The 230,686-nt window shown below is 72.2% G+C and carries 186 protein-coding genes, 5 tRNA genes and 6 pseudogenes (2 of these 197 running past the window's edge); 76 read left to right on the top strand and 121 right to left on the bottom strand.

Annotated elements, in window-relative coordinates; translation table 11 throughout:
- On the top strand, positions 1 to 480 hold the 3' portion of the coding sequence (locus tag AB0D29_RS07110) for an SDR family NAD(P)-dependent oxidoreductase (RefSeq protein ID WP_362852563.1). The gene continues 279 nt to the left of window position 1, outside the view; 480 of the gene's 759 nt are visible here — the last part of the coding sequence; the start codon falls outside the window, past its left edge; it ends in the stop codon at positions 478 to 480.
- A gap of 73 nt (positions 481 to 553) precedes the next feature.
- Here AB0D29_RS07110 and leuA read toward each other — a convergent pair whose 3' ends face one another.
- Positions 554 to 2,317, bottom strand: a complete 1,764-nt coding sequence (gene leuA, locus AB0D29_RS07115) for a 2-isopropylmalate synthase (protein ID WP_362852564.1) — start codon at positions 2,315 to 2,317, stop codon at positions 554 to 556.
- A gap of 366 nt (positions 2,318 to 2,683) precedes the next feature.
- Between leuA and AB0D29_RS07120 the strand changes: the two genes are divergently transcribed.
- The 4 genes from AB0D29_RS07120 (at position 2,684) to AB0D29_RS07135 (ending at position 5,733) form a co-directional block, all read left to right on the top strand.
- Positions 2,684 to 3,757 carry a M4 family metallopeptidase gene (locus AB0D29_RS07120; protein WP_362852565.1) on the top strand — a complete coding sequence of 358 codons (1,074 nt, stop codon included), beginning with the start codon at positions 2,684 to 2,686 and terminating at the stop codon, positions 3,755 to 3,757.
- Between the two features lie 10 nt (positions 3,758 to 3,767).
- A complete protein-coding gene (locus tag AB0D29_RS07125; RefSeq protein WP_362852566.1) occupies positions 3,768 to 4,037 on the top strand; it encodes a protealysin inhibitor emfourin in 270 nt (89 codons plus the stop codon).
- A 27-nt stretch (positions 4,038 to 4,064) separates the two neighbouring features.
- Entirely contained in the window at positions 4,065 to 4,886 is an 822-nt protein-coding gene (locus tag AB0D29_RS07130) for a GNAT family N-acetyltransferase (protein WP_362852567.1), read from the top strand.
- Positions 4,887 to 5,055: 169 nt separating this feature from the next.
- On the top strand, positions 5,056 to 5,733 hold the full coding sequence (locus tag AB0D29_RS07135; RefSeq protein ID WP_362852568.1) for a class I SAM-dependent methyltransferase: 678 nt from the start codon (positions 5,056 to 5,058) through the stop codon (positions 5,731 to 5,733).
- Positions 5,734 to 5,860: 127 nt separating this feature from the next.
- Here AB0D29_RS07135 and era read toward each other — a convergent pair whose 3' ends face one another.
- The 3 genes from era to AB0D29_RS07150 form a co-directional block, all read right to left on the bottom strand.
- Positions 5,861 to 6,811, bottom strand: a complete 951-nt coding sequence (gene era / locus AB0D29_RS07140; protein ID WP_362852806.1) for a GTPase Era — start codon at positions 6,809 to 6,811, stop codon at positions 5,861 to 5,863.
- A 986-nt stretch (positions 6,812 to 7,797) separates the two neighbouring features.
- Positions 7,798 to 9,090, bottom strand: a complete 1,293-nt coding sequence (locus AB0D29_RS07145) for a beta-xylosidase (protein WP_362852807.1) — start codon at positions 9,088 to 9,090, stop codon at positions 7,798 to 7,800.
- A 175-nt stretch (positions 9,091 to 9,265) separates the two neighbouring features.
- Positions 9,266 to 10,294, bottom strand: coding sequence for a helix-turn-helix domain-containing protein (locus AB0D29_RS07150; RefSeq protein ID WP_362852569.1), 1,029 nt, complete (start codon positions 10,292 to 10,294; stop codon positions 9,266 to 9,268).
- A 71-nt stretch (positions 10,295 to 10,365) separates the two neighbouring features.
- On the opposite strand from AB0D29_RS07150, the gene AB0D29_RS07155 reads away from it, so the two are divergent.
- Positions 10,366 to 11,688, top strand: a complete 1,323-nt coding sequence (locus tag AB0D29_RS07155) for an MFS transporter (protein WP_362852570.1) — start codon at positions 10,366 to 10,368, stop codon at positions 11,686 to 11,688.
- Positions 11,689 to 11,874: 186 nt separating this feature from the next.
- Here AB0D29_RS07155 and AB0D29_RS07160 read toward each other — a convergent pair whose 3' ends face one another.
- The 12 genes from AB0D29_RS07160 to hrcA all read right to left on the bottom strand — a co-directional run bounded on the left by AB0D29_RS07160 (position 11,875) and on the right by hrcA (position 22,414).
- Positions 11,875 to 12,231: a cytidine deaminase gene (locus AB0D29_RS07160; RefSeq protein ID WP_046775520.1), complete on the bottom strand. Its 357-nt coding sequence runs from the start codon at positions 12,229 to 12,231 to the stop codon at positions 11,875 to 11,877.
- 73 nt (positions 12,232 to 12,304) lie between these two features.
- On the bottom strand, positions 12,305 to 12,658 hold the full coding sequence (locus AB0D29_RS07165) for an MmcQ/YjbR family DNA-binding protein (protein ID WP_362852571.1): 354 nt from the start codon (positions 12,656 to 12,658) through the stop codon (positions 12,305 to 12,307).
- On the bottom strand, positions 12,655 to 13,959 hold the full coding sequence (locus AB0D29_RS07170; protein ID WP_362852572.1) for a hemolysin family protein: 1,305 nt from the start codon (positions 13,957 to 13,959) through the stop codon (positions 12,655 to 12,657). The genes AB0D29_RS07165 and AB0D29_RS07170 overlap by 4 nt, the downstream gene beginning before the upstream one ends.
- The gene (gene ybeY / locus AB0D29_RS07175) at positions 13,956 to 14,453 is read right to left on the bottom strand and encodes an rRNA maturation RNase YbeY (RefSeq protein WP_030710955.1); all 498 of its coding nucleotides are present in this window, start codon (positions 14,451 to 14,453) and stop codon (positions 13,956 to 13,958) included. Before ybeY ends, AB0D29_RS07170 begins: the two co-directional genes overlap by 4 nt.
- A gap of 13 nt (positions 14,454 to 14,466) precedes the next feature.
- On the bottom strand, positions 14,467 to 15,510 hold the full coding sequence (locus AB0D29_RS07180; RefSeq protein ID WP_362852573.1) for a PhoH family protein: 1,044 nt from the start codon (positions 15,508 to 15,510) through the stop codon (positions 14,467 to 14,469).
- Positions 15,511 to 15,667: 157 nt separating this feature from the next.
- A complete protein-coding gene (locus AB0D29_RS07185) occupies positions 15,668 to 16,762 on the bottom strand; it encodes a PfkB family carbohydrate kinase (protein ID WP_351295528.1) in 1,095 nt (364 codons plus the stop codon).
- 94 nt (positions 16,763 to 16,856) lie between these two features.
- On the bottom strand, positions 16,857 to 17,762 hold the full coding sequence (locus tag AB0D29_RS07190; protein ID WP_362852574.1) for a ribonuclease Z: 906 nt from the start codon (positions 17,760 to 17,762) through the stop codon (positions 16,857 to 16,859).
- Between the two features lie 3 nt (positions 17,763 to 17,765).
- Complete coding sequence (locus AB0D29_RS07195) at positions 17,766 to 18,125, bottom strand: histidine triad nucleotide-binding protein (protein ID WP_362852575.1); 360 nt, start codon at positions 18,123 to 18,125, stop codon at positions 17,766 to 17,768.
- A gap of 147 nt (positions 18,126 to 18,272) precedes the next feature.
- Complete coding sequence (locus AB0D29_RS07200; RefSeq protein WP_362852576.1) at positions 18,273 to 19,016, bottom strand: 16S rRNA (uracil(1498)-N(3))-methyltransferase; 744 nt, start codon at positions 19,014 to 19,016, stop codon at positions 18,273 to 18,275.
- The gene (locus AB0D29_RS07205) at positions 19,013 to 20,104 is read right to left on the bottom strand and encodes a nitronate monooxygenase (protein ID WP_362852577.1); all 1,092 of its coding nucleotides are present in this window, start codon (positions 20,102 to 20,104) and stop codon (positions 19,013 to 19,015) included. Before AB0D29_RS07205 ends, AB0D29_RS07200 begins: the two co-directional genes overlap by 4 nt.
- 156 nt (positions 20,105 to 20,260) lie before the next feature.
- The gene (dnaJ, locus tag AB0D29_RS07210) at positions 20,261 to 21,397 is read right to left on the bottom strand and encodes a molecular chaperone DnaJ (RefSeq protein ID WP_030710948.1); all 1,137 of its coding nucleotides are present in this window, start codon (positions 21,395 to 21,397) and stop codon (positions 20,261 to 20,263) included.
- Positions 21,398 to 22,414, bottom strand: coding sequence for a heat-inducible transcriptional repressor HrcA (gene hrcA, locus AB0D29_RS07215; protein WP_362852578.1), 1,017 nt, complete (start codon positions 22,412 to 22,414; stop codon positions 21,398 to 21,400). It lies immediately after the preceding gene.
- Between the two features lie 146 nt (positions 22,415 to 22,560).
- Between hrcA and AB0D29_RS07220 the strand changes: the two genes are divergently transcribed.
- Both AB0D29_RS07220 and AB0D29_RS07225 read left to right on the top strand, forming a co-directional pair.
- The gene (locus tag AB0D29_RS07220) at positions 22,561 to 23,286 is read left to right on the top strand and encodes an MBL fold metallo-hydrolase (protein ID WP_362852579.1); all 726 of its coding nucleotides are present in this window, start codon (positions 22,561 to 22,563) and stop codon (positions 23,284 to 23,286) included.
- Positions 23,287 to 23,314: 28 nt separating this feature from the next.
- Positions 23,315 to 24,118, top strand: a complete 804-nt coding sequence (locus AB0D29_RS07225; RefSeq protein WP_362852580.1) for a DUF3097 domain-containing protein — start codon at positions 23,315 to 23,317, stop codon at positions 24,116 to 24,118.
- 91 nt (positions 24,119 to 24,209) lie between these two features.
- Here the strand turns inward: AB0D29_RS07225 and hemW are convergent, their stop codons facing one another.
- From hemW to lepA, 3 genes are all read right to left on the bottom strand, one after another.
- Positions 24,210 to 25,442 carry a radical SAM family heme chaperone HemW gene (hemW, locus tag AB0D29_RS07230; protein WP_362852581.1) on the bottom strand — a complete coding sequence of 411 codons (1,233 nt, stop codon included), beginning with the start codon at positions 25,440 to 25,442 and terminating at the stop codon, positions 24,210 to 24,212.
- A gap of 128 nt (positions 25,443 to 25,570) precedes the next feature.
- Positions 25,571 to 27,460 (bottom strand): AMP-binding protein, encoded by a 1,890-nt coding sequence (locus AB0D29_RS07235; RefSeq protein ID WP_362852582.1) that lies wholly within the window; start codon positions 27,458 to 27,460, stop codon positions 25,571 to 25,573.
- Positions 27,461 to 27,694: 234 nt separating this feature from the next.
- Positions 27,695 to 29,560 (bottom strand): translation elongation factor 4, encoded by a 1,866-nt coding sequence (lepA, locus tag AB0D29_RS07240; RefSeq protein ID WP_030384650.1) that lies wholly within the window; start codon positions 29,558 to 29,560, stop codon positions 27,695 to 27,697.
- Positions 29,561 to 29,758: 198 nt separating this feature from the next.
- Here lepA and rpsT point away from each other — a divergent pair, with 198 nt between their 5' ends.
- Positions 29,759 to 30,025, top strand: coding sequence for a 30S ribosomal protein S20 (rpsT, locus tag AB0D29_RS07245; protein ID WP_319720709.1), 267 nt, complete (start codon positions 29,759 to 29,761; stop codon positions 30,023 to 30,025).
- Between the two features lie 171 nt (positions 30,026 to 30,196).
- On the opposite strand, the gene AB0D29_RS07250 is transcribed toward rpsT, so the two are convergent.
- Complete coding sequence (locus AB0D29_RS07250; protein ID WP_362852583.1) at positions 30,197 to 30,766, bottom strand: TetR/AcrR family transcriptional regulator; 570 nt, start codon at positions 30,764 to 30,766, stop codon at positions 30,197 to 30,199.
- Between the two features lie 92 nt (positions 30,767 to 30,858).
- On the opposite strand from AB0D29_RS07250, the gene AB0D29_RS07255 reads away from it, so the two are divergent.
- Positions 30,859 to 32,220 carry an MFS transporter gene (locus AB0D29_RS07255; RefSeq protein ID WP_362852584.1) on the top strand — a complete coding sequence of 454 codons (1,362 nt, stop codon included), beginning with the start codon at positions 30,859 to 30,861 and terminating at the stop codon, positions 32,218 to 32,220.
- A gap of 24 nt (positions 32,221 to 32,244) precedes the next feature.
- Here the strand turns inward: AB0D29_RS07255 and AB0D29_RS07260 are convergent, their stop codons facing one another.
- Together AB0D29_RS07260 and holA are read right to left on the bottom strand one after the other, a co-directional pair.
- Positions 32,245 to 33,036 (bottom strand): N-acyl homoserine lactonase family protein, encoded by a 792-nt coding sequence (locus AB0D29_RS07260; protein WP_362852585.1) that lies wholly within the window; start codon positions 33,034 to 33,036, stop codon positions 32,245 to 32,247.
- A gap of 164 nt (positions 33,037 to 33,200) precedes the next feature.
- Positions 33,201 to 34,193, bottom strand: a complete 993-nt coding sequence (gene holA, locus AB0D29_RS07265; RefSeq protein WP_362808323.1) for a DNA polymerase III subunit delta — start codon at positions 34,191 to 34,193, stop codon at positions 33,201 to 33,203.
- A gap of 76 nt (positions 34,194 to 34,269) precedes the next feature.
- Here holA and AB0D29_RS07270 point away from each other — a divergent pair, with 76 nt between their 5' ends.
- The gene (locus tag AB0D29_RS07270) at positions 34,270 to 34,512 is read left to right on the top strand and encodes a hypothetical protein (RefSeq protein WP_362852586.1); all 243 of its coding nucleotides are present in this window, start codon (positions 34,270 to 34,272) and stop codon (positions 34,510 to 34,512) included.
- Positions 34,513 to 34,526: 14 nt separating this feature from the next.
- On the opposite strand, the gene AB0D29_RS07275 is transcribed toward AB0D29_RS07270, so the two are convergent.
- The 14 genes and pseudogenes from AB0D29_RS07275 to AB0D29_RS07340 form a co-directional block, all read right to left on the bottom strand.
- Positions 34,527 to 35,387 carry a YceI family protein gene (locus AB0D29_RS07275; protein ID WP_362852808.1) on the bottom strand — a complete coding sequence of 287 codons (861 nt, stop codon included), beginning with the start codon at positions 35,385 to 35,387 and terminating at the stop codon, positions 34,527 to 34,529.
- 157 nt (positions 35,388 to 35,544) lie between these two features.
- Positions 35,545 to 37,932 (bottom strand): annotated as a pseudogene (locus tag AB0D29_RS07280) (ComEC/Rec2 family competence protein); the annotation flags it as partial.
- A complete protein-coding gene (locus AB0D29_RS07285; protein ID WP_362852587.1) occupies positions 37,929 to 38,819 on the bottom strand; it encodes a ComEA family DNA-binding protein in 891 nt (296 codons plus the stop codon). The pseudogene AB0D29_RS07280 and the gene AB0D29_RS07285, both read right to left, overlap by 4 nt.
- A gap of 305 nt (positions 38,820 to 39,124) precedes the next feature.
- Complete coding sequence (locus AB0D29_RS07290; protein ID WP_362852588.1) at positions 39,125 to 39,970, bottom strand: DegV family protein; 846 nt, start codon at positions 39,968 to 39,970, stop codon at positions 39,125 to 39,127.
- 182 nt (positions 39,971 to 40,152) lie between these two features.
- The gene (locus AB0D29_RS07295; RefSeq protein ID WP_362852589.1) at positions 40,153 to 40,863 is read right to left on the bottom strand and encodes a hypothetical protein; all 711 of its coding nucleotides are present in this window, start codon (positions 40,861 to 40,863) and stop codon (positions 40,153 to 40,155) included.
- 141 nt (positions 40,864 to 41,004) lie between these two features.
- Positions 41,005 to 43,875: a leucine--tRNA ligase gene (leuS, locus tag AB0D29_RS07300; RefSeq protein WP_362852590.1), complete on the bottom strand. Its 2,871-nt coding sequence runs from the start codon at positions 43,873 to 43,875 to the stop codon at positions 41,005 to 41,007.
- Between the two features lie 245 nt (positions 43,876 to 44,120).
- A tRNA-Ala gene (locus AB0D29_RS07305) sits at positions 44,121 to 44,193 on the bottom strand.
- 131 nt (positions 44,194 to 44,324) lie between these two features.
- Positions 44,325 to 44,558 carry a hypothetical protein gene (locus tag AB0D29_RS07310; protein WP_008738908.1) on the bottom strand — a complete coding sequence of 78 codons (234 nt, stop codon included), beginning with the start codon at positions 44,556 to 44,558 and terminating at the stop codon, positions 44,325 to 44,327.
- Positions 44,559 to 44,701: 143 nt separating this feature from the next.
- Positions 44,702 to 44,774, bottom strand: a tRNA-Ala gene (locus tag AB0D29_RS07315).
- 133 nt (positions 44,775 to 44,907) lie between these two features.
- Positions 44,908 to 45,564 (bottom strand): histidine phosphatase family protein, encoded by a 657-nt coding sequence (locus tag AB0D29_RS07320; protein ID WP_362852809.1) that lies wholly within the window; start codon positions 45,562 to 45,564, stop codon positions 44,908 to 44,910.
- Positions 45,561 to 46,007 carry a ribosome silencing factor gene (gene rsfS / locus AB0D29_RS07325; RefSeq protein WP_030008628.1) on the bottom strand — a complete coding sequence of 149 codons (447 nt, stop codon included), beginning with the start codon at positions 46,005 to 46,007 and terminating at the stop codon, positions 45,561 to 45,563. Before rsfS ends, AB0D29_RS07320 begins: the two co-directional genes overlap by 4 nt.
- Positions 46,008 to 46,147: 140 nt before the next feature.
- On the bottom strand, positions 46,148 to 47,848 hold the full coding sequence (locus AB0D29_RS07330; protein WP_362852591.1) for a LytR C-terminal domain-containing protein: 1,701 nt from the start codon (positions 47,846 to 47,848) through the stop codon (positions 46,148 to 46,150).
- Between the two features lie 24 nt (positions 47,849 to 47,872).
- Positions 47,873 to 48,490, bottom strand: coding sequence for a nicotinate-nucleotide adenylyltransferase (gene nadD / locus AB0D29_RS07335; protein WP_362808343.1), 618 nt, complete (start codon positions 48,488 to 48,490; stop codon positions 47,873 to 47,875).
- Between the two features lie 36 nt (positions 48,491 to 48,526).
- Positions 48,527 to 48,694 carry a hypothetical protein gene (locus AB0D29_RS07340; RefSeq protein ID WP_327413986.1) on the bottom strand — a complete coding sequence of 56 codons (168 nt, stop codon included), beginning with the start codon at positions 48,692 to 48,694 and terminating at the stop codon, positions 48,527 to 48,529.
- 140 nt (positions 48,695 to 48,834) lie between these two features.
- On the opposite strand from AB0D29_RS07340, the gene AB0D29_RS07345 reads away from it, so the two are divergent.
- On the top strand, positions 48,835 to 49,917 hold the full coding sequence (locus AB0D29_RS07345; protein WP_362852592.1) for a M48 family metallopeptidase: 1,083 nt from the start codon (positions 48,835 to 48,837) through the stop codon (positions 49,915 to 49,917).
- Here the strand turns inward: AB0D29_RS07345 and AB0D29_RS07350 are convergent.
- The 7 genes from AB0D29_RS07350 to AB0D29_RS07380 form a co-directional block, all read right to left on the bottom strand.
- Entirely contained in the window at positions 49,901 to 51,046 is a 1,146-nt protein-coding gene (locus AB0D29_RS07350; RefSeq protein ID WP_362852593.1) for a hypothetical protein, read from the bottom strand. The two genes, AB0D29_RS07345 and AB0D29_RS07350, sit on opposite strands and share 17 nt — an antisense overlap.
- A gap of 68 nt (positions 51,047 to 51,114) precedes the next feature.
- Positions 51,115 to 51,666, bottom strand: coding sequence for a hypothetical protein (locus AB0D29_RS07355; protein ID WP_362852594.1), 552 nt, complete (start codon positions 51,664 to 51,666; stop codon positions 51,115 to 51,117).
- A gap of 77 nt (positions 51,667 to 51,743) precedes the next feature.
- Complete coding sequence (locus tag AB0D29_RS07360) at positions 51,744 to 53,036, bottom strand: glutamate-5-semialdehyde dehydrogenase (RefSeq protein ID WP_362852595.1); 1,293 nt, start codon at positions 53,034 to 53,036, stop codon at positions 51,744 to 51,746.
- A gap of 159 nt (positions 53,037 to 53,195) precedes the next feature.
- Complete coding sequence (locus tag AB0D29_RS07365; RefSeq protein ID WP_362852810.1) at positions 53,196 to 53,597, bottom strand: hypothetical protein; 402 nt, start codon at positions 53,595 to 53,597, stop codon at positions 53,196 to 53,198.
- Between the two features lie 100 nt (positions 53,598 to 53,697).
- Positions 53,698 to 54,825, bottom strand: coding sequence for a glutamate 5-kinase (gene proB, locus AB0D29_RS07370; RefSeq protein ID WP_362852596.1), 1,128 nt, complete (start codon positions 54,823 to 54,825; stop codon positions 53,698 to 53,700).
- A 76-nt stretch (positions 54,826 to 54,901) separates the two neighbouring features.
- Positions 54,902 to 55,330 (bottom strand): GtrA family protein, encoded by a 429-nt coding sequence (locus AB0D29_RS07375; protein ID WP_351592467.1) that lies wholly within the window; start codon positions 55,328 to 55,330, stop codon positions 54,902 to 54,904.
- Positions 55,327 to 56,322, bottom strand: coding sequence for a glycosyltransferase family 2 protein (locus tag AB0D29_RS07380; protein ID WP_362852597.1), 996 nt, complete (start codon positions 56,320 to 56,322; stop codon positions 55,327 to 55,329). The genes AB0D29_RS07375 and AB0D29_RS07380 overlap by 4 nt, the downstream gene beginning before the upstream one ends.
- 188 nt (positions 56,323 to 56,510) lie before the next feature.
- On the opposite strand from AB0D29_RS07380, the gene AB0D29_RS07385 reads away from it, so the two are divergent.
- Entirely contained in the window at positions 56,511 to 59,399 is a 2,889-nt protein-coding gene (locus AB0D29_RS07385) for a bifunctional glycosyltransferase family 2 protein/CDP-glycerol:glycerophosphate glycerophosphotransferase (RefSeq protein ID WP_362852598.1), read from the top strand.
- On the top strand, positions 59,396 to 60,568 hold the full coding sequence (locus AB0D29_RS07390) for a glycosyltransferase (RefSeq protein ID WP_362852599.1): 1,173 nt from the start codon (positions 59,396 to 59,398) through the stop codon (positions 60,566 to 60,568). The genes AB0D29_RS07385 and AB0D29_RS07390 overlap by 4 nt, the downstream gene beginning before the upstream one ends.
- Positions 60,569 to 60,683: 115 nt before the next feature.
- Here AB0D29_RS07390 and galE read toward each other — a convergent pair whose 3' ends face one another.
- The 18 genes from galE to AB0D29_RS07480 form a co-directional block, all read right to left on the bottom strand.
- Positions 60,684 to 61,697, bottom strand: a complete 1,014-nt coding sequence (galE, locus tag AB0D29_RS07395) for a UDP-glucose 4-epimerase GalE (protein ID WP_362852600.1) — start codon at positions 61,695 to 61,697, stop codon at positions 60,684 to 60,686.
- A gap of 78 nt (positions 61,698 to 61,775) precedes the next feature.
- Positions 61,776 to 63,392 (bottom strand): glycosyltransferase family 2 protein, encoded by a 1,617-nt coding sequence (locus tag AB0D29_RS07400; RefSeq protein WP_362852601.1) that lies wholly within the window; start codon positions 63,390 to 63,392, stop codon positions 61,776 to 61,778.
- A 70-nt stretch (positions 63,393 to 63,462) separates the two neighbouring features.
- Positions 63,463 to 64,908: a GTPase ObgE gene (obgE, locus tag AB0D29_RS07405; protein WP_362808380.1), complete on the bottom strand. Its 1,446-nt coding sequence runs from the start codon at positions 64,906 to 64,908 to the stop codon at positions 63,463 to 63,465.
- A 168-nt stretch (positions 64,909 to 65,076) separates the two neighbouring features.
- Entirely contained in the window at positions 65,077 to 65,331 is a 255-nt protein-coding gene (gene rpmA / locus AB0D29_RS07410) for a 50S ribosomal protein L27 (protein WP_030027134.1), read from the bottom strand.
- 13 nt (positions 65,332 to 65,344) lie between these two features.
- Positions 65,345 to 65,665, bottom strand: a complete 321-nt coding sequence (gene rplU / locus AB0D29_RS07415) for a 50S ribosomal protein L21 (RefSeq protein WP_008738952.1) — start codon at positions 65,663 to 65,665, stop codon at positions 65,345 to 65,347.
- Positions 65,666 to 65,951: 286 nt separating this feature from the next.
- Complete coding sequence (locus tag AB0D29_RS07420; RefSeq protein ID WP_362852602.1) at positions 65,952 to 69,806, bottom strand: Rne/Rng family ribonuclease; 3,855 nt, start codon at positions 69,804 to 69,806, stop codon at positions 65,952 to 65,954.
- 235 nt (positions 69,807 to 70,041) lie between these two features.
- On the bottom strand, positions 70,042 to 70,821 hold the full coding sequence (locus tag AB0D29_RS07425) for a TIGR03936 family radical SAM-associated protein (protein ID WP_362852603.1): 780 nt from the start codon (positions 70,819 to 70,821) through the stop codon (positions 70,042 to 70,044).
- Positions 70,822 to 70,948: 127 nt separating this feature from the next.
- A complete protein-coding gene (locus AB0D29_RS07430) occupies positions 70,949 to 72,034 on the bottom strand; it encodes a hypothetical protein (protein ID WP_362852604.1) in 1,086 nt (361 codons plus the stop codon).
- A gap of 63 nt (positions 72,035 to 72,097) precedes the next feature.
- Positions 72,098 to 74,023 (bottom strand): TIGR03960 family B12-binding radical SAM protein, encoded by a 1,926-nt coding sequence (locus AB0D29_RS07435; protein WP_362852605.1) that lies wholly within the window; start codon positions 74,021 to 74,023, stop codon positions 72,098 to 72,100.
- 232 nt (positions 74,024 to 74,255) lie between these two features.
- Positions 74,256 to 75,776, bottom strand: coding sequence for a CYTH and CHAD domain-containing protein (locus AB0D29_RS07440; protein ID WP_362852606.1), 1,521 nt, complete (start codon positions 75,774 to 75,776; stop codon positions 74,256 to 74,258).
- Between the two features lie 49 nt (positions 75,777 to 75,825).
- A complete protein-coding gene (gene rodA / locus AB0D29_RS07445) occupies positions 75,826 to 77,025 on the bottom strand; it encodes a rod shape-determining protein RodA (RefSeq protein WP_362852607.1) in 1,200 nt (399 codons plus the stop codon).
- A gap of 12 nt (positions 77,026 to 77,037) precedes the next feature.
- Complete coding sequence (gene mrdA / locus AB0D29_RS07450; RefSeq protein ID WP_362852608.1) at positions 77,038 to 79,218, bottom strand: penicillin-binding protein 2; 2,181 nt, start codon at positions 79,216 to 79,218, stop codon at positions 77,038 to 77,040.
- A 13-nt stretch (positions 79,219 to 79,231) separates the two neighbouring features.
- Positions 79,232 to 79,939, bottom strand: a complete 708-nt coding sequence (gene mreD / locus AB0D29_RS07455; RefSeq protein ID WP_351592434.1) for a rod shape-determining protein MreD — start codon at positions 79,937 to 79,939, stop codon at positions 79,232 to 79,234.
- Positions 79,940 to 79,952: 13 nt separating this feature from the next.
- On the bottom strand, positions 79,953 to 80,900 hold the full coding sequence (gene mreC, locus AB0D29_RS07460) for a rod shape-determining protein MreC (protein WP_362852609.1): 948 nt from the start codon (positions 80,898 to 80,900) through the stop codon (positions 79,953 to 79,955).
- A 135-nt stretch (positions 80,901 to 81,035) separates the two neighbouring features.
- Positions 81,036 to 82,055, bottom strand: a complete 1,020-nt coding sequence (locus AB0D29_RS07465; protein WP_008738981.1) for a rod shape-determining protein — start codon at positions 82,053 to 82,055, stop codon at positions 81,036 to 81,038.
- A 306-nt stretch (positions 82,056 to 82,361) separates the two neighbouring features.
- On the bottom strand, positions 82,362 to 82,772 hold the full coding sequence (gene ndk, locus AB0D29_RS07470; RefSeq protein WP_030008577.1) for a nucleoside-diphosphate kinase: 411 nt from the start codon (positions 82,770 to 82,772) through the stop codon (positions 82,362 to 82,364).
- Between the two features lie 98 nt (positions 82,773 to 82,870).
- Complete coding sequence (locus tag AB0D29_RS07475) at positions 82,871 to 83,248, bottom strand: DUF4233 domain-containing protein (RefSeq protein WP_362852610.1); 378 nt, start codon at positions 83,246 to 83,248, stop codon at positions 82,871 to 82,873.
- A 3-nt stretch (positions 83,249 to 83,251) separates the two neighbouring features.
- Complete coding sequence (locus AB0D29_RS07480) at positions 83,252 to 84,673, bottom strand: folylpolyglutamate synthase/dihydrofolate synthase family protein (RefSeq protein ID WP_362852811.1); 1,422 nt, start codon at positions 84,671 to 84,673, stop codon at positions 83,252 to 83,254.
- Positions 84,674 to 84,907: 234 nt separating this feature from the next.
- Between AB0D29_RS07480 and AB0D29_RS07485 the strand changes: the two genes are divergently transcribed.
- Complete coding sequence (locus AB0D29_RS07485) at positions 84,908 to 85,957, top strand: rod shape-determining protein (RefSeq protein WP_362852611.1); 1,050 nt, start codon at positions 84,908 to 84,910, stop codon at positions 85,955 to 85,957.
- Positions 85,958 to 85,979: 22 nt separating this feature from the next.
- Here AB0D29_RS07485 and AB0D29_RS07490 read toward each other — a convergent pair whose 3' ends face one another.
- Entirely contained in the window at positions 85,980 to 87,131 is a 1,152-nt protein-coding gene (locus tag AB0D29_RS07490) for a histidine kinase (RefSeq protein WP_362852612.1), read from the bottom strand.
- 203 nt (positions 87,132 to 87,334) lie between these two features.
- Here AB0D29_RS07490 and AB0D29_RS07495 point away from each other — a divergent pair, with 203 nt between their 5' ends.
- Positions 87,335 to 87,892: a vitamin K epoxide reductase family protein gene (locus tag AB0D29_RS07495; protein ID WP_362852613.1), complete on the top strand. Its 558-nt coding sequence runs from the start codon at positions 87,335 to 87,337 to the stop codon at positions 87,890 to 87,892.
- 87 nt (positions 87,893 to 87,979) lie between these two features.
- On the opposite strand, the gene AB0D29_RS07500 is transcribed toward AB0D29_RS07495, so the two are convergent.
- Together AB0D29_RS07500 and AB0D29_RS07505 are read right to left on the bottom strand one after the other, a co-directional pair.
- Complete coding sequence (locus AB0D29_RS07500; protein ID WP_362852614.1) at positions 87,980 to 90,601, bottom strand: valine--tRNA ligase; 2,622 nt, start codon at positions 90,599 to 90,601, stop codon at positions 87,980 to 87,982.
- A gap of 84 nt (positions 90,602 to 90,685) precedes the next feature.
- Complete coding sequence (locus AB0D29_RS07505) at positions 90,686 to 91,855, bottom strand: RNA-guided endonuclease TnpB family protein (protein WP_362852615.1); 1,170 nt, start codon at positions 91,853 to 91,855, stop codon at positions 90,686 to 90,688.
- A gap of 207 nt (positions 91,856 to 92,062) precedes the next feature.
- Between AB0D29_RS07505 and AB0D29_RS07510 the strand changes: the two genes are divergently transcribed.
- On the top strand, positions 92,063 to 93,007 hold the full coding sequence (locus tag AB0D29_RS07510; protein ID WP_362852616.1) for a hypothetical protein: 945 nt from the start codon (positions 92,063 to 92,065) through the stop codon (positions 93,005 to 93,007).
- A gap of 45 nt (positions 93,008 to 93,052) precedes the next feature.
- Here AB0D29_RS07510 and AB0D29_RS07515 read toward each other — a convergent pair whose 3' ends face one another.
- From AB0D29_RS07515 to AB0D29_RS07540, 6 genes are all read right to left on the bottom strand, one after another.
- Complete coding sequence (locus AB0D29_RS07515; RefSeq protein ID WP_362852617.1) at positions 93,053 to 93,328, bottom strand: hypothetical protein; 276 nt, start codon at positions 93,326 to 93,328, stop codon at positions 93,053 to 93,055.
- Between the two features lie 181 nt (positions 93,329 to 93,509).
- Positions 93,510 to 94,796 (bottom strand): ATP-dependent Clp protease ATP-binding subunit ClpX, encoded by a 1,287-nt coding sequence (gene clpX, locus AB0D29_RS07520; protein WP_301371147.1) that lies wholly within the window; start codon positions 94,794 to 94,796, stop codon positions 93,510 to 93,512.
- A 153-nt stretch (positions 94,797 to 94,949) separates the two neighbouring features.
- A complete protein-coding gene (locus AB0D29_RS07525) occupies positions 94,950 to 95,621 on the bottom strand; it encodes an ATP-dependent Clp protease proteolytic subunit (RefSeq protein ID WP_351302275.1) in 672 nt (223 codons plus the stop codon).
- A 54-nt stretch (positions 95,622 to 95,675) separates the two neighbouring features.
- A complete protein-coding gene (locus tag AB0D29_RS07530; RefSeq protein ID WP_030026957.1) occupies positions 95,676 to 96,293 on the bottom strand; it encodes an ATP-dependent Clp protease proteolytic subunit in 618 nt (205 codons plus the stop codon).
- Positions 96,294 to 96,569: 276 nt separating this feature from the next.
- Entirely contained in the window at positions 96,570 to 97,958 is a 1,389-nt protein-coding gene (gene tig, locus AB0D29_RS07535; RefSeq protein ID WP_362852618.1) for a trigger factor, read from the bottom strand.
- Positions 97,959 to 98,122: 164 nt separating this feature from the next.
- Positions 98,123 to 98,199: transfer RNA gene (locus AB0D29_RS07540), tRNA-Pro, on the bottom strand.
- A gap of 168 nt (positions 98,200 to 98,367) precedes the next feature.
- On the opposite strand from AB0D29_RS07540, the gene AB0D29_RS07545 reads away from it, so the two are divergent.
- Together AB0D29_RS07545 and AB0D29_RS07550 are read left to right on the top strand one after the other, a co-directional pair.
- Positions 98,368 to 98,438, top strand: a tRNA-Gly gene (locus AB0D29_RS07545).
- A 541-nt stretch (positions 98,439 to 98,979) separates the two neighbouring features.
- Entirely contained in the window at positions 98,980 to 99,180 is a 201-nt protein-coding gene (locus tag AB0D29_RS07550) for a dehydrogenase (RefSeq protein ID WP_362852619.1), read from the top strand.
- Positions 99,181 to 99,259: 79 nt separating this feature from the next.
- Here the strand turns inward: AB0D29_RS07550 and AB0D29_RS07555 are convergent, their stop codons facing one another.
- The 3 genes from AB0D29_RS07555 to AB0D29_RS07565 all read right to left on the bottom strand — a co-directional run bounded on the left by AB0D29_RS07555 (position 99,260) and on the right by AB0D29_RS07565 (position 101,483).
- A complete protein-coding gene (locus AB0D29_RS07555; RefSeq protein WP_030008564.1) occupies positions 99,260 to 99,454 on the bottom strand; it encodes a membrane protein in 195 nt (64 codons plus the stop codon).
- Positions 99,455 to 99,630: 176 nt separating this feature from the next.
- The gene (locus tag AB0D29_RS07560) at positions 99,631 to 100,086 is read right to left on the bottom strand and encodes an HD domain-containing protein (protein WP_362852620.1); all 456 of its coding nucleotides are present in this window, start codon (positions 100,084 to 100,086) and stop codon (positions 99,631 to 99,633) included.
- The gene (locus tag AB0D29_RS07565) at positions 100,083 to 101,483 is read right to left on the bottom strand and encodes a pyridoxal-dependent decarboxylase (RefSeq protein ID WP_362852621.1); all 1,401 of its coding nucleotides are present in this window, start codon (positions 101,481 to 101,483) and stop codon (positions 100,083 to 100,085) included. The genes AB0D29_RS07560 and AB0D29_RS07565 overlap by 4 nt, the downstream gene beginning before the upstream one ends.
- Before the next feature lie 1,015 nt (positions 101,484 to 102,498).
- Between AB0D29_RS07565 and AB0D29_RS07570 the strand changes: the two genes are divergently transcribed.
- Together AB0D29_RS07570 and AB0D29_RS07575 are read left to right on the top strand one after the other, a co-directional pair.
- Positions 102,499 to 103,143 carry a DUF4232 domain-containing protein gene (locus tag AB0D29_RS07570; protein ID WP_362852622.1) on the top strand — a complete coding sequence of 215 codons (645 nt, stop codon included), beginning with the start codon at positions 102,499 to 102,501 and terminating at the stop codon, positions 103,141 to 103,143.
- A complete protein-coding gene (locus tag AB0D29_RS07575; RefSeq protein WP_362852812.1) occupies positions 103,140 to 103,742 on the top strand; it encodes an AAA family ATPase in 603 nt (200 codons plus the stop codon). The genes AB0D29_RS07570 and AB0D29_RS07575 overlap by 4 nt, the downstream gene beginning before the upstream one ends.
- 681 nt (positions 103,743 to 104,423) lie before the next feature.
- On the opposite strand, the gene AB0D29_RS07580 is transcribed toward AB0D29_RS07575, so the two are convergent.
- Together AB0D29_RS07580 and AB0D29_RS07585 are read right to left on the bottom strand one after the other, a co-directional pair.
- Complete coding sequence (locus AB0D29_RS07580) at positions 104,424 to 105,224, bottom strand: ABC transporter ATP-binding protein (RefSeq protein ID WP_362852623.1); 801 nt, start codon at positions 105,222 to 105,224, stop codon at positions 104,424 to 104,426.
- Positions 105,225 to 105,338: 114 nt separating this feature from the next.
- On the bottom strand, positions 105,339 to 106,481 hold the full coding sequence (locus tag AB0D29_RS07585; RefSeq protein WP_362852624.1) for a PP2C family protein-serine/threonine phosphatase: 1,143 nt from the start codon (positions 106,479 to 106,481) through the stop codon (positions 105,339 to 105,341).
- 117 nt (positions 106,482 to 106,598) lie between these two features.
- On the opposite strand from AB0D29_RS07585, the gene AB0D29_RS07590 reads away from it, so the two are divergent.
- A complete protein-coding gene (locus tag AB0D29_RS07590) occupies positions 106,599 to 107,834 on the top strand; it encodes a GNAT family N-acetyltransferase (protein WP_362852625.1) in 1,236 nt (411 codons plus the stop codon).
- 25 nt (positions 107,835 to 107,859) lie between these two features.
- Here AB0D29_RS07590 and AB0D29_RS07595 read toward each other — a convergent pair whose 3' ends face one another.
- Together AB0D29_RS07595 and AB0D29_RS07600 are read right to left on the bottom strand one after the other, a co-directional pair.
- A complete protein-coding gene (locus tag AB0D29_RS07595) occupies positions 107,860 to 108,666 on the bottom strand; it encodes a DNA-formamidopyrimidine glycosylase family protein (RefSeq protein ID WP_362852626.1) in 807 nt (268 codons plus the stop codon).
- A 69-nt stretch (positions 108,667 to 108,735) separates the two neighbouring features.
- Positions 108,736 to 109,221, bottom strand: a complete 486-nt coding sequence (locus AB0D29_RS07600; protein ID WP_362815213.1) for a ribose-5-phosphate isomerase — start codon at positions 109,219 to 109,221, stop codon at positions 108,736 to 108,738.
- 219 nt (positions 109,222 to 109,440) lie between these two features.
- Between AB0D29_RS07600 and AB0D29_RS07605 the strand changes: the two genes are divergently transcribed.
- Positions 109,441 to 110,877 carry an amino acid permease gene (locus AB0D29_RS07605; RefSeq protein ID WP_362852627.1) on the top strand — a complete coding sequence of 479 codons (1,437 nt, stop codon included), beginning with the start codon at positions 109,441 to 109,443 and terminating at the stop codon, positions 110,875 to 110,877.
- A gap of 78 nt (positions 110,878 to 110,955) precedes the next feature.
- Here AB0D29_RS07605 and AB0D29_RS07610 read toward each other — a convergent pair whose 3' ends face one another.
- Complete coding sequence (locus tag AB0D29_RS07610) at positions 110,956 to 111,540, bottom strand: biotin transporter BioY (protein WP_362852628.1); 585 nt, start codon at positions 111,538 to 111,540, stop codon at positions 110,956 to 110,958.
- A 287-nt stretch (positions 111,541 to 111,827) separates the two neighbouring features.
- Between AB0D29_RS07610 and AB0D29_RS07615 the strand changes: the two genes are divergently transcribed.
- On the top strand, positions 111,828 to 113,222 hold the full coding sequence (locus AB0D29_RS07615) for an amino acid permease (protein WP_362852629.1): 1,395 nt from the start codon (positions 111,828 to 111,830) through the stop codon (positions 113,220 to 113,222).
- A 71-nt stretch (positions 113,223 to 113,293) separates the two neighbouring features.
- Here the strand turns inward: AB0D29_RS07615 and AB0D29_RS07620 are convergent, their stop codons facing one another.
- A complete protein-coding gene (locus tag AB0D29_RS07620) occupies positions 113,294 to 114,088 on the bottom strand; it encodes an SDR family oxidoreductase (protein WP_362852630.1) in 795 nt (264 codons plus the stop codon).
- 168 nt (positions 114,089 to 114,256) lie between these two features.
- Here AB0D29_RS07620 and AB0D29_RS07625 point away from each other — a divergent pair, with 168 nt between their 5' ends.
- Positions 114,257 to 115,666 carry an amino acid permease gene (locus AB0D29_RS07625; RefSeq protein ID WP_362852631.1) on the top strand — a complete coding sequence of 470 codons (1,410 nt, stop codon included), beginning with the start codon at positions 114,257 to 114,259 and terminating at the stop codon, positions 115,664 to 115,666.
- Positions 115,667 to 115,851: 185 nt separating this feature from the next.
- Positions 115,852 to 116,508 carry a superoxide dismutase gene (locus AB0D29_RS07630; protein WP_362852632.1) on the top strand — a complete coding sequence of 219 codons (657 nt, stop codon included), beginning with the start codon at positions 115,852 to 115,854 and terminating at the stop codon, positions 116,506 to 116,508.
- Between the two features lie 151 nt (positions 116,509 to 116,659).
- On the opposite strand, the gene AB0D29_RS07635 is transcribed toward AB0D29_RS07630, so the two are convergent.
- Positions 116,660 to 117,304 (bottom strand): DsbA family protein, encoded by a 645-nt coding sequence (locus AB0D29_RS07635; RefSeq protein ID WP_362852633.1) that lies wholly within the window; start codon positions 117,302 to 117,304, stop codon positions 116,660 to 116,662.
- 139 nt (positions 117,305 to 117,443) lie between these two features.
- On the opposite strand from AB0D29_RS07635, the gene pepN (AB0D29_RS07640) reads away from it, so the two are divergent.
- Both pepN (AB0D29_RS07640) and AB0D29_RS07645 read left to right on the top strand, forming a co-directional pair.
- Positions 117,444 to 120,002: an aminopeptidase N gene (pepN, locus tag AB0D29_RS07640; RefSeq protein WP_362852634.1), complete on the top strand. Its 2,559-nt coding sequence runs from the start codon at positions 117,444 to 117,446 to the stop codon at positions 120,000 to 120,002.
- A gap of 223 nt (positions 120,003 to 120,225) precedes the next feature.
- Positions 120,226 to 121,188, top strand: a complete 963-nt coding sequence (locus AB0D29_RS07645) for a hypothetical protein (RefSeq protein ID WP_362852635.1) — start codon at positions 120,226 to 120,228, stop codon at positions 121,186 to 121,188.
- On the opposite strand, the gene AB0D29_RS07650 is transcribed toward AB0D29_RS07645, so the two are convergent.
- Positions 121,164 to 122,045, bottom strand: a complete 882-nt coding sequence (locus tag AB0D29_RS07650; protein WP_362852636.1) for a pyridoxamine 5'-phosphate oxidase family protein — start codon at positions 122,043 to 122,045, stop codon at positions 121,164 to 121,166. The two genes, AB0D29_RS07645 and AB0D29_RS07650, sit on opposite strands and share 25 nt — an antisense overlap.
- A gap of 137 nt (positions 122,046 to 122,182) precedes the next feature.
- On the opposite strand from AB0D29_RS07650, the gene AB0D29_RS07655 reads away from it, so the two are divergent.
- Together AB0D29_RS07655 and AB0D29_RS07660 are read left to right on the top strand one after the other, a co-directional pair.
- A complete protein-coding gene (locus AB0D29_RS07655; RefSeq protein WP_362852637.1) occupies positions 122,183 to 122,743 on the top strand; it encodes a CGNR zinc finger domain-containing protein in 561 nt (186 codons plus the stop codon).
- A 262-nt stretch (positions 122,744 to 123,005) separates the two neighbouring features.
- Positions 123,006 to 126,329: a S8 family serine peptidase gene (locus AB0D29_RS07660; RefSeq protein ID WP_362852638.1), complete on the top strand. Its 3,324-nt coding sequence runs from the start codon at positions 123,006 to 123,008 to the stop codon at positions 126,327 to 126,329.
- Between the two features lie 83 nt (positions 126,330 to 126,412).
- On the opposite strand, the gene AB0D29_RS07665 is transcribed toward AB0D29_RS07660, so the two are convergent.
- Complete coding sequence (locus AB0D29_RS07665) at positions 126,413 to 127,894, bottom strand: M28 family metallopeptidase (protein WP_362852639.1); 1,482 nt, start codon at positions 127,892 to 127,894, stop codon at positions 126,413 to 126,415.
- Between the two features lie 260 nt (positions 127,895 to 128,154).
- On the opposite strand from AB0D29_RS07665, the gene AB0D29_RS07670 reads away from it, so the two are divergent.
- On the top strand, positions 128,155 to 129,186 hold the full coding sequence (locus AB0D29_RS07670; RefSeq protein ID WP_362852640.1) for an aspartate-semialdehyde dehydrogenase: 1,032 nt from the start codon (positions 128,155 to 128,157) through the stop codon (positions 129,184 to 129,186).
- A 58-nt stretch (positions 129,187 to 129,244) separates the two neighbouring features.
- On the opposite strand, the gene AB0D29_RS07675 is transcribed toward AB0D29_RS07670, so the two are convergent.
- The gene (locus AB0D29_RS07675) at positions 129,245 to 129,745 is read right to left on the bottom strand and encodes a DUF1203 domain-containing protein (protein WP_362852641.1); all 501 of its coding nucleotides are present in this window, start codon (positions 129,743 to 129,745) and stop codon (positions 129,245 to 129,247) included.
- A 139-nt stretch (positions 129,746 to 129,884) separates the two neighbouring features.
- On the opposite strand from AB0D29_RS07675, the gene pepN (AB0D29_RS07680) reads away from it, so the two are divergent.
- Positions 129,885 to 132,467: an aminopeptidase N gene (gene pepN / locus AB0D29_RS07680; RefSeq protein ID WP_362852642.1), complete on the top strand. Its 2,583-nt coding sequence runs from the start codon at positions 129,885 to 129,887 to the stop codon at positions 132,465 to 132,467.
- Positions 132,468 to 132,678: 211 nt separating this feature from the next.
- Here pepN (AB0D29_RS07680) and AB0D29_RS07685 read toward each other — a convergent pair whose 3' ends face one another.
- From AB0D29_RS07685 to AB0D29_RS07700, 4 genes are read right to left on the bottom strand one after another with little or no spacing between them, the layout of a single operon-like run.
- Positions 132,679 to 133,578, bottom strand: coding sequence for a LysR family transcriptional regulator (locus tag AB0D29_RS07685; RefSeq protein ID WP_362852643.1), 900 nt, complete (start codon positions 133,576 to 133,578; stop codon positions 132,679 to 132,681).
- Between the two features lie 10 nt (positions 133,579 to 133,588).
- Positions 133,589 to 134,512, bottom strand: a complete 924-nt coding sequence (locus AB0D29_RS07690; protein WP_362852644.1) for a DMT family transporter — start codon at positions 134,510 to 134,512, stop codon at positions 133,589 to 133,591.
- Positions 134,513 to 134,565: 53 nt separating this feature from the next.
- Complete coding sequence (locus AB0D29_RS07695; protein WP_362852645.1) at positions 134,566 to 135,498, bottom strand: EamA family transporter; 933 nt, start codon at positions 135,496 to 135,498, stop codon at positions 134,566 to 134,568.
- A gap of 53 nt (positions 135,499 to 135,551) precedes the next feature.
- Entirely contained in the window at positions 135,552 to 136,871 is a 1,320-nt protein-coding gene (locus AB0D29_RS07700) for an MFS transporter (protein ID WP_362852646.1), read from the bottom strand.
- A gap of 108 nt (positions 136,872 to 136,979) precedes the next feature.
- Between AB0D29_RS07700 and AB0D29_RS07705 the strand changes: the two genes are divergently transcribed.
- Positions 136,980 to 137,471 carry a MarR family transcriptional regulator gene (locus AB0D29_RS07705; RefSeq protein WP_362852647.1) on the top strand — a complete coding sequence of 164 codons (492 nt, stop codon included), beginning with the start codon at positions 136,980 to 136,982 and terminating at the stop codon, positions 137,469 to 137,471.
- 126 nt (positions 137,472 to 137,597) lie between these two features.
- Here AB0D29_RS07705 and AB0D29_RS07710 read toward each other — a convergent pair whose 3' ends face one another.
- On the bottom strand, positions 137,598 to 137,837 hold the full coding sequence (locus AB0D29_RS07710) for a hypothetical protein (protein ID WP_351597372.1): 240 nt from the start codon (positions 137,835 to 137,837) through the stop codon (positions 137,598 to 137,600).
- A gap of 20 nt (positions 137,838 to 137,857) precedes the next feature.
- The gene (locus AB0D29_RS07715; protein WP_362852648.1) at positions 137,858 to 139,885 is read right to left on the bottom strand and encodes a 4-alpha-glucanotransferase; all 2,028 of its coding nucleotides are present in this window, start codon (positions 139,883 to 139,885) and stop codon (positions 137,858 to 137,860) included.
- Between the two features lie 193 nt (positions 139,886 to 140,078).
- Between AB0D29_RS07715 and AB0D29_RS07720 the strand changes: the two genes are divergently transcribed.
- On the top strand, positions 140,079 to 143,102 hold the full coding sequence (locus tag AB0D29_RS07720; protein ID WP_362852649.1) for a beta-N-acetylglucosaminidase domain-containing protein: 3,024 nt from the start codon (positions 140,079 to 140,081) through the stop codon (positions 143,100 to 143,102).
- A gap of 91 nt (positions 143,103 to 143,193) precedes the next feature.
- Here AB0D29_RS07720 and AB0D29_RS07725 read toward each other — a convergent pair whose 3' ends face one another.
- Positions 143,194 to 143,730 carry an HNH endonuclease gene (locus tag AB0D29_RS07725; RefSeq protein WP_189737015.1) on the bottom strand — a complete coding sequence of 179 codons (537 nt, stop codon included), beginning with the start codon at positions 143,728 to 143,730 and terminating at the stop codon, positions 143,194 to 143,196.
- Between the two features lie 259 nt (positions 143,731 to 143,989).
- Between AB0D29_RS07725 and AB0D29_RS07730 the strand changes: the two genes are divergently transcribed.
- The 14 genes from AB0D29_RS07730 (at position 143,990) to AB0D29_RS07795 (ending at position 162,742) form a co-directional block, all read left to right on the top strand.
- Positions 143,990 to 145,072, top strand: a complete 1,083-nt coding sequence (locus tag AB0D29_RS07730; protein WP_362852650.1) for a mechanosensitive ion channel family protein — start codon at positions 143,990 to 143,992, stop codon at positions 145,070 to 145,072.
- A gap of 136 nt (positions 145,073 to 145,208) precedes the next feature.
- The gene (locus tag AB0D29_RS07735; protein WP_362852651.1) at positions 145,209 to 146,441 is read left to right on the top strand and encodes an ROK family transcriptional regulator; all 1,233 of its coding nucleotides are present in this window, start codon (positions 145,209 to 145,211) and stop codon (positions 146,439 to 146,441) included.
- A gap of 66 nt (positions 146,442 to 146,507) precedes the next feature.
- A complete protein-coding gene (locus AB0D29_RS07740; RefSeq protein ID WP_362852652.1) occupies positions 146,508 to 147,842 on the top strand; it encodes an ABC transporter substrate-binding protein in 1,335 nt (444 codons plus the stop codon).
- 6 nt (positions 147,843 to 147,848) lie between these two features.
- A complete protein-coding gene (locus tag AB0D29_RS07745; RefSeq protein ID WP_362852653.1) occupies positions 147,849 to 148,790 on the top strand; it encodes a sugar ABC transporter permease in 942 nt (313 codons plus the stop codon).
- Positions 148,787 to 149,626, top strand: a complete 840-nt coding sequence (locus AB0D29_RS07750; protein WP_362852654.1) for a carbohydrate ABC transporter permease — start codon at positions 148,787 to 148,789, stop codon at positions 149,624 to 149,626. Before AB0D29_RS07745 ends, AB0D29_RS07750 begins: the two co-directional genes overlap by 4 nt.
- A 5-nt stretch (positions 149,627 to 149,631) precedes the next feature.
- A complete protein-coding gene (locus tag AB0D29_RS07755; protein WP_362852655.1) occupies positions 149,632 to 150,897 on the top strand; it encodes a 6-phospho-beta-glucosidase in 1,266 nt (421 codons plus the stop codon).
- Positions 150,888 to 151,883 carry a BadF/BadG/BcrA/BcrD ATPase family protein gene (locus AB0D29_RS07760; RefSeq protein WP_362852656.1) on the top strand — a complete coding sequence of 332 codons (996 nt, stop codon included), beginning with the start codon at positions 150,888 to 150,890 and terminating at the stop codon, positions 151,881 to 151,883. The genes AB0D29_RS07755 and AB0D29_RS07760 overlap by 10 nt, the downstream gene beginning before the upstream one ends.
- 324 nt (positions 151,884 to 152,207) lie before the next feature.
- The gene (locus AB0D29_RS07765; RefSeq protein WP_362852813.1) at positions 152,208 to 153,500 is read left to right on the top strand and encodes a hypothetical protein; all 1,293 of its coding nucleotides are present in this window, start codon (positions 152,208 to 152,210) and stop codon (positions 153,498 to 153,500) included.
- Positions 153,501 to 153,580: 80 nt separating this feature from the next.
- Complete coding sequence (locus AB0D29_RS07770) at positions 153,581 to 154,585, top strand: glutamate ABC transporter substrate-binding protein (RefSeq protein ID WP_362852814.1); 1,005 nt, start codon at positions 153,581 to 153,583, stop codon at positions 154,583 to 154,585.
- Positions 154,586 to 154,713: 128 nt separating this feature from the next.
- Entirely contained in the window at positions 154,714 to 156,003 is a 1,290-nt protein-coding gene (locus AB0D29_RS07775) for a hypothetical protein (protein ID WP_362852815.1), read from the top strand.
- Positions 156,000 to 158,822 (top strand): tetratricopeptide repeat protein, encoded by a 2,823-nt coding sequence (locus AB0D29_RS07780; RefSeq protein ID WP_362852657.1) that lies wholly within the window; start codon positions 156,000 to 156,002, stop codon positions 158,820 to 158,822. The genes AB0D29_RS07775 and AB0D29_RS07780 overlap by 4 nt, the downstream gene beginning before the upstream one ends.
- A 3-nt stretch (positions 158,823 to 158,825) precedes the next feature.
- Positions 158,826 to 160,289 carry a protein phosphatase 2C domain-containing protein gene (locus tag AB0D29_RS07785; RefSeq protein ID WP_362852658.1) on the top strand — a complete coding sequence of 488 codons (1,464 nt, stop codon included), beginning with the start codon at positions 158,826 to 158,828 and terminating at the stop codon, positions 160,287 to 160,289.
- 33 nt (positions 160,290 to 160,322) lie between these two features.
- Positions 160,323 to 161,648 (top strand): VWA domain-containing protein, encoded by a 1,326-nt coding sequence (locus AB0D29_RS07790; protein ID WP_362852659.1) that lies wholly within the window; start codon positions 160,323 to 160,325, stop codon positions 161,646 to 161,648.
- A 44-nt stretch (positions 161,649 to 161,692) separates the two neighbouring features.
- Positions 161,693 to 162,742, top strand: a complete 1,050-nt coding sequence (locus tag AB0D29_RS07795) for an FHA domain-containing protein (protein ID WP_362852660.1) — start codon at positions 161,693 to 161,695, stop codon at positions 162,740 to 162,742.
- Here AB0D29_RS07795 and AB0D29_RS07800 read toward each other — a convergent pair whose 3' ends face one another.
- Complete coding sequence (locus tag AB0D29_RS07800) at positions 162,743 to 163,732, bottom strand: methyltransferase domain-containing protein (RefSeq protein ID WP_362852661.1); 990 nt, start codon at positions 163,730 to 163,732, stop codon at positions 162,743 to 162,745.
- A gap of 145 nt (positions 163,733 to 163,877) precedes the next feature.
- Between AB0D29_RS07800 and AB0D29_RS07805 the strand changes: the two genes are divergently transcribed.
- Positions 163,878 to 164,282, top strand: a complete 405-nt coding sequence (locus tag AB0D29_RS07805) for a globin (RefSeq protein ID WP_362852662.1) — start codon at positions 163,878 to 163,880, stop codon at positions 164,280 to 164,282.
- Positions 164,283 to 164,297: 15 nt separating this feature from the next.
- Here the strand turns inward: AB0D29_RS07805 and AB0D29_RS07810 are convergent, their stop codons facing one another.
- From AB0D29_RS07810 to AB0D29_RS07850, 9 genes are all read right to left on the bottom strand, one after another.
- The gene (locus tag AB0D29_RS07810; protein WP_362852663.1) at positions 164,298 to 165,014 is read right to left on the bottom strand and encodes a hypothetical protein; all 717 of its coding nucleotides are present in this window, start codon (positions 165,012 to 165,014) and stop codon (positions 164,298 to 164,300) included.
- Positions 165,011 to 165,499 (bottom strand): thioesterase family protein, encoded by a 489-nt coding sequence (locus AB0D29_RS07815; protein ID WP_362852664.1) that lies wholly within the window; start codon positions 165,497 to 165,499, stop codon positions 165,011 to 165,013. Before AB0D29_RS07815 ends, AB0D29_RS07810 begins: the two co-directional genes overlap by 4 nt.
- A gap of 10 nt (positions 165,500 to 165,509) precedes the next feature.
- Positions 165,510 to 167,174 carry an energy-dependent translational throttle protein EttA gene (gene ettA, locus AB0D29_RS07820; RefSeq protein WP_362852665.1) on the bottom strand — a complete coding sequence of 555 codons (1,665 nt, stop codon included), beginning with the start codon at positions 167,172 to 167,174 and terminating at the stop codon, positions 165,510 to 165,512.
- Between the two features lie 216 nt (positions 167,175 to 167,390).
- Positions 167,391 to 167,618, bottom strand: coding sequence for a hypothetical protein (locus tag AB0D29_RS07825; protein ID WP_362852666.1), 228 nt, complete (start codon positions 167,616 to 167,618; stop codon positions 167,391 to 167,393).
- 148 nt (positions 167,619 to 167,766) lie between these two features.
- A complete protein-coding gene (locus tag AB0D29_RS07830) occupies positions 167,767 to 169,254 on the bottom strand; it encodes a phosphatase PAP2 family protein (protein ID WP_362852667.1) in 1,488 nt (495 codons plus the stop codon).
- A gap of 103 nt (positions 169,255 to 169,357) precedes the next feature.
- Positions 169,358 to 170,638, bottom strand: a complete 1,281-nt coding sequence (locus AB0D29_RS07835; RefSeq protein WP_362852668.1) for a thioester domain-containing protein — start codon at positions 170,636 to 170,638, stop codon at positions 169,358 to 169,360.
- A 68-nt stretch (positions 170,639 to 170,706) separates the two neighbouring features.
- Complete coding sequence (locus AB0D29_RS07840) at positions 170,707 to 171,114, bottom strand: single-stranded DNA-binding protein (protein ID WP_362852669.1); 408 nt, start codon at positions 171,112 to 171,114, stop codon at positions 170,707 to 170,709.
- Positions 171,115 to 171,213: 99 nt separating this feature from the next.
- Positions 171,214 to 173,085 (bottom strand): GTPase, encoded by a 1,872-nt coding sequence (locus tag AB0D29_RS07845; protein ID WP_362852670.1) that lies wholly within the window; start codon positions 173,083 to 173,085, stop codon positions 171,214 to 171,216.
- A gap of 4 nt (positions 173,086 to 173,089) precedes the next feature.
- Positions 173,090 to 174,709, bottom strand: coding sequence for a dynamin family protein (locus AB0D29_RS07850; protein ID WP_362852671.1), 1,620 nt, complete (start codon positions 174,707 to 174,709; stop codon positions 173,090 to 173,092).
- 332 nt (positions 174,710 to 175,041) lie between these two features.
- On the opposite strand from AB0D29_RS07850, the gene AB0D29_RS07855 reads away from it, so the two are divergent.
- A tRNA-Arg gene (locus AB0D29_RS07855) sits at positions 175,042 to 175,114 on the top strand.
- A gap of 168 nt (positions 175,115 to 175,282) precedes the next feature.
- Here AB0D29_RS07855 and AB0D29_RS07860 read toward each other — a convergent pair.
- Complete coding sequence (locus AB0D29_RS07860) at positions 175,283 to 176,677, bottom strand: site-specific integrase (RefSeq protein ID WP_362852672.1); 1,395 nt, start codon at positions 176,675 to 176,677, stop codon at positions 175,283 to 175,285.
- 13 nt (positions 176,678 to 176,690) lie between these two features.
- Positions 176,691 to 176,872 (bottom strand): annotated as a pseudogene (locus tag AB0D29_RS07865) (helix-turn-helix domain-containing protein); the annotation flags it as partial.
- A gap of 266 nt (positions 176,873 to 177,138) precedes the next feature.
- Between AB0D29_RS07865 and AB0D29_RS07870 the strand changes: the two are divergent.
- From AB0D29_RS07870 to AB0D29_RS07895, 6 genes and pseudogenes are all read left to right on the top strand, one after another.
- A pseudogene (locus AB0D29_RS07870) lies at positions 177,139 to 177,447 on the top strand (UTRA domain-containing protein); the annotation flags it as partial.
- Positions 177,444 to 178,102, top strand: a pseudogene (locus AB0D29_RS07875) (YdcF family protein). The pseudogenes AB0D29_RS07870 and AB0D29_RS07875, both read left to right, overlap by 4 nt.
- Positions 178,103 to 178,587: 485 nt before the next feature.
- A complete protein-coding gene (locus tag AB0D29_RS07880; RefSeq protein WP_362852816.1) occupies positions 178,588 to 180,324 on the top strand; it encodes an AAA family ATPase in 1,737 nt (578 codons plus the stop codon).
- Between the two features lie 430 nt (positions 180,325 to 180,754).
- Complete coding sequence (locus AB0D29_RS07885; protein WP_362852673.1) at positions 180,755 to 181,216, top strand: hypothetical protein; 462 nt, start codon at positions 180,755 to 180,757, stop codon at positions 181,214 to 181,216.
- 255 nt (positions 181,217 to 181,471) lie between these two features.
- Positions 181,472 to 182,665 carry a serine hydrolase domain-containing protein gene (locus tag AB0D29_RS07890; protein WP_362852674.1) on the top strand — a complete coding sequence of 398 codons (1,194 nt, stop codon included), beginning with the start codon at positions 181,472 to 181,474 and terminating at the stop codon, positions 182,663 to 182,665.
- A 93-nt stretch (positions 182,666 to 182,758) separates the two neighbouring features.
- Entirely contained in the window at positions 182,759 to 184,072 is a 1,314-nt protein-coding gene (locus AB0D29_RS07895) for a phosphoribosyltransferase family protein (RefSeq protein WP_362852675.1), read from the top strand.
- A 21-nt stretch (positions 184,073 to 184,093) separates the two neighbouring features.
- Here the strand turns inward: AB0D29_RS07895 and AB0D29_RS07900 are convergent.
- The 4 genes and pseudogenes from AB0D29_RS07900 to AB0D29_RS07915 form a co-directional block, all read right to left on the bottom strand.
- Positions 184,094 to 184,465: pseudogene (locus tag AB0D29_RS07900) on the bottom strand (ATP-binding cassette domain-containing protein); the annotation flags it as partial.
- Positions 184,354 to 184,761, bottom strand: coding sequence for a hypothetical protein (locus AB0D29_RS07905; protein ID WP_362852676.1), 408 nt, complete (start codon positions 184,759 to 184,761; stop codon positions 184,354 to 184,356). The pseudogene AB0D29_RS07900 and the gene AB0D29_RS07905, both read right to left, overlap by 112 nt.
- Positions 184,758 to 185,267, bottom strand: coding sequence for a hypothetical protein (locus tag AB0D29_RS07910; RefSeq protein ID WP_362852677.1), 510 nt, complete (start codon positions 185,265 to 185,267; stop codon positions 184,758 to 184,760). Before AB0D29_RS07910 ends, AB0D29_RS07905 begins: the two co-directional genes overlap by 4 nt.
- Positions 185,268 to 185,534: 267 nt before the next feature.
- Entirely contained in the window at positions 185,535 to 185,999 is a 465-nt protein-coding gene (locus tag AB0D29_RS07915; protein WP_362852678.1) for a phospholipase, read from the bottom strand.
- Positions 186,000 to 186,191: 192 nt separating this feature from the next.
- Here AB0D29_RS07915 and AB0D29_RS07920 point away from each other — a divergent pair, with 192 nt between their 5' ends.
- Positions 186,192 to 186,674: a hypothetical protein gene (locus AB0D29_RS07920; protein WP_362852679.1), complete on the top strand. Its 483-nt coding sequence runs from the start codon at positions 186,192 to 186,194 to the stop codon at positions 186,672 to 186,674.
- A gap of 46 nt (positions 186,675 to 186,720) precedes the next feature.
- On the opposite strand, the gene AB0D29_RS07925 is transcribed toward AB0D29_RS07920, so the two are convergent.
- A complete protein-coding gene (locus tag AB0D29_RS07925; protein ID WP_362852680.1) occupies positions 186,721 to 187,491 on the bottom strand; it encodes an alpha/beta hydrolase in 771 nt (256 codons plus the stop codon).
- 192 nt (positions 187,492 to 187,683) lie between these two features.
- Between AB0D29_RS07925 and AB0D29_RS07930 the strand changes: the two genes are divergently transcribed.
- The 5 genes from AB0D29_RS07930 (at position 187,684) to AB0D29_RS07950 (ending at position 193,354) form a co-directional block, all read left to right on the top strand.
- Entirely contained in the window at positions 187,684 to 188,097 is a 414-nt protein-coding gene (locus AB0D29_RS07930; protein ID WP_362852681.1) for a GNAT family N-acetyltransferase, read from the top strand.
- 78 nt (positions 188,098 to 188,175) lie between these two features.
- Positions 188,176 to 189,420 carry a S8 family peptidase gene (locus AB0D29_RS07935; protein WP_362852682.1) on the top strand — a complete coding sequence of 415 codons (1,245 nt, stop codon included), beginning with the start codon at positions 188,176 to 188,178 and terminating at the stop codon, positions 189,418 to 189,420.
- A gap of 261 nt (positions 189,421 to 189,681) precedes the next feature.
- Entirely contained in the window at positions 189,682 to 190,974 is a 1,293-nt protein-coding gene (locus AB0D29_RS07940) for a hypothetical protein (RefSeq protein WP_362852683.1), read from the top strand.
- A gap of 85 nt (positions 190,975 to 191,059) precedes the next feature.
- Positions 191,060 to 192,124: a DUF916 domain-containing protein gene (locus tag AB0D29_RS07945; RefSeq protein WP_362852684.1), complete on the top strand. Its 1,065-nt coding sequence runs from the start codon at positions 191,060 to 191,062 to the stop codon at positions 192,122 to 192,124.
- 63 nt (positions 192,125 to 192,187) lie between these two features.
- Positions 192,188 to 193,354 (top strand): hypothetical protein, encoded by a 1,167-nt coding sequence (locus AB0D29_RS07950; protein WP_362852685.1) that lies wholly within the window; start codon positions 192,188 to 192,190, stop codon positions 193,352 to 193,354.
- A 130-nt stretch (positions 193,355 to 193,484) separates the two neighbouring features.
- On the opposite strand, the gene AB0D29_RS07955 is transcribed toward AB0D29_RS07950, so the two are convergent.
- The 4 genes from AB0D29_RS07955 to iolC are packed head-to-tail and all read right to left on the bottom strand — an operon-like array spanning position 193,485 to position 198,833.
- Positions 193,485 to 194,984: a CoA-acylating methylmalonate-semialdehyde dehydrogenase gene (locus tag AB0D29_RS07955; RefSeq protein WP_362852686.1), complete on the bottom strand. Its 1,500-nt coding sequence runs from the start codon at positions 194,982 to 194,984 to the stop codon at positions 193,485 to 193,487.
- A gap of 12 nt (positions 194,985 to 194,996) precedes the next feature.
- Positions 194,997 to 196,871 (bottom strand): 3D-(3,5/4)-trihydroxycyclohexane-1,2-dione acylhydrolase (decyclizing), encoded by a 1,875-nt coding sequence (gene iolD, locus AB0D29_RS07960; protein WP_362852687.1) that lies wholly within the window; start codon positions 196,869 to 196,871, stop codon positions 194,997 to 194,999.
- Positions 196,868 to 197,836, bottom strand: coding sequence for a 5-deoxy-glucuronate isomerase (gene iolB / locus AB0D29_RS07965; protein ID WP_362852817.1), 969 nt, complete (start codon positions 197,834 to 197,836; stop codon positions 196,868 to 196,870). Before iolB ends, iolD begins: the two co-directional genes overlap by 4 nt.
- A gap of 7 nt (positions 197,837 to 197,843) precedes the next feature.
- Complete coding sequence (iolC, locus tag AB0D29_RS07970) at positions 197,844 to 198,833, bottom strand: 5-dehydro-2-deoxygluconokinase (protein ID WP_362852688.1); 990 nt, start codon at positions 198,831 to 198,833, stop codon at positions 197,844 to 197,846.
- Positions 198,834 to 198,882: 49 nt separating this feature from the next.
- Here iolC and AB0D29_RS07975 point away from each other — a divergent pair, with 49 nt between their 5' ends.
- The 3 genes from AB0D29_RS07975 to AB0D29_RS07985 all read left to right on the top strand — a co-directional run bounded on the left by AB0D29_RS07975 (position 198,883) and on the right by AB0D29_RS07985 (position 201,263).
- On the top strand, positions 198,883 to 199,797 hold the full coding sequence (locus AB0D29_RS07975; RefSeq protein WP_362852689.1) for a sugar phosphate isomerase/epimerase: 915 nt from the start codon (positions 198,883 to 198,885) through the stop codon (positions 199,795 to 199,797).
- Positions 199,798 to 199,816: 19 nt separating this feature from the next.
- A complete protein-coding gene (locus tag AB0D29_RS07980; protein ID WP_362852690.1) occupies positions 199,817 to 200,830 on the top strand; it encodes a Gfo/Idh/MocA family oxidoreductase in 1,014 nt (337 codons plus the stop codon).
- Between the two features lie 232 nt (positions 200,831 to 201,062).
- Positions 201,063 to 201,263 carry a MerR family transcriptional regulator gene (locus AB0D29_RS07985; RefSeq protein WP_030710687.1) on the top strand — a complete coding sequence of 67 codons (201 nt, stop codon included), beginning with the start codon at positions 201,063 to 201,065 and terminating at the stop codon, positions 201,261 to 201,263.
- A gap of 68 nt (positions 201,264 to 201,331) precedes the next feature.
- Here the strand turns inward: AB0D29_RS07985 and AB0D29_RS07990 are convergent, their stop codons facing one another.
- Entirely contained in the window at positions 201,332 to 203,623 is a 2,292-nt protein-coding gene (locus AB0D29_RS07990) for an MMPL family transporter (RefSeq protein ID WP_362852691.1), read from the bottom strand.
- 130 nt (positions 203,624 to 203,753) lie between these two features.
- Here AB0D29_RS07990 and AB0D29_RS07995 point away from each other — a divergent pair, with 130 nt between their 5' ends.
- From AB0D29_RS07995 to AB0D29_RS08005, 3 genes are all read left to right on the top strand, one after another.
- On the top strand, positions 203,754 to 204,413 hold the full coding sequence (locus tag AB0D29_RS07995) for a TetR/AcrR family transcriptional regulator (RefSeq protein WP_362852692.1): 660 nt from the start codon (positions 203,754 to 203,756) through the stop codon (positions 204,411 to 204,413).
- 208 nt (positions 204,414 to 204,621) lie between these two features.
- Positions 204,622 to 204,855, top strand: coding sequence for a cation transporter (locus AB0D29_RS08000; RefSeq protein WP_362852693.1), 234 nt, complete (start codon positions 204,622 to 204,624; stop codon positions 204,853 to 204,855).
- Positions 204,856 to 204,982: 127 nt separating this feature from the next.
- Complete coding sequence (locus AB0D29_RS08005; protein ID WP_362852694.1) at positions 204,983 to 207,259, top strand: heavy metal translocating P-type ATPase; 2,277 nt, start codon at positions 204,983 to 204,985, stop codon at positions 207,257 to 207,259.
- Between the two features lie 422 nt (positions 207,260 to 207,681).
- Here AB0D29_RS08005 and AB0D29_RS08010 read toward each other — a convergent pair whose 3' ends face one another.
- Positions 207,682 to 208,971, bottom strand: coding sequence for a citrate synthase (locus AB0D29_RS08010; RefSeq protein ID WP_267718657.1), 1,290 nt, complete (start codon positions 208,969 to 208,971; stop codon positions 207,682 to 207,684).
- A 182-nt stretch (positions 208,972 to 209,153) separates the two neighbouring features.
- Positions 209,154 to 211,412, bottom strand: coding sequence for an ATP-dependent RecD-like DNA helicase (locus tag AB0D29_RS08015; protein ID WP_362852695.1), 2,259 nt, complete (start codon positions 211,410 to 211,412; stop codon positions 209,154 to 209,156).
- 265 nt (positions 211,413 to 211,677) lie between these two features.
- Here AB0D29_RS08015 and AB0D29_RS08020 point away from each other — a divergent pair, with 265 nt between their 5' ends.
- Together AB0D29_RS08020 and AB0D29_RS08025 are read left to right on the top strand one after the other, a co-directional pair.
- Positions 211,678 to 212,217, top strand: a complete 540-nt coding sequence (locus AB0D29_RS08020; protein ID WP_362852696.1) for a DUF937 domain-containing protein — start codon at positions 211,678 to 211,680, stop codon at positions 212,215 to 212,217.
- 52 nt (positions 212,218 to 212,269) lie between these two features.
- Positions 212,270 to 212,761 (top strand): annotated as a pseudogene (locus AB0D29_RS08025) (GNAT family N-acetyltransferase); the annotation flags it as partial.
- Here the strand turns inward: AB0D29_RS08025 and AB0D29_RS08030 are convergent.
- A complete protein-coding gene (locus tag AB0D29_RS08030; RefSeq protein WP_362852697.1) occupies positions 212,667 to 213,647 on the bottom strand; it encodes an EamA family transporter in 981 nt (326 codons plus the stop codon). The pseudogene AB0D29_RS08025 and the gene AB0D29_RS08030 overlap by 95 nt on opposite strands.
- Before the next feature lie 82 nt (positions 213,648 to 213,729).
- Here AB0D29_RS08030 and AB0D29_RS08035 point away from each other — a divergent pair, with 82 nt between their 5' ends.
- Together AB0D29_RS08035 and AB0D29_RS08040 are read left to right on the top strand one after the other, a co-directional pair.
- The gene (locus tag AB0D29_RS08035; RefSeq protein WP_362852698.1) at positions 213,730 to 214,626 is read left to right on the top strand and encodes a LysR family transcriptional regulator; all 897 of its coding nucleotides are present in this window, start codon (positions 213,730 to 213,732) and stop codon (positions 214,624 to 214,626) included.
- Between the two features lie 328 nt (positions 214,627 to 214,954).
- Complete coding sequence (locus AB0D29_RS08040; protein WP_362852699.1) at positions 214,955 to 216,769, top strand: glycoside hydrolase family 3 N-terminal domain-containing protein; 1,815 nt, start codon at positions 214,955 to 214,957, stop codon at positions 216,767 to 216,769.
- A gap of 85 nt (positions 216,770 to 216,854) precedes the next feature.
- On the opposite strand, the gene AB0D29_RS08045 is transcribed toward AB0D29_RS08040, so the two are convergent.
- Complete coding sequence (locus AB0D29_RS08045; RefSeq protein ID WP_362852700.1) at positions 216,855 to 218,288, bottom strand: S28 family serine protease; 1,434 nt, start codon at positions 218,286 to 218,288, stop codon at positions 216,855 to 216,857.
- 84 nt (positions 218,289 to 218,372) lie between these two features.
- Positions 218,373 to 218,627 carry a hypothetical protein gene (locus AB0D29_RS08050; protein ID WP_362852701.1) on the bottom strand — a complete coding sequence of 85 codons (255 nt, stop codon included), beginning with the start codon at positions 218,625 to 218,627 and terminating at the stop codon, positions 218,373 to 218,375.
- A 349-nt stretch (positions 218,628 to 218,976) separates the two neighbouring features.
- Between AB0D29_RS08050 and AB0D29_RS08055 the strand changes: the two genes are divergently transcribed.
- On the top strand, positions 218,977 to 219,531 hold the full coding sequence (locus AB0D29_RS08055; protein WP_362852702.1) for an EF-hand domain-containing protein: 555 nt from the start codon (positions 218,977 to 218,979) through the stop codon (positions 219,529 to 219,531).
- A gap of 15 nt (positions 219,532 to 219,546) precedes the next feature.
- On the opposite strand, the gene AB0D29_RS08060 is transcribed toward AB0D29_RS08055, so the two are convergent.
- The gene (locus AB0D29_RS08060) at positions 219,547 to 223,377 is read right to left on the bottom strand and encodes an ABC transporter ATP-binding protein (protein ID WP_362852703.1); all 3,831 of its coding nucleotides are present in this window, start codon (positions 223,375 to 223,377) and stop codon (positions 219,547 to 219,549) included.
- Positions 223,378 to 223,600: 223 nt separating this feature from the next.
- On the opposite strand from AB0D29_RS08060, the gene AB0D29_RS08065 reads away from it, so the two are divergent.
- Positions 223,601 to 224,563 carry a hypothetical protein gene (locus AB0D29_RS08065; RefSeq protein WP_362852704.1) on the top strand — a complete coding sequence of 321 codons (963 nt, stop codon included), beginning with the start codon at positions 223,601 to 223,603 and terminating at the stop codon, positions 224,561 to 224,563.
- Here AB0D29_RS08065 and AB0D29_RS08070 read toward each other — a convergent pair.
- The 3 genes from AB0D29_RS08070 to speB all read right to left on the bottom strand — a co-directional run bounded on the left by AB0D29_RS08070 (position 224,553) and on the right by speB (position 228,037).
- On the bottom strand, positions 224,553 to 225,197 hold the full coding sequence (locus AB0D29_RS08070; protein ID WP_362852705.1) for a hypothetical protein: 645 nt from the start codon (positions 225,195 to 225,197) through the stop codon (positions 224,553 to 224,555). The genes AB0D29_RS08065 and AB0D29_RS08070 overlap by 11 nt on opposite strands.
- A 145-nt stretch (positions 225,198 to 225,342) precedes the next feature.
- Positions 225,343 to 227,025: a thiamine pyrophosphate-binding protein gene (locus tag AB0D29_RS08075; RefSeq protein WP_362852706.1), complete on the bottom strand. Its 1,683-nt coding sequence runs from the start codon at positions 227,023 to 227,025 to the stop codon at positions 225,343 to 225,345.
- 46 nt (positions 227,026 to 227,071) lie between these two features.
- Positions 227,072 to 228,037 (bottom strand): agmatinase, encoded by a 966-nt coding sequence (gene speB / locus AB0D29_RS08080; RefSeq protein ID WP_362852707.1) that lies wholly within the window; start codon positions 228,035 to 228,037, stop codon positions 227,072 to 227,074.
- A gap of 116 nt (positions 228,038 to 228,153) precedes the next feature.
- On the opposite strand from speB, the gene AB0D29_RS08085 reads away from it, so the two are divergent.
- Together AB0D29_RS08085 and AB0D29_RS08090 are read left to right on the top strand one after the other, a co-directional pair.
- Entirely contained in the window at positions 228,154 to 229,617 is a 1,464-nt protein-coding gene (locus tag AB0D29_RS08085) for a PucR family transcriptional regulator (RefSeq protein ID WP_362852708.1), read from the top strand.
- 63 nt (positions 229,618 to 229,680) lie between these two features.
- Positions 229,681 to 230,686, top strand: partial view of an FUSC family protein gene (locus AB0D29_RS08090; RefSeq protein WP_362852709.1) — the 5' portion only. Its footprint extends 47 nt past the window's final position; the window shows 1,006 of its 1,053 coding nt (coding positions 1-1,006); it begins with the start codon at positions 229,681 to 229,683; its stop codon lies beyond the right edge, outside the window.

A 230,686-nucleotide genomic window follows, 5' to 3' on the forward strand; every position in this document is an offset into this window, starting at 1 on the left:
TCGGACGTACGGGAGACCAGCCCGGAGGACTGGGACCACGTCATGGCGGTCGACGGCCGGGGGATGTTCCTGACCTGCAAGTACGCCATCGAGGCGATGACGGCACAGCCGCGGCCCGGTGGGGCGCTGGTCTGCGTGTCCTCGATCTCGGGGGTGGCCGGCCAGGCGCGCCAGGCGGCGTACGGGCCGGCGAAGTTCGTCGCGTCGGGGCTGACCAAGCACCTCGCGGTGGAGTGGGCCGCGCGCGGGATCCGGGTCAACGCGGTGGCACCGGGCACCATCCGTACGGAGCGGGTGATCGCGCTGAAGGACGAGCCGGGCGGGCCGGAGTACCTGGAGGAGATCGCCGGGGCGCACCCGATGGGCCGGCTCGGCGAGCCGGAGGAGGTGGCCCGGGTCATCGCCTTCCTCGCCTCCGACGCGGCTTCGTTCGTGACGGGCGTGGTGCTCCCGGTGGACGGCGGCTACCTGGCCCGCTGAGGCCGGGAACGACGCGGCCCCGCCCCTCCGGGAGGAGGGACGGGGCACACGTACGGGCGATGCGCCCGGGGGATCAGCGGCCCGCGCGGTTGACGGCGGAGATGACCGCCTTCAGGGAGGCGCGGGTGGTGTTGGCGTCGATGCCGATGCCCCACAGGACGCGGCCGTCGATCACGCACTCGATGTACGAGGCGGCCACGGCGGAGGCGCCCTCGCTCATGGTGTGCTCGGTGTAGTCCAGCAGGCGGGCGTCGATGCCGATGCCGGCCAGTGCGTCGAAGAAGGCCGAGATCGGACCGTTGCCGGTGCCGCTCAGTACGGTCTCCACGCCGTCCACGACCGCCTCGACGGTCAGCGTGTCCGTGCCGTCCTTGTCGGTGGCCGTCGAACCGGAGCGCAGCTGGATGCGGCCCCACGGGTTCTCGGGGTTGGGCAGGTACTCGTCCTCGAAGACCGACCAGATCGCCTTGGGCGTGACCTCGCCGCCCTCGGCGTCGGTCTTGGCCTGGATGATCCGGGAGAACTCGATCTGCATGCGGCGCGGCAGGTCCAGCTTGTGGTCGTTCTTCAGGACGTACGCGATGCCGCCCTTGCCGGACTGCGAGTTGACCCGGATGACGGCCTCGTAGGAGCGGCCGACGTCCTTCGGGTCGATGGGCAGGTACGGCACGGCCCACTCGATGTCGTCGACGGTCTTGCCCTGGGCGGCCGCGTCGGCCTCCATGGCGTCGAAGCCCTTCTTGATGGCGTCCTGGTGGGAGCCGGAGAAGGCGGTGTAGACCAGGTCGCCCGCGTAGGGGTGGCGCGGGTGGACCTCCATCTGGTTGCAGTACTCGCTCGTGCGACGGATCTCGTCGATCTGCGAGAAGTCGATCTGCGGGTCGATGCCCTGGGAGAACAGGTTCATGCCCAGCGTGATCAGGTCGACGTTGCCGGTGCGCTCGCCCTGCCCGAACAGGCAGCCCTCGATGCGGTCGGCGCCGGCCATCAGGGCCAGCTCGGCGGCGGCGACGGCGGTGCCGCGGTCGTTGTGCGGGTGCACCGAGATGCAGATGTGCTCGCGGCGGGTCAGGTTGCGGGCCATCCACTCGAAGCGGTCCGCGTGGGTGGAGGGCGTGGAGCGCTCCACGGTCGCGGGCAGGTTCAGGATGATCTCGCGGCCCTCGGCCGGCTGCCAGACGTCGCAGACCGCCTCGCAGACCTCCAGGGCGAAGTCCAGCTCGGTGTCGGTGAAGATCTCCGGGCTGTACTGGTAGCCGAAGGTGGTCTCCGGGCCCAGCAGCTTGTCCGCGTACTCCATGACCAGGCGGGTGCCGTCGACGGCGATCTGCTTGATCTGCTCCTTCGAGCCGCGGAAGACCACGCGGCGGAAGGTGGGGGCGGTCGCGTTGTACAGGTGGACGGTGGCGCGCTTGGCGCCGACCAGGGACTCCACGGTCCGCTCGATCAGGTCCTCGCGGGCCTGGGTCAGTACGGAGATCGTCACGTCGTCCGGGATCGCGCCCTCTTCGATGATCGAGCGCACGAAGGCGAAGTCGGTCTCGCCGGAGGAGGGGAATCCGACCTCGATCTCCTTGTAGCCCATGCGCACCAGCAGGTCGAACATCTCGCGCTTGCGGGCGGGGGTCATCGGGTCGATCAGCGACTGGTTGCCGTCGCGCAGGTCGGTGGACAGCCAGCGGGGGGCCTTGGTGACGCGGGCGTCCGGCCAGGTGCGGTCCGGGATCTCCACCTGCTCGTAGAAGCCGTACTTGTGGATCGGCATCCCGGAGGACTGCTGGGTGTGGGTCGCGTTGGTGATGGGCGTGGGGCGACCGACAAAAGGCTGCTGGCTCATGGCGTTGGGCTCCTCGCGTGTCCGCGTGTAGTTCGCTGGGACGGCCGACGGCGGTCGTAAAAACCGCAACACCAAACTCCGCGGGGAGGGGGCCGGCCTACGACTACAGACCCTCGCCGCGGCAGCTAAGGAGAAGCAGCCCGAAACGCATGATGGACCGAGCCTAGCCGAGCCGCGCGGTGACGCGAGGACCTGTTTCAGTATGCAAGACCCCACCGTCCGATTTGCACCAAATGTGAGCTAAGCCTCTTTCAAAGCAGCCAGCTCAGGGCGATCCGTCAATCCGGCGCCACCGCTTTCAGACAAGCGAATGAATCATGGTCGCAGGTAGTGACACAGTCATGACCCACTGCCACATTGCCGGGCATGGATGCCTCCCACGCTCACCGCCACCCCGTCTTCTGCACCGTGGTGCCGCCCCACCTCCTCGACAAGGCCGCCCTGTCCGCAGACTCGCGGCGCGCCGATCTCGCCCAGCGCACCCTCGAACGCGACTCCTTCCTGCGTACCCGGCGCCGGGTCACCGCCGTCCGCGGGATCGCGGCGACGCTCGGCGCGCCGGCTTCCGACGAGCCGAACCGGACGCTCTACGACGCCCAGCACCGCACGCAGCTGCCCGGCAAGAAGGTCCGGGGGGAGGGCGACCCCCTGAGCAAGGACGCCACCGTGAACCGCGCCTACGCGGGGCTCGGGGCGACGTACGAACTGTTCCTGAAGGGCTTCGGGCGGCGCTCGATCGACGATGCCGGGCTCCCGCTGGACGCGACCGTCCACTACGACGAGGACTACAACAACGCCTTCTGGGACGGGCAGCAGATGGTCTTCGGGGACGGCGACGGGGACCTCTTCCTCGACTTCACCGTGTCGGTGGACGTCATCGGGCACGAGCTGACGCACGGGGTCACCCAGTACACGGCCAACCTGAGGTACCGCGGGCAGTCGGGCGCCCTGAACGAGTCGATGTCCGACGTCTTCGGCTCGCTGATCAAGCAGTACTCGCTGGAGCAGACGGCCGACCAGGCCGACTGGCTCATCGGGGCCGGCCTGCTGGGCCCCAACGTGACCGGGGTCGCGCTGCGCTCGATGAAGGCGCCGGGGACCGCGTACGACGACGACGAGCTCGGCAAGGACCCGCAGCCGGCCACGATGGACGACTACGTCAACACCCACAGCGACAACGGCGGGGTCCACATCAACTCCGGGATCCCCAACCACGCCTTCTACATCGTGGCGACCGAACTGGGCGGCAAGGCCTGGGAGCGGGCGGGGCAGATCTGGTACGACGCCCTGACCGGCGGGGAGCTCGCCTCGAACGCCGACTTCGAGGACTTCGCCCGGCTCTCGACGGCGGCGGCCGTGACCCGGTACGGCGACGGCGGCGCCGAGCACCAGGCCCTGCAGAAGGCCTGGTCCGCGGTGGGCGTCCCGCTCGCGGGGTAGAACCGCCCCCATGCGCATTCAGGTGGTTCGGACGGGCGGCTTCGCGGGCATCGAGCGCCGGGCCGAGGTGGACACCTCGGGCCGGCCGGACGAGGACGAGTGGCGGGCCCTGGCCCAGCTGGCGCTGCGGCCGGGTCCGCCGGGCGATCCGGCGGACCGGGTGCGCGACGGGTTCTCGTACCGGATCACGGTCGACGGCCGGACGGTCTCCTGCGCCGAGCCGGGGCTGTCGGAGGCGCAGCGGGCGCTGATCTCGCGGGTCCTGAAAGAAGGTGCCTGAGCAGTACCGCTTTGCTTGGATGTCCGGATGACCGACCACATGATCGATTCGACGCTGTCCGAGCTGGAGCGGTACTACGACACGGTGCCGCGGGTGGGCGGGGCACGGGCCGAGGACTTCGGCCCGCTGACCCTGTTCGTCCAGGAGGGCCCGGGCTGGCCGTACTACGCGCGGCCGGCCCTCGGCGGCTCCGGCGACGCGACCGCGGCGGACGTCCGGCGGGTGCTGTCCCGTCAACAGGAGCTCGGGGTTCCCCAGGCCTTCGAGTGGGTGGCCGAAAACAGCCCCTCGCTGCGGGCCGCGGTGGAGGAGGCGGGACTGGACGTGCACGCCCATCCGCTGATGGTGCTGGACCCCTCCGCCGAAGCCCTCCCCCCGCATCCGGAGGTCCGTCTGCTCGGCGCGGACGACCCGCTGCTGGCCGCCGCGGTGACGGTGCCGGCGCTGGCCTTCGCGGCCCCGGGCACGACGGTGGGCGAGGCCGGACCCGCGGAACTGGCGGCGGCCATGGCGGAAGCCTCGGCCGAGGAGGGCCGGGCCCGGGCGTCCGGAAAGCTGGCGGCGGGCACCTCGGCCATGGCGGCGGCCGTACGGGACGGCGTCGTGCTCTGCTCCGGCATGTACAACCCGGTCGGGGACGTCGCGGAAGTGGTGGGCGTCGGCACCCTGCCGTCGGCCCGCCGCCAGGGCCTGGCCCTCGGGGTCACGGCCGCACTGGTCGCGCAGGCCCGGGCGCGCGGGGCCCGTACGGTCTTCCTCTCGGCCGGCGACGAGGACGTGGCCCGGATCTACGGACGCGTCGGCTTCCGCCGGGTGGCGACGGCCCTGATCGCGGAGCCGAAGGCGTGATGCGCCTGCTCGGACGGCTGCGGCCCGGCTGATCGGGCGGGCCGGCCCGGCCTGCGCCGTCGTCCGGCACCGCCCGAGCCCGTTTGCCGGAACGGCAACAAGGTTTGCCTGCGCGGGCGGGTCGGGCGGAGCATCGGCCGCACCGGCACCCGTACTGGAAGAGGGACCCATGACCGAGCACGCGCACGCGGAAACGCACACGCACTCCCACCACTACCCCGTGACCGGGCCCCCGGCGGGCGAGGAGTTCTGGGACGGCCGCTACGGCGAGAGCGACCGGATCTGGAGCGGCGAGGCCAACGCCATGCTGGTGCGCGAGGTGTCCGGCCTCGCCCCGGGGCGGGCCCTCGACCTCGGCTGCGGGGAGGGCGGCGATGCCGTCTGGCTGGCCCGCCACGGGTGGACCGTCACCGGGACCGACATCTCCGGGGTCGCCCTCGGCCGGGCGGCCGAGCACGCGGCCGACGCCGGACTCGCGGACCGGATCTCCTTCGCGCGGCACGATCTGACGCAGTCCTTCCCGGAGGGGGAGTTCGACCTCGTCTCGGCGTGCTTCCTGCACAACTACGGGGACTTCCCCCGTGATGCCATCCTGCGCACGGCCGCCGCGGCCGTGGCCCCCGGCGGCACCCTGCTGGTGGTCGGCCACGCGGGCTGGGCCCCGTGGCAGGAGGAGCGGGAGGAGGCCCACTTCCCCACGCCCGAGGAGGTCCTCGCCCAGCTGGAGCCGGTCACGGCGGGCTGGGAGGTGCTGCGGGCCGAGGAGACCGAGCGGGTCCAGGCTCAGCCCGACGGTACGCCGGGGACCCGTACGGACAACGTGGTGCGGGTGCGCCGGCCCGCGTAGCCGGCCGAACGACAACGACAACGACAACGACGACAAGACGACGACGCACGGACGCGGTCCCCGAGCGGGGGCCGCGTCCGTGCGTCGTCGTGTCGTTCGGTCCGCGTCGTGTCGTTCGGTCCGGGCCTCAGAAACCGAGCTTGCGGAGCTGCTTGGGGTCCCGCTGCCAGTCCTTGGCGACCTTCACGTGGAGGTCGAGGAAGACCGGGGTCCCGAGCAGCGCCTCGATGTGCTTGCGCGACTTCATCCCGACCTCCTTCAGGCGGGAGCCCTTCGGGCCGATGATGATGCCCTTCTGGCTCGGCCGCTCGATGTAGACGTTGGCGTGGATGTCGAGCAGCGGGCGGTCGGCCGGCCGGTTCTCACGCGGGATCATCTCCTCGACGACCACGGCGATGGAGTGCGGGAGCTCGTCCCGTACGCCTTCCAGCGCGGCCTCGCGGATCAGTTCCGCGACCATCACCATCTCGGGCTCGTCGGTGAGGTCGCCCTCCGGGTACAGCGGCGGGCTCTCCGGCAGCAGCGGCGCGATCAGGTCGGCCAGCAGCTGGACCTGGGTGTCGCCCACCGCCGAGACGGGGACGATCTCGGTCCACTCGAAGCCCAGCTCCTCGGCGAGCTGGTGGACGGCGAGGAGCTGCTCGCCCACCTGCTTGGACTCGACCAGGTCGGTCTTGGTGATGATGGCGATCTTGGGGGTCTTCTTGATCCCCGCGAGCTCCTTGGCGATGAACTTGTCGCCGGGGCCGAGCTTCTGGTCGGCCGGCAGGCAGAAGCCGATGACGTCGACCTCGGCCCAGGTGGTCCGCACGACGTCGTTGAGGCGCTCGCCGAGGAGCGTGCGCGGCTTGTGCAGGCCGGGCGTGTCGACGAGGACGAGCTGCGCGTCGGGGCGGTGCACGATGCCGCGGACGGTGTGGCGGGTGGTCTGCGGCCGGTTGGAGGTGATCGCGACCTTGGTGCCCACGAGTGCGTTGGTGAGGGTCGACTTCCCCGCGTTGGGGCGGCCGACGAAGCAGGCGAAGCCCGCACGGTGCGGGCTGGTGGACTCGGGGGAACGATCGCTCATACGGGCCATTCTCCCCGATGCCGCTCCCAGCGCCGACCAGATCACCGCAGTGAGGGCGAGCACGGGCGTGAGCAGGGGGTGCGCGGCATGGGCGGCACGGCCCTGAGCTGTGGTTCCGTCGGCCCGGGCGCGCACCGTCAGCTCGGCCCATTCCGCGACGGGCGGCCCCTCCCAGCGGGTGCCGAGGCGCACTTCCTGACCCGGCAGCAGTTCGGCGGGCAGGCCCGTGAGCTCGCGCCGCAGCAGCGTGCGGCCGAGGGCGCCGGAGGCGGTGAGGGCTGCGCGCGGGCGGAGGGTGACGTTGCCGGTGTTGTGGAGCGTGTACGAGATATCCGCGCCCGCGCCCCGGCGGTGTACGGAGACCCCCTCGACGGCGAGGGCGGCGGCGGTCGGGCCGGTCACCCGCAGGTACACCCGGGCGGCGACGGCCTGCTGGACGCCGATCCCCCGGTCCGTGGTGGCGGCGGGCCGGTCCTCCAGGGCCACGATGGCACCGGGGTGGTCCCCGGGCTCCGCCCGGTCCGGGACGGCGAGGGTGAAGCCGACGCGGACCTCGCCCCGGGCCGGTACGGTCACCCGCTCCTGGTCGAGCTTGGCCCAGGCGGCGGTGGCCCGGCGCGGCTCGTCGGGGCCGCGCAGGGCGAAGCCGCCGTCACGGGCCGTGTTGTAGGCGTCGGCGGGGTAGAGCCGGAAGGTGCGGGGGCGGTCGGTGCGGTTGGTCACGGTGACGGCGTCGGTGACGGCCTGGCCGGGTGCGGCGGCGAGGTAGAGGTAGGGCCGCCGGCCGACGCCGTTCGCGGCCGGCAGCACGGACCACTGGCCGTTGTCCGACGCCTCGGCCGACGCGGCGGGCAGGAGGAGGACCCCGGCTGCGACGAGCAGGGCCCCCGCTGCCCGGAGCCGTCCCGGGACTCCGCCCCGGACCCCGCGCCTCAAACTCCCCCAGACTCCGTCCGGGGGTACCCCCAGGCGGGGCTGGATCTTCAGCCGGGGCGTCACGACAGCGTCAGGGTCAGGACCGCCGTGTACGCCCCCGGCGGGGTGTACGGCGGGACCCGCAGCGTCACCGTGGCGTCGATGGTGAAGGTGCCGCCGACCAGCGGGGCGTTCGCGGTGGAGGCCAGGAGCGCGCCCTCCGGACCGACCACGCCCGCGCTGCCCGCCGTACACGCGCTCGGGCTGCCGGCAGCCGCCACACAGGTCGGGGTCCAGGACAGGGACGCGCCCGGGATGCGTACCCCGCCCGGTCCCGTGAAGTCGGTGACCTTGCCGGTCAGGGACCAGCCGGCCGGGCCGCCGCGGGCGTCGGTGACGGTCACGGTGCCGATCCGGCCGGGGGCGGCGCCGCCGTCGCCGTACGGGACCGCGCCGAGGGTGATGTCCTCGCCGGCCTGGGTCATGCCGAGGGCGCCCGGTTCGACGGTGGCCGTGACCTTGCGGGTGCCCGCCGTCATGGGGGCGGTGTCGATGACGGTGTACGCGGCCGGGCCGGAGCCCCGGCTCGCCGACCAGGCCGGGCCCTCGTAGGCGAGCACCGCGGTGGTGGCCTTGTCCGTGACCGGAAGCTCCACAGCGGCCGTGCCCAGCTCGTCGGCGGTGGCGGTCACCCGGTCCGCGGTTTCGGCGGCGCCGGCCCGTCCGGCCACCGTCACGGCCGTGCCCGGGGGGAATCCGGCGGCGGTGACCTTGACCTTGGCGCCCGGCTTTCCGGAGGCAGCGGCGAGGAAGACGCTGCGCAGGTTGGCCGTGGGGAGCGCGGTCGCGGTCAGGCGGGCGGAGACGGGGGTGGCGGACGGCTCAGCGGCGGTACAGGTGGTGTCGAGGTCCAGCGGGTGGCTGGTGTGCAGGGTGTAGTCGCCGGGGGCGAGGGTGGTCTCGCCGGGCGCGGTGACGGTGAAGGTGCCGGTCATGGTGACGGCGGGGAGGGGTTCGCCGGCCCGGACGGGGTCGTTGCGCTTGGTCCCGACGACGGTGACCGCGCCGCTCTGGGCTCCCGCCAGCAGGATCCGGCCGGTGGGGGTCAGCACGTCGGCGGGGAGTTCGCCGCCGGCCGGGTTGGCGGCGGGGGTCCGGACCACCTGGTACGTCACGGTGACGGTGTCGCCGACCTGCGGAGCGGGGTTGTCGACGGTGATCCCGGCGGTGGTCGGTCCGTCGGCGGGCGGGAGTCCGGCCTCCTGGGGCGGCAGGCAGTGGGTCGGGAACTCCACCTGGCCGGGCGGTGTCTCTCCCTCGGCCGCGGCCGGTGCGCTCAGGGCGCCCCCGGCCGCGGCGGCGAGCACCGCCATGCCCACGGCGGCCGTCCATCTCCGCTTCCGCGCCCCTGTTCGCACTGCCCGCCCCCTGGGTTCCCTCGCGCCTGGGTCGTCTCTTTGGGATCTGGCCTGGCCCTGCGCAGGGGGCCATTCACGAGCGGGCGGCGGAAGAAGTCAATGCACGGATCCGGCGTCAACTGATGGCCCATCAGGAGATGGCAGGTTCCCGCTCCCCCGCCGCGCTCCCCGGCCCCTCTTCGCCCGCGCCCCCGCCCGACGCGCGGAACGTGCGCCGGTAGGCCGTCGGGCTCACCCCCAGCGCCGCCTGCACGTGCTTGCGCAGCGACTGGGCCGTCCCGAAGCCCGTCTCCCGCGCCACCTGATCCATGGGCAGGTCCGTCCGCTCCAGCAGTCGCCGGGCCCGTTCGACCCGCTGGCCGACGATCCACTCGCCGGGGCTGATCCCGGCCTCCTCCCGGAACCTGCGCGTGAACGTCCGTACCGACATGGCCTCCTGCCGGGCCAGGTCGACCAGCCGCACCGGCTCGTGCAGCCGGTCCAGCACCCAGGCGCGGGCCGCCGCGGTGCTGGCCAGCTGCGGCTGCGGCACCGGGCGTTCGATGAACTGGGCCTGCCCGCCGTCCCGGTGCGGCGGTACGACGGTCCGCCGGGCCACGTCGTTGGCGACGGCCGCACCGTGGTCGCGGCGCACGATGTGCAGGCACAGGTCGATGCCGGCGGCGACCCCGGCCGAGGTCAGCACGTCCCCGTCGTCGGTGTAGAGCACGCCGGCGTCCACCCGCACGGCCGGGAAGAGCCGCTGGAAGTGCTCGGCGTGGAACCAGTGGGTGGTGGCCGGGCGGCCGTCCAGGAAACCGGCGGCGGCCAGCACGTACCCGCCCGTGCAGATGGAGACGAGCCGCGTCCCGGGCCGGATGTGCGCGAGCGCCGCGGCGAGCTCCTCGCTCAGCCGGCCCTCCTCGTACACCGGCCCCAGCTCGTACGAGGCCGGCACCACCACGGTGTCGGCCGTGGCCAGCAGCTCGGGGCCGTGCTCGACCTGGACCGCGAAGTCGGCGTCGGTGCGCACCGGCCCGGGGGCCAGGGCGCAGGTCAGGATCTCGTACAGCGGCCGGCCGGCGGAGTCCTTGGCACGGCCGAAGATCCGGTGCGGGATGCCGAGCTCGAAGGGCAGCAACCCGGTGAGCGCGAGGACGACGACGCGGTGAAGGGCCATGGCCCGATCATATCGAAGGGTGACGTTCAGGCCACTGTCGTACGGGGTCCTCCCGGCCGGAAGCTGTCCGGGTGACGCAGACAGCCCCCATCCCCGCCCCCACGACCACACCTCCGGCCGTCCCGGGACGCGTCCACCGCGCCTGGTTCGTCGCGGCCGTCGCCTTCGTGACGATCATCGGCGCCGCCGCCTTCGCCTCGCTGCCCGGACTGCTCATCGAGCCTCTGCACGAGGAGTTCGACTGGTCGCGCGGCACGATCGGCTTCGCCGTCTCGGTGAACCTCGCGCTGTACGGGCTCACCGCCCCCTTCGCCGCGGCGCTGATGGACCGCTTCGGCATCCGCAAGGTGGTGGCCCTGGCCCTGCTGGTCATATCCGGCGGCACCGCGGCCACCGTGTGGATGACGGCGTCCTGGCAGCTGGTGCTGTTCTGGGGCGTGCTGGTGGGCCTGGGCAGCGGCTCCATGGCGCTGGCCTTCGCCGCCACGGTGACCAACCGCTGGTTCACCGCCCGGCGCGGCCTCGTCACCGGCATCCTGACCGCGGCCGGGGCCTCCGGCCAGCTGATCTTCCTGCCGCTGCTGTCGTGGCTGGTGGAGCACCAGGGCTGGCGTCCGGCGGCGGTGACGGTGTCGCTGGCGGCCCTGGCCGTCGTCCCCTTCGTGTGGCTGTTGCTGCGCGACCACCCGGCGGACGTGGGTCTCGCACCGTACGGCGGCACCTATGCGGAGAAGCCCGCACCGGTGACGGGCGCGGCGCGGCGGACGGTGACGGTGCTGTTCAAGGCCGCCCGGACCGGCCCCTTCTGGCTGCTGGCGGGGACCTTCGCGATCTGCGGAGCCTCGACCAACGGGCTGGTCAAGACCCACTTCGTACCGGCGGCCCACGACCACGGGATGCCGGTGACGGCGGCCGCGGGACTGCTCGCGGTGATCGGGGTGTTCGACGTCGTCGGCACCATCGCCTCCGGCTGGTTCACGGACCGCTTCGAGGCGCGCCGCCTGCTGGCGGTGTACTACGCGCTGCGCGGGATCTCGCTGCTGTTCCTGCCGATGCTGCTGGCGCCGTCCGTGCACCCGCCGATGGTCTTCTTCATCGTCTTCTACGGGCTGGACTGGGTCGCGACCGTCCCGCCGACCATCGCGCTCTGCCGTGAGCACTACGGGGAGGACAGCGCGATCGTCTTCGGCTGGGTGCTGGCCTCGCACCAGGTGGGCGCGGCGGCGGTGGCCTTCCTGGGCGGCCTGGCCCGGGACGCCTTCGGCTCGTACGACGTGGTCTGGTACGCCTCGGGCGCGCTGTGCGCGATGGCTGCGCTGATGGCGATGGTCATCCGCCGCCGCCAGCCTCCCGGCGGGGCAGCCGATCCCCTCGCTGGGGCCCGATACGCCTGACGGCGACCCACGCGGGGAGCCGCCGTCGCGGCCGGGCCGAACCCAGCCCCGCCGGCGTTTGAGGCTCGCCCGCGCCAAACCCAGCCTCGCCGGCGTTTGAGGCGCGGGGTCTGGGGCGGAGCCCCAGGAACCCGGCTGGGCGCGGGGCGGCAAGGATCGGTGGCCACCCCGCCGGGAGGCCAGAGGCTAGCGCCCAGCCGGGGTGGTGGACTTCAGGGTGCCGTCCGGGGCGGCCAGCAGCACCGGGGTGTCCGGGCCGCCCAGGTCGCGGACGGCCGCGCGGTCGGCCTCGGCGGGGGCGTCGGCCGCGCTGACGACGGCCGCGGCCTCCAGGGAGCGCGCGCCGCTCGCCACGGCCATCGCGACCGCGGTCTGCAGCGCGCTCAGCTTCAGGGAGTCGAGCTCCACCGTCCCGGCGACGTACGTGCGGCCCGTCTCGTCGCGCACCGCCGCCCCCTCCGGCACCCCGTTGCGGGCCCGGGCGCTGCGCGCCAGCGTGATGATCTTGCTGTCCTCGGGGTCGATCCCGGTGCTCTCCGTCATGGTCGAAAGCATAGGGAGCGCCCCGGCCGGGCCGCGCAACGACCCCGCCGCGGCGCCCCCGACAAGGCCCGGGTCACGGCCGGTCGAGCCTCAGCCGCTCCGCCCGCGGCAGCCCGGCGACGACCAGGTCGTACGAGTCCTCGACGAGCTCGCGCAGCATCGCGTCGGGGATCCCGCCGACGGTCACCGTGTTCCAGTGCCGCTTGTTCATGTGGTAGCCCGGCACGATCGCCTCGTGCTCCTCGCGCAGCCGCACCGCCAGCTCCGGCTCGCACTTGAGGTTGATCTTCAGCGGCTCGCCGTCCAGCGCGGAGAGCGCGAACACCTTGCCCAGCACCTTGAACACCGAGGTCTCCGGGGTGAAGGGGAACTCCTCCACCGCCGCGTTGAAGCCCAGACAGAATTCCCGCAGCTCCGCCGGGGTCATTCCCCCTCCTCCCCCGCGGTCTCCGCCGCGGCGACCGGTTCCACCAGCACCGTCACGATCTTGTTCCGCCGCCCCGCCGGGGACTCGGCCGTCATCCGCAGCGGACGCCCGTCGGGCAGTTCCACCACCGCCGAGGCGCCCGCGATCGGCACCCGGCCCAGCGCCTTCGCCAGCAGGCCGCCGACCGTCTCCACGTCCTCGTCGTCGAAGGCCTCGACCTTGAACAGCTCGCCGAGGTCGGTGATGTCGAGGCGCGCCGTGACCCGGTAGCGGTCCTCGCCCAGGTCCTCGACCGGCGGGAGCTCCCGGTCGTACTCGTCCGTGATCTCACCGACGATCTCCTCGAGGATGTCCTCGATGGTGACGATGCCGGCCGTGCCGCCGTACTCGTCGATGACGACGGCGACGTGGTTGCGCACCTGCTGCATCTCGCGCAGCAGGTCGCCCGCGTTCTTGGTGTCGGGCACGAAGACGGCCGCCCGCATCGCCGTGGAGACCAGGTCGGACTCCGCCTCGCGGCTGATGTGGGTCTTGCGGACCAGGTCCTTCAGGTAGACGATCCCGACGATGTCGTCCTCGTTCTCCCCGGTCACCGGGATGCGCGAGAAGCCGGACCGCAGAGCCAGCGTGGTCGCCTGACGGATCGTCTTGTACCGCTCGATGCAGACCAGGTCGGTGCGGGGCACCATCACCTCGCGCACCAGGGTGTCGCCGAGCTCGAAGACCTGGTGCACCATCCGGCGCTCGTCGTCCTCGATCAGCGATTCCCGCTCCGCGAGGTCCACCATCGCGCGCAGCTCCGCCTCGGAGGCGAACGGCCCCTTGCGGAAGCCCTTTCCGGGCGTGAGCGCGTTGCCGATGAGGATCAGCAGCTGCGGGATCGGCCCCATCACCCGGGCGAGGGGGACGAGGACGTACGCGGCCGCCGTCGAGGTGTTCAGCGGGTGCTGGCGGCCGATCGTGCGCGGGGAGACCCCGACGGCGACGAAGGAGACGAGCACCATCACGGCGATGGCCACGAGCAGCGCGGTCCAGTTCTCGCCGAACTCGTCGAGGCAGACGTAGGTGACGAGCACCCCGGCCGCCATCTCGCAGGTGACGCGGACCAGCAGCGCCACGTTGAGGTAGCGGGTGGGGTCGCCGGCGACCTGCGCGAGCTTCTCGCTGCCGCGCCGGCCCTCCCGTACGGCCTGCTCGGCGCGGAAGATCGAAATGCGGGCGATCCCGGACTCGGCGCACGCCGCGAACCAGGCCACCACCACCAGCAGTACCGCGCCGGTGATCAGCTGCGCGGCGTTCACGAGACGGTGGGCGCCGGGGACGGACCGGTCATGCCGCGCTCACCGCGCCAGCCGTCGACGATGGCCGCCTGGAGGCCGAACATCTCGGCCTTCTCGTCCGGTTCCTCGTGGTCGTAGCCGAGCAGGTGCAGCACTCCGTGGACGGTCAGGAGCTGGAGCTCCTCGTCCATGGAGTGCTGCGTCGGGGCGTCCTCGCCCTGCTTCTTCGCGACCTCGGGGCAGAGCACGATGTCGCCGAGGAGCCCCTGCGGGGGCTCCTCGTCGTCCTTCGCCGGCGGACGGAGCTCGTCCATCGGGAAGGACATGACGTCGGTCGGGCCGGGCAGGTCCATCCACTGGATGTGGAGCTGCTCCATAGCGTCCTCGTCGATGACGATGACGGAGAGCTCGGAGAGCGGGTGGATCCGCATCCGGGTGAGCGCGTAGCGGGCGATGTCGAGGATCGCCTGCTCGTCGACCTCGGTTCCGGACTCGTTGTTGACGTCGATCGACATGGTGCGCTGGGGTCTACTTCCGCTGGTGGCCGTTCGCGGCCTGCTGGCCGTCGTCGTACTTCTCGTACGCGTCGACGATACGGCCGACCAGCTTGTGGCGGACGACATCCTCGGACGTGAGCCGCGCGAAGTGGATGTCCGGCACCCCGTCCAGGATCTGCTGGACCTCGCGCAGACCGCTCTTGGCGCCACCCGGCAGGTCGATCTGCGTGATGTCACCGGTGACGACGATCTTCGAGTCGAAACCGAGCCGGGTCAGGAACATCTTCATCTGCTCGGCGGTGGTGTTCTGCGCCTCGTCGAGGACGACGAAGGCGTCGTTGAGCGTGCGTCCGCGCATGTACGCCAGGGGCGCGACCTCGATGGTCCCGGCGGCCATGAGCCGCGGGATCGAGTCGGGGTCGAGCATGTCGTGCAGCGCGTCGTAGAGCGGGCGCAGGTACGGGTCGATCTTGTCGAAGAGGGTGCCCGGCAGGAAGCCGAGCCGCTCCCCCGCCTCGACGGCGGGCCGGGTCAGGATGATCCGGCTGACCTGCTTGGACTGCAGGGCCTGGACCGCCTTGGCCATGGCGAGGTAGGTCTTGCCGGTACCGGCGGGGCCGATGCCGAAGACGATCGTGTTCTTGTCGATCGCGTCGACGTACCGCTTCTGGTTGAGGGTCTTGGGTCGGATGGTGCGGCCGCGGCTGGAGAGGATGTTCTGGGTGAGCACCTCGGCGGGCGTTTCCTCGGGCCCGTTCCCGTTGCCGTTGCCGCTCGCCTTGAGCATGGCGATCGAGCGTTCCACTGCGTCCTCCGTCATCGGCTGCCCGGTGCGGAGCACCAGCATCATCTCGTCGAACAGGCGCTGGATCAGGGCGACTTCCGCCGCTTCGCCGATCGCGCTGACCTGATTGCCCCGAACATGGATGTCGGCCTTCGGGAAGGCCTTCTCGATCACGCGCAACAGGGCGTCACCGGATCCGAGCACCGTGACCATCGGGTGCCTGGCCGGGACGGTGAAGTGGGCTCGCGCCTGCCCCGGCACTGGAATGTGGGCTGTGGGTGTCTGAGTCATGGGCCGGCACTGTGGCCTGCACATACCTCCCGCTGAGGGGCCGCGCCGATCGACGACCTCCGGACTACCAAGCCTACGTCGCCGCCGCTGCTTCCCCGAGAGGTTTTACGCCCTCTCCGCGCGGCCCCCGGGGTGCCACGGCCCCGCTGCCGTCCGGTCACGCGGAGTGCCGGAAGCCGATCGTGGGCACGGCTCTGCGCCGGGCGGCGGGGCCCGAGCCGGGCGGGATCAGGTCGTCCAGGAAGCCGTAGCGGCCGCGCAGCGCGTGCGGGGCGGTCCGCCACCAGTGGGCCACCTCCGGCCAGCCGGGGGCCGACAGGGAGCCGCCGAACTCCTGGACGGACAGGGCCGCCGTCAGCCCGGCGAAGGCGAGGCGGTCGGCGAGGGGCCAGCCCGCCAGGGTGCCGGTGACGAAGCCCGCCACGTACACGTCCCCCGCCCCCGTCGGGTCCAGCTCGTCCACCGTGATCCCCGGGACCTGCGCCGTCTCGCCGGTGCGCCCGTCCACCGCGTACGAGCCCTCCGCGCCCATCGTGACCACGGCGATCGGCACCTTCTCCGCGAGCGCCCGGGCGGCGGCGCGCGGGCAGTCGGTGCGGGTGTAGCGCATGGCCTCGCCCGCGTTCGGCAGGAAGGCCTCGCAGTGCTCCAGGTCGGCCAGGGCCCCCAGGTCCCACCGCCCGCTCTCGTCCCAGCCCACGTCCGCGAAGATCCGCGAGCCGTGCCGGGCGGCCTCGCCGATCCACTCCTCGCCCCGGCCGGCGCCGAGCGCGGCGACGGCCGCGCGGGCCCGCGGCGGGCAGTGCGGGAAGGGTCCGGCGTCGGCGGGCGGCGGGGCCTCGTGGCCGTGCGAGACCATGGTGCGCTCGCCCTCGTAGGCCATCGAGACGGTGACGGGGCTGTGCCAGCCGGGGATCGTGCGCGACATGGACAGGTCGATGCCCTCGCCCTGCTCCAGGGCGTCCCAGCAGTACTCGCCGTAGTGGTCGTCCCCGAAGGCCGCGGCCAGCGAGGTGCGCAGGCCCAGCCGGGCCAGGGCGGTGGCCATGTTGGCGACGCCGCCGGGGCTGGAGCCCATGCCGCGCGCCCACGACTCCGTGCCGCGGACCGGCGCCGAGTCGAGGCCGGTGAAGATGATGTCGAGGAAGACCGTCCCGGTCAGGAAGACGTCGCAGCCCGGCTCCTGCGGATCGCGCACCGGACCGAGCGGGTCCACTGCGGCTGCGCGGCTGTCGAAGTCCCTACTGGTCACGGTGTACTCCCCGATGAGTTTCCGGCGGAAAGCTGCCAGCCCTGCCCGCCCGGGGCAGGGCCAAACCCCAGTGTGGCGCAGATCACCCGCCCGTTCAGCCCCGCTTGGGGAGCGGCACGCGCACCAGGTCCTCCGCCACCGTCAGCTCGCCGTCGAAACCCGCGGCCCGCGCCTGGCGTTCGAACTCGGACGGGTCCGTGTACCGCTGGGAGAAGTGCGTCAGCACGAGGTACCGTACGCCCGCGTCCCGCGCCACCCGCGCCGCCTGGCCCGCCGTGAGGTGCCCGTGGTCGGTGGCCAGCCGCTCGTCCTCGTCGAGGAAGGTCGACTCGATCACCAGCATGTCGCAGCCCTCGGCGAGCGCGTCCACGCCGGGACAGAGCCGGGTGTCCATGACGAAGGCGAACCGCTGTCCGGGCCTGTGCTCGCTGACCTCGTCCAGGGTGACCTCGCCGAGCCGCCCGTCGCGCTGGATCTTGCCGACGTCCGGCCCCTTGATGCCGTGCCGCGCGAGCAGCTCCGGCACCATGCGGCGCCCGTCGGGCTCGGTGATCCGGTAGCCGAAGGACTCCACCGGGTGCGAGAGCCGCCGGGCCTCCAGGAGGTACGGGGGCCCCTGCGCCAGCGTCCCGTCCGCGGCCACCGGTTCCTCGCGCAGCGGGACGGTCTCGCGGTAGGCCGTGGCGTACCGCAGCCGGTCGAAGAACTTCTGCCCGGAGGCCGGGTAGTGGGCGGTGACGGGGTGCGGGACCTGGTCGAGGTTGATCCGCTGGATCACCCCGGCCAGGCCGAGGCTGTGGTCACCGTGGAAGTGCGTGATGCAGATCCGGTCGATGTCGTGCGCGGCGACCCCGGCCCGCAGCATCTGCCGCTGCGTGCCCTCGCCCGGGTCGAAGAGGATGCCCTCGCCGTCCCAGCGCAGCAGGTAGCCGTTGTGGTTGCGGTGCCGGGTGGGCACCTGGCTGGCGGTGCCCAGCACGACGAACTCTCGTACGGACACGTGCTATCCGGGGGGCCACTGGAGGCCGCGGCCGCCGATGACGTGCGCGTGCGCGTGGAAGACGGTCTGCCCGGCGCCGGCGCCGGTGTTGAAGACGACGCGGTAGCCGTGGTCGACGATCTTCTCGTCGAGGGCGATCTGGCCGGCCTCGCGCAGTATGTCGGCGGCGACGGTCGGCTCGGCGGCCGCGAGGGAGGCCGCGTCGGGGTAGTGCACCTTGGGGATGACGAGCACGTGCGTGGGCGCCTGCGGGTTGATGTCCCGGAAGGCGACCGTGGTCTCGGTCTCGCGGACCACGGTCGCGGGGATGTGCCCCTCGACGATCTTGCAGAACAGGCAGTCCGCCTGCGGTTCCCCGGCCATTGCTGAGCCTCCCGTGATGGTGATCGGTCCGGGCATCGTATCCAGCCGGGCGCCCGCCGCGGGCGGGCATTTCGGTCCGTCAAACCCGGCGGTCCGTCAAACCCGGCGGTCCGTCAAACCCGGCGACCCGTCAAACCCGGCGACCCGTCAGGCCCAGCGGCCGGTGCGGGCCAGCAGGACCGCCGTGGCCGCGGTGCCGGCCGTGGAGGTCCGCAGGACCGAGCGGCCCAGGCGGTAGGGGTGGGCCCCCGCCCCGGCGAACGCCGCCAGCTCCTCCGGGGAGACGCCGCCCTCCGGGCCGACGACCAGGACCACGGAACCCGAGGAGGGCAGCGCGGCCGTGGCCAGGGCGTCGGAGGGGGTGTCGCGGTCCTCGTGCAGGACCAGCCCCAGGTCGGCTTCGGCGAGCAGCGCCGCCACCTGCTTGGTGGACATGGCCTCGGCCACCTCCGGGAAGCGGACCCGGCGGGACTGCTTGCCCGCCTCGCGGGCGGTGGCCCGCCACTTGGCCAGGGACTTCGCCCCCCGGTCCCCGCGCCACTGGGTGATGCAGCGCGAGGCCTGCCAGGGCACGATCGCGTCCACGCCGGTCTCGGTCATGGTCTCGACGGCCAGCTCGCCGCGGTCGCCCTTGGGCAGGGCCTGGACCACGGTGATGCGGACGGCCGGTTCCGGTTCCAGTCCGGCCGCGGACACGGCCACCACGAGCCGGTCCTTGCCCTCCGCGGCCTTCACGACCGCCTCCGCCCAGCCGCCCCGGCCGTCGGTCAGGACCAGTGCCTCGCCCGGGTTCAGCCGTTTCACGGACACCGCGTGCCGGCCCTCCGGGCCGTCCAGGACGAACTCCGGTCCCGCGGGGACCTCTTCGACCACGAACACCGGGGCGGTCATGACGCACTCCTCATCTGCATTGCCTTCAACGTGCTCTGTGCCTCGGCCAGCTCGGCCGCCAGTACCTCCACCAGCTCCGCCGCCGGCAGCGCCCGCGCCAGCCGGTGCCCCTGGCCCGCCCACAGGGCCATGCCCTGCGCGTCCCCGGCCGCGGCGGCCGCCTTGCGCAGCCCCGAGGTCAGGTGGTGGACCTGGGGGTAGGCCGCCGGGGCGTACGGGCCGTGCTCGCGCATGAAGCGGTTCACCAGCCCCCGCGCCGGCCGCCCGGAAAACGCCCGGGTCAGCTCGGTCCGGACGAACAGCGGGTCGGTCAGCGCCTTCTTGTGCACGGGGTCCGCCCCCGACTCCGGGCAGGCCAGGAAGGCCGTCCCGAGCTGCGCCGCCTCGGCTCCCGCCGCCAGCAGCGCCGCGATCTGCGAGCCCCGCATGAGGCCGCCCGCCGCGATGATCGGCAGGGCCACGGCCTCCCGCACCTGGGCCACCAGCGCGAGCAGCCCCACGGCCGCCGTGCCGTCGGCCTGCGGGTCGTCGCGGTGGGTGCCCTGGTGGCCGCCCGCCTCGACGCCCTGGACGCACACGGCGTCGGCGCCCGCCTGCTGGGCCGTACGGGCCTCCTCCACGGAGGTCGCCGTGACGACCGTGTACGTACCGGCCTTGCGCAGGGCGACGAGGGCCGCGGAGGAGGGACAGCCGAAGGTGAACGAGACGACCGGGACCGGGTCTTCGAGGAGGATGGCGAGCTTGGCGTCGTAGCCGTCGTCGCTGGTGCCGATGATGTCCTCCTCGGCGAGCGAGATCGCGTACCAGCTCGCCTCACCGGCCAGCTGCCCGCGGTACGCCTCCACGGCGGCCGGGTCCACATAACCGGTCTGCGGCATGAAGAGGTTGACGCCGAAGCGGCGCCGGGTCAGGGCGCGCACCTGCTTGATCTCCTGGTACATCCCGTCGGCGGTCTTGTAGCCGCCCGCCAGGAAGCCCAGCCCGCCCGCCTCGCACACGGCGGCGGCGAGCGGCGGACAGGAGGCGCCGCCCGCCATGGGAGCCTGCACGATCGGGTAAGGAGAGAGACCGTACGGTGCGGAGGACATGGACTGCATCGTGCCATGTCCCGCTCATGGGGCCGAATCACGGCATTCGCCTGGCATAGTCCGCTTCCGGCCCCGGTCACGGGCCGCCGCAGGGCCCATGCGAAGAGCCCGGCAGGGAATCCCCTGGCCGGGCTCTCGGCGGTGTCCGCCGGCCGCTCAGCGACCGTTGAACGCGTCCTTCAGGCGGCTGAACAGCCCCTGCTGACCTGGCGCGAACTGACCCATCGGCCGCTCCTCGCCGCGCAGCTTCGCCAGCTGGCGCAGCAGCTCCTCCTGCTGGGCGTCCAGCTTGCCCGGAGTGGTGACCTCGACGTGGACGATCAGGTCGCCGCGCCCGCCGCCGCGCAGGTGGGTGACGCCCCGCCCGTGCAGCGGGATCGCCTGCCCGGAGCCGGTGCCGGGCCGGATGTCGATCTCCTCCAGCCCGTCCAGCGTCTCCAGCGGGCATTTCGTGCCCAGTGCGGCCGCCGTCATCGGGATCGTCACCGTGCAGTGCAGGTCGTCCCCGCGCCGCTGGAAGGTCGGGTGCGCCAGCTCGTGGATCTCCACGTACAGGTCGCCTGCGGGGCCGCCGCCGGGGCCGACCTCGCCCTCGCCCGCGAGCTGGATCCGGGTGCCGTTCTCGACACCGGCCGGGATCTTGACCGTGAGGCTGCGGCGGGAGCGGACCCGTCCGTCGCCCGCGCACTCGGGGCACGGGGTCGGGACCACGGTGCCGAAGCCCTGGCACTGCGGGCAGGGGCGCGAGGTCATGACCTGGCCCAGGAAGGACCGGGTGACCTGCGAGACCTCACCGCGGCCGCGGCACATGTCACACGTCTGCGCGGAGGTGCCGGGAGCGGCGCCCTCACCGGAGCAGGTGGTGCAGACGACGGCCGTGTCGACCTGGATGTCCTTGGTCGTCCCGAAGGCCGCCTCGTCCAGCTCCAGGTCCAGACGGATCATGGCGTCCTGGCCGCGGCGGGTCCGCGAGCGCGGGCCGCGCTGCTGACTCTGGCCGAAGAAGGCGTCCATGATGTCGGAGAAGTTGCCGAAGCCACCGGCCCCGAAGCCGCCCGCGCCGCCGCCGCCCGAGGAGGACAGCGGGTCGCCGCCGAGGTCGTAGACCTGCTTCTTCTGCGGGTCCGAGAGGACCTCGTAGGCGGCGTTGATCTCCTTGAAACGCTCTTGCGTCTTGGGATCGGGGTTCACGTCCGGGTGCAGCTCGCGCGCGAGCCGCCGGAAGGCCTTCTTGATCTCGTCCTGCGATGCGTCGCGGCGCACGCCGAGAACGGCGTAGTAGTCCGTGGCCACTTACGACTCCGCCAGGATCTGTCCGACGTAACGTGCCACTGCGCGTACCGCTCCCATCGTTCCGGGGTAGTCCATGCGGGTCGGTCCGACCACGCCGAGTTTGGCGACTGCTTCGCCGCCCGAACCGTAACCGACGGAGACGACGGACGTGGAGTTCAGTCCCTCGTAGGCATTCTCATGCCCGATCCGTACGGCCATTCCCGACTCGTTGGCCTCGCCGAGCAGCTTGAGGAGCACGACCTGCTCCTCCAGCGCCTCGAGCACCGGCCTGATCGTCAGGGGAAAATCGTGTCCGAAGCGGGTGAGATTGGCGGTACCGCCGATCATCAGCCGTTCCTCGGCTTCCTCGACCAGGGTTTCGAGGAGTGTCGTGAGCACGGTGGAGACCGTGCCGCGGTCATCGGCCTCGAAGGATTCGGGGAGGTCCTGGACGAGCGGGGGCACGTCGGTGAAGCGCCGTCCGACGACCCGGCTGTTGAGCCGGGCCCGCAGGTCGGCGAGCGGTGCCTCGCCGAAGGGGGCGGGGCAGTCGATGAGCCGCTGCTCGACCCGTCCGGTGTCCGTGATCAGTACGAGCATCAGGCGCGCGGGAGCGAGCGAGAGCAGCTCCACGTGCCGGACGGTCGACCGGGTCAGGCTCGGGTACTGCACGACCGCGACCTGCCGGGTGAGCTGCGCGAGCAGCCGCACCGTGCGGCCGACGACGTCGTCGAGGTCGACGGCGCCGTCGAGGAAGTTCTGGATGGCCCGGCGCTCGGGCGTCGACAGCGGTTTGACCCCCGCGAGCTTGTCGACGAAGAGCCGGTAGCCCTTGTCGGTGGGGATCCGGCCGGCGCTGGTGTGGGGCTGGGCGATGTAGCCCTCGTCCTCCAGCACGGCCATGTCGTTGCGCACGGTCGCGGGCGAGACGCCGAGCCGGTGCCGCTCGGTGAGCGCCTTGGAGCCGACCGGCTCCTCCGTCCCGACGTAGTCCTGGACGATGGCGCGCAGCACTTCGAGTCTGCGTTCGCTGAGCATCGCGCACACCTCCAGCTGTGGTCCGTTGCCGTGTTCTGCCGTGTTCGTTGGCACTCTGTCCGTTCGAGTGCCAGAGATCCCCCGCCCAGTGTACGGCCGGGTAGTAAGACCCTGGCAAGGGAGGCCCGCCAGGGTAGCGTCGCGGCATGGACGTGCGTTGGGAAGAGGAAGGCTGGGAACGGCTGACCGGACGGGCCGGCCGGCGGCGGCTGCCGGTGTGGGACTGCACCGTGGGACTGGTGGTGGGCGAGGAGTCGGTCCTCCTGATCGACCCCGGTTCCTGTCTCCGGGAGGGCGCGCAGGTGCGGGCGGAGGCGGAGCGGCTGACGGGTCGGCGCGTGACCCATATCGCATTCACGCACGGCCATTTCGATCATGTGCTGGGCGTTGCCGCCTTCTCCGGGGCCGAGGTGTTCGGTGCGGTCGGGCTGGACGCGCTGCTGTCGACGGGCCGTGAGGAGCTGCGCGGGGACGCGGTCCGCCACGGCCTGGCGGAGGCGGAGGCGGCCGAGGCGGTGGACCTGCTGGTGGTGCCGAAGCACCTGGTGTCGGGCGAGTGGACGCTGGAACTGGGCGGGCTGCAGGTGCTGCTGGCCAATGTGGGGCCCGGGCACACCCGTCACGACCTGGCCGTCTTCGTGCCGGGCGAGCGCGAGACGGTGTTCTGCGGGGACCTGGTCGAGGAGTCGGGCGAGCCCTTGGCGGGTCCGGACGCGACGCCCCGGCAGTGGCCCGCCGCCCTGGACCGGCTGCTGGCGCTCGGCGGGGACGACGCACTGTACGTGCCGGGTCACGGAGCGGTGGTCACGGCGGACTTCGTGCGTGCGCAACGCGCCACACTGGCAGCCCGTTTCGGCGTGTCGGAGACATGACGCGGGCCGCTCTCCTACTGTCGGCCGGATGCGCGAGTACTCCCCCGACCTGACCCCGCAGTGGAAGCGCCCCCAGGCGGTGCCCGAGGTGGCGGCCGAACCCGATCTGGTGGTCGAGGTGGCGGGTACGGACTTCTGCGGCGCGGTGGTGGCCTGCGAGGCGGGCACGGTGACCCTGGAGGACCGCTTCGGCAAGCGGCGGGTGTTCCCGATGGAGCCGCGGGGCTTCCTGCTGGAGGGCGCGGTCGTCACCCTGGTCCGCCCGCGCCGGGGCCCGTCGGCGCCCTCCCGTACGGCCTCGGGCTCGATCGCCGTTCCGGGAGCCCGGGCCCGGGTGGCGCGGGCCGGGCGCATCTACGTGGAGGGCCGGCACGACGCGGAACTGGTCGAGAAGGTCTGGGGCGACGACCTGCGCATCGAGGGCGTGGTGGTGGAGTACCTGGAGGGCATCGACGACCTGCGGGCCATCGTCGCCGACTTCGCCCCGGGCCCGGACGCCCGCCTGGGCGTCCTGGTGGACCACCTGGTGCCCGGCTCGAAGGAGTCCCGCATCGCGGCCTCGGTGACCTCGCCGGACGTCCTGGTCGTGGGCCACCCGTACGTGGACGTCTGGCAGGCCGTGAAGCCGTCCGCGCTGGGCATCCCCGCGTGGCCGGTGGTCCCGCGCGGCCAGGACTGGAAGACGGGCATCTGCCGGGTCCTGGGCTGGCCGGAGAACACGGGCGCCGCCTGGCAGCACATCCTGTCCCGGGTGACGTCCTACAAGGACCTGGAGCCGACGCTCCTGGGCCGCGTCGAGGAACTGATCGACTTCGTCACGGCACCAGTGTGAGCCGCGGCAGGGCGGCGAACTCCGCGGTGTCGGGCGTGACACCGCGGGGCCGCGCCCGCCCTCGTGCGCAGCGATTCACTCCGTGGAGTGATCAGTCCACCAGGTCGCGGACCACCGCGTCGGCGAGCAGCCGCCCGCGCAGGGTCAGGACGGCCCGCCCGGCCTCGTACGGCGCGGCGTCCAGCAGCCCGTCGGCGAGGGCCTTGCGGGACGCGGCGAGCCCGGCCGGGGCGAGCAGGGACAGCGGGACCCCGTCCACGAGGCGCAGCTCCAGCAGGATCCGCTCGACGCGCCGGTCCTCCTCGGAGAGGAGCTCGCGGCCCGCGCCCGGGGAGCGGCCCTCGGCCAGGGCCGCCGCGTAGGCGCCCGGGTGCTTCACGTTCCACCACCGGACCCCGCCGACGTGCGAGTGCGCGCCCGGCCCGGCGCCCCACCAGTCGGCGCCGCGCCAGTACAGCTCGTTGTGCAGGCAGCGCCCGGCCTCCGAGGTGGCCCAGTTCGACACCTCGTACCAGGAGTACCCGGCCTCGGCCATGACCTCGTCCGCGATCAGGTACCGGTCGGCGTGCACGTCGTCGTCCGTCATCGGGACCTCGCCCCGGCGGATCCGGCGCGCGAGCTGGGTGCCCTCCTCCACGATCAGCGCGTAGGCGCTGATGTGGTCCGGACCGGCCCCCAGCGCCGCCGACAGCGACGCCCGCCAGTCCTCGTCCGACTCCCCGGGCGTCCCGTAGATCAGGTCGAGGTTGACGTGCTCGAAGCCCGCGGCCCGCGCCTCGGCCACGCAGGCCTCAGGTCGGCCCGGGGTGTGGGTGCGGTCCAGCACCTTCAGGACGTGCTGCTTCGCGCTCTGCATGCCGAAGGAGATCCGGTTGAAGCCCCCGGCGCGCAGCTCGGCCAGGTACGCCGGGTCCACGGACTCCGGGTTGGCCTCGGTGGTGATCTCCGCGTCCTCGGCCAGGCCGAATTCGTCGCGGATCGCGGCGAGCATCCGTACGAGGTCCCCGGCCGGCAGCAGCGTGGGCGTACCGCCGCCCACGAACACGGTCCGTACGGCCCTCGGGTCGTCCCCGAGCACCTTCCGCGCGAGGCGGACCTCGTCGATCAGGGTGTCGGCGTAGTTCTCCCGGGAGGCGAGCACACCTCCGGTGCCCCGCAGCTCGGTGGCCGTGTAGGTGTTGAAGTCGCAGTACCCGCAGCGCGTGGCGCAGTACGGGACGTGCAGGTAGAACCCGAGCGGCCGCTCCCCCGCGCCCTCCAGGGCATGCGACGGCAGCGAGCCGTCTTTGGGCATGGGTTCACCGTCGGGCAGTGCGGAAGGCATACCCCCATCATCCCGCACGAAAAAAGCCCCGCCGGCGTTTGAGGCGCGGGGTCCGGGGCGGAGCCCCGGGAGCGGCGGGGTCCGCGGGGCGGCCCAGCCGCCCCGCCCCGCCAGGCCCGCGGCAGGCGCTACGCCTCGCGCGACCCCGCGTACATCTCCTCGATCAGGTGCTTGAACTCACGCTCGACCACCGGCCGCTTCAGCTTCAGGCTGGGCGTCAGGTCCCCGTGCTCGACGTCGAGGTCACGCGGCAGCAGCCGGAACTTCTTGATCGTCTGCCAGCGCTGGAGGCCCTCGTTCAGGGTCTGTACGTACGTCTCGATCAGGCGCTCGGTCTCCGGCGCGGCCAGGACCTGTCCGTACGTCTTGCCCTCCAGCCCGTTGTCGGCCGCCCAGGTGAGGATCGACGGCTCGTCGAGGGCGATCAGCGCCGAGCAGAAGTTACGGTCGGCGCCGTGCACGACGATGGTCGACACGTACGGGCAGATCGCCTTGAACTGGCCCTCGATCTCCGCCGGCGCGACGTACTTGCCGCCCGAGGTCTTGATCAGGTCCTTCTTACGGTCGGTGATGCGCAGGTAGCCGTCGGCCGACAGCTCGCCGATGTCGCCCGTGTGCAGCCAGCCGTCGGACTCCAGGACCTCGGCGGTCTTGTCCGGCTGCCGGTGGTAGCCCTGCATGATGCCGGGGCCGCGCAGCAGGACCTCGCCGTCGTCGGCGATGCGGACCTCGGTGCCGGGGAGCGGCTTGCCGACGGTGCCGGTGCGGTAGGCCTCGCCGGGGTTGACGAAGGAGGCCGCGCTGGACTCCGTCAGGCCGTAGCCCTCCAGGATGTGGATGCCCGCGCCGGAGAAGAAGTAGCCGATCTCGGGCGCCAGCGCGGAGGCGCCGGAGACGGCGGCGCGCAGGTTGCCGCCGAAGGCCTCGCGGAGCTTCGAGTAGACGAGCGCGTCGGCGATCTTGTGCTTGGTGGCGAGGCCGAAGGGGGCGCTCGCCTGCCCGGTGCGGCGGAAGTTGTCCTGGGTGACCTTGGCGTACTCGCGGGCGACGCCGACCGACCACTGGAAGATCTTGTACTTGGCACCGCCGGCGGCGCGGGCCTTGGCGGCCACGCCGTTGTAGACCTTCTCGAAGATGCGCGGGACGGCGGCCATGTAGGTGGGCTGCACGATCGGCAGGTTCTCGATGATCTTGTCGATCCGGCCGTCGACGGCGGTCACGTGGCCGGCCTCGATCTGCCCCGAGGTCAGCACCTTGCCGAAGACGTGCGCCAGCGGCAGCCACAGGTACTGGACGTCCTCGCGGCCGATCAGGCCGGTGGCGACCATGGCCTTGGCCATGTACGACCAGTTGTCGTGCGGCAGCCGCACGCCCTTGGGGCGGCCGGTGGTGCCGGAGGTGTAGATGAGGGTGGCGAGCTGGTCGGAGGTGATGGCCGAGACCCGCTCCTTGACCGCCTCGGGGTGCTTGGCGAGGTACTCCTTGCCGCGCGCCTCCAGTTCGGCGAGCGAGAGCACCCAGCCCTCGGGGTCGCCGTCGGCGGCGACCGCGTCCGCGGCGTCGAGGACCACGACGTGCTCCAGCTTCGGCAGGTCGGCGCGCCGCTCGCGCGCCTTCGCCAGTTGCTTGGCGTCCTCGGCGATGAGCACCCGGCTCTCGGAGTCGGCGAGGATGAAGGCCGACTCGTCGGCGTTGGTGCTGGGGTAGACGGTGGTGACCGCGCCGCCCGCGCACATCACGCCGAGGTCGGAGAGGATCCACTCGACCCGGGTGTTGGAGGCGAGTGCGACGCGCTCCTCGGTCTGCAGGCCGAGGGCGATCAGCCCGGCGGCGATGGCGAAGACCCGCTCGGCCGCCTGGCCCCAGCTGAGCGACTTCCAGTCGTCGGCGCCCTGGCCGTCGGCAGCGGGCACCGGGAACCGGTAGGCCTCCGCGTTCGGCGTCGCGGCGACGCGCTCAAGGAAGAGCACCGCCACGGTGGGCGGGCGGTTCTCGAGATAGGTCTGTGTGTCGCTCACGACATCCTCCGGACCGATCCACGCGGCAGTGCGTGGGCGTGGGGCGCTTGGGGGCGCTGGGGACTGGCGGGTTTGAGACGTACCAGCTAGTGACTGGCGAGTAACCATCGAGCAGTGATCAGACTAAAGCCCGTCCGGCGCCTGCGTAAGGGCCCGCGAGCGGCCGGTTCATAACGAAACAGGCCCCCGCGCCGGAGCGTGGGGGCCTGGTTCCGTCGGGTGGCGGCGGCGTCGCTACTTCTTCTTGCCGCCGGACTCGTCGCTGGAGAGGACGGCGATGAAGGCCTCCTGCGGGACCTCCACGGAGCCGACCATCTTCATCCGCTTCTTGCCTTCCTTCTGCTTCTCCAGCAGCTTCCGCTTACGGGAGATGTCACCGCCGTAGCACTTGGCGAGGACGTCCTTGCGGATGGCGCGGATGGTCTCGCGGGCGATGACGCGGGAGCCGATGGCTGCCTGGATCGGCACCTCGAAGGCCTGCCGCGGGATGAGCTCGCGCAGCTTGGCGACCAGGCGCACGCCGTAGGCGTAGGCGGCGTCCTTGTGCGTGACGGCGGAGAAGGCGTCGACCTTGTCGCCGTGCAGCAGGATGTCGACCTTGACCAGGCTGCCGGACTGCTCGCCCGTGGGCTCGTAGTCGAGGGAGGCGTAGCCGCGCGTCTTGGACTTCAGCTGGTCGAAGAAGTCGAAGACGATCTCCGCGAGCGGGAGGGTGTAGCGGATCTCGACGCGGTCCTCGGAGAGGTAGTCCATGCCGAGGAGGGTGCCGCGGCGCTGCTGGCACAGCTCCATGATCGCGCCGATGAACTCGGTGGGCGCGAGCACGGTGGCCCGGACGACCGGCTCGAACACGTCCGAGATCTTGCCCTCGGGGAACTCGCTCGGGTTGGTGACGGTGACTTCCTTGCCGTCCTCCATGACCACCCGGTAGACCACGTTGGGCGCGGTGGCGATCAGGTCGAGGCCGAACTCGCGCTCCAGGCGCTCGCGGACCACGTCCAGGTGGAGCAGACCGAGGAAGCCGACGCGGAAGCCGAAGCCGAGCGCCGCCGAGGTCTCCGGCTCGTAGACGAGCGCGGCGTCGTTGAGCTGCAGCTTGTCGAGGGCCTCGCGCAGGTCCGGGTAGTCCGAGCCGTCGAGCGGGTACAGGCCCGAGAAGACCATCGGCCGCGGGTCCTTGTAGCCGCCGAGCGCCTCGGTGGCTCCGTTGTGCAGGCTGGTGATGGTGTCACCGACCTTGGACTGACGGACGTCCTTCACGCCGGTGATGATGTAGCCCACCTCGCCGACGCCGATGCCGTCGGAGGGGGTCATCTCCGGCGAGGAGACGCCGATCTCCAGCAGCTCGTGCGTGGCACCGGTGGACATCATCCGGATGCGCTCGCGCTTGTTCAGCTGGCCGTCGACGACACGGACGTACGTCACGACACCGCGGTACGAGTCGTAGACCGAGTCGAAGATCATCGCGCGGGCCGGGGCGTCCTTGACGCCGACCGGGGCCGGGACGGTGGCGACGACCTTGTCGAGCAGTGCCTCGACACCGAGACCGGTCTTCGCCGAGACGCGCAGCACGTCCTCCGGCTGGCAGCCGATCAGGTTCGCGAGCTCCTCGGCGAACTTCTCCGGCTGCGCCGCCGGCAGGTCGATCTTGTTCAGGACGGGGACGATCGCGAGGTCGTTCTCCATCGCCAGGTACAGGTTGGCGAGGGTCTGGGCCTCGATGCCCTGGGCGGCGTCCACCAGGAGGACGGTGCCCTCGCACGCGGCGAGGGAGCGCGAGACCTCGTAGGTGAAGTCGACGTGCCCGGGGGTGTCGATCATGTTGAGGATGTGGGTGTTGCCCTGGCCCTCGCCCGTGGTCGGCGCCCAGGGCAGCCGGACCGCCTGGGACTTGATCGTGATGCCGCGCTCACGCTCGATGTCCATGCGGTCGAGGTACTGGGCGCGCATCTGCCGCTGGTCGACCACACCGGTGATCTGGAGCATCCGGTCGGCAAGCGTCGACTTGCCGTGGTCGATGTGCGCGATGATGCAGAAGTTGCGGATCAGCGCCGAGTCGGTACGGCTCGGCTCGGGCACGTGGCTGGGGATCGCGGGCACGCAGTGTCCTGATTCTCGGTCGCAGTCGGAACTCGGAACGAAGTCTGAGTCCTCCCATGCTCCCATGGATGGGGCAGTGCGCTCGGTTTGGGCTGCCCGGAGCGTGCCTGGTAGCCTGGGCAGCTGTGTCTCGTATGCCCTCTCAGCTGTCGAGGCACAATCCGAAGAACAAAACTCTGAACCTGAAAAGGCTCTTTCGTGGCGAACATCAAGTCCCAGATCAAGCGGAACAAGACCAACGAGAAGGCGCGCCTGCGCAACAAGGCCGTCAAGTCGTCGCTCAAGACCGCGATCCGCAAGGCCCGCGAGGCCGTCGTCGCCGGTGACGTCGAGAAGGCCACCGTGGCTTCTCGCGCCGCCGCGCGTGCGCTCGACAAGGCTGTCTCGAAGGGTGTCATCCACAAGAACGCCGCCGCCAACAAGAAGTCGGCGCTGGCCATCAAGGTTGCCTCCCTCCAGGGCTGAGCTCTCGATGTGAATCGCCGGTAAGGACCCAGCGGGCCCTCTCTTCCGCTCCTTCACCGGCACACCGCGCCGCACGCGGCCTGCGTTCGCCACGCGGGTGCGGCGCACCAATGCAAGTACCGAAGGCCCCGGCCTCCACCCTTCCCCAGGGTGGCGGCCGGGGCCTTCGCGTTACCCGTGGGCGCGGACGGCGGCGAGGACGGTCGAGGTCAGGACCTCGGGGGCGTCGGCCGGGTCCATCCGGCCGGCCTGCACCTCGGCGGCGGCCGCGTGGACCAGGCTGTAGACGACGGTGACCAGCCAGTCGACGGACAGGTCCGTGCGCACGTCACCGGCTTCCCGGCCGGCCACGACCAGACGGCGGACGGGGGCCAGGATCCGGTCGTGGCGCTCGCGGAGCTCCTCGGGCGGGAACGCGGCGGAGGCGGCGGCGAAGACGGCGGAGTGCCGGTCGAGCAGCCGCCAGGAGGTGCGGACGAGCGAAGCGAGGTCGGACCCGTCCGCGAGCGCGGCGGCGGCCTCGTCGGAGGCCCGGGCGAAGGCCGCGTCGAGGAGCGCCTCGCGGGTGGGGAAGTGGGAGTAGAGGGTGACCCGGCTGACCCCGGCGGCGCGGGCGATGGCGGCCATGCTCGCCTGCGGGTCGGCGAGGAAGCAGTCCAGGCCGGCGTCGACGATCGCGGCGGTGTTGCGCTCCGCGTCGGCGCGACGGGGCCGGGGGGTGGGGGCGTCGGTTGCTGCCATGCCCCCAAACTTAACACCACTGTTCACATTCCACGGGCGGACCCGCATACTCAATCCCTAACAGCCCTGTTAACCTTAGGAGCGGCCTCGCCATGCCCTCTCACGCCCACGCCGACGCACCTGCACCTCTGCACCCGCACCCGCACCGGTGGCGCCTGCTGGCCCTCCTCTGCCTGGCCCAGTTCATGCTCATCGCGGACGTCACCGTGGTGAACGTGGCACTGCCCGCCGTCGGCGCCGACCTCGCGCTCTCCGGCGCAGCCCTCACCCGGGTCGTCACCGTGTACACCCTGCTCTTCGGCGCCCTGCTGCTGGTCGGCGGGCGGCTGGCCGACCGGTTCGGGGCGCGGCGGATGTTCCTGACCGGGCTGACCGTCTTCACCGCGGCCTCGGCGGCGTCCGGCCTCGCGGGCGACGGCGGCACGCTGATCGCGGCCCGCTCGGCGCAGGGAATCGGCGCGGCGCTGCTCTCGCCGGCCGCGATGTCGCTGGTCATGGCGTTGTTCCAGGGTCCGGCGCGGCACCGCGCCCTCGGTGTCTGGGCGGCGGTCGGCGGCGCGGGCGCGGCCGTGGGTGTCCTGCTCGGCGGCGTCCTCGCCGACGGGCCCGGCTGGCGTTGGATCTTCTACGTCAACCTGCCCGCCGGGTTGCTCGCCCTGGTCGCCGTCCCGCTGCTGCTCGGCCGCCCGCTGTGCGCACCCGGCTGCCGGCCGGCCCTCCGGACCCCCGTGGACGTGCCGGGAGCCGTGCTGCTGACGGCGGCTTCGGCCTGCCTGGTCCACGGGCTGACCGAGGGCTCCTGGCCCTGGCTCGCCGGGGCGGCGACGGCGGGGATCCTGCTGGGCCTGGCGCAGCGCCGGACCCCGCATCCCCTCCTGCCGACCAACCTGCCGGGCCGGCGCGCGCTGCTGGGCGGGGGCGCGGTGATGCTGGGGGCGGCGGGGCTGCTGGTCTCGGGGTTCTACCTGAGTTCCCTGCACATCCAGCACACGCTCGGGCGCGGCCCCCTGGTCACCGGGCTGGCCTTCCTGCCGGTCGCGGTGGCCGTCACCGCGGGCGCGCACGCGGGCGGCCGGGCGGTGGTCCGGTTCGGCTGGCGCCCGGTCGGCGGCGCGGCCTTCGCCCTGGCCGCGGCCGGCGCCGCCCTCGCCCCGCGCGGCGGCCTGTGGACGGGCCTGGTCCCCGGCTTCGCGCTGCTCGCGTTCGGTCTCGGCGCGGCTTTCGTCTGCGCGACGACGGCGGCCCTCTCCGAGGTGGCTCCGGAGCACGCCGGCCTCGCCTCCGGGCTCGTCGGCACCTCGCACGAGCTCGGCGCGGCCATCGGCGTCGCCGCCCTGGCCTCGGGCGGTTTCACCGCGCTGCCCTTCCCGGCGCTGGCCCTCGCCGTGGCCGCCGCCGCCCTCCTCCCGAGCGGCCGCCCCTCACCGACGGCGGCCCGCGCCATGGCTCACTGAGCCCGGCCCCGTCGGGCGCTCGGTCTAGTCCCAGAACTCGCCGTCGTGCGGGAGGTCGGCGAAGTGGTCGGGATCGTGGGAGAGGAACACGGGGATGCCGGCCCGGGACAGCACGCGGAGCCGCCCGTAGGTGAGCAGCTTCTCCTCGATGTTCCAGTCGCTGGGCATGGGCGCGTTCCGGTCCAGTCCCTGTTGCAGGTGCGCGGCGTCGCCCATGAGGCCGATCCGTCCGTGGTGAGCGAGGTCCAGGACGACGCCCTGGTGGCCGGGGGTGTGGCCGGCGGTGTGCAGGAGGGTGAGCGTGCCGTCCTGGAACAGGTCGGTGTCACCGCGGAGTTCGAGGAACTCGTAGTCCCGGCTGCCCGCGTAGTCGTTGAAGGCGTAGCCCCGCGCGGTCCAGCGGTCCGGCCACCAGGCGTGGCGCAGCTCCTCGTGCTGGGCCACGTGCACGGCGTGCGGGAAGTAGGTCATCCCTCCGGCGTGGTCGAGGTGCAGGTGGGAGTAGAGGACGTACCTGACCTCGTCGAGCCGGTAGCCGAGGCGCTCCAGTTGCGCGTCGACGGCGTGGGCCCGGGTGAACCCCTCGGCCCCGTACGCCGCCCGCAGCCCCGGACCCCAGTGGGCCTCGGCGGCCTCGGGGTCGGCCACGCGGTGGTTGATCCCGGTGTCGAAGAGGATCAGCCCGTGGGTGGCGTGTTCGATGACGGCCACGGTCGAGGGCACGGTGATCATGCCGGAGGCCCCGTACTGGAGACCGCTCATCGGCATGGTGAAGGGCCCGGCGTCCACCGTCGTCACGCGCACTCTGCCGGCCACGGAACCTCCCTCTCGCCCACCGGGACGCCCTTGCCGTCCGGTGGTGAAGGCGGCCTGGTCGGCGAATTCCCCGTGTCCAGGCTAACCCTGAGGCGGCGGACCCACGCGTCGGCAGCCGGTCGGCCGTAGCCGCGGGCCCGGCGGGATCCGAGAAAGCGGGCGGCCTAGCGGCGCTGCGGGCGGGCCGCGCGGGCCACCGCCACGACCGCCTTCTCCAGGGCGTACTCGGGGTCGTCGCCGCCGCCCTTAACCCCCGCGTCGGCGGCGGCCACGGCGCGCAGCGCGTCCGCGACGCCGTCCGCCGACCAGCCCCGCATCTGCTGGCGGACCCTGTCGATCTTCCACGGCGGCATGCCCAGGTCCCGGGCGAGGTCGCCGGGGCGGGCCCCGCGCGGGGCGGAGGCCAGCTTGCCGATGGCGCGGACCGCCTGGGCCAGGGCGCTGGTGATGAGGACCGGCGCCACCCCGGTGGACAGGGACCAGCGCAGGGCCTCCAGGGCCTCGGCCGCACGCCCCTCGACCGCCTTGTCGGCGACCGTGAAGCTGGAGGCCTCGGCCCGGCCCGTGTAGTAGCGGCCGACCACGGCCTCGTCGATGGTGCCCTCGACGTCCGCGCACAGCTGCGCCGCCGCGCTCGCCAGCTCCCGCAGGTCGCTGCCGATCGCGTCGACCAGGTTCTGGCAGGCCTCCGGGGTCGCCGCCCGGCCCAGCGCGCGGAACTCGCCCCGCACGAACGAGAGCCGGTCCGCGGCCTTCGTCATCTTCGGGCAGGCGATCTCCCGCGCGCCGGCCTTCCGCGCCGCGTCGAGCAGCCCCTTGCCCTTGGCCCCGCCCGCGTGGAGGAGGACCAGGATGATCTCCTCGTAGGGCGCGTCGAGGTAGGCCTTGACCTCCTTGACGGAGTCCGCGGACAGGTCCTGCGCGTTGCGTACGACCAGCACCTTGCGCTCGGAGAAGAGCGAGGGGCTCGTCAGCTCGGCCAGCGTGCCGGGCTGGAGCTGCTCGGACGCGAGGTCGCGGACGTCCGTGTCGGCGTCGGCGGCGCGGGCGGCCGCCACCACCTCCCGTACGGCACGGTCGAGCAGCAGCTCCTCCTGCCCCACCGCGAGGGTGAGCGGGGCAAGCGGATCGTCGGTGGGGTTCTTCCTGGTGGCCATCGCCTCCAGCATCCCACGCCGCACTGACAGTCCCCCGCCCCGCGGGCCCTCTCACCGGATCCTTGAGAATGGTCGCGTGAACGTGCGACATGTACTCGTCCTGCCCGACCGCGACGCCGCCGAGGAGGTCGCGCAGGAGGCCGTCGACCGCTTCGGCCTCCCGGAGGAACCGCAGTTGGTCCGCGACGCGCTGGCCGGCGAGGACGACGCCGAGGACGCCCAGTGGCTGGTGGTCGTCGAGGATCCACAGGAACGGCTCGACGCCACCACGCTGGACGAACTCGCCGCCGAGTACGAAGGCTGGCTGGAAGCCCCGTAGGGGAGCGTCCGGGATCAGGCCTTGTGCACAATCTGGACGTCCAGCGTCACGTCCACGCTCGGACCGATCGCCGCGATCCCCTGCGCCAGCACCGACTGCCAGTTCAGGGCGAAGTCCTCGCGGTGCAGTTCGGTGGTGGCCCGGCAGGCGGCCCTCGGCTCGCCCTCCAGCCCCGTGCCGAGACCCAGGTACCGGGTGTCCAGGGTCACGGACCGGCTGACCCCGTGGAGGGTCAGGGCGCCGGCCACGGTCCAGCGGCTGCCGCTGCGGTGGATGAACCGTTCGCTGTAGAACTCCACCGTGGGGTGCCGGACCGCGTCCAGGAAGTCCCCCGACCGCAGGTGGTCGTCCCGCAGCCGCAACCCGGTGTCGATGCTCGCCGCATCGATGATCACGTGCATGGACGACTCCTCCATGCGCTCGGCGATCCGTACCGCTCCGGCGAACGTGTTGAACCGGCCGCGGATCCGGGCCATCCCGATGTGCCGGGCGGTGAAGGCGATCGACGAGTGCGTCGGATCGAGCTCCCAGTGACCGGGCTGCGGCAGCAGCGGCGGCTCCACCGCGTCGAGGATGATCTCCCCGGTGCCCGGCTGCGCCGGGTCCCCCACGAGTGTCGCCCCGTGGAACGGCGCGTACCCCTCGGCGGTGACGGACAGCCGGTACTCCCCCTCCGGCACGGCCGCCGTGAAACCGCCGTACGGGTCGGTCTCCCCGCTGACGATCCGCCGCCCGATCGGGTCGGTCACCTCGAACGTGGCCTGCCGGACCGGCTGGTGGACCGTGTCGAGAACCCGGCAGCTGAGCAGACGCGCCGTAGGCGGCAGCGTCAGTGTCGCGGATGTCTGTGGGCTGGAACTTCCGGCCGACTCCATCCCCCGTCGGCGACCGAACATGGCTGATGCACCCCCGTGCTGTGTGGACTTGGACCGTTCTGGCGAAGACGCATTCGATCATGCTGTCGGGTTGTGGGCAAACAGAGCGGTCGCGCCCGGTATGACCGCGCCGGATCCGGCGCCGGTTGGCCGGAAACGCACGCATCCGAACGCCGGTTCCGCTGACGGCGATCGAGCCATCGGTGTCGGTGCGCAGCACCGTCGCCCCCACCGCCCGCAGGCGTGCGAGCGTACCCGGCGCGGGGTGGCCGTAGCGGTTTTTTGTGCCGACAGGAACAATCGCGAGCCGCGGCCGGACCCGGGCGGTCAGTTCGGGGTCCTGGTGCGCTGAGCCGTGGTGGGCGACCTTGAGGACGTCCACCGGGCCGAGCTGCGGATGCTCCCTCAGGAGTGCCTGCTGTGCGGGCGGTTCGAGGTCGCCGAGCAGGAGCAGGGTCAGGCCCGCGCCGCGCACCAGCAGGGCGACGCTCGCGTCGTTGGGCCCGTCGGGCGGCGGTCCGGCCGCGGGCGGCCAGAGCACCTGCCACTCCAGCGGACCGGCCCGGCGCCGCTCCCCCTGGGCCGCCCGTACGACGGGCACACCGGCGGCCGCCGCGGTCCGGCGGACGAACTCGGCCTGAGCCGAGGGCTCTTCCAGCGTGGTGGCCTGAATCACACCCACGGACCGGCCCTTCAGCACCCCGGCCAGCCCTCCGACATGGTCGGCGTGAAAGTGCGTCAGCAGCAGCATCGGCACCCGGTGCACGCCCAGCGCGCGCAGGCAGTGGTCCACCGGGCCGGGCTCCGGTCCGGCGTCCACCACCAGGGCCTCGCCCGGGCCGACCGCGAGGACGGCGGCGTCCCCCTGCCCCACGGCGCACTGGACGTAGCTCCAGTCGGGCGGCGGCCAGCCGGTGAGCGTACGGGTGAGCTGCGGCGGCCGCAGCACGGCGAGGAGCAGCAGCACCGCCAGCGCCGGGCAGAGCCACCGCCACCACCGCCGCCCGAGCCTTCCCCCCACGGTCACGACGGCCACGGTGGCCACCACGGCCGCGGCCAGCAGCAGGCCGCCGGTGAGCCCGCCCGGCCAGGGCAGCTCCGCCCCCGGCACCCGCGCCCCGGTCCGGGCCACGGCCGCGATCCACCCGGCCGGCACCCCGGCGCACCAGGCGAGCGCCTGCGCGGCCGGCATCCACAGCGGGGCCGCGGCGAGCGAGGCGAAGCCGAGGACCGTCGCCGGACCCGCCGCGAGCTCGGCCAGCAGGTTGCACGGCACCGCCACGAGGCTGACCCGGGCCGCCAACACGGCCACCACCGGCGCGCACACCGCCTGCGCGGCCGCCGCGGCCCCGATCGCCTCGGCGAGCCGCGGGCCCGTCCCGCGCCGCCGCAGGGCTTCGCTCCACCGGGGAGCGAGGGTGAGCAGCGCCCCGGTGGCCAGCACGGAGAGCAGGAAGCCGTAGCTGCGGGCCAGCCACGGGTCGTAGAGCACGAGCAGCAGCACGGCCGCGCCCAGGGCCGGGATCAGGGAACGGCGCCGCCCGGTGGCGATGGCCAGCAGGGTGACCGCCCCGCAGGCGGCGGCCCGCAGCACGCTGGGCTCCGGCCGGCACACCACCACGAACGCCAGCGTCAGGGCCGCCCCGCACAGGGCGGTCACCCGCAGGGAGAGCCCGAGCCGGGGCGCCAGCCCGCGCCGCTCGGCCTGCTGCGCGCGGGCCGGGGGCCCGATGAGCAGGAACAGCACCACGGTCAGGTTGGACCCGGAGACGGCCAGCAGGTGCAGCAGGTCGGTGGCCCGGAAGGCCTCGTACAGATCGGGCGGCACCCGGGACGTGTCCCCGACGACCAGCCCGGGCAGCAGGGCCCTGGCATCCGGCGCGAGCCCCTCGGTGGCCTCGCGCAGCCCGGCCCGCAGCCGCCCCGCGATCCGCTGCGCGGTGTCCGGGCCGCCGGTGACCCGGGGCGGGGTGTCAGCGGCGGGCCGGAGCAGCGCCACGGCCCGCTCCCCGTCCCGCGCCGGAGCCAGCCGGGCGACCACCGCCACCCGGGTGGACGGCTGCAGCCGGGCCCATCCCGCATGCCCGGCCAGCACCCGCACCGGGGTCTCGACCCGGGTGCCCGTCCCGTCGGGCCCGGTCACCCGGGTCACCACCGCGTCCAGCACCACCACCGGCGGCCCGTTCCCGCCGCGGGCGGTCCTCGGGTCGGAGCCGACGGTGAGCTCGGCGAGGACGCGGGCATGCTCCCGCGCGAGCCCCGCCACCGGTCCGGCCCGCGCCTCAGCCCGCTGGAGCCCCGCCACCCCGGCCCCGGCGGCCGCGCAGAGCAGGGCCGCGGCCAGGGCCGGCGCGACCCTCCACAGCGAGCCCGGGCGCCGGTACCCGGCCAGCACCAGCAGGCCCGCCCCGACCACCCCCAGCCCCACCCCGAGGGCGGTCCGGCCCGCGGGCGCGTCCAGGGCGAGGGCGGCCGCCGCCCAGGCGGCCACGGCCGGCACCGCGAGGCGCAGATCCACCGGGCCCGTCTCCTCGGGGCGGTTCACGGCCGCACCCGCGTGCGCAGGTCGGCGAAGCGCCGCTCACCGATGCCGTCGACCTGGCGCAGCTCCTCCACGGACCGGAAGCCGCCGCGGGCGGTGCGGAAGTCGACGATGTGCTGCGCCAGCACCGGCCCGACCCCCGGCAGACCGTCCAGCTGCGCGACCGTGGCCGAGCCCAGACTGAGCGGCCCCGCACCCGGACCCGGACCCGGTCCGGAGCCGGCGACGGCCCCGCCCGGCGGCGGCTGCGCCGGGGCGCCCACCAGCACCTGCTCCCCGTCCACGAGCACCCGCGCCCGGTTCAGCCCGGTGGTGTCGGTACCCGGACGCACTCCCCCGGCGGCGGCCAGCGCGTCCTCCACCCGGGAACCGGCGGGCAGCCGGCGCACCCCGGGATCCCTGACCTTGCCGCTGACGTCGACGACGATCCGCGCTCCGCCGCCGGCACCGGCACCACCGCCCCCGGCCGGCGCGGCAGTCGGCCCCGGGGCCGCCGTGGCCGCCGCCGGGACCACCCCCGGGGCGACCACCGCCGGGACGCTCACCTCCCGCGGCCTGGCCGACCAGTACTGCTGCCCGGCGAAGCCGACGGCGGCGACCAGCACCACCGCGACGGCGGCCACCGTGCGCGGCTCCACCCCGCACCGGGCCTGCAGCCACAGCGGCAGCCGCTCCCGCACGGCCAGCCTCCGTGCCTCCCCGGAGGACAGCCCGGCCGCCCCGAGCCCGGCCGCCCCCGGCCCGGCCGCCTCGACGGGCCCGATGCCGGGATCGGGCCCCGGACCGGTCCCGGGATCGGGCCCCGGACCGGTCCCGGGATCCGCCCCGGCCGGCGGCGACGCCTGCGGCGGACCGCTGCCACCGAGCAGCGCTTCGGCCCGCCGGCGCACCGCACCCGGCTCCGGAGGGGGAACCCGGTGCACCGGACGCCCGCGGCGGCCACGGCGGTGGCGGAGCCGACTGCCCGCGAGACGGCCGTCGGAGAATCGGCCGTCGGAGAGACGGCCATCTGCGAAACGGCTGTCGGAGGGACGGGGGCGGCCCGGACCAGCGGTGGCGCCGCCCGACGGGTGCGAAGTACGCGTTCGAAGAGTCATGCCACGACGGTAGAGGCCCGCCCCGACCGCCGTTCGGAGCCTTCAATTCCGGTGGACAACAAGCCCGTTGTGGATATCCGGGCCACTCGTTCCGGTGATCAGCGAGGGGAGACGACCGCCGCCAGCAGCCCCGGACCGGTGTGCGCGCCGATCACCGCACCGACCTCGCTGACGTGCAGCTCGACCAGTCCGGGGATGCGCTCGCGCAGCCGCTGGGCGAGCTTGTCGGCCCGCTCCGGAGCCGCCAGGTGGTGCACCGCCACGTCGACGGCCGCGGACCCGGCGCGCTCGACGGCCAGCTCCTCCAGGCGGGCGATGGCCTTGGAGGCCGTGCGCACCTTCTCCAGCGGCTCGATCCGCCCGCCCTCCAGCGTCAGCAGGGGCTTCACCGCCAGTGCCGAGCCGAGGAGTGCCTGCGCGGCCCCGATCCGGCCGCCGCGGCGCAGGTAGTCGAGGGTGTCGACGTAGAAGTACGCGGACATGTCGGCCGCCCGCTTCTCGGCGGCCGCCACGGCCTCGTCCACGGAACCGCCCCCCTCGGCCACCTCCGCGGCGGCCAGCGCACAGAAGCCCAGCGCCATCGCGATCATGCCGGTGTCCACGACGCGCACCGGCACGGGTGCGGTCTTCGCGGCGAGCAGGGCGGCGTCGTAGGTGCCGGAGAGCTCGGCGGACAGGTGCAGGCTGACGATCCCTGTCGCCCCGGCGTCCGCGGCCGCCCGGTAGGCCCGGACGAACTCCTCCGGGCTGGGGCGCGAGGTGGTCACCGACCGGCGCTTCTGCAGGGCCACGGCCAGGCTGCGCGCCGAGATCTCGGTGCCCTCCTCGAGCGCCTCGCCGCCGAGCACCACGGTCAGCGGGACGGAGGTGATTCCGTGCCGCGCCATGGCCGGTTGGGGCAGGTAGGCCGTGGAATCGGTGACGATGGCGACATGGCGGGACATGAGGCGGAGGTTACCGCCAGTGGGGGCGTGACGGCAGCCTGGGCCCCTCACCGGGGCCCACGGCGGGTCCGACGGGACTCTCCGATACCGGAGCTCCGGCCCCCGCGCCCGCCCCGCGCCTCAAAAACCGACAAGGCAGGCGAGGCCTGCGCGGCTTGCGCGGCCTGCGAGGCCGGCAGGAATCAGGTCGTGCTCTCCGGGCGGCGCGTCTTCTGCCAGGGGTAGTCGGGCGCCGGGGCGGCCGGGTTCAGCGCCGCCTTCCGCGGCTGCTCACGCTGCTGCGTCTGCCGTCCCTGCTGCGCCGCGTCCCACTCCGCGGCCGCCGCCGCCAGGTGGTCCACCGACTCCGGCGACCAGTCCCGCAGCGCGCCGGACTCCATCTCGATCTGGGCCGACAAGGCGGACAGGTCGTCCTCCGCGAAGCGGCTGGCCCGGTCCCGCGCGGCCCAGCGCAGCGAGTCCGAGGCCTGTGTGATCTTGGCCGTCCGCTCCCGCAGGTCGGGCAGGCGCTCCGCGATCCGCTTGCGGTCCGGGTCCTGCTCCAGCCGCTTCAGCTCGCCGTCCAGCTCGTGCCCGTGCGCGCTGAGCTGCTCGAACAGGGCGATCGACTCCCGCAGCGAGGCGTCCAGCCGGACCCCCTCGTGCAGGGCCTGCTGCGTGGAGCGCATCGACGTCCGCAGGTCCAGCCGCAGCTGCGCCAGCGCACCCGTGACCCCGACCTGGCCGAAGCTCTTGGCCCGCAGGGTGGTGTCCTCCACCGTCCGCCGGGCCTGGGTGATCGTCCGGTCCACTCCGCGCTTGGTCGCCTGCACCACCTTGACGGTCGCGTACACGCCCAGACCAAGGAAGGTGAAAAGCACCATCAGCGCGAAGATGATCAACGCGGCCTCCATGAGTGTCCCTTCCCCAGTCCCCGCGGTTTTCTGCCGTCCCCTCAACCGTAAACGCCACGGGCAGGCTGGGGGTTCCATTCGAACCCCCAACCTGCCCGTACGGGATCTCCCCCATGTAAGGGGTGCCCCGGCCGACCTCGGTCAGATGACGATGTTCACCAGCTTCGGCGCGCGCACGATCACCTTGCGGATCTCCGCACCGCCCAGCGCCGCCACGACACCCTCATCGGTCACGGCCAGCTGCTCCAGCTCCGCCTCCGAGATCGTCGGCGACACCTCCAGCCTCGCCTTGACCTTGCCCTTGACCTGCACCACGCACGTCACGCTCTCGTCCACGACGTACGCCGGGTCCGCGACCGGGAAGTCCTGGTGGACCACCGATTCCCCGTGGCCCAGGCGGCTCCACAGCTCCTCGGCGATGTGCGGGGCCAGCGGGGCGATCAGCAGCACCAGCCGCTCGGCGACCGAGCGCTCCAGCGGGCGGCCCGCCTTCGTCAGGGCGTTGTTCAGCTCGGTGATCTTCGCGATGGCGGTGTTGAAGCGCAGCCCCGTCATGTCCGCGCCGGCCCCGTCGATCGCCTTGTGCAGCGCGCGCAGGGTGTCCTCGCCCGGCTCGCCGTCGACGACGGTGACCCGGCCGGTCTCCTCGTCGACGATGTTGCGCCACAGGCGCTGCAGCAGGCGGTACTGACCGACCACGGCACGGGTGTCCCACGGACGCGAGACGTCCAGCGGACCCATCGCCATCTCGTACAGGCGCAGGGTGTCCGCGCCGTACTCCTCGCAGATCTCATCGGGCGTGACGGCGTTCTTCAGGGACTTGCCCATCTTGCCGTGCTCGCGCTTGACCGGCTGGCCCTCGTAGAAGTAACCGCCGTCGCGCTCCTCGACCTCGGCCGCCGGGACGTAGACCCCGCGCGCGTCGGTGTAGGCGTACGCCTGGATCATGCCCTGGTTGAACAGCTTGTGGAACGGCTCCGCCGAGGAGACGTGACCCAGGTCGAACAGCACCTTGGACCAGAAGCGCGCGTACAGCAGGTGCAGCACCGCGTGCTCGGCGCCGCCGACGTACAGGTCGACGCCGCCGTGCGGCGCGCCCTCGCGCGGGCCCATCCAGTACTGCTCGATCTCCGGGTCCACCAGGGCCGACGCGTTGTTCGGGTCCAGGTAGCGCAGCTCGTACCAGCAGGAACCGGCCCAGTTGGGCATGGTGTTGGTCTCGCGGCGGAAGGAGCGCACGCCGCGGCCGTCGCCCAGGTCCAGCTCGACGTTGACCCACTCCGCGTTGCGCGACAGCGGGGTCTCCGGCTTCGAGGTCGCGTCGTCCGGCTCGAAGGTGCGCGGCGAGTAGTCCTCGACCTCCGGCAGCTCCAGCGGCAGCATCGACTCGGGCAGCGGGTGCGCGACGCCGTCCTCGTCGTAGACGATCGGGAAGGGCTCGCCCCAGTAGCGCTGCCGGCTGAACAGCCAGTCGCGCAGGCGGAAGTTGACGGTCCCCTCGCCGATGCCGCGCTCGGTCAGCCAGTCGGTGATCGCGGCCTTGGCCTCGACGACGCCCAGGCCGTCCAGCGAGATGCCCTCGCCCGTGGAGTTGACCAGCTTCGCGTCGTACGCGACGAAGGCGTCGTCCCACTCGGCCGGGTCGATGTCGCGCCCGTCGGTCGGCTCGACCACGCAGCGGACGGGCAGCTCGAAGGCGCGCGCGAACTCGAAGTCGCGGGCGTCGTGCGCCGGGACCGCCATGATCGCGCCGGTGCCGTAGCCCATCAGCACGTAGTCGGCGATGAAGACCGGGACCTTCTGGCCGCTGACCGGGTTGACCGCGTACTCGCCGGTGAAGACACCGGTCTTGTCCTTGGCCTCGGCCTGCCGCTCGACGTCCGACTTGGCCGCGGCCTGCTTGCGGTACGCGGCGACGGCCTCGGCCGGGGTCGCGTGTCCGCCGGTCCACAGCTGGTGCGTGCCCTCGGGCCAGGCGGCCGGGACGAACTTCTCGACCAGCGGGTGCTCGGGCGCCAGCACCATGTAGGTGGCGCCGAACAGGGTGTCCGGACGGGTGGTGAAGACGGTGATCGCCTCGTCGCCCAGCGCGAAGTCGACGCGGGCGCCCTCGCTGCGGCCGATCCAGTTGCGCTGCTGCAGCTTGATGGCCTCGGGCCAGTCCAGCGCGTCCAGGTCGTCCAGCAGCCGGTCGGCGTACGCGGTGATCCGCATGTTCCACTGGCTCAGCCGGGACTTGAAGACCGGGAAGTTGCCGCGCTCGGACCGGCCGTCCGCGGTGACCTCCTCGTTGGCCAGTACGGTGCCCAGCCCGGGGCACCAGTTCACCGGCGCGTCCGAGGAGTAGGCCAGCCGGTACCCGTTCAGTACGTCGGCCCGCTCGCCCGCGGTCAGCTCGGCCCAGTTGCGGCCCCCGGGAACCTCACGGGAGCCGTTCTCGAAGGCGGCGACCAGCTCGGTGATCGGCCGGGCCTTGCCCGCGTCGGCGTCGTACCAGGAGTTGTAGATCTGCAGGAAGATCCACTGGGTCCACTTGTAGTAGTCCGGGTCGATCGTCGCGAAGGACCGGCGCTTGTCGTGGCCCAGGCCCAGCCGGCGCAGCTGGACCTTCATGTTCTCGATGTTCGCCTCGGTCGAGACCCGCGGGTGCGTGCCGGTCTGCACGGCGTACTGCTCGGCCGGCAGGCCGAAGGCGTCGAAGCCCAGGGTGTGCAGGACGTTGTGGCCGGTCATCCGCTGGTGGCGGGCGAAGACGTCGGTGGCGATGTAACCGAGCGGGTGACCGACGTGCAGGCCCGCACCGGACGGGTACGGGAACATGTCCATGATGAACTTCTTGGGCCGCGCGACCACCGCGGGGTCCCCGGCCAGGTCACCGGTCGGGTTCGGGGCCTCGTAGGTGCCCTGCGCGTCCCATACGTCCTGCCAGCGTGCCTCGATGTCGGCGGCCATGGCAGCCGTGTAGCGGTGCGCCTCGGCCGCCTCGGGGGCCGGGGTGTTCGTCTCGCTCATGATTTCTGAAGCTCCATCGATCGTCTTCGCCGTCTCTGCCTGCCCAAACGAAAAAACCCCTCGCACAGGAGGGGACGCCGCGCCGGTGCCGACCTCTCGTAGGTCGGCGCTGATCAGCGCGGCTCGGTAAGCAGAAGGCGTACGGCACGCATGGCGTCAGGGTACCGCAGCACCCGTGGCGCCCGCTCGGACGACCGCACAACGAGAAGCGGGCCACCCGATCCGGGTGGCCCGCTTCTTCACTGTGGAGCTAAGGAGAATTGAACTCCTGACCTCCTGCATGCCATGCAGGCGCTCTACCAACTGAGCTATAGCCCCTTGTTCTGCTTGCCGCTTCGGTTTCCCTTGCCGGTTCCCCTTGGCGACGTCCCAAACATTACACGGTCATGGCCCTGGTCCAAAAATCGGTTTCCACCGACTGTGGGCCATGTCCGATTTGATCCAACTTGTCACGCTCTCGCGAACTGATAGAAGCGCTTGAGCGTGCAGTGCTCGTCGAGCAGCCGGCCGTAGATCGGCTCCCCTTCCAGCTCCCGGTACGTCTCGATCGGGTCGCCTTTTATGATCAGCGCCCGCGCGCATTCCTCGCACCAGTACTGGTAGTCGGGGTTGACCGGGTCCATGTCCCGCACGATCGGCGTGCCGTTGTTGCACCAGTCGCACCGGCGCCGGTGTGCACCCATCCGTCAGCGACTCCCTCCCGCGTCGGGCCGTCGTCTCCCCCTCCGGCGGTCCGATTCTGCCATGCCGGTGCGGGCCAGGTCAGCAAACGCAAAGGGTACAAAAACAAGGATCCCGCCCCCTGTTGGGGACGGGATCCTGATTGTGGAGCTAAGGAGAATTGAACTCCTGACCTCCTGCATGCCATGCAGGCGCTCTACCAACTGAGCTATAGCCCCGCTCTCCGCCGCGCTCCCCCCGTCTCCGGTGTTCCGCGCTGCGAACAAGAAGAACTCTAGCCTGTGACCAGCCGGAAAGTGAAATCCGGGTGGCAGCCCCGGCAGGGGGCGGCAACGAGCTGCGGGAAGCAGCTCAGTCGTCGTCGCCGAGCACCGGTTCCGGCAGGGTGCCGGCGTTGTGCTCCAACAGGCGCCAGCCGCGCGCGCCCTCGCCGAGGACGGACCAGCAGCAGTTGGAGAGCCCGCCCAGGCCCTCCCAGTCGTACGCGTTCAGGCCCAGGAGGCGCCCGATCGTCGTACGGATGGTGCCGCCGTGGCTGACCACGACGAGGGTGCCGCCCTGCGGCAGCCGGTCGGCGTGCGCCAGCACCACCGGTGCGGCGCGGTCGGCGACCTCGGTCTCCAGCTCACCGCCGCCGCGGCGGACCGGTTCGCCGCGCTTCCACGCCGCGTACTGCTCGCCGTACTTCTCGATGATCTCGTCGTGCGTGAGGCCCTGCCACTCGCCGGCGTACGTCTCGCGCAGCGCCGCGTCGTGCTCCACGGGCAGCCCCGTGACGGAGGCCAGTTCGGCCGCCGTGGCGGAGGCTCGCCGCAGGTCGGACGCCACGATGGCAGCCGGCTTCAGCGAGGCGAGCAGCCGCGCGGAGCGGCGCGCCTGCGCCACACCCGCTTCGGTCAGCTCGATGTCCGTGGAGCCCTGGAAGCGCCGCTCCAGGTTCCATGCGGTCTGGCCGTGCCGCCAGAGGACGATCTTGCGTCCGGACTTGCCCGAGGTGCTGGCGCTCAGAACAGATCACCGTCCAGTTCGTCGTCGCCCGCCGCCTCGCGCAGCTTGGCGTGCTCCTCGGCCTTGCCGATGGTGAGCTTGGCGTCCTCGGGGAGCTCGATCTCGGGGCAGTCCTTCCACAGGCGCTCCAGCGCGTAGAAGACCCGCTCCTCGCTGTGCTGGACGTGGACGACGATGTCGACGTAGTCGAGCAGGATCCAGCGGGCGTCGCGGTCGCCCTCGCGGCGCACCGGCTTGGCGCCGAGCTCCTTGAGCAGGCGCTCCTCGATCTCGTCGACGATCGACTTGACCTGGCGGTCGTTGGGCGCCGAGGCGAGCAGGAAGGCGTCGGTGATCGACAGCACGTCGCTGACGTCGTACGCGATGATGTCGTGCGCGAGCCGGTCGGCCGCGGCCTGGGCGGCGGCGGTGATGAGCTCGATGGAGCGGTCCGTGGCGGTCACTGGCCATGCTTTCGGGTTGGCGGGCAGATCCTTACAAGGGTCTCATGTACCGCCGACACCGCCCGCGCGGAACGGCCCGCGCGGGCGAAAGCACCTCCCGGGACCGGGCCGGAGCCCGGATCAGGACGCCTCAGGACGCCTCAGGACGCCTTGTAGTCCTTGCCCAGGATCACCACGACCTCCGCGTTCACGGCGTTCTCGGCCTTCTTCACCACCGTCTCGGGCAGCCCCAGCGTCTTGGCGACCTCGATCGCCCGCTCCCGCTGCGCGTCGTCCTGGTACGTGATCTGCGAGGCGGCCGCGGCCTTGTCGGCCTTGCCGCCGTCCACGAAGGTGTAGCCGCCGTTCGTCAGCGCCGCCTTCGCCGCGATCTGCGCCTTCTCGTCGCCGGTGGCGTCCTTGAGGCCGACGCGCGGAGTGGCGCCGGGCTGCGCCTCGGCGGCGGACCCGCCGAGCACCTCCTTGACGACCTTCTTGTTGGCCTCGTCCGTGAGCGTGCCGTCCTGCTTCACGGCGAGCGTGTCGGTGCGGTACGCGCCCACCTTGGCGTGCTCGCCGAGCCGGGCCAGCAGGGCGCCGAGGGTCTGCGCGTTCAGGGCCGGGTCGAGGATCTGGCCGATGCTCTCGACCGTCACGGCCGCCGCCTTCGGGTCGCTCGGGACCTTGCGCAGGACCGCCTGGAGCACCTTGCCCATGCGCTCCAGCTGCTTGGCCTCCGGTTCGCCCTGGCCCCGGTACGTGGCGTACGCGACGGCCATGGCGCCGCTCAGGCTCTGCTTCTGGCCCTGGGCCACGGCCGGGGTCTTGGCCGCGTCGTCGGCCGGGACCGCGGCGTCGGTGTCGACCTCGATGCCGCCGACCAGCTCGACCAGGTTCTCCAGGAAGGGGGTGTCCAGCCGCCAGGTCCCGCCGATGTGGGTGCCGAGCACCGAGTCGAGGGCTTCCCGGGTGCCGATCCCGCCCTCCTCGACCGCCTTGCCGAGGCCCGTCGCGGAACCGTCCTGGCCGGTGAGGGAGAGGGCGTTGGGCAGCAGGACGGTGGCGCCCTGCTTGGTGGTGACGTTGTCGACGAGCAGCGCCGAGGAGGTGCCGCCCTTCTTGGTGTTGTGCAGGTGGACGACGATCATGTCGCGCTTCTGCGCCCCGGCGGCGGTCGCACCGGCCTTGTCCTGGCCGGGTCCGTCGAGGAACGGCAGCTTGCCCGCGTACCAGAGGTAGCCGAGGCCGCCGACGACGAACACGGCGAGGACGACGATCAGCGCCACCACCCGGTTGCGGCCGCGGCGGCGGGCCTCCTCGCGGCGCTCGGTCCGGCTCTCGGTGAACTTGAGCCAGTCGATGACGTCCTCGGAGTCCTCGTCCGGCTGGTCGATGAAGGCGAACATCTCGGTGCGGTAGTCCCGGCCCGCCTCGGGCTCGCCGTCGGGCCGGCGCGGCTCGGGGACCTGGGCGGTCCGGCGCTCGGCCGGGGCCGCGGCCGACGCCTCGGGGGCGGCCTGCTGCGGGGCGGTCTGCTCCGGAGCGGCCTGCTGTGAGGCTGCCTGCTGCGGGATCCACTGCTGGGTCTGCTGCGTGTCGTACCCGTAGCCGGGCGCCTGCGCGTACTCCTGCTGCCCGTACTCCTGGGCGGCCGGCTGCTGCGCGTAGTACTGCTGCTGCGGCTGCTGCTGGCCGTAGTCCTGGTAGTCGTAGCCGTACTGCTGCTGCTCGTACTGCGGCGGCGCGGGCTGGACGGGCTGGACGGGCACCTGGCCGTACACCGGCCGCCCGTACGCGTCGTAGCCGACGAGCTGCTGCTCCTGGGCGGCATACGGGTCGTACGGATCCTGTCGGTCGTTCACCGCGGGGCCCCTCTCTCCGGAAGCTCAGGCTCCCCGGTACAGCTCACGCTTGTCGATGTAACGCACGACACCGTCCGGCACCAGGTACCAGACGGGATCCCCCTGGGCCACCCTCGCACGGCAGTCCGTGGACGAGATCGCCAGCGCGGGCACCTCGACGAGGGAGACGCCGCCCTCGGGCAGCCCGTCGTCGGTGAGCACGTGGCCCGGGCGGGTGACGCCGATGAAATGGGAGAGCGAGAAGAGCTCGTCGGCGTTGCGCCAGGTCAGGATCTGTGCGAGCGCGTCGGCACCCGTGATGAAGAACAGGTCGGCGTCGTCGTTCAGCGCCTTGAGGTCCCGCAGGGTGTCGATCGTGTACGTCGGCCCGCCGCGGTCGATGTCGATGCGGCTCACCGAGAACTGGGGGTTCGACGCCGTGGCGATGACCGTCATCAGGTAGCGGTCCTCGGCGGGCGACACGGCCCGCTGCGACTTCTGCCACGGCTCACCGGTCGGCACGAACATCACCTCGTCGAGGTGGAAAAGGGCGGCCACCTCGCTGGCGGCCACCAGGTGTCCGTGGTGGATCGGGTCGAATGTCCCGCCCATCACGCCGAGCCGGCGCTTGACCGGACCGGTAGGCATCTCCTGCTCTCCCATGAGCGCAGAGCCTACTGGCCCGGCGGACCGGTCGGTCTAGCGGTCGCGGTTCAGGCGCGTGGTGACCCAGAGCATCAGCATCAGGACGACGAAGGCACCGCCGCCGGTGAGGTACGGGTTCAGGCTGTCGTGGTTGCCGCCGTGCTGTTCGGCCCCCTCCGAGGCGAGGACGACCAGGTTGTGGGCGGTGGAGGCGAGGCTCATCAGGCAGGTACCTATCGAGTCGGGGAGCGGGCGGAGACTTCGCTCACATCGTATGCGGGGGCCTGGGGCACGCTCACGCCGACTCAGGCGTTGGAGAGGATAGACGCACGGCCGAGCAGGTCCATCCAGGGGAGGGCGCTATGACGGAGACGGGTTTCGAGAAGGCACCGGCGAGGGACCGCAGGAGGTTCCCCGGTATCTCCTCGCGGGCGTACGAACATCCGGCGGACCGCTCGGCGTTGGTGGCGCTGCGCAAGCTGACCGGGTTCGACACCGTGTTCAAGGCGCTGAGCGGGCTGCTCCCGGAGCGCAGCCTGCGGCTGCTGTTCCTGTCGGACTCGGTGCGGGTGGGCGAGACGCAGTTCCCGCACCTGTACGCGATGCTGCGCGACGCCTGTTACATCCTGGACCTGGAGAAGGTCCCGCAGATGTACGTGCAGCAGGACCCGAAGCCCAATGCCATGTGCATCGGGCTGGACGAGCCGATCATCGTGGTGACCACGAGCCTCGTCGAGCTGCTCGACGAGGAGGAGATGCGGGCGGTGGTGGGCCACGAGGTGGGCCACGCCCTGTCGGGGCACTCCGTGTACCGCACGATCCTGCTGTTCCTGACGAACCTGGCGATGAAGGTCGCGTGGATCCCGCTGGGCAATGTGGCCATCACGGCGCTCGTGACCGCGCTGCGGGAGTGGTTCCGCAAGTCGGAGCTCTCGGCGGACCGGGCCGGCCTGCTGGTGGGGCAGGACGTGACGGCCTCGATGCGGGGGCTGATGAAGCTCGCGGGCGGCAACCACCTGCACGAGATGAACGTGGACGCCTTCCTGGAGCAGGCCGACGAGTACGAGAAGGGTGGCGACCTGCGCGATTCCGTCCTGAAGATCCTCAACATGCTGCCGCGCACGCACCCCTTCACCACGGTCCGGGCGGCCGAACTGAAGAAGTGGTCGGAGAGCCGGGACTACCAGCGGATCATGGACGGCCACTACCCGCGCCGCGAGGAGGACAAGGACGCCTCGGTCACCGACTCCTTCCGGGAGTCGGCAGCGCACTACGCCGACTCGGTGCGCACCAGCAAGGACCCGCTGTTCAAGCTGGTCGGCGACATCGCGGGCGGCGCGGCCGACATGGGCGGCAAGCTCCGCGACAAGTTCACGGGCGCCGGCAGCGGATCCGCCGGGGGCACCGGGCCGGCGGCCAAGGGCGGGTCTACGGAGCAGGGCTGACCCGGGTCTCCTCCGGGAGGGCGGAGGGCGCCAGTACGCCGCACAGCCCGGCCGTGCGCCGCGGCTCGCCGGTGGCGTACGGGTCGCTCGCGGGCGGGCCCACCGTGGTCGGGCCGGCTCCGGCCAGCACCGGGCGGAAGCCCCCGGCCGGGTCGCTGGAGCAGTCCTGCGGCCCGGCCATCACGTAGGCCGCGGCCAGCTCCAGCCGCCGGGCGTTCAGGTCGTCCCGGTCGAAGCGCAGCCGCAGCTCCCGCCGGACGGTGAAGAGCGAGGCGCCATCGGCCGCGGCCGGCACGCCGGTGGCCGGCCGCACGGCGTACACGAAGGTGTGGTCGGTGATCACCTCCAGCACCTCCGGGGCGACCTCCGCGTAGGCGAGGCTCCCGCTCACCCGGACCCGGGAGTCGGCCACGACGGCGGTGGCCGGGTCGAAGCGGACCAGCCAGCCGGTGACCGCGTGCCGGCCGTCGCCGGCGGGCGAGGTCATGCTGCGGTCGAACTGCGCCAGCTGGTCGGGGTCGAGCAGGACGCGCACCGGCCGGTTGGCGGCGCCGGCCAGGACGTCGGGGTCGAGCGAGGAGTTCACCAGGTAGTCCTTGGCGATGGACAGCGCGGTGAGGATCTGGACGTCGGTGAAGTGGTCCGTGCGGCGCACGGCGGGCAGGGTGATCCCGGCCGCCCCGACGCGGTAGTCGGCGGCGGGGCTCTTCGCGTACAGGTCGGCGGGTCGCCCGCCGGGCACGGCGGTGGTCGGCGCGAGCGGGACCACGGTGCTGCTGAGCGCCTGGGCGGGTCCCCCGGGCGCGGGGACGTAGGGGTTGCGCAGCCCCATGTAGACGGCGGCGGCGAAGGCCGTGGCGATGAGCAGCACGAGCAGCATGCCCTGTCGGGCGCCGCGGCCGGGGGTCCCCGTCCGGGATCCGGGGCCGCTGCCCGACCAGATGGAGCGGCTGCGGACGGCCCGGGCGTGCTCGCCCATGCGTTCCTGTGCCGAGTACTCCTGGAGCCGGGCAGCCCGGACGAAGTCCTCGTCGAACACCACCGATCGGTATTCGTCCGACCGGAACTCGTCGTCGCCCCCGCCGATGTCTTCGGGGGTGCCGTTGGGCGGATCTCCTGGAACGGCCATCGCTTCTCCCCGCTGTCCCCGCTTCAGAGAAGCCCCCGGCTCCGACGTACGCGAGTGGGGTCGTACCTTCAGGGTTGGCGGACGGAGGGGTACGTAAACGCGCCGACGCCGGTGACTTCACGCCGGGGGGTGCTGGCGGGCGCGGGGGCCGGGTCCGCCTCGCCCGCGGCGCTGCGGTAGACGGCGCTGAAGGCGAGCGCGACCATGCCGAGGCCCATCACGAAGGCGAGCACCCAGGCGACGGGGCGCAGCCAGGGCGCGCGGCCGCGGTACGGGCGCAGGCTGCCGCCGTAGGCCCCGTACGGGCCGTCGGGGTAGCCGTGGCCGCGGTCGTCCCAGCCCTGGTCGTCGGCCTCGTACCCGTCGGGGTGGCCGTATCCGTATCCGTCGTAGTCGTCGTCGCCCGTCCAGCCGCCGGCCACGGCGCGGGCGGCTTCCGCCTCCGCGCGCGCCCGGTCGGCCGCCCGCTGGCGTTCGGCGGCACTCGGTTCATGGATCTCGGCGTTCCGGACGAAGGCCTCGTCGAACACCACGGAGGCGAAGTCCTGATCCGCGCCTCCGCGGTCGTCGTCGGGCTCCCCGTCGTCCGGGAACGGCTTGCCCCCCACGTCGTCCGGCACAGGACCAGCCTAGACCTGGGGGGCGCCTTTGGGCAGGGTGTCAGCCGAATTCCGGCCACACCGCGTCCAGGCGGCGACTACCGAACGTGACCGTCGCCGGTGACGATGTACTTGGTGGAGGTGAGCTCGGGAAGGCCCATCGGGCCCCGGGCGTGCAGCTTCTGGGTGGAGATGCCGATCTCGGCGCCGAATCCGAACTGGCCACCGTCCGTGAACCGAGTGGATGCATTCACGGCGACGGTGGTCGAGTCGACCAGCTGGGTGAAGCGGCGGGCGGCGGCCTGGGAGGTGGTGACGATCGCCTCGGTGTGGCCGGAGGTCCAGCGGCGGATGTGGGCGACGGCGTCGTCGAGGGAGTCCACGACGCCCGCGGCGATGTCGTAGGAGAGGTACTCGGCGGCCCAGTCCTCGTCGGTGGCGGGCAGGGCGGTGACCTTGCCGCACTCGGCCGCGGCCAGGACCCGGGCGTCGCCGTGCACGGTGACGCCGGCGTCGGCGAGCGCGTCGAGGGCGCGGGGCAGGAAGGCGTCGGCGATGTCGCGGTGGACGAGGAGCGTCTCGGCGGAGTTGCAGACGGAGGGCCGCTGGGCCTTGGAGTTGACGAGGATGTCCACGGCCATGTCCAGGTCGGCCTGGGCGTCGACGTAGACGTGGCAGTTGCCGGTACCGGTCTCGATGACCGGCACGGTGGACTCCTCGACCACGGTCTTGATGAGGGAGGCGCCGCCGCGCGGGATGAGCACGTCGACGAGGCCGCGGGCGCGCATCAGCTCGCGGACGGAGTCGCGGGACTCGCCCGGGACGAGCTGGATCGCGTCGGCGGGCAGGCCGGCCCCGGTGATGGCGTCGCGCAGGATGGTGACGAGCGCGGTGTTGGAGGCGTAGGCGGAGGAGCTGCCGCGCAGCAGGACCGCGTTGCCGGACTTGAGGCAGAGGGCGGCGGCGTCGACGGTGACGTTGGGGCGCGCCTCGTAGATGATCCCGACGACACCGAGGGGAACGCGGATCTGCCGGAGGTCGATGCCGTTGGGAAGGGTGCTGCCCCGCACCACCTCACCGACGGGGTCGGGGAGGGCGGCGACGTCGCGCACGTCGGAGGCGATGGCGGCGACGCGCTCCGGGGTCAGCGTGAGGCGGTCGATGACGGTCTCGCTGGTGCCGGCGGCGCGGGCCTTGTCCGTGTCCACGGCGTTGGCGGCGATGATCTCGGCCGTACGGGCCTCCAGCGCGTCCGCGATCGCCAGCAGGGCCGTGTCCTTGGCGGACCGCGGGAGTGGCGCGATGGTGGCGGCGGCGGTGCGGGACCGCTGCGCGGTGGCGATGACGGGCGAGGTGGCGGCGGTGGCCGTGGCGGCATCGAGCGAGGTCATGCCGCCAGGGTAAGCCCCCGCCGGTGCCCCACCGATGGGGTTCCATCCCCCGAGACGCGGCCGCGGGCCGGGCTCCGCCCGGACCCGGTCCTCAAACGCCGGACGGGCTGGAAGAGCGCGCCTCAAACGCCAGCGGGGCTGGATAAGCAGGGCTGAGAGCTAGTACGGGTGGACGCCCACCGGGTGGGCCGGGGGTGGGCCGTAGCCTTCGGCCACGCGTTGGTGGTAGGTGGCGCGGTCGATGACCTCCAGGCCGACGATCTCCCAGGGCGGGAGCTGCGCCGAGGAGCGGTGTTCGCCCCACAGGCGCAGGGCGACGGCCGCCGCGTCGTGGAGGTCGCGGGCCTCTTCCCAGTACCGGATCTCCGCGTGGTCGTCGGCGTACCGGCTGGTGAGCAGGAAGGGGTGGTCGTGGGCCAGTTGTTCCAGTCCGCGCCGGACCTCGGACAGCGGGGCCGGCTTGCCGGAGACGCTCAGGGTCACGTGCCACAGGCGCGAGGCGTGATCCTGTTCCTCCCCGCCACCGCCGCCGTCACCGTCCCCCGGCCCGACGCTGGTCAGCGCTCGTCTCACCAGCCGCCTCCTGTCTCCGCTGCGCGTCTCCGCCCGCCCCTCACAGTTGACCAGTCCCCGGCCCTCCGTGCTGCGCTTTTCCCGAACCTCAGCCCTGCAGCAGGACCAGATCATCCCGGTGGACGACCTCCCGCTCGTACGCGGGTCCGAGTTCCCGTGCGAGCTCGCGAGTGGAGCGGCCGAGGAGCTGCGGGAGCTCCTTGGCGTCGAAGTTGACGAGGCCCCTGGCCACCGCGCGGCCGTCGGCGGCGCGCAGTTCCACGGGGTCCCCGGCGACGAAGTCACCCTCGACGGCGGCGATGCCGGCCGGGAGGAGGGAGCTGCCGCGTTCGGTGACGGCGCGCACCGCGCCGTCGTCCAGGACCAGGTGGCCCTGCGGGGTCGACGCGTGCTGGAGCCAGAGCAGCCGGTCCGCCGAGCGGCGCCCGGTGGCGTGGAAGAACGTGCCGGTCCCCCGCCCGGCGAGGGCGTCGGCGGCCTGGCTCGCGGAGGTCAGCACGACCGGGATCCCGGCGGCGGCCGCGATCCGGGCGGCCTCGACCTTGGTGACCATGCCGCCGGTGCCCACGCCCGCCTTGCCGGCGCTGCCGATCGAGACGTGCGCGATGTCCCCGGGTCCGCGCACCTCGTCGATGCGGGTGGTGCCGGGCAGGAACGGGTCGCCGTCGTAGAGGCCGTCCACGTCGGAGAGGAGGACGAGGAGGTCCGCGCGGACGAGGTGGGCGACGAGGGCGGCCAGCCTGTCGTTGTCGCCGAAGCGGATCTCGTCCGTGGCGACGGTGTCGTTCTCGTTGACGACAGGGAGGGCGCCCATGGCGAGGAGCTGGTCGAGGGTGCGGTAGGCGTTGCGGTAGTGCGCGCGCCGGCTGGTGTCGTCGGTGGTGAGCAGTACCTGGCCGACGCGCAGGCCGTAGCGGGCGAAGGAGGCGGTGTAGCGGGCGACGAGCAGGCCCTGGCCCACGCTGGCGGCGGCCTGCTGGCGGGCCAGGTCCTTGGGGCGGCGGCGCAGGCCGAGCGGGGAGAGTCCGGCGGCGATGGCTCCGCTGGAGACGAGGACGATCTCCTTCTCGCCGCCGCCGCGGGCCTTTGCCAGGACGTCGACCAGCGCGTCCACCCGGTCGGCGTCGAGTCCGCCCGCCGCGGTGGTCAGGGAGGAGGAACCGACCTTGACCACGATCCTGCGGGCGTCCACGACACCTTGCCTAGCCGCTGACACGTCTGTCCCCTTGCCCCTTGCCGAAATGCCTGCCACCTCAATCTACGGGGTGGGTGCGAAGGGCTGCTCGGGGGTTTCAGACCCTGGACGGGCCGTCGTGGGCGTGCTCCGGCTCGGGGGCCCGCGCCGCGCCCGGGACGAGGATCTTGCGGGAGAGGAGGAAGGTGAACGGGATGGCCACGATCGCCGCGACCAGCGGAGCGATCCGGGTGTCCATCCCGGCCCAGGTCACCAGGGCGTAGAGGCCGGCCGACTGGATGACGTAGTTCGTCACGTTCGTCAGCGGGAAGAGGAAGAACTTCTTCCAGGTCGGCCGGGTCCGGTAGGTGAAGTAGGTGTTCATGAAGAACGAGCCGACCATCGCCAGGACGAAGGCGAGGGAGTAGGCGGCGAAGTACGGCATCCACGGGTGCAGCAGGAGGTAGATGCCGAAGAAGGTGCCGGTGTTGACCCCGCCGACGAGGGCGAAGCGAAAGATCTGGCCGAGCTGGTCCCTGCGGCTCATCGGGCGCTGCGCTCCACGACGGCGGGCTCCGCCGCCGGCTTGGTCCGGCCGTCGCGCGGGGCCTGCTCCGCGCCGTGGGACTCCTTCACCAGGAAGTGCGGCCGGCGCTTGGTCTCGTAGTAGATGCGGCCGATGTACTCGCCGATGAGACCGAGCATGATCAGCTGGACGCCGCCCAGGCCGGTGATGATCGCCACGAGGGTGACGTAGCCCGGGGACTCGACGCCGTCGGTGATCGCCGTGATCGTGATCCACAGGGCGTACAGGCCGGTCAGCACGACCAGCGACACGCCGAACCAGATCCCGATGCGCAGCGGCCGGTTGTTGAAGGAGATCAGGCCGTCCATGCCGTAGTTCAGCAGGGAGCCGAACTTCCACTTCGTCTCGCCGGCCTCGCGCTGCGCGTTGCGGTAGTCGAAGTGGACGGTGTCGAAGCCGATCCAGGAGAAGAGGCCCTTGGAGAAGCGGTTGTACTCCGGCAGCGACAGCAGGGCGTCCACGGCCGGGCGCGACAGCATGCGGAAGTCTCCGACGCCGTCGGTGAGCTCGACGTCGACCCAGCGGTTGATGCCCCGGTAGTAGAGGCGGCTGAGGGCGGAGCGGAGCTTCTTGTCGCCCTCGCGCGTGCGGCGGGCGATGATCTGGTCGTGACCCTGCCGGTAGTGCTCCAGCATGCGCTCGATGAGCTCCGGCGGGTGCTGGAGGTCGGCGTCCATGATCACGACGGCATCGCCGGTGGCCTCGCGCAGGCCGGCGAGCATCCCGGCCTCCTTGCCGAAGTTGCGGCTGAAGGAGACGTAGCGCGTCTGGTCCCCGTGTTCCGCGGCGATCTTCCGCAGTTTTCCGAGGGTGCCGTCGCGGCTGCCGTCGTCGACGTAGCAGATCTCATACTCGACGGGGAGGGCGTCCAGGACCCTGCGGACCTCCGCGTCGAAGCTGTCGATGACGGCCTCTTCGTTGTAGCAAGGGACAACTACGGACAGCTTCGTCATGAACACTTCCTGCTGGGTCCGAACGGGTGATTGTCGGCGACCGGACCGGCCTCTCACCTCTTCCTTAGAAGTATGCACGGCGAGGGTGGAGCGTCGGTCGGCCTGCCTGAGCCGAGAGCGGTACACGGTAGCTTTGACGAGATAAGCGGAATGAGCTGAACGAAACGCAACGAAACGAAGGGATCGAGGTGCACGTGCCCGACGTCTCCGTGGTCGTCATCGTCTACAACGACGCAGAGCGTCTGTCGACAGCAGTCCAGTCCGTTCTGGACCAGACCCTGCACGGGGTCGAAGTCGTGATCGTCGACGACTGCAGCAAGGACCGTTCCTATGCGGTCGCCCAGGAACTGGAGGCCGCGCATCCGGGGAGAGTGCGCGCGTTCCAGCTGCCGGAGAACAGCGGTGGCTGCGGCGCGCCGCGCAACCACGGCATCCTGCAGGCCACCGGAACGTACGTGATGTTCCTCGACAGCGACGACGTGCTGGAGCGCAACGCCTGCCGGAACATGCTGCAGGCCGCCGAGCGGACCGGCTCCGATCTGGTCTCGGGCATGTGCGTACGCGTGCACCTCGACAACCGGTGGGGCAAGACCACCGAGTGGTACCCCTGGATCTACTCGCGCACCCGCACGCTGGAATCGATCACCGAGTTCCCCGACCTGCTGGTCTACGACACCCTCTCCACGAACAAGTGCTACCGGCGCGCGTTCCTGCTGGAGCAGGGCCTGGAGTTCCCGGTCGGCATCCACTACGAGGACCTGCTGTTCTCCGCGCAGGCCTACGTCGCGGCCCGCCGCATCACGCTGATCCCCAACCACGTCTACTTCTGGAACGTGGTCGAGAAGGCCGCCGCCCTGTCGATCAGCAACCGGCGCCACGAGATCGAGAACTTCGTCCACCGGATGGAGATCCACCGCCGCGTCGACGAGCTGCTGGCGTCGAAGGGCCACGCGGACATCAAGTCCGCGAAGGACGCCAAGTTCGTCAAGCACGACCTGGTGCTGCACCTGCGCGACCTGCGCCTGCTGAGCGACGAGTACCGCCGGCAGTTCGCCCGGCTGGCCAACGGCTACCTCGCGGGGATCGACCCGGCCGCGTACGAGAACGTCACCCACCTCCAGGCGATCTGCGCCTACCTGCTGGGCAAGGAGGACTGGGACAACCTGCTCCCGGCCGCCGACGCCATGACCAACAAGGGCCGGCTCACCTCCCCCCTCGCCGAGCGCGACGGCCGCGTCTACTGGTGCGGGCGGCACATCGACAGCCCCGACCCCGCCGAGGCCGCCGAGGCCCGCCGGATACTGGACGTCACCGAGCAGGGCTTCCACACCACCCCGCTCACCTCCCTCACGCTGGGCAACCGCCTGACCTCCTACGAGGACGACGGGCGCGGCACCGTCACGATGTCGGGCTCCCTCGTGAACCCGCTGGGCCGGATCCCGGCCGACGCGGAGCTGAAGGCCACGCTCGAGTTCCGGGCCCGCCGGCAGGTCGGCGTGCGTTCCTTCGGCTTCCCGGTGGCAAGCGTGCGCCACGCCGGTGACACGATCGAGTGGACCGGCACAGCCGACGTCGCCGGCACGGTCCGCCCCCTCGGCATCATCGACGCCGTCTGGGACGTCCGCCTCAAGCTGACCGCCGGCAAGGAGCGGCTGACCACCCGCGTCTCGGTGGGCGGGGTGGACCTGGACTCGGCGGCCCGGCTGCGCGTGCGGCCGCGCCTGACCCGGCTGGTCTCCGACCGCTTCGGGCCGGAGATGACCAAGAAGGGCAACCTCAGCTACGTCCTGTCGGCCGAGGGCGCCGCCGCCGTACGCACCCAGTCGCTGATCAACAACGCCATACAGGGCAAGGCGGCCGGCGTGGTCAAGCGGGGCCTGCGCAAGGCCCTGCGGGCCCGCCGGAACATGGGCTCCGGCGAGCAGAAGGTGAAGCTCTACCACGAGGTCTTCTCGAAGCTGCCGATCAAGAAGGGCACGGTCGTCTTCGAGAGCCACATGGGCAAGCAGTACAGCGACAGCCCTAAGGCGATCTACGAGGAGATGGTGCGCCAGGGCGTGCCGTTCGAGGCGATCTGGTCGTACGCGGGCGGCAAGCCCACCGGCTTCCCCAAGGAGGCCACCCTGGTGCGGCGCTGGAGCTGGCCCTACCTGCGGGCCCTCGCCCAGGCCGAGTACTGGGTCGACAACCAGGGCTTCCCGCTGGCGCTGGCCAAGCGCCCGGGCACGACGTACATCCAGACCTGGCACGGCTCCGCGCTCAAGCGCATGGGCTTCCACGAGCCCCGCACCAAGGCGCAGGGGCGGGCCGGCCAGAAGCGCTTCCAGGAGGCCGTCGACCGCTTCGACCACTTCCTGATCCGCTCCGAGCACGACACCCGCACCCTCGCCAAGGGCTTCCGGCTGTGCGACGAGGTGCTGCTGCGCACGGGCTACCCGCGCAACGACGCCCTCGTCGAGGCGTACCGGACCGAGGCGGACAGCGGGGAGCGGGTCCGCGGCCCGCTCGCGACGGAGCTCGGCATCGACCCGGACAAGAAGGTGCTGCTGTACGCGCCGACCTTCCGGGCGGGCGCGGACGGCGCGGTGGAGGGCTTCACCTTCCCCTTCGACGTGGAGGAGTTCGCGGACCGGCTCGGCGACCGCTTCACGCTGCTGGTGCGGACCCACTACCTCAACAGCGTCTCGCTGCCGCCGTCGGTCGCGGGCCGGGTCATCGACGTGTCCCGGCACCACGACATCACCCCGTTGCTGGCCCTCGCCGACGGACTGATCACCGACTACTCGTCCGTGATGTTCGACTACGCGGTCCTGGACCGGCCGATGCTGTTCTTCGCGTACGACTACGAGAAGTACGCCACCGACATCCGCGGCACGTACTTCGACCTGAAGGAGAAGGCCCCGGGCCCGGTGGTGGCCACCGCGGACGAGCTCCTGCAGGCGGTCGCCGCCTTCGAGGAGGCGGACGTCAAGTACGCCCAGGCGCGCCAGCGCTTCCTCGCCGAGTTCGGCGAGTACGACCGCGGGGACGCGGCCCGCCAGATCGTCGAGAAGTTCTTCACCAGGAGCGGCAAGTGAGCCAGGAGACCACCACCCCGGGCGGCCGTGACATCTTCATCGTCTCCAACAACGTCGACGAGCTCGGCGGCGTGACCACCTGGTCCCACCAGATGGCCCGGCAGTTCACGGACCGCGGCCACCGCGTGCACATCGTCGGCATCGCCCCGGTCGCCGAGGAGATCCGGCAGAAGCTGCCGCAGGACCTGCCGTACGCGATGACCACGCTCTACGACGCCCACCCGCCGTCGGCCCGCCGGCTGCGCGGCATCAAGGGCCGGCTGAACGCCCCCGAGCGGCGCCGTCAGGCGGCCCGGCGGGCGAAGATGCGGGTCAAGGCGGAGCAGCTGAGCGGGCTGCTGCGCACGGCCCGCCCGGGCGGTGTGGTCATCGTCACGCAGGTCTGGGCGATGGAGTGGGTGGCGCTCGCCGACACCAAGGGCCTCAGCGTCATCGGCATGAGCCACGAGTCCTTCGAGGCCAGCCACAAGTCCACCCGGGGCGAGCGGGTACGCCGCTACTACCCCGAGGTCGACCGGCTGCTGGTGCTGACCGCCGAGGACGCGGACCTGTGGATCCGGGCGGGCATGGAGAACGTCGGCAGCATGCCGAACCCGCTGCCCTTCATGCCCGACACCCCGGCCCCGCGCACGGAGAAGGTCGTGGCGTGCGTGGGCCGCCTCGCCTTCGAGAAGGGCGTCGACCTGCTGCTCGACGCGTGGGCGGACGCCGCGCCGCACCACCCCGACTGGGTCCTGCGGATCTACGGGGCGGGCGCGGAGGAGGAGGCGCTGCGGGCGCACTGCACCTCGCTGGGGCTGGACGACTCCGTGCAGTGGATGGGCAGCACCGGCGACGTGCTGGGCGCCCTGCGCGGGGCCTCGGTCTTCGCTCAGGCCTCGCGGGCCGAGGGCTTCCCGATCACGCTGCTGGAGGCGATGGCGGCGGGCGTTCCGGTGGCCGCCTTCGACTGCGCGCCGGGCGTACGGGAGATCGTCGAGCACGGCGAGGACGGGCTGTTGGCCCGGCTGGGCAACACGATGGAGCTGGCCGGGCACCTGGACGCGCTGATGTCCGATCGCGAGCTGCGCGACCGGCTCGGGGACAACGCCTTCCACGCCGTGAAGCGGTACTCCAGCACCGACATCACCGACCGCTGGGAGGAGCTGTTCTCCTTCCTGGAGCGCTGAGCGCGCCCACCGCGCAACACACGCGGCCGCCCGCCCCGGAGACTGTCCGGGGCGGGCGGCCGCGTATCTGGCGTAATCAGGTGTGTTCAGGTGTGTTCAGGTGTCCGCCGGCCGGTCAGGCCTTGTGGACGTCCTTGTGGCGGTCCGTGCGGGCGGCCTTGTTGGCCTCCCAGCCCGCCCAGGCGGAGGTGACCATCTCGCGGACGTCGTGGCGGGCCTTCCAGCCCAGCTCACCGGTGATCTTGTCGGCCGAGGCCACGACCTTCGCCGGGTCGCCGGCGCGGCGCGGGCTGATCACCGGCGCGTAGTCGTGCCCGGTGTTCTTGTTCAGGAGCGCCACCATCTCGGCGACCGAGACCCCCTCGCCGCGCCCGATGTTGACGGTGAGGTCCTTGTACTCCCCGGCCGCACCCCACTCGGCGAGCTTGCGGGCCGCCGCCACGTGGGCCTCCGCGAGGTCCTCGACGTGGATGTAGTCGCGGATGCAGGTGCCGTCCGGGGTCGGGTAGTCGTCACCGAAGATCTTGGCGCCCTGGCCGGCGTCGTAGCGCTCGAAGACCATCGGGACCAGGTTGAAGACGCCGGTGTCGGCGAGTTCGGGGGTCGCCGCGCCCGCCACGTTGAAGTAGCGCAGGCAGGCGGTGGAGATGCCGTGGGCCTTGCCCGCCGCGCGGACCAGCCACTCGCCGGCCAGCTTCGTCTCGCCGTAGGGGCTCAGCGGCGCGCAGGGGGTGTCCTCGGTGACCAGGTCCACGTCGGGCATGCCGTAGACGGAGGCGGAGGAGGAGAAGAGGAAGTTGCGGATGCCCGCCTCGGCCACGGCCTGGAGCAGGACCGTGAGGCCCTGCACGTTCTCGTGGTAGTAGTACAGCGGCTTCTCGACGGACTCGCCGACCTGCTTCTTGCCCGCCAGGTGCACCACGCCGGTGATCTTGTGCGCGCGGAGGGTCTTGTCCAGGGTCAGCCGGTCCAGGACGGAGCCGACCACCAGCGGGACGCCCTCCGGGACGCGGTCCTCCTTGCCCGTGGAGAGGTCGTCGAGCACGACGACCTTCTCCCCCGCGAGCAGCATCGCGCGGACGACGTGCGCGCCGATGTAACCGGCGCCACCGGTGATCAGAAACGTCATGTGTATCTCCTTGGTCCTGTCCGACTTCGGTGGGGAAAGCACAGCGGTGTGGGAAGCGCAGAGGTGTGGAGGGGTCCGTCAGCCCGTCCCGTGGCCTGCCCGGGCCCGGTGGAGGCGGTTGCGCACGAGGTACAGCGCTCCCTCGGCGCCGGGCGCGAGGCGCAGCGCGAGGGCGCCGGCCCCCGTCCGGTAGGGCTGCGCCAGCAGAACACCGTACCGGCTGCTGGGCAGGGCCCGACGGCGGAGCAGGCGGCCGCCGGGGCGCAGGGAGGTGAACACCGAGCTCCCGTCGGCGCACTCCACGCGCACCCCGACGTTCCAGGCCTGCATCCTGCGCAGCCCCTGGCGGCGGCCCGTGACGGCCAGGTCGGCCAGCCGGAAGGGCAGTACGGCGATCCAGCCGCCGTTGTGGTCGGGGCGCAGCCCGACCGGCTGGGCGAGGACCGGCTCGGCTCCCGCGCGCGGGATGAAGCTCAGCTGCACGGTCCGGGGCCCGGCCTCGGCGAGGCGTCCGTACAGGTCGTGCAGGCGGATCCGGACGGCGCCGCGGCCGGCCGGTTCCGCGTCGACGGTGACGGGCAGTTCGGCGACCGGCAGCCCGGCCAGGCCGTCCAGCTCCACCGGGAGCTCCTCGCTCCACACCGGGACACCGGAGGGGCCGACCGCGTACGGGGGCAGCAGCCGCGGCGGTTCGGCGGCCAGCCGGGTGAGCCGGCCCACGTCGGCGGGCGGGGTGTCGGTGGCGCGCAGCACCCCCACGATCCAGCGGGCGTGGGCGGCGGCGGACTCGATGTCGGCCTCGGCGAAGGTGTCGAGGTACTCGCGGGTGAGGGTCCACCAGGCGGCCTGGTACTCGGGGTCCTTGCCGAGCTCGCGCAGGTACATGCGCAGGTCGTACTCGAGGAACTTCACCTGGCAGGCGCTGCCCAGCACCGGGGAGGCGGCGGCGAGGGTCCGGGAGGCCGTCCGGTGGGCCTCGATGCGGGCGCGCCAGTTCCCGACGTCCTTGCGGTCCAGGGAGATCGACACCTGGGCGGCGCTGCGGCGCACGTGCCAGACGTAGACGAGGTCGCCGGTGACGGCGATGCGGGGGGCCGCGGCCAGCACCCGCGAGGTGAAGACGAAGTCCTCGTAGACGAACCGGCCGTCGGGGAAGCGCAGGCCGTGCTCCTCCAGGAAGGCGCGGTCGTAGAGCTTGTTGACGCAGAGGGTGTCGCGGACGAGCTCGGGCCGGTCCGCCGGCCGCTCGATGACGTCGCCGGGCGTGTACAGGCCGGGCATCCAGGGCACGTCGTGGCGCTGGGGCAGCTCGCGCCGGACCGCCGCGCCGACGGTGACCGGGGCGCCGTGCTGCTCGGCGGTGCGCACCAAGGCGTCGGCCGCGCCCGGCGGCAGGACGTCGTCGCTGTCGAGGAAGAGGACGTACCGGCCGGACGCGGCCGCGATCCCGTCGTTGCGCGGGGTGCCGCACCCCCCGCTGTTCTCCGTGCGGTGCACGACCTTCAGGCGGGGGTGCGCGGCCGCCAGCTCGTCCAGCACCCGCGCGGTGCCGTCGGACGAGGCGTCGTTCACCGCGATGACCTCGGCGACCACCGGGCCCTGGGCGAGGGCCGAGGAGACGGCCTCGCCCACGAGCCCGGCGTCGTTGTACGCGATGACCACGACGGAGACCGTGGGGAGGTTGCTGCTGTTCACCCGAAGGATCCTAGGCGACCCACATAAAGACGCCTTCAAACCCTCCGGGGCAGATTCCCTCGGGAGGGGACTAGAACGGCCGGAATTCGTCGTACTCCTTCTGCGCGGAGTCCCCGCGCTGGGCTTCCTTGTCCTTGCGGCGGGTGGTGGCCGGACGCGGGGCGTCCAGACGGTGGTCCTCGCCGCGGCGGCCCAGCATCTCGGCGCCGGCCATCACGGTCGGCTCCCAGTCGAAGACGACCGCGTTCTCGTCGGAGCCGATCGCGACACCGTCGCCGGCGCGGGCGCCGGCCTTCTTCAGCGCCTCCTCGACGCCGAGGCGGTTGAGGCGGTCGGCGAGGTAACCGACGGCCTCGTCGTTGTTGAAGTCGGTCTGGCGGACCCAGCGCTCCGGCTTCTCGCCGCGCACGTTGTAGACGTCCTCGACCTCGTCGTAGGTGACGGTGAAGCCGGCGTCGTCCACGGCCTTCGGACGGATGACGATGCGGGTCGCCTCCTCCTTCGGCTTGCGGGCGCGGGCCTTGGCGATGCCCTCGGCGAGGAAGTAGGAGAGCTCCTTCAGGCCCGTACGGGCGACCGCGGAGACCTCGAAGACCTTGTAGCCGCGCGCCTCCAGGTCCGGGCGGACCATGTCGGCGAGCTCCTGGCCGTCCGGGATGTCGACCTTGTTCAGGACGACGAGGCGCGGACGCTTCTCCAGACCGCCGCCGTAGAGCTTGAGCTCCTCCTCGATGACGTCGAGGTCGGCGATCGGGTCGCGGTCGGACTCCAGGGTGGCGGTGTCCAGGACGTGCACGAGCACCGAGCAGCGCTCGACGTGGCGCAGGAACTCCAGGCCCAGGCCACGGCCCTGGCTGGCGCCGGGGATCAGGCCCGGGACGTCGGCGATCGTGTAGACCGTCGAGCCGGCCGTGACGACGCCCAGGTTCGGGACGAGGGTGGTGAAGGGGTAGTCCGCGATCTTCGGCTTGGCCGAGGAGAGGACCGAGATCAGCGAGGACTTGCCGGCGCTCGGGAAACCGACCAGCGCCACGTCGGCGACGGTCTTGAGCTCCAGGACGATGTCGCCGGTGGTGCCGGGGACGCCGAGGAGCGCGAAGCCGGGCGCCTTGCGGCGGGCGGAGGAGAGCGCGGCGTTGCCGAGGCCGCCGCGGCCGCCCTCGGCGGCCACGTAGGTGGTGCCCTGGCCGACGAGGTCGGCGAGGACGTTGCCCTCCTTGTCGAGGACGACGGTGCCGTCCGGCACGGGCAGGACCATGTCCTGGCCGTCCTTGCCGGAGCGGTTGCCGCCCTCGCCGGGCTTGCCGTTGGTGGCCTTGCGGTGGGGGCTGTGGTGGTAGTCCAGCAGGGTGGTGATCGCCTGCTCCACCACCAGGATGACGTCGCCGCCACGGCCGCCGTTGCCGCCGTCGGGGCCGCCGAGCGGCTTGAACTTCTCCCGGTGAACGGAGGCGCAGCCGTGGCCCCCGTTACCCGCGGCGACATGCAGCTCGACGCGGTCCACGAAGGTGGTCATGGTTGTTCCTCCAGTTACATACGGGAATGTCCCGGACAGGCCTTGCTGTCCATTAAAACGTCTGTACGTACCAACGCGCCGAGGGCGGACCTCTCTTCCCGGCCAGAGCCGGGAAGAGCTGAGATCCGCCCTCGGGAAGTTACGAACGCTTGATCAGCCGAAGCTGGATCAGGCGGCCGGAACGATGTTGACGACCTTGCGGCCACGGTGCGTGCCGAACTGCACGGCACCCGCCTGCAGCGCGAACAGCGTGTCGTCGCCACCACGACCAACACCCGAACCGGGGTGGAAGTGGGTGCCACGCTGGCGGACGAGGATCTCGCCGGCGGAGACGACCTGACCGCCGAAGCGCTTCACGCCGAGCCGCTGGGCATTCGAGTCGCGCCCGTTCCGGGTGGACGATGCGCCCTTCTTGTGTGCCATGTCTCAGTCCCTCTTACTTCGCAGCCGCGGGGATACCGGTGACCTTGATCGCCGTGTACTGCTGGCGGTGACCCTGGCGACGGCGGTAGCCGGTCTTGTTCTTGTACCGAAGGATGTCGATCTTCGCACCCTTGTGGTGGTCCACGATCTCGGCCTGGACCTTGATGCCGGCCAGGACCCACGGGTCGCTGGTCACGGCGTCGCCGTCGACAACGAGCAGGGTCGAGAGCTCGACCGTGTCGCCAACCTTGGCAGTGGAAATCTTGTCAACCTCAACGATGTCGCCGACAGCAACCTTGTGCTGGCGACCACCGCTGCGCACGATGGCGTACACGCGGATCTCTCTCTCACTCGGGACGGATGCTCCTGAAGCCAGCCGCTCAGGCAGGCCCCTCGTACGGACGGGGACGACTCTGATCCGGATTGGACGAGCGGCCTCTCTCGAACGACGCTCGCGCGTGCGGTACGGGAGGAAGGTGCTCAGGAGCGCGGCGCACACTGGACGGATTCGTCCAAGACACGCCGACGGTCTAGGTTACGGGGCCGGTTCCGGAGGGTCAAACCGGGCCCCGCACGACCGTGGGCCCCGCCGCTCGGCGGGGCCCACGGTCATGAGCGGATCAGGCTTCGGTCGGAGCCGAGACGGACGGGGCAGCCTGCTGCTCCGCCGCCGCGGTCTTCTTCGTCGCCCGCTTCGCCGCGGTCTTCTTGGTCGTGGCCGCCTTCTTGGTCACGGTCTTCTTGGCGGCCGCCGCCTTCTTGGCCGGGGCCTTCTTCGCCGTGGTCGCCTTCTTGGCCGGAGCCTTCTTGGCGGCCTTCTTCGCCGGCGCGGCCTCCTCGGCCGGTGCGGCCTCCTCGGAGGGAGCCGGGGCCTCGGTCACCGGGGCCTCGACGACCACCACGGCGGCCTCCGCCGCGCCTGCCGGGGACCCGGCGGGTGCGGTGGCCTTACGGGTGGCACGCCGGCGCGGACGGGCCGGTGCGGCCTCCGCCACGGGGGCCTCCTCGACCACGGCCACGGGCTCGGGCTCGACGACCGGCTCGGGCTCCGGCACCACGACGGGCTCCGGCTCCGGGGCCACCTCGGCCGCAGCGGCCGGGGCACCCGCCGGGGCGGTGGCCTTACGGGTCGCACGGCGACGGGTACGGCCCTTGGGGGCCTCCTCCGCCACCGGCTCCGCGACGACCTCGGCCACGGGCTCGGCCACGGCCTCGACGACGGGCTCGGGCTCGGGCACCAGCACCGTGTCGGCCGCCTCGGTCACCGGCTCCGCCTCCGCCACGGGGGCCGGGGCCTGCGCCGGAGCGGCAGCACCGCGCGGGGCGCCCGCCGGAGCGGTCGCCTTGCGGGTTGCGCGGCGCCGGTTGCGACGGCTGCTCAGACCCGCCGCGGCCTCGGCCTCGGCCGGGCTGCTGTAGAGCTCCTCGTCCGCGACGAACTCCGGCTCGGGCAGCGCCCGCGGAGCGGCGGCCTCGGCGGCCACCTCCGCCTCGGACTCGAAGTCCGTCTCGACCGCCTCGACCGTCTCGACCTCGTGGTCGTGCTGGTCGAACTCGCCACGGCCACCGCGGCGCTTCGAGCGCTTGCCGTTGCCACCGCCGCCGATCGCGGTCGGCGTCTCCATGTGGACGATGACACCGCGGCCGTTGCAGTGGACACAGGTCTCGGAGAAGGACTCCAGCAGACCCTGGCCCACCCGCTTGCGGGTCATCTGGACCAGGCCCAGCGAGGTGACCTCGGCCACCTGGTGCTTCGTACGGTCGCGGCCCAGGCACTCCAGCATCCGGCGCAGGACCAGGTCGCGGTTGGACTCCAGGACCATGTCGATGAAGTCGATGACGACGATGCCGCCCAGGTCGCGCAGCCGCAGCTGGCGCACGATCTCCTCGGCCGCCTCCAGGTTGTTCCTGGTGACGGTCTCCTCGAGGTTGCCGCCCTGACCGGTGAACTTGCCGGTGTTGACGTCGATGACGATCATCGCCTCGGTCTTGTCGATCACAAGCGAGCCGCCCGAGGGCAGCCACACCTTGCGGTCGAGCGCCTTGGCGAGCTGCTCGTCGATCCGGTACGTCGCGAAGACGTCGACCTCGGAGGTCCAGCGCGACAGCCTGTCGGCCAGGTCCGGGGCCACGTGGTTCACGTAGCCGTGGATGGTCTCCCACGCGCCGTCACCGCTGACGATGACCTTCGAGAAGTCCTCGTTGAAGATGTCGCGCACGACGCGGACGGTCATGTCCGGCTCGCCGTACAGCAGGCTCGGCGAAGAGGTCGAGATCTGCTTCGACTTCTTCTGGATGTCCTCCCACTGGGCCTGCAGGCGCTCGACGTCGCGGCGCAGCTCGTCCTCGCTCGCGCCCTCGGCGGCGGTGCGCACGATGACGCCCGCGTCCTCGGGGACGATCTTCTTGAGGATGGTCTTCAGACGCGCGCGCTCGGTGTCGGGCAGCTTGCGGCTGATGCCGGTCATCGAGCCCTCGGGCACGTAGACCAGGTAGCGGCCGGGCAGCGAGACCTGGCTGGTCAGGCGGGCGCCCTTGTGGCCGATCGGGTCCTTGGTGACCTGCACCAGGACCGACTGGCCGGACTTGAGGGCGGACTCGATGCGGCGCGGCCCGTTGGCCATGCCGAGCGCCTCGAAGTTGACCTCACCGGCGTACAGGACGGCGTTGCGGCCCTTGCCGATGTCGATGAAGGCGGCCTCCATCGACGGCAGCACGTTCTGGACCTTGCCCAGATAGACGTTGCCGACGTACGAGGTGGCTTCTTCCTTGTTGACGTAGTGCTCGACGAGCACGTTGTCCTCGAGGACGCCGATCTGGGTGCGCTCGCCGGCCTGGCGGACGACCATGACGCGCTCGACGGCCTCACGGCGGGCCAGGAACTCGGCCTCGGTGATGATCGGGACGCGGCGGCGGCCCTGCTCGCGGCCCTCGCGGCGGCGCTGCTTCTTCGCCTCCAGGCGGGTCGAGCCCTTGATGGACTGGACCTCGTCGGACGGCTCGGCCTTCTCGCGGGCCGGGCGCGGCTCGCGGACCTTGACGACGGTGCGCACACCGTCGTCCTCGCCCGCTTCGGCGGCCTCGGCGGCGGTGTCGCCACTGCGGCGACGGCGACGGCGGCGACGGCGGCTGGAGCTGGAGCCGAGGGCCTCCTCGGTCTCGTCGTCCTCCTCGTCCTCGGCCTCCTGCTCGGTGGCCTCGGCCTCTGCCTCGGGCTCCTCCTCGGCGGACTCGTCGAGGTCGGCGGCCTCACCGCGGCGGCGGCGACGGCCACCGCGACGGCGGCGGCGCGACGGGCGCTCGCCCGACTCGTCGCCCTCGTCGAACTCGGCGGACTCCTCTTCGAGCTCGGCCTCGGGCTCCTCCTCGGCGAGCACCTCGGGGAGGGAGACCGGCGCGGACTCGGCGGCCGGAGCGGACTCGGCGGCGCCGCGCCCACGGCGACGGCGGCGGCCTGCGGGCTGCGGGGCGGGGGTCTGGACGACCTCGGCCTCGGCCTCGAGCTCCTCCTCCTCGACCTCGTCGGCCGGGGCTGCGGCGCGGGCGGCCGCGGCGGCCATGGCGGCCGTCTCGGGGGTCTGGAACATCGGCTCGGCGAAGACCGGGGCCTGGAAGACGGCCACGGCGGGGCGCGCGGCGCGGCGGGCGCGGGCCGGGGCGGCGGGCGCCTCGGCCTCGGCGGCGGGCTGCGCGGGGGCGGCCGGGGCGGTGGTGGAGCGGGTGGCGCGGCGGCGGCCGCCGCGCTTCGGGGAGTCCAGGGCGTCGGCCACGGTGAAGGTGCGGGTGGTGGCCTTGGGGGCCTCCTCCACGACCGGTTCGGCCTCGGCGGCCGGGGTCTCGACGGCGGCGGCCTCGGCGGCGGGAGCGGCCGGGGCGGTCACGGCGCGGGTGGCACGGCGACGGGCGCGCGGAGCGGGAGCGGCCGGGGCCTCCTCCTCCACCACGGGCGCGGCCTCGACCACGGGCGCCTCGACGACGGCGGCGGCCTCGGCGGCCGGGGCGGCCACGGCGCGGGTGGCGCGGCGACGGGCACGCGGAGCGGGAGCGGCCGGGGCCTCCTCCACCACGGGCGCGGCCTCGACCACGGGCGCCTCGACGGCCGGAGCCTCCGGAGCGGTCACGGCGCGAGTGGCACGGCGACGGGCACGCGGGGCGGGAGCGGCGGGCTCCTCGGCGGCGGCAGCGGGAGCCGCGGCGGCGGGGGCCGGGGCGACGACGGCCTCGGCCGGCGTCTCGGGGGCGGCCACGGCGCGGGTCGCGCGGCGGCGGGTACGTGCGGGGGCGGTGGCCGGAGCGGCCTCCTCGGCGGGGGCGGCCGCAGCGGCCTCCGTCACCGGGGTCACCTCTGCGGTGGCCCCACCGGGCGGGCCGGCGGGCCGGGAAGCGGCGCGGCGACGCCTGCGCGGGGGCAGGTTGTCGCTGGGGCTGCCGCTGTCGGCGTTACCTGCGGTGGTGTCGTTTTCGTTGTTGAGCATTGCGGGCGGTTCTCCCGTCACGCTCCCGGGCGCCGCGGCTGACTTCCGGTCCGGCTCGGCTCCGCGTAATGAGCGCGGAACCGGCCTCCGGGGCGCGTTCGCCACACGGGAGCTGTAGTCCATGGCCGCCGGTTCCGTACGTGTTGTCCGTACGGCCTGGCGGAAGTCTTCAGGTCAGTGCGCGGCCCGACCCAGGTGGCTCCCGAGTACCAGGGCTGCGCGACGACGACGATCCCTACGCGGCGGGACCTTCCGGCGCCTTCGCGTCGGCGGCTACGGCGGCCGTGGGTAGAGCGGCCGTATCAGCCTCGCGGTCGGGCGCGAGCGGGTCGGTCACCGTGCCGGACTCCTCGTCGAAGAGCCCCTGCGCCAGCCTGGTCACCGCTGAGGGGACCGGCGGCGCCAGGTCGGCCACAGCTCGGAGACCGGACAGGACGTCGTCGGGTCGCACGGCAGGTGTCAGATGCCGAACAACCAGCCGCAGTATCGCACAGGCATTGTCCAGCGGCCTATCAGCCGGGGCAGGAAGGGCTTCCAGGCTGACGACCGCGCCACGCGTGTCGAAGGTCCGCATCCCGTTCTTGGTACGGCGCTGCACCTCCACGGTCTCGGCGGCGAGGAAGGCCGTCACGGCCCGCTCGGCCTCGGCGAGCTCCACGCCGTCCAGGCGCAGCTCCCACACGGAGGCGGTCAGCCGGTCGGCGAGGCCCGAGGTGCGGGCCTCGACGGCGTCGATGATGTCGAGCCCGGTCGGCATCGACTCGTCGAGCAGCTCGCGGAGCTTCTCGGGGTCGCGGGGCTCGGCGAGGGCGATCTCCAGGTATTCGGCCTCGCTGCCGGTCCCGGTGGGAGCGGCGTTCGCGTACGAGACGCGCGGGTGGGGGGTGAAGCCCGCCGAGTACGCCATCGGCACCTCGGCGCGGCGCAGGGCCCGCTCGAAGGCGCGCTGGAAGTCTCGGTGGCTGGTGAACCGGAGGCGGCCGCGCTTGGTGTAGCGCAGTCGAATGCGCTGCACCACCGGTGCGGGAGGCGGGCCTTCGGGCTGTCGCTTGCCCAGTGGTTCTTCTCCTTGTGCGGGGCTCCGCGGCTCGCGCGTCGCCCTGAGCGTCTGTGGGACCGGCCGGCGCCGCCCTGCCTCCGGCTCACCCCTGCCGTTCGTGGAGGGAGATCTCGGGAGCGGGCGTGTTGCCTGCGGCTGTCGTACTACCCAGAGTACGCGCCCGTGACCTCGCCGGTTCCACGGGAGGAGTACCGAACAGCGCCTTGCGCACCGCCGCCCGTGCCTCCCGGACCGCGGCGCGGCCGGTGCGCCAGACCTCGCGGACGGCGTGGCCGGCGGGGGTCAGCACGTACCGGTACACCCGGGACGCGGGCCAGCCGACCAGGACCCAGCCGACCCACTTGAGCCCGCGCCACAGCGCTCCGGCGATCCTCCCGGCCACGTGCCAGGCCCAGAGGAGCACCTGCCCGAGCGGGGTGAGCACGTACCGGTACAGCGCGACCGCCAGCCAGGCGAGGCCGAGCCCGAAGGGCCGCAGCAGGTACCGGTACACCGCCACCACCAGCCATACGAGGCCCAGCCCGACGGGCCGCAGCAGGTAGTGGTACACCGCGGCGGCCAGCCACGCGAGGCCGTGTCCGAGCGGGGTGAGAACGTACCGGTAGGCCGCCTCGGCCAGCCGGGCGAGGCCGCGGCCGACGGGCGCGAGCACGTACCGCCACAAGCCGACCCACGGCCACACGAAGAGCACCATGGCCAGCGCCCACACGACCCAGGCCACCCCCTTGCCGAGCGGGGCGAGCAGGTACCGCAGCCCGCCCCGGCCGGCCCAGGTCAGGGCTGCCCAGAGCGGTCGGAACACGTAGCCGGTCAGGATCCGCCCGGCCGGTGCGAGCAGGTGCGCGTACGCGCCGCGGCCCAGCCAGGCCAGACCCCGCCCCACCGGGGCGAGCACGTACCGCCACAGTCCGACCCACGGCCAGACGAAGACCAGCTTGAGCAGGGTGGCCAGCACCCGGCCGAGCATCCGGAGCGCCGGCTCGACGACGTGGACGTACAGCGGCCCGAGGACGTGCCGGTGCGCGGCCCGGCCCAGGGCGACGAGCAGCTCCCAGACCACTCGTACGGGCAGTACGACGAGTACGGCGACGATCTTGACGGGGATCCTGATGACTCCCACCAGGCATCCGTCGCCACCGCCGCCGGGAGGCCGTTCGTCCAGTTCCATGCAGTCAAGGACACGACAGAGGCCCCCACCCGTTGCGGGCGGGGGCCTCTCGTGACCCAAGGGTTACTTCACGACCGACAGCGGCAGCAGCTTCTTGCCCGTCGGACCGATCTGGATCTCGGTCTGCATCTGCGGGCACACGCCACAGTCGAAGCAGGGGGTCCAGCGGCAGTCGTCGACCTCGGTCTCGTCGAGGGCGTCCTGCCAGTCCTCCCAGAGCCAGTCCTTGTCGAGACCGGAGTCCAGGTGGTCCCAGGGCAGGACCTCCTCGTAGGTGCGCTCGCGCGTCGTGTACCAGGCGACGTCCACGCCGTAGGCCGGCAGCGTCTTCTCCGCGGCCTCCATCCAGCGGTCGTACGAGAAGTGCTCGCGCCAGCCGTCGAAGCGGCCGCCCGACTCGTACACGGCACGGATGACGTCGCCGATGCGGCGGTCACCGCGGGACAGGAGGCCCTCGACGATGCCCGGCTTGCCGTCGTGGTAGCGGAAGCCGATGGAGCGGCCGTACTTCTTGTCGCCGCGGATCTTGTCGCGGAGCTTGCCCAGGCGGGCGTCCGTCTCCTCGGCCGACAGCTGCGGCGCCCACTGGAACGGGGTGTGCGGCTTCGGCACGAACCCGCCGATGGAGACCGTGCAGCGGATGTCGTTCTGACCGGAGACCTCGCGGCCCTTGGCGATGACGTTGACCGCCATGTCGCCGATCTGCAGGACGTCCTCGTCGGTCTCGGTGGGCAGGCCGCACATGAAGTACAGCTTCACCTGGCGCCAGCCGTTGCCGTACGCGGTGGAGACCGTGCGGATCAGGTCCTCTTCCGAGACCATCTTGTTGATGACCTTGCGCATGCGCTCGGAGCCGCCCTCGGGGGCGAAGGTCAGACCGGAGCGGCGCCCGTTGCGGGTCAGCTCGTTGGCCAGGTCCACGTTGAAGGCGTCCACGCGGGTCGACGGCAGGGACAGGCCCACCTTGTCGTCCGTGTAGCGGTCCGCGAGGCCCTTGGCGATGTCGGCGATCTCCGTGTGGTCCGCGGAGGACAGGGAGAGGAGACCCACCTCCTCGAAGCCCGTGGCCTTCAGACCCTTCTCCACCATCTCGCCGATGCCGGTGATGCTTCGCTCCCGCACGGGGCGCGTGATCATGCCGGCCTGGCAGAAACGGCAGCCGCGGGTGCAGCCGCGGAAGATCTCCACCGACATCCGCTCGTGGACGGTCTCGGCGAGCGGGACCAGCGGCTGCTTGGGGTAGGGCCACTCGTCGAGGTCCATGACCGTGTGCTTCGACACGCGCCACGGCACGCCGGAGCGGTTGGGCACGACACGGCCGATGCGGCCGTCCGGCAGGTACTCCACGTCGTAGAAGCCCGGCACGTAGACGTTGCCGGTCTTCGCCAGGCGGAGCAGGACTTCCTCGCGCCCGCCCGGCCGCCCCTCGGCCTTCCAGGTGCGGATGATCTCGGTCATGTCGAGGACGGCCTGCTCGCCGTCGCCGATGACCGCGCAGTCGATGAACTCCGCGATCGGCTCGGGGTTGAAGGCCGCGTGGCCGCCCGCGAGGACGATCGGGTGGTCGACCGTACGGTTGCGGGCCTCCAGCGGGATGCCCGCGAGGTCCAGCGCCGTGAGCATGTTGGTGTAGCCCAGCTCCGTGGAGAAGGACAGGCCGAACACGTCGAAGGCGGAGACCGGCCGGTGGCTGTCCACGGTGAACTGCGGCACATTGTGCTCGCGCATCAGCTCTTCGAGGTCGGGCCACACGCTGTACGTGCGCTCGGCGAGGACGCCCTCGCGCTCGTTCAGCACCTCGTACAGGATCATGACGCCCTGGTTGGGCAGCCCGACTTCGTACGCGTCCGGGTACATGAGCGCCCAGCGGACGTCGCAGCTCTCCCACTCCTTCACCGTGGAGTTGAGTTCACCGCCGACGTACTGGATGGGCTTCTGCACATGCGGAAGCAGGGCCTCAAGCTGAGGGAAGACCGACTCGGTCATCACGCGACTTTCGTGAAGCGGGCAGGGGGCAGCTCTCAAGCGTACCTCGCCCCCCAGCCGCCCCTGGGCCGTCCCTTTCGGATCAGGCCTGACCCGCGCCGCCTGGCACCGCACCTCGCCGCGTTGTCGGGGCACCCAAGTACGTCCAGTACACGGGCGCCCCTCCGCCTTGCGATGCACGGCGCCAGACGACGCGGGCTTAACCGGCCCGATCCGAAAGGGCCCACCCACATGATCAGCTCAGCGCCGCCCGCTTCGCGGGGTCCGCGGCCTTTGCCCAGATGTCCGGAAGTTCCCGTTCGCGCCGCTCGGCCAGGGCCTCCTCGCGGGCGTACAGGACGCCCCAGGTGAAGGCGGACTCGCCCGCGCCCGCCGCCTGGACCGCGAGGCCGCGCAGGGCCTCGCGGGCCACCACGCTGTCCTGGTGGTCGCCGAGCAGGGTCTGGACCTTCTTCCCCGCCTTGGCCAGGCGTTTCGCCGGCTTGCCGAGCGCGGGCACGGCCGACTCCGCCGCGTACCGCAGGCGCTTGGCCGCCTTGCGGGCGTCGTGCAGGGCCAGGTCCCGTTCCTCGCCCTCCGGCAGCGAGAGCGCGCCCTCGACCCGGACGGCGAGGCGCGCGTAGTCGCCGAGCACCGCCTTCGGCAGGACCGCCCGCGGCTGCGCCTCGGCGCCCTTGAGCAGCGGCGGCGCCTCCAGCACGGCGTCGAGGGAGTCCAGGAGGGAGACGTACCGCTCGCTGTCGAGGACGGCCACGGCCCGGCGCCGCGACGCGGAGCGCCGGGTGGCGTTCCACACCCGCAGCCGGCTGCGGACCGGGCCGATCACCAGGGTGCGCGGCAGCTCGCCGAGCCGGGTCTGGATCCGCTCCAGCAGCACCTCCTGGTCGCGGTCGACGCCGAGTTCGGCGGCCAGCCAGCGCAGCTCCTCGCCGATCGGGTCGGTGGCCGCCCGGTCCAGCACCTTGCGGTACGTCTTGAAGGCGCTGCGCAGCCGCCGGGTGGCGACCCGCATCTGGTGGACGGAGTCCGGCAGGCCCCGCCGCACGGCCGGGTCCTGCGCGATCAGGGCGTCGCGCTGGTCCCGCAGGTACGCCAGCACGTACGCGCCCGCCGTGCCCTCGGGGCCGCCGCCCTCGGGCCGGGCCGGGGGCGCGGCGTCGGTCTCCACGAGGGCCCGGGCGAGCTTCGAGGGGGCGTCGGAGACCCGGAGCCCGGCCTTGCGGAAGGCCTTCTCGACGGCGTCGAGCAGTTCGGGGTCCACCCCGTCGGCGAGTTCCACCTCGACCTCGGTCCAGGAGGCGCTGGCCTGGCCCCGCTCGGCGAGGACCTCGTCGGTGCTCAGCTCCGCGAGGAGGGCTCCGTCGGCGTCGAGCAGGTGGCTGACGCGGCGCGAGGAGACCAGCCTGACCTGCGGCTGGAGTCCGGCGCCGCGCACCCGGGAGCGGACGAGGGCGGCGAGGGCGGGCGGGACGGTGTCACTGAGCGCGGCCGTGACCTCGTCCCGCACTCCGGGAGAGACGGGCAGTTTGAGGTGCCAGCCCGCGTCCGCGCCGCCCGTTCTGCGCCGCAGGGTGAGACCGTCGGCGGCCAGCCGTTGGTCGGGGGTGTCGTAGTAGACGGCGTCGAGGTCGACGGTGCCCTGGTCGGAGACGGCCGCGATCGCGGCCGTGCCCGTCAGGTCCGGCAGCCCGCGCCGGGCAGATTTGGCCTTGGAGAACTCGAATTTACGCTCGATTTCGCGCTTGGTGTCCGCCATAGACCGAACTTAGTCCTGAACGGATCACGGCGGCAGGGTGAACAGGAGATCAGGCTGACAATGGCCGCTGCACCTTGATCGATTGCAGCAGTCCGATCGCCACCCACACGGCGAACATCGACGAGCCTCCGTACGAGACGAACGGCAGGGGCAGTCCGGCCACCGGCATGATCCCGAGGGTCATCCCGATGTTCTCGAAGGACTGGAAGGCGAACCAGGCGATGATCCCGGCGCACACGATCGTCCCGTACAGCTCGGTGGTCTCCCGGGCGATCATGCAGGCCCGCCACAGGATGACGGCCAGCAGGAACAGGATCAGCCCGGCCCCGAGGAAGCCCAGCTCCTCCCCCGCCACGGTGAACACGAAGTCGGTCTGCTGCTCCGGCACGAACTGGCCGGTGGTCTGCGAGCCCTTGAACAGCCCGGAGCCGGTGAGCCCGCCGGAGCCGATCGCGATGCGCGCCTGGTTGGTGTTGTAGCCGACGCCCGCCGGGTCGAGCTCGGGGTTGGCGAAGGCCGCGAAGCGGTTGATCTGGTACTCGTCGAGGACGCCGAGCTGCCAGATCAGGATGGCGCCGCCGGCGCCGGTGCCGAGGAGCCCGAGCACCCAGCGGTTGGAGGCGCCGGAGGCGAGCAGCACGCCGAGCACGATGACGATCATGACCATGACGGACCCGAGGTCGGGCATCAGCATGACGATGCCCATCGGGGCGGCGGCCAGGCAGAGCGCCTTGACGACCGTGCGGTGGTCCGGGTGGGTGAGGTCGCCCGCGTCCACCCGGGTGGCCAGCAGCATCGCCATGACCAGGATGATCGTGATCTTCACGAACTCGGAGGGCTGGAGGGAGAATCCGCCGCCGATCACGATCCACGCGTGGGCGCCGTTGATGGTGGCGCCGAGCGGGGTGAGCACGGCCAGGATGAGCAGCAGCGAGAGCCCGTAGAGGACCGGCACCGCACCGCGCAGGGTGCGGTGGCCGAGCCAGACGGTGCCGATCATCAGGACGAGGCCGATGCCGGTGTTCAGGGCGTGCCGGGCCAGGAAGTAGTACGGGTCCCCCTGGTTCAGCTGGGTCCTGTTGCGGGTGGCGGACCACACCAGCAGGGCGCCCATGAAGGACAGGGCGAGCGCGGAGAGGAGTATCGGCCAGTCGAGCCGGCGCACCACGGAGTCGCGGGCCGTGAGCTTGGCCATCGCCCCGCGCTCGGGCGCGTACCGGGAGACGGAGAACTTGTTGGCGGTCTGCATGTCTTTCGGTCCTCAGTCGTGCCGTGCGGGAGTCGGGGCGGGCGGCCCGGCGAGGGCGGGCGGTTCCAGCTCCTCCGGGGACGGCGGCACGTACGGCCGGATCTCCGGGGAGTCGATGGAACCGTCGGGGCGGATCTTGGGCAGGTTCGCCTCGGGCTGCAGCAGCAGGGCCTTCTTCAGGTCCTGCTTGCCGGCCATGTCGAGACCGTAGATGGCGTTGTAGAGGTTGCGGACGGCGGGGCCGGAGGCTCCGGAGCCGGTGCCGCCCTGGGAGATCGTCATGACGATCGTGAAGTCCTTGGTGTAGGTCGCCAGCCAGGACGTCGTCTGCTTGCCGTACACCTGGGCGGTGCCGGTCTTGGCGTGCATCGGGATCTTGTCCATCGGCCAGCCCATGAAGCGCCAGGCGGCGGTGCCGCCCGGCTCGGCGACCGAGCGCAGGCCCTTGTCGAGGTCGCCGATGGTCTTGGCGTCGACCGGCAGCCTGCCGTGCGACTGCGGCTTGATCATCTCGATGCTCTTGCCGTCGGGGCTGACCAGGGCCTTGCCGACGGTGGGGTTGTAGAGGGTGCCGCCGTTGCTGATCGCGGAGTACGCGGTGGCCATCTGGATGGGGGTGACGAGGACGTCTCCCTGGCCGATGGCGAAGTTGATGCTGTCGTAGGCCTTCAGCTGGTTGCCTTCGAGGCAGCTCTCGTAGGCGATCTGCTCGACGTAGCTGCCGCCCCGCTTGCCCTGCTTGCACCAGGAGTCCTTGTTGGCCGCCCAGAAGGTCTGCTTCCACTTGCGGTCGGGGATGCGGCCGGTGACCTCGTTCGGCAGGTCGATGTGGGTCTCGGAGCCGAGTCCGAACTCGCGGGCGGTCCGGTAGAACCAGTCGTGGGCGTTCTTCTTGGGCTTGAGGCCGCCGTCGCGCTGCCACTCCTTGTGGCCGAGGGCGTAGAAGACGGTGTTGCAGGAGAACTTGAGCGCGTCCCCGAGGGTGATGGGGCCGTGCCCCTTGGACTCGAAGTTCGCGAAGCTGCGGCCGCCCATGTTGTAGGAGGCGCTGCAGTTGTACTTGCCGTCGAAGTCGTAGCCGGCCCGCACGGCGGCGCTCGCCGAGACCACCTTGAAGATGGAGCCCGCGGGGGCCTGGCCCTGGATGGCCCGGTTGAGCAGCGGGTAGTTGGAGCTCTTGCTGGTGAGCCTGGCGTAGTCCTTGCCGGAGATGCCGCCGACCCAGGCGTTGGGGTCGTAGTCGGGCTGGGAGGCCATCGCGACGACGCGGCCGGTCTTGGCCTCCATGACGACGACGGCGCCCGAGTCGGCCTCGTACTTGCGGCCGGTGATGTTGTCGGTCTCGTTGCGGACGACCTTCATCGCCTGCTGGAGCTCGAACTCGGCGACGGCCTGCACCCGGGCGTCGATGCTCGTGATGAGGGTGGCCCCGGCCACGCCCGGGTCGGACTTGGTCTGGCCCATGACCCGGCCGAGGTTGTCGACCTCGTACGAGGTGACCTCCGCCTTGCCGCGCAGCTGCCGGTCATAGGTGCGCTCGATGCCGGAGCGGCCGACCTGATCGGACCGCAGGTGCGGCGAGTCGGTGTCCTTGGCCTTCTGGATCTCGTCGTCGGTGACCGGCGAGAGGTAGCCGAGCACCTGCGAGGTACGGGCCCCGCCGGGGGCCGGGTAGCGGCGGACGGCCGTGGGCTCCGCGGTGATGCCGGGGAAGTCCTCGGGGCGCTCGCGCAGCTGGAGCGCCTGCTGCGTGGTGGCCTCCATGGTGACCGGGATCGGCTGGTACGGGGAACCGTTCCAGCAGGGCGCGGGGGTCTGGGAGTCGCAGAGGCGGACCTTCTCCATGACCTCCTTGGGGGTCATGTCCAGGACGTCGGCGAGGCGGGTCATGACGCCCTTGCCCCGGTCCTTCATCTTCATCAGCGCGGTGCGGCTGGCGGAGACGACGAGCCGGGTCTCGTTGTCGGCGAGGGGTACCCCGCGGGCGTCGAGGATCGAGCCGCGCACGGCGGGCTGGACCACCCGCTGCACGTGGTTGCTCTTGGCTTCGTGGTAGTACTCCGCGCCGTTGCGGATCTGCAGGAACCAGAGCCGGCCGCCGAGGGTGACCAGCATCGAGAGGATGAGCACCTGCATGATGACGAGCCTGATCTGCACCCGGGAGGTGCGGCCGGTCTCCGGAACGTTCGTCATGCCTGCTCCTCCCTCACAGCTTCTTGACGCTCTTCACACCCTTGACTGCCTTGACGCCCTTTATGCGGACGGCCTTGTTGGCGCGGGAGCGCGCGGTCTTCAGGCGCAGGCCGCCGCGCTGGCTGCCGATGCGCAGGCCCGTACCGCCGGCCAGCCAGCCGGCGGAGACGTCGGCGGCCTTCTTCGTGGGACCGCCGCCGGCCTCGACGGCCATCGGGTCGTTCTCGGCGCGCCGGGCCAGGGCCATGATGAACGGCACCGTGAAGGGCGCGAGCAGCAGGTCGTAGAGGGTCGCCGTGAACAGCAGCCCGGTCAGGCCCACGTGACGGGCGGCGGTGTCGCCGACGAGGGCGCCGACGCCCGCGTAAAGCAGGGTGGAGCCGATCGCGGCGGCGACGACGGTGAGCATGGGGCCCCAGGCGGAGCGGAACCGCCCGCCGTCGGGCCGGACCAGCCCGCAGACGTAGCCGATGACGCACAGCACGAGCGCGTACCGGCCGGCGGCGTGGTCGGCGGGCGGGGCCAGGTCGGCGAGGAGACCGGCGGCGAAGCCGATCAGTGCTCCGCTGACGTGCCCGTACACGAGTGCGAGGGCGACGACGGTGAGGAGCAGCAGGTCGGGGACGGCACCGGGCAGTTGGAGCCGGCCCAGGACGGTGACCTGGATGACGAGGGCGACCACGACGAGCGTGGCCGAGAGCAGGATCCGGTTGAAGCGCATGGGCGGTCTGCTCCTACTCGTCGGCCGGCTTGCCGGGGACGCTGGCGGACCCGGACGGGGTCACCGTGACGGTGACCGTCGGGGTGGGCTTGGGGGCCTCGGGCTTGGGCGGCAGGACGGCGTCGCGCGGGTCCTCGCGCGGCGGCATCACGACGACGCCGACGATGTCCAGGCGCGAGAACGCGACGGCCGGATTGACCCATACGGTGCGGGTCAGGTCTCCGCGCGAGGGGTCGACCTTGACCACCTCGCCGATCGGCACGCCGGGTACGAACGGCTTGTTGCCGCGCGAGCCGAAGGTGACGAGCCGGTCACCGGGGTTGATCTTGGCCTTGCCGTTGAGCATCTGCACGGACATCGCGCGGTCTCCCTGGCCGGTGGCGAAGCCGAGTTCGCCGGTCTTCTCCAGCCGGGTGCCGACGGTGAAGTCGGGGTCGTTGGCGAGGACGACGGTGGCGGTGTCCGGGCCGACGGTGCTGACCCGGCCGACGAGGCCGTCCCCGTTGAGGACGGTCATGTCGCGTTCGATGCCGTCCTTGCTGCCGGCGTCGATGGTGACGGTCCAGGAGAAGCCCTGGGCCGCTCCTATCGCGATGACCTCGGCGCCCTTGATGCCGTACTGTCCGGCGCCCGCCCGCTTGAGCATCTCGTCGAGCTCGTGGATGCGGCTGCGGGTCTGCTCGTCGCTGCCCAGCTTGGCCTTCAGGGCGGCGTTCTCGCGCTCCAGCGTGGCGATGCGGTTGTGCCGCTCGCCCGAGTCCCGTACCGCCCCTATGGCGTTGGCGACCGGATCGACAGCGGTCGCCACACCCTCCTCGACCGGCCCGAAGACCGCTGCCGCGGCCTGCCGGGCACCGTCGACCGGCGACTCCTCGCCTGCCCTGATGTCCACCGTGATCAACGCGAACGCGATGGCGATCAGAAGCACCAGGAGCAGCCGGCTTTCTCGTGTGTCCCTCACGTGCGGCGGCCGTGCCTTCCTCGTCGGAATTCTCTTTTGCCTGTATATCAACGATCCGCCGCACGGGCCCGGTAGCACCCGTACGGCGGATCCTTGTGTGTTCCGCATGGCCCCTCCGGCTAGGAGGGGCGTCTGTCAGCGACGGGGCTGGGCGTCCAGGACCTGCTGGAGCGCCTCGAACTCCTCGACGCACTTGCCGGAGCCGAGCGCCACGGAGTCGAGCGGGTCCTCGGCGATGTGGATCGGCATTCCGGTCTCCCGGCGCAGTCGCTCGTCGAGGCCGCGCAGCAGGGCGCCGCCGCCGGTCAGGACGATGCCGCGGTCCATGATGTCGCCGGAGAGCTCCGGCGGACACTTGTCGAGCGTGGTCTTGACCGCGTCGACGATGGCGTTGACCGGCTCCTCGATGGCCTTGCGGACCTCGGCGGCCGAGATGACGACCGTCTTGGGCAGGCCGGAGACCAGGTCGCGTCCTCGGATCTCGGTGTGCTCGTCCTTGTCGAGGTCGTACGCCGACCCGATGGTGATCTTGATCTGTTCGGCCGTCCGCTCACCGAGGAGGAGCGAGTACTCCTTCTTGATGTGCTGGATGATCGCGTTGTCGAGCTCGTCGCCGGCCACCCGGATGGACTGCGCCGTGACGATTCCGCCGAGGGAGATGACGGCGACCTCAGTGGTGCCGCCGCCGATGTCCACGACCATGTTGCCGGTGGCCTCGTGGACGGGCAGGCCCGAGCCGATGGCGGCGGCCATGGGCTCTTCGATGATGTGCACCTGACGGGCGCCGGCCTGCGTGGACGCCTCGATGACGGCGCGTCGCTCCACCCCGGTGATGCCGGAGGGGACACAGACCACGACGCGCGGACGTGCCAGGTAACGTCGCTTGTGGATCTTGAGGATGAAGTACCGGAGCATACGCTCGGTGATCTCGAAGTCGGCGATGACGCCGTCCTTGAGGGGTCGTACGGCGACGATGTTGCCGGGCGTGCGCCCGATCATCTTCTTCGCCTCGGAGCCGACCGCCAGAATGCCGCCGGTGTTCGTGTTGATGGCGACCACGGACGGCTCGTTCAGGACGATCCCCCGGCCCCTCACGTACACCAGCGTGTTGGCGGTCCCGAGGTCGATCGCCATGTCACGGCCGATGAACGACATGTTGTTCCCCTTGTTCCCCATGAGGAGCGTCTGGCCTTCCAGTTGATAGCGGCTGCTGTCAGGTCGGCGAGGTGGGTGTGTGGGTGGAGGCCCCATCGTAGTCACGGTTGTACCGACACCGCGCGACGGGACTCCGGCAATCCCGCCGGAATGGATACCCGCCCCCTTAGTGGTGACGACGTGTCCTGCCCAGGCGTTCCCGCTCGCGCCGGGAAATACCGAAGGGCGACCGAAATTACTTCGGTCGCCCCAGGTCATGAGCGCTATTTGGCTGATGTCTCGTCAGGAAAGAGTGCTCCGGAAGAGTCAGAGAGCAGGGAAGAACAGCTTCAGCTCGCGCTCCGCGGACTCCTCGGAATCCGAGGCGTGGATCAGGTTCTCCCGGGTGATGGTGCCGAAGTCACCCCGGATGGAGCCGGGCGCGGCGGCGATCGGGTCGGTGGGTCCGGCCAGCTGGCGGACACCCTCGATCACGCGTTCCCCTTCGACGACCAGGGCGACGATCGGACCGCTCGCCATGAAGCCCATCAGGGGCTCGTAGAAGGGCTTGCCCTTGTGCTCGCCGTAGTGCGCCTCGAGGGTCTCCTGGTCCAGCGTGCGCAGCTCCAGTGCGGGAATCGTCCAGCCGGCCTTCCGCTCGATGCGGCCGATGATCTCGCCGACCAGACCACGACGGACGGCGTCGGGCTTGAGCAGGACGAGGGTGCGCTGGGTCATGTTTCGGCTCCTTGCGGCAAACGGGTGCGGTGGGACGAATCTACAGGGCCATCAGGGGGCGGTCCGGCCGGTCCCCGGCCGGACCCGAAGGGGATCCGTCACGCGGTGTCGGGCGCCGCGGACGCCCCGGACGCACCGGACGCCTCCTGCGCGGCCGCCCACCTCGCCTTGATCGTGTCGATCTTCCGGCCGTAGTGCACCGAGCACCACCACAGGCCGGCGAACACCGCGCCGAGGAAGAACATCGTCGGGACGACGAACCCGCTCACGATCAGGCCGATCTGCAGCGCCCAGCCCAGCTGGACCGCCCCGGGACGCGACAGCATCCCGCACAGCAACACCGACAGCAGCATCGCGATCCCGCAGACCGTCCAGACCGTGGCCTGGGTCAGGTCGGGATCCTTCATCGCCACCAGCCCCGCGAAGCCGATCACGAAGAACTCGCCGATCAGCGTGCTCGCACACAGCGTGCGCATCCCTCAGCCCCTCTTCAGCAGCAGGCGGGCCTCGCCCACCGTGATCACGGAACCGGTCACCAGGACCCCGGCCCCTCCGTACTCGGCCTCTTCCTCCGCCAGGGTGATCGCCGCCTCCAGGGCGTCGTCCAGCCGCGGCTCCACCTGCACCCGGTCCCCGCCGAAGACCTCGACCGCCACGGCCGCCAGCTCGTCCGCGCCCATCGACCGGTGGCTGGAGTTCTCCGTGACCACCACCTCCGCGAAGATCGGCTCGAAGGCCTCCAGCACCCCGCGGACGTCCTTGCCCTCGCTCGCGGCCACGACGCCGATCAGCCGGCTGAAGCCGAAGGACTCGGTCACCGCGTCCGCCGTGGCCGCGGCACCCGCCGGGTTGTGCGCCGCGTCCAGGACCACCGTCGGGCTGCGCCGCACGACCTCCATGCGGCCCGGCGAGGTCACCGAGGCGAAGGCCCGCTGCACGGTCTCCAGGTCCAGGACCCGCGCGTGCTCCTGGCCGATCCCGAAGAAGGCCTCGACCGCCGCCAGCGCCACCGCCGCGTTGTGCGCCATGTGGGCGCCGTACAGCGGCAGGAAGATGCCGCCGTACTCCCCGCCCACACCGCGCAGCGTCAGCTGCTGGCCGCCGACGGCGACCTCGCGCGAGACGACGCCGAACTCCATGCCCTCGCGGGCCACCGTGGCGTCGACCTCCACGGCCTTCTTCAGCAGCACCTGCGCCGCGTCCACCGGCTGCTGCGCCAGGATCACGGTCGCGTCCTGCTTGATGACGCCGCCCTTCTCCACGGCGATCTCGCCGGGCGTGGAGCCGAGCCGGTCGGTGTGGTCCAGGCTGATCGGGGTGACCACCGCGACCGAGGCGTCGATGACGTTCGTCGCGTCCCAGCTGCCGCCCATGCCGACCTCGACCACCGCCACGTCCACCGGCGCGTCCGCGAAGGCCGCGTAGGCCATCCCGGTGAGCACCTCGAAGAACGACAGCCGGAACTCCTCCGCGGCGTCGACCATCTCCACGTACGGCTTGATGTCGTGGTACGTCTCGACGAACCGCTCGGCGCTGATCGGCGCCCCGTCGAGGCTGATCCGCTCGGTGATCGACTGCACGTGCGGGCTGGTGTAGCGCCCGGTGCGCAGCTCGAAGGCGTTCAGCAGGCACTCGATCATGCGGGCCGTGCTCGTCTTGCCGTTGGTGCCGGTGACGTGGATGGAGGGGTACGCGCGCTGCGGCTCGCCCAGCACGTCCATCAGCGCCGCGATCCGCGACACCGACGGTTCCAGCTTGGTCTCGCCCCAGCGGGTGGACAGCTCCTCTTCCACCTCCAGCAGCGCCTTCGCGACCTCCGGGTCGACGGGCGGGGCGGGTACCGGGTCGCCCTGGGGCGGTCCGGCCTGGGCGCGCAGGGTACGGCTGCCGGCCTCGATCACCGCCAGGTCGGGGTCGCGGTCGGACTCTTCCGCCACGATCTGGTCGAACTCGTCGAAGGTGCCGGCGAGGTCGTCGTTGTCATCGCGGTCGTGGCTCTCGGGCTGCTGCTCACTCACAGGGCCAGTCTACGGACGGGGACCCGGAGGACTTTCGGCCCGGCCGGTTGGGGACTTTCGGCGGCAAGAGCGACCGGATCGTTATGCAAGCCTTGCGGGCAGCAGATAGGGGAATAAATGCCGCAGGCCAGTACCAACAAGACGGCTTCCAGCCGCGACATAGGGATAGACCTGGGGACCGCGAACACCCTGGTCTACGCGCGGGGCCACGGGATCGTCCTCAATGAGCCGTCCGTGGTCGCCGTCAAAGCGGGCACCACCACCGCCCTGGCCGTCGGGGCGGACGCCAAGGAGACCATCGGCCGCACCCCCGGCTCCATCACCGCCATCCGCCCCCTCAAGGGCGGTGTGATCTGCGACTACGAGGCCGCCGAGGAGATGATCCGGCACTTCGTGCGCAAGGCCGTCCCCGGCCGCCGGCCCCGCACCCGGATGGTGATCTGCGTACCGTCCGGGGTCACCCCCGTCGAGCGGCGGGCCATCATCCACGCCTCCACCCGGGCCGGCGCCAAGGCCGTGCACCTGATCGAGGAGCCGATGGCGGCGGCGATCGGCGCCGGACTGCCCGTGGCCGAACCCCGCGGCTCCATGGTCGTGGACATCGGCGGCGGCACCTCCGAGGTCGCCGTCATCTCCCTGGGCGGCATCGTCACCTCCCAGTCGCTGCGCGTGGGCGGGGACCGGCTCGACGCGGCGATCATCGACCACGTGCGCAAACGGCACGCTCTGCTCATCGGGGAGCGCACCGCCGAGGACGTCAAGCTCGCCATCGGCTCGGCCTGGCCGGTGCCGGACCGGCCGGAACTGGAGACGCGCACCTTCACCGTGCGCGGCCGCGAGAAGGTCGGCGGCATGCCGAAGACGCTGGAGCTGGGCGCCGCGGACGTCCGGGCGGCCCTCGACGAGCCGGTCGAGGCGATCATCGCCGCCGTGCGCACCACCCTGGAGGAGTGCCCGCCCGAACTGTCCGGCGACGTGATGGAGCACGGCATCGTCCTGACCGGCGGCGGCGCCCTGCTCCCCGGCCTGGACCTGCGGATGGCCTCCGCGACCGGCATCCCCGTCTTCGTGGCGGACAACCCGCTGGACTGCGTGGCGCCGGGCTCCGGCCGGTGCGTGGAGGACCTGGACACGCTGGGCAGCCTGCTGGTCCCGGCGAAGGCCTAGACGGCCTGGCCGGGGACGTCCGTCAGCCGCGCGGCAGCGTGGCCACGACCTCGTACGCGTCCTGGGTGCGGCGCGCCGTCAGGGTCCCGCCCAGGCTGCGTACGCGCTCGGACATGCTCGCCGTGCCGGAGCCCGCCGAGACGGGGGCCCGGCCCGGGGTCCGGGCCGGCAGCGCGTTGCTCACCGCGATCCGCAGCCGGGGGCCGTCCGCCGCGATCGACACGTCGATGGTCTCCCCGTGCGCGTGCTTGGCGGCGTTGGTCAGGCACTCCTGCACCACCCGGTAGACCGCCGCCTGCCGCAGCGGCGACAGCCCGTGCACCTCCCGGTCCATGGCGAGCCGCACGGGCGAGCCCGCCCGCCCGCTCTCCTCGGCCAGCGCGGGCAGCCCGTCCACGCCCGGGGTCGCGGCCCGCTCCCCGCGCTGCACGATGATCTCGTTGAGCACCAGGTGGGCCCGGCGCGCGGTGTCGGCCAGCTCCTCGAAGTCCTTCGCGTGCGTCGTCTCGCGCGCCCGCACCGACAGCACCTCGGAGCGCACCGTCAGCAGGGTCAGTTCCCGGCCGACGAAGTCGTGGACGTCGCGGGCGACGGAGGTGCGCTCCTGCTGGACGGCCTGCAGCACGGCGGACTCGGCCCGCCGGGCGGTGAGCTCCCCCACCAGGTCGTGCCGGTAGGCGGCGATGCCCACCGCCGCGGCGAGCACCCCGATGGGCACGAACAGGCCGAGGAAGCCGCTGAGCGTCTCGGCCTTGTCCGCCGCCCAGCCCGGCACGCAGGAGAACAGGAGCAGCGCGAAGCCGACGTACCCGATCGTGGCCAGGACCGCGGCCCGCCGGCCCCGGTAGCGGCCCACCGAGTACAGCGCGAACTGGATCAGGGTCAGCTCGTGCAGCCAGCCGATGAACAGCAGCGCGGCCACGTACGAGATCCAGGGCGTCCGGCGGCGCACCAGCAGGCTCGCGCAGCCCACGGCGAGCACGACGGCGGCGGCGGGCCCGCTCAGCGAGTTGTCGGCGGCGGCGAGTCCCGGCAGGTCGAGGGCCATCAGGCCGAGGCAGCTCAGTGCCGTGAGCACGTCCAGCGCGCGCGGCGACCCGGCCCAGCTCTCGGTGAGCCGGCGGCCGGAGGCCACGCACCGGTGGTACGCCGAGACGAGGGGCTGGACGCGCATGCCCTCCATCATCCGTGGTCAGCGCATCGGATCGGATCGACGGAGACCGAAACTGGAGTGATTTAGGGCACTTCGGACAGGCCGGAGGTCCCTGTCGAAGGTCCCCGTCGAAGGTCCCTGCCGGAAGTCCCGGCCGGAAGTCCCGGCATCCCGCGACCTTGCGCCCTGCCGCGGACCCACCGGGCCCTCATAGCGTCGGAGGAATGACGACCGCGACGATCACCCACCGGGGTACCGCCCTGCTCCTGCTCATCGGCGGCCTGATCGGCGCGCTGGCCTCCGGAGTCCTCGCGTACGACCGCATCCGCACCCTGGAGGACCCCCTCTTCACCCCGGGGTGCAACGTCAACGCCGTCCTCAGCTGCGGGGACGTGATGACCACCTGGCAGGGCAATCTGCTGGGCTTCCCGAACACCCTGCTCGGCATCGCCGGCTTCGCGGCCCTCGCCGCCCTCGGCGCGGCACTGACGGCCGGGGCGGTGTTCCCGCGCGGGATCTGGCTCGGCCTGTGGGCCGCGGTGGCCGTGGGCTTCGGCTTCACCGTGTGGCTGATCGGCCAGTGCCTGTACGTGATCGGCGCGCTGTGCCCGTGGTGCACGGCCGTCTGGGCGGTGATGATCCCGCTGTTCTGGTACGTCACCCGGCACCTGGCGGCGCCCGGCTCCCTGCTGCGGGCGCTCCCGCACTGGCTGGTGCCGCTGGCCGGGTACGCGGTGCTGGCCGCGCTGGTCCTGGTGCGGTTCGGCACCCGCCTGCTGTGACGCCGTCCCCCGCACGGGGAAGGGATACGGCGAAGGCCCCCGCACCGACCGACGGTGTGGGGGCCTTCGCCCTGTGCCTGCGGACCGCTAGGCGGCGGGCAGCGCGGCCAGCTGGGCCTGGAGGCGCGCGATGTCCGCCTCGGCCTTGGCGAGCCGGCCCTTGATCTTGTCCACGACGTTGTCGGGGGCCTTGGCGATGAACGCCTCGTTCCCCAGCTTCGCCTCCGCCTGCTGCTTCTCCTTCTCGGCGGCGGCCAGGTCCTTGCTCAGCCGCTTGCGCTCCGCCGGGATGTCGATCGTGCCCGACAGGTCGAGCGCGACGGTGGCGCCGCCCACCGGGAGGGTCGCGGTGGCCTCGAAGCCCTCGCCCTCCGGCTGCAGGCGCAGCAGCTGGCGGATGGCGGCCTCGTGCAGGCCCAGCGTCGTGCCCGACAGGTCCAGGCGGCCCGGGACCTTCTGCTTGTCGTCGAGGTTCTGCTCCCTGCGGAACCGGCGGACCTCACGGACCAGGCTCTGGACGGCCTCGATCTCGGCCTCGGCGGCCGCGTCGCGGAAGCCGCTGTCCTTCGGCCAGTCGGCGATCACGAGGGACTCGCCACCGGTCAGCGTGGTCCACAGCGTCTCGGTGACGAACGGGACCACCGGGTGCAGCAGGCGCAGCATGACGTCGAGGACCTCGCCGAGGACCCGGGCGGAGGCCTTGGCCTGCTCGCCGCCCGCGAAGAAGGTCGTCTTCGACAGCTCCACGTACCAGTCGAAGACCTCGTCCCACGCGAAGTGGTAGAGGGAGTCCGACAGCTTCGAGAACTGGTAGTCGTCGTAGAACGCGTCGACCTCGGCCACGGTCTTGTTGAGCCGCGACAGGATCCAGCGGTCGGTCGCCGACATCTCCTCGACGGCCGGCAGCTCGCCCTCGATCGTGGCGCCGTTCATCAGCGCGAAGCGCGTGGCGTTCCAGATCTTGTTGGCGAACTTGCTGGACGCCTGGACCCAGTCCTCGCCGATCGGGACGTCGACGCCCGGGTTGGCGCCGCGGGCCAGGGTGAAGCGGACGGCGTCGGAGCCGTACCGGTCCATCCAGTCCAGCGGGTTGACCGCGTTGCCGAAGGACTTCGACATCTTCTTGCCGCGCTCGTCACGGACCATGCCGTGCAGGGCGATGGTGTGGAACGGCGGGGTGCCGTCCATCGCGTACAGACCGAACATCATCATCCGGGCGACCCAGAAGAAGAGGATGTCGTAGCCGGTGACCAGGACGGAGTTCGGATAGAACTTCGCCAGGCTCTCGGTCTGGTTCGGCCAGCCGAGCGTGGAGAAGGGCCACAGGCCCGACGAGAACCACGTGTCGAGGACGTCGGTGTCCTGGGTCCAGCCCTCGCCCGCGGGCGGCTGCTCGTCCGGTCCGACGCAGACGACCTCGCCATTCGGGCCGTACCAGACGGGGATGCGGTGGCCCCACCACAGCTGGCGCGAGATGCACCAGTCGTGGAGGTTGTCGACCCAGTCGAAGTAGCGCTTCTCCATCTCCTGCGGGTGGATCTTGACCCGGCCGTCGCGGACCGCGTCACCGGCGGCCTTCGCGAGCGGGCCGACCTTGACCCACCACTGCATCGACAGGCGCGGCTCGATGGTGGTCTTGCAGCGCGAGCAGTGGCCGACGGAGTGGGTGTACGGGCGCTTCTCGGCGACGATCCGGCCCTCGGCGCGCAGCGCGGCGACGATGGCGGAGCGGGCCTCCAGCCGGTCCAGGCCCTGGAAGGGGCCGTGGGCCGTGATGATGGCGTGCTCGTCCATGACGGCGAGGTTCGGCAGGCCGTGGCGCTGGCCGATCTCGAAGTCGTTCGGGTCGTGCGCCGGGGTCACCTTGACGGCGCCGGTGCCGAACTCCGGGTCGACGTGCTCGTCCGCGACGACCGGGATGCGGCGGCCGGTCAGCGGAAGCTCGATCTCGGTGCCGACGAGGTGCTTGTAGCGCTCGTCCTCCGGGTGGACGGCCACGGCGGTGTCGCCGAGCATCGTCTCGGCGCGGGTGGTGGCCACGACGATGGAGGCGTCACCGTCCCCGTACCGGATGGAGACGAGCTCGCCCTCGTCGTCCTGGTACTCGACCTCGATGTCGGAGATCGCGGTGAGGCAGCGCGGGCACCAGTTGATGATGCGCTCGGCCCGGTAGATGAGCTCGTCGTCGTAGAGCTTCTTGAAGATGGTCTGGACGGCCTCGGAGAGGCCCTCGTCCATGGTGAAGCGCTCGCGCGACCAGTCGACACCGTCACCGAGGCGACGCATCTGGCCGGAGATCTGCCCGCCGGACTCGCCCTTCCACTGCCAGACGCGCTCGACGAACGCCTCGCGGCCCAGGTCGTGGCGGGACTTGCCCTCCTTGGCGAGCTCGCGCTCGACGACGTTCTGGGTGGCGATGCCGGCGTGGTCCATGCCGGGCTGCCACAGCGTCTCGAAGCCCTGCATGCGCTTGCGGCGGGTCAGGGCGTCGATGAGCGTGTGCTCGAAGGCGTGGCCCAGGTGGAGCGAGCCCGTGACGTTCGGCGGCGGGATGACGATGGTGTACGGGGGCTTCTCGCTCTTCGCGTCGGCCTCGAAATACCCACGCTCTACCCAGCGCTCGTAGAGCTTCCCCTCTACCTCGGCCGGCGTGTACGCGGTCGGCAATTCGGAGTTGGGGCTGCTGGGTGTCTGCGTGTTCTCGGTCACGGGCCACAGTTTACGGCCGTGCCCGTCCAGTCATGAAACCGTTGACGTGCCGCCTGGCCTTGTCGGCAGCGGCTTCCTGCTTCATCACGCCGTGCCCGGGACTCTCGCCCTGGTCTTACCCGCGCTCCGCGAGGCGTTTGTCCTGTCCGCCCGCCCGGCGGCCAGGGTGTTGATCGCTGCGTTCTCGTCCCGATCGTGGACCGTGCCACATGCTGCGCAGGTCCACTCACGAACATGGAGCGGCTTGGGGCCGTCTCTGTGGCCGCACGTGGAGCAGGTCTGGGAGGTCGGCTCGAAGCGGCCGATCTTCGCGAGGTATCGGCCGTGCTTGGCAGCCTTGTACTCCAACATCCTCACGAAGGTGCCCCAGCCTGCGTCGTACACCGATTTGGACAGCCGGGTCCGGCCGATGGCATGCACCGCAAGGTCCTCCACGTACACCGTTTGGTTGTCGCGGATGATCCGTGTGGACGCCTTGTGGTGCCAGTCCCGGCGCCGGTCAGTCACCCGCGCATGCTGCCGGGCCACCTTGATCCGCACCTTCGCCCGGTTGTTCGAGCCCTTCGTCTTCCGTGACAGATCACGCTGAAGTCTCCTGAGCTTCCTCTCCGCCCGCCGCAGGAAGCGCGGAGAGGAGATCTTCGTGCCGTCGGACAGGACGGCGAACACGGTGAGGCCGAGATCAATGCCGACCTCGGTGCCCAGCTCGGGCAAGAGGTCCGGGGAGACGTCCACGACGAAGCTCGCGAAATAGCGGCCGGCTGAATCCTTGACGATCGTCAGAGAGCTGGGTGGGGCAGGCATCGCCCTCGACCACTTCACCTTCAGGTGGCCGACCTTCGCGACGTAGAGCGTGCCGCCCTCCTGAATGGAGAAGGCGTTGGTGTTCAGACGAATCGACTGTCGGGCGTCCTTCTTCGACTTGAACCGTGGAATTGCGACCTTGCGGCCCTTTCGCTCACCCCTGACGGAGTCGAAGAAGTTCCTGAAGGCGGCATCCAAATCCCGCAGGGACTGCTGGAGCACCACCGCCGACACCTCCGCCAGCCAGGCGCGTTGCTCGGTGCGCTTGGCCTGGGTGATTCGGACCTTCGACAGTTCCGCCGACGTCACATAGGACAGTCCCGCTGCGTGCGCCTCCCTCCGGTCGCGGAGGCAGTCATTCCACACCACACGAGCACACCCGAATGCCTGCGCGAGCCGGGTGCGGTGCCGGGCATCCGGATACACCCGGTAGTTGTAGCGAAGCTGCACGCTCAAGACCGTAGGCATCCGAGCCGCCGGGGAGGGCGGCGTGACCTGAAATGCCGGTAACAGGCCGGATCTGGCGACTTCATGTCACAACAGCGGTAACAGTCGCGTACTGAACCGCACCCCGCGGTCCGCGCCACCCCTGGCTTCCGCCAGGATGTGTGGAACGGATAAGCAAAACGGATAGCCAACCTCATTGGGGGACGCGGGATGAGTTACAACCAGCCAGGGCCCTACGGGCAGCAGCCGCAGCAGCCGGGACCGTACGGGCAGCAGCCCCAGCAGCCGGGTCCGTACGGCCAGCCCGCCCCTCAGCCCGGGCCCTACGGCCAGCCCGCCCCGCAGCCGGGCTACGGCTACCCGCAGCAGCCGGGCGTTCCCCCGCAGGGCTACCCCCAGCAGCCTCCGACGCCGGCGTACGGCTACCCCCAGCAGGCTCCGTACGGCGGGCAGCCGCCGAAGAAGTCCAAGGCCGGGGTGATCATCGCCGTGGTCGTCGCGGTCGCGGTCGTCGCGGGCGCCGGCTGGTACTTCACGAAGGGCGGCGGCGCGGGCGGCGCCATCGCGGCCGACACCAAGGGCTACAAGCTGGCCTACCCCGCTGCCGTCGACAGCTACCAGAAGGCGCCGGACACCGCGGGTGCCCCCGCGGCCGACGCCCCGGTCACCGGTGAGGGGAAGGCCAAAGCCGAGGCGCTCGGCGTGAAGAACGCGCACAACGCCACCGCCAAGTACCAGATCGGTGCGGACGGGAAGGGCAAGCAGTTCGCGGCCAATGGACTCTGGGGCGATGTCTCGGACCCGGAAAAGGCCATCGATGCCTACTACGCCGGCATCGGCCAGAACAACAAGGAGACCGAGAAGCTGGGCTTCAAGTATGAACTCGTCGGCTCCCCGAAGGAGTTCACTCCGGCTGGTTTCAAGGGCGCCGTGATGAAGTGCGCCAACGTCAAGATGATCAGCACCAAGCCCGGCACCGCCAAGACGCCCAAGGACGTCGAGATCCCCTCCTGCGCCTGGAGCGACCACTCGACGCTGGTCGGCATCAACGCCGTCGACCCTGTCGCAGCCGCGCTCGGCGGAAACAGCGGCACTCTTGACGAGGTGGCCGCGCTGACGGCGAAGCTCTACAACACCAGCCGCACCAAGGCCTGATACGGCAAGGGCCCAGCATGCGCGCTGGGCCCTTGGGCCATGCCGTCAGTCACGCGCCGCCTGATAGCACGCCTCGCGAACGTCGTCGTACTTCACACCCAGCTGGATCATCCGAGCGATACAGCCTTGCTCACCGACGAATCCCCCCTCGCCGAGATCGCAAGCGCCGACGACGCCGGATCCCACGTTGTAGCCCAGGTTCCGCAGGTAGTTCTGGCAGTCCCCGGACGTGGCCTGCGCGGGCGACGCCGCGAACAGAGGAAGCGCACTTGCCATTGCCGCCGCTGCCGCGATCCCGATGATCCGTCGCGCCTTGCTCATGTACCTACTCCTTGCGATTCGTTTCCTACCAGCCGGTAGTCAACTCGCCGATGAGCGCGGACTCAACGAACAATCGAACCTATAGCCTATTTCCGCATCTTCTTGGCTGATCTCACACGCCAGGAGGGCCGGTCCCAGCCAGTTGGCTGGAATCGACCCTCCTGTGTAATGCCTGGTGTAGCTACGCAGACTTCTCGTGCGGGCCCTGGTCCTTCGGGACGATCCGGGGGACCAGCGTCGGGTTGACGTTGGAGCGGACCACGTCGGAGGTGATGACCACGCGGGCCACGTCCTTGCGGGACGGGACCTCGTACATCACCGACATCAGGACCTCTTCCATGATGGCGCGCAGGCCGCGCGCGCCGGTCTGGCGGAGGATCGCCTGGTCGGCGATGGCCTCGAGGGCCTCGCGCTCGAAGTCCAGCTCGACACCGTCGAGTTCGAACAGCCGCTGGTACTGCTTCACCAGGGCGTTGCGCGGCTCGATGAGGATCTGGAGCAGGGCCTCGCGGTCCAGGTTGTGCACGGAGGTCAGCACGGGGAGGCGGCCGATGAACTCGGGGATCATCCCGAACTTCACCAGGTCCTCCGGCATGACCTCCTGGAACTGGTCGCTGGCCTCGATCTCGCGCTTCGAGCGGATCGTCGCCCCGAAGCCGATGCCCTTGGCGCCCGCACGCGACTCGATGATCTTCTCCAGGCCGGCGAAGGCGCCGCCCACGATGAAGAGCACGTTCGTCGTGTCGATCTGGATGAACTCCTGGTGCGGGTGCTTGCGGCCGCCCTGCGGCGGCACGGAGGCGGTCGTGCCCTCCAGGATCTTCAGGAGGGCCTGCTGAACGCCCTCGCCGCTCACGTCGCGCGTGATCGACGGGTTCTCGCTCTTGCGGGCCACCTTGTCGATCTCGTCGATGTAGATGATCCCGGTCTCGGCCTTCTTGACGTCGTAGTCGGCGGCCTGGATCAGCTTCAGCAGGATGTTCTCGACGTCCTCGCCGACGTACCCGGCCTCCGTCAGCGCCGTCGCGTCGGCGATGGCGAACGGGACGTTCAGCATGCGGGCGAGCGTCTGCGCGAGCAGCGTCTTGCCGGAACCCGTGGGGCCCAGCAGCAGGATGTTGGACTTCGCGAGCTCGATCGCGTCGTCGCGGCCCTGCGCGCCGCCGTTCTCGCCGGCCTGGACCCGCTTGTAGTGGTTGTAGACCGCTACGGAGAGCGCCTTCTTCGCCGGCTCCTGGCCGACGACGTAGCTCTCCAGGAACTCGTAGATCTCACGGGGCTTGGGGAGTTCCTCCCACCGGACCTCGGAGGTCTCCGCGAGCTCTTCTTCGATGATCTCGTTGCAGAGGTCGATGCACTCGTCGCAGATGTACACACCGGGTCCTGCGATGAGCTTCTTCACCTGCTTCTGGCTCTTTCCGCAGAACGAGCACTTGAGCAGGTCGCCGCCGTCACCGATGCGTGCCACGAGGTGCTTCCCCTTCGCCTGGGAGACGCCTGGTTCAGCGCTCCTGGTGCCTCATATCCGACGGTACCTTGCCGGGGGCCCCGTGCGGGGCCCCCTTGACGTGGTTCACATCGCCGAATCCGGCGGCGGTTCCACGCCAAATGGCGGCAAGGATCAGTGCGAACTCTTGCGGGTGGAGATGATCTGGTCGATCAGGCCGTACGCGAGCGCGTCCTCGGCCGTCAGGATCTTGTCGCGCTCGATGTCGTCGCGGATCTTCTCGATCGGCGTCGTCGAGTGCTTGGCCAGCATGGTCTCCAGCTGGTCGCGCATGCGCAGGATCTCGTTGGCCGCGATCTCGAGGTCCGAGAGCTGCTCACGGCCGGTGCCGCCGGAGGGCTGGTGGATCAGCACACGGGCGTTCGGCAGGGCCATGCGCTTGCCGGGGGTGCCGGCGGCGAGCAGGACCGCGGCGGCGGAGGCCGCCTGGCCCATGCAGACCGTCTGGATGTCCGGCTTCACGAACTGCATCGTGTCGTAGATCGCCGTCAGCGCGGTGAAGGAGCCGCCGGGGCTGTTGATGTAGATCGAGATGTCGCGGTCCGGGTCCATCGACTCCAGGCACAGCAGCTGCGCCATGACGTCGTTGGCGGAGGCGTCGTCGATCTGCACGCCGAGGAAGATCACGCGCTCCTCGAAGAGCTTCGCGTACGGGTCGTACTCGCGCACGCCCTGCGAGGTGCGCTCGACGAAGCGCGGGATGACGTAGCGGTTGTCCACCTGCGGGCCGGTGTAGAGGCCGTTGGCGCTGGCGGAGAAGTTGTTCTGCATCTGGGTGTTCACCATCCTGGTGGCGTTCTGCGGGCTGTCGGCTGCTGGGTACTGACGGTGGTGCCGGGATCAGGCCCCGGTGCCGCCGCCGCCCGGAACGTTGGACGCGGCCGAGATGATCTCGTCGATGAGGCCGTAGTCCTTGGCCTCCTCGGAGGTGAACCAGCGGTCGCGGTCACCGTCGCGGATGATCGCCTCGACGGTCTGGCCCGAGTGGAACGCGGTGATCTCGGCCATCCGCTGCTTGGTGCGCAGCAGGTACTGGGCCTGGATCTTGATGTCCGACGCGGTGCCACCGATGCCGGCGGAGCCCTGGTGCATCAGGATGTCGGTGTTCGGCAGGGCGAAGCGCTTGCCCTTGGCGCCACCGGTGAGCAGGAACTGCCCCATCGAGGCCGCCATGCCCATGCCGATGGTCACGACGTCGTTGGGGATGTACTGCATGGTGTCGTAGACGGCCATGCCGGCCGTCACGGAGCCACCGGGGCTGTTGATGTAGAGGTAGATGTCCTTCTCCGGCTCGGCGGCCAGGAGGAGGAGCTGTGCGGTGATCTTGTTCGCGATGTCGTCGTCAACCTGCTGGCCGAGGAAGATGATGCGCTCGCCGAGCAGCCGGTTGTAGACATGGTCGCCGAGGCCGCCACCGATGGACGGCTCACCCGCGGCGTAAGGCTTCAGATTCGTCACGTATCCACCTGCTCGTCTCCGACGGCCATGTGCCGTCTCAGCGTCTCGTTCTGGGGCGCGGTCCGGCCGGTGCGGACGAGTCCGCCGGCGCCCGGGTACTCACGTGCCCTCGTATTCATGGACCCTAACGCGCAGGTCGGACAACGCCATCCCGCTTCCCGAACTGTTCGCTCGGAGCGCAAGGTCCCGGGGCCCTTCGGGCGCCATGCGGAAGGGCCCGGACGCGGCTGCGTCCGGGCCCTTCGGGGCACTGCTCAGTGGGCTTCGCCCGGGGTGTTACTTGGCCTCGTCGGCCTTGACCTCGTCGTCACCGTCGACGGTGGCCTCGACCGTCTCGACGGCCGTCTCCTCGTCCTCGTCGGACAGGTCCACGACGTCACCGTTGGTGTCGACGACCTTGGCGGCCTCGACGACGACCGCGAGGGCCTTGCCGCGGGCGACCTCGCCGACGAGCATCGGAACCTGGCCACCCTCGACGACCGCCTGGGCGAACTGGTCGGGGGACATGCCGGAGGACTGGGCACGGCGCATGAGGTGCTCGGTGAGCTCCTCCTGGTTGACGCCCAGCTTCTCCTTGTTGACCAGCGCGTCGAGGACGAACTGGGTCTTGATGCCCTTGATCGCCTGCTCGGAGGTCTCGGCGTCGAACTCCTCGACCGTCTTGCCCTGGAACTCCAGGTACTTCTCGATGGTCAGACCCATCTGGCCGAGCTGGTGGTGCTCCAGGTTGTGCTTGCGGGTCTGGACCTCGTCCGCGAGGAGCTTCTCGGGGATCGGGACCTCGACGAGCTCCAGCAGCTTCTCCAGGACGCGCTCCTGGGCCTGCGTGGCCTGGTCGTACTGCTTCATGTTCTCGAGGCGCTTGCGGCTGTCCGCCTTGAGGTCCTCAAGGGTGTCGAACTCGCTCGCCATCTGCGCGAACTCGTCGTCCAGCTCCGGGAGCTCCTTGGCGGAGACCTTGGTGACCTTGACGGTGACCTCGGCGTCCTTGCCCTCGGCGGAGCCGCCCTTCAGCTGGGAGGTGAAGGTGGCCTCGCCACCGGCCTCCAGGCCCGTGACGGCCTCGTCGATGCCCTCGAGGAGCTCGCCCGAGCCGATGGTGTACGCGACGTCGGAGGCGACGCCGTCGGGCAGCACCTCGCCGTCGACCTTGGCCTCCAGGTCGATGGTGACGACGTCACCGTCGGCGGCGGCGCGCTCGACGTCCTTGGTGGAGCCGAAACGGCCGCGCAGCTGCTCGACCGACTTCTCGACGTCCTCGTCGGAGACCTCGATGGCGTCGACCTCGACCTCGATGCCGGAGTAGTCCGGGATCTCGATCTCGGGACGGACGTCGACCTCGGCGGTGAAGGCCAGCAGCTCGCCGTCCTTCAGCTCCGTGATGTCCACCTCGGGCTGGCCCAGCGGGTTCAGGTCGGCCTCGTTGACGGCCTCGGTGTAGAACTTCGGGAGGGCGTCGTTGACGGCCTCCTCCAGCACCGCACCGCGGCCGAAGCGCTGGTCGATGACGCGGGCCGGGATCTTGCCCTTGCGGAAGCCCTTCACCGTGACCTGCTGGTTGATCTTCTTGTACGCCGCGTCGAGGCTGTCCTTGAGCTCCTCGAAGGGCACCTCAACAGTGAGCCGAACCCGAGTCGGGTTCAGGGTCTCCACGGCGCTCTTCACGGTTCGGTCTCCTTGTGGCTGACTTCTGGGGGATCTGCCGTCTCGCTGTGATTCAGCGGTTCAGCGGACTTCGGCCCGGTACATCAGACACACGGGCACGCAGCTTGCATAGTAGCCGCAAGCGGCAATCAGCCCACAACGCGATCTTGTGGAGTCACTGCTGTTGGTCGGGGTGGCCGGATTCGAACCGACGACCTTCCGCTCCCAAAGCGGACGCGCTACCAAGCTGCGCCACACCCCGTCGGTGCGACACGTAGGGTACATGCCCGGAGACCCTCTGATGTGCGGGGTTTCCCGATGCGTTTCGGGCTCGTCCGGGGCGTGCGCGCGAAATGTGGTGTGCGCTCCCCCTGTACGACCCGCTAGGATGCTGTCCGTGCCGGGGTCCCGTACCTCCGGCGCGCGCGTTGCGGGTGTAGCTCAATGGTAGAGCACTAGTCTTCCAAACTAGCTACGCGGGTTCGATTCCCGTCACCCGCTCAGAAGCACGAAGGGCCAGGTCAGAGGACATCTCCTCGACCTGGCCCTTCGTCGTTCCCGAGACCCGATCAGCCCCGCGCACCCCCTGCACTGTGGATCTCCCGGCGGAGCCGGACCGGTCTCAGTAGACCCGGCCACCAGATCGATCAAGCGCCTTTCAGTTCAGGCGAGTTGGTCCGCGTGCAAAGATGCGGCCCCATGAGGGCCGGGGACCAGCTTTGGGTGAGCATCGGGCTTCACCCGGACCAGGTCGTTCAATGCGATGGCCTTGAGGATCGGATCGTCCGGCCTCGTCCTGGCCCTTCCGCTGCATGCACCGACGCCGGATCGCGAAGATCCCCGCATGGCCGTCCGAGAGCCTGGTCCCGGCATCCCATACGGCGTAGTCGGCGCCGTCGGCGAGGGCCGTCAGAGCGGCCTTGGATACCGCGTCGTCGCCGGCCAGTAGCCGCATCAGCCATGTCGTTCCATGGTCAGCCCTCGCCCGCCTGAATCCTGCTGGAGCACGGCAGGGCACCGCAACGCCGTTAGGGTCCTCGGCATGAGCAGCAGTGTGCCGACCTGCCCGGAGTGCAGCCGAGCGATGAAGTTCGGTGGATTCGTGCTCTGTCAGCGGGAGGACGACGGCAGACGGGTCTGCCGGGGTGTGTGGAAGTGCCCGACTCCGCATGTCTGGTGGCACTGGGCCGACCGGCCGGACGAGGCGTTGGAGGCGTGTCCGATGCCGGAGATGTTCCGCTGACAGCCGTGTCTGCTCGCGTGCCCTTTGTGTGCCCGATCAGGCGGCGAGCGGCGGGTACCACCCTGCCGATTGGGGTGGGTCAGAGTTTGATGTTGGCGATCATCGTCGCGAGGGAGTTGAGGAAACGGTTCACGTCGTCCGCGATCGAGCTGGACGCGAGGAAGAAACCGAAGAGGGCCGCGACGATGGCGGGGCCCGTCTTGATGTGGTTGCCGCGGATCAGCACCACCAGGATGACCGCCAACAGAACCACCACTGACAGCGAAATGGCCACTACTGATCACACCTTCGGTCGTCCCCTGGTCGGCCCGGGGCGCGCGGCCAGGCACACCCCCACATGGACCATCCTCCCACCAACGGGCCCCGGCTATCCGCCCGGTGGCGAATCGTCGTGGTTCCGTTTCCGCCAACCACATGTGCGCCGGGCATGTTTCGGGCGCGGGGCCCGGGTTACGGGGCGGTGAGACCGAGCAGGGACCGGACATACGCGTACTTCGCGGACAGTCGTTCGCGCGTGGGGCCGTCCAGTACGGAGAGGCGTACGGGGTCGGCGTTGTGCGCCAGGTCGGCCTCCTTGACGAGGAGGGCGCCGGGCGTGGCGAGGATGCGGGCCGTGTACTGCTCGACCGGTTCGCCGGGGCGCTTGGTGACCGCGAGGACCATGTCCTTCACCGAGGGGGGAAGGGCGGCGGAATCCAGCCAGGTGAGGCTGAGGGCCTCGTCCTCGATCGCGTCGTGGAGCCAGGCCGCCGCCTGCTGTTCGGGGCTGCCGCCGCGCAGGCGGACCCCCTCGGCCACGGCCGCGAGGTGCTCGGCGTAGGGCCGGCCGGCCTTGTCGGTCTGGCCCTCGTGCGCCGTGCGCGCCAGGGCCTCGACCTCCACGAGTGTCAGGGGACGGCTGGTCATGCGATCTCCCTCGCTGCTGTGCCCAGGGCCTCGGCGGCCCGGCGTACATCCGCCTGCGTGGTACGCCAGTTGGAGAACGCGGCGCGCAGGGCGGGGGTTCCACCGTAGACGGTCGGGGTGACGAAGACCTCGGCGGCCGCGGCCTCGCGCAGGGCGGTCAGCCTGGCCGCGGTGGGGGTGTCGGCGAGGGTGAAGCAGACGACGTTGAGGCGGACCGGGGCGAGGAGGGTGAAGGCGGGGTCCTCGTCCAGTGCGGCGCCCAGGGCGCGGGCGCAGGCGATGTCGCGTTCGACGATTTCGCGGTGGCCCTGGCGGCCGTAGGCGCGGAGCGTGAACCAGGCGGCGAGGGCGCGCAGCCTGTGGGAGTTCTCCGGGGTGAGGTGGACGAGGTCGGGGTGGTCGCCGAGGGGGCCGAGGTAGGCGGCGGAGTTCTGGAAGACGCGGGCCTGGAGGTCTTGGCGGCGGGTGAACTGGACGGCGCTGTCGTAGGGGACGTTCAGCCACTTGTGCAGGTCGACGCAGAGGGAGTCGGAGGCGTCGAGGCCGGCGGCGAGGTGCGCGTGGTCCGGGGAGAGGGCGGCGAAGGCTCCGAACGCGGCGTCGGTGTGCAGCCAGAAGTCGTGGCGTTCGCGCAGGGCGGTGATGGCGGGGAGGTCGTCGAAGTCGACGGTGTTGACGGTGCCCGCGTTGGCGACGACCACGGCCGGGCCGGGGGTGTCGGCGAGGGCCCGCTCCAGGGCGGCGGGGTCCACGGCCTCGCGGCCGGGGAGGGTGGGGACGGTGACGAGGGAGCGGCGGCCGAGGCCGAGGACGGAGAGGGCCTTGGCGATGGAGGAGTGGGGGGCGCCGGAGAGCACGCGGACCGTGCCGAGGGCGGCTGCGCCGTCGTCGGCCGGGGAGACGCCGAGGCGTTCGCCGAGCCATTCGCGGGCGATGGCGAGGCCGGTGGTGTTGGACATGGTGGCGCCGCTGACGAAGGTGCCGGAGTGGGCGGCGGAGAGGTGGAAGAGCTCGCGCAGCCAGCCGACGGTCTCGCGTTCGAGGTCCTGGCCGGCGCCGTCGAGGGCGGAGTTGGAGTTCTGGTCGTGGGCGGCGGTGAGCCAGTCTCCGGCGAGGGCGGCGGGGGTGGCTCCGCCGGTGACGAAGCCGAGGTAGCGGGGGCCGGCGGAGGCCGACAGCCGAGGCTCCCAGCGGGCGCGGAAGGCGGCGAGGGCGGCGGCCGTGCCGGTGCCGTGCTCGGGGAGGGGGTCGGGGAGAGGTTCGGGGTCGAGGGGCTTGCCGGCGGGCGGTACGACGGGACGCGCGTCCAGCGTGGCGAGCGCGTCGGCGGCGGCGCGGCGGGTGGCGTCGAGCAGGTCGGGGAGCCGGGCGAGGTCGGCGGCGAGCGTGCGGTCCATGGGGGCACGGTAGGCGCGCCGCGCCCTGCCGGGGCGTGCCAATCCGCGCGGATTGGCCCGCGCGTCGCCGCCGCCGGTGCGTACGAACCGCGTGCCGGAGCCTCGGGGGACGCGGGGGCGGCCCGCGTGCCGGATCCGGTTGGCCCGTGGGGGCCCGGGTGGGACCGGCCGGCCCGATCCACCGGATGACGGGTACGGCCGCACGCCCGATCCCACCGGGGCACGCCGAGTACGGGTACGGCCCGTGCGCCGGAGCCTCACGGGAGTGCCGGGGCGCGGGGGCGGACCGCGTGGCGGATCCGGCCGGCCCGCCCGATCCCACCAGGGCACGCCGAGTACGGGTACGGCCCGCGTGCCGGATCCGCCAGGCGGGGCGAGTCACGAGTGCGGCCCGCCTGCCGCCGGATCACGAGGGCGGCCCACCCGCCCGACACGACGGACCCACGGGATCACAGGAGCCGCCCGCACGCCCGATCCTCCGTGCCCGCCGATTCACAAGTGAGGCCCGCACGCCGGATCCTCCCGAGCCTGCCGAGTCACGGGAGCGGTCCGCCCGCCCAATCCCACCAGGGCACGTTGAGTCACGGGTACCGCCCGCACGCCCGGTACTCCGGGGACTGCCGAGCCACGGGACCGGCCCGCGCGCCCGGTCCACCCGCCGGATCACGGGTGCGGCACGCCTGCCGATCCGCCCGGCCCGCCGCGTCACGGGTACGACCCGCACGCCCGGTACTCCGGGACCGCCGGGACACGGGTACGGCTCGCACGCTGGATCCTCCAGGGACCGCAGGGGCGCGGGAGCGGCCCGCCCGCCCGCCCGATCCACCGGATGACGGGTACGGCCGCACGCCCGATCCCACCGGGGGCCGCAGGGGCGCGGGAGCGGCTCGCCTGCCCGATCCCTCCGGGGCGCGCCGAGTAGGGGGTTCGGCCCGTGTGCCGGAGCCTTCGGGGAGTGCCGGGGCGCGGGGACGGGGCGGCGGGTGGGGTGGGGGTGGCGTCGTAGGGTCGGTGGATGGTCGCGAAGCGGTGGATGGGTGGCGTTGTCGGGGGCGTGGTCGTCGCGGGGGTGCTGGCGGGGGTGGCGGGGTGCGGTACGCCGCCGGCGCCGCGGGCCGCGCCGGGGCCGACCCTCGGGCCTCAGGTCAGACCCACGCAGCAGGGTACGGAGGCGGGGCCGACCCGGAACTCGCCCGCCCCGGAGCCGACTCCTGCCGACAAGTGCCCCGAGGGCGGGGTCCGGCTCGTCGAGACGGGCGGGGACGCGGCGATGGGGCTGCGGGTGGAGGGCTTCCAGCTGGTCAACTGCGGTACGGAGCCCTACGTACTGGAGGGCTACCCGGAGGTGTCGCTGCGCGACGGCCGCAACGATCCGCTGGAGGTCACGGTGGAGCACGGCGCGGCGGGCATCACCACGGGCGTGCCGAACATCGAGGCGGCCCCACAGCGGGTGACGCTGGCGCCGGGACAGGCCGCGTCGTGGTCGGTGGTGTGGCGCAACCTCGTCACCGACGCGTCGGTGACGGCCACGACGGTGCCGGTGCTGGAGATCGCGCCCCGCCCCGGAGCGCCCCGGCTGTGGCTGCGGCTGGCCCGGCCGTTCGACCTCGGGAACACCGGGAAGCTGGGGATCGGCCCGTGGACGGCGGCGACCCGGTGATCGTCTGGCTCAACGGGCCCTTCGGGGGCGGCAAGACGCAGACGGCGTACGAGGTGCAGCGGCGGCTGCCGGGAAGCGTGGTGTGCGATCCCGAGCACGTCGGGTTCGGGCTGCACCGGATGCTGCCGCCCGCGCTGCGCGGCGATTTCCAGGACCTTCCGGCCTGGCGCCAGGGGGTGTTCGAGGTGCTGGACCTCGCGGCGCGGCGGCATCCGGGGGTGGTGCTGGTGCCGATGACGGTCACGGAGCCGGCCTATTTCGCGCAGACCGTGGGGCGGCTGCGCGAACAGGGGCACGACGTACGGCATTTCGCGTTGCTGGCGCAGCGGGAGACGGTGCTGAGGCGGCTGCGGGAGCGGGGGCTGGGCCGCGGGCTGAAGCGGGAGAGCTTTGCGGTGGCCCGGCTGGACGGGTGCCTGGAGGCGCTGCGCGCGCCCGAGTTCGCGCAGCACGTGACCACGGACCGGCTGAGCGTGTCCGAGGTCGCCGATCGGGTGGCCGCGTCGGCGGGGCTGGACCTTGCGCCGGACACCGACGGCCGGTTGCGGGGGCGGATCCGGCGGGTGGTGATCGGCGTGCGGCACATTCGGTTCGGCTAGGCCGTCGCTTTCGGATTTCGGCGACTGCCCGTTCCCCGGGGGCGGTGCCGCTGCGCGCGCTCTGCCCGAACCCGCGCCTTGGGCACCGGCGAGGCCAAAGTGGTGCGGCGGGGCCGGCTGGGTGCGGCTCAAAGACCGGGGCTCCGCCCCGCACCCCGCTCCTCAAACGCCGGAGGGGCTGGATTTTGGTGCGGCGAGACCAAAGTGGTGCGGCGGGGCCGGATGGGTGCGGCTCAAAGACCGGGGCTCCGCCCCGCACCCCGCTCCTCAAACGCCGGAGGGGCTGGATTTTGGTGCGGCGAAGCTGGAAGGTGCCGCTCAAGGATCGGGGCTCCGCCCCGGACCCCGCGCCTCAAACGCCGGCGAGGCTGGATTTGGCGCGGCCGAACCGGCCGGTTGGGACGGGGGCGGGTGTGTGTCGGGGTGATCCCCGCAGGGCGTCGAACGCACTGCCGCCGAGCTGTCCGACCCCTCGTCACGTTCGGCGTCCGAGGAGACACCCCGGCGCGCGCCCGACCCCGTCACAACCGGCCCCGCCACACCCCGCCCGAGCGGCGCAGCCAACCGGCGCTCCGCCCCCGGCCCCACCCCTGCCGACCCGCCGGAGGCAACCGGCACAACCGGCCCCCCTCGTACACAGCCCAAGCGGCGCAGCCAACCCGCAGCCAACCCGCGCAAGGGCTACGCCGCCGCAGCCGGGCGGTGGGGCGTGAGGGTGGTCATGTGGGCGGCGATGGTCGGGGCGGGGCTGCGGGGGAGGCGGGCCGCGAGCAGGCCGTCGGCCAGGAAGAGCACCTGGTCGGCGTGGGCGGCGGCGGCCGGGTCGTGGGTGACCATGACGACGGTGGCGCCCAGGGTGTCGACGGCGGACCTGAGCAGCCCGAGGACCTCCGCCGCGGTGGTGGGGTCGAGGGCGCCGGTGGGTTCGTCGGCGAAGACCACGTCGGGCCGGGTGACCAGGGCCCGGGCGAGGGCCACGCGCTGCTGCTGGCCGCCGGACAGTTCGGCGGGGCGCCAGCCGCCCTTGCCGGCGAGGCCGACGCGGGCGAGCAGGTCGGCGGCCCGCTCCCGGTCCTGGCGACCGCCGGCGAGGCGCATCGGGAGCAGGACGTTCTGTTCGACGGTCAGCGACGGCAGCAGGTTGAAGGCCTGGAAGACGAAGCCGAGGCGGCTGCGGCGGAGCTCGGTGAGCTCGTTCTCGTTCATGCCGGTGATCTCGGTGCCGCCGAGGCGGACGGAGCCCGTAGTGGGGACGTCCAGCCCGGCCGCGCACTGCAGGAGGGTGGACTTGCCGGAGCCGGAGGGGCCCATCACGGCGGTGAAGCTGCCGCGCGGCAGGCTGAGGTCGATCCCGCGCAGCGCGTGCACGGTGGTGGTGCCCCGGCCGTACTCGCGCCGTACGCCGCGCAGCTCGACGGCGGCCGTGCCGTCGTACGCCGCCTGCGCGCTCTCGCGCCGCCGCCCGCTCCGTCGGAGCCCCATGGTGTGCCGCCTTTCGCCGTCGCGTTGATCGTGGTTGCGACGCTACGGATCACGGTGGGCGGCCGGCCATGGCGCGGCCCGGCGCGGCGGGGGTGGGGCAAACCCCACCCCCGGTCAGGCGGAGCGGCGGATGAGGAGCAGGGCGCGGTCGTCGTTGACGTCCTTGGCGACCTTCTCGATGAGGTGCCAGGCGGCGCCCTCCCAGCCGGCGGCGACGTAGCGGTCGGCCTCGCCGGTGAGGCGGTCGATGCCCTCGCTGATCTCGCGGTCGGAGGTCTCGACGAGGCCGTCGGTGAAGAGCATCAGGACGTCGCCGGGGCGGAGGTTGCCACGGGCGGGGGTGAATTCGGCGCCGTCGTAGACGCCGAGCAGCGGGCCCTCGCCGGACTGCTCCTGCCAGCGGCCGGTGCCCGCGGAGAGCTGGAGGGCGGGGAGGTGGCCGGCCGAGAGGAGTTCGTAGTCGCCGGTCTCCAGGTCGAGGACGAGATGGATGGAGGTGGCGAAGCCCTCGTCCCAGTCCTGGCGGAGCAGGTAGCCGTTGGCGGCGGGCAGGAAGCCGTGCGGGGGCAGGGCGCCGAGCAGGCCGCCGAAGGCGCCGGAGAGGAGGAGCGCGCGGGAGCCCGCCTCCATGCCCTTGCCGGAGACGTCGGTCAGGACGATCTCCAGGGTGCGGCCGCCGTTGGTGCGGGCGGCGACGACGAAGTCGCCGGAGAAGGACTGGCCTCCGGCCGGGCGCAGGGCCATCTCGCGGTGCCAGCCGCGCGGCAGGGCGGGCAGTTTGCTCTGGACGCGGATCCGCTCGCGCAGGTCGAAGAGCATGGTGCCGCCGCGCCGCCAGGGCACGCCGACGCGGCTGCGGAACTGGGCGATGACCAGTCCGAAGAACCCGCAGGCGGCGACGACGAGGACGGTTCCGGGGGTGACGCGCGCCGGTCCCTGGGTGTAGGGGCCGAGCACGACGGCCTCGACGATCAGCGCGGCCGCGGCCGCGGCGTACAGGCCGAGCAGGCTGGCGGGGCGCAGCAGCAGTCCGCCGGCCACGATCGGCAGGACGAGCGCCGAGGGCGAGAACCAGACGGGCAGCATCATCGTGCCGCAGGCGATGGCGGGGACCGTCAGGAGCAGCCCGGCGAAGGCGAGCCAGTCGGAGGCGTCGCCGCGGAAGTAGTCGACCGCGGATTTGCGCAGGGCGGTGCGGCCCCGGTGCGACAGCATGCGCATCCGGGCCATGAGGGATTCCACGCGTGCTCCGGCCATTGCTTCGGGACCCTATCCATCCTGGCTGTGGATGCGCAGGGGTACCCCCGGACCCGGGGCCCGTCGGCGCTCGAAAACACTTCGACCGGGACGGAATGCCCTGATAGGGATGGCCCTATGGCTCTTGAGATGCGCGTATTACAGGCTGATGAGTGGGATGTCTGGTACGACCACCTGGAACTGGCGTTCGGTGGTGCGCTCGAATCCCCCGAAGAGCGGAACCTCTACAAGTCGCTGACGGAAGCGGAGCGCTCGCTCGGCGTCTGGGACGGCGCCTCGTGCGTCGGCTCGGCCTCCGCCTTCAGCTTCCGCCTCTCCGTGCCGGGCGGGGCGGTCGTCCCCGCGGCCGGCGTCACGATGGTGGGCGTCTCCCCCACCCACCGCCGGCGCGGGGTGCTCAGCTCCCTGATGCGGCGGCAACTGGACGACGTCCGGGCGGGTGGCGAACCGGTCGCCGTGCTGACGGCCTCGGATCCGGCGATCTACGGGCGGTTCGGCTACGGCACCGCGACGTACGCCCTGGAAGTGGACATCGACACGACCCGGGTACGGCTGTCCGTGCCGCCGGGGACGGACGAGGTGCGGCTGCGCCTCGTCGACCCGTCGGCGGCGCTGGCCGACTGCGAGCGGGTGTACGCGGCGCTGGTCCCGCGGCGGCCGGGCATGACGGCCCGGCAGCCGGGCTGGGAGGGGCAGCCGCTGCTGGACCCGGTCGGGATGCGCTCCGGTGCGTCGCCGCTGAAGTGCGTGGTCGCCGAGCGGGCGGACGGCGAGGTGGTCGGGTACGCGCGCTACCGGGTGAGGGCGGACTGGAACCGCTCCGGCTCGGACGGCAAGGTCGAGGTGAGCGACCTCGACGCGCTGGATCCGGCGGCGTGCGCGGCGCTGTGGCGCTTCCTCTTCTCGATCGACCTGACCTGGAGCGTACGGGCGTCCCGGCGGCCGGTGGACGATCCGGTGCTGCACCTGGTCACTGACATACGGCGGTCGCAGCCGCGGGTCCGGGACTCGCTGCACGTACGGCTGGTGGACCTGGCGGCGGCGCTGGAGGCGCGGACGTACGGGGCTCCGATGGACGTGGTCCTGGAGGTCGAGGACGTCTTCTGTCCGTGGAACGCGGGGCGCTGGCGGCTGGTCGCCGACGCCAAGGGCACGGCCCGCTGCACGCGGACCGAGGAGCCGGCGGACCTGGAGCTGTCGGTCCGCGAGCTCGGCTCGGCGTACCTGGGCGGGTCCACCCTCGCCTCGCTCGCCGCGGCCGGCTCGGTGCGCGAACTGCGCCCGGGCGCGCTGACGGAGGCCTCGCGGGCCTTCGCCGGGGACGTGGCCCCGTGGCTCCCGCACGGCTTCTAGGCGCGGACGGGACCCAGCTCGTGTGCTAGCGCTGCTGGCAGGCCGGGCACCAGAAGAGGTTGCGGGCGGCGAGATCGGCGGTGCGGATCTCGCCCCCGCAGATGTGGCAGGGCAGGTTCGCCCTGCGGTAGACGTACACCTCGCCGCCGTGGTCGTCCACGCGCGGCGGCCGGCCCATCGCCTCGGGCAGGTGCTCGTCGCGGACGGTGTCGATGCGGTTGTTCCGCACGCCCTCGCGCATCAGGGCGGCCAGGTCCGCCCACATGGCGTCCCATTCGGCGCGGGTGAGGTCCTTGCCCGCGCGGTACGGGTCGATGCCGTGCCGGAAGAGGACCTCGGCGCGGTAGACGTTGCCGATGCCCGCGACGATCTTCTGGTCCATCAGCAGGGCGGCGACGGTGGTGCGGGACCGGGAGATCCGCTTCCAGGCCCGGTCGGGGTCGTCGTGCGGCCGCAGCGGGTCGGGGCCGAGCCGTTCGTGTATCGCCTTCTTCTCGCCCTCGCCGATCAGCGCGCAGGCGGTGGGTCCGCGCAGGTCGGCGTAGTGCTCCTCGTTCAGCAGCCGCAGCCGGACGGTGTCGGTCGCGGGCGGCGCCGGGGCGGGGCCGAAGCCGAGCTTGCCGAAGAGTCCGAGGTGGATGTGGATCCAGGCGTCGCCCAGTTCGAGGAAGAGGTGCTTGCCGTGCGCCTCCGCGCTCTCCAGTGCGCGCCCGTCGAGAAGGGCCGCGCTCTCGGCGAAGCGGCCCTGGGGGCTGCTCACGCGGACCGGGCGGGCGGCGAACCGCTCGGTGTGGTCCTGGGCGAGGCGGTGGATCGTATGCCCCTCGGGCACGGCGGACTCCTGGGAAGAATGAAAACGGCCGTGCCACCCCCGCAGGGAGCGGCACGGCCGGGAGCGGGATCAGCCCTGCGGGTGGTGGGCCGGGATCGGGGGGAGCTCGCCGGTCTGCTCGTAGGCGGAGAGCATGTCGATGCGGCGGGTGTGCCGCTCCTCGTCGGAGTACGGGGTCTTCAGGAAGGCGTCGACGAAGCTGACGACCTCTTCCTGGGTGTGCATGCGGCCGCCGACGGAGATGACGTTGGCGTTGTTGTGCTCGCGGCCCAGCTCGGCGGTCTGGACGCTCCACGCGAGGATGGCGCGGATGCCCTTGACCTTGTTCGCGGCGATCTGCTCGCCGTTGCCGGAGCCGCCGATCACGATGCCGAGGCTGCCGGCGTCCGCGGCGGTCTTCTCCGCCGCGCGGAGGCAGAACGGCGGGTAGTCGTCCACCGCGTCGTAGATGTGGGGCCCACAGTCGACGGGCTCGTGGCCGTTGTTCTTGAGCCAGTCCACCAGGTGGTTCTTGAGCTCAAAGCCGGCATGGTCGGATCCGAGGTACACGCGCATGGGACGAGTGTGGCACGAAGGGGTCCCGCGGCCCGCAGGGGGTGTCGCGTAAGTCACTTCTAAAGCTCAAGTAAACCCAAAGAGCGCAGATGGGACACGGGAGGACCTCGATCCGGGACGTTCGTCCAAACGCAACGATCCGGATTGAGGTCTTCCGTCCTGCGTTCATCTCAGGTTTGAATGCCGGGGCTCGCAACCCGAGAACCTAAGGATCCGTCCATGAGCTCCACGACGACCCTCCAGAAGGAAGGCGACCCCACCGACAACATCGGTGAGGGTCAGCCCTCCGACGGTCTGAAGGCCGGTCTCAAGAACCGCCACCTGTCCATGATCGCCATCGGCGGCGTCATCGGCGCCGGTCTCTTCGTCGGCTCCGGTGGCGGTATCGCCAAGGCCGGTCCCGCCATCCTGATCTCCTACGCGCTGGTCGGCGCGATGGTCGTCTTCGTGATGCGGATGCTGGGCGAGATGGCTGCCGCCAGTCCGAACTCGGGCTCCTTCTCCGCCTACGCCGACCGTGCGCTCGGCCGCTGGGCCGGCTTCTCCATCGGCTGGCTCTACTGGTTCTTCTGGGTCGTCGTGCTCGCCGTGGAGGCCACCGCCGGTGCCGCCATCCTGGAGAGCTGGATCCCGGCCGTCCCGCAGTGGGGCTGGGCGCTGATCGTGATGGCGGTCCTGACCGCCACCAACCTCGGCTCGGTCGCCTCCTACGGTGAGTTCGAGTTCTGGTTCGCGGGCATCAAGGTCGTCGCCATCGGCGCCTTCGTGATCGTCGGCATGCTGGCCGTCTTCGGCGTGCTGCCGGGCTCGGACAACCCGGGCGCGGGCTTCGCGCACCTGACCGACGCGGGCGGCTTCTTCCCCAACGGCTACGGCGCGGTCCTCACCGGTGTGCTGATGGTCGTCTTCTCCTTCATGGGCAGCGAGATCGTCACCCTGGCGGCCGGCGAGTCGGAGAACCCCCGCAAGGCGGTCACCCGGGCCACCAACTCCGTCATCTGGCGGATCGGCGTCTTCTACCTGGGCTCGATCTTCATCGTGCTGACGCTGCTCCCGTGGAACGACAAGTCGATCACCGAGAAGGGCTCGTACGTCGCCGCCCTGGACTCGATCGGCATCGCGCACGCCGGCACGATCATGGAGGTCATCGTCCTGACCGCCGTGCTGTCCTGCCTGAACTCGGGCCTCTACACCGCCTCCCGCATGGCCTTCTCGCTCGGTGAGCGCGGCGACGCCCCCAAGGCGTTCGCCAAGGTCAACTCCCGCGGCGTGCCGGTGGCCGCGATCCTGGGCTCCACGGTCTTCGGCTTCGTCGCCGTCTACTTCAACTACGCCTTCAAGGACACGGTCTTCAACTTCCTGCTGAACTCCTCGGGTGCCATCGCGCTCTTCGTCTGGCTGGTGATCTGCTTCACCCAGCTGAAGATGCGCGGGATCCTGGTCCGCGAGGCCCCGGAGAAGCTGACCGTGAAGATGTGGCTCTTCCCGTGGCTGACCTGGGCCACCGCCGCACTGATCACGTTCGTGATCGGCTACATGTTCGTGGACGACGCCAACCGCGAGGTCGTCACCCTGTCCACGCTGGTCGCCGGCGTCGTCGTGCTGGTCGGTGTGGTCCTGGACTTCCGCCGCAAGCGGGCGGCCGTGCAGGGCTGATCGCACGTGCAGATACGCCGGAGCCCGGCCCGCCTTCATCAGGCGGGCCGGGCTCCGGCGCGTTCGGGGACCGCCCGGTCAGCCGCGGCGGCCGACCAGCTTCCAGGCGGCCGGCAGGACGCCCATGGCCAGCGCGGCCTTGAGGGCGTCGCCGATCAGGAACGGGACCAGGCCCTTGGCGACGGCGACACCGAGGGACATCCCGGTGACGGCCATCAGGTACGGCACGCCCACCGCGTAGATCACGGCCGAGCCCAGCACCATCGCGCCGGCCATGAGCAGGACCGAGCGGTCGGCGCCGCGCCGGGCGAGGGCGCCGACGAGGGTGGAGGCCAGCAGCATGCCGAGGACGTACCCGAAGGTCGCGCCGCCCGCACCGGAGGCGCCGTCCGCGAACCACGGCACGCCCGCCATGCCGACCAGGGTGTAGAGGGCGAGCGAGAGGAAGCCGCGGCCGGCGCCGAGCGCGGTGCCGACGAGCAGGGCCGCGAAGGTCTGGCCGGTGATCGGCGCGGCCAGGCCGTCGACGTGGACGGAGACCTGGGCGGCCAGCCCGGTCAGCGCGGCGCCGCCGGCGACGAGCGCGATGTCGCGGACGCGGCTCGCGGGCAGCAGGTCGGCGAGGACGGCGCCGGGCCGGAGGGAGACGGAAGCAGTGCTCATGAGGGGCTCCGCGGGAGGGGGTGGGGGCAGGACGATCACCGACGTTAGTCCGCGGCCCCGCGCCGCCCCACCGCTGCCCGGGACAAAGCCCCACTCCCTCGATTGGTGGGGATCAAACAAAGCCCGACCCCCACCATCACGCCGGCGTGATCCTCATCACGAGGAACATCTAACAACACGTCCGTTTTGCACGGACGGCCGCCGCTCAGTGAGACTGTAGGGTCCCGCCAATCCAGTTGCGGAGCCCCCACCAGCGCTGGGCCGAACGAGAGTACGAGCACCCCCTCATGCGTGAGCCCCTGCACGACGCACCTCCCACGACGGGCGACCTGCCCGCGGAACCACTGAGCCACAGCCTCAAGCAGCGCCACCTGACCATGCTGGGTCTGGGCGGCGTGATCGGCGCCGGTCTGTTCGTCGGCTCCGGAGCCGGCATCGGCATCGCCGGTCCCGCGATCATCTGCTCCTACCTGCTGGCGGGCGTCCTCGCGATGCTCGTGATGCGGGCGCTGGGCGAGATGTCGGCCGCGATGCCCGCCTCCGGCTCCTTCTCGGTCTACGCGCAGAAGGCGCTCGGCCGCTGGGCCGGTTTCTCGGCGGGGTGGCTGTACTGGTTCCTGCTGGTCGTGGTGCTGGCCGTGGAGGCCACCGGCGCGGCGAAGATCGCCAACGGCTGGGTGCCCGCCGTCGACCAGTGGGTCTGGGTGCTGCTCTTCATGGTGGTCTTCACCGTGAGCAACCTGGCCGCGGTGAAGAACTTCGGCGAGTTCGAGTTCTGGTTCGCGGCCCTCAAGGTCGGTGCGATCGTCCTCTTCCTGATCCTCGCCACCCTCGCGATCTTCGGCGTCCTCCCGGAGACCGATCCGGTCGGCACGGCCAACCTCACCGGTCACGGCGGCTTCTTCCCCGAGGGCTTCGGCGGAGTGGTCGCCGGCATGCTCGCCGTCATCTTCGCCTTCGGCGGCCTGGAGGTCGTCACCATCGCGGCCGCCGAGTCGGACGACCCGGCGCGCTCGGTGTCCCGGGCGGTGCGCAGCGCGGTGTGGCGCATCCTCTTCTTCTACGTCGGCTCGATGCTGGTCATCGTGACCCTGCTGCCGTGGGACTCGCTGGAGCCGGGCCAGAGCCCGTACGTGGCGGTCCTCGACTCGATCGGCATCCCGGGGGCCGGTCAGATCATGAACGTCGTGGTGTTCGTGGCCCTGCTGTCGGCGCTGAACGCGAACCTGTACGGGTCCTCGCGCATGGTGTTCTCGCTGGCCGAGCGCGGCGAGGCGCCGAAGTCGCTGCTGAAGGTGTCGGGCGGCGTGCCGCGGCGCGCGGTGTTCGCCTCGGTGGCCTTCGGCTTCGTGTCGGTGGTGCTGAACCTGCTGTGGCCGGACACGATCTTCCTCTACATGCTCAACGCGGTCGGCGCGGTGCTGCTGTTCGTGTGGGCGCTGATCGCGGTGTCCCAGCTGAGGCTGCGCCGGATCATCGAGCGGGACATGCCGGAGCGGCTGACCCTGCCGATGTGGCTGTTCCCGTACGCGACCTGGGCGGCGCTGATCGGGATGGCGGCGGTGCTGGTCCTGATGCTGTTCGACGACTCGGCCCGGCCGCAGCTCCTGTGGTCCACGGGCGCGGCGGTCCTCGTGCTCGTGGTGGCGTTCGTACGGGAGCGGCGCACCCCGAAGTCCTGACCGGCCCACGGCCCCCGGGCCCACGGCATGCGAAGGCCCCCCGCGCACCCGGCGCGGGGGGCCTTCGCGCGTCAGGTGCGCAGGTACGAGGCTCCGTTGACGTCGAGCACGGTGCCCGAGCTCCAGCGTGCGGCGGGCGAGGCCAGGTGCAGCACGGCGGCGGCGATCTCCTGCGGGGTGCCGACCCGGCCGAAGGGGCTCTGCGCCCGGATCCGCTCGCCCTCCTCTCCTTCGAGCCGCCCGGCGACCCGCTCGGTGGCCACGAAGCCGGGCGCCACGGAGGCCACGGCGATGCCGTGCGGGGCCAGGGAAACGGCGAGGGACTGGCCGAGTGCGTGCAGGGCCGCCTTGGTGGCGCCGTAGGCGGGGTGGTCGGGCTCGCCGCGGAACGCCCCGCGCGAGCCGATGTTGACGACGCGGCCCTCCCGCCGGCCGGCGATCATGTGGCGGGCGACGCAGTGGGTGAGATTGGCCGGGGCGAAGAGGTTCACGGCGGCGGTCTGCCGCCAGGCTTCCTGCCAGTCGGCGTACGAGGTCGTGGGCAGCGGGTGCGCGACCATCACGGCGGCGTTGTTCACGAGGACGTCGATGCCGCCGAGCGCCTCCTCGGCCTCGGCCGCGAGGGCTTCCACGCGGGCCGGGTCGGCGAGGTCGCCGCTGACGAGGACGTGGCCCTCGCCGGGCAGGTCGGCGAGGGTGCGCTCGGCGTCCGCCCGCCGGACCGTGCAGTGCACCGCCACCCGGTCACCCCGCTCGGCGAAGGCCGTGGCGATGGCCCGCCCGATGCCCCGCGAGGCCCCGGTGACGAGCACCCCCCGGCCCGTGTCGGCCAGTTCCCGTATGCCGTGGTCCGTTCCTTCGTCCACCGGTACCCCCGTCGTCGCGTCACCTGCGTCCTGTCATGAGCGTACGGGGATGATCACGGCCGGTCATCCGGCTGTCCGCATATCGGACGCCGACCATCCGAAGATCGGACGGAGGTGAGACTGGGGCACCTCATCACGTCCCCCCGCACACCGGACAGGCACACCCCAATGAGCCAGAGCACCCTGACACCCCTCGAACCCCCGCAGAGCGACGCCGGATCCCCCCTCGGCAACGGGCTCAAGCAGCGCCACCTCTCGATGATCGCCCTCGGCGGGGTCATCGGCGCCGGGCTCTTCGTCGGCTCCGGCGCCGGCATCGCCGCCGCCGGCCCCTCGATCGTGCTCGCGTACGCCGCGTCCGGGCTGCTCGTGATGTTCGTGATGCGGATGCTCGGCGAGATGTCCGCCGCCAACCCCGCCTCCGGGTCCTTCTCGGTCCACGCGGAGCGGGCGATCGGCCCCTGGGCCGGATTCACCGCGGGCTGGATGTTCTGGATCCTGCTGTGCGTGGGCGTGGCCATCGAGGCCATCGGCGCGGCGCACATCATGACCGGCTGGTTCCCGGGCACCCCCTCCTGGATGTGGGTGCTCGTCTTCATGGCGGTGTTCTGCGGCTCGAACCTGGCCGCCGTCTCGAACTTCGGCGAGTTCGAGTTCTGGTTCGCCGCCCTCAAGATCGGCGCGATCGGGCTCTTCCTGGGCCTGGGCGTCCTGGCCGTCCTCGGCCTGCTGCCCGGCACCTCCTCCCCCGGCACCGCCAACCTGCTCCACGACGGCGGCCTGCTGCCCCACGGCGTGGACGGCCTGCTGGTCGGACTGCTGGCCTCGGTCGTCGCGTACGGCGGACTGGAGACGGTGACCATCGCCGCCGCCGAGTCCGAGAACCCCGTGGCGGGCGTGGCCAAGGCCGTGCGGACCACCATGTGGCGGATCGCGATCGTCTACGTCGGCTCCATGCTGGTCATCGTCACCCTGCTGCCGTGGAACGACCCGGCCGTCACGGCGGACGGCCCGTACGCCGCCACCCTGAGCCGGCTGGGCATCCCGGCCGCCGGCGAGATCATGAACGTGGTCATCCTGATCGCCCTGATGTCCGCGATGAACGCCAACATCTACGGCTCCTCGCGCATGGCCTACTCCCTCGTCGCCCGCGGCCAGGGCCCCAAGGCGCTGGGCAAGGTCTCCGGCGGGGTGCCGCGCCGGGCGGTGCTCGCCTCCTGCGGCTTCGGCTTCGTCACCGTGCTGCTCTCGTACTGGTACCCGGACACCCTGTTCGCCTGGCTGCTGAACATGGTCGGCGGGGTCATCCTGATCGTCTGGGGCTTCATCGCGGTCTCGCAGTTCGTGCTGCGCCGGCGGCTTCAGCGGGCGGCCCCGGAGAAGCTCGTCGTGAAGATGTGGGGCTTCCCGTACCTGACCTGGGCGGCCCTGGCCGGGGTGGCCGGGGTGCTGGTCCTGATGGCACTGGGCGAGGACACCCGGGTCCAGGTGGTCTTCACCGGCGGGCTGACCGTCGCCCTCGCGGTGACGGGCTACGTGATGCAGCGCCGGGCCGCGGCGGTGCGCGCGGCGGCGTGACACCCGAACCGAACGGCACGTCAGGGGCCGGGCCCATGCGATCGCATGGGCCCGGCCTCCGTCGTTCCGGAGGTCCCGACAAGAGAGGCAACCCTTACATGAGAAGAGGAATAGATGCTGCTAGCGTGCAGTTGCGCATTAATTGCAATTAGCGATTGGCACGCCGAGGGGACCGGATAACACGCATGGCCATCTACACGCTTCCTGAGCTTCCGTACGACTACGCGGCGCTGGAGCCGGTGATCAACCCGCAGATCATCGAGCTGCACCACGACAAGCACCACGCGGCCTACGTCACGGGCGCCAACAACACGCTGGAGCAGCTGGCGGAGGCGCGCGACAAGGAGAACTGGGGCGCGCTCAACGGCCTCGAGAAGAACCTCGCGTTCCACCTCTCCGGCCACATCCTGCACAGCATCTACTGGCACAACATGGCCAGCCCGAAGACCGGCGAGGGCGGCGGCGAGCCCACCGCGGCCGACGGCCTGGGCGACCTGGCCGACGCGATCACCGAGTCCTTCGGCTCCTTCGCGAAGTTCAAGAAGCAGCTGACCTTCGCCTCCTCCGCCACCCAGGGCTCCGGCTGGGGCGTGCTCGCGTACGAGCCCGTCAGCGGCCGGCTGGTCGTCGAGCAGGTCTACGACCACCAGGGCAACGTGGGCGTGGCCAGCACCCCGATCCTGGTCTTCGACGCCTGGGAGCACGCCTTCTACCTGCAGTACAAGAACCAGAAGGTGGACTTCATCGAGGCGATGTGGAACGTCGTCAACTGGCAGGACGTGGCCGGGCGCTACGCCGACGCCAAGGCGAACACCCCGCTGCTGATCCCCGCCAAGGGCTGATCGCACACCGCAGAGCCCTCCCCCAGCCTTCGGCCGGGAGGTGCCCCCAGCCTCGTGATCGTCTTCTCAACCATCACCTGCGGGGCATGTAGAACGGAAGACCCCCGCGAGGACGTGACTCGCGGGGGTCTTCTGTGCGCAACGGCAGGTCCTACTCGAAGGACGGGCCCTTGGTGCGGGTGCGCTTGATCTCGTAGAAGCCGGGGGTGGAGGCGACGAGCAGGGTGCCGTCCCACAGCCGGGCGGCGGCGTCGCCGCGCGGGGTCGGGGTGACGACCGGGCCGAAGAAGGCCACGTCGCCCTCGGCGCCGGGAACGGAGATCACCGGGGTGCCGACCTCCTGGCCCACGCGGTCGATGCCGTCGTTGTGGGAGGCCCGCAGCACCTCGTCGTACTCGTCCGAGTCGGCGTACGCGAGCAGTTCGGCCGGCAGGCCGACCTCGGCCAGCGCCTCGGCGATCACCTCGCGGGTCGGGCCCTTCTCGTCGTTGTGGATGCGGGTGCCGAGCGCGGTGTAGAGCTTGCCGGTGACCTCCTCACCGTGCTTCTGCTGGGCCGCTATCACCACGCGCACCGGAGCCCAGCCCTTGGGGCCGAGCAGCTCGCGGTAGGTCTCGGGCAGCTCGTCGAGCTTGTTCTCGTTGAGAACGGCGAGGCTCATCACGTGCCAGCGGACCTCGACGTCGCGGACCTTCTCGACCTCGACCATCCAGCGGGACGTCATCCAGGCCCAAGGGCAGAGCGGGTCGAACCAGAAGTCGACCGGGGTCTTCTCGCGCACCTGGGTCTCGGTCATGTCTCTCCTCGGTCTCGTCACAGGCGGAAAAAGGGCATCACTGGCGCATGTTCTCCGTGGCCAACCAGGACGCCGCCGCACGCATTCCCCTCGTGCGAGGATTCGACACAAGAACGCGATCCCGCACGAAGGAGTGCACGTGCCCGGTGAGAATCTGTCCCGCGACGAGGCCCGTGAGCGGGCCGAACTGCTGTCCGTCGACGGGTACGAGGTGGTCCTCGACATCACCTCCGCGGTGGACGAGGCCGAACCGGCCGAGGGCCCGCGGACCTTCCGCTCGGTGACGACGGTCCGCTTCCGGGCCGCGACCGCCGGCGGCTCCACCTTCGCGGACCTGATCGCCCCCTCGGTGAACGCCGTCACCCTGAACGGGCGGGCGCTGGACGTGGCCGCCGTCTTCGACGGGGCGCGGATCGCCCTGGACGGCCTGGCCGCCGAGAACGTCCTGGTGGTGGACGCGAACTGCGCGTACAGCCGGACCGGCGAGGGCCTCCACCGCTTCGTGGACCCGGAGGACGGCGAGGTCTACCTCTACACCCAGTACGAGCCGGCCGACGCGCGGCGGGTGTACGCGAACTTCGAGCAGCCGGACCTGAAGGCGCCCTACCGCTTCGAGGTGACCGCCCCCGAGGGCTGGCAGGTGTGGAGCAACGGCGCGGAGGAGTCGCGCGAGGCCGGGGTCTGGCGGTTCGCCGAGACCCAGCCGATCTCCACGTACATCACGTGCGTGGTGGCGGGCCCCTACCACTACGTCACGGACACCTACACGCGCGGGGACCTGACCATCCCGCTGGGCGCGATGTGCCGCAAGGGACTGGCGAAGCACTTCGACGCGGACGACGTCTTCCTGGTCACCAAGCAGGGCTTCGACCTCTTCCACGAGATCTTCGACTACCCGTACCCCTTCGGGAAGTACGACCAGGCCTTCGTGCCGGAGTACAACCTGGGCGCGATGGAGAACCCGGGGCTGGTGACCTTCCGGGAGGAGTACATCTTCCGCGGCAAGGTCACGCAGGCCTCGTACGAGCGGCGCGCGAACGTCATCCTGCACGAGATGGCCCACATGTGGTTCGGCGACCTCGTCACCATGAAGTGGTGGGACGACCTGTGGCTGAAGGAGTCCTTCGCGGACTTCATGGGCTCCTTCGGGCTCGTCGAGGCCACCCGCTTCGACCAGGCGTGGGTCAGCTTCGCCAACAACCGCAAGGCGTGGGCCTACCGCGCCGACCAGCTGCCGTCCACGCACCCGATCACGGCCGACATCCGTGACCTGGAGGACGCGAAGCTGAACTTCGACGGCATCACCTACGCCAAGGGCGCGGCGGTGCTGAAGCAGCTCGTCGCGTACGCGGGCCGGGAGGCGTTCCTGGAGGGCGCGCGGCGCTACTTCAAGGCCAACGCGTACGGGAACACCACGCTGGACGACCTGCTGTCGGTGCTCGCCGAGGTCTCCGGGCGGGACATGGCCGAGTGGTCGCGGGCCTGGCTGCAGACGGCGGGCGTGAACGCCCTCGCCCCGGTGGTGACGTACGACGCCGGCGGGCGCGTGACGGAGCTGGCGGTCGTGCAGGAGGGCGAGGAGCTGCGGCCGCACCGGGTCGCGGTGGGCCTGTACCGGCTGGAGTCCGACGGGTCCCTGGTGCGCTACGCGCGGGCAGACGCGGACGTCTCCGGCGCGCGGACCGTGATCGCCGAGCTGGCGGGCGCGGAGCGGCCCGACCTGGTCCTGGTCAACGACGAGGACCTCACCTACTGCAAGATCCGCTTCGACGAGGGCTCGCTGGCCACGCTGCGGGCGCACCTGGGCGACCTGACCGACCCGCTCGCCCGCGCGCTCAGCTGGTCGGCGCTGTGGAACCTGACGCGGGACGGCCTGATGCCGGCGCGCGACTTCGTCCAGCTGGTCCTGGCGCACGCGGGCCGGGAGACGGACGTCGGCGTCCTGCAGCAGCTGCACGCGCAGGCCCTGACCTCGGTCACGCACTACGCGGCACCGGACTGGCGCGAGCAGGGCGGCCGGGACCTGGCGGCGGGCGCGCTGCACGAGCTGCGGCTGGCGGCGCCGGGGTCGGAGCACCAGCTGACCTGGGCCCGCTTCTTCGCGGCGAGCGCGGCCACGGAGGGCGACTTCCAGCTGCTGCTGGGGCTGCTGGAGGGCTCGGCGCGGATCGACGGGCTGGACGTGGACCAGGAGCTGCGCTGGGACTTCCTGCTGCCGCTGGCCGCGCACGGGGCGGTCGACGAGGCCGTGCTCACCGCCGAACTGGCGCGCGACGACACGGCGTCGGGCAAGCGGCACCAGGTGCGGTGCCTGGCGGCGCGGCCGTCGGAGGCCGTGAAGGACCAGGCGTGGGCGGCGGTCGTCGAATCGGACGCACTGTCCAACGCGCTGGTGGAGGCGACGATCGCGGGCATGCAGCAGTCCTCGCAGCGGGGCCTGCTGGCGGCTTACGCGGGGCGCTACTTCGAGGTGATCGAGCGGGTGTGGGCGGACCGGTCGATCCAGATCGCGATGGATGTGGTGAAGGGTCTGTACCCGTCGCTGCAGGCCGACTCGGCCACGCTCGACGCCACTGACGCGTGGCTGTCGGCCCACGCCTCGGCCGCGCCGGCCCTGCGCCGCCTGGTGCTGGAGGCCCGCGACGACCTGGCCCGTGCCCTGCGCGCCCAGGCCTGCGACGCGGCGGCGGGCAACTAGCCTGCGGCACCGCTGCCGGGGCTCCGCCCCGGACCCCGCGCCTCAAACGCCGGCGAGGCTGAACATCCAGCCCCGCCGGCGTTTGAGCGCCGCGCCGGCTCCCCCACACGGGCGCACCCCATCGGCAGTCGAACGCCCGTACTTTAGCCCCAGCTTGTCCGGATTTGTCGACGAGCGTGTAACAGGGGTTAGCAAGGCCATGGCCTGAGGGAATCACCGCGTCATGAACCACAACGCACCCCTCCCCCTCGCCCACCTCACCGGCAGCCGCCCCCGCGTGCTGACCCTCGCCCAGCTGCGCGAGCACGGCGTCACCGCCTCCGACGCCGCCGAGCGGCCCTGGCAGCAGATCCTGCCGGGGGTGTTCCTGCTCCACTCCGGGCCCGCGACCAGCGAGGAGCGGCTGCACGCCGCACTGCTGTACGCGGGACGGCGCGGCGCCGGCGAGGCGATGATCACCGGGCTGGCGGCGCTCGCCCTGTACCGGTTCGCCTCCGCGCCCGCGCTGCTCGCCCTCTCGCACATCGACGTGCTGGTGCCCGGGACCCGGCGGCTGCGCTCCACCGGGGACGTGCGGATCGTGCGGGCGCACACCCCGCCCCGCTCCCAGGAGGTGACCGGCCTGCCGGTGGCGCCCGTCGCGCGGGCCCTCGCCGACGCGGTCGCCCAGCTCTCCGACGCCGGCACCGTACGCCGCCTGCTCAGCGAGGCCGTTCGCGGCGGGCACTGCGAACCGGCCGCCGTCGTACGGGAGCTGACGGTGGCCCGGCTGCTGAACCGGCCGCACGTGGTCGACGCCGTCGAGTCGCTGCTCGCCGAGGGCCGCGCCATCGCCGAGGACCGGCTGTACCACCTCGTACGGGGCTACGAGCTGCCCGAGCCCGTGTGGAACGTGGACCTGCGGCTGCCCGGCGGCCCGCACCTCGGCGGGGTGGACGCGTTCTGGCCCGAGCAGTCCGTGGCCCTGGAGATCGACACGCGCGCCCCGCGCCAGGGTGAGGACGAGGAGTGGTCGGAGTCCGTCCGCAAGCGGGAGACGCTGGAGCGGCTCGGCGTGACCGTCATCCACATCACCCCGCGCAAGCTCCGCGACTGGCCCGAGCAGCAGGCCGCGGTCGTCCGCACCGCCCTGACGGCGTCCGGCGACCGCGAGCCCGCCGCCTATCTGGTGGTGCTGCCCAGGTGAGGCGAGTACTCCGGGGTGCTCCAGAGCAGCCGCCCCGGATGCAGACCCTCCACCACCGACTCCACCCGGAAGCGGGTGCGGCGGCTCCCGTCGGCCCCGAACTCCGTTTCGGCCCGGCCGCTCAGCTGGAGGACCGCCCCGCTCTCCCAGTCCGGGAAGAGCAGCCCCGCCCGCGGATCGACGGTCAGGTTCCCCAGGGTGAGGAACATGGCGTTGCCCGCGTAGTCCGGCCAGGCCAGCTCGGTCGGCGAGAGCACCTCGACGAAGCCGGGCAGCCCGCCCCGGTGACTGGCCTCGACCCCGTCCGCCCCTGCGGTGGTGGCGACGAAGAAGGTGTCGGCGGCGCGGACGGCCCGTTCCTGGTCGGGGGTGAGCGCGTGCCCGCGCCGCACGACACCGGCTCCTCGCGCGGCGAGCTCCAGGGGCTGCCGTTTCTGGAGGTACTTGGGGCAGTTGGCGAAGACCCGCTCGGCCCGGACCGCGAACCCGCGACCTGTCGGCTCCAGGGTCCCGTTCAGCCGCATCCGGCGACGGGTGCGCGGGTCGAGCGCGATGGCGCCGACCCCGGTCCCGTCCGTGGCCAGCGCATCCGCGAGCGGATCACCCGCCGGCAGTCCGCCGGTGACCGTGACGCGGTCCGGCCCGGTGGCCCGTACGAAGCCCGGCGGACCGGTGAGCAGGGAGGCCCACATCCGCCCGGAGGCGTCGGCCGCGCCGACGACCAGGTGCGGCTGGAGCCCGAGGAAGGCGGCGGCGACGTCCCCGACGCCCGCGCCGATCGAGCGGCCGACGTGTTCGGCGAGCTCCCGTACGCCGACCCGCTCCTGCACGGCCAGCGCGCCCCGGTGGTAGGTCATGACGGCTCCCTTCCGCAGGGATGTCCACAGCCCCTCTATCTAACCTTCTATCTTTAGGTTAAAGGTTAGCCCGGAGGGAGTCAACCGCTCACGTACCCTTAAAGGGTTAGCCAACCGGCGAGAAGGGCGAGAGGGACATGACGGCAGCGGACCCACGCCCCCTGACCGGGGAACCGGTCTCCCTCGACCTGCTCAACACCCGCTGGGTGACCGACGGGGAGCCGCAGGACCTCTTCGCCGGAGCGGCCGGACTGACCCGGGTGCAGGGGCTCGCGGTCTGGCTGGAGAGCACCGGCCTCGCGGAGCGCTTCCGCGCCGACGCGGCGACCCTCGTCCACCTGCTGACCGCGCGCGAGGCACTGGCCCGCGCGGTCGCGGACCCGGCCGACGAGAGCGCCCGTGCGCTGGTCGACGCCGTACTGGAACACGGGCGGATCCGCGCCACCCTGACCGCCGGGGGCCCGGGCGAGCGCACCGAGTTCGACGACCCGACCTGGGGTCCGGCCTGGACGGCGGCCCGGGACTACCTGGAACTGCTCGCCGGCACACCCGGCCGGATCCGCTCGTGCGCGTCCGAGACCTGCGTCCTGCACTTCCACGACACCTCGCGCAACGGCACCCGGCGCTGGTGCTCGATGGCCGCCTGCGGAAACCGGGCGAAGGCCTCGCGCCACTACGCGCGCACGCGCGAGCGCTGAGCACGCGGAATCTGTCACACCCGCTCTGGGACCGTTCATCACGGCAAGGCGGGAAAGTCTACAAATCTACTCTTCAGCACCCTTGGTTCGCACCACTGTGCCCCGGTACGGCCGCGCTGGCGCATACGCCGCACTGGCGAGAGTCCGCCACGGCAGGTCTCGGTCAATGACAACCCTCCCCAAAGAGCTGTCACGTGAGGAAAGCTGACCGGTCATCCGGCACCGAAATCCGGACCGTATCTTTCACTTACCAGGGATGCTGATGACCCTCGAATCCCCCAGCTCCATACCCGGGGCCAGACGCGTCGCACGCGTCGCGGCCGCGGCCGGTCTGGTCGCCGCCCTCGCGGCCACCGGCGCCGCGCCCGTGTTCGCGGCCCCCGGCGCGGAGACCCCGGGCACCACGCCCGCGGTCAAGTCCGCCGACCAGAAGCTCGGTTCGGCCGACGCCGAGCTGCTCCAGGAGGCCAAGGCCAAGGGTGACGCGAACGTCACCGTCATGGTCGCGACCGCCCCCGGGCAGACCAAGCAGGTCTCCGACCAGCTGGGCGCCGTCCAGGGCGCCTCGGTGGGCCAGACGTACGACAACCTCGGTTACGTGCGGGCCACCCTGCCCACCGGCAAGGCGGACGCCGCGCTGAAGGCGGCCGCCAAGCTGTCCTCGGTGCACGGAATCGACCTGCGGCACGAGATCCAGCTGCCGGACCCCCGTCCCGACGCCAAGGGCGAGTCGGGCGCGGTCAAGAAGACCGCCGCCGAGACGTACCCGGCGCCGGACAAGAACACCCCGGCGAAGAACCCGTACAACCCGTCCTTCGAGACGGGTGCCGTGGACTTCGTGAAGCAGAATCCGCAGGCCGACGGCCGTGGCGTGACCATCGGCATCATGGACTCGGGCGTCGACCTCGGCCACCCGGCCCTGCAGAAGACCACCACCGGCGAGCGCAAGATCGTCGACTGGGTGACGGCCACGGACCCGATCACCGACGGCGACGCCACCTGGCGCGCCCAGATCACTCCGGTCACCTCCGCGGGCGGCACCTTCACCGCGGGCGGCCAGAGCTGGAAGGCCCCCGAGGGCTCCTTCCAGTGGAGCCGGTTCAGCGAGTCGATCACCGCCACCGGCGACATGCAGGGCGACGTCAACCGGGACGGGGACACCAGCGACCGGTTCGGCCTGCTCTACGACGCCGCCGCCGGCACCGTCCGCGTCGACACCGACCAGGACGGCGACTTCACGAACAACGAGCCGATGAAGCCGTACAAGGACGGCTACCAGATCGGCTACTTCGGCACGGACAACCCGGCGACCGACGTCGCCGAGCGCATCCCGTTCGTGATCGAGATCCGCAAGGACGTCCCGATGGACCCGCTGGGCGGTGACTGGATCGGCAAGAAGGCCGACTTCGTCAACGTCGGCATCATCGAGTCCGAGCACGGCACGCACGTCGCCGGCATCACCGCCGCCAACAGCCTCTTCGGCGGCAAGATGAACGGCGAGGCGCCCGGCGCGAAGCTCGTCTCCTCGCGCGCCTGCTCCTGGTCCGGCGGCTGCACCAACATCGCGCTGACCGAGGGCATGATCGACCTGGTCGTCAACCGCGGCGTGGACATCGTCAACATGTCCATCGGCGGTCTGCCGGCGCTGAACGACGGCAACAACGCCCGCTCGGAGCTCTACAAGAACCTCATCGACACCTACGGTGTCCAGCTCGTCATCTCGGCGGGCAACGAGGGGCCCGGTGTCAACACCATCGGCGACCCCGGTCTCGCGGACAAGGTCATCTCCGTGGGTGCCGCGGTCTCCAAGGAGACCTGGGCCGCCAACTACGGCTCCGGCGTGACCAAGAAGTACAACATGTTCCCCTTCTCCTCGCGCGGTCCGCGTGAGGACGGCGGGTTCACGCCGACCATCACCGCCCCCGGCGCGGCCATCAACACCATCCAGACCTGGCTGCCCGGCGCGCCCGTGAAGGAGGCCGGCTACACCCTGCCGGCCGGTTACGGCATGCTCCAGGGCACCTCGATGTCCTCGCCGCAGGCGGCGGGCGCCAGCGCCCTGCTGATCTCGGCCGCCAAGCAGCAGAACATCAAGCTGACCCCGGCGAGCCTGCGCGTGGCGCTCACCAGCACCGCGAAGAAGATCGACGACGTCCCGGCGCACGCCCAGGGCTCCGGCCTGATCAACGTCCCCGGCGCGTGGGAGTCCATCCAGCGCGACGCGAAGGCGAACGAGTTCACCGTCAAGGCGCCGGTCGACACCGCGATCGACCAGTTCCTGAAGACCCCGGGCTTCGGCACCGGCCTCTACGACCGCGAGGGCGGCCTCAAGGTCGGCCAGAAGAAGGTCTACGACGTCGTCGTCACCCGCACCACGGGCGTCAAGTACGGCACCCGGCACAACCTGAGCTGGCGCAACAACGACGGCACCTTCAAGGTCATCGGCGGCTACGACTACGTCACCCTGCCCCTGAACAAGCCCGTCACCATCAAGGTCGAGGCCAACGTCAAGTCGGCCGGCGTGCACAGCGGCATCCTGCAGCTGGACGACGAGACCAGCGAGGGCATCGACAAGCAGATCCTGACGACCGTCGTCGCCTCCGCCCCGCTGGCGAAGCCGTCGTTCACGTTCTCGGACTCCTCCTCGGTGCAGCGCAACAGCCACAAGTCGTACTTCGTCACCGTGCCGCAGGGCGCGAAGACGCTGGAGGTCGCCCTCGGCGGTCTCAAGCCGGGCAGCCAGACGCGCTTCATCTCGATCCACCCGTACGGTGTGGGCGTCGAGGACAGCGCGACCACCCAGTGCTACCCGAACTACGACAACCCGGCCAACGCCTGCCGCCCCGACCTGCGTTCGTACGCCGAACCGCAGCCGGGCGTCTGGGAGATCGAGGTCGAGTCGCGCCGTACGTCGCCGCTGCTCGACAACCCGTTCAAGCTGGACGTCTCCGTCCTCGGCGCGGGCTTCGACCCGGCGGTCAAGGTCCTCCCCGAGGTCAAGCAGGGCACCCCGGCGCCGGTCCAGTGGACCGTCAAGAACGACGCCGCGGCCATCTCCGGCGGCAAGCTCAAGGGCGGCCCGCTCGGCTCCGCGAAGGTCGCCAAGCCGACCATCGCGAACGGTGAGACCCAGACCTCCGAGGTCACGATCGGCGAGGGCGTCTCCCGCCTCGACGTCGCCATCGGCAAGGTCTCCGACACCGGCGCGGACCTCGACCTCGAGGTCTACAAGGACGGCGTCAAGGTCGGCGCCTCCGCCGACGGCGACTCCGAGGAGGCCGTGAGCCTGGTCAACCCGGCCGCCGGCACCTACAGCGTCAAGGTCATCGGCTACGCGATCCCGGCCGGCACCACCACGTACGACTACCGCGACGTGTTCTTCTCGGCCGCCCTGGGCTCCGTCCAGGTCGACGAGAGCGCCGCGGTGAACCTCGCCAACGGCGCCTCGGCGTCCGTCTCGGCGAACGTCCTGGTCAACAGCGCGGCCCCCGAGGGCCGGCAGTTCTTCGGCCAGGTCCAGCTGCTCAACGCCCGCGGCACCGCCGCCGGCACCGGCAGCGTGCAGATCGAGAAGGTCCTCCCGTAACCCGGTAGGAACCCGGCACGACAGCGGGGGCGGTGCTCGTAAGAGCACCGCCCCCGCCTGTTTCCCCCGGCCGCGCTTCGGGCCTACTTGCCCAGCGAGCGCAGCGACTCGGCGTAGGTGCCGACCGCGTGGGCGATCACGTCCAGGTTGGTGTCGAAGGCCTTGAGGTCCAGGTTCTTCAGGTTGTCGCCCGCGCCGTGGTAGTTCGGGTCGTACGGGGCCCCCGCGGTGCCGCCGTAACGCTTGGCCTGCTCGGCGGTCTTGATGCCCTCGGCGCCGGTGAAGGTGCCACCGGCCGGGATGCCGTTCGCGATGAAGGGGCCGTAGTCGGAGCGGCCGTCGAAGTCACTGCCCTCGTGCGGCTTGGCCTTCTTGTCGAGGAAGCCGTTGATCAGCGCCTCGATCTGCGCCGAGCCCGCCGGGCCCGCCCCCGCGCCGGTCTTGTCGGAGTCGTCGCCGTCGTAGACGAACTGCACCGGGTTCGGCGAGGCGATCATGTCGAAGTTCAGGTAGAGCGCGATGTCCTTCTTCTGCTTCTCCGACAGCTGCGCGACGTAGTGCTCCGAGCCCAGCAGGCCCAGCTCCTCCGCCGACCACCAGGCGAAGCGGACCTTGTTGGCGGGCCCCTTGCCCTTCTTGTTGGCGCCCTCGTCGGCCAGCTTCAGCGCGACCTCCAGCAGACCGGCCGAGCCGGAACCGTTGTCGTTGATGCCCGGGCCCTCGGGAACCGAGTCCAGGTGCGCGCCGACGGTCACCACACGGTCGGAACGTCCGCCGCGGGTCTCGGCGATCACGTTGCGGGTGGTCTTCTTCACGTGCTCCTGGTCCAGGTCCAGGCGTACGCTCACCTCTCCCTGGGCCGCGGCCGCGGTCAGCGCCTCGCCGTCGGCCAGTGTGATGCCGGCGCTGGGGATGATCCCCTCGTCGGGCGAGGAGAACCCGCCGCGCACCGGGGTGGTGCCGCTGTGGTTGTAGACGATGACGCCGACGGCGCCGGCCGCGGCGGCCGCCCGCTGCTTCTCCACGAAGGTGCAGGCACCGCGCTTGACCAGGGCGATCTTCCCGGTGAAGGCGCCGGCCCGGTAGTCGTCCGCCGTGCAGCCGGGGGTCTCGTCGACCCGCGCGAGGGCGAGCGGGGCGGCCAGGCCGCCGGCCGGGGTGGACTTGGTGAAGGTGAAGGCGGCGGTGGCCAGCTCGCGGGCCCCGGTACCCAGGACGGTCGTCTTCTCCGTCTTCGTGTGCGCCTCGTAGATGTCGAAGTCCTGGTACGAGACCTGGTACCCGGCCTTCTTCAGCGTGTCGTGTACGTAAGCGGCGGAGGCCGCGTGGCCGGGCGTGCCGGCGGCGCGGTTGCCGCCGTTGGCGTCGGCGATCTGCTGGAACCTCGCCAGGTGGCGGTAGGCGCCGCGGGCGCTCACCTCCTCCACCAGCTCCTTGGCGAGCCCGCCCTCCCGCGGGTGGGCGGCCGCCGGAGTGGCGGTCAGCAGGACGGGTGCGGCGACGGCGGCGGCCGCGAGGGCGGCGAGCGCCGGTATGGACCGGCGGCGGTGGCGGATGGCGCGCACGGTGGATCTCCCCGAGTCGGATGTTCGTTCTGCGGTCGGCCATGTCCGGAATGCGGGTCATGGCAGATCGGACGCTAACCGGCTCTGACCTGGCAAAACGGATGTTCAGGGGCCCTGCAACACGCCCGCCACGGACTCGTCACACACGTTCACGCTCCGGACACCGTCCGTTCCTCGGACAATGGATTGGACAAGGCTCGTGGGGTCGAACGCATGATGGCTCCACGCGCGCCCGCGTCGTACGTACCAAAGGAGTCACCGTGAGGGTCGGAATCGTCGGAGCCACCGGACAGGTCGGCGGAGTCATGCGCGGCATCCTCGCCGAGCGGAAGTTCCCGGTGGACGAGCTGCGGCTGTTCGCCTCGGCCCGTTCCGCGGGCTCCACCCTCGAGTGGGAGGGCAAGGAGATCACCATCGAGGACGCCTCCACGGCCGACTACTCGGGCCTGGACATCGTGCTCTTCTCCGCGGGCGGCTCCACCTCCAAGGCCCTCGCCGAGAAGGTCGCCTCCCAGGGCGCCGTCGTGATCGACAACTCCTCCGCCTGGCGCCGCGACCCCGACGTGCCGCTCGTCGTCTCCGAGGTCAACCCGCACGCGATCAAGAACCGCCCCAAGGGCATCATCGCGAACCCGAACTGCACCACCATGGCCGCGATGCCGGTGCTGCGCCCGCTGCACGACGAGGCCGGCCTGTCCGCGCTGATCGCCACCACCTACCAGGCCGTGTCCGGCTCGGGCCTGGCCGGCGTCGCCGAGCTCGACGGACAGGTCAAGGCCGTCGCCGGGGACGCGACCGGGCTGGTCCACGACGGCGGGGCCGTCGGCTTCCCCGAGCCGGGCGTCTACAAGCGGCCGATCGCCTTCAACGTGATCCCGCTCGCGGGCTCGATCGTCGACGACGGTTCCTTCGAGACCGACGAGGAGCAGAAGCTCCGCAACGAGTCCCGCAAGATCCTGGAGATCCCGGAGCTCAAGGTCTCGGGCACCTGCGTGCGCGTGCCGGTCTTCTCCGGCCACTCCCTCCAGATCAACGCCCGCTTCGACCGCCCGATCAGCGTCGAGCGCGCCTACGAGCTCCTCGGGGACGCCGCGGGCGTCGAGCTGTCGGAGATCCCGACCCCCCTCCAGGCCGCCGGCAAGGACGCCTCGTACGTGGGCCGCATCCGCGTCGACGAGACGGTGGAGAACGGCCTCGCGCTGTTCCTCTCGAACGACAACCTCCGCAAGGGCGCGGCCCTGAACGCGGTCCAGATCGCTGAGCTCGTCGCGGAGGAGCTCCGCCAGGGCTGATCCCGGCGCACGCACGGCTGAGGGGCGGATGCCGGACGGCACCCGCCCCTCCCGCACGTCACGGCCTGCGCACCTCGAACAGGAAGCAGCCGAACTCGGCGGCGCGCACGTGCACGAGGACCACCGCGGGGTCCGCGAAGGCCTCGTCGAGGGCCCGCTCGATCATCCCGTCGGGATCCGCACCCAGTTCCAGGACCTGCCCGCCGAGGATGTGCCCGCGGGCGTCGTAGCGCCGGAGGGTGCGCCGCACGCCGGGCCGGGCGAACGGGTGGCCCCCACCCTCCGACGGTCCGCCGCAGTCCTCGGCGTGGATGAAGACGGGCCCCTGCTCGTCGTAAGCGCCCGGATCCACACCCGTGGCGGCGGCCCAGCGCCGCAGCGGTGCGTACGAGACGAGCGCGATCCGCTCACCGGCCGTGCCGGGTCGCAGGCAGCACCGCAACGGCGCCCCGCCCTCGTCATCGGTGTACGGGACGCAGTCCCGCCCCGCGTCGTCGCGGTCGCGGAGCTCCTTGAGCGCCGCCTCGCCCACGGGCCTCGCCCGGTATGCGCTGTTCATACCCATCAGCATGGCGCAGCCGACCGGCGCAATCCGGCAGGTTTCCGACCTCGTGTTCGCCGGTGGATTACTCCGCGCCGGTGACGCCCCCCTCGTGTCAGGATGACGGGGCAACGTCACCATCAAAGGAGATGACCGCGTGCCAGGCACGAATCTCACCCGTGAAGAGGCTCAGCAGCGGGCAAAGCTGCTCACCGTCGACTCCTACGAGATCGAACTCGATCTCAGCGGGGCGCAGGAGGGTGGCACCTACCCGTCCGTGACCACCGTGCGCTTCCAGTCGGCGGAGGCCGGGGCCGAGACCTTCATCGACCTGGTCGCACCGGCCGTGCACGAGGTCGTCCTCAACGGCAGGTCGCTGGACGTCGCGGCGGTCTTCCGGGACTCCCGCATCGCCCTGGCCCACCTGGCGGCCGGGGCCAACGAGCTCCGCGTCGTCGCGGACTGCGCCTACACCAACACCGGTGAGGGCCTCCACCGCTTCGTGGACCCGGTCGACCAGCAGGCGTACCTCTACACCCAGTTCGAGGTGCCGGACGCGCGGCGGGTTTTCGCCAGCTTCGAGCAGCCCGACCTGAAGGCCACGTTCCAGTTCACCGTGACGGCCCCCGAGGGCTGGACGGTCATCTCGAACTCGCCGACGCCCGAGCCGAAGGACCGGGTGTGGGCCTTCGAGCCGACCCCGCGCATCTCCTCGTACATCACGGCGCTCATCGTCGGCCCGTACCACGCGGTGCACAGCTCGTACGAGGGCAAGGACGGCCAGTCCGTACCGCTCGGCATCTACTGCCGGCCCTCGCTCGCCGAGTTCCTCGACGCGGACGCGATCTTCGACGTCACCCGGCAGGGCTTCGACTGGTTCCAGGAGAAGTTCGCCTACGACTACCCCTTCGCCAAGTACGACCAGCTCTTCGTGCCGGAGTTCAACGCGGGCGCGATGGAGAACGCGGGCGCGGTCACCATCCGCGACCAGTACGTCTTCCGCTCGAAGGTGACGGACGCGGCGTACGAGGTGCGCGCGGAGACGATCCTCCACGAGCTCGCGCACATGTGGTTCGGCGACCTGGTCACCATGGAGTGGTGGAACGACCTGTGGCTGAACGAGTCGTTCGCCACCTACACGTCGATCGCCTGCCAGGCGTACGCCGAGGGCTCGAAGTGGCCGCACGCGTGGACCACCTTCGCCAACTCCATGAAGACGTGGGCGTACCGGCAGGACCAGCTGCCGTCCACGCACCCGATCATGGCCGACATCCGTGACCTGGACGACGTCCTCGTCAACTTCGACGGCATCACGTACGCCAAGGGCGCCTCGGTGCTCAAGCAGCTCGTGGCCTACGTCGGCCAGGACGCCTTCTTCAAGGGCGTGCAGGCGTACTTCAAGGCGCACGCCTTCGGGAACACGCGCCTGTCCGACCTGCTGGGCGCCCTGGAGGAGACCTCCGGCCGCGACCTGACCGCCTGGTCGAAGGCGTGGCTGGAGACGGCCGGCATCAACATCCTGCGCCCGGAGATCACCACCGACGCGGACGGCCGGATCACCGCCTTCGGCATCCGCCAGGAGGCGCCCGCGCTGCCCGCCGGCGCCAAGGGCGAGTCCACCCTGCGCCCGCACCGCATCGCGGTCGGCCTGTACGAGCTCCAGGACGGCGCCCTCGTGCGCACCGACCGGATCGAGCTGGACATCGACGGCGCGCTCACCAGGGTGCCGGAGCTCGCCGGCCGGGCCCGCCCGGCGGTCGTCCTGCTGAACGACGACGACCTGTCGTACGCGAAGGTCCGCCTCGACGAGGAGTCCCTCGCCACGGTCACGGCGCACATCGGCGACTTCGCGGAGTCCCTGCCGCGCGCCCTGTGCTGGGCCTCCGCCTGGGACATGACGCGCGACGGCGAGCTCGCCACCCGCGACTACCTCGCGCTGGTCCTCTCGGGCATCGGCAAGGAGTCCGACATCGGCGTCGTCCAGTCGCTGCACCGCCAGGTGAAGCTGGCCGTGGACCTGTACGCCGACCCGGCGTGGCGGGAGCAGGGCCTGGCGGCCTGGACCGGGGCCACGCTGGAGCACCTGCGCGCGGCGGCCCCGGGCAGCGACCACCAGCTCGCCTGGGCCCGTGCCTTCGCGGCCACGGCCCGCACCGAGGAACAGCTGACCTACCTGTCGGCGCTGCTCGACGGCACGGCGGAGATCGAGGGCCTGGCCGTCGACACCGAGCTGCGCTGGACGTTCCTGGAGCGGCTCGCCGCGACGGGCGTCGCCGAGGAGGGGGCCATCGCGGCGGAGCTGGAGCGGGACCCCACCGCGGCCGGTGAGCGCCACGCGGCGACCGCGCGGGCGGCCCGCCCGACGGCGGAGGCCAAGGCTCAGGCGTGGGCCTCGGTGGTGGAGTCCGCGGACCTCCCCAACGCGGTGCAGGAGGCCGTGATCGGCGGCTTCGTCCAGACCGACCAGCGCGAGCTGCTGGCCCCGTACACCGCGAAGTACTTCGCGGCGGTCAAGGAGGTCTGGGACACCCGCAGCCACGAGATCGCCCAGCAGATCGCGGTGGGGCTGTACCCGACGCTCCAGGTCTCCGCGGACACGCTGGACGCGACGGACGCGTGGCTGGCCTCGGCCGAGCCGAACGCTGCGCTGCGCCGGCTCGTCTCGGAGTCCCGCGCGGGCGTCGAGCGCGCGCTGAAGGCCCAGGCGGCCGACGCCGCTGCCGCTGCCGCTCAGGTCTAAGGGCCTCCGGGCTCCGCCCGCACCCGCGGAAGCAACGCCTCCCGCGGGTGCGGCGCCGTTCCCGGGGACCAGCCCCCGGACCCCCGCGCCTCAAACGCCGGCGAGGCTGGATCTGCCAGCCGTCCGGCGTTTGAGGACCGGGTCCGGGCGGAGCCCGGGTATTTCAGCCCGCCCGGCGTTTGAGGGCGCGGGCGCGCAGCGCACGTACGGGTCAGCGTTGCGCGGCGACGGCGCGTAGCGCGGACAGGACGTGGGAGAGGGCGGGCGCGGCTTCGGCGCCACGCCGGACCGCGGCGATCACGTGCCGCGTCGGGCGATCGTGCGCGAGGACCCGCACCGCCACGCCCGACGCCCGGCTCGACACCATGCGCGGAACCAGCGCCACCCCCATCCCCGCCTCGACCATGGCCAGGATCGCCGTCCACCCGGACGCCGAGTGCGCCTGTTCCGGGACGAAGCCCGCCGCCTCGCACGCGGTGCGGGTGATCTCCGACCAGGGGCCGCTGCCCCCGTAGATCCACCGGTCGCCGGACAGGTCCGCCAGCCGCAGCCCCGCCGCGCCCGCCAGCGGATGCGCCGGCGGGAGCGCCACGTCCAGCGGGTCCTCCAGGAGCGTCACCCGGGTGAACCGGGCGTCCCGCGCGGTCGGCGCGTGCGCGGCCAGCGACAGCGCCAGGTCCACGCCCCCGGCCGACAGGAGCTCGTACGACTCCGCCGCCTCGGCCTCCCGGACGCGTACCTCAACCCCCGGACGGGTCTTGCGCAGTGCCGCCACCGCAGGGACCACGAGCGCCGGCACGGCCGTGGAGAAGGCGCCGACCCGTACCTCGCCCGCGTCCCCAGCCAGATATCCGGCCAGCTCCGCGTCGGCCGCCTCCAGCTGCGCGAACACCGCCTCCGCGTGCCGCAGTACGAGGTGGGCCGCGTCGGTGAGGCGGACCCGCCGGCCCTCGGCCTCCAGGAGGGTCACCCCCAGCTGCCGGGCGAGGTTCGTCAGCTGCTGCGAAACGGCCGAGGGCGTCATGTGCAGCGCCTCGGCCGTCGCGGTCACCGTCCCCTGTTCGGCGAGGGCCCGCAGGATCCGCAGCTTCTTGATGTCCCACTCGCTCATGGGCCCGAACCTACCGCCGCGCACCGAGCCCGACACCGCCCAGGATCAGCGCCATGCAGAGCAGTTGCGCCGGTCCGGTCCGTTCGCCCAGGAGCAGGAAGCCGAGGCCCGCCACGCACACCGGCTGGAGGTAGTAGACGACTCCGGCGCGGGCCGCCCCGATGATCGTGATCGCCTTGTTCCAGGCGAAGAACGCGACGGCCGAGGAGAAGACCCCGACGTACAGCAGCGGGCCGACCGTCCCGGTGGTGATCTCGAAGCCGCCCTGGACGGAGACGGAGACGGCGTAGACGGGAGCCAGCATCAGCGCGCCGAGCACGAAGGTGGTGATCAGGAAGGCCAGTCCGCCCAGTTCGGCGGGCTTGCGCCGCAGCAGGGCGCTGTACGTGGCGAAGGAGAGGGCCGCGCCGAACATCCACAGGTCGCCGGCGCCGAAGTCGAAGCCGAGGGAGCCGTCCCCCACGAGCAGCAGCACGCCGAGGGCGGCGAGCAGCATCCCGAAGGTCCGCCTGGCGCCGAGCCGTTCGCCGCCGAGGCGGGCGTAGAGCGCCATGATGACGGGCGAGGCGGCCATGATCATGCCCATGTTGGAGGCGGAGGTGGTCAGTCCGGCCTGGTGCACGAGCGTGTTGTAGAGGGCGACGCCGAAGAGCGAGGCGAGGGCGATGTAGCCGAAGTGCCGTCGGATCAGGGCCCGCTGCTGCCAGGCCTGGCGGGCGGCGAAGGGGGCGACGGCGATGAGGGCGATGATCCAGCGCCAGAAGACCGCCTGGACGGGCGGGACGGTCTCGGCCATTCCCCGGGTGGCGACGAAGCTGCCGGACCAGACGACCGTCGCGGTCAGGGCGAGGAGGACGCCGAGCCCGGCGGCGCCCTTCTTCCCCGTGCTGCCGGGCTCGGCGTGCGAAACGGTGCGGACGCGGTCGCGGTCCATGACGGCCACTGTGTGTCTCCCCCTCGGGGTCGGTCTGGCTCTCTGTCGTCGGACTACCGTCGCACCTGCCCATCGGTCAGGTCCATCGAAATGTTTTTATCCATCTGTTCAGTAGAACTGAAAGGTCGGGGGGTGCGGGCGGCGGCCAGCTGACCGGCGACGGTGGCTCCGAAGGCGATCGCCATGCCCACGAGCTGTACGGGCGACAGCGCCTGGCCGAGGGCGGCCCAGCCGATGACGGCGGCGGTGAGCGGGGAGAGCGGGCCGAGCAGGGTGACCGAGGTGGCGGTGAGCTGTCCGATGCCGCGGAACCAGAGCCAGTACGCGATGCCGGTGTTGATCAGCATCATGTAGCCGTAGCCGAGGAGGGCACTGCCGTCGAGCGCGGGCGGGGCTCCCTCGACGAGGGCGGCCACCGGGATGATGAACAGCCCCCCGGCGGTGAGCTGCCAGCCGGTCATCGCCAGCGGGCCGACGCCCTCGGGGCGGCCCCAGCGCTTGGTCATGACGGTGCCGGCGCCCATGGAGGCGGAGGAGACCACACCGGCGATGACGCCGACGAGGTCGAGCTTCGCCTCGGCGGTCAGGACGACCATGCTCACGCCGAACGCCCCCACGACGGCGGCCAGTACGGTGCGCAGGCTCGCCCGCTCCCCGAGGAGGAGGGCGGCGAGTCCTACGACGAACAGCGGGCCGGCGGCGCCCAGTACGGCCGCGACACCGCCGGGGAGCCGGTAGGCGGAGAGGAAGAGGAGCGGGAAGAAGGCGCCGATGTTGAGGATGCCGAGGACGGCGGACTTCCACCACCACTCGCCCTTGGGCAGGGTGCGGGCCAGGGCGGTCAGCAGCAGGCCGGCGGGCAGGGCCCGCATGACCCCGGTGAACAGCGGCCGGTCGGGCGGCAGCAGTTCGGTGGCCACGGCGTAGGTGGAGCCCCAGGAGATGGGGGCGAGGGCGGTCAGGGCGACGGTGGCGAGGCGCTTCATGGCGGGTGGCTCCCCTGTCGGGTGAGGAAGGAGGCGGGACCGGGCGGGGTGGTTCAGGCGGCGACGGGGGCCGGCCGGCGCTCCGGGGCGGCCCCGCTCCCGGCGGCGGCAGCGGCGGCCGGCGCCTCGGCGTGCACGGCCCCGGCCGGCAGGTGCGGCTCCAGCCGGACCAGTGCGAGGGCGGCGCCCAGTGCGGCGACGGTGAGGACGGCCCAGGGCAGGCGGCCGTCGACGGCGAGCAGGGCGGTGAAGAGGGAGGGGGCGAGCGCACTGGCCAGCGAGTAGGACAGCTGGTAGGTGGCCAGGTAGCGGCCGCGGACGGCCTCGGGGGCGGCGGAGACCGACAGGGCGCCGCCGGAGGGGCTGTGCACCAGCTCGCCGAGGGTGTAGACGACGACGATGGCCAGCAGGGCGACCAGGGTCGCGGTCTGGCCGGGGCGCAGCGTGCCGAGCACGATCTGTCCGACGAAGGCGGCGGCGAAGAGCAGGGCGCCGAGGGCGGCCGAGCGGGTGCGGCGGGCGCCGGAGCGGCGGACCCGGCCCGCGATCAGCACGCCGATCCCGGCGCACAGGACGGTGTTGACGGTGAAGGCGGCTCCGGTGAGGGAGTCGGGGGCCGCCAGCCAGGTGGAGAGGTAGAGCGGGAAGAGGACGGAGAGGGCGGAGTAGCCCAGCGCGGTGAGGAAGTTGGCGGCGGTCAGGCCGAGGAAGGGGCGGTCGCGCAGGACCATCCGGTACCCGGCGGGGGCCCGCCCCGCGGAGCCGGCCGCGGCGTCGCGGACCGGGCGGACCCGGCTGACGAGGAGTCCGGCGAGGGCGAAGGCCAGGGAGTTGCCCCAGGCGGTGTACGTGAACCCGCCGGTCCCCCACAGCGCCAGCACCCCGGAGACGAGCAGGGCGCCCGCGCCCATCCCGGCGTTCTGCAGGGCCCGGGTGGAGGCCTGGAGCCGGTCGCGGGCGGCGCCCCGCGCCACCTCGCCGATCAGGGACTGCTGCACGACGCCGAAGGAGCGGTCGGCGAGCGCCGTGACGAGGGCGACGGCCGCGAAGGCGGGCAGGGAGCTCGCGAAGGGGTAGAGGGCGAAGCCGAGCGCCCGTATCCCGTAGAGCGCCAGGTTGACCTTCTTGGCGCCGAACCGGTCGACGGCCGAGCCGGCCAGCGGCATGAACGCCAGCCCGGTCAGTCCGGTGACGGTCATGACCAGGCCGACGAGGGTGAGGGAGAGGCCGGTGACGTGGTGGAAGAAGACCAGCGAGAACGGGACGTACATGCCGATCCCGACCGCGCTGATGCCGATGCCGAGGAGAAGCGACCGCTCCCCCGCGACCTTCGCCTCCCCGGTTGCGGCTGCCTTGCCCCTGAACACCGCCATGACGGCCCCTCCCCCAGATTCGGTTGCTGGTAAGTAGCTTACCGCTAAGCTACTTTTCGTCAAGCAACTTTCTTGCGAACGATCTCGGGGAAGCGGAATACTGCACTCATGAGTGACGACAAGGACGCCGTCGACGCGATCACGGCCCAGTGGTTCGCCGTGCGCCCCGACCTGGACACGGCCCCCATGGCCGTCTTCGGACGCATCTACCGGATCGCCAAGGCCATGGGCGACGCGATGGAAGAGCGCTACGCGCGCTTCGGCATCTCGCGCGGGGAGTTCGACGTCGTCGCCACCCTGCGCCGTTCGGGCGCCCCGTACACGCTCTCGCCCCGCCAGCTCTCGGCGACGCTCATGCTCACCACGGGCGGCATGACCGGGCGGCTGGACAAGCTGGAGAAGGCCGGGCTGCTCTGCCGCAAGCCCGATCCGCACGACCGGCGGGGGCTCCAGGTGACGATCACCGACCGCGGCCTCGCGCTCATCGACGAGGCGGTCGCCGCCGGCCTGGAGGTACAGCGCGACGCGCTGACCGGGCTGAGCGACGAGGAGGTCGACGTACTGACCGGCCTGCTCCGCAAGCTACTGGCCGGCATCTGAGGCGTGTGCCCTGTCCGCGGACACGACAAAGCGCCGGGAGTCGCCACACGGCCGAGGTGAATCGGCGGTGCGGACCCCCGGCGCCCGGAAAGTCCCGTGGTCCCGCCCCTGAGGGGCCGGACCTGATCAGGCCTGCTTCTGCGGCCTGTCCGACTTGTCGAGGACCATCACGAGACCCGCGATGACCAGGAACAGCACGATCGGCAGGGCCACGTACAGACCCAGCGTCTCGCCAATGCTCAGGCCCGGGCCCGGGTCGTCGCCGTCGTCGCGGGTCACCGCGAGCGCGGGAGACGTCATCAGCAGCATCATCAGCGTCGTTCCGGCCGTGACGGCGCCGGCGCGCAGAGCGTTCTTCTTGTCCACGGTGCAAACGTAGCGAACACCTAAACGGGGCGCGCGCCCGGGGGTGCCGTACGAGGCCGCACGCCCTCCGCCAGCGCCCCCAACAGCGCGTTCGCACGGGGCGAGGCGACCAGTTCCTCCAGCGTCAGCGGCCGCCCCGCGGCATCGGCGACCGGAAGCCGCCAATTGGGGTACTGGTCCCAGGTGCCGGGCAGGTTCTGCGGCCGCCGGTCCCCCACCGCGTCCGGCAGCCAGACGCCGACCAGCCGGGCCGGGGTGCGCAGCAGGAACTCGTACAGGGCCCGTACGGCGGCCTCCTCGTCCTTGGTCTCCAGGCCGAGCCCGTCCAGCAGTTCCAGCCACTCCGCGGTGTCGGCGGCGTCCTCGGCCCGTTCCTGCGCGGCCGGGCGGGTCAGCAGGCCGAGCCGGTCGCGCAGTTCCACATGCGCACCGGCGAGCTTGGCGGCCGTGGGCGGCAGGTCGTGCGTGGTGGCGGTGGCCAGGCAGTCGGCCCGCCAGGCCTGCGGCGGGAGCGGGAGCCCGGTGCCGGCCCAGTCCCGCTCGAACCAGAGCACCGAGGTGCCGAGCACCCCGCGCCGGGCCAGTTCCCGGCGGACCCGCGGCTCCACCGTCCCGAGGTCCTCGCCGATGACCAGGGCGCCGGCCCGGTGGGCTTCCAGGACCAGGATCGCCAGCATCGCCTCGCCGTCGTAGCCCACGTACGTGCCCTCGGCGGGCGCGGTCCCCTCCGGGATCCACCACAGCCGGAACAGGCCCATCACGTGGTCGATCCGCAGCGCGCCGGCGTAGCTGAACACCCCGCGCAGCAGTGACCGGAAGGGGGCGTAGGCGGTGGCGGCCAGCACGTCGGGGCGCCACGGCGGCAGCCCCCAGTCCTGGCCGCGCGCGTTGAAGGCGTCCGGCGGGGCGCCGACCGAGATGTGCTTGGCGTAGCAGGGCGAACCGAACACGTCGGAGCCCTGCGGGTGCACCCCGACCGCGAGGTCGTGCACGATGCCGACCGCCATGCCCGCCTCCCGGGCGGCCCGCTGGGCGGCGGCGAGCTGGCCGTCCGTCAGCCAGACCAGCCAGCGGTGGAAGTCGGCGCGCTCCTTCGGATCCTCCCCCGCGTGCCCGGCGCACCAGGCGGCGTGCACGTCCAGCGGTGCGCCCTGCTCGGCGCGGAACGCCCGGTAGGCGGCCTCGCGGCCGGGCGTGCGCGGGACGGCGTACAGCAGCTCGAGGGCCTGCCGCTTGAGGGCCCAGACGGCGTCCCGGTCGATGTGCGCGCCCTTCTCCAGCACCTCGCGGCGCAGCTGCGCGCCCTGCGCCGCCAGTTCGGCGAGGGCCTCGCGGTCGGGGCAGTCGGCGTACTCCGGGACGTCCTCGATCCGCAGGTGGACCGGGTCCGGGAAGCGGCGCGAGGAGGGCCGGTACGGGGAGGGGTCGGTCGGGGTGCCGGGTACGGCCGCGTGCAACGGGTTGACCTGGATGAAGCCGGCGCCGTGGGTGCGGCCGGCCCAGCGGGCGAGCGCCGCGAGGTCGCCGAGGTCGCCCATGCCCCAGGAGTGCTCGGAGAGCAGGGAGTAGAGCTGGACGAGCAGCCCGTGGGCCCGCTCGGGCGCGGCCGGGGCCCGCTCCGGGGCCACGACCAGGGTGGCCTCGGCGATCCGCCCGTCGGACGCCCGGGCGGTGAGCCGGTGGACGCCCAGGGGCAGTCCGGGGCCCCACGCGAGCTCCTCCCCCGTCTCCTCGGCCACCACGCGGACCCGGGTGTCCGGCGGGAGGGCGGCGGGCCGCGGCGGCACGGGCTCCCCCTGCCAGAGCACCACCGTCGGCGGCAGGAGCCGCCGGGCCGCCTCCCGTGACTCCTCCTCGGCGGACACCCGGATGCTCTCGGCGTCGTCCGTGACCACGCCGAGCAGGCCGAGGACGGCCTTGACGGTGGCCTCCGGCACCTGGACGGTGGCGTTCGCGGCGGGCTGGTAGGCGGTGGCGATGCCGTACAGGGCAGCGAGCCGGGCCAGGTGGTCGTCCATCAACGGGCGCTCCTTCGTGCGTGCGGGCATGAGGGTGAGTCAGAAGCGTGGTGCAGAAGGGCGGGACGCCGCGGGGGAACACGCCAGCCATACCCACTCGGAGGGACCGCATTCCTGGCACATCCGGGGCAGATCACCCACCCGCATTGACACCCCAGCCGCACGGGTGGTGGGCTCGGGCTCATTCGTGCGAGTGGGGGACGTCTCGGGACGGGGAGGCTCTGTGCAGCTCAGGGGCAGGAAACGGTCGACGGCCGCCGCCATCGCGGTGATCGGGTCGCTGCTCGGCGGCGCCGTGGCCGCCGCGCCGCCCGGCACCCTCACGGCGCCCTCCGCCCCGGACTCGCCGCCCCTCGCACCGGGCGGTGGCGGCGCCACGGCCGGCTCCGCGGTCGGCGCCAACGGCGCCGCCGGTCCCGTGCTCGACCCGGGCGCCGACACCCCCCGGACGGCGGCGGACGGGCCCGCCGTGTGGCCGCGGCCGCAGTCGATGACCGCCGATCCGGCGCGCGAGGTGGCGCTGGGCACGGAGGCCGTACTGGTGGCCCCGGCCGACACCGATCCGTACGCGCTCCAGGTGGTGCGCGACGCCCTGCGCAAGGCGGGCGTGAAGACCCTGCACGAGCCGGGCCCGGGGACGCCGGTGCCCGAGCGGGGCACCGTCATACGGCTCGACGACGCGGCTGCGGAGCAGGCGCTGCGGACCCTGGGCGCGACCGCCGCCACCGACCTGCCGGCCGGCGGCTACCGGCTGGCCGTGGGACGGCCCGGCGGACGGGACACGATCGCGCTGGCCGGCGTCGGCGAGGAGGGGCTCTTCCACGCGGCGCAGACGCTGCGCCAGCTGCTCGCGGCGGGCGGCGGGAAGGTGCCCGGGGTGCTGGTGCGGGACTGGCCGGCCGCGCCGGTGCGCGGGATCACCGAGGGCTTCTACGGGCAGCCGTGGACCGGCGAACAGCGCCTCGCCCAGGTGGACTTCATGGGCCGCACCAAGCAGAACCGGCTGCTGGTCGCGCCCGGGGACGACCCGTACCGGACGACGGGCTGGCGCACGGACTACCCGCAGGCGCAGCAGGAGGAGTTCCGCGCGCTGGCCGAACGGGCCCGCGCCAACCGGGTGGTCCTGGCCTGGGCGGTCACCCCCGGCCAGTCGATGTGCCTGTCCTCGGCCGCCGACCGGGCGGCGCTCGCGCGCAAGCTGGACTCGATGTGGGACCTCGGCTCCCGCGCCTTCCAGGTGCAGTTCCAGGACGTCAGCTACTCGGAATGGGGCTGCCGCGCGGACCGGGAGCGGTACGGGAAGGGCCCGACGGCGGCCGCGAAGGCGCACGCGGAGGTCGCCAACGAGCTGGCCGCGCACCTGGCCGCCCGGTATCCGGGCGCGCCCGCCCTGTCGCTGCTGCCGACGGAGTACTACCAGGAGGGCGCCACGTCCTACCGGACGGCCCTCGCGGGCGCGCTGGACAAGCGGGTGGAGGTGGCCTGGACGGGCGTCGGCGTGGTGCCGCGCACGATCACGGGCAGGGAACTGGCCGGGGCGCGCTCCGCCATGGGGCAGCAGCCCCTGATCACCATGGACAACTACCCGGTCAACGACTGGGATCCGGGCCGCATCTTCCTCGGCCCGTACGCGGGCCGCGATCCGGCGGTGGCGGGCGGCTCGGCGGCGCTGCTGGCCAACGCGATGCAGCAGCCCATCCTGTCGCGGATCCCGCTCTTCACGGCGGCGGACTTCGCCTGGAACCCGCGCGGCTACCGGGCCGGCGAGTCCTGGCAGGCGGCGGTCCGCGACCTTTCGGGCTCCGACCCGCGCGAGCGCGCGGCGGTGGCGGCGCTCGCCGGGAACAGCGCGTCGTCGGGGCTGAAGCAGGAGGAGTCGGCGTATCTGAAGCCGCTGGTCGAGCAGTTCTGGAAGGCCCGCGCCGCGGGCGATCCGGCGGCCGGGGCCGAGCTGCGCAAGGCGTTCACGGTCCTGCGCGAGGCCCCCGACCGGCTGCCGGCCCTGTCGGACGAGGCGGGACCCTGGCTGGAGCGGCTGGCGCGCTACGGAACGGCCGGCGAACTGGCCGTGGACGTCCTCCAGGCGCAGGCGCGCGGGGACGGGGCCGCCGCCTGGCAGGCGTCCCTGGCCCTGGCCGAGGTCCGCGAGGCGCTGGCGGAACCGGGGACGGCCCGGGTGGACGAGGCCGTCCTGGAGCCCTTCCTGAAGCGGGCGGTGGCGGAGGCGGACGCCTGGACCGGAGCCGCCCGCACCACGGGCACGGTGACGAAGGAGCCGGAGTCCTGGACGGTACGGCTGGACTCCGCGCGCCCGGTGTCGGCGGTGACGGTGATGACGGAGCCGTTCCCGGCGGGGGCGCGGGGCGCGGCGGTGGAGGTGCACGTACCGGGCGAGGGCTGGCGCAAGGTCGCCGACGCCGCGGCCTCCGGCTGGACCCAGGTGGACACGGCCGGACTGAGCGCGGACGCGGTACGGCTGTCCTGGGCCGGAACGGGCACCGCGCCCGCGGTGCACCGGGTGGTGCCGTGGTTCGGGGACGGCCCGCGGGCCCGCTTCGAGCTGGCGGACGGGGCCGCGGCCGACGCCGAGATCGGCGGCGCCCCGCGGCGGGTCTCGGCGCAGCTGTCCGCGCCGGGCCCCGCGGAGGTCCGCGGGGCGCTGTCGGCGCGGCCGCCGGCGGGCATCGAGGTGCGCCTCCCGGGGCTCGCGGTGGTGCCGCGCGGCGGGCAGGTGTCGATCCCGCTGGAGGTCGTGGTGGCGCCGGGCACCGCGCCCGGCACCTACGAGGTCCCGGTGACCTTCGACGGCGAGACCCGGACCCTGACGGTACGGGCCGTGCCCCGTACCGGCGGCCCGGACCTGCTGCGCACCGCGCGGGCCACCTCCTCGGCGGACGAGACCCGCGACTTCCCGGCCTCGGCGGCCGTGGACGGCTCCGCGACCACCCGCTGGTCCTCACCGCCGGTGGACGGCGCCTGGTGGGCGGCGCACCTGCCCGCCCCGGCCCGGATCGGCCGGCTGGAGCTGCACTGGCAGGACGCGTACCCGTCCGCCTACCGGGTGGAGACCTCCGCGGACGGGATCACCTGGCGCCCGGCGGTCACGGTCGCGGCCTCCGGGGGCGGCCGCGAATCCCTGCGCCTGGACGCGCCCGACACCCGCTTCCTCCGCATCACGTGCGACCGCCGCGCCACCCGCTACGGCTGCTCCCTCTGGTCGGCGGAGGCGTACGCGGTCACGCCGTAGCGCCAGCCGAGCGGGGGCGCACCCGCCGGCGGGGCTGAATTTCAGCCCCGCCGGCGTTTGAGGCGGGGAGCCCCGGCTGCGGACCCGCGGGTTACGACGCCGCGACCCCGATGCGCTCCAGCGCGTCCTCGGCCCCGTACGGCTGGAGGTACGGCATCCAGCGGGGATCCCGGTGCCCCGTCCCGATGATCCGCCAGGCCAGCCCGGAAGGAGGCGCCGGCTGGTGGCGCAGGCGCCAGCCCAGCTCCAGCAGGTGCCGGTCGGCCTTGACGTGGTTGCAGCGCCGGCACGCGGCGACGACGTTGTCCCAGGCGTGCTGTCCGCCCCGGCTGCGCGGGATGACGTGGTCGACGCTGGTGGCGACGGCGCCGCAGTACATGCAGCGGCCGCCGTCCCGCGCGAACAGGGCGCGCCGGGTGAGTGGAACGGGCCCCCGGTAGGGGACCCGCACGAAGCGCTTGAGCCGTACCACGCTGGGAGCGGGGACGACCCTCGTCGCGCTGTGCAGATAGGCGCCGGATTCTTCCAGGGAGACCGCTTTGTTCTCCAGGACGAGGACGAGCGCGCGGCGGAGCGGTACGACGCCGAGGGGCTCGTACGACGCATTGAGGACCAGGACGTGCGGCACGGACTGCCTCCTTGTACGTCGGCGGCGCGTGGCTCGCGCCGGGACGATCTGCTCTCCAGTCTCTCCTTACGGCTGGTCGAAGCGCCACCACGCGCCCGTAACGGGTCCGAGGTGTTTTCAACCACAGTCAGTCATCCCCAGGTGAGTCTGGTCTCTCCCTCGAACACGGCACCAAGGTGAAGGGATTGCCCCGTTAGTGTGGTTGGTCTGCCCCACAACCCGTTCCGCGGGCAGACCGCTACACCTGGAGGTTCCCGTCGTGCCCTGGCCCGCCGCTCTGCTGCCGTTGGCAGCCGACGTTCCGGACGCGCCCGCCTCGGTCAAGGAGGCGCAGGCCAGCGTCACCGAGGCCGCGAGCTTCATCGAGCAGAACTGGGCCACCTGGCTGAGCATCGGCCTGCGGATCCTGCTGATCGTGGTGATCGCGGCGGTCATACGCTCGGCGGTCCGCAAGGCGCTGACCAAGCTCATAACCCGGATGAACACCAGCGCCGAGGCGGTCGAGGGCACGGCGCTCGGCGGGCTGCTGGTCAACGCGGAGCGGCGGCGCCAGCGTTCGGAGGCGATCGGCTCGGTCCTGCGTTCGGTGGCCTCGTTCCTGATCCTCGGCACGGCCGCGCTGATGGTCCTGGCCGCGCTGAAGATCGACCTGGCCCCGCTCCTGGCGAGTGCCGGTGTGGCCGGTGTGGCCATCGGTTTCGGCGCCCGGAACCTGGTCACGGACTTCCTGTCCGGCGTCTTCATGATCATGGAGGACCAGTACGGCGTCGGCGACAAGATCGACGCGGGCGTGGCCTCGGGCGAGGTCATAGAGGTCGGGCTGCGCGTGACCAAGCTGCGCGGGGACAACGGCGAGATCTGGTACGTGCGCAACGGCGAGATCAAGCGCATCGGCAACCTCAGCCAGGGCTGGGCGACCGCGGGCGTGGACGTCCAGGTCAAGCCCTCGGAGAACCTGACGCGGATCCGCGAGGTGGTCCAGCAGGTCGCCGACACCCTGGCGAAGGAGTCCCCGTGGGACGAGCGCCTGTGGGGTCCGGTGGAGGTCCTCGGTCTGGACGAGGTGCTGCTCGCCTCGATGACGGTGAAGGTGTCGGCGAAGACCATGCCGGGCCAGCAGTTCGCCGTGGAGCGGGAGCTGCGCTGGCGGATCAAGGAGGCCTTCGACGCCGCGGGCATCCGGATCATCGGCGGCCTGCCGGCCGGGGACGAGGAGGACGAGGCCGCGGCGGACCCGTCGGCCTCCGTCGCCGCCCCGTCCGCCCTGGCGAACCCGGCCTCCCCGCAGTCGCTGGCCACGGCTCCGATCCCGCCGCCGGCGGGCCCGCGGATCACCAAGTAGCCGCAACGCCCCCGCCGCATCCCCGCTGCCCCGCAGGTCATTCGCGAATGACCTGCGGGGCAGCGGCATTGACACGGATCAAACGGTGATAGGAAACTTACCTAACAGATCGCCTCGGTGAGGGAGAGACCGCTCCATGCCCGCAGCCACGCCCGGAACGCCCAGTCTGCTGCGCGCCATGAACGACAGGGCCGCGCTCGAACTCCTGCTGACGCACGGCCCTCTCTCGCGGACCCGCATCGGGCACCTGACCGGACTGTCCAAACCCACCGCCTCCCAGCTGCTGGCCCGCCTGGAAGCGGCCGGACTCGTCCTGGCCACCGGCACCGACGGCGGCCGCCCCGGCCCCAGCGCACAGCTGTACTCGCTCAACCCCCGGGCCGCGTACGTCGGCGGGCTCGACGTCACCCCGGGGCGCGTGCTGGCGGCCGTCGCCGACCTCACCGGCACGGTCATCGCCTCCCACGAGGTCCCGTACACCGAGGGCGCCCAGGCCGTGGACCAGGTGACCGAGGCCCTCGGCGGCGCCGTCAAGGCCGCCGGGCTGCACCGCTCCGACCTGCACCGGGTGGTCATCGCCACCCCCGGCGCCTTCGACCCGCAGACCGGCCGGCTGCGCTACGCCAGCCACCTGCCCGGCTGGCACTCCCCCACCCTGCTCGACGACCTGGCGGCGGCGCTGCCGATGCCCGTGGAGTACGAGAACGACGTCAACCTCGCCGCCGTCGCCGAACAGCGCCTCGGCGCGGCCCGCGGCCACGAGGACTTCGTCCTGCTCTGGAACGAGGAGGGCCTCGGCGCCGCCCTGGTGCTCGGCGGCCGGCTGCACCGCGGCTGGACCGGCGGCGCGGGCGAGGTGGGCTTCCTGCCCGTGCCCGGCCGCCCCCTGGTCCGGCAGGTCACCCGGGCCAACTCCGGCGGCTACCAGGATCTGGCGGGCGTGGAGGGACTGCCCCGGCTCGCCGCGGAACTGGGCGTGGCCGCGCCCGGGCCCGCCGCCGGCACCCCGCACGGACCGGACACCGCGCACAGCCCGGAGGTCGCCGCCGCCGTCGCCCTGCTCGGGCAGGCCGCGGCCGCGCCCGAGGGCGCGCACCTGAGCTTCCTCCAGGCGTACGCCACCGCGCTCGCCACCGGTCTGGCCTCGCTCGTCGCCGTCCTGGACCCGGAGATCGTGGTCCTGTCCGGGGCCGCGATCAGCGCGGGCGGCGAACCGCTGCGCGCGCTGCTGGAGGCCGAGCTCGCCGAACTGGCCCCCTCCCGGCCCCGGCTGGTCCCCGGCGAGGTACGGGAACGGCCGGTCCTGCACGGCGCGCTGGAGAGCGCGCTGGCCGCCACCCGCGACGAAGTGTTCGACACCTCCCGCTGAACCGCCCCACCGGCCCCGAACGGTCCCCACCGGAAGTTTCGTCTCCCGCAGAGAGCGAGCCCCGCCATGCCCAGAACCGGACGCCTGACCACCGCAGCAGCCCTCCTCGTCGCGATATCCGCACTCGCCACGGCCTGTACGGGCCAAGGCGCCGACACCGCCTCCGACGACCCGAAGGCGGACGTCACCCTCAACTTCTGGCACGGCTGGTCCGCACCGAGCGAGGCCAAGGCGATCGAGGACAACATCGCCCGCTTCCAGCAGGCGCACCCCAACATCAAGGTCAAGGTCACCGGCAACATGACCGACGACAAGATCAACCAGGCCCTGCGGGCGGGCGGGGACAAGGCCCCCGACGTGGTGTCCTCCTTCACCACCGACAGCGTCGGCAAGTTCTGCAACTCCCGCGCCTTCGCCGACCTCAACCCCTTCCTGCGGAAGTCCGGGGTCGACAAGACGAAGGTCTTCCCCAAGACCCTGCTGGAGTACACCCAGTTCGACGGCAACCAGTGCACGCTGCCGCTGCTGCACGACGCGTACGGCCTCGTCTACAACAAGACCGCCTTTGCGGCCGCCGGCATCACCGAACCCCCCAGGACGTGGAGCCAGTTCACCGAGGTCGCACAGAAACTGACCAAACCCAAGGGGGACTCGTACGAGCAGGTCGGCCTGATGCCCACCTTCCACGGCTACGAGACCAAGCCGACGCGGCTCGCGGCGCAGTGGGGCGCCACGTACTTCGGCGCCGACGGCAAGTCCAACCTGGCCGGGGACCCGGCCTTCGCCAAGATGCTGACCGCCCAGAAGGACCTGGTGGACAAGCTCGGCGGCTACGAGAAGCTGGAGAGGTTCCGCAACACCTTCGGTGACGAGTGGAGCGCCGAGCACCCCTTCCACCTGGGGCTGGTCGCGATGCAGATCGACGGCGAATGGCGGGCCCCGATGGCCGGGGAGGCCGGGGTCGCGTTCGAGATCGGCACCGCGCCGCTGCCCGTCCCGGACGAGCAGGCCGCCGACTACGGCAAGGGCTACCTCTCGGGCACGATCATGGGCATCGCCGCCGGCAGCAAGAAGCAGAACGCCGCCTGGGAACTGGTCAAGTACATGACCACCGACACCGAGGCGGTCGTGGCCTTCGCCAACGCCATCCACAACGTGCCCTCCACCCTGGCGGCCCTGGAGTCCCCGAACCTCCAGGTGACCCCGGAGTTCAAGACCTTCCTCGACATCGCCCGGCACCCGAAGTCCAGCACCACCCCGGCCCAGGCCGACGGCGGCACCTACCAGCTGACCTTCGAGGACTTCGCGTACGGGGTCGAGAAGGGCGACGTGGCCGACATCCCGGCCGGTCTCGCCAAGGCCGACCAGCAGATCGACACGGACATCGCGAAGGCGAAGTAGCCCCGGATGACCACCCCCACCCTGCGGTCGAAGCGCCGCCGCTCCGCCCTGCGCACCGCGGCTTTCATGTCCCCCTGGCTCATCGGGTTCGCCGTCTTCTTCGCCTACCCGCTGCTGTCCACCCTGTACTTCTCCTTCACCAAGTACGACGGCTTCCGGCCGCCCGCCTTCAACGGCACGGACAACTGGAGCTACGTCTTCACCGACTATCCGCTCTTCTGGCCGGCGATGCGCAACACCCTGTGGCTCGTGCTGGTGATGGTGACCTGCCGAGTCGTCTTCGGCCTCGGCGTCGGCCTGCTCGTCACGAAGATCAAGACGGGGGTCGGGATCTTCCGGACCCTGTTCTACCTGCCCTACCTGGCCCCGCCCGTCGCCGCCACCCTGGCCTTCGTCTTCCTGCTCAACCCCGGCACCGGCCCCGCCAACACCCTGCTGGACGCCATGGGACTGCCCACCCCGGGCTGGTTCACCGACGCCGACTGGTCCAAGCCCGCGCTCACCGCCCTCGCCCTGTGGGGGGTGGGCGACCTGATGGTCATCTTCATGGCCGCGCTGCTCGACGTACCGAAGGAGCAGTACGAGGCCGCCGAGCTGGACGGAGCCGGGGCCTGGGCGCGGTTCCGGCACATCACCCTGCCCAACATCTCGCCGATCATCGCCTTCGCCGTGGTCACCGGCGTCATCCAGGCCATGCAGTACTACGCCCAGCCGCTGGTCGCGGGAAAGGTCGCGGCGGGGGTGATCGGCGGCTCCGGCCAGCAGTTCGAGCCGGGCTACCCCGACAAGTCCACCCTGACCCTGCCGCAGCTCGTCTACAACCTCGGCTTCCAGCGCTTCGACTACGGCACGGCGTGTGTCGTCGCGCTCGTCCTGTTCGCCCTCTCCATGGCCTTCACCGCGCTCCTGATGCGGCGCCGTGGCGGACTGATCGGAGCCGGCGAGTGAACGCGCACGGACGCAAGGCCGTACTGCACTGGATCGCCGTCCACGCGCTCGGCGTGGCCGCGGCCCTCTTCTTCGTCCTCCCCTTCGTCTTCCTCCTGCTCACCTCCCTGATGGGCGACCGCCAGGCACTGACCCGCGACCTGTGGCCCGATACCTGGGAATGGGACAACTACGCCACGGTGTGGAACACGCCCGGCTTCCTGACCTGGTGGCGCAACACCCTGTTGTACGCCGGGCTCGGCACCCTGTTGACCGTGGTCTCCTCCGTGCCCGTCGCCTACGCCCTCGCCAAGTTCCGCTTCCGCTGGCGACGGCTCTCGCTGCTGCTCGTGATCGCCATGATGATGCTGCCGCCGCAGGTGGTCGTCATCCCCATGTACCTCTTCTGGGCCAAACAGCTCGACCTGTCCGGCACCCTGTGGCCGCTGATCGTCCCGATGGCCTTCGGCGACGCCTTCTCCATCTTCCTGCTCCGCCAGTTCCTGCTGACCATCCCCGACGAGTACCTGGACGCGGCCCGCGTCGACGGCTGCGGCGAGGTCCGCACCCTGCTGCGCGTGGTCCTCCCGATGGCCAGACCGGGGATCGCCGCCGTCGCCCTGTTCCAGTTCTTCTACGCCTGGAACGACTACTTCGGCCCGCAGATCTACGCCTCCGACAACCCGGCCGCCTGGACCCTCAGTTACGGCCTGGAGTCCTTCAAGGGCGCGCACCACACGAACTGGAACCTGACCATGGCCGCGACCGTGCTGGTCATGGCCCCGGTGATCGTCCTCTTCTTCCTCGCCCAGAAGGCGTTCGTCGAGGGAGTCACCCTGACCGGCGTGAAAGGCTGACGGCAATGAAACTCGCAGTGGTGGGCGGCGGTTCCACCTACACCCCCGAACTGATCGACGGCTTCGCACGGCTGCGCGACACCCTGCCGGTCACCGAACTCGTCCTGATCGACCCGGCCACCGACCGGCTCGAACTCATCGGCGGCCTGGCCCGGCGCATCCTCGCCCGGCAGGGGCACCCGGGCCGGGTGACCACCACCGCCGACCTCGACGCGGGGGTCGACGGGGCCGACGCCGTCCTGCTCCAGCTGCGCATCGGCGGACAGGCCGCCCGGCTCCAGGACGAGACCTGGCCCCTGGAGTGCGGCTGCGTCGGGCAGGAGACCACCGGCGCGGGCGGCCTCGCCAAGGCACTGCGCACGGTCCCGGTGGTCCTCGACATCGCCGAACGGGTCCGCCGGGCCAACCCGGACGCGTGGATCATCGACTTCACCAACCCGGTGGGGATCGTCACCCGCGCCCTCCTGCGGGCCGGACACAAGGCCGTCGGGCTGTGCAACGTCGCCATCGGCCTCCAGCGCAAGTTCGCGACCCTGCTGGACCTGGCCCCCGGCGACATCCACCTGGACCACGTGGGCCTCAACCACCTCACCTGGGAACTGGGCGTGCGCCGCGGCGGCCCGGACGGCGAGGACCTGCTGCCGCGGCTGCTCGCCGCGCACGGGGAGGCGATCGCCGGGGACCTCCGCCTGCCGCGGGCGGTGCTGGACCGGCTCGGCGTCGTGCCCTCGTACTACCTGCGCTACTTCTACGCCCACGACGAGGTCGTACGGGAGCTGGGCACGAAGCCCTCGCGGGCCGCCGAGGTCGCCGCGATGGAGCGGGAACTGCTCGCCCTGTACGCGGACCCCGCGCTGGACGAGAAGCCGGCGCTGCTCGCCAAGCGGGGCGGCGCCTTCTACTCGGAGGCCGCCGTGGACCTGGCGGCCTCGCTGCTGGGCGACGGCGGCCCGGCCCTCCAGGTCGTCAACACGTACAACAACGGCACGCTGCCCTTCCTCCCCGACGACGCGGTCGTCGAGGTGCAGGCGCGCGTCGACGCCTCGGGCCCGCGCCCGCTGGCGGCCCCGCGGCTGGACCCGCTCTACGCCGGGCTGGTCTCGCACGTGAGCGCGTACGAGGACCTCGCACTGGACGCGGCCCTGCGCGGCGGGCGCGAGCGGGTCTTCAAGGCCCTGCTCGCGCACCCGCTGGTCGGCCAGTACGACCTGGCCGAGGGGCTGACCGACCGCCTCCTCGCGCACAACAAGGAGCACCTGGCATGGGCGTGAGCCTCTGTTCCGTCCTGGCGATCGACGCGGGCAACAGCAAGACGGACGTGGCCCTGATCGGCCCGGACGGCTCGGTGCTGTGCTCCGGGCAGGCCGGGGGCTTCCAGCCGTCCCGTACGGGGGTGTCCGCGGCCGTCGACGTACTGGCCGAGGCGATGGCCGACGCCGGGCTGGACCACCGGGAGCAACGCGGCCTCGGGCCCTGCGCCGAACACGTGTCGGCCTGCCTGGCCAACGCGGACTTCCCGCTGGAGGAGCGGCAGCTGGCGCGCGAGATCAAGCGTCGCGACTGGGGGCGCGTGACGGAGGTGCACAACGACACCTTCGCCCTGCTGCGCGCCGGCCTGCCCGTGGGCGCCGAACCGCGCGGCGTCGCGGTGGTGTGCGGGGCCGGCATCAACTGCGTCGGGATGACCCCGGACGGGCGGACCGCGCGCTTCCCCGCGATCGGACGGATCTCCGGCGACTGGGGCGGCGGGGGCGGACTGGCCGAGGAGGCCCTGTGGTGCGCGGCCCGGGCCGAGGACGGGCGGGGCGAGCCGACGGAACTGGCCCGGGCCCTGCCCGCGCACCTGGGCCACGACTCGATGGCCGCGCTGATCGAAGCGCTTCACCTGGGCCGGATCCCGGCGGGGCGGCGCCACGAACTGACCCCGGTGCTGTTCGCGGTGGCCGCCGCCGGGGACCCGGTCGCCCTGTCCCTGGTGCGCCGGCAGGCGGACGAGATCGCGGCCATGGCCTCGGTGGCACTGGGCCGCCTGGGCCTGCTGCACGAGGAGGTGCCGGTGGTCCTGGGCGGCGGCGTCCTGGCGGCCCGGCACCCGCAGCTGAACGACCGGATCGCGGAGCGCCTCGCCGAACGCGCCCCGCACGCCCGGATCCACGTGGTCACGGCCCCCCCGGTCCTGGGCGCCGGCCTCCTGGGCCTCGACGCCCTCGGCTCCCCACCCCCCGCCTACGGAAAACTCCGTGCCCATTTCGGGTGAACCCGCCCCGGAAGGCCGCCGGTCTGGAACCGTGGCGCACGTGCACGCGTATTGACGGTGAAGGGGTGACGGAGGGCGCCCACGGGGATGGATCGTCCCGGATGCAGCACCGGGTGCTGTGGTCGACCGGCACTACGTCCATACTGCTGCGCAGGGGGTGCCTCCCGCCGTTGGCCGGGGGACGACAGGACCGAGGGGGAGGTCACGGTGGCGATCACATCACGCGCGCCCGCGCCCGGGGGCGGTGTTGCCGTGCCGCCCGCCGGGGCGTCGGCTCCGCCGCCCGACGGGCCGCCCGGGCGGAGCACCGCCTGGGCCGAGGGCGTGGAGCGGCTGCGCGAGGCGGCGACCACCGAGCCGGGCCGGCTGCGGATCATCGGCGCCGCACTGGCCGCCCTGATCGTGCTGTTCGGCACGGTGAGCGTGTGGGAGATCTCCGAGCGGACCACCGCCGCCGACGACGTGGTGGGCCGCAGCCAGCCGCTGAGCGCGGACGCGGCGAGCATCTACCGCTCGCTCGCGGACGCCGACACGACTTCCTCCAGCGGCTTCCTCCTGGGCGCCCAGGAGCCGCGCGAGGTCCGTCAGCGGTACGAGAGGGACATCGCCAACGCCTCCAAGCTGCTGGTGAGCGCGGCCGCCAACACGGGCGGCAACGAGGACTCACGCGAGCAGATCGCCCTGCTGAGCGAGCAGTTGCCGCGCTACACCGGCCTGATCGAGCAGGCCCGGGCCACCAACCGGCAGGGGCTGCCGCTGGGCGGCGCCTACCTCCGGTACGCCAACGAGCAGATGACCACCCAGCTGCTGCCCGCCGCGCAGCGGCTGTACGAGGCGGAGACCGGCCGGCTCTACGACGACTACGACGACGCCCGGTCCTGGCCGCTGGCCTCGCTCGGCGCGGGCCTGCTCGCGGTCGCCGGCCTGGTGTGGGCGCAGCGGCGCAACTACCGGCACACGAACCGGGTCTTCAACCACGGGCTGCTGGCCGCGACGGCCGCGTCGGTGGTGGTGCTGCTGTGGCTGGCCGTGGGCCACACGGTGGCGCGGTCCTCGCTGAGTGAAGCGCGGGCGGACGGGCAGGAGTCGATGAAGGTGCTCAACGACGCGCGGATCGCCTCCTTGCAGGCGCGGGCCGGTGAGAACCTGACCCTGATCGCGCGGGGCGCCGTACTGGCGGAGGACAAGAAGTCCGACAAGTACGACGTGGACTTCACGAACAACATGAACCAGTTGGACGCCGGGCTGGCGACCGCGCTGCGGCTGGCCGACGACGAGGCCGGCCGGAGCCCGGTGAGCCGTGCCGTGGACGGCGTGGAGCAGTGGAAGCAGCGGCACACGGCGGCCAGGGAGGCGGACTTGAAGGGCGACTACGAAGCCGCGCTGCCCCAGGTCGTCGGGGACGAGAAGCACAAGGAGAGCAGCGGGGCCGCCTTCGACACGGTGGACGCCTCCCTGGACCAGGCCGTGGCGCACGAGCAGCGGGAGTTCACCCGGGCCGCGCGGGACGGGCTCGGTGCGCTGGGCGGTCTGGTGACGGGCGCGGCGGCCCTGGTGGTCATCGGCGCGGCGGCGGCGGTGCTCGGTATCGGGCGCAGGCTTTCGGAGTACAGGTGAAGGCGATGCGGATACGAGCGGGGCGGGCCGCCGAAGGTCACGAGGGGTACGGGAGCCACGAGGGCGGTGCCGTGTCCGGCATGCGGCTGAGGCGGGCCGCGGGCCGGCTGCGCGGCTGGGGCGGTGTGAGCGCGATGGCCGTCGCCTGTGCGGTGACGGCCGCGGTCGTGCTGCTGCCGCTGGCCCACGCGACGCCCGACACCGGCGGGCCGGCGGTCCGCAAGCCGGCCTCGATGGCGGTGGCCCCGGCCGCGCCGTGGGCCCTGACCGACACCTGCCAGGACCCGGAGGCGAGCCTGCGCCCGTCCGACGTGGACGGGGCGGCCATCGCGCGGATCAAGGCGGCGGGCAAGCTCGTCGCCGGCGTCGACCAGAACAGCTTCCGCTGGGGCTACCGCAACCAGACCGCGGAGGGCAGCCGTCTCGACGGCTTCGACATCGACCTGGTCAAAGCCATCGCCCGGGACATCCTGGGCGACGAGAACGCGGTGATCTACCGGGCCATCCCGACCAGTCAGCGCGTCCCGGCCCTCCAGGAGGGCCGTGTCGACATCGTCGTGCGGACCATGACCATCAACTGCAAGCGGCTGGAGGACGTCGCCTTCTCGACGGCCTACTTCGAGGCGGGGCAGCAGGTGCTGGCCCCCAAGGGTTCGGCGATCACCGGGTACGACACCTCGCTGAAGGACAAGCGGATCTGCTTCGCGGCCGGTTCCACGGCGGAGGCGGCGCTGAAGTCGCAGTCGTACGGTTCGGTCCCGGTCACCGTGGCCAACCAGCTGGACTGCCTGGTGCGGCTCCAGCTGGGCGAGGTCGACGGCATCATCACGGACAACGCCCTCGCGGCCGGGCAGGCCGCGCAGGACCCCTCGGTGCAGCTGGTGGGCTCGCCCTTCACCCGGGAGTTCTACGGGGTGGCGATGAACAAGGACGCCTCGGACCTGGTCCGCCGGGTCAACAAGGTGCTGGAGAACTACCGCGCGGGCGGCAATGACAGCCCCTGGATGAAGGCGTACCTCAAGCACCTCCAGCCCGTGCTGCCCGGTGTGTCCGCGCCGCCCGCCCCCAAGTACCGGGACGGCTGAGGCCGGTGCCGGTTTCGGGCACGGGACCGGGCGCGGGCCCGGACACGGAGCGCGCGGAACACGCGGAGAGGGACACGGAGGCGGCAGCGGAAGCGGAGGCACAGTCGGTGGAGGCGGGTTCGGCAGTGATGGACCGGGACGGCGTCGACCGCGCCCTGGCCAGGCTGGGCGCGGAGCACGAGGCCGTCGAGACCTCGCTGCTCGCCCTCCAGGACCACGCGGGGCGCCGGCTGCTGGAGGGGGCCGCGCTGACCGGGATCACCAAGGACCGGTGGGCGGCCGCCGACGCGGACATCACCCGGCTGTGGACGTATTTCGACGCCTACAGCGGGGCCCTGACGGCCGCCCGGGAGGTCCGGGAACGGCGCCGCTGGCCGAACCGCGACGATCTGATCGAGCTGACGGAGCGGCTGCGCGGGCCCGGGGTGCTGATCGCCGGGGCGGCGGCGGAGGGGGTCGCGCTGGCGGAGCGGCTCTCGCTCGCCGAGCTGGTGGCGCGGATGAACGATCTGTACGCGCGTTCGCTGGACGTGGTGGTCGCCGCGGATGCGGTGTGGTCGGCGCTGCCGGCTCGGATCGACCTGCTGGCGGCCGAGCTGCACCGCACCCGCTCGCTGGCCCACTCGGTGGGGGTGCGCCCGGGTGAGCACCCTTCGGGCGACGACCTGGAGGACATCACGGCCGAGCTGACGCAGCTGCGGGCGCAGGTGATCGCGGACCCGCTGGCGTTCTGGCTGCCGGCGGCGGGGAGCGCGGCGCCGGGCGGTGGCCGTCCGGACACCGGGCGCTACGACCGGGCGGCGCTCGCGCTGGAGGACGTACGCCGGGAGGTCGAGGCGGTGCTGGACGTGCGGCAGGACGCCGAGCAGCGGCTGATCAGCCTGCGGGACGTGCTCTCGCGGGCGGATCGGACGCTGGCGGAGGCGCGGACGGCGCGCGGCGAGGTGCTGGCGAAGATCGCCGCGTCCGAGGTGCCGGCGGTGAGCGGCCCGCCGACGGTGCTGCAGGAGCAGCTGGCGGCGGCGGCCGAGCACCGGCGCCAGTCGCGCTGGCACCGGCTCTCGCCGCTGCTGGAATCGCTGGAGGTGCGGGCCGAGGAGGAACTGCGACGGGCCCGTGAATCGTTGACAGCGGTGACGGCGCCACTGGCGGTGCGGGCCGAGCTGCGGGGGCGGCTCGACGCGTACAAGGCGAAGGTGGCCCGCCACGGAATGGCGGAGGATCCGGTGCTGGTCGAGCGGTACGACGCGGCCCGCCGGATGCTGTGGAGCGCGCCCTGTGACCTGCGGGCCGCCGAGCAGGCCGTCCTGCGCTATCAGCAGGCGGCGGCGGAATCGCTTGTGCCGCAGCAGGCGAGGCACGAAGATCATCGACCCGAGCAGTTCCGGCCGGAGGGGCCGGGGAAGGAGGACGCATGAGTCTGGTCGGAACCGCGTGCGTTCGCCCCGGCTGCCCGGGGACGTACGAGGACATGGGCGGCGGCGAGCTGTACTGCGACACGTGCGGGCTGGCGCCGATCGGCTCGGTCGCGGCGGGTGCGGACGAGCTGGTGTCGCCCCCGACGGGGATGACGAGCGCGGCCCGGGGTTCGCTGGGGTCCGGCGGGTCCCGGGGGTCTCGTGGGTCGATGGGGTCGCAGGGCTCCCACGGCTCGGCGCGGTCCTCGGCCTCGGCCCGCTCCTCCCGGTCCTCCTCCTCCCGTCGCTCGGTGTCGGGGCGGCTGTCGCGGTCCCTTCCGGGGACGGCGTCCACCCGGTCGGTGTCGGTGCGCAGTTCGGGCTCGGCCGCTTCCTCGGGGCGCAGCCGGCTGGGAGCCGGGCTGGTCAACGTTCCGGAGGTGCCGCGTCCGGATCCTTCGGCGGCGGTCCTGGAGAACCCGGAGGTGCCGGAGCGCAAGCGGTTCTGCTCGCGCTCGGACTGCGGGGCCCCGGTGGGCCGCTCCCGCGGGGACCGGCCGGGCCGGACGGAAGGGTTCTGCACGAAGTGCGGGCACCCGTACTCCTTCGTGCCCAAGCTGAACTCGGGCGATGTGGTGCGCGGCCAGTACGAGGTGGCGGGCTGCCTCGCGCACGGCGGTCTCGGCTGGGTGTACCTGGCGGTGGACCGGGCGGTCGCGGACCGGTGGGTGGTCCTGAAGGGCCTGCTCGACACGGGCGACCAGGACGCGATGGAGGCCGCGATATCGGAGCGGCGCTTCCTCGCGGAGATCGAGCACTCGAACATCGTGCGGATCTACAACTTCGTGGAGCACCTGGACCAGCGGACCGGTTCGCTGGACGGGTACATCGTCATGGAGTACGTCGGCGGCAAGTCGCTGAAGGAGATCGCGAACGAGCGGCGGCGGCCGGACGGGCGGCGCGATCCGCTGCCGGTGGAGCAGGCGTGCGCGTACGGGATCGAGGCACTGGAGGCGCTGGGCCACCTGCACAGCAGGAACCTCCTGTACTGCGACTTCAAGGTCGACAACGCGATCCAGCAGCAGGACCAGCTGAAGCTGATCGACATGGGCGCGGTGCGCCGGATGGACGACGAGGAGTCGGCCATCTACGGCACGGTGGGCTACCAGGCGCCGGAGGTCGCGGAGCTGGGCCCGTCGGTCGCCTCCGACCTCTACACGGTGGCGCGGACGCTGGCGGTCCTGACCTTCGACTTCCAGGGCTACACCAACGTGTTCGTGGATTCGCTGCCGGACCCCGAGCACATCGAGGTGTTCAGACGGTACGAGTCCTTCTACCGGCTGCTCGTCCGGGCGACCGACCCCGATCCGGGGCGGCGGTTCTCCTCCGCGCAGGAGATGGCGGACCAGCTGACGGGCGTGCTGCGCGAGGTGGTCGCGCTCCAGACCGGCCGGCCTCGGCCGCAGCTGTCGACCCTCTTCGGCCCGGAACTGCGCGTTCCGGACACGCAGCTGTTCGCCGACGCGCCGGGCACGGTCGCGTCCCGGCTGGGCCACCGCCCGGTCGCCTCCCGGCGGGGTGGCGGGCTGCTCGGGGCGCTCGGCCGCGGCCCGGCCCGTCCCGCGGGAACGCACGCGCCGGGCGGCGCGGCGGCCCCGCCCACCGCGGTTTCCGGCGCGTGGGGGCCCGCGCACAGCGGGACGGCCCTGCCCGCGGGCAGCCTGGCCGGTGCGCCCGGGCTGCCGGGCACCCCGCCGGGCGGGACGCCCCTGCCCGGCGCGGCGCACGCGCTCGGGACCACCGCCACGCACGTGGCGGGTGCGGCCGTGCCCCGGGCCCGGCAGGCGCCGGGCCCCGGTCCCGTACCGGCTCCGGTGTCCCCGGCCGCTCCCACCGCGGCGGCGCCCCCGGCGGGAACGACCACCCTCGACGCCCGCGACACCGCGCTGGCGCTGCCCGTGCCGCTGGTGGACGCGGCCGATCCGAACGCCGGTTTCCTGACGGGTCTGCTGGCCTCCGCGCCGGGCGACCTGCTGGGCGCACTGGCCGCGGCGCCCGCAGACTCGGCCGAGCTGCGGCTGCGCGAGCTGCGGGCCCGGCTGGAGCTGGGCGAGCTGTCCTCGGCCGGGCACACCCTGCTCGAGCTGGAGGCCCGGCATCCGGACGACTGGCGGGTGGTGTGGGCCCGTGGCATCGCCTCGCTGGCCACCGGTGACAACGAGATCGCGGCCCTGTCCTTCGACGCGATCTACGACGCCTTCCCGGGCGAGCCCGCGCCGAAGCTGGCCCTCGGGCTGTGCGCGGAGGTGCTGGGCCAGCTGGACAACGCCGCCGAGTACTACCGGCTCGTGTGGATCACCGACCCGGGATTCGTGAGCGCGGCCTTCGGGCTGGCCCGGGTCCAGCTGGCCGCCGGTGACCGGGACGCGGCCGTGCGGACGCTGGAGTCCGTCCCGGAGGCGTCCATCCACTACACCGCCGCCCGGGTGGCGGCGGTACGCGCACGTCTGCACGACCGGTCCCCGCAGGAGGCGCTGCTGGCCGACCTGGCGGCGGCAGCCGACCAGGTGGAGGCCCTGCGGCGGTTCGGGCTGGACCCGGAGCGGCAGGAGCGGCTCGCGACGGAGGTTCTGGGCTCGGCCCTGGACTGGGTACTGTCGGGTAGCCGGGGTTCCGACCCCGGTCGGACCTCGCTGCTCGGCAGTCAACTGGACGAGCGGGGCCTGCGCTTCGGACTGGAGCGCTCGTACCGCGTCCTCGCACGGCTGGCGCGGCGTGGCGAGGAGAGGATCGAACTGGTGGAGCGGGCAAACCGTTTCCGTCCCCGGACGTGGGTGTGAGTGATGTCGATGCATCGGCTGTCGGGCTGCCCCAGCTGCGCGGAACCCCTGGAGGAGGGTGACCGTTTCTGCGGCGTCTGCGGCTACGCCGTGACCGCTCCTCCCCCGGCTGCGTCCGCGGACCATCCGACCATGCCCATCCCACCGGCTCCACCGGCCCCGTCGGTCGCCCCCGCGGGCGGCTACGGCACCCCGGCGACTCCCGGCGCGCACCACGACGGCGCCGCCGAACCGGCGCCCGGCTGGGGCAGCGTGGCCGCGGCCGCGCCGACACTGGTCGACGAGCCGGCCGGCTGGAGCGCCGCCGCGCAGGAGCCCGGGCTGCTGCCGCAGCCGAGCCCGGCCGAGGCCGCGTACGGGAGCCCGGACCGGGCCGAGGCCGCGTACGGGAGCCCGGGCCACGAGGGCCCGTACGGCACCGGCACGCCCCCGGAGGGGACGGCGTGGGGCACGGGCGAAGCCCCGTACGAGACGGCCCCGTACGAGAACGTGCCGCAGCCCGGCGCGGCGGCCGGCGGCAAGACCTGCGTCGCCTGCCGGGCCGGACACGTGGACACCGACGGGTACTGCGAGCACTGCGGGCACGCGCAGCCCCGGGAGCGGGACCACCTCGAAGAGGAGCTCGGGAGCGTCGCCGCGGTCAGTGACCGGGGGCTGCGCCACCACCGCAACGAGGACTCCTTCGCCGTGGCGGCCACCGCCCTGCCCGACGGATCCGCCGCCACCGTGGCCATCGTCTGCGACGGCGTCTCCTCCGCGAGCCGCCCCGACGAGGCCTCGGCCGCCGCGGCCGGAGCCGCCAACGAGGCGCTGCTGGAGGCGCTGCCGCGCGGAGCCCACCCGCAGGAGGCCATGCACGAGGCGATCCTGGCCGCCGCCGCCGCGGTGAACGCCCTGGCCCCGGAGACCCCGGGCGCGCAGAACGCCCCCGCCTGCACCTTGGTGGGCGCGGTCGTCAGCGGCGGCCTGCTGACCATCGGCTGGGTGGGCGACAGCCGTGCGTACTGGGTGCCCGACGACCGTGCCGCGCTGCCGCGCCGGCTCACCGAGGACGACTCGTGGGCCGCGCAGATGGTCGCCGCCGGTCTGATGGGCGAGGCCGAGGCCTACGCGGACGTCCGCGCGCACGCCATCACCGGCTGGCTGGGCGCCGACGCGTACGACCTCGAACCGCACACCGCGACCTTCAAGCCCGACCACCCCGGGGTGGTGGTGGTCTGCACCGACGGACTGTGGAACTACGCGGAGTCCGCACGGGAGATGGCCCAGGTGCTGCCCGCCGACGCCGCGACCCGCCCGCTGCACAGCGCGCAGGTCCTCGTGGGACACGCCCTCGACGGCGGCGGCCACGACAACGTCACGGTGGCGGTGGTGCCGTTCGCCACGCACCCCGAGCAGCAACCGGGACCCGATGCGGAGCCGGGCCCGGCAGCACGACCGGAACCGGAAGCGCGCCCGCAGGTCTGACCCGCCTGCCCGAGCACCCTAGGAGTCCCACCGATGGCGAATTTCGCCAAACCGAGCGCCCCGCGCTTCGCCGTGGAGGTGTACCAGAACGAGTTCCTCCCCGAGGGCGGGCGGGACGTCCATGCCATCGTCACCGTCACCGCCAGCGGTGGCGCCGCCGCCACCCGGACGGCGGCCGCCGACGGCACGGCCGCCGTCGTGATCATGGTCGACTGCTCGGGGTCCATGGAGTACCCGGCGGAGAAGATGCGGGGCGCCCGCGAGGCCACGGCGGCGGCCGTCGACACCCTGCGCGACGGCACCGCCTTCGCCGTGATCGCCGGTACGCACGTGGCCAAGGAGGTCTACCCGGGCCAGGGCCGCCTCGCCGTGGCCGACCCGACGACCCGGGCCCAGGCCAAGGAGGCCCTGCGCGGGCTCAGTTCCGGCGGCGGCACCGCCATCGGAACCTGGCTGCGCCTCGCCGACGGCCTGCTGCGCGGCTCGACGGCCGTCATCCGGCACGGGATCCTGCTCACCGACGGCCGCAACGAGCACGAGGAGCCGGCGGTGCTCCGGGCCACCCTCGACGCCTGCGCGGGCCGCTTCACCTGCGACGCCCGCGGGGTGGGCACCGACTGGGAGGTGAAGGAGGTCACGGGCATCGCGAGCGCGCTGCTCGGCTCCGCCGACATCGTGGCCGACCCGGCGCACCTCACCGAGGACTTCACGCGCATGATGGAGAACGTCATGGGCAAGGAGGTCGCGGACGTCGCCCTGCGCCTGTGGACCCCGGTCGGCGCGGAGATCCAGTACGTGAAGCAGGTCGCACCCACCGTGCAGGACCTGACCGAGCGCCGCGTCGCGGCCGGCCCGCGCGCGGGCGACTATCCGACCGGCTCGTGGGGCGACGAGTCCCGCGAGTACCACGTGTGCGTGCGCGTCCCGGGCGCCGCCGTCGGCCAGGAGATGCTCGCCGCCCGCGCGACGCTCGTCCTGCCGGGAGCGGCGGGCGGGTCCGAGACCGTTCTCGCCCAGGGCCTGGTGCGCGCGGTGTGGACGACCGATCTGGCCGCGTCCACCGCCATCAGCCCTCAGGTCGCCCACTACACCGGGCAGGCGGAGCTGGCGCAGGCTATCCAACAGGGTCTGGAAGCCCGCAAACTGGGCGATGTCGATGGGGCCACGGCCAAACTGGGACGCGCCGTACAACTGGCGAGTGCCTCCGGCAACGCCGACACAGCCAGACTCCTGGCGAAGGTGGTGGATGTCGTGGACGCCGTGGCGGGTACTGTGCGGCTGAAAGCCAGGGTCGCCGATGCCGACGAGATGACTCTTGAAACGCGATCGACGCAGACCGTCCGAGTGAAGAAGTCCTGAGACCTGACGTGAAGACGCAGGGAGAAGAAGGGGGAAGCGCCGCCATGCCGACCTGCCCGAACGGGCACCAGTCCGCCTCCGACGACTGGTGCGAGGTCTGCGGCCACCGCATGGGTGCCCCGGAGGGGCCTCCCGCGGTGCCCTCCTACGGCTACGGTTTCCCCCCGACCGCCGGTGAACCGACCGCCCAGGCCGAGCTCTGCCCGCAGTGCCGGACCCCGCGCGAGGCCATGGCCCCCTTCTGCGAGGAGTGCCGGTACAACTTCCTGACCCGTTCGGCGACCTCGTACGCGCCGCCGGCGCCGGACGCGGGCCCGCAGCCGACCGGTGCGGGCTCCGTTCCCGGTCCCGGCCCGGGTCCCGGTCCCGGCCCCGGTGGCACGCCTCCGCCGCCCGTGCCCGCTCCCGGGAACTACTCCCAGGACCACTTCGAGTACCAGGGCTCGCGGCCGTCCCGGGTCAACCGGCCGGCCGAGCCGCTCCAGCGCGAGGACGACTGGCTGCTGCCGCCGCCCGCGCACGAGCAGCCGCGGGAGTACCAGCAGCCCGCGCAGCCCCAGTACCAGCAGCAGCCCCCGCCGCCTCCGCAGCGGGAGTACCAGCAGGAGTACCAGCAGCAGGCCCCGGCGCAGCAGCAGTACCAGCAGCAGCCTCCGCCTCAGCAGCACCAGCCGTTCCCGCCTCAGGGCGGCGCCTGGTCCGCGACGATCGGCCCCGACCGCTCGTACTTCATGGCGATGATGCAGCGCAGCGGCCCCGAGGCGGCGGGGCTCAACCTGCCCGCCTACTCCCCGGAGCAGCACCTTCCGCTCTCCGGCGGGCAGATCACCATCGGCCGCCGCCGCGCCTCCACGGGCGAGTCCCCCGACATCGACCTGTCGGTGCCCCCGGAGGACCCGGGCGTCTCCCACCAGCACGCGGTCCTCGTCCAGCAGCCCGACCTCAGCTGGGCGGTGGTGGACCAGAACTCCACCAACGGCACCACCATCAACGGCGGCGAGGAGCCGATCCAGCCCTACGTCCCGGTCCCGCTCACCGACGGCGACCGCGTCCACGTGGGCGCCTGGACCACGATCACCATCCGCCGCGGCTGATCACGCCTCCCCCAGGGGCCATACGTAGGGCCCCTGGGGATCGTCGAGCCATGACCACTGGCCCTCCGGGCTGACCGAGACGCCGAAGCGCTCGCGGGCCGGACGGCCCTCGCTGCGCCACAGGTCCAGGGCCTCGCGCGGGTGCAGTACGCCCGCCGTCAGCACGAGCATGAACTGGAACCGCTCGTTCTCCACCAGCTCGTACGGGAGCCCGTACGCCACCCCGCCCGGCTCGAGCGACGCGGAGGCCGTCGCTCCGCGCAGCGGGACGAAGTACGCCGAGGTGTGCAGGAAGCGGCCCTCCGCGAAACCGGCGTCCCGCACCGTGAGCGCGATCAGCCCGGTCGACAGCGGGGCCAGGATCCGAGCGCCCGGCCGGCACTGGCCGAGCCAGGCGTACGGGATCAGCGGCAGGGTGCAGGTCACCATGATCCGGTCGAACGGGGCCCGGGAGGGGCAGCCGCGCGCGCCGTCCCCGGTGACCACCGCCGGATGGTAGCCGAGCCGGGCCAGGTGCGCCCGCGCGGAATCGGTGATCTCCTCGTCCAGGTCCACGGTGGTGACGTGCTCCTCGCCGAGCCGGTGGCAGAGCAGGGCCGCGTTGTAGCCGGTGCCCGCTCCGACCTCCAGGACGTCGTCGCCGTCGCGCACGTCGAGGGCGTGCAGCATCTTCGCCATCAGGGAGGGCTGGCTGCTGGAGGAGACCAGCCGGCCGTCGCGCAGCCGGGTCGCCAGCGGGGTGTCGACGTAGACCCCGCGCAGCCAGCGGGCCCGGCGCTCGGGGTCGGGGTCCTCGGCCCAGAGCCGCTCGTGGCCGGCGCCGCGGCCGGTCCAGAAGTAGGGGACGAAGACGTGCCGGGGCACGGCGGCGAACGCCGCCCGCCACAGCGGATCCTCCAGCACCCCGGCAGCGGTCAGCTCCCGCACCTGGGCGGCGTGCGCGGTCTCCCGCAGATCGCGCGTCTCGGTGCGTGCGGTGTGTGCGCCCATGCCTCCACTGTCCTGCGCACGGCCTTCGCGTGCGAACGCGCGGCGCCGGCCGGCCCCCGCCGGCCCCCCGTCGGCCCCCCGTCGGCCCCCGTCGAAGAGTCCTAGGACCCCGGTCCTCCGTCCGGGTGTCTGAGACGATGGTCGGGTGAATGAGATTCCGCGGGGCACGGTTCAGGAGCAGACCTTTTACGAGCAGGTGGGCGGCGAGGACACCTTCCGCCGCCTCGTCCGGCGCTTCTACGAGGGGGTCGCGGAGGACCCGCTGCTGCGCCCGATGTACCCGGAGGAGGACCTGGGCCCCGCCGAGGAACGGTTCACGCTGTTCCTGATGCAGTACTGGGGCGGGCCGACCACCTACAGCCAGCACCGCGGGCACCCGCGCCTGCGGATGCGGCACGCGCCGTTCCAGGTGGACGCGGCGGCGCACGACGCCTGGCTGAAGCACATGCGGGTCGCGCTGGACGAGCTGGGCCTGGCGCCGGAGCACGAGGCGCAGCTGTGGAAGTACCTGACGTACGCCGCCGCCTCGATGATCAACACGGCGGGTTAGGGCCCGTCCTCGGGGTCAGACCGGACGGACCTGGAGGGCGCCCAGGCCGCCGGTGACGCCGGGGCGGCGGGTGGCGACGGAGCCGTACGGGGTCCGCAGCCGCAGCCAGGTCCCGGCGGCGAGCAGCGCCACGGGGTCGGGGGCGGCGGACACGGGGGCGGCGGAGGCGGGCACGGCGGCGCGTACCGGCCGCAGGAAGCCCAGGGACTGCGCGGCGTGGACGACGCGCAGCGGGAGTTCGGTGTCGCCGAGGGTGCGGGACCAGATCTCGCGGCCGATGCGGTCGCGCTCGGACCGGGTCCGGTGCTGCACGGGCAGGGCCTCGTCGCGGGCGCGGAACTCGGCGACGGCCGCCGCCACGGCCTCGCCCATCTCCCGGGGGCCGGGCAGCCCCGGCAGCTGCCGCCAGCCGCCGCGGGGCGGGAGCACCCCGGTCCAGGGCGGTCCGGTGACCGGCCCGGGCACGGTGGCCGCGGCCGAGGCCTCGTCCACGGACTCCAGGAGCTCGCCGGCGGACACGGTCAGGTCGAGGGGGGTGGTGACGGGCGCGGCGAGCCGCACCGTACGGATGGCCAGGACCTCGAAGGACGGTGGCCGTCCGAACACGCCGAGCGCACCGCCGCCCGCCTGGAGGCGGACGGCGGCGGCGCGGTCGTAGTGCACCAGCCGGCCCAGGAAGGCGGCGAGGTCCGCCGCCTCCCCGGAGTCGGCGAAGCGCAACTGCTCGTTCATGCCGCGAGGCGTCCTTCCCGGCCGCCGCCGGCAGCGGAAGCAGAGGCGGACGCGGTCGCGGGCTCGTCGAGGTACTCCTCCAGGAAGCGCCTCTCCTCGGCCGTGATGCGGCGGGGCCGCCCCGCGGCGAGGTCGTAGGGCACGACCACGGTCTCGGCGCGCACGTAGACCGTCTCGGGCGCGTCCTCGGTCGCCTCGTCCTTGACCTCGTAGCGGATGGTCAGGGACGCGGCGCCTATCCGGGTCACCCAGGACTCGATGAGGACCGGCTCGTGACGGTGCACGAGGGGCAGCTTGTAGTCGATCTCGTGGCGGGCCACGACGGAGCCGCCCGTGAAGGATTCGCTGCCCTCCCCCGGGGCGAGGCGGAACATGAAGTCGATCCGCGCCTCCTCCAGATAACGGAGGAAGACGACGTTGTTGACGTGCCCGAAAGCATCCATGTCCGCCCAGCGCAGGGGGCACCGGTAGTGGTGTCTGGCCATGACGGCTACCTCAGCCTCGGGTGAGCTTCTTGTAGGTGGCACGGTGCGGGCGGGTGGCGTCCGCACCGAGACGCTCGACCTTGTTCTTCTCGTACGACTCGAAGTTGCCCTCGAACCAGTACCACTTGGACTCGCCCTCGTACGCCAGGATGTGCGTGGCGACCCGGTCGAGGAACCAGCGGTCGTGGGAGATGACCACGGCCGCACCGGGGAATTCGAGGAGCGCGTTCTCGAGCGAGGACAGGGTCTCGACGTCGAGGTCGTTGGTGGGCTCGTCGAGGAGCAGCAGGTTGCCGCCCTCCTTGAGCGTCAGCGCCAGGTTGAGGCGGTTGCGCTCACCACCGGAGAGGACGCCGGCCGGCTTCTGCTGGTCCGGGCCCTTGAAGCCGAAGGCGCTGACGTACGCGCGGGACGGCATCTCGACCTGGCCCACGTTGATGTAGTCCAGCTCGTCCGACACGACCGCCCAGAGGGTCTTCTTGGGGTCGATGTTGGCGCGGCTCTGGTCGACGTACGAGATCTTGACGGTCTCGCCGACCTTGATGGCGCCGGAGTCCGGCGTCTCCAGGCCCTGGATCATCTTGAAGAGCGTGGTCTTGCCGGCGCCGTTGGGGCCGATGATGCCCACGATGCCGTTGCGCGGCAGGGTGAAGGACAGGTCGTCGATCAGCACCTTGTCGCCGAAGGCCTTGGAGAGGTTGTTGACCTCGACGACGATGGAACCGAGGCGCGGGCCCGGCGGGATCTGGATCTCCTCGAAGTCCAGCTTCCGCATCTTGTCCGCCTCGGCCGCCATCTCCTCGTAGCGGGCCAGACGGGCCTTGGACTTGGTCTGACGCCCCTTGGCGTTGGACCGCACCCACTCCAGCTCTTCCTTGAGGCGCTTCTGGCGCTTCTCGTCCTTGCGGCCCTCGACCTTGAGACGGGTGGCCTTCTTCTCCAGGTAGGTGGAGTAGTTGCCCTCGTACGGGTGCGCGCGGCCGCGGTCGAGCTCGAGGATCCACTCGGCGACGTTGTTGAGGAAGTAACGGTCGTGGGTCACGGCCACGACGGCGCCCTTGTACTGGGAGAGGTGCTGCTCCAGCCAGTTCACCGACTCGGCGTCGAGGTGGTTGGTGGGCTCGTCGAGGAGGAGCAGGTCCGGGGCCTCGATCAGCAGCTTGCAGAGCGCGACGCGGCGCTTCTCGCCACCGGAGAGGTTGGTGACGGGCCAGTCGCCGGGCGGGCAGCCCAGGGCGTCCATGGCCTGCTCCAGCTGGGCGTCGAGGTCCCAGGCGTTGGCGTGGTCCAGGTCCTCCTGGAGCTTGCCCATCTCGTCCATGAGCGCGTCGGTGTAGTCGGTCGCCATGAGCTCGGCGACCTCGTTGAAGCGCTTGAGCTTGCCCATGATCTCGGCGGCGCCGTCCTGGACGTTCTCCAGGACGGTCTTCGACTCGTCGAGCTTGGGCTCCTGCATGAGGATGCCGACGGTGAAGCCGGGCGTGATGAAGGCATCGCCGTTGGACGGCTGCTCCAGGCCCGCCATGATCTTCAGAACGGTGGACTTACCGGCACCGTTCGGGCCGACCACACCGATCTTCGCGCCGGGCAGGAAGTTCAGGGTGACGTCATCAAGAATCACCTTGTCGCCGTGCGCCTTGCGCGTCTTGCGCATGGTGTAGATGAACTCAGCCAAGAGAAACCGTCCGGCAGATCGATGGTGGGCAGATACACCCCATCTTGCCAGGCGTCCATACCCCGGGGGAAACGCGTATGGCCCGGGCCCCTGAGCCGGGGCCCGGCCGGGGAGGGCCGGTCTCACGCTGTGGTCACCGTCGGTCGTCGTCGGTAGCCGCCGGCGGCCGCGGCTCCCGCGTGGACAGGGGAGCCGCGGGCCTGAAAGGTCCGCCGGTCAGGCGATTTCCCGGCGCTCGGGCGCCTTCCGCGTCCTCACCCCGCCGAGGATGAGCGCCAGCCCCACGGCGACGACGCCGAGGTAAGCGGCGGACGGAAGGTCGACGACCTTGTGCATCCAGCCCCACTCCGTGCCGAAGAAGGTCTGCGAGGCGAAGCTGACGAGCCCCTGGGCTCCTATGACGTAGCCGATGCTTTCGACGGTGTATCCGATGGTTGTTCGCACGGATCAACCCTCCCGCGGCGGCGGCGCAGGGTCGTCCTCCGCAGGGCCGAAAACACGGTAGGCCGAAGGATGCAGTCTGCAATCGCTTGTGGAGCGGGGAGAGGGTCCGGTCACGGGCCGACCGCCGGCGGTCGGCCCGTGAGGGGGATCAGTGGGGGCGGTAGACCGTGAGGGCTTCCGGCAGCTCGTCGAGGACCAGGGCGGTGGGGGCTTCGGCGTATTCGCCGTCGTAGGCGAGCGGGGTGCCCGGGGGGATGTCGCCGATGCGGAGGCTGCGCAGGCGGGTGGCGGTGTGGACCGGGGAGCGGCTCAGGGGGCCCGCGAGGGCGGCGGCCAGCAGGCGGGGGCCGGGGCGGCCACCGCCGTAGACGATCCGGAGGTCGAGCAGGCCCTCGCCGAGGCTGTCGCGGCGGCGGGGGGTGGGGCCGGTGCCGTGGTAGGTGCCGTTGCCCGCGAAGAGGAGCCACACGCTCCGGGGCCGCCCGGCGAGCCTCAGCCGTACGGGCCGCTGGGCGCGCAGCACCCGCCAGGCCGCCAGCAGGGCGGCGGGGCCGCCGCCGATGCGCGGGCCCCAGCGCAGCCGGTGGCCCAGCAGCTCCGGGTAGGCGCCGATGCTGAAGTTGTTCAGGAAGTAGCCGGGCTCCGCTGCCGGGCCTTCCCCGGGGCCGGGGGAGAAGCGGCCCACGCCGACGCGGACGGCGTGCCCGTCGGCCAGGGCGCGGCAGGTGTCCTCGCTCCCGCCGAGGCCGAGGTCCATCGCGAAGTGGTTGAGGGTGCCGCCGGGGAACACGGCCAGCGGTACCCCGGCGCGCAGGGCGGCGGTGGCGGCCGCGTTGACCGTGCCGTCGCCCCCGCAGACCCCGAGCACGGCGGCGCGCCCGGCCGCCGCCGTCAGGGCGGGGACCAGTTCCTCGCCCGCGCACTCGATCACCTCGGCCTTGGGGAGCCGGGTGCGCAGGAGGTCGAGCCCCGCGTCGGCGGCCGTTCCCGACCCGGTGTTGACCACCACGGTCAGCCCGGCCCCGTCGGGCAGCGCGGGCGCCCCGGCGGCCTTCCGTTCGTCGCCCGGCACGACCCGGGCCTCCTGTACGTCCCGCGCGAGGCGGCGTACGACTCCGGCGGCGGCCACCCCGAGCGCCGCGCCCGCGACCACGTCGGAGGGGTAGTGCACGCCGGTGTAGACGCGGGAGAAGGCCACGGACGCGGCCACCGGAGCCAGCGCCGCCGCCCAGCCCGGGGACTCCAGCGCCAGCCCGGCGGTGAAGGCGAACGCCGATGCCGAGTGCCCGGACGGGAAGGAGGTGGTCTGCGGCTGCGTCGCCAGCTGCCGCACGGCGGGCACCCCGTCCAGCAGCGGCCGCGGCCGGCGCACGGACCACTTGCCGACGGTGTTGATGGTCGCGGAGGCCAGCGCGAGCGAGGCGACCGCGCGCCCGGCCGCCTTGCGGCCCTTGGCCGAGCCGAAGACGGCGATCGCCGCGGCGGCCCCGCCCCACAGCACGCCGTGGTTCGCGGCGCGCCCGAGCCGGGGCAGCACCCGGTCGGCCCCGGGCCAGTGCCGCCGGGCCACCGCGTCGAACAACTGCCGGTCCCATCGGGCGACGGCACCCTGCCAGGTCAGTTCCTGATCAACCATCCCCAGCCCCTACCCGGGCCGGCGGATCCGAATCGGTCCCGGCGGCCACCCGGCCCAACGGACCCGGACGGCCCCGACGGGCACCTTCGGCGGCCCGAGGGGGCTACGCCCCGTCCTCCTCGTCCAGCGGGCGCTTGCGCAGCAGCAGGACCACCAGGCCGCCCAGGACCACCAGGCCCACCGCCAGGGAGGCGATGACCGGAGTCGCCGCCGAGCTGCCGCTGGTCGCCAGCCGCTCCTCGTCCGGGGAGGTCGTCGCGACGGCCGCCGACGGCGCGCCCAGCGCCACCGCATCCGAGCCGGTGGCCGTGCCCGCCTCGGCCACCGGGGCCGGCGGCCAGAGCGCCGTGGCCGTGGCGGCGGCCGCGGACTCGCTGGAGCCCGCCACGATCTGCGCCTGCGCGGGCACCTCGCCGGTGAAGACCCGCCCGACCGGCACCTTGGTCGCACCGTGGACGGTGACCGAGGCCGTGCCGTCGGGGGTGCCCGCGGGCACCTCGAAGTACAGCCGGCTCCCGTTGACGGCGGAGTCCACGGGCGCCCCCTCGGCGTCCACGACCCGCACCCCCATCGCGACGGCCGCCGCGTCCGGGACGACCGACACGCTCCGCGCCCCGGTCCGCACGGTCACCGGGCCGAGCCGGGTGCCGACCGGCCCCGACACGTCGCCGGGGTCCAGCCCCAGCGAGGCCGGCGGCTCCGGCAGCTGCCCGGCCGCCCGCTGGAGGTAGTCGGCCAGCTTCTCCGCCGCCGGGTCGGCCGCCTCGACCTGCACCCCGTCCGCCAGCCGCCAGATCGCCACCTGGGTCCCGGCCGCCGCGCTCTCCGCGGTGAGCGCCCCGGCACCGGCCGCCTTGGCGAGCCCGGCCAGGTCGTTCAGCTGCGGGTAGGAGTGCTCCAGGACCCAGCGGATCCGGCCCGCCTCCCGGTTGCCCGCGAGCGGGCTGCCGCCCCAGCCGCTCTCGGTGTACCGGGACTGCGGCTGGGCGTTGCCCGCCACGCCGACCCCGTACGTCTGGAGCATCCCGCCGCCGTCGACCCGCATCTCGTACAGCCCGGCCGGGATCTGTCGGACCGATCCGTCCCCGGAGCGCAGGACCGCCTGCCCGTACGTCTTGAGTCCGTCCAGCACGGCGCTCGCGCCCTCCGGCGCCCGGGGCGCCACCGGGTCGGAGTCGGCGGCGGCCCGGGCGGCGGGTGCGGTGGCGAGGGCCGCGGCCAGCAGGGCCACCGCCAGCGGCCGGCGCGCGGAGCCCCGTACCGCGGCGGGAGGTTCGAGCGGAGCGGGCACGGCGGCGGAGCCGGGTACGGAGCCGGCATCGGCGCGAGGCGCGGCGCCGGCAGCGGGTTCAGGAGCGGAGGATGCGGGAACGGCAATCGACACAGTCTTCCCCTTCGGGCCAAAGACCCAGGTGCCCGTGAGTACCGGGGAATCCTAACCGCCTCGAACACTCAGACCACCGCCACCTTCTGAGTGGCCATCAGCGGGGTGTCGGTTCGCACCACGCGCCGGAAGGCCGCCGTGCCGCGGTTCAGGTCGTGCCCGATGGCGGTCGCGTCGATCTCCGCGGACACCCACCGCTTGCCGTCCCCGTCGGGCGGGTCCTCCCGCACGCGCAGCCGCCCGTGCACCACCAGCGGTTCGCCGACCGATACGGAACCGGCGAGATTGACGGCGAGCACGCGCCGCGCCCACACCGTGTAGAAGCTGGTGGCCCCGTCCGTCCAGGCCTCCTTGCGCCGGTCGAAGTACCTCGGCGTCACCGCGAAGCGGAAGCGCGCCGACGGACCGTTCACCGTCTCCTTGTAGTCCACCTGCGTGGCCACGCAGCCCACCAGCGTCACCTGGGTGTCGTTCATCCCGGCCGCCCTCCCCCGTCGTCCGTGCCCGTGCGGTCCATCCGTACGAGCTACGAACCATGCTGGGGCAGGCCGCGGATCCCCGCTCCGGCCTGTGGATTACTGGCGGGTTGTGGACAACCGGCTCCCCCCTGCGGCCACCGTGGCGTACTGCTCCCGCACCTCCCGGTAGCGCAGCAGCTCCGCCGCCACCGGTTCCAGCACCCGGGCCCGCCCGCATCCGGCCGCCGCCTGCCGCAGCCTGCGCTCCGCGTCCTGCCCGTACCGGCGCGCCGGGCCCCGGGCGGCGATCGAGCAGGCCCATTCCACGAGGGGCCCGCCGATGATGCCCGCCACCATCAGCAGCACCGGCGGCAGCAGCTTCGGCTCCAGGACCCCGACGATCTGCCCGACCAGCCACAGCCCGCCGTAGATCTGCACGAGCGTCATGGCCGCCTGGCCCAGCACGGCGGCCGGCCACCACGTGGGCCGCGGCGGTTTGACGCTGGGCACCGCGACCGCCGCCCCGAGCGTCACCGCGATCTCGTCGAGTGCCTCCGGGAGCCGGTCGGCGCCGCGCACGGCGGTCTCCCGGACGGCCTGGGCCCACGGGTCGGGCAGGCCGGCCACCGCCTCGTCGGCGACCACCCGTACGGCCTGTTCCACCCGCTGACGCGCGGTCACCTCCTCCTCGACCGGCGCCGGCGCGACCGTCTGCCCGCGGCTGCCGATCGCCGCCAGCGCGGCCAGACCCGCCAGGGAGCGCGGGGCGCGCCGGCTCTCGTACCACCGCCACAGCCGCAGCCACGGCGTCCCGCAGGCCTTGCCCGCGTTGCGCCGCCAGGCGCGCTCGGCGGCGAGCCCGGCCGCGTACGCCCCGACGGCCTCGGCGAGGCGGTCCTCGAACTCGGCGCGCGCCGCCTCGCCGATCTCCGGCCCGGAGTGCCCGTCGGCGACGTAGAGCGGCCGCAGGCGCACCGCCGCGCGGTCGACGTCGGCGGAGATCCGCCGGGTGGCGGCGCCCCGCTCCTGGGTGAACTGTCCGAGGAGTTCGCGCAGTTCCCCGACGCCCTCCCCGGTCAGTGCGGAGAGCCCGAGGACCGTGGCGCCGGGCTCGCCGTGCTCGCCGAGCGCGATGCCGTCGTCGTCGAGGAGCCGGCGCAGGTCGTCCAGTACGAGGTCGGCGGCCTCGCCGGGCAGCCGGTCCACCTGGTTCAGCACGACGAAGGTCACCTCCGCGTGCCCGGCCAGCGGCCGCAGGTACCGCTCGTGCAGGACGGCGTCCGCGTACTTCTCCGGGTCCACCACCCACACCACGGCGTCGACCAGGGCCAGGACGCGGTCCACGTGGTCCCGGTGCGCGCCGACCGCCGAGTCCAGGTCGGGCAGGTCGACGAGGACCATCCCGCGCAGGGCCTCCGCCTCCGAGGTCTCGCGGGGGCGGCGGCGCAGCCGTCCCGGGATCTCCAGGCGGTCCAGCAGTCCGGCGGCCCCGTCCGACCAGCTGCACGCGATGGGCGCCGCGGTGGTCGGGCGGCGCAGCCCGGTCTCGGAGATCTGCACCCCGGCGAGTGAATTGAAGAGTGTGGACTTGCCGCTTCCGGTGGCTCCGGCGATGGCGACGACCGTGTGCTGCGGGGAGAGTCCGCGACGCGCCGCCGCCTCGTCGAGGACCCGCCCGGCCTCGGCGAGGGTCTTGCCGTCGAGCCTGGTCCGGGACAGCCCGACGAGCTGGCGCAGCGCGTCGAGGCGCAGGCGCAGGGCCTGCGCCTCGGGGCTGAGCGGGGGCGCGGGCGACTTGCCGCCGTCGCTGCCGGCGCCGGAGACGGCCCGTACGAGCGCGTCGTCGTCGATGTCCCCCTCGCCGGACCCGTTGGTTCCGTCGGGTCCGTCGGCCCCGTCCTCCTCGATCCCGCCAGCGGCCCGGGGGCGCGAGCGCGCGATGAGTCCGTCGTCCCAGCGGTCGTCGGTGCGGTCGGTCAGGGCGGTCACCGCGTCACCTCTCCTTCTGCAGTACGGACAGCGCGGCGATCAGCTCGGCCTGTGGTTCCGGGCTCACTTCGAGCGCTTCGAGCGGGGCGAGCCGGCGGTCGCGCTCGGCGCGCAGCACCTGGTCGAGGTGGTCGCCGACGAGTTCGCCGCCCCTGTCGCGCAGCCGCAGGGCGGCCTGGGCGCCGATGCGTTCGGCGAGCTTCTCCCCCGCGGGCCGGGCCCGTTTGCCGCCGAGCAGGGCGGCGACGAGCAGGGCCGCGACGCCGTCGGGGTCGGGTGCGGGCTGCTTGTCGAGCTTGGCGACCTCTTCCTCGGCGAGTTCCTCCAGGACGCGCCGCCAGCGCCGTACGGCCATGCCGATACGTTCCCCCGCTTCCCGGTCGGGCGCGGGCAGGGTCACCGCGCCGGCGGCGGGCTCGCGCCGCCAGGCCTCGGCGATCCGCTCGTCGGCGGCGGCGACGGCGCACTGGAGGAGTGCGGCGAGGGACTCTGCGAGGGAGTCGAGGAGTTCGTCGGCGCTCGTGTCGAGGGGGTAGCCGCGCCACCGGGTCAGCGCGTCCCCGGCCAGGACGGCGCCGTGGTCGAGCCGGCCCCGGACCCTTTTGCCCTCGCGCCGGTACGCGTCCTCGACGGCCGAGGTCAGCCGTACGGCGGCGGCGTGCTGGGCGGCGACGGCGGAGGCGAGTTCCGGCATGCGCCGGCTGAGGGAGTCCAGCGCGCCGAGCGCGGTCCGCCCGACGGCGTACTGCCGGGCGGCCGGGTCCTGGGCGTGGTGGGCGAGCCAGGCGTACAGCGGGGCGACGGCGCTGGCCGGCAGCAGCCCGCCCCCGCCCGCCGATTCGGGCAGTTCCGGGACGGTGAAGCGCGGCACCTCGCCCAGCCCGGCCTTGGTGAGCAGGGCCCCGTACTGCCGGGAGACCTCGGCGAGCACCTGGTGCGGGACCCGGTCGAGGACGGTGATGAGGGTGGCCTTGTACTGCTTGGCGGTGCGCAGCAGGTGCCAGGGGACGGCGTCGGCGTACCGCGAGGCGGTGGTGACCATCACCCAGACGTCGGCGGCGCAGATGAGTTCGGCGGCGAGCGTCCGGTTCTCGACCACGAGGGAGTCGATGTCGGGGGCGTCGAGGATGGCGAGTCCGCGGGGCAGGCTGGAGACGGTCTCGATGCGCATCTCGCGGGTGGCGTGGGTGTTGCCGTGGCCGCGGTCGCGGGGTCGGGCCCGTGACATGGCCGAGGGGCGCTCCTCCTCTTCGTGGGGCACCCAGACGCGCATCAGGTCGGGCAGCACGCGCATTCCGGCGAACCAGTGATGGTCGTCCGGATGGCAGACGAGCACCGGCGTGCGCGTGGTCGGGCGCAGCACTCCGGCTTCGCTGACCTGCCGTCCGACGAGGGAGTTGACGAGGGTGGACTTACCGGCCCCGGTGGACCCGCCGACGACGGCGAGCATCGGCGCCTCGGGCGCCTTCAGCCGGGGTACGAGGTAGTCGTCGAGCTGCGCGAGCAGCTCGGCTCTGGTCTGGCGGGCGCGCGGGGCGCCGGGCAGGGGCAGCGGCAGACGCACGGACGCGACCCGGTCGCGCAGGGCGGACAGGGCATCGAGCAGCTGAGGCCGAACATCCAAGGTCACCACATGCGAAGAATGCCCAATTTAGGACCATTTTTGAAGCTTATACGTCCTCTGCGCGCCGACCGCGACTCCAGTGGGACATTCTGGGCACGACGGACGAGTGGGGCGCAGGCATAACGAGTGCACAACACCAAGGGCGCCGCGGCGCAAAAGCGATGCGAGAATCGCACCTGCCTGCGATTATCGGGACCGCTTCACGGAACCTCCACATCGTGGCCCGCGAGTGAAGCAACCGGGACAAGGCGGCCGGAGCCCTATCCTTGACCCGGCACGGACCACAGTCCCACTCCCACCAGGGGCTCCAGGCCCACCACGGCCACCTTCCGGCCCCCGTAGCTCAGTGGATAGAGCAGGTGCCTTCTAAGCACTTGGCCGCAGGTTCGAGTCCTGCCGGGGGCACACTCGTGAAGACCCTCCCGCGGGAGGGTCTTTCTGCTGTTCAGAGGCGGTTTCCCGCGGGTGTCGCAGACACCGGATGCACCCCCTCGGCGGCCGTGAGGGGGTCCAGCGGTGTCCGGCTGATACCGGGTTTTAGCGGGTGGCTGCGGAGAATACGCGGAGAAGAAGTCAAGCCCCTGGAGTGCCCGGATCCGGCAGCTCCCCTGCCCTCTCGAACCGCTGCTTGAGGTCGTCCAGCTGCCCGTTGATGCACCGCGCGTACGTGGCCAGGAGCACGGGGACGCTATTGCCCGCCCACTCGGCAGCGTCCGCAGGGGGGACGCCGGCGTTCAGCCAGTTGGTCAGGCAGGTGTGCCGGAGGTCGTAAACGCGGCGGGCGAGAGGTGACTCGAATTCGTGGGGTTCGAGGACCTCCTTTCGGGCCCGCCGCCACGCCCGCCGAATGACGGAACCAGCCAGGAGCCCCCCGCTCTCCCCCTGGATCAGGAGATCCCCGGGCCGCAGTCTCTCCCTCTCGATATGGGCGCGGAGGATCCGTGTGAGGGCAGGGCGGCAGGGCACCGTGCGCATATCGTCAGCGGCTCGCCCATTCAGGCCCCGACGCTCCCGGACTTCACCGGTGTCAGTCCACTGCTTTCCCACCTCCGGCTGAGCCGTGTGGATCAACAGTTCACCCCATTGATCACCGGCGGCACTGCTGGGCAGGCGGACGTCCGCCACCTTGAGCGCCACGACTTCCTCAGGCCGGGCCCCGGCGTAGTACATCGTGGAGAAGAAGGCGTGCAGCCGCCGGCCGCCCCTCGGCCGCGCGTAGATCCAGGCGAGGAGCGCGGCGGCCTGCTCCTTGTTGAGGAGCGACCGCTTGTCAACGGCAGAGGAGGTCTTCGCCGCCGCGGTGCCCTTGCCCTTGGGCAGCAGGTTCTCCCGTAGCACCTTCTTCTTGATGGCGTGCTCGATCAGGACGTTAAGGACACGCTTGTTCCGCCTGACCGAGCTGGGTGCTGCCGCACTGCCGTCGAGTTTCGTCCCGGCGGCGCGTAGCAGCCCTTCCACGGTGCCCTCGTCCTCCCAGGACGCCATCGTGAGGCTGTTGCGCTCCACCCACCGCAGGATCACGACGACCTCCGGTGGGGCCTCGGCGCGTCGGCTGGTGTTGAACGCGTACTCACGCAGGGCCCGACGGACGTCCACACCATCGAACATCGTCGGCTTGGAGCGGAGCAGGGCCACCGTGACGGGCGTGAGCGCCTTTGCCACGTTCCGCCGGTTGTTCGCGGACGTCCGCTCCCAGAGCTGGTCCACGAACTGAAGGGCGAAGTCGTACCACTTCACGCTGGCCGCGCCGGATTGGTAGGAAACAGGAAGACCCGTGGAAAGGCTGAACGCCTCCCCCTTGCGAGCCGCGGTCACGAGACCCGAGCGGAAAGACTCCGCGAGAGGCCCCGTTGCGAACGGCTTCCTCCACTCCCTTCCCTCCAACTCCCAACGGACGGTGTGGGTGGTCTTCTTCTTCCCCTCGTACACCGAGGTCTTCCACAGCTTCACGTCGTAGGTCGTATCCATCAGGCAGCGTCCCGCGCTCGTTCAGCCAGATTTCAAGGTCGGTGCGGCGGACACGGAGGTCACCGTTCGGCAGCTTCACGCAGCGGGGGCCCGCCGCTTCTGGCGCCAGTCGTAGAAGGTGGAGCGGGAAACACCGAGTTCGTCGCACACCTCGGGAACCGTGAGCATCACCCGGGACTTGGGCGCGGCGGGCATGAGGGTCCCTTCTCGGGGGAGGCGACGTACACATGAGTTGCAGGCAGGGATTGGGGCTGCACGGGCCCCCATCTGTCCGAGGTTCAGATTTCTGCGTCACCGCGTCGCCTGTGTCATTTTCCTGTCTGACCTGCGGTTTTCGGTGACGTAGTGGGTGGTGGTGTGTCATCTGCCTGTGCCACCCGTCTCGCCGGGTGACACCGGCAGACGACGGGGGTGACGCATGATGACGCAGCCGTGGGCCGTCTGCGTCACCGGTGTAGCCACAGGGCAGACGCATCGTGGACCCCACGCCAGGGCCGGCAGGACGCGGCGGCGGCTTCCGGGTCCTCTACGACGCCGGTTACGAGATCGACCACATGAAGGAACGCATCTTCGCTCGCGTCCCCACGGCCGACGAGGTCAAGCTCCTCAAGCTGCCCGCCGGCGATCCGGTAGTCGAGTTGCACCGTACGACCTTCACCGCAGACGGGACGGTCGTCGAGTTCGCCATCGGGGTGCACGCTGCGTCGAGGTTCGCCTGGGAGTATGAGTTCACGGTCCCCGACTCGGCCGAAGGCGGCGAACAGCTGTGATCTCTGAGCAGGCGTGGGCGGACGCGGAACTCATCTGGGAGTTCCACCAGATGCACCACGAGCCGCGCCCCTGCTCAGTCGCGGTCGGCCTCGGCACCACGACCTCGGCGTGGCCGACACGACGGTCGACCTGTACCAGCGCGGCATGGCGCCCCTGATCGTGTTCACGGGCGCCACGAGCCCAACGACCCGCGCGCGGATGCCGCGCGGGGAGGCGGTGCACTACCGCGAGCGGGCGTTGGAGCTTGGCGTCCCGCCTGAGGACGTCCTCGTGGAGCCCAACGCCCGCAACACCGGCGAGAACATCCGACTCACCCGAGCCCTGCTGGAGGACGCCGGCCGCCCCATCGAATCCGTACTGCTGATCAGCAAGCCGTACGAAGAGCGGCGCGCGTACGCCACAGCGCGGAAGCTCTGGCCGGAGGTAGAGGTCATCAGCGCATCCACCCCAATGACGTTCAAGGAGTACGTCGATTCCATCGGCGACCCGAAGCTCGTCATCGACATGCTCGTCGGCGCCCTCCAGCGCCTCCAGCTCTACCCCGATCAGGGCTTCATGGTTCAACTGCCTATGCCGGCCCCGGTGCTCGCCGCCTATCAGCGCCTGCTTGACGAGGGCTTCACCAGCAGGCTCGTCGCTGCTCCCACGCGATAATCAGCTGCGCCGAAAGTTGCCCTACTTGATCAAGTGCACTCGCCGCGCACGCGCAGCGCGTGCGGCCGCCGTCCGGGCCGTCGCTCCTGTCTTCGACCCGCTCCGGCCCGGCCGTCGGCCGCACGCCTGACAGCTCGGGTTGATGGGTGGTGAACCCGCTGTGGCTCGGGCGGTCGGCTCCACGGCTTTAGCCCCCAGGTCAGGGACCTCGTCGAGCCAGGCCAGGGGCCACTCGATCACGTTGCGGTCAGGCTCAAGAGCTGACCGAGTTGCCGGCAAGCGTACGGCCTCCTGATCATGCTCGACCCCAGACTGGGCAAGCCACCGGCCAAACCCGCTCCGCTCAACGGACTTGCGGCGGGACAGAAACGATTCACACTACGGGAGCGTCGCTATTCAGGACAAACGGCTAGCACCACTTCAAGATTGAGTGGTAAACAGGACCCAGCGGTTCCAGCGGTAGCGGTAGGTCCTTGGGGGATTCGTTGATTAAAGAGATTAGGTTCGCTAACTTCAAGGCGTTTGAGAACTTCACGATGACGTTCAAGGACGCTTCCCTGTTGGTCGGTCCTAACAGTGCCGGCAAGAGCACGATTCTGACTGCGCTCCGACTTGCGGAGGCGTGCCTGAAGCTCGCGAAAAGAACGCGCCCCAGTTCGAGTGACTTGCACGCTGGATCCTACTACCTGTCGTACCCCGTTCCTACGCGCGATTTTGCCGCTCTGAACGAAAGTGTGCGCCATAACTTTCGCGATGACGAAACGATGGTGGAGCTTTCGTGGCGGAACGGCTCTAGGATGCGAATTGTCTGGCCCGAGCGGAGTCCCTATGAAGATGAACCCAACCCGTTCTTCTATCTTCTTGACGCCCAGGGCAAGCCGCCCAGACTGCCCGCATCCGTGAAAACGATTTTTTCGACAATCGGCGTAATTCCTACACTCTCACCGCTTGAGCACGAAGAGCCGATCCTGGAAAGAGAAACGGTTCGCAAAAATCTCTCAACCCGTCTTAGCAGTCGGCATTTCAGGAATCAAATGAGACTCCTTGACCAGGCAGGCGAATGGGAGAGTTTTATCGATTTCGCTACACCTTGGCTGGCTGGTATCGAGTTGAGGAGGCCGGTAAGCAGGTACGACACCTCAAGTATTGACGTCTTCTTCACGGAGGTCGGCAATAGCTCGGAAAAGGAGATTGTGTGGGCAGGTGACGGGGTGCAGATTTGGTTGCAGCTACTGCTGCACATCCATCGCTCCGTGGACTTGCCGACGCTCGTCCTCGACGAGCCGGAGGTGTTCCTTCATGCGGATCTCCAAAGGCGACTGGTGCGGCTGCTGGAATCTCTAGATGCTCAGATCATCCTGGCGACGCATTCCACCGAAGTCCTTACCGAAGCAGATCCTGACTCTATTGTCTGGGTTGATAAGACCCGACGTAGGGCAGTGAGGGCACCTAAAGAGTCCAATCTTGATGGCCTGAACGCCGCCCTCGGAAGCTCTTTTAATTTGGCCATGGCGAAAGCTCTCCGAGCGCGTGGTGTGATTTTCGTTGAAGGGAAAGACGTCAGGACCCTTAAGCGACTGTCCAAGAGTCTGGACCTAGGGAGAATATCGGAAGATGTATCCCTCGCCGTTGTGCCCATGAATGGGTACTCCAGATGGGAGCACGCCGAGGCGTTCGGATGGTTTCTCCGGGACTTCCTAGGGAGCGCGGTAAAGGCTCTCGTTTTGCTGGATCGCGACTACCGCACGGACGCTCAAGTTGCGGAAGTCATCAAGCGTTTCGAAGGCGTGGATATGCACGCTCACGTATGGAAGAAGAAGGAACTTGAAAGTTATCTGATCATTCCGGAGGTAATTGCTCGACTCGCCAAGTGTTCGGTTGGAGAGGTGGAAGAGATCATCGAGAACGCTATGGCAGGAATGCGAAATAAAGTCATGTCGCGGATCCTGGCAGAGAGAGTGGTGGCCGAGAAATCGACAGGGCGGAGTGTGGCCACTATTAACGAAGACGGATTGAACGACCTGACCAAGAGCTGGGAGAGGGTCGAATTTCGCTATTCGATCTGCCCGCCCAAAGAGGTCATGTCCGCGGTAAATAGAGAATTGCAGAGCCGGGGATACAAAGCCGTGGCGTTCGATTCGATCTCCAAGTATGCAGGGGTGGATGAAATTCATCCTGAAATGGTGGCCCTTCTAAAGAAGGTCGAGCGTCTAGCCGACTAATCTTTGAACCGTGGGACCCGCCGCCACAGGTCAAGGCCAGCGCGCGTGTCGTGCCGGTATGCGATCGCAGGGATGTTCCCCGAGCTGTATGTCGCCCTGGGCCGTCTGCGGGCCGTGCAAGGGAGCTCAGGGGTTGTCCCGTGCCGCAGCTGCTCCGGTTAGGACCAGCGGGTGGGTGTCTAACTGGGTGACGACCGGCGCGAAGGCTGGCGGAGGTCCACGGACGGTCACGGACCTCCGTCGCAGGTCAGCGCCCGGGAACGGCGGCTCTCTCGTCGGCCCGGAATGCTTCGGGACGAAGAGGTCGTGGGTTCAAACCCTGGCACCCCGACAGAGCAGGCTCCTGTTTGGCGTTCGCTGTTCGGGGATGCCGATAGGGAGCCGACGTGCATCATCGGTACACGTACGCATCGGCGACCGGGGGAACCACGTGGGCATGCAGGAGCGGTGGCAGAGAAGGCAGGGTGAGCTGACCGCCGAGAATGAGGCTCGCGATGCCGAAGACCTTCGGCGACGCGATGCCGTGGTCGAGGCCGCGGAGAGCCCGATCGTGGCTGCGGCGGCCGACGCCTTCGCACGGGGCGACGGCTGGTTCGAAGCCGAGGTTGATCAGCGCAGTACGAGCGGCTGGTCGGTCTACGGGGCCGCTGCGGTGGACTTCGGTGGGCCAGCTCCCACGCGGCGCGAGACCACCCGGCCAGGGCCGGGCGGGGCAACCCCGCGGAGTGACCTGCTGTCGCGGATCGAGGATGAGGGCTGGTCCCTCCACACCGCCCAGTACGTCTACGTGCACCTCAGCGAGGAGTCCCGGCCCGACGGGCTCTTGTCGAAAGATCGGGTGGCGGTCAAAGGGAAGATCGTCGGCTTGTACCTGTTCCGCAGGGCGCGCTGATTGCTGGTCGGATGACGGCATCGTGGCGGAACTGACGCTTCCGGTGAATGCACGTGACGGTAGCCGTTCAAAGCAGTGAGGGCGCAGCTCTTTCCGCACCACCCCAGCCCTCCCTCCGCGGAGGGCTTTCTTGCAGGTCAGGGCGGTTTGGCGGGGGTGGCTGGGTCGCCGGGCGGAGCGGGCGCTCCTACGATGGGGAGGGCGCCCCCGGGGGCTCGGCGACGTCTGGGCGACCCAGGACGAAGGTGACCGGCCATGGCCAGGAACCACCCATTCCGGGGGCGGTACCGCCGGGCCACCGCACCCGCCGCGGCGGTTCTGCTGCTCGCCGCCCTGTGCGCGGGGACCACCCCGGACCGGTACGTTCCGGCCTCCCTGCGCCAGGACTTCGACTCGGCCACCGTGGAAAAACTGGACGCGGCGCTCACGAAAATCATGAAGGAGGCCGATGTCCCGGGCCTCAACGTCGGCGTGTGGATACCCGGCCGCGGCGTGTACGAGAAGTCCTTCGGCGTCGCCGACAAGAAGACCGGCACCCCCATGAAGGCCGACCTCCACACGAGGATCGGCAGCGTCACCAAGCCGTTCACCGTCACCGGTGTCCTCCAACTGGTCGACCAGGGCAAGGTCGGACTCGACGACCCCATCTCGCGGTACGTCACCGGCGTGCCCGGCGGTGACGCCATCACCGTCCGCCAGCTGGCCGAGATGCGCAGCGGCCTCTTCAACTACACCCAGGACAAGAAGTTCCTCGCGGGCCTGCGCGACGACCCGCACCGCGCCTACACCCCGCGCCAGGTCCTGGACCTGGCCTTCGCCCACCCGCCGAACTTCGCACCCGACGCCAAGTGGCAGTACTCCAACACCAACACGATCCTCCTCGGCCTCCTGGTCGAGAAGGTCGGCGGGCAGCCGCTCGACGACTACCTCCGGGAGCACGTGTTCTCGCCGCTGGGCCTGAACAGCACCTCCCTGCCCGGCGACGGCGTCATGCCCGACCCGCACGCCCACGGGTACACCGACTTCACCCCCGACGGCGCCGTCACCGACGCCACCACCTGGAACCCGTCCTGGGGCTGGGCCGCCGGCGCGGTCGTCTCCGACCTCGACGACCTGCACACCTGGGCGCCGGCCCTGGCCGACGGCCGGCTGCTGACCGAGGAGACCCAGGCGCAGCGGCTCCGGACGCTCCCGACCGGGGTCCCCGGGATCTCCTACGGCCTCGGCATCCTCGACACCAACGGCTGGCTCGGCCACAACGGGGAGATCCCCGGCTACGAGTCCATCGCCGCCCAACTCCCGGCCGAGAACGCCTCCCTCGTCGTGCTCGTCACCTCCGACATCGATCACGACGGCAAGAACCTGTCCTCCCTCGTCGGGAACGCGGTCACCTCCATCGTCACCCCCGACCACCCCTGGCCCGCCCCGGTGCCCACCGGACCGGAGTAGCGTGGAATTCCTGGCGTGGTTTTCGTGGCGTGGTTTCGTGGCCTGGTTTCCGTGGCCTGTTTCCGTCTCCCCTTGGTTTGGGGGTGAACCCCCGTGCTGTTCACCCATCGCACGGACGCGGGTGAGCGTCTCGCCGAGGCGCTCCGTCACCTGCGGGGGGAGGATCCCGTCGTCCTGGGCCTGCCCCGCGGCGGAGTCCCGGTGGCCTTCCAGGTGGCGCGGGCGCTCGGCGCCCCGCTCGACGTGATCGTGGTCCGCAAACTCGGCGTCCCGTACCACCGCGAGCTGGGCTTCGGCGCCATCGGCGAGGGCGGCGTACGCGTCATCAGCGAGGACATCGTCCGCAGCAGCCGGGTCCGGCCGGAGGACCTCGCGGCGGTCGAGTACGCCGAAGAGGCCGAGCTGGCCCGGCAGGCGCGCAGGTTCCGCGGCGAGCGGCCCAGGGTGGCCCTCGCGGGCCGCACGGTGATCGTGGTCGACGACGGGATCGCCACCGGGGCCACGGCCGCGGCCGCCTGCGAGGTCGTGCGGGCCCAGGGCGCGGCGCGGGTGGTGCTGGCCGTTCCCGTGGCGCCTCCGGACGCGGTTACCCGGCTGCGCACCGCGGCCGACGAGGTGGTGTGCCTGTCCACGCCGCACGCCTTCCGCGCCGTCGGCGAGTGGTACGAGGACTTCTCCCAGACCCCCGACGAGGAGGTCGTCGCCCTGCTCGCGCGGGCGGCGGCCGCTCCCGGCCCCGGGCCCGGCGCGGACGTCCGGGCCGCCGCGGTCGAGGTGGACGCCGGCGGCCTGACCCTGGCCGGGGACCTCGCCCTGCCGAAGGGCGCCGGGGCGGTCGTGGTGTTCGCCCACGGCTCGGGCAGCAGCCGCCGCAGCCCGCGCAACCGCGCGGTGGCGGCGGAGCTGAACCGGGCGCGGCTCGCCACCCTGCTCTTCGACCTGCTCACGCCCGCCGAGGAGGCCGACCGGGCCAACGTCTTCGCCATCGAGCCCCTGGCCGGCCGGCTGGCGGAGGCCACCCGCTGGCTGCGGCGCCGCGTGCCCCTGCCGATCGGCTACTTCGGGGCGAGCACCGGGGCCGCGGCGGCGCTGTGGGCGGCCGCGGAAGCCGCGGACGGCGAGGCTGACGGCGACGCGGACGCCGGGATCGGAGCCGTCGTCTCCCGCGGCGGCCGGCCCGACCTCGCCGGCCCGCGGCTGGCCGCCGTACGGGCGCCCACGCTCCTCGTCGTCGGGGGCCGGGACACGACGGTGCTCGACCTCAACCGTGAGGCCCAGCGCGCACTGCGCTGCGAGAACCGGCTGGAGATCGTCGCCGGAGCCACCCACCTCTTCGAGGAGCCGGGCGCCCTGGACGAGGTGGCCGCCCTCGCCCGGGACTGGTTCGCCCGGCACCTCGTGCGGTAGCGCCTGCGGCCGGGGGCCGCGTCAGCCGAAGCGGCCCTCGACGTAGTCCGCCGTGCGGGGGTCGGAAGGGGTCGAGAACATGGCCGGGGTGGGGCCGTGTTCGACGATCTGGCCGGGGGTGCCCTGCTCCGCGAGGAAGAACGCGCACTGGTCGGAAACGCGGGCCGCCTGCTGCATGTTGTGGGTGACGATGACGATGGTGACCTCGTCGGCCAGGTCGCGGATGGTCTCCTCGATGCGGCGGGTCGAGGTCGGGTCCAGCGCGGAGCAGGGTTCGTCCATCAGCAGGATCCGGGGGCGGACCGCGAGGGAGCGGGCGATGCACAGGCGCTGCTGGCCGCCCGAGAGGGCGCCGCCCGGCTGGCGCAGCCGGTCGCGGACCTCCTTCCACAGGCCCCGATGAGGACGGTGCCGGGGAGGACGGCCGCGATGCCGAAGCGGTGGGAGTCCGGCTCCCACGCGGAGGTGGTGAGGAAGGCCGGGCCGGCGTCGCCCAGCGCCTCCAGGGCGCGGCCGCCGAGGAAGACGCCGACCAGGGTCATGATGAGGAGCACCACGGCGCCGGCCCCGCGGGCGGAGCCCCGGAAGATCCGGTCGGCCGGGTCCCCGCCCTTGGCGAGGGGGCGGGGCGCGTCACCCCGGTCGGCGGGGTCGGGCGCGCCGACGACGGTGGTGGTCGCGGTGGTCACAGCAGGCCTCCCCCGCGGACGGCCAGCCCCGGCGCGTCCCCGGCGCCCGGCAGGCGCAGGCCGCGCAGCCGCCGGGTGTAGGTGACCCCGGAGGCGACCTGCGCCTCGGCGGCGGCGGACAGGAACAGCTGGAGGCTGTGCCGGCACTCGCGCTGGCGGCGGAAGGTGCGTACGGCCACCGCCACGCAGTGCTCGTCGAGGGTCAGCTGCCAGGTCCAGGCACCGGTGCCGGCGCCGGTACCGGCGACCGCGGCGGTGCCGGTACCGGTGTGGGCGCGGGCGCCCGTGCCGGGGGACATCACCACGAGCGCGGTGACCCGGTCGGCCTCCGCGCGGAGCCGCTGCACGGCGGCGCAGCAGGCCGTGAGGCTGCTGTGCACGTGCGGACTGCGCCCGAGCTCGTGGTTGTTGGCGCCGACGAGCCGCCAGGCGACGGCCTCGGGACCGCCGCCCTCGGCGTCCTGGTCCGAGCCGCGCGCCGGCGACTGGCGTCGTGTGACGTCCACCCACGACACGAACAGAAAACGTGGCCGAGACACCGGTCCGCCCCCCTTCCCCACAAGCCGTGCATGGCTGGAAATCGGCCACCCACCCATGGCCGCGGGCATGACAATCCACGGGGCGTAGGGCTCTGGGGCACACGGATTGGTGAAGCAGAAACGGAGAACGTGTGAACGAGAAGAGGAGGCGCACGCGCCGCCCGGGCGCCCGCGCGCCCCGGCCTGCGGGGCGCGCGGTCCCCTTGTGATCCCTGGGGGAACCCCCGGAGATCCCTACGAGATTCCGAGGAGCCTGACCGCCTGGTAGTACGTCCACGCGGTGCCCTCGCAGGAGCTCTTGCGACTGCCCGCGTACTGGGCGCACACCCGCTTCATGTCCGCGTGGAAGGCCTGGTCCAGCCGGGCCTTGGCGGCCGGAAACAGCCCTGCCGCCCGGTGGTTGCGGTAGCCGAAGTCGTGACGGGCGCAGGCCGCGGCGAAGGGGAAGCCGAAGGGGTTGTCCGGCGAGCTCGTGCACTGGTCGGTCGACCAGTCGAAGCCGTACGCCGCCCACGCGTCCCGGTGCTCGCGCGCGTCGGCCCACGCGTGGTAACTGGCGGCGCTGGGCTGCGTCCAGCGGCTCAGCACCAGCGGTTTGTCGGCCGGGACCTCCGGCGCGGCCCAGGCGGCCGGCGCGAGGGCGAGCACCGCGGTGGCGGCGGCGGTGGCGAGAGCGGGGACGAGACGGCGACGGCGCATGGAAGGTCCTCGGGGCCGGGGCGGACGGATCACCTCCGGCCAACTCCCGCGGGCGCCGCCCGGTTACTGCGCGCCGGCCCGACCCGAACCGGTGCCCCTCCCAGGTATGAGACCGGATAAGACTTCCGGCCCACGCGCGGTTCGTCCTGCGGAGGGACGCGCGAGGGGGACCTTCCGGCCGAGACTGGAGGTATGAACCGCCGCCCGCTCGTCGTCGCCGCCGCCACGGTGGGAGTCCTCGCCACCGCGGCCTTCGCCCTGCCCAACCTGCCGCCCAACCCCGTGACCGACACGATCGACCAGCGGGTGTACAAGGAGAAGGGCCGGCGCTTCGCGACCGCCGCCGATGCGCCGGTGCGCGCGAAGTCCGGGTTCGCGCTGCCGTCCTGGATACCCAAGGACGCCACCGACGTCCGCATACGGATGCGCACCAACGGCGAGGCCCGGATGATCCGGTTCACCCTCGGCGCGACGCCGCTCGACGGCCCGCAGTGCAGCGCGGGCGCGCCGAAGCCGCTGAGCGCCCCGGACCTGCACGCCAAGTGGTGGCCGGGCGGCCTCCGGGCCGAGGTGCGTTCCGAGTGCCGCGACGCCCACCAGTACCAGGTCGCGGTGCGCGGCAAGCGCGTCTACGCCTGGACCGACGGCACCCCGTCCCCGGTCGGCAGGAACTAGGCTCCGCCCGGGCGGACTTCACGGGTCCGGGTGGAGCCTGGACGGCCTAGCTGCGGGTCAGCGCCGTCGCGGTGGCTCGGGCGAAGCCTTCGGGGTTGTCCAGCATGATGTTGTGCCCGCAGTCGGGGACCGGCACCACGGCCACGCCCGCCGCCTCCAGGGCGTCGGCGCCGAGAAGCGGGCCGTCCGCCTCGGGCAGCAGGTAGCTGCGCGGGATCTTCAGCTCCAGCAGCAGCTCGCGCATGGTCGGCGTGGTGCCGGCGACGAGGTGGACGGCCGTGCGGTGGAGGGCCGTCCGGTCCGCGAGCCGCATCGTGGACCACCAGTGCGCGCCGGCCCGGTCGCGCACCTCGGCCCAGCCGCCGGCCAGGAACTCCTCCTCGGTGTAGGCGGCGATCCCGCGGCTGCCGGCCGCGCCCGGGACGCGCGGCAAGGGATCGAGGTTGGCGTCGACGAGCACCAGCCGCGCCACCAGGTGCGGATGGCGGTCGGCGAGCACGATGGCCACGGCTCCGCCCATGCTGTGCGCGATCAGCTCGGCGCCTTCCACCCGGGCTTCGACGAGGGCGGCCGCGAGCGTGTCGGCATGCGCTTCGAGGGTGTAGTCGAAGCCCTCGGGCCGGTCGCTGTGCCCGTGGCCCAGCAGATCGACCAGCAGGGAGCGCCGCCCCGCCAGCAGCGGATGCGTGGCGCTCGCCGCGAAGTAGGCCGGCGAGGTGGCCCCGAGCCCGTGCACGTACACGCGGGCCGGCTCCTCCCCCGGCAGCTCGACCCAGCGGATCCGGTCCCCCTCCGGAGTGACGACGGCACTTCTCACGAGGCTCCCCCTCAGTCGGTCTTCGACGGAAGAGCAACGCTAGGCCCTGTCCCAGCGCCGGGACCGGGGAGGTTCGACGGGGTCGCGGCGCCGGCCGGTCCCGCGGCCGTCCGGTCGGGAGTTTCCGCCCGCCCGCCGCGCCGCGCCGGACTTCGGCTCACCAGCCGTCATGCGCGCATTATCGTGGCCGCCATGGACATCCGCCGGGCCCTCACCCCCGCCGAGCTCTCCGCCGCAGAATCCCTCCTCGACGGGCCCGCCCGCGAGGAGTGGTCCGAGCGGTTCCTCGCCGCCCCGGGGCACGTGATGCTCATCGCCTACGTCGACGACGTGCCCGCGGGGATGGTCTCCGGCATCGAGATGAGCCACCCCGACAAGGGCACCGAGATGTGCCTGTACGAGCTGTCCGTGGACGAGGGGTACCGCCGCCGCGGGATCGGCCGCGCCCTGACCCTGGCCCTCGCCGACGAGGCGAAGGCCCGCGGCTGTTACGGCATGTGGGTGGGGGCCGACACCGACAACGAGGCCGCCCTGGCCACCTACGACGCCGCCGGCGCCCGCGACGAGGGCGTCTTCGCGATGCGCGGCTGGCCCCTCACCCCGTAGCCCGCGCGGCGGCGTGTCGTGCGCCCACTCGGCGCACCCTCCGCGCGCCCGCGCCGCCGCTCGCCGAGCATCGGCCGCATGACCGTATTCGCCCCGCTCCTCCCCGCCGCCGTCGCGCTCCTCGCGGCGGCCACCACGGCCGCCGCGCTGCCGCCGCACCCGGCCTCCGCCACGTCCGCCTCCGCCGAAGCCACCGTCGCCCCCTACGTCGTCGTCCTCAAGGACACCAGCTCGCGCGCCCCGGCCCGCGCCCTGGCCGCCGAGGCCGCGGACTCCGGAGACGAGGTCGGGCCGGTCTACGAGGCCGCCCTCAACGGCTTCGCCGTCCGTACCACCGCCGCCCGGGCCGCCGCCCTGGCCGCCGACCCCCGGGTGGCCTCCGTGGAGCCGGACGCGGAGTTCCACACCAGCGCCGCCGCCACCACCAACTCCCCCTCCGCCGCCTCCGCCGACACCCCCGGCAGCCAGCCGCAGGCCCAGGCGTCCGCGCCCTGGCCGCTGGACCGCATCGACCAGCGCGAACTCCCGCTCGACGGCTCGTACACGTACCCCACGAGGGCCGAGGGCGTCACCGTCTACATCGTCGACACCGGGATCAACACCCTCCACCAGGAGTTCGGCGGCCGCGCCCGGTTCGGTTACAACGCGGTGTTCCTCGGGAGCTCCCGCGACTGCAACGGGCACGGCACGCACGTCGCGGCGACCGTGGGCGGGGAGACGTACGGGGTCGCGAAGGGGGTCTCGCTCGTCGGGGTGAAGGTGGCCGACTGCCGCGGTTCCGGGAACCTGTCGGCCATCCTCAAGGGCCTCGACTGGGTGGTGAAGGACGCGGCGAAGGCCCCGGGCACCCCGGCGGTGGCCAACATGAGCATGGGCGGCACCCCGAGCTACGCCCTCGACTCGGCGGTGATCCGGGCCGTGGCCTCCGGGATCACCTTCACCGTGGCCGCGGGCAACGACGGCAAGGACGCCTGCACGGGCTCCCCCGCCCGCGTCCCGCAGGCGCTCACGGTCGGCGCGACCGACGCCTCGGACCGGCACGCTCCGTTCTCCAGCCACGGCCCGTGCGTGGACCTCTCGGCCCCGGGCGTCGGCGTCACCTCGGCCTGGAAGGACTCCGCCACCGCCACCGCCCGCGCCTCCGGCACCTCGATGGCCGCCCCGCACGTGGCGGGGGTCGCCGCGCTCGTCCTGGCGGGCGGTACGGCACGCACTCCGGCCCAGGTGTCCGAGGCGCTGCTGCACGGCGCCGTGCCCGACCGGATCACCGGGCTCCCGGCCGACACCCCGAACCGGCTGCTCCACCTCCCCACCGACCGCTAGCCCCCCCCCGCTCGCCCCACACGCCCCGCTCACGCCGCTCGCCCCGCTCATCCCGCACCGCCGACGCACCCCGACCAGTCGGTATCCGACGGGCCATCAGACTCCCCCTGATGGCCCATCAATTTCTGTGTGCTTCGGGCGAAAGCAAGTCATTGACTTCTCATCACCGCGACGCGTCAATATCGGCCACCGCACCGGCTCGGCCTCCCCCACACAGCGGGTGGGGGGAGGGGTTCGTCATGACGAAGGAGTCGCGACCCAGTGAGTACGAGAACGCTCAGACGAAGAGTGCTGGCCGGGGCGGGAGCCCTGTCTCTGGCCCTGACGGGCGGCGTGGTGGGCCTGTCAGGCTCCGCGCAGGCCGCGACGAAGACCACCGCCGTCTTCGAGAACTGCGACGCCCCGGCGCCGCAGCCGGACGGCTCGGGCAACCAGAACTGGACGGTGACCCTGCCCGACGGAGCCAAGGCCGGCGACGTCGTCCCGATCACGATCGACCCGGGCGCGAGCCCGCTGATCCCCGGGTTCTCCGTCACCACGGTGAACACCTCCAAGATCACCCTCAAGGTCGGGACGACCACCCAGGTGGTCACCAGCCCGCCCGAGACCGTCAGCGTCGTGGCCGGGCAGCCGCTCGACCCCAAGGCCTTCTCCGGAACGATCAAGATCCCGGACGGCACCGAGGGCACCACGGTCAACGTCGCGCTCGACCTCGCGGTGACCGACGCGGACCTCTCCGGTTCGGTCTTCACCACCACCTGTACCCCGGCGCCCCGTCCGAGCGCCTCGCTCGGCTCGGTCGCGGTCGAGGCCCTGCCCAAGGACCCGATCACGACGAAGCTGACGCCCAACAGCGGCCCGGCGGGCCAGGAGGTCGTCGTCAGCGGCGCCAACATGCCGCCCGGCGCCGTCACCTGCTCCGCCCTGCTCGCGGGCACGCCGACCGGTGACAACGGCACCGGCACCGCGGACGCCGCCGGCGTGGCCACCTGCACCCTCACGGTCACCAAGAAGGCCGACACGATCAAGATCAACGGTGCGACCACCTCCAAGCCGTTCGTGTTCGTGGAGGAGCAGGCCGGCGTCAAGAACCCTGTCGACGTCGAGGTCCTCCCCGGACCGCTGGCCCTCGGCCCGAAGGACGGCCAGCCGGCCGTCAGCTTCGGCTCGGTCACCATCAACGGCAAGGCCCAGTCGGTGGTCGGCGTCTTCAACGCCGCGACCGTCCAGGACTTCCGCGGCGGCTCGCTCGGCTGGGACGTGACGGCGACGCGTACGCCGTTCCTGAACCAGGCCACCGGCCACTCGATGGCGAAGGCGCAGATCGGCATCCAGCCGTCCTGCACCGTGACCAACCCGGACAGCCCGAGCACCTGCACCGCGGGCACGCCCGGCGCGATCTCCGACGTCCCGATGAAGGTGGCCTCCCAGGCCGCCGGCGGGGACGAGCTGACCGGCGGTGAGTTCGCCGTGGGCGGCGCCGGGATGATCCAGCTCCCGCCGTTCATGTTCGCCGACACCTACCAGACGGTCGTGACCTTCTCGATCGCCTGACCCGTACGGCCCGCTCCACCAGGGTGGTGCGACGCTCCGGCGCCGCACCACCCCTTCCCCTTCCGGCGCCGACTGGAGACCGCCCATGCGCACCCGCAGCCGTACGCGTAGCCGTACCCGCACCCCGCTCCACGGCCTGCTCCACGGGCTGCTGCTCAGCCTGCTGCTCCTGGGTGCGGGCCTGCTCCCGGCCGGTGCGGCGAGGGCCGCGGACAACGGCACCTGGGGGGTCTTCCCCACCCCCGCGGCCGGTGCCGCGATGACCGACCGCGCGTACTTCTTCCACCAGGGCACCGCCGGGACCGCCCTCGGCGACAGCGTGACGATCCTCAACTCCTCCGACAAGGACCTGACGTTCCAGATCTTCGCCACCGACGCGATGAACACCCCGGCGGGCGGCGCCTTCGCACTGCTCCCGGTGGAGACCAGGCCCAAGGACGTCGGCGCGTGGATCGCGCTGCCGCCGGAGACCGCGGGCACCGTCACCGTGCCGGCCAAGGGCCGCAAGGACATCCCGTTCACCGTGAAGGTCCCGGCGGACGCGACGCCCGGTGACCACGTCGGCGGGATCGTCGCCCTGAACACGGCCGTGGAGGGCGTGCAGCAGGACGGCAAGGTCCAGGTCGGGGTGAAGCGCTCGGTGGGCGCCCGGCTGTACTTCCGGGTGCCGGGGCCGCTGACTCCGGGGCTGAGCGTGGAGGACGTGCGGATCAACCGGTCGGCGCCGCTGCTGCCCTGGGTGCGAAGCGCCCGCGCCACGGTCTCGTACGCACTGGTCAACCGGGGCAACGTGGTCGTCGAGCCCACGGTGACGGTCTCCGCCGAGGGCCTGTTCGGGCGCCGGGTGCTGGACCGGCCGGCCCGCGAGCTGAGGCTGACCCTGCTGCCCGGGCAGCGCATCGAGCTGACCGAACCCTGGCCGGACGCCCCCCAGTCCGACTGGGTGACCGTCAGGATCACGGCGGGCGCGACCGCCCACCCCGATCTGGTCTCGCGGTCCGAAACCGACTTCATCGCCGTCCCCTGGCCGGCCGTGGGCCTGTTCCTCGTCGTGGCGGGCGCCGGGCTCACCCTGTGGGCGCTGCGCCGCCGGCGCCGCACGGAACACGAACAGCAGGAGTCCGCCCCGGACTTGGCTCAGACGCGCTGACCGGCGAAGGTGTCCCAGGGTGACGGTATTCGGCCATCACCCTGGGGCGGGGAGGCACCTTCGATGGAACGACAGCACGGCGACGCGGCCAAGGGCACGGGTCTGCTGACCCGCATCGAGCGCGCGCTGGGCACGGGCACCGCCGTCTACCTGCCGGGCGACGGCTGGATCCGGCTCACCCTCCCGCTCGACGACGGCGGCCCCGCCCCCGTCACGGTCGACGTGATCGCGGACACCAGACGGACACCGCGGGGCATCGCGTACCTGCTGCCGGGCGGCGGGCTGAACTTCGCGGCGGAGTTCTTCACCCCGGGCGGCCCGGACGGCCACAGCCTCGCGCACGAGCTGCGCGGCCGCGGCCTGCTCGTGGTCGGGGTCACCCCGCGCGAGGACGCGGCGGCCGCCGCCGACATCACCGCCGACTGGGGGCTCGCGGCGCACCGCCGGGACCTGGCGCGGGTGGTGGGCGCGCTGGACTCCGTACTGGGGCTGCCCTACCAGTACGCCGGGCATTCCGCCGGGGCCGCCCTCGCCCTGGACGCGGCCTCGCACGACACCTCGCCGCGGCTGCGCCGGGTGCTGGTCCTCGACACCACCGGCCCGTACACCGGTGACCTCGCGGTGCGCGCGGCCGATACCCGCGACGCGTACGCCACCCAGCTCGCGCAGGGCGGCCACACCGTCGACCCGGGACTCGCGGCCGTGATCGCCAAGGCGGTGGCCGACCCGGACGGCGTCTCCCCGGTGCCCTGGCCGGCGGACCCGACCCGGCGCTTCACCCACGCCGGGCTCGCCCACTTCGCACTGATCCGCACCGCCGCCCTCCCCGGGCCGGCGAACTGGATCTACGCCCAGGGGCACAGCGCCGGGAGCTACACCTTCGGCGCCACCCCGGCCGAGGACCGGTTCGCCCTCACCCACACCCCGCTGGCCACCTGGCACGCGGCCACCGCCGCCCTCGGGAGCGGGCTCCTGCCGACGGCCCTGATGCGGGACCTCGCCGCGGTCTGGGCGGGCGACGACGCCACGTACCGGATCGCCTGGGACCGGATCCGCGCCGAGGTGGCCTGGGTCAACACCGAGCTGGGCCGCGGTGACCACCCGCGCGGCGCGGAGCTGATCCGCGCCGCCGGCAACGACCGCGTCTCCTTCACGGTGGTCCCGGGCTACGGCCACGGCGACGCGGTCTGGGGCACGGGGGCGGCGAAGGACGTCTGGTCGCTGCTCTGAGGCTCTGGAACGCGGCTCGCCCCCCGCGGTGAGGTGTGCGGGGGGCGAGCCGGGACTACGGCGCTTGCGCGCGATCAGCGGCCGGCGATCAGCGGCCGGCGGTCAGTGGCCGGCTGTCAGCGGCCGGCGATCAGTGGTTGCGGGGGAAGCCCAGGTCCACGCCGGCCGGCGCGTCCGAGGGGTCCGGCCAGCGGGTCGTGACGACCTTGCCGCGGGTGTAGAAGTGGATGCCGTCGTTCCCGTAGATGTGGTGGTCGCCGAAGAGCGAGTCCTTCCAGCCACCGAAGGAGTGGTAGCCCACCGGCACCGGGATCGGGACGTTGACGCCGACCATGCCGGCCTGGATCTCCAGCTGGAAGCGGCGGGCGGCGCCGCCGTCGCGGGTGAAGATCGCGGTGCCGTTGCCGAACGGCGAGGCGTTGATGAGCGCCACGCCCTCCTCGTAGGTCTCCGTGCGCAGCACGCACAGCACCGGCCCGAAGATCTCGTCGCGGTAGGCGTCGGAGTCGGTCTTCACGTTGTCGAGCAGGGAGAGGCCGATCCAGTGGCCGTTCTCGTTGCCCTCGACCGTGTAGCCGGTGCCGTCCAGGACCACGTCGGCGCCCTGGGCGGCCGCGCCCTTGACGTACGAGGCGACCTTGTCGCGGTGGGCGGCCGTGATGAGCGGGCCCATCTCGGAGGTCGGGTCGTTGCCGGGGCCGATCTTGATCTTCTCGGCGCGCTCGCGGATCTTGTCGACGAGGGTGTCGGCGATGGAGCCGACGGCCACGACCGCGGAGATCGCCATGCAGCGCTCGCCGGCCGAGCCGTAGGCGGCGGAGACCGCCGCGTCGGCGGCCGCGTCCAGGTCGGCGTCCGGGAGCACCAGCATGTGGTTCTTGGCGCCGCCCAGGGCCTGCACGCGCTTGCCGTTGGCGGAGGCGGTGGTGTGGATGTGGCGGGCGATCGGGGTCGAGCCGACGAAGGAGACGGCCGCGATGTCGGGGTGGGCCAGCAGCGCGTCGACGGCCACCTTGTCACCGTGGACCACGTTCAGCACGCCCGCCGGCAGACCGGCCTCGCTCGCCAGCTCGGCCAGCTTGTTGGAGGCCGACGGGTCCTTCTCGCTCGGCTTGAGGATGAAGGTGTTTCCGCAGGCCACGGCCAGCGGGAACATCCACATCGGCACCATCGCCGGGAAGTTGAAGGGGGTGATGCCGGCGACGACGCCGAGCGGCTGGCGGATGGCGGAGACGTCGACCCGGTTGGAGACCGAGGTGGACAGCTCGCCCTTGAGCTGGGTGGTGATCCCGCACGCCAGCTCGACGATCTCCAGGCCGCGCGCGACCTCGCCCAGCGCGTCGGAGTGGACCTTGCCGTGCTCGGCGGTGATCAGCTCGGCGATGGCGTCGCGGTTGGCGTCCAGCAGGGCGCGGTAGGCGAACAGCACCTTGGTGCGGGCGGCCAGCGAGGACTGGCCCCAGCTCAGGTAGGCCTCCTTGGCGACCTGTACCGCCGCGTCGACCTCCTCGGCCGAGGCGAGCGCCACCTGCGTGGTGACCTCGCCGGTGGCCGGGTCGGTGACCGGGCCGTAGTTGCCCGACGCGCCCTCGACGGTCTTGCCACCGATCCAGTGGTTGACGGTCTTCATTGCCTTGCTCCTTCACAGATGGCGACGTCGCTGCGCGGCTTGCCGGTCGTACTCTTCACGGGCCTGGGCCGCCGCCTTGCGGGTCGCGGTCTCGGCCACAGGAACATCCCACCACGCCTGCGCCGGGGGTGGGCCCGACACAGTGTCGGGCGTTCGGGTCTGTGCGTAGACACATGTGGGATGCGTCGCCGAACGGGCCTCGGCGAGGGCTTCGCGCAGGTCACGTACGGTGCGGGCGCGGATCACGGCCATTCCGAGGGAGGCCGCGTTGGCCGCCAGGTCCACCGGAAGGGGGACTCCACTGTACGAGCCGTCGGGCGCCCGGAACCGGTACGCGGTGCCGAATCCCTCGCCGCCCACGGCCCCCGAGAGCCCCCCGATCGACGCGTACCCGTGGTTGTCGAGGACGACCAGCTTGATCGGGACGCCCTCCTGGACGGCCGTGACGATCTCGGTCGGGTTCATCAGGTACGTCCCGTCGCCGACCAGCGCCCACACCGGCCGGCCGGGCGCGGCCAGCGCCACCCCGATCGCGGCCGGGATCTCGTAGCCCATGCAGGAGTACCCGTACTCCACGTGGTACTGGTCCGCCGACCGGGCCCGCCACAGCTTGTGCAGGTCGCCGGGGAGCGATCCGGCCGCGTTGATCAGGATGTCGGTGTCGTCGACCAGCCCGTCGAGCAGCCCGAGCACCTGGGCCTGGGTGGGCGGGAGGTCCTCGTCGGCCGCGGACACGGCGTACGCGTGGTCGACGCGGGCCTCCCACGCGCCCTTGCTCTGGGCGTACGCGCTCTCGTACGCGGGGTCCACCCGGTACCCGGCGACCGCCTCCCGGAGCTCGTCGAGGCCCTCGCGGGCGTCGGCGACCAGCGGGCGGGCGGCGAGTTTGTGCGCGTCGTACGGGTCCAGGTTGAGGCCGATGAACCGGACGGCCGGGTTCTGGAAGAGGGTCGCGGAGGCGGTGGTGAAATCGGTCAGCCGGGTCCCGGCGGCGATCACCAGATCGGCCTCCCGGGCCAGCTCGTCGGCGGTGGCGGTGCCGGTGTGCCCGATCCCGCCCACCTCGGCCGGGTGGTCGTACGGGAGCACGCCCTTGCCCGCCTGGGTGACGGCCACCGGGATCCCGGTGGCGTCGGCGAAGGCGGCGAGGGCCGCCTGGGCCCCGCTGTGCCGGATCCCGCCGCCGGCCACGATCAGGGGGCGCGCGGAGCCCCGTACGGCCCGGGCGGCCGCGGCGAGCTCGGCGCGGTCGGGCCGGGGGCGCCGTACGCCCCACACGCGCTCGGCGAAGAACTCCTCGGGCCAGTCGTACGCCTGCGCCTGCACGTCCTGCGGCAGCGCCAGGGTGACGGCGCCGGTCTGGACGGGATCGGTCAGCACCCGCACGGCCTGGAGGGCGGCCGGGACGAGGGCCTCGGGGCGGGTGATCCGGTCGAAGTGGCGGGAGACGGGCCGCAGGGTGTCGTTGACCGACAGGTCCCCCGCGTACGGGACCTCCAGCTGCTGGAGCACGGGATCGGCGGGCCGGGTCGCGAAGACGTCCCCGGGGAGCAGGAGCACCGGGATCCGGTTGATCGTGGCGAGGGCGGCGCCGGTGACGAGGTTGGTGGCGCCGGGCCCGATGGAGGTGGTGACGGCGTGCGCGGAGAGCCGGCCGCGCTGGCGGGCGTACCCGACGGCCGCGTGCACCATGGCCTGCTCGTTGCGCCCCTGGAGGAAGGGCATGGCGTCCGGCCCGGCCTCCAGCAGTGCCTGCCCGATCCCGGCGACGTTCCCGTGCCCGAAGATGCCCCAGGTGGCGGCGATCAGGCGCTGCCTGTGGCCGTCGCGCTCGGTGTACTGGCGGGCCAGGAACCGTACGAGCGCCTGGGCGACGGTGAGCCTCACCGGGTGGCCTCCTCGGAGGGGAAGGGGAGCCGGGGGTCGATGTCCTGACCGTCCCAGCTGCCGCGGATCCAGCCGTGGTCGGGGTGGTCCCGGATCAGCCACTCCCGGGTCTCGCCCGGCCCGGCCATCACGTTCAGGTAGTACATGTCGTGCCCGGGGGCGGCGATGGACGGCCCGTGCCAGCCGTCGGGGATGAGCACGGCGTCCCCGGTCCGCACCTCGGCGAGGACGTCGGTCTTGCCGGCGGGGGAAGGCGAGACCCGCTGGTAGCCGAACCCGGGGGTGTCCCCGTGCGGGGCGATCTCGAAGTAGTAGATCTCCTCGAGGCGGGACTCCTCGCCGGGGTGGTGCTCGTCGTGCTTGTGGGGCGGGTACGAGGACCAGTTCCCGCCGGGGGTGAGCACCTCGACGGCGATCAGCCGGTCGGCGGGGAACGCCTCGGCCGCGGCGAAGTTGTTGACCTGCCGGGAGCAGCGGCCCGCGCCGCGCAACTCCACGGGCACGCCGCCGGCCGCGCCGTACCGTGCGGGAAGCCGCCGCCGGCACCGGGCCCCGGCGAGCGCGAACCGCCCGCCGGCGGCCGAGCGGATTTCCGCATGCGCGTCCCGGGGCAGGTACGCGAAGTCGGTGGGCCCACCGAACACCCCGCTTCGCCCCCGCAGTTGGAACACCTCCGCGTGACGGTCGGGGGCTCCGCCCCCAAACCCCCGCGCCTCAAACGCCGGCGAGGCTGAATTGCCCAGCCCCGCCGCACCATCCGGCCCCGCCGGCGCTTGAGGCGCGGGGTCCGGGGCGGAGCCCCGGTCTTGTGGCCCCGCCGGCGAGGCTGAATTGCCCGGCAGGGCGCGGCAGCGGACCTCGCACGCGCCCGCGAGCGGGAGCACGATCCACTCCGACTCCCCGCACTCGTGCGCGTACACCTCCCCCGGCGCCAGTTCGAGCACGGCCAGCCTCGTCCAGGACATCCCCCACTCAGACACCACCGGCACGCCCCAACACCTCCTCCACCTCGTGAGAGAACGGCATCGCGGTCGAGCACGCCAGCCGCGAGGCGACGATCGCACCCGCCGCGTTCGCGTACCGCACGACGCGGCCCAGCTCCCACCCCGCCAACAACCCGTGGCACAGCGCGCCCCCGAACGCGTCCCCCGCCCCGAGCCCGTTCACCACCCGGACGGGAACCGGCGGCACCTCCGCCACCGTCCCGTCGCGGTGGACGGCCAGCACGCCCTCCGGGCCCCGTTTGACCACCGCCAGTTCGACTCCGGCGGCGAGCAGCGCCCGCGCCGCCGCGTACGGCTCGGACTCGCCCGTGGCGATCTCGCACTCCTCGGCGTTGCCGACGGCCACCGTCGCCGACGCCAGCGCCCGCTCGTAGTGCGGCCCGGGTTTCTCCCGCCACAGCATCGGCCGCCAGTCCAGGTCGAACACCGTCGTCCCGGCCCCGGCCCCGGCCCCCGCCTCCGCCCCGGCCCTGGCCTCCAGCGCCGCCAGCGTCGCCGCCCGCGAGGGCTCCTCGCTCAGGCCGGTGCCCGTCATCCAGAACACGCGGGCCGCCCGTACCGCCTCCAGGTCCACCTCGTCCGGGGCGATCTCCAGGTCCGGGGCCTTCGGCAGCCGGTAGAAGTACAGCGGGAAGTGGTCCGGCGGGAAGATCTCGCAGAAGGTGATCGGCGTCGGCAGGCCCGCCACCTCGGTCGCCCACCGGTCGTCCACCCCGAACCCCCGCAGTTCGGAGCGCAGATACGTGCCGAAGGGGTCCGCGCCGGTCCGGGTGATCACAGCCACCCGCCGTCCCAGCCGGGCGGCCGCGACGGCCACGTTGGCCGCGGAGCCGCCCAGGAACTTCCCGAAGGTCTCCGCCTCGGCCAGTGGTACGCCGGTCGTCAACGGGTAGAGATCCACCCCGATGCGGCCCATCGTGATCAGGTCGAACGCGAATGGATCGCCGGTGCCGGTCACAGTCTGTCCTCCCACTCGTCTCCCTCGTCTCCCGCCTAAGGTGGCCGCTATGACGTCCTCCCCGCCCGCGTTGACCCGTATCCGCATCGGTTCGGCTCCGGACTCCTGGGGTGTCTGGTTTCCCGACGACCCCCGGCAGACCCCTTGGGAGCGTTTCCTCGACGAGGTCGCCGACGCGGGGTACGAGTGGATCGAGCTCGGCCCCTACGGCTATCTGCCCACCGATCCCGCGCGACTCGCCGAGGAAACGGCCAAGCGCGGACTGCGGGTCTCGGCCGGAACCGTCTTCACCGGACTCCATCACGGGCCCGCCGTGTGGGAGGACACCTGGGAGCACGTGTCGCGGATCGCGGCGCTGACCCAGGCCATGGGCGCGGCCCATCTCGTCGTCATCCCCTCCTTCTGGCGGGACGACAAGACCGGGGAGGTGCGGGAGGACCGCGTCCTGACCCCGGCCCAATGGCGTGAACTGACCTCCCAGACCGAGCGGCTGGGCCGGGAGGTCCAGGACCGGTACGGGCTGCGGATCGTCGTCCACCCGCACGCCGACACCCACATCGACACCCCGGAGAACGTGGCCCGCTTCCTGGACGCGACCGATCCCGGGCTCGTCTCGCTCTGCCTGGACACCGGGCACTACGCGTACTGCGGCGGCGACAGCGTCCGGGCGATCGAGACGTTCGCCGAGCGGATCGGTTACCTCCACCTGAAGCAGGTGGACCCGCGGATCCTCGCCGAAGTCCTCGCGGAGGAGCTGCCCTTCGGGCCGGCCGTGGGCCGCGGGGTGATGTGCGAGCCGCCGTCGGGGGTGCCCGCGCTGGAACCCGTACTGGCGGCGGCCCAACGGCTGGGCGTGGACCTGTTCGCCATCGTGGAGCAGGACATGTATCCCTGTCCGCCCGACCGGCCGCTGCCGATCGCCCGGCGCACCCGTGCCTACCTGCGCTCCTGCGGCGCCCGCTGACTCCCGGAGGGAACACGACATGACGAACACGCTCGGCATCGCCGTCATCGGCACCGGGAAGATGGGCGCCGACCACGTGCGCCGGATCGGGCGGACCGTGGGCGGGGCCCGGGTGGTGGCCGTGGCCGATCCGGACGGGGACCGGGTCAAGGAGGTCGCGGGCGGACTGGACGGGGTGAGCGCGCACACCGATCCGGCGGCCGCGATAGCCGCGCCGGGGGTGGGGGCCGTACTGATCGCCTCTCCGGGGCCCGCCCATGAGGAAGCGATCCTGCACGCCCTGGAACGGGAGCTGCCGGTGCTGTGCGAGAAGCCGCTGACCCCGGACCCGGCGGGGGCACTGCGCGTCATGGAGGCCGAACGGCGGCTGGGCCGGCGCCTGGTGCAGGTGGGCTTCATGCGGCGGTTCGACGCGGAGTACGAGCGGCTCAAGGAGCTGCTGGACGCGGGCGGGATCGGGCGGCCCCTCTTCCTGCACTGCCGGCACCGCAATGCCTCCTCGCCGTCCTTCTTCACCAGCGACATGCTCATCAGCGATTCTGTGGTGCACGAGGTGGACGCGGCGCGCTGGCTGCTGGGGCAGGAGATCACCGCGGTGACCGTGCTCTCCCCCCGGCCCACGGCGGCCGCCCCCGAGGGGCTGCAGGATCCCCGGATGGTGCTGCTGGAGACCTCCGGCGGGGCCGTCGTCGACGTGGAGATCTTCGTCAACTGCGGTTTCGGCTACCAGGTGCAGTGCGAGGCGGTCGGCGAGGCGGGCAGCGCCCGGATCGGCGACGGCCACGCGATGGTGGTCCAGTCGGCGGGCCGGTGGGGCGGCGAGATCGTCCAGGACTTCACGGTGCGCTTCGCCGACGCCTACGACCGGCAGCTGCGGCGCTGGGTGGCCGCGGCCGCGCGCGGCCGGGTGGCGGGTCCGGACGCATGGGACGGCTATGCGGCGGCCGCCGTCTCGGAGGCGGGCCTCGCGGCCGCGCGCAGCGGCGTACGCACCCTCGTGGAGCTGGCGGAACGGCCGTCCCTGTACCGCTGATCCCGCCCTGCCCCGCAACCTACCCCTGTGGCGCATCTGTCACAGGGGTCACCCTTGTGTCACGCATATCCGCATTACGCGGGTTTTCCGTCACAGGCGGTCGACAGCCCCTCCCCTGCTGTCACTCCGCGTCGTTCCCCGGGCAGAACCCGAGTGATCGTCACTGTCCACGCGTCGGCTCCCCCGACGGCCTCCCGGCCGACCCTGCCGTGTGGACAAGGAGGAGTCCCGCATGAGCGACCGACAGCTGTGGTCGTACAAAGAGATCGCCGCTCACATCCGGGTCCAGCCGGACACCGTGCGCTCCTACCGCAAACACGGCCTGCTCCCCCCGCCCGATCATGTGGAGGGCGGCAAGCCGTACTGGTACGCCGACACCGTCCGGGCCTGGGTGGCCCGCCGCCCCGGCAACCGGGGGCGCCGCGAGGACTGACACCTCCCCGGTGCGGGGCGGGACCACCCGGGCCCCGCCCCGCACCACCGGCCCCCGCCGGCCTCCGACTAGGCGGTCCCGGCGGACACCTTCTCCGGCTCGGCATCCGGCTCCGCCCCCGGCTTCGACCCCGGCTTCAGCGCCGGCTCCGGCTCCGCCTTCGGCTCGGCCGCCGTCGGCAGGGACTCCCCCTCGCTCAGCCCGAACCTCTCGTGCAGCCTGCGCAGCGGGCCCGGCGCCCACCAGGTGGCCTTCCCGGTCAGCTTCATGACCGCCGGGACGAGCAGGCTGCGGACGACCATGGCGTCCATCAGCACCGCCAGCGCGATCCCGAGCCCCAGCATCTTGGTGTTGGTCACGCGCGAGGTGCCTATGGCGACCATCACCACGGCCAGGATCACGGCCGCCGCGGTGATCAGCCCTCCGGTGCGGGCCAGTCCGGTGCGCACGGCTCCCTCGTGGTCCCCGGTCCGGTCGTACTCCTCCTTGATCCGGGATATGAGGAACACCCCGTAGTCCATGGAGAGTCCGAAGGCGATGCAGAACATCAGGACCGGCAGGTTGGTCTCGATGTCGCCGGTGGAGGTGAAGGAGAGCAGTCCGGAGAGGTTGCCCTCCTGGAAGACCCACACCACCGCCCCGAACATCGCGGTCAGGCTCAGGGCGTTGAGCAGGACCGCCTGGACCGGTATGAGCACGCTCCCGGTGAGCAGGAACACCAGCAGCAGCGTGGCGAGCACCACCACGGCCAGCGACAGGGGCAGCTTCCCGGCTATCGCCTTCTGCGCGTCGACGAGCCGTGCCGCCTCTCCGGTCACGGAGGTACGGAAGCCCGCGTCCACCGCGCGCACCTCACCGACCAGGTCCTGGGCCTGCTGCCCCGCCGCCTCGCCCTCGGTGGTGAGCGAGAAGTAGGCGTACCGCGCGGTGTTCGCGGAGCTCACCGGCCCGTCGACCCGGACCACCCCGGGCAGGACGGCCAGGCGTTCCCGGTAGGCGGCGAGCTCGGCCGGCCCGGCGGCGTCCTCGGCGAGGACGGTGAGCGTTCCGCCGGGGCTGCCCGGGAAGGAGTCCCGGATCTGCTGCTGGACCACATGCGACTCCGCGGTCTTCGGCAGCTGCCGGTCGTCCACCGTGCCGAACTTCACGCCGAGGAAGGGCAGTCCGAGCAGCAGCAGTCCGGCCGTCGTGGCCACCGCGAAGACGGGAGCCCGGCGCATCACCAGAAGGGCCACGCGCGCCCAGCCCCGCCCCGGTTCGGCCGAGATGCCGGCCGGCCGCCCGCGCCGCCACAGCCTGCGCAGGTCAAGGGAGTTGACCCGCTCGCCGAGCAGCACCAGGGCCGCCGGAAGCAGGATCAGCGCGGCCCCCGCGGCGAGCAGGACCACCGCCACGCCGGCGTAGGCGAAGGAGCGCAGGAAGTACATCGGGAAGAAGAGCATCGCCGAGAGCGAGACGGCGACGGTCAGCGCCGAGAACAGCACCGTGCGCCCGGCGGTGCGCAGGGTGGCTCCGACGGCGGCCACCGGGTCCCGTCCGGCGGCGAGCTCCTCGCGGAACCGGCGGACGATGAACAGGGCGTAGTCGATGGCGAGCCCGAGTCCCAGCGCGGTGGTCAGGTTCTGGGCGAAGACGGAGACGTCGGTGAACTCGGTGAGGCCGCGCAGCACCGCGTTGGTGCCGAGGATGGCCACGAAGCCGACGCCGAGGGGCAGCAGGGCGGCGACGGCGCTGCCGAAGACGAGGATGAGCAGGACGAGGGTGACCGGCAGCGCGATCATCTCGGCGCGCAGCAGGTCCTCCTGGATGGTGGTGGTCACCTCGCGCTGGACCGCGACCGGCCCGCCGAAGGAGACCCGCACCGGGCCGCGCTCGCCCCGGTAGTGCGGCTCGATCCGGTCCAGCACCGCGGTGGTGGTCTTCTCGTCGCCGACGACCCGGGCGGCGACGAGGGCCTGCCGGCCGTCCTCGGAGCGCAGGGCGGGCAGCTGCGTGCGCCAGTACGAGCCGACGCCGACGACTCCCTGCTCGGCGGCGAGCCGCGCCGTCAGCCGCTCCGCCTCGGCCGCCACGGCGGGATCGTCCACTCCGGCGGTTCCCGGGCCGGCGTCGACGAGCAGCAGCAGATTGGGCTGGGAGGCCGGGAACTCGCGCTCCAGGGCCTCGGCGGCATAGGTGGACTGGGCGCCCGGGTCCTCCCAGCCGCCACTGCCCATCCGTTCGGCGGCGCCGCCGCCCGCGAACACGGCCAGGGCCGTGACCACCAGGGCGAGCAGCAGCGAGAGCCGCGGCCGGGCCGTGACGAACCGGGTCCACCTGCCGCTCTCCCCGGACGACGGCGGATTCTTGACTTCGGACATCACTCGGTGTCCCCTTCACCGTGATTGCCAGGCCACATAGACTGGCAAACACGAGCAGTCGCTCGCGTTTCACCAGAATGCGAGCGACCACTCGCGTTTGTCAATCGCCCATGGGAAGCAAGGGATTGGAATGCCGGGGACACCTAAGGGCAAAACAACCGAAACCGGTGAAACCGCTGCACCACGCCGACGCCAGGCACGGGGCGAGCGCCGGGTCTCCCAGCTCCTGGCCGCCGCCGCCGGGGTGTTCTGCCGTACCGGCTACGCCGCGGCCAGCACCAACGCCATCGCCCGCGAGGCCGGCGTCTCGCCCGGCACGCTCTACCAGTTCTTCCCGAACAAGGAGGCCATCGCGGTCGAGCTCGGCGGGCAGCTGCTCCAGCAGGCCCACGAGATGCACGGGCAGGCCTTCCTGCCCGAGAACCTCCAGCGGCCGCTGCCGGAGCTACTGGACGCCGTCCTGGACCCGGTCATCGCCTTCAACTGCGAGAACCCGGCCTTCTGGGCGCTCATGCACGGCTCCGGCATCCCGGGTGCCATCGACCAGGAGCACTGGAAGCTGCACTCCAGCCTGCTCTCCCGGATCGAGGGCGTGCTGCACACCTTCTGCCCGGAGTCCGCGCCCGCCGAGCTCGCCCACACCTCGAACATGATCCTGGGCATCTTCAAGGCCTCGCTGGACCTGATCCTGACCCACGAGGGTGCCGAGCGCGAGGCGTACATCGCGGAGCTGAAGACCGTCCTGCTGCGCTACCTGGACCCGATGCTCACCACGCCCCACTCCGGCTGAACCGCTCCGACCGAATCACTCCGACCGAATCGCCCTGGCCGGATCACTCCGACCGGATCGCCCCGGTTGACCGGCTTCGACCGACCCGCTGGGCGTCGAGGCTCGCTTTCATACCCCCCAGGGGTATAGTCTCGAAGAGTCGGGAGCACGGTGGACTCATCGGCCACCCCTCCCGGTGACCGGACACGCCCCTGAAGAGGAGAACGACATGACCGCCGAGACGGACACCCAGACCACCACCGTCTACCGGGTGACCGGCATGACCTGCGGCCACTGCGAGGGCGCGGTGACCAACGAGATCTCCGCCCTGGCGGGCGTCAGCACGGTCAAGGCCGTCGCCGCGACCGGCGAGGTCACCGTGGTCTCCGCCGCCCCGCTCGCCGACGAGGACGTCCGCGCCGCCGTGGACGAGGCCGGCTACGAGTTCGCCGGACAGGTCTGAGCGGCCCCTCCTTCGGCAGCACCCGCGGCGGCCCGCACCACCCCCAGCACCCGCGGTACCCCGCCGGGCCGTGCCGGCCAGCTCATACTGGTCCCGTACGGCCCGGCCATCCCCCTGGAGCCGGAACATGAGCAGCACAGTGCACGACGGACCGATAACGGCGGTCGAACTCTCGATCGGCGGGATGACCTGCGCCTCCTGCGCGGCCCGCATCGAGAAGAAGCTCAACCGGATGGACGGCGTCGAGGCCACGGTGAACTACGCCACCGAGAAGGCCCTCGTCTCCTACACCGGTGACGTGCGGGTCTCGGACCTGATCGCGACCGTCGTCAAGACCGGCTACACCGCCGAGGAGCCCCCGCCGCCCGCCCCGGCCCCCGCGCAGGACGCGGCAGGGGCGCAGGCACCGGCTCAGGCGCAGGCCGAGGCCCCCGACCCGGCGCTGTCCGCGCTGCGCCAACGGCTGCTGGTGTCCGCCGCGCTCGCCCTGCCCGTCGTCCTGCTGTCGATGGTCCCGGCCCTGCAGTTCGACAACTGGCAGTGGCTCTCGCTGACCCTCGCCGCCCCCGTCGTCGTCTGGGGCGGCCTCCCCTTCCACAAGGCCGCCTGGACCAACGCCCGGCACGGCGCCGCCACCATGGACACCCTGGTCTCGGTCGGCACGCTGGCCGCCTTCACCTGGTCGCTGTGGGCCCTGTTCTTCGGCCACGCCGGCATGCCGGGCATGCGGCACGGCTTCGACCTCACCATCTCCCGTACGGACGGCTCCTCCGCCCTCTACCTGGAGGTCGCCGCCGGCGTCGTCGGCTTCATCCTGCTCGGGCGCTACCTGGAGGCCCGCTCCAAGCGGAAGGCGGGCGCGGCCCTCAAGGCGCTGCTGGAGCTCGGCGCCAAGGACGTCACCGTCCTGCGCGCGGGCCGGGAGGTCCGCATCCCGGTGAGCGCGCTCGTGGCCGGCGACCGCTTCGTGGTCCGCCCCGGCGAGAAGATCGCCACCGACGGCACGGTCGTCGAGGGCAGTTCCGCCGTGGACGCCTCCATGCTGACCGGCGAGTCCGTCCCCGTGGAGGTGTCCGTCGGGGACTCCGTCACCGGAGCCACCGTGAACGCCTCCGGGCGACTGGTCGTCGAGGCCACCCGCGTCGGCGCCGACACCCAACTGGCCCGTATGGCCCGGATGGTGGAGGAGGCCCAGAACGGCAAGGCCGAGGTGCAGCGGCTCGCCGACCGGATCTCCGGGGTCTTCGTTCCCGTCGTACTGGTCCTCGCGCTCGGCACCTGGGTCAGCTGGCTGCTGATCACCGACGACCCCACCGCCGCCTTCACCGCCGCCGTCGCCGTCCTGATCATCGCCTGCCCCTGCGCCCTGGGCCTGGCCACCCCGACCGCGCTGATGGTCGGCACCGGGCGGGGCGCGCAGCTCGGCATCCTGATCAAGGGACCCGAGGTGCTGGAGTCCACCCGCCGCGTGGACACCGTCGTCCTGGACAAGACCGGAACCGTCACCACCGGCCGGATGACCCTCACCGGCGTCCACCCCGCCGAGGGCGTCGACGAGCGCGAACTCCTGCGCCTGGCCGGGTCCCTGGAGAACGCCTCGGAGCACCCGATCGCCCGGGCCATCGCCACCGCGGCGGCCGAGAGGGCCGGCGCCCTGCCGGTCCCGGAGGGCTTCGAGAACCTCGCCGGCCTCGGCGTCCAGGGCGTCGTCGACGGACACGCCGTGCTGGTGGGCCGCGCACAGCTGCTCGCCAACTGGTCGATCGCGCTGCCGGCCGGGCTCGCCGAGGCCCGGGCGGCCGCCGAGGCCGAGGGCGGCACCGCGGTCCTGGTGGCCTGGGACGGAGCGGCGCGCGGGGTGCTGACCGTGACCGACGCGGTCAAGGAGACCAGCGCCGAGGCGGTCGCCCGACTGCGGGCGCTCGGCCTCACCCCCGTCCTGCTGACCGGCGACAACAGGGCCGTCGCCGAGACGGTGGCCCGCGAGGTGGGCATCGACGAGGTGATCGCCGAGGTGCTCCCGCAGGACAAGGTGGACGTCGTACGCCGCCTGCAGGCGCAGGGCCGTACGGTCGCCATGGTCGGCGACGGGGTCAACGACGCGGCGGCGCTGGCCCAGGCGGACCTGGGGCTGGCCATGGGCACCGGCACCGACGCGGCCATCGAGGCCGCGGACCTGACCCTCGTACGGGGCGACCTGCGGGTGGCGGCGGATGCGATCCGGCTCTCCCGCCGGACCCTGGCCACCATCAAGGGCAACCTGTTCTGGGCGTTCGGATACAACGTGGCGGCCCTGCCGCTGGCCGCCGCCGGCCTGCTCAACCCGATGATCGCGGGGGCCGCGATGGCCTTCTCCTCGGTCTTCGTGGTGACCAACAGCCTCCGGTTGCGCTCCTTCCGCTAGTGGATCTCCTCCCCACCACGCACACACTTCCTTCACGGGAGACGCAGATCACAGTGACCGCAACGTAACCATCCGGGGTCGTCATGGGTCTAATGGGGCGATGCCAAGAACGTCTTGGGGGACGTTTGACGGAAGCCCTGGGGGACTTCTGTGGCATCAGCCGGCCGGGACACGTGCCCGCGGGAGGCTTTGAGCGGCCCTCCCGACAAGAACGGGTCCCGGCACACCGACGCCCCGACTCGGGTCCCGTGGGGGGAATCCGTTTCGGGGAAAAGGAAAGCGCCCCGACCGCCGACCCGTGGGGGGATCGACGGCGGGGCGCTTTTCGTACGCCTGGGGGTTACCTGCGGTGCTGCCCGCGCGGCCGCACGCCGCGCGGTGGAGAGCCTCGGGTCAGCGGGCCTCGGTCAGCGAGCCTCGGTTCAGCGGGATTCGACGGGCACGAAGTCGCGCAGGACCTCGCCCGTGTAGATCTGGCGCGGGCGGCCGATGCGGGAACCCGGCTCCTTGATCATCTCGTGCCACTGGGCGATCCAGCCGGGGAGCCGGCCGATCGCGAAGAGCACGGTGAACATCTCGGTCGGGAAGCCCATGGCCCGGTAGATCAGACCGGTGTAGAAGTCCACGTTCGGGTAGAGGTTGCGCGAGACGAAGTACTCGTCGGCCAGCGCGTGCTCTTCCAGCTTGAGCGCGATGTCGAGCAGCTCGTCGCTCTTGCCGAGCGCCGAGAGGACATCGTGGGCCGCCGCCTTGATGATCTTCGCCCGGGGGTCGAAGCTCTTGTAGACGCGGTGCCCGAAGCCCATGAGGCGGACGCCGTCTTCCTTGTTCTTCACCTTGCGGATGAAGGCGTCGACGTCGCCGCCGTCGTTCTTGATGCCCTCGAGCATCTCCAGAACGGACTGGTTGGCGCCACCGTGCAGCGGACCCCACAGGGCCGAGATGCCGGCGGAGATCGAGGCGAACATGTTCGCCTGCGAGGAGCCGACCAGGCGCACGGTGGAGGTCGAACAGTTCTGCTCGTGGTCCGCGTGCAGGATCAGCAGCTTGTCGAGCGCCGAGACCACGACCGGGTCCAGGTCGTACTCCTGGGCCGGCACGGAGAAGGTCATGCGCAGGAAGTTCTCGACGTAGCCGAGGTCGTTGCGCGGGTAGACCACCGGGTGGCCGACCGACTTCTTGTACGCGTAGGCCGCGATCGTCGGGAGCTTGGCCAGCAGCCGGATCGTCGAGAGGTGGCGCTGCTTCTCGTCGAACGGGTTGTGGCTGTCCTGGTAGAACGTCGACAGCGCGCTGACCACGGAGGACAGCATCGCCATCGGGTGCGCGTCCCGCGGGAAGCCGTCGTAGAAGCGCTTCACGTCCTCGTGGAGCAGCGTGTGCTGGGTGATCTCGTTGCGGAACGACGCGAGCTGGTCGACGGTCGGCAGCTCACCGTTGATCAGCAGGTACGCGACCTCGATGAAGGTCGAACGCTCGGCCAGCTGCTCGATCGGGTAGCCGCGGTAACGCAGGATGCCCTGCTCACCGTCGAGGTAGGTGATCGCGGACTTGTAGGCCGCGGTGTTGCCGTAGCCACTGTCCAAGGTGACGAGCCCGGTCTGGGCCCGCAGCTTCGAGATGTCGAAGCCCTGGTCACCGACGGTGCTCTCGACCACCGGGTAGGTGTATTCACCGTCCGCGTACCGGAGTACTACAGAGTTGTCGCTCACGTCATCCCTCACCGACGTAGTGCCTCTTCTTCGAGGTGCCCTGACTGCCTCTACCTTCCCCCATTTGGCGCAGGAGAGTGCACTCGGGGTCGGCCTTTGGTGCTTTTGACGGCACTGAGTGCCGTCAAGCTGCTCATCCTGCCCCCTCCGCACCGGTGGTGGAACCCCAAATGATCGATCATCTAGGTGATGTTTCCCACCGGTATCCGGCCGGACAGCCTCGGTGCGACCGCCGTGTACCTCCTGCCTGCGGAAACGGTACGCACCGCCTGACCGAGGGCCTTGCGGGACCCGACGAGGACGACCAGTTTCTTCGCCCTGGTCACCGCCGTGTAGAGCAAGTTGCGCTGGAGCATCATCCAAGCTCCGGTGGTGACCGGGATCACCACCGCGGGATATTCACTCCCCTGTGAACGGTGGATGGTGACGGCGTACGCGTGGGCCAGCTCGTCGAGCTCCGCGAACTCGTACCCGATCTCCTCGTCCTCCTCCGTACGCACCGTCAGGCGCTGTTCGTCCACGTCGAGCCCGGTGACCACGCCGACCGTGCCGTTGAAGACGCCGTTCGCGCCCTTCTCGTAGTTGTTGCGGACCTGGGTCACCTTGTCGCCCACCCGGAAGACCCGGCCGCCGAACCGCTTCTCCGGCAGGTTCGGCCGGGCCGGTGTCATCGCCTGCTGGAGCAGCCCGTTGAGGTTCCCGGCGCCGGCCGGGCCTCGGTGCATGGGCGCGAGCACCTGGACGTCCCGCCGCGGGTCGAGCCCGAACCTGGCCGGAATCCTGCGCGCCGCCACGTCCACGGCGAGCACCCCGGCGGCCTCGGTGTCCTCCTCCGCGAAGAGGAAGAAGTCCGGGAGCCCGTCCGTGATCGGCGGCAGCCCGGTGTTGATCCGGTGGGCGTTGGTGACCACCCCCGACTGCTGGGCCTGCCGGAAGATCCGGGTGAGGCGGACCGCGGGCACCGGGCCGCCCTCGGCCAGCAGGTCCCGCAGCACCTCCCCGGCGCCGACCGAGGGCAGCTGGTCCACGTCGCCGACCAGCAGCAGGTGCGCCCCCGGCGCCACCGCCTTGACCAGCTTGTTGGCCAGCAGCAGGTCCAGCATGGAGGCCTCGTCGACCACGACCAGGTCCGCGTCCAGCGGCCGTTCCCTGTCGTACGCCGCGTCCCCGCCCGGTTTGAGCTCCAGCAGCCGGTGCACCGTGGAGGCCTCGGCCCCGGTCAGCTCGGACAGCCGCTTCGCCGCCCGGCCGGTGGGCGCGGCCAGCACCACCTTGGCCTTCTTGGCCCGGGCCAGCTCGACGATCGAGCGCACCGTGAAGGACTTTCCGCAGCCGGGACCGCCGGTCATGACGGCGACCTTGCGGGTCAGCGCGAGCCGGACCGCGTCCCGCTGCTCGGGGGCGAGGGTGGCCCCGGTCCGCCCGGCGAGCCAGCCCAGCGCCTTGTCCCAGTCCACGTCCCGGAACGCCGGCATCCGGTCGTCCTCGGCGTTCAGGAGCCGGCGCACCTGCCCCACCAGCGACAGCTCGGCCCGGTGGAAGGGCACCAGGTACACGGCGGTCAGCGGATCCGGCCCGCCCTGCGGATCCGGTACGGACTCCCGTACGACCCCTTCCGGGTCGGCGGCGAGCTCGGCCAGGCAGTCGATCACCAGCCCGGTGTCCACCTGGAGCAGTTTGACCCCGTCGGCGATGAGCCGGTCCTCGGGCAGGAAGCAGTGCCCCTGGTCGGTGGACTGGGACAGGGCGTACTGGAGGCCGGCCTTCACCCGCTCGGGGCTGTCGTGCGGGATGCCGACGGCCTGGGCGATCCGGTCGGCGGTGAGGAACCCGATGCCCCAGACGTCGGCGGCGAGCCGGTACGGCTGGTTCTTCACCACCGAGATGGAGGCGTCCCCGTACTTCTTGTAGATGCGGACCGCGATGGAGGTGGAGACGCCGACGCCCTGGAGGAAGACCATGACCTCCTTGATGGCCTTCTGTTCCTCCCAGGCGGCGCCGATCAGCTTCGTCCGCTTGGGCCCGAGCCCGGGCACCTCGATCAGCCGCTTCGGCTCGGCCTCGATGACGTCGAGGGTGCCGGTGCCGAAGTGCTCCACGATCCGGTCGGCGATCTTCGGGCCGATGCCCTTGATCAGGCCGGAGCCGAGGTAGCGGCGGATGCCCTGGATGGTCGCCGGGAGCACGGTCTTGTAGTTCTCCACGGTGAACTGCCTGCCGTACTGCGGGTGGGAGCCCCAGCGGCCCTCCATGCGCAGCGATTCGCCGGGCTGCGCGCCCAGCAGCGAGCCGACCACGGTGAGCAGGTCACCGCTGCCGCGGCCGGTGTCGACGCGGGCGACCGTGTACCCGCTCTCCTCGTTGGCGTAGGTGATGCGCTCGAGCACCCCTTCGACGACCGCCAGTTGCACCGGAACCACCCGTGCCCCGTCTGTTGCCATGCCCCGAAGCTACCGGGCCGCGCCGACAACGCGTCAGGCCTGTGGACAGCGCGAAGGGGGTCCCGCCTCGCGGCCGGACCCCCTCACGGTTACCCCTCCCGTGTCGGACTTCCCGATCCCCCCAGATCCCTCCCCGGAAGCACCGACGCAACATACGACCCGCGATACCCCCGCAGGGTTGCATCCGGAGCCACAGCTTTACTTTTCCGTTACCGGACGCCTACTCAAGGTGCCGCCAAATCATCACACAAGTAGCGTTTCCGGCATGAGCGAATCCTCATTCCAGGACGACGTGCTCCACGAGCTCGACGACGACAGGCTGACCGAGATCGCCGGACTCCTCGGCACCGACACCAACGGCGCCCGGGACACGGTCGCGCAGACGGTCGGCGCGCTGACCGGCGACCTCCAGCAGAAGGCCGGCGCCGATGACGACGACGGCGCGGAGGTGCGCCAGGCCTTCGCGGAGGTGGCCGAGCCGCCGCTGCAGGGCGTGGCCACGCTCGGCGGCGGCCTCGGCGGCATGCTCGGCGGCGGAATGATGGCCGGGGTGCTGGCCAAGGTGAGCAAGCCCGTGGCCAACGCCGTTTCGAAGAAGACCGGCGTCCCCGCCCCCACCATCGCCCGGGTCATCGAGCTGCTGATCCCGGTCCTCCTGGCCGTCTTCGCCAAGCGCGCGGCCGCCGGCAAGGCCACGGGCACCCCCGCCCCGGGCACGTCGTCCCCCGGCGCCGCCCCGGCCACGCCGGACGGCGGCGGCCTGGGCGACCTCCTGGGCCAGATCCTCGGCGGCGGCAAGAAGTAGCCCGTTCGGAGGCTCGCCCCCCTAGAGTTGGGCCATGGCTGAGAGCGTGCGGCTGCGGGACCCGGAACCGGGCGAACTGGGGTGGATCGTGCAGCGCCACGGCGCGCTGTACGCCGCCGAGTACGGCTGGAACAGCGACTTCGAGGGGCTGGTCGCCCGGATCGTCGCGGACTTCGCCCAGGACCACGACCCCTACCTGGAACGGGTGTGGATCGCGGAGCTGGCCGGCCGCCCGGTCGGCTCGGTGATGTGCGTGCGCGAGGACGGCGCCCCCGGCACCGCCCGGCTCCGTCTGCTCCTGGTCGACCCGGAGGGCCGCGGCCGCGGCATCGGCACCCTGCTCGTCGAGACCGTCGTCACCTTCGCCCGCTCCGTCGGCTACCGCGAGCTGGTCCTGTGGACCAACGACGTGCTCACCGACGCCCGGGACCTCTACCTGAAGGCCGGGTTCACCCTGATCGCGGAGCGGCCGCACCGCTCGTACGGAGTGAGCCTGACGGGGCAGGACTGGCGGCTGCCCCTGCAGGAGGGCTCCCCGCGCTGACGCCCGAACCGACCCCCGTACGGTTCGAGGCGCGCGCGGGGGCCAGCGAGGTGAGGGCGACACCGCCGACCAGGAGCACGGCCGCCAGCCAGCGCAGCCCCGAGACGGACTCCCCCAGTACCAGGGCCGCCGAGGACATCCCGAACACCGGCACCAGCAGCGAGAACGGTGCCACGGCCGACGCCGGGTAGCGGCGCAGCAGGTAACTCCAGGCGACGAAGCCGAAGACGGTGGACACCCAGGCGACGTAGCCGATGACCGCCACCCCGGACCAGTCCAGGGACCGCAGCGCGGCCAGGTCCCGCTCGGGCCCCTCCAGCACCAGGGACAGTGCGAACAGCGGCAGTACCGGGACCGTGCACACCCACACCATGAAGTTCAGGGCGTCGGGCGGCGAGGCCTTGCGGGTCAGCACGTTGGACACGCCCCAGCAGGCGGCGGCCGCCACGACCAGCGTGAAGCCGAGCACCGGCCCGCCGGCGCCCCCGTCCACCGCGGCCACCGTGATCCCGGCGAACGCGATCCCCATCCCGAACACCCGGACCCGGCCTGGCCGTTCGCGCAGCACCACCGCGGCCAGCGCGGCGGTGAAGACGGCCTGGATCTGCAGCACCAGCGAGGACAGCCCGGCGGGCATCCCGGCGTCCATGCCCGTGAAGAGCAGGCCGAACTTGGCGACGCCGAGGGCGACCCCGACCCCGACGATCCACTTCCACGGGGTCTTGGGCCGCCCCACGAAGAACACGGCGGGCAGCGCTGCGACCAGGAACCGCAAGGCGGACAGCAACAGCGGCGGGAAATGGTCGAGCCCGATCTCGATGACGACGAAATTGAAGCCCCAAACGGCGGCGACGAGCACGGCGAGTGCGGTGTGTACGGGACGCATGGTTCAACCATCGTCGCCCCGACCATGTAGCACCAGCGCGAATCCCTTCCGCACTCAATGAAGCAGTGCTTACGATAGAGACATGCTCGATCTCGCCCGGCTGCGCGCCCTGCACGCCGTCTCCGTCCACGGCTCGGTCGCGGGCGCGGCGGCCGCCCTCGGCTACACCCCCTCCGCGGTCTCGCAGCAGATCTCCAAGCTGGAGCGGGAGACCCGCACCACCCTGCTGGAGCGGCGCGGGCGCGGGGTCGCGCTCACCGAGGAGGCCCGCCATCTGGCCGACACCGCCCAGCAGTTGCTGGCGATCGTGGAACACGCCGAGACGACCCTGGAGGAGCGGCGCGGGCAGCCGAGCGGGCTGCTGACGGTGGCCGCGTTCGCCTCGGCGGCGCGCGGGCTGCTGCCGGGCGTCCTCGCCGATCTGGCCGTCCGCCACCCCGCCCTCGAGGTACGCCTGACGGAGGTGGACCCGCACCTGTCCGTCGACCTGGTGGCACGGGGGGTGACCGACCTGGCGGTGGCCCACGACTGGGACATCGCCCCGCTGCCCGCGCCCGAGGGGATCGAGCAGGCGGTGATCGGCGACGACCTCTGCGACCTGGTCGTCCCGGCCGGCCACCCCTTCACCACGCGCCGGACCATCCAGCGCGGCGACCTCGGCGGCGAGCGCTGGGTCTGCCAGCCGCCCGGCCGCGTCTGCCACGACTGGCTGGTACGGACCCTGCGCACGGCCGGCTTCGAACCCGACATCGCGCACGTGGCCGAGGAGAACCACACCATCGTCGCCCTGGTCGCGGCCGGCCTCGGCGTCGCCGTCGTCCCCCGCCTGGGCACCGGAACCCTCCCGCCGGGCGCGGTGGCGGTCCCCCTGGAACCGGGCCCCGTACGCCGCCTGTACGCCCTCTGGCGCACCGGCGCCGCCCGCCGCCCCGCCATCACAGAAGCCGTAAAAACCCTCCAATCCCACTGGCCCGCCTAACCCCCGCCGGGGCGACTGCGGCGCGGCCGGGTGCGAGGCTTCGACCCTCCGACCCCCGGGCGGTTTCGGCGGGGCCGGGTGTGTGTCGGGGTGATCCCCGCAGGGCGCCGAACGCACTGCCGCCGAGCTCTCCGACCCCTCGACACGTTCGGCGTCCGAGGAGACACCCCGGCGCGCGCCCGGCCCCGCCGAAACCGCCCCCACCGGCGGCCCCACCCCGCCCGGCACGACACGACACGGCAACGCAACGCAGCGCAACCGGCGGTACTTCGCCAACACACCCCGACACAGCCGACCCGCCCGGAGGGCACCCGGTAGGGTCCGCCCCGTGCCGCCACACGCCTCCCGCCGGACCCTGCTCACCGCAGCCGCCATGGTCGCCGCCACCGCCGCGGGGGCCGCCTCCGCCGCGTTCGGCACGCACGGCGCCCCCGACGACCCGAAGTCCCCCGACGGCCCACCGGGCCACCACCCCGACCGGGCGAGCCTGCGCCGCTTCGTGGACGGGATGAGCCTGGCCGAGAAGGTCGGGCAGCTCTTCGTCTCGCGGGCGTACGGGCATTCGGCGACCGATCCCGAGCCGGCCGACGCCGAGCAGAACCAGACCCTGTTCGGCGTGCGCACCGCCGCCGAACTGGTCTCGCGCTACCACCTCGGCGGGATCGTCTACTTCGCCTGGGCCCACAACACCCGCACCCCGCACCAGATCGCCGCCCTCTCGGTCGGCCTCCAGCAGGCCGCCCTCACCTCCGGCTCCCGGATCCCGCTGCTGCTCTCGACCGACCAGGAGCACGGCGCCGTCGCCCGCATCGGCGCCCCGGCCACCCTGCTCCCGGGGGCGATGGCGCTGGGCGCCGGCGGCTCCACGGCCGACGCCCAGCGGGCCGCCCGCATCGCGGGCGCCGAGCTGGCCGCCCTGGGCATCCGGCAGGACTACGCACCGGTGGCGGACGTCAACGTCAACCCGGCCAACCCCGTGATCGGCGTACGGTCCTTCGGCTCCGACCCGCACGCCGTGGCGGCCCTGGTGGCCGCCCAGGTGCGCGGCTACCAGGGTGCGGGCGTGGCCGCCACCGCGAAGCACTTCCCGGGCCACGGGGACACCGAGACCGACAGCCACGTGGGCCTGCCGGTGATGCGGCACACCCGCGCCGTCTGGGAGGAGCTGGACGAGCCGCCGTTCCGCGCCGCGGTGGAGGCGGGCGTGGACGCGGTCATGACGGCGCACATCGTCTTCCCCGCGCTCGACCCCTCGGGGGATCCCGCGACCCTCTCCCGGCCGATCGTCACGGGCATCCTGCGCGAACGGCTCGGCTTCCAGGGGGTGGTGGTCACCGACGCCCTCGACATGGCCGGGGTCCGCCAGAAGTACGGGGACGACCGCGTCCCCGTCCTGGCCCTGCTGGCGGGCTGCGACCAGCTGCTGAACCCGCCGGACCTGGGGCTCGCGTACCGCAGTGTGCTGGCGGCTGTCGAAGCCGGCGAGCTGACGGAGGCGCGGATCGAGGAGTCGGTGCTGCGGATCCTGGAACTGAAGTCGCGCCGGGGGCTGTTCGACGAGGCCTACACCACGACCGATGCGGTGGACGCCACCGTCGGCATCCGCGGGCACCGGGACGCCGCCGACCAGATCGCGGCGGGCACGACGACCCTGCTGGCCAATCCCCGCGGGCTGGTGCCGATCGATGCGACGGCCGGCCCCCGGCTGCTGGTCACGGGGACGGATCCGGCCTCCCCCACGGGCACCACGGGGCCTCCCACGGCCGTACTGGCGCGGGAGCTGACGGCCTTGGGCTGCCGGGCCACGGCGGTGCCGCCCGCCCGTGCGGCGGCCGCGGTGCCCGGCCACGCGGCCGTACTGGTGTGCACGTACAACGTCCCGGAGTCGCAAGGGGACGATCCACAACACCGGCTGGTGACGGACCTGGTCGCGTCCGGCGTCCCGGTGATCCTGCTGGCGGTCCGCAATCCGTACGACCCAGCCCGGCTGCCGGCCTGCGCTGCGGAACTGGCGACGTACTCCTGGACGGACGTGGAGATGCGGGCGGCGGCCCGGGTGCTCACCGGGGTCGCACGGCCCGCGGGCCGCCTCCCGGTCCCGGTGCCGGGCCGCTACCCGCTGGGCCACGGGCTGAGCCGGTAGTTCCCGGCGTCAGCCCGCGGCCCACGGACCCCGGGCCCCGGCCCGGACCCCGGGCCGGGACCAAGATCGGCCCCGGCCCGGTGCGTTACGGGCGCAGCTGCGGCTCGCGCTCCAGGTCCTGCTGGTCGAGCTGCGCGTCCGCGGCGGCCAGCGGCGCCGCCTTCGACTCGTCGGCGATCGTGGCGGCCGGGGCCACCCCGGCCCACTGCAGGATCTTCGCGGTGGCGAGGGTCTTCTCGCCGTCCAGGAGCTTCGCGACGTTGGCCCCGTGGTTGGCGCCCGGCGCGATCATGACGTAGCTGTCGCGGACCCCGTACCCGAGGTGGAAGGGCTCGGCGCCCCACGGGTCGTTCTGCCCGTACACGAAGAGCATCTGGTCGGCGTTGTTGCGGACCCACTTGTCCACGTCCGCCATGACCCCCTGCTGGAAGGTCATGGGGATGTCCCGGGGCACGAAGTTGCGCGGCGGCTGGTAGCCGTAGCGGCTCAGGCCCTTCAGGTGCGGCTGCTTGATGTCCGGGGAGCCCAGCTGCGTACCCGCCTGGTAGTAGTACGGCGTGTACGTCTCCAGACCCTGGTCGGCATAGGCCGAGAAGCCGGAGATCGCGTCGATCGTGTCCCAGATCTCCTGGTCGCTCGCGGTCGCGGCAGCCGGGATGGAGCCGCAGTCGGCGAGCAGGCTGTACTGCCAGAAGGCCCACACGTAGTCGAGCACGACGGCCTCGTAGGCCTTGTCGAGGTTGCCGACGGTGGTGAAGGTCCAGCCGTTCTCGGCTGCGGCCACGGCGTACTTGGCCTCCAGCGGCTCGCGGCGCACGAGCGCCTCGCGCTGGACCGCGTTCAGCTTGTCGCGGCACTCCTTGGTGCCGACCTTGGCGAAGAACCGGTCGTAGGCCGAGTCCTCCTTGTTGACGACGTCGTTGGGCGCGACGTACGCGACGACGCCGTCCATGTCGCGCGGGTAGAACCGCTCGTAGTACGTCGCCGTCATCCCGCCCTTGCTGCCGCCCGTGGCCAGCCAGTTCTTCTTGTAGATCTTCTTCAGGGCGGTGAAGAGGCGGTGCTGGTCACTGGCGGCCTGCCAGATGTCCAGGTTCGCCCAGTTGGCCGGGTCGGGCCGGGAGGGTGTGAAGAATCGATACTCCAGGGACACCTGGTTGCCGTCGACGATGGTCGTCGGCTCGCTGCGGCGCGGGCTGGTGTTGACGTTGTAGCCGGAGGTGAAGAACACCGACGGCCGCGAGACGTCCTTGTGCAGAAGGGTCAGGCGCTGCTTGAAGGTGCCCTTCCACGGCTGCCGGTGGTCCACCGGCTGCTCGTAGTTCAGAACGAAGAAGCGGTAGCCGGGGTACGGCTTCTCCTCGATCAGGCTCATCCCGGGAATGCCGAGGATCTGGTCCTTGATGTCCGTGGCGGCCGGCGGTTCCGCGGCTGTGGCCGCTTGCGCCGTGGAGCCGGCCGCGCCCATGGTGCCGATGAGCACCACGAGCGACAGCAGCCATCCGAGCGTCTTGCGCATTCACCCTCCCCTTGAGTTCACTTCGGTCGCCGTGAACCTAGCGGGGGCAACGCGCCGCTGAACAGACCTAGTTGGGCCGGTACCTCAGCACAGGATCCAGCCGGAAGTGGCCGATCCGGCACCCACACTGCCCTTTACATACACGCAGCGGCTGATCGCGCCGACGGTGACAGGCCCGGCATATCGGGTGAATCGCCCCTCTTCGCGGACAGGGACCCCACCGCGCGGCTGGATGCTCACCGCCATCCGCCGCCGCTCACCGGGGACGCGCGCCACGGTCACCGCGCAGGCCCGGTTGCGGCTCTTGTAGACGCGCACCTCACCCGTCTCGAAGGGCATGGTCCTCGCCAGCCGGCCCCCGCAGCCGTGGGCCGCCGCCTGCGCGGGCGGCGCCGCCGTGAACAGTCCGCCGACACAGAGCCACAGTGCCGCCGCGAAGACCCCCAGGGACGCGGCCCGACGGACCCGTCTCCTCCACCCCTGCAACAACCTGTCCCCCGATCGGTCGTACGCACTGCATGCGCACGCACGTACGACGCCCGAACCCCGCGGAAGGTTGCAGCACGCAAGGATCCCTCGTACGAGTGCATTCACAACTTCCCAGCGGGAGAACGGGAGTTCACACTCGAGGCGGACATTACGCTAGGTGATCGAAAACACGCTCAACGTAGCCGCGAAAGGCGCTGACATGATCGACGACCTGCTCGACCGCAAGCTGGAGCGCGCCTTCACGCACCTGGACGCCGACCGCAGCGGGGTGATCGACTCGGCCGACATCTTCGCCCTCGGATCCCGGCTGCTGTCGGCCCTCGACGAGCCGGCCGGCTCGTCCAAGGCCGAGCTGGTGATGGCCGGTCTGGCCGACTTCTGGCAGGACCTCTTCACCGAACTGGACATGGACCGGGACGGCAAGGTCACGCCCGAGGAGTACAAGCTGGGCATGACGCGCCTGTACGCGCAGGGCGGGCCCGCCTACGACAGGTCGTTCCGGCCGATGATGCGGGCGATCCTCACGATCGTCGACGCCGACGGCGACGGAGTCATCAGCCCGGAGGAGTTCCACAAGGCGCAGGGCGCCTTCGACACGGGGCTGAGCCCCGCCGACACCGAGGCGCTGTTCCAGCGGATCGACGCGGACGGGGACGGCACCCTGACGGTGGACGAACTCCTCCACGCGGTGCGCGAGTACTACACCGGCACCGACGAGGACGCCCCGGGCAACCTGCTCTTCGGCGAACTCTGAACCCTTCGCGCCGCCTCAGGCCGCGGCGCGCTCGTCCTCCCCGACGAAGGTGCGCCACAGCTCGGCGTACCGGCCGCCGCGTGCCAGGAGTTCGGCGTGGGTGCCGTCCTCCACGACCCGGCCGCGGTCCATGAGCACGACGCGGTCGGCGCGCGCGGCGGTGGTCAGCCGGTGCGCGACCACCAGGGTGGTGCGCTTGCCGGCGAGCCGGTCCGTCGCCTGGTTGACCTGGGCCTCGGTGGCCAGGTCCAGGGCGGCGGTGGCCTCGTCGAGCAGCAGCACGTCCGGGTCGACGAGCTCGGCCCGGGCCAGTGCGATCAGCTGGCGCTGCCCGGCGGAGAGGTTGCGGCCGCGTTCGGCGACGGTGTGCAGGTAGCCGCCGTCGAGGGTGGCGACCATGTCGTGGGCGCCGACCGCGCGGGCGGCTGCCTCGACCTCGGCGTCGCTCGCCTCGGGCCGCCCGTAGGCGATGGCGTCGCGGACGGTCCCCGGGAAGAGGTAGGACTCCTGGGGGACGACGCCCAGGCGGTGCCGGTACGCCGTCAGGTCGAGCTGCCGCAGATCGGCGCCGTCGGCGGTGATCCGGCCGGAGGTCGGGTCGTAGAACCGGGCCACCATCTTGACCAGCGTGGACTTGCCGGCTCCGGTCTCGCCGACGAAGGCGACGGTCTGCCCGGCGGGTATGCGCAGGCTGATTCCGGCCAGCGCCTCCCCCTTCTCGCCCCGCTCCTCCGCCGTCCCGTACTGGAAGCGGACGTCCTCGAAGGCGATCTCCCCGCGCAGCTGCGGCACCTGACGGGGCGCGTCGGGGAGCGGGGTGGTGGTGGGCTCGCGCAGCAGCCCCTGGATGCGGCCCAGGGAGACGGTGGCCTGCTGGTAGCCGTCGAAGACCTGGGAGAGCTGCTGGACGGGCGCGAAGAACAGGTCGATGTAGAGCAGGTACGCGACGAGCGCGCCGGTGGTCAGGGTCCCGGCCTCCACCCGGCCCGCGCCGACGATCAGCACGGCGGCCGCGGCGCCCGAGGACAGCAGCTGGACGAACGGGAAGTAGACGGATATCAGCCACTGGCCGCGGACCCGGGCCTCGCGGTACGAGTCGCTGCGCTCGGCGAAGCGGGCGGCGCCGGAGCCCTCGCGACGGAAGGCCTGGACGATGCGCAGGCCCGAGACGGACTCCTGGAGGTCGGCGTTGACCAGGCTGACGCGGTCGCGGGCGAGCTCGTAGGCGGCGACGGACCTGCGGCGGAAGATGATCGTGCCGACGACCAGGACGGGGAGGGTCGCGAAGACGATCAGCGCGAGCTCGACGTCGAGGACGAGCAGGGCGACGAGGATCCCGAAGAAGGTGAAGACGGAGACGACGGCGGTGACGAGCCCGGTCTGCAGGAACGAGCTCAGCGAGTCGACGTCGGTGGTCATCCGGGTCATGATCTTGCCGGTCAGCTCGCGCTCGTAGTAGTCGAGGCCGAGGCGCTGGAGCTGGGCGAAGATCTTGACGCGGAGGGCGTACAGGACGCGCTCGCCGGTACAGCCCGTCATGCGGGTCTCGGCGAACTGCGCGGCCCACTGCGCGACGACGATGGCGAGGGCGAGCCCGGCGGCCACCCAGACGGCGCCGAGCGCGGCCTGCTCGACGCCCTTGTCGATGCCGTGCCGGATCAGGATCGGCAGCAGCAGTCCGGCGCCGGCGTCCACGGCGACGAGGCCGAGGCTGATGGCGAGCGGCGCCCAGAAGCCGCGGAGCAGGCGGCGCAGGCCGTAGCTCTCCTCGGCGGCCGCGGCGCGGGTCTCGTCCACTTCGGGTTCGTCCTCGGCGGGCGGCAGTGCGGCCACCTGTGCCAGGAGTTCGGGCGTCGCCGGCATGCCGGCGACGGCCCCGGCCATGGTGTGGCCGGCTCCGGGCGCGCCGCTCGCGGCGGCGGGCGCCTGGCCGCCCTGCCCGTCGCGGCGCCGCCAGAGCTCGGGGGTGATCCCGGCCGCGACCCGGCGCTTGGCGTTGACCGGCTCGGAGTCGATCTCGGCTTCGAGCTCGATGTCCCGTTCGAGCTTGCGGTCGAGCTCGCGCTCGAACTCCGTCATCGCCGGGGCGTCCGGAGTGCGCGGCGAGCCGGCGCCGAGCGCGTCGGGGTCGGTGAGCAGCCGGCGGTAGAACGCCGAGCGGCGCTCCAGCTCCTCGTGCGTCCCGATGTCGGCGAGCCGCCCGCGGTCGAGTACGGCGATCCGGTCGGCCAGCGCGAGCGTGGAGCGGCGGTGGGCGATGAGCAGGGTGGTCCGGCCGGCCATGACGGCGCGCAGGGCCTCGTGGATCTCGTGCTCGACGCGGGCGTCCACGGCGGAGGTGGCGTCGTCGAGGAGGAGCAGCCGGGGGTCGGTGAGGATGGCCCGGGCGAGGGCGATGCGCTGGCGCTGGCCGCCGGAGAGGGTGAGCCCCTGCTCGCCGACCTTGGTGTCGTACCCGGCGGGCAGGGCCTGGATGAAGCCTTCGGCCTGGGCGGCGCGGGCGGCGGCCTCGATCTGCGCGTCGGTGGCGCCGGGGTGCCCGTAGGCGATGTTGGAGCGGATGGTGTCGGAGAAGAGGAAGGAGTCCTCCGGGACGAGCCCGATCGCGGAGCGCAGGGAGCCGTAGGTCAGCTCGCGGACGTCGTGCCCGCCGACGCGGACCACTCCGCCGTCGACGTCGTAGAAGCGGGGCAGCAGCAGCGAGACGGTGGACTTCCCGCTTCCCGAGGCACCGACGACGGCGACGGTCTCGCCTTCCTCGACGGAGAGCGAGAACCCGTCGAGGACGGGCCGCTCGGGGTCGTAGCCGAAGCGGACGTCGTCGAACTCGACTGTGGCCGGCGAGTCGGCGGGCAGCTCGTGGGTGCCCTCCTGGATGGCGGGCTCGGTGTCGATGAGCTCGAAGACCCGCTCGACGCCGGCGCGGGCCTGCTGGCCGACGGTGAGGACCATGGCGAGCATGCGGACCGGGCCGACGAGCTGGGCCAGGTAGGTGGAGAAGGCGACGAAGGTGCCGAGGGTGACCTGTCCCTCGGTGGCCATCCAGCCGCCGAGGGCCAGCATGGCGACCTGGGCGAGGGCGGGTACGGCCTGGAGGGCGGGGGTGTAGCGGGAGTTGAGGCGGATGGTCCGCATCCGTCCGGCGAACAGCCGGCGGCTCGCCGTGCGCAGCTTGCCGGTCTCCTGCTCCTCCTGGCCGAAGCCCTTGACGACGCGGACGCCGGTCACGGCCCCGTCGACGACGGTGGCGACGGCGGCGGCCTGGCCCTGGGCCCACCAGGTGGCCGGGAAGAGCTTCTTGCGGCTGCGCTTGGCGATGAACCAGAGGGCGGGGGCCATCAGCAGCGCGACGACGGTCAGCAGCGGGGACAGCCACAGCATGACCCCGAGGGATATCCCGAAGAGCAGGAAGTTCCCGATGGTCATGGGCAGCATGAAGAGCAGGCCCTGGATCAGCTGGAGGTCGGTGGTGGCCCGCCCGACGACCTGCCCGGTGGACAGCTCGTCCTGGCGGCGCCCGTCGAGGCGGGCGATGGTGGCGTACATGTCGGTGCGCAGGTCGTGCTGCACGTCGAGGGCGAGCCGCCCGCCGTAGTACCGGCGTATGTAGGTGAGCACGTAGACGAGCAGGGCGGCGGCTATGAGGAGCCCGGCCCAGGGCCCCATGGGCTTGCTCCGGTCCCCGATGACGTCGTCGATGATCACCCTGGTGACGAGCGGTACGAGCGCCATGACGGCCATGCCGGCCAGCGAGGAGCCGAGCGCGAGCAGCACGTTGCGCCTGTACCGCCAGGTGTAGGCGGCCAGCCGCTTGCCCCAGCCCTGTTTCTCCCCAGCCGCCGTCACGTGGTGCCTCCCCGTTCGTCTTGTCCTGCCGGAGTCGGCAACGCCCCGACCGGCGGATTTCATCCCGCCGCAACAATTCGAACGTGTACGCCGGGCGCCTCCGGCGCACGCGGGAAGCACCCGGACGTGGGCCGGAAGGGTTCAATCGCCGGTCGCGCCCGGGGGTCAGCCGTCCGGCGCCGCCCCGGGTGCGGGTCCGGGGACCGACGCACAGACTGGGCGCATGTCGGAGCCGCAGGAGCCGCCGGTACCGGACACGCAGGCGGCCGGCACACAGGCGCCCGGCGCGCGGGCGGGGAGCCCGTCGAAGGCGTTCCTGGAGAAGGTCGCGTACATCGCGGCACCGGGGACCATCGTCCTCGGCCTCCTCTACTACTTCGGCAGCACGTACACCGAGGCGTACTACGCCACCTTCGGCGTGCCGGCGGCCGACCTCCAGCTCTCTGTCCAGGCCTACCTGGTCAGGAGCCCGGGCGCGATCTTCTTCCCGCTCTGGTTCCTGCTGTTCTGCGGGCTGGCCGTGCTGCTGGCCCTGGGGTGGGCGGGACGGCTGCTGGCCGGGCCGCGGCAGAAGGTCCGGCGCGTGACGGTGACCCGCTGGCTGCTCGCGGCCGGACTGTTCCTGGTGCTGGCGGGCTTCCCGGTCTTCTTCTGGGAGGACCGGCTGCCGCGGCTCCCCCGGGGCTGGCCGCGCGAGTTCGTGCCCTGCCTGGCAGTGGCCCTGGGTGCCACGCTGGCGTTCTTCGCCGTCCAGTTGCGCCTGAGCGCCGGGGACCCCGACGGCCTGGAGGGGCAGCACGGTGAGAGCCGTACGGCCGACCGACTGTGGCTGACTGCCGGCGCGCTGCTCCTCGGGGTGCTGACGATGAGCCTGTTCTTCGGCATGGCGCGGTACGTGGCGATGGCCGGCCGCACCGAGGCCATGAGCGACGCCGCGGAAGGCTACGTCTCCAGCCCGAGGCTGGTCGTCTACTCCCGGGTGCCCCTGACCCATCACGCGCCGGGCATCGTCTTCGACGACCTGGGCAGCGGCAGGGCCCCGTACCGCTACCAGTACCGCGGTTTCCGCGTCCTCGCGAAGACGCCGGCCCGCTTCTACCTCGTCTCCTACCTGCCGGGGCAGCCGGAGCGCACGCTGGTGGTCCTGCCCGACGACGACACGGTCAGGATCGAGATCAGTCCGTGAGGGTCGGCTCGGAGGTGTAGGCGTCGGAGGTCGGCGACGGAGACAACGACGGCGAGGGCGGGAGGGAGGGGGAAGGCGAAAGGGAAAGGGAGGGAGACGGCGACGGTGTCTCCGTGCCCGCGGTGTCCTCGTCGCTGGGGGTGGCCTCGCCCAGTGCCTCACCGGAGATGGCGGCGGTCAGGACGTTGCCGTCGGAGGTCGTCGCGGTCAGCTCACCGGTGTAGGAGCCGGCCTCCGTCGCGATGTGCTGCACCCGGATCCGGCAGCTGCCGCCCGGCGGCAGTTCCACGCCCGTGCAGGTGTCCTCGACGATCGAGGTTTCGCCGCTGTCGGTGGTGGCGGCGATGTTCTGGACGGTGACGGGGTCGCCGCTCGGGTTGACCACCGCGACGTCCCCGTCGGCCGGCTCGCCGACCTTCGCGGTCGGCACGCTGACCTGCGAGGCGGAGGTGTCGGACCCCTGGCCCAGGAACACGGAGGACGAGGCGGCCGGGGTGCTCTCCCGGATCCCTGTCGTCGGGGTCGGGAGCGGCGTTCTGGACCCGCCGACCGACTCCGAGCCCTGGCACCCCGCGCTCGCGGCCAGCACCCCGGACACCACCGCCACGACGAGACCGCGGACGACTGCGCGCATCACGGCACCACCACCTCCGCTCCGGCTCCGATCCGGCGCCCAACGTCCCACACCCCCGCCCCACCCGGCTCGATGACACAGCGTCATCACCTGAAGGAACGCGCCCACAGGACGGCCGCACGGGCCGGGCCGTGAGGGGGCGCGGTCAGGGGTGGGTCGGGGCGAACATCTTCAGGAGGGCCGGGAGGACGATCACCGAGGGGCCGGGGGTGGCGAGGGCCTTCTTGAGGTCGGAGGCGAGGGATTCCGGGGTGGTCGTGGTCGCCGGGACGTCGAAGGACGCCGCGAGGGCGGCGAAGTCGGGGCGGGTGAGTTCCGTGCCGGTGGCGCTGCCGAAGGACTGCGTCATGTACTCGCGCAGGATGCCGTAGCCGCCGTCGTCCACGATCAGCCAGGTGACGTCGAGGTCGTGCTGGCGGGCCGTGGCCAGTTCCGCGATCGAGTACATCGCGCCGCCGTCGCCGGACACCGCCAGGACCGGTGTGCCCGGTTCGGCGACGCAGGCGCCCAGGGCCGCCGGGAAGGCGTAGCCGAGGCCGCCCGCGCCCTGCGCCGAGTGCATGGTGTTGGGGTGCTTCGCGTCGAAGGCGGACCAGGCCCAGTAGGACAGGATCGTCATGTCCCAGAAGGACGGGGAGCGCGGGGGGAGGGCGGAGCGGATCGAGGTCAGCAGCGAGCGCTCCAGGGAGACGTCCTGGCCGGCGAGGCGCGCCTCGATGTCGTCGAGGAGGAGGCGGACCCGCTCCGGGGCGGCGGGGTCCTCGCGCTCGGACACCGTCTCCAGCAGGGCTTGGAGGGCCAGCCGGGCGTCCGCGTGGATGCCGAGGGCCGGGTGGTTGGACTCCAGCTTGCCGAGGTCGGCGTCGATCTGGACGACCCGGCCCGTGGGGAAGAACGTGTGGTAGTTCGAGGAGAGTTCCCCGAGGCCCGAGCCGACGACCAGCAGGACGTCCGCGTCCTCCAGGAAGTCCGTCATGTGGCGGTCCTCCAGCCAGGACTGGAGGGAGAGCGGATGGGTCCACGGGAAGGCGCCCTTGCCGCCGAAGGTGGTGACCACGGGGGCGCCCAGGCGTTCCGCCAGCTGCTTGAGCTTGCCGGCGGCGTCGGAGCGGACGACCCCGCCGCCCGCGATGATCACCGGACGTTCGGCCGCGGAGAGCCAGTGCGCGGCCACGGCGGTAAGTTCCGGGCGGGGGGCGAGCTCGTGCGGGGTCGCGTCCATGCCCGTGACCTGGGGAATGAACGTCTCTGCGCGCAGGACGTCCTCCGGGATCTCCACCCAGACCGGGCCGTGCGGGGCGGTCAGCGCCGATTCCCAGGCCTCCGCGATGACGGAGGGGATCTGGGACGGGGTGCGGGCGCTGTGGACCGACTTCACCACGTCCCGGAAGGACGCCGACTGGTCGCGCAGCTCGTGCAGGTGGCCGCGCCGGCCCCCGCCGAGGCCCGCGACGGGGACCTGGGAGGAGATGGCGAGCACCGGGGCCGAGGCGGCGGCCGCCTCCGCGAGCGCGGGCAGCGCCATGAGCGCGCCCGGGCCGGTGGAGAGGAGGAGGGGGACCGCCTCGCCCGTGATGCGGCCGTAGGCGTCGGCGGCGAAGCCCGCGTTGTTCTCCGTACGGAGTCCGACGAGGCGCAGGTCGGAGCGCCCCACCGCGTCGAAGAGACCGAGGGCGTGCTGCCCCGGCAGCCCGAAGACGGTGGTGGCGCCCAGCGAGCGCAGCGTTTCCACGACCAGGTCCCCGCCCGTCCGCCCGGGCGGTGGGGCCAGGGCGGCGGCCGTCTGGGCCTCGGTGGGACGGAGTACCAGGTCGTGGTCGTGCGTCACGTGCGCTTACTCACCCTTCGGGTTCGCCTTCGCCGTCGCGCTGTGCTTATCGACCCTGCCTGGCGGCAGCGATCTGACGGCTCATGATCGTGGTCAGCTCGTACGCGGTGTGCGAGGCCGCGACCGAGGTGATCTCCGCGTGATCGTACGCCGGGGCCACCTCGACGACGTCCGCCGAAACCAGGTTGCAGGAGGACAGGCCGCGGATGATCTCCAGCAGCTCGCGGGAGGTCATGCCGCCCGCCTCGGGGGTGCCGGTGCCGGGCGCGTGCGCCGGGTCCAGCACGTCGATGTCGATGGAGATGTAGAGCGGGCGGTCGCCGATGCGCTGGCGCAGCTGGTCGGCGACCTCGTCGGCGCCGCGGCGGTAGACGTCCGCGGAGGTGACGATGCCGAAGCCCATCTTGGCGTCGTCGTCGAGGTCCTGCTTGCCGTACAACGGGCCGCGGGTGCCGACGTGCGAGAGCGCCTCGGTGTCGAGGATGCCCTCCTCCACCGCCCGGCGGAACGGCGTGCCGTGGGTGTACTCGGCGCCGAAGTACGTGTCCCAGGTGTCCAGGTGGGCGTCGAAGTGGAGCAGGGCCACCGGGCCGTGCTTCTTCGCGACCGAGCGGAGCAGCGGGAGGGCGATGGTGTGGTCGCCGCCGAGGGTCATCAGGCGGGAGCCGGCGCCGAGCAGCTCGTCGGCGGCGGCCTCGACCGTCTCCACGGCCTCGTTGATGTTGAAGGGGTTCACGGCGATGTCACCGGCGTCCGCGACCTGCGCGAGGGCGAAGGGGGAGGCGTCCTGCGCCGGGTTGTACGGGCGCAGCAGGCGCGAGGCCTCGCGGATGGCGTTGCCGCCGAAGCGGGCGCCGGGGCGGTAGGAGACGCCGGAGTCGAAGGGCACGCCGACGACGGCGACGTCGGCGGAGCCGACCTCGTCGAGGCGGGGCAGCCGGGCGAAGGTCGCCGGGCCCGCGTAGCGCGGGATGCGGGAGGAGTCGACGGGGCCGCGCGGCTGCGTGCTCATGGGGGGTGCCCTTCTGGAGGTCCTACAAGTGCGGTTCTTCGAGCGTAAGGCGGCGCCCACCCGGCGCGAAGTGTACGTACCATCCACAGGAGACCCCTGATCTGTACGGAGTATCCATGGAGGCCCCGCCCGCTGCCCCGTCCCCGCCCACCACGCCGGTCCCGCTCGGCGTGCTGCTGCCCGACCGCGAGCTGGGGCTGCGCCACCTCGCGGGCCCGGCCGAGGCCGATGTGCACGGGGTGCACGCCTCCGAGATGGCGGACCCGTCCCCGTACCTGCTGGGCGGCGAGCTGCTGCTGACGGCGGGGGCCGGGCTCGGCACGGATCCCGACGGCTACGTCGCCCGCCTGGCCGAGGCCGGGGTGGCGGCCCTCGGCTTCGGTGTGGCGCCCGTGCACGAGGCGGTGCCGGCCGGCCTGGCCGAGGCCTGCGCGCACCACGGGCTGCCGCTCCTGGAGGTCCCGCCGGGGACCCCCTTCAGCGCGGTGGCCCGTACGGTCTGGCGGCTGATGGCGGGGGCCCGTACGCGGGAGCTGCGCCGGGTCACCGAGGCCCAGCAGTCCCTCGCGGCGGCGGCCGCCCGGCCCGATCCGGTCCCGGCGGTGCTGTCGCGGCTGGCGGCGAGCCTGGGCGGCCACGTCACGCTCCGGCCGGACGACCGCTCCGCGGGGAACCCGCCGCCCGCCGAGGCCGCGGCGGCGCTGCGCGCGCTGCTGGCCCGCGTCGGCCGGGCGGGCGGGCCCGCGACGGCGACCGACCAGGCGGGCGGATGGCACCTCACGGCCCACGCCCTGGGCGGCCCGGGATCCGCTGCGGAGCCCGCGTCCGAGCCCGCGTCCGAGCCGAGGACGGAAGCCGTGCGGGCGCTCGGGACCGCCACGCCGGCCCGCGCCCCCGGCGACCACACGATCGCCTCGGTCGCGGCGGTGCTGCTGACCCTGCTCACCGCGCACCGCCCGGCCGGACCGGAGGCGGCGGCCCTCACCCGGCTGCTCCTCGACGGCGACCCCGCCGCGGCCCTGCCCCCCGGGCCCTGGCACGTGGTGCACGCCCGCGGCACGGGCGACCCACAGGCCCTGGCGGCCGCGCTGGGCACCGTACTGGTGGACCCGCGCGGGGATCCCGTACGCCTGCTCACCGAGCGGGAGCCGGGCGCGCGGGCCGGCTGGCGCCTCGGGGTGAGCGCCCCGGCCGCACCCGGCGCGCTGCCCGCCGCCGACGCGCAGGCCCGGCGGGCCCTGGAGCGCGCCGAGGCGGCCCGCACTCCCCTGGCCCGGCACGCCGCCCCCGGCTTCTCGGGCCTGGTCGGCGAGGCGGAGGCCCGCGCGCACGCCGCGGCCCTGCTCGCACCTCTCTCCCCCGTCCTGCGGGAGACGCTGCGGGGCTGGCTGGCGCACCACGGCGGATGGGACCGCACCGCCGCCGCCCTGGGGGTGCACCGCAACACGGTCCGCCAGCGCGTGGCCCGCTGCGCGGAGCTGCTGGGGCGGGACCTGGACGACCCGGACACCCGGATGGAGCTGTGGTTCGCCCTGCGCTGGGAGGAGCCCCCGCCGGGGCCGCCGGGGCCGGGCGGCTGAACGCTCCCCGCCGCCCGCCCCGCGGGCCCGCCGGGGACGGTGGCCGCCCCTACGATGTGCCGCATGCTCGGCAGCACGTCCGTACCGGCGCGGACCCGCCCCTTCGGTGAGCGCCTGGCGCCGGCCGCCCGGCTGCTGGTGTGCGCGACGGTCCCCTGGTTCGTGTGCGTGTGGCTCGGCACGAGCACGGCCCCCGTGCCCGCGGCCCTGCCCGCCGTCCTCATCCTGCGCGACGACGTGTTCGCGGCGCCCCGGCTGGCCCTGGAGCGGCTGGTGGGGGTGGTGGTGGGCGTGGTGCTGAGCGTGCTGGTCCTGCGCTGGCTGCCGTCGGGCTCGCTGTCGTTCCTGGTCCTCGTGGTGTGCGCCTGCGCCGCGATGTTCCTGCTGAGCCACGAAGGCTCCCCCAACCAGCAGGTCATGGTCACCGCCCTGGTGATCTACGCGACGCCGGTGCCGGGGTACCCGCTGGCCCGGCTGGAGGAGAGCGCGGTCGGCATCGCCGTCGTGGTGCTCCTCGGCCCGCTGCTGTGGCCCCCCGACCCGTACCGGGAGGCCGTGAACGGCCTGGAGGAGTACCGCACCGGGCTCGGCGCCCTGCTGGAGCGGATCGCGGCGCGGGCCGGCGCCGGGCGGCCCACCGGCCCGGCGCCGGCGGACCGCTTCGCCCGGTGGCGCCGGCCGTACGAACTGTCCGCCGCGCTGGACCGCAGGACGGGACGCCTGCTGCTCCTGCCTCCCCGGCGGGCGCCGGCCGGAGCAGCCGACACGCTCCGCCCGCGGCTGCGGCTGGCCGCGCGGACGGCGCCGGCCCTGCTGTTCCTCGCACGGGAGCTGGAGGTCCGCTCCTCCTCCCCCGACGGGGAGCCCACGGAAGCCGCGCCGGGGGGCGGCGCCGACGGGGCGGTGCGCGCCATGGCGCCGCTGGTCGGGGCGACCGCCTCGGCCCTGGACGCGGCCCTGCGCGGCGAGGACTGCACGGACCGGCTGCGGCTGGCCCGGGAGCTGGAACTGCGGCACCGGGCCGCCCATCCCGGCCGCCGTGACGCGGTCCTGCGGGCCGGGCTCCACC

Origin of the sequence: Streptomyces sp. NPDC048424 (genome assembly GCF_040651555.1) — a bacterium.
Classification (GTDB): domain Bacteria; phylum Actinomycetota; class Actinomycetes; order Streptomycetales; family Streptomycetaceae; genus Streptomyces.

Coding starts and splice junctions, on each gene's coding strand:
- leuA (WP_362852564.1), bottom strand. CDS start 2,317: ATGAGCCAGCAGCCTTTTGTCGGTCGCCCCACGCCCATCACCAACGCG.
- AB0D29_RS07120 (WP_362852565.1), top strand. CDS start 2,684: ATGGATGCCTCCCACGCTCACCGCCACCCCGTCTTCTGCACCGTGGTG.
- AB0D29_RS07125 (WP_362852566.1), top strand. CDS start 3,768: ATGCGCATTCAGGTGGTTCGGACGGGCGGCTTCGCGGGCATCGAGCGC.
- AB0D29_RS07130 (WP_362852567.1), top strand. CDS start 4,065: ATGACCGACCACATGATCGATTCGACGCTGTCCGAGCTGGAGCGGTAC.
- AB0D29_RS07135 (WP_362852568.1), top strand. CDS start 5,056: ATGACCGAGCACGCGCACGCGGAAACGCACACGCACTCCCACCACTAC.
- era (WP_362852806.1), bottom strand. CDS start 6,811: ATGGCCCGTATGAGCGATCGTTCCCCCGAGTCCACCAGCCCGCACCGT.
- AB0D29_RS07145 (WP_362852807.1), bottom strand. CDS start 9,090: ATGGCGGTGCTCGCCGCCGCGGCCGGGGGCGCCCTGAGCGCACCGGCC.
- AB0D29_RS07150 (WP_362852569.1), bottom strand. CDS start 10,294: ATGGCCCTTCACCGCGTCGTCGTCCTCGCGCTCACCGGGTTGCTGCCC.
- AB0D29_RS07160 (WP_046775520.1), bottom strand. CDS start 12,231: ATGACGGAGAGCACCGGGATCGACCCCGAGGACAGCAAGATCATCACG.
- AB0D29_RS07165 (WP_362852571.1), bottom strand. CDS start 12,658: ATGACCCCGGCGGAGCTGCGGGAATTCTGTCTGGGCTTCAACGCGGCG.
- ybeY (WP_030710955.1), bottom strand. CDS start 14,453: ATGTCGATCGACGTCAACAACGAGTCCGGAACCGAGGTCGACGAGCAG.
- AB0D29_RS07180 (WP_362852573.1), bottom strand. CDS start 15,510: ATGACTCAGACACCCACAGCCCACATTCCAGTGCCGGGGCAGGCGCGA.
- AB0D29_RS07195 (WP_362852575.1), bottom strand. CDS start 18,125: ATGGCCGGGGAACCGCAGGCGGACTGCCTGTTCTGCAAGATCGTCGAG.
- AB0D29_RS07200 (WP_362852576.1), bottom strand. CDS start 19,016: ATGACCGCCCCGGTGTTCGTGGTCGAAGAGGTCCCCGCGGGACCGGAG.
- AB0D29_RS07205 (WP_362852577.1), bottom strand. CDS start 20,104: ATGTCCTCCGCACCGTACGGTCTCTCTCCTTACCCGATCGTGCAGGCT.
- hrcA (WP_362852578.1), bottom strand. CDS start 22,414: ATGCTCAGCGAACGCAGACTCGAAGTGCTGCGCGCCATCGTCCAGGAC.
- AB0D29_RS07220 (WP_362852579.1), top strand. CDS start 22,561: ATGGACGTGCGTTGGGAAGAGGAAGGCTGGGAACGGCTGACCGGACGG.
- AB0D29_RS07225 (WP_362852580.1), top strand. CDS start 23,315: ATGCGCGAGTACTCCCCCGACCTGACCCCGCAGTGGAAGCGCCCCCAG.
- hemW (WP_362852581.1), bottom strand. CDS start 25,442: ATGCCTTCCGCACTGCCCGACGGTGAACCCATGCCCAAAGACGGCTCG.
- AB0D29_RS07250 (WP_362852583.1), bottom strand. CDS start 30,766: ATGGCAGCAACCGACGCCCCCACCCCCCGGCCCCGTCGCGCCGACGCG.
- AB0D29_RS07255 (WP_362852584.1), top strand. CDS start 30,859: ATGCCCTCTCACGCCCACGCCGACGCACCTGCACCTCTGCACCCGCAC.
- holA (WP_362808323.1), bottom strand. CDS start 34,193: ATGGCCACCAGGAAGAACCCCACCGACGATCCGCTTGCCCCGCTCACC.
- AB0D29_RS07275 (WP_362852808.1), bottom strand. CDS start 35,387: ATGGAGTCGGCCGGAAGTTCCAGCCCACAGACATCCGCGACACTGACG.
- AB0D29_RS07290 (WP_362852588.1), bottom strand. CDS start 39,970: ATGTCCCGCCATGTCGCCATCGTCACCGATTCCACGGCCTACCTGCCC.
- AB0D29_RS07295 (WP_362852589.1), bottom strand. CDS start 40,863: ATGGAGGCCGCGTTGATCATCTTCGCGCTGATGGTGCTTTTCACCTTC.
- leuS (WP_362852590.1), bottom strand. CDS start 43,875: ATGAGCGAGACGAACACCCCGGCCCCCGAGGCGGCCGAGGCGCACCGC.
- AB0D29_RS07310 (WP_008738908.1), bottom strand. CDS start 44,558: ATGGGTGCACACCGGCGCCGGTGCGACTGGTGCAACAACGGCACGCCG.
- nadD (WP_362808343.1), bottom strand. CDS start 48,490: ATGGGAGAGCAGGAGATGCCTACCGGTCCGGTCAAGCGCCGGCTCGGC.
- AB0D29_RS07340 (WP_327413986.1), bottom strand. CDS start 48,694: ATGAGCCTCGCCTCCACCGCCCACAACCTGGTCGTCCTCGCCTCGGAG.
- AB0D29_RS07345 (WP_362852592.1), top strand. CDS start 48,835: ATGACGGAGACGGGTTTCGAGAAGGCACCGGCGAGGGACCGCAGGAGG.
- AB0D29_RS07350 (WP_362852593.1), bottom strand. CDS start 51,046: ATGGCCGTTCCAGGAGATCCGCCCAACGGCACCCCCGAAGACATCGGC.
- AB0D29_RS07360 (WP_362852595.1), bottom strand. CDS start 53,036: ATGACCTCGCTCGATGCCGCCACGGCCACCGCCGCCACCTCGCCCGTC.
- AB0D29_RS07375 (WP_351592467.1), bottom strand. CDS start 55,330: ATGAGCCGCAGGGACCAGCTCGGCCAGATCTTTCGCTTCGCCCTCGTC.
- AB0D29_RS07380 (WP_362852597.1), bottom strand. CDS start 56,322: ATGACGAAGCTGTCCGTAGTTGTCCCTTGCTACAACGAAGAGGCCGTC.
- galE (WP_362852600.1), bottom strand. CDS start 61,697: ATGACGTTTCTGATCACCGGTGGCGCCGGTTACATCGGCGCGCACGTC.
- obgE (WP_362808380.1), bottom strand. CDS start 64,908: ATGACCACCTTCGTGGACCGCGTCGAGCTGCATGTCGCCGCGGGTAAC.
- rpmA (WP_030027134.1), bottom strand. CDS start 65,331: ATGGCACACAAGAAGGGCGCATCGTCCACCCGGAACGGGCGCGACTCG.
- AB0D29_RS07420 (WP_362852602.1), bottom strand. CDS start 69,806: ATGCTCAACAACGAAAACGACACCACCGCAGGTAACGCCGACAGCGGC.
- AB0D29_RS07430 (WP_362852604.1), bottom strand. CDS start 72,034: ATGGAACTGGACGAACGGCCTCCCGGCGGCGGTGGCGACGGATGCCTG.
- AB0D29_RS07440 (WP_362852606.1), bottom strand. CDS start 75,776: ATGGCGGACACCAAGCGCGAAATCGAGCGTAAATTCGAGTTCTCCAAG.
- rodA (WP_362852607.1), bottom strand. CDS start 77,025: ATGCAGACCGCCAACAAGTTCTCCGTCTCCCGGTACGCGCCCGAGCGC.
- mrdA (WP_362852608.1), bottom strand. CDS start 79,218: ATGACGAACGTTCCGGAGACCGGCCGCACCTCCCGGGTGCAGATCAGG.
- mreD (WP_351592434.1), bottom strand. CDS start 79,939: ATGCGCTTCAACCGGATCCTGCTCTCGGCCACGCTCGTCGTGGTCGCC.
- AB0D29_RS07465 (WP_008738981.1), bottom strand. CDS start 82,055: ATGTCGTTCATCGGCCGTGACATGGCGATCGACCTCGGGACCGCCAAC.
- ndk (WP_030008577.1), bottom strand. CDS start 82,772: ATGACCCAGCGCACCCTCGTCCTGCTCAAGCCCGACGCCGTCCGTCGT.
- AB0D29_RS07475 (WP_362852610.1), bottom strand. CDS start 83,248: ATGCGCACGCTGTGTGCGAGCACGCTGATCGGCGAGTTCTTCGTGATC.
- AB0D29_RS07485 (WP_362852611.1), top strand. CDS start 84,908: ATGCCGCAGGCCAGTACCAACAAGACGGCTTCCAGCCGCGACATAGGG.
- AB0D29_RS07490 (WP_362852612.1), bottom strand. CDS start 87,131: ATGCGCGTCCAGCCCCTCGTCTCGGCGTACCACCGGTGCGTGGCCTCC.
- AB0D29_RS07495 (WP_362852613.1), top strand. CDS start 87,335: ATGACGACCGCGACGATCACCCACCGGGGTACCGCCCTGCTCCTGCTC.
- AB0D29_RS07510 (WP_362852616.1), top strand. CDS start 92,063: ATGAGTTACAACCAGCCAGGGCCCTACGGGCAGCAGCCGCAGCAGCCG.
- AB0D29_RS07515 (WP_362852617.1), bottom strand. CDS start 93,328: ATGAGCAAGGCGCGACGGATCATCGGGATCGCGGCAGCGGCGGCAATG.
- AB0D29_RS07525 (WP_351302275.1), bottom strand. CDS start 95,621: ATGGTGAACACCCAGATGCAGAACAACTTCTCCGCCAGCGCCAACGGC.
- AB0D29_RS07550 (WP_362852619.1), top strand. CDS start 98,980: ATGAGCAGCAGTGTGCCGACCTGCCCGGAGTGCAGCCGAGCGATGAAG.
- AB0D29_RS07560 (WP_362852620.1), bottom strand. CDS start 100,086: ATGACCAGCCGTCCCCTGACACTCGTGGAGGTCGAGGCCCTGGCGCGC.
- AB0D29_RS07565 (WP_362852621.1), bottom strand. CDS start 101,483: ATGGACCGCACGCTCGCCGCCGACCTCGCCCGGCTCCCCGACCTGCTC.
- AB0D29_RS07570 (WP_362852622.1), top strand. CDS start 102,499: ATGGTCGCGAAGCGGTGGATGGGTGGCGTTGTCGGGGGCGTGGTCGTC.
- AB0D29_RS07580 (WP_362852623.1), bottom strand. CDS start 105,224: ATGGGGCTCCGACGGAGCGGGCGGCGGCGCGAGAGCGCGCAGGCGGCG.
- AB0D29_RS07585 (WP_362852624.1), bottom strand. CDS start 106,481: ATGGCCGGAGCACGCGTGGAATCCCTCATGGCCCGGATGCGCATGCTG.
- AB0D29_RS07590 (WP_362852625.1), top strand. CDS start 106,599: ATGGCTCTTGAGATGCGCGTATTACAGGCTGATGAGTGGGATGTCTGG.
- AB0D29_RS07600 (WP_362815213.1), bottom strand. CDS start 109,221: ATGCGCGTGTACCTCGGATCCGACCATGCCGGCTTTGAGCTCAAGAAC.
- AB0D29_RS07605 (WP_362852627.1), top strand. CDS start 109,441: ATGAGCTCCACGACGACCCTCCAGAAGGAAGGCGACCCCACCGACAAC.
- AB0D29_RS07610 (WP_362852628.1), bottom strand. CDS start 111,540: ATGAGCACTGCTTCCGTCTCCCTCCGGCCCGGCGCCGTCCTCGCCGAC.
- AB0D29_RS07615 (WP_362852629.1), top strand. CDS start 111,828: ATGCGTGAGCCCCTGCACGACGCACCTCCCACGACGGGCGACCTGCCC.
- AB0D29_RS07625 (WP_362852631.1), top strand. CDS start 114,257: ATGAGCCAGAGCACCCTGACACCCCTCGAACCCCCGCAGAGCGACGCC.
- AB0D29_RS07630 (WP_362852632.1), top strand. CDS start 115,852: ATGGCCATCTACACGCTTCCTGAGCTTCCGTACGACTACGCGGCGCTG.
- AB0D29_RS07635 (WP_362852633.1), bottom strand. CDS start 117,304: ATGACCGAGACCCAGGTGCGCGAGAAGACCCCGGTCGACTTCTGGTTC.
- AB0D29_RS07645 (WP_362852635.1), top strand. CDS start 120,226: ATGAACCACAACGCACCCCTCCCCCTCGCCCACCTCACCGGCAGCCGC.
- AB0D29_RS07650 (WP_362852636.1), bottom strand. CDS start 122,045: ATGACCTACCACCGGGGCGCGCTGGCCGTGCAGGAGCGGGTCGGCGTA.
- AB0D29_RS07655 (WP_362852637.1), top strand. CDS start 122,183: ATGACGGCAGCGGACCCACGCCCCCTGACCGGGGAACCGGTCTCCCTC.
- AB0D29_RS07660 (WP_362852638.1), top strand. CDS start 123,006: ATGACCCTCGAATCCCCCAGCTCCATACCCGGGGCCAGACGCGTCGCA.
- AB0D29_RS07675 (WP_362852641.1), bottom strand. CDS start 129,745: ATGAACAGCGCATACCGGGCGAGGCCCGTGGGCGAGGCGGCGCTCAAG.
- AB0D29_RS07685 (WP_362852643.1), bottom strand. CDS start 133,578: ATGAGCGAGTGGGACATCAAGAAGCTGCGGATCCTGCGGGCCCTCGCC.
- AB0D29_RS07690 (WP_362852644.1), bottom strand. CDS start 134,512: ATGGACCGCGACCGCGTCCGCACCGTTTCGCACGCCGAGCCCGGCAGC.
- AB0D29_RS07695 (WP_362852645.1), bottom strand. CDS start 135,498: ATGAAGCGCCTCGCCACCGTCGCCCTGACCGCCCTCGCCCCCATCTCC.
- AB0D29_RS07700 (WP_362852646.1), bottom strand. CDS start 136,871: ATGGCGGTGTTCAGGGGCAAGGCAGCCGCAACCGGGGAGGCGAAGGTC.
- AB0D29_RS07705 (WP_362852647.1), top strand. CDS start 136,980: ATGAGTGACGACAAGGACGCCGTCGACGCGATCACGGCCCAGTGGTTC.
- AB0D29_RS07715 (WP_362852648.1), bottom strand. CDS start 139,885: ATGCCCGCACGCACGAAGGAGCGCCCGTTGATGGACGACCACCTGGCC.
- AB0D29_RS07735 (WP_362852651.1), top strand. CDS start 145,209: ATGCCCGCAGCCACGCCCGGAACGCCCAGTCTGCTGCGCGCCATGAAC.
- AB0D29_RS07740 (WP_362852652.1), top strand. CDS start 146,508: ATGCCCAGAACCGGACGCCTGACCACCGCAGCAGCCCTCCTCGTCGCG.
- AB0D29_RS07745 (WP_362852653.1), top strand. CDS start 147,849: ATGACCACCCCCACCCTGCGGTCGAAGCGCCGCCGCTCCGCCCTGCGC.
- AB0D29_RS07755 (WP_362852655.1), top strand. CDS start 149,632: ATGAAACTCGCAGTGGTGGGCGGCGGTTCCACCTACACCCCCGAACTG.
- AB0D29_RS07760 (WP_362852656.1), top strand. CDS start 150,888: ATGGGCGTGAGCCTCTGTTCCGTCCTGGCGATCGACGCGGGCAACAGC.
- AB0D29_RS07770 (WP_362852814.1), top strand. CDS start 153,581: ATGCGGCTGAGGCGGGCCGCGGGCCGGCTGCGCGGCTGGGGCGGTGTG.
- AB0D29_RS07775 (WP_362852815.1), top strand. CDS start 154,714: ATGGACCGGGACGGCGTCGACCGCGCCCTGGCCAGGCTGGGCGCGGAG.
- AB0D29_RS07780 (WP_362852657.1), top strand. CDS start 156,000: ATGAGTCTGGTCGGAACCGCGTGCGTTCGCCCCGGCTGCCCGGGGACG.
- AB0D29_RS07785 (WP_362852658.1), top strand. CDS start 158,826: ATGTCGATGCATCGGCTGTCGGGCTGCCCCAGCTGCGCGGAACCCCTG.
- AB0D29_RS07790 (WP_362852659.1), top strand. CDS start 160,323: ATGGCGAATTTCGCCAAACCGAGCGCCCCGCGCTTCGCCGTGGAGGTG.
- AB0D29_RS07795 (WP_362852660.1), top strand. CDS start 161,693: ATGCCGACCTGCCCGAACGGGCACCAGTCCGCCTCCGACGACTGGTGC.
- AB0D29_RS07800 (WP_362852661.1), bottom strand. CDS start 163,732: ATGGGCGCACACACCGCACGCACCGAGACGCGCGATCTGCGGGAGACC.
- AB0D29_RS07810 (WP_362852663.1), bottom strand. CDS start 165,014: ATGAACGAGCAGTTGCGCTTCGCCGACTCCGGGGAGGCGGCGGACCTC.
- AB0D29_RS07815 (WP_362852664.1), bottom strand. CDS start 165,499: ATGGCCAGACACCACTACCGGTGCCCCCTGCGCTGGGCGGACATGGAT.
- AB0D29_RS07830 (WP_362852667.1), bottom strand. CDS start 169,254: ATGGTTGATCAGGAACTGACCTGGCAGGGTGCCGTCGCCCGATGGGAC.
- AB0D29_RS07840 (WP_362852669.1), bottom strand. CDS start 171,114: ATGAACGACACCCAGGTGACGCTGGTGGGCTGCGTGGCCACGCAGGTG.
- AB0D29_RS07860 (WP_362852672.1), bottom strand. CDS start 176,677: ATGGATACGACCTACGACGTGAAGCTGTGGAAGACCTCGGTGTACGAG.
- AB0D29_RS07890 (WP_362852674.1), top strand. CDS start 181,472: ATGGCCAGGAACCACCCATTCCGGGGGCGGTACCGCCGGGCCACCGCA.
- AB0D29_RS07915 (WP_362852678.1), bottom strand. CDS start 185,999: ATGCGCCGTCGCCGTCTCGTCCCCGCTCTCGCCACCGCCGCCGCCACC.
- AB0D29_RS07920 (WP_362852679.1), top strand. CDS start 186,192: ATGAACCGCCGCCCGCTCGTCGTCGCCGCCGCCACGGTGGGAGTCCTC.
- AB0D29_RS07930 (WP_362852681.1), top strand. CDS start 187,684: ATGGACATCCGCCGGGCCCTCACCCCCGCCGAGCTCTCCGCCGCAGAA.
- AB0D29_RS07935 (WP_362852682.1), top strand. CDS start 188,176: ATGACCGTATTCGCCCCGCTCCTCCCCGCCGCCGTCGCGCTCCTCGCG.
- AB0D29_RS07945 (WP_362852684.1), top strand. CDS start 191,060: ATGCGCACCCGCAGCCGTACGCGTAGCCGTACCCGCACCCCGCTCCAC.
- AB0D29_RS07950 (WP_362852685.1), top strand. CDS start 192,188: ATGGAACGACAGCACGGCGACGCGGCCAAGGGCACGGGTCTGCTGACC.
- AB0D29_RS07955 (WP_362852686.1), bottom strand. CDS start 194,984: ATGAAGACCGTCAACCACTGGATCGGTGGCAAGACCGTCGAGGGCGCG.
- iolB (WP_362852817.1), bottom strand. CDS start 197,836: ATGTCCTGGACGAGGCTGGCCGTGCTCGAACTGGCGCCGGGGGAGGTG.
- AB0D29_RS07975 (WP_362852689.1), top strand. CDS start 198,883: ATGACGTCCTCCCCGCCCGCGTTGACCCGTATCCGCATCGGTTCGGCT.
- AB0D29_RS07980 (WP_362852690.1), top strand. CDS start 199,817: ATGACGAACACGCTCGGCATCGCCGTCATCGGCACCGGGAAGATGGGC.
- AB0D29_RS07985 (WP_030710687.1), top strand. CDS start 201,063: ATGAGCGACCGACAGCTGTGGTCGTACAAAGAGATCGCCGCTCACATC.
- AB0D29_RS07990 (WP_362852691.1), bottom strand. CDS start 203,623: ATGTCCGAAGTCAAGAATCCGCCGTCGTCCGGGGAGAGCGGCAGGTGG.
- AB0D29_RS07995 (WP_362852692.1), top strand. CDS start 203,754: ATGCCGGGGACACCTAAGGGCAAAACAACCGAAACCGGTGAAACCGCT.
- AB0D29_RS08000 (WP_362852693.1), top strand. CDS start 204,622: ATGACCGCCGAGACGGACACCCAGACCACCACCGTCTACCGGGTGACC.
- AB0D29_RS08005 (WP_362852694.1), top strand. CDS start 204,983: ATGAGCAGCACAGTGCACGACGGACCGATAACGGCGGTCGAACTCTCG.
- AB0D29_RS08015 (WP_362852695.1), bottom strand. CDS start 211,412: ATGGCAACAGACGGGGCACGGGTGGTTCCGGTGCAACTGGCGGTCGTC.
- AB0D29_RS08020 (WP_362852696.1), top strand. CDS start 211,678: ATGAGCGAATCCTCATTCCAGGACGACGTGCTCCACGAGCTCGACGAC.
- AB0D29_RS08030 (WP_362852697.1), bottom strand. CDS start 213,647: ATGCGTCCCGTACACACCGCACTCGCCGTGCTCGTCGCCGCCGTTTGG.
- AB0D29_RS08035 (WP_362852698.1), top strand. CDS start 213,730: ATGCTCGATCTCGCCCGGCTGCGCGCCCTGCACGCCGTCTCCGTCCAC.
- AB0D29_RS08045 (WP_362852700.1), bottom strand. CDS start 218,288: ATGCGCAAGACGCTCGGATGGCTGCTGTCGCTCGTGGTGCTCATCGGC.
- AB0D29_RS08050 (WP_362852701.1), bottom strand. CDS start 218,627: ATGCCCTTCGAGACGGGTGAGGTGCGCGTCTACAAGAGCCGCAACCGG.
- AB0D29_RS08055 (WP_362852702.1), top strand. CDS start 218,977: ATGATCGACGACCTGCTCGACCGCAAGCTGGAGCGCGCCTTCACGCAC.
- AB0D29_RS08065 (WP_362852704.1), top strand. CDS start 223,601: ATGTCGGAGCCGCAGGAGCCGCCGGTACCGGACACGCAGGCGGCCGGC.
- AB0D29_RS08070 (WP_362852705.1), bottom strand. CDS start 225,197: ATGCGCGCAGTCGTCCGCGGTCTCGTCGTGGCGGTGGTGTCCGGGGTG.
- speB (WP_362852707.1), bottom strand. CDS start 228,037: ATGAGCACGCAGCCGCGCGGCCCCGTCGACTCCTCCCGCATCCCGCGC.
- AB0D29_RS08085 (WP_362852708.1), top strand. CDS start 228,154: ATGGAGGCCCCGCCCGCTGCCCCGTCCCCGCCCACCACGCCGGTCCCG.